This is a genomic window from Pseudomonas sp. S2_B10 (genome assembly GCF_054668425.1).
Genome location: NZ_CP162768.1, coordinates 4,853,331 through 5,084,016, shown reverse-complemented (window position 1 = coordinate 5,084,016; position 230,686 = coordinate 4,853,331). Strand labels below are relative to the sequence as shown.

Annotated in this window: 172 protein-coding genes, 6 tRNA genes, 1 other RNA gene and 1 pseudogene (2 of these 180 only partly in view); 84 read left to right on the top strand and 96 right to left on the bottom strand. The window is 60.4% G+C overall.

What is annotated here, in order from left to right:
- From AB4O45_RS22630 to uvrB, 6 genes are all read right to left on the bottom strand, one after another.
- A tRNA-Glu gene (locus AB4O45_RS22630) sits at nt 1-9 on the bottom strand; it reaches 67 nt to the left of the window's first position.
- Between the two features lie 80 nt (nt 10-89).
- Nucleotides 90-165, bottom strand: a tRNA-Ala gene (locus AB4O45_RS22625).
- Between the two features lie 53 nt (nt 166-218).
- A tRNA-Glu gene (locus tag AB4O45_RS22620) sits at nt 219-294 on the bottom strand.
- Nucleotides 295-373: 79 nt separating this feature from the next.
- Nucleotides 374-449, bottom strand: a tRNA-Ala gene (locus AB4O45_RS22615).
- Between the two features lie 188 nt (nt 450-637).
- Nucleotides 638-2,119 carry a glutamate--tRNA ligase gene (gene gltX / locus AB4O45_RS22610; protein ID WP_016773920.1) on the bottom strand — a complete coding sequence of 494 codons (1,482 nt, stop codon included), beginning with the start codon at nt 2,117-2,119 and terminating at the stop codon, nt 638-640.
- Between the two features lie 277 nt (nt 2,120-2,396).
- Nucleotides 2,397-4,412: an excinuclease ABC subunit UvrB gene (gene uvrB / locus AB4O45_RS22605; RefSeq protein WP_024012378.1), complete on the bottom strand. Its 2,016-nt coding sequence runs from the start codon at nt 4,410-4,412 to the stop codon at nt 2,397-2,399.
- A 337-nt stretch (nt 4,413-4,749) separates the two neighbouring features.
- Between uvrB and AB4O45_RS22600 the strand changes: the two genes are divergently transcribed.
- Together AB4O45_RS22600 and AB4O45_RS22595 are read left to right on the top strand one after the other, a co-directional pair.
- Entirely contained in the window at nt 4,750-5,946 is a 1,197-nt protein-coding gene (locus AB4O45_RS22600; protein WP_016773918.1) for an amino acid aminotransferase, read from the top strand.
- A 227-nt stretch (nt 5,947-6,173) separates the two neighbouring features.
- A complete protein-coding gene (locus AB4O45_RS22595; RefSeq protein WP_041478524.1) occupies nt 6,174-6,374 on the top strand; it encodes a hypothetical protein in 201 nt (66 codons plus the stop codon).
- On the opposite strand, the gene AB4O45_RS22590 is transcribed toward AB4O45_RS22595, so the two are convergent.
- Both AB4O45_RS22590 and AB4O45_RS22585 read right to left on the bottom strand, forming a co-directional pair.
- On the bottom strand, nt 6,371-6,601 hold the full coding sequence (locus tag AB4O45_RS22590) for a hypothetical protein (protein WP_122700510.1): 231 nt from the start codon (nt 6,599-6,601) through the stop codon (nt 6,371-6,373). The genes AB4O45_RS22595 and AB4O45_RS22590 overlap by 4 nt on opposite strands.
- Entirely contained in the window at nt 6,598-6,810 is a 213-nt protein-coding gene (locus AB4O45_RS22585) for a hypothetical protein (protein ID WP_460160574.1), read from the bottom strand. The genes AB4O45_RS22590 and AB4O45_RS22585 overlap by 4 nt, the downstream gene beginning before the upstream one ends.
- A 10-nt stretch (nt 6,811-6,820) precedes the next feature.
- Between AB4O45_RS22585 and AB4O45_RS22580 the strand changes: the two genes are divergently transcribed.
- Nucleotides 6,821-6,896 (top strand) — tRNA-Asn (locus AB4O45_RS22580).
- A gap of 199 nt (nt 6,897-7,095) precedes the next feature.
- On the opposite strand, the gene AB4O45_RS22575 is transcribed toward AB4O45_RS22580, so the two are convergent.
- Entirely contained in the window at nt 7,096-8,619 is a 1,524-nt protein-coding gene (locus AB4O45_RS22575) for a nucleobase:cation symporter-2 family protein (protein WP_122506463.1), read from the bottom strand.
- Nucleotides 8,620-8,920: 301 nt separating this feature from the next.
- On the opposite strand from AB4O45_RS22575, the gene AB4O45_RS22570 reads away from it, so the two are divergent.
- Nucleotides 8,921-9,256, top strand: a complete 336-nt coding sequence (locus tag AB4O45_RS22570) for a BrnA antitoxin family protein (protein ID WP_460160573.1) — start codon at nt 8,921-8,923, stop codon at nt 9,254-9,256.
- Here AB4O45_RS22570 and AB4O45_RS22565 read toward each other — a convergent pair.
- From AB4O45_RS22565 to AB4O45_RS22520, 10 genes are all read right to left on the bottom strand, one after another.
- Entirely contained in the window at nt 9,253-10,086 is an 834-nt protein-coding gene (locus AB4O45_RS22565) for an arylamine N-acetyltransferase family protein (RefSeq protein WP_460093776.1), read from the bottom strand. The two genes, AB4O45_RS22570 and AB4O45_RS22565, sit on opposite strands and share 4 nt — an antisense overlap.
- Nucleotides 10,087-10,187: 101 nt before the next feature.
- Nucleotides 10,188-10,982, bottom strand: coding sequence for an exodeoxyribonuclease III (xth, locus tag AB4O45_RS22560; protein ID WP_460160572.1), 795 nt, complete (start codon nt 10,980-10,982; stop codon nt 10,188-10,190).
- A gap of 83 nt (nt 10,983-11,065) precedes the next feature.
- Nucleotides 11,066-12,508 (bottom strand): mechanosensitive ion channel family protein, encoded by a 1,443-nt coding sequence (locus AB4O45_RS22555; protein WP_110646436.1) that lies wholly within the window; start codon nt 12,506-12,508, stop codon nt 11,066-11,068.
- Between the two features lie 330 nt (nt 12,509-12,838).
- Nucleotides 12,839-13,705, bottom strand: coding sequence for a pirin family protein (locus AB4O45_RS22550; protein ID WP_150741426.1), 867 nt, complete (start codon nt 13,703-13,705; stop codon nt 12,839-12,841).
- A gap of 158 nt (nt 13,706-13,863) precedes the next feature.
- Complete coding sequence (locus AB4O45_RS22545; RefSeq protein ID WP_460160571.1) at nt 13,864-17,070, bottom strand: transporter substrate-binding domain-containing protein; 3,207 nt, start codon at nt 17,068-17,070, stop codon at nt 13,864-13,866.
- 10 nt (nt 17,071-17,080) lie between these two features.
- On the bottom strand, nt 17,081-17,713 hold the full coding sequence (locus tag AB4O45_RS22540; protein WP_056784337.1) for a response regulator transcription factor: 633 nt from the start codon (nt 17,711-17,713) through the stop codon (nt 17,081-17,083).
- A gap of 125 nt (nt 17,714-17,838) precedes the next feature.
- The gene (locus AB4O45_RS22535) at nt 17,839-18,273 is read right to left on the bottom strand and encodes an ANTAR domain-containing protein (RefSeq protein WP_041478514.1); all 435 of its coding nucleotides are present in this window, start codon (nt 18,271-18,273) and stop codon (nt 17,839-17,841) included.
- A 230-nt stretch (nt 18,274-18,503) separates the two neighbouring features.
- A complete protein-coding gene (gene mgtA, locus AB4O45_RS22530) occupies nt 18,504-21,203 on the bottom strand; it encodes a magnesium-translocating P-type ATPase (RefSeq protein WP_460160570.1) in 2,700 nt (899 codons plus the stop codon).
- Nucleotides 21,204-21,763: 560 nt separating this feature from the next.
- Nucleotides 21,764-23,101 (bottom strand): lysine N(6)-hydroxylase/L-ornithine N(5)-oxygenase family protein, encoded by a 1,338-nt coding sequence (locus AB4O45_RS22525; RefSeq protein ID WP_236169444.1) that lies wholly within the window; start codon nt 23,099-23,101, stop codon nt 21,764-21,766.
- A gap of 133 nt (nt 23,102-23,234) precedes the next feature.
- Nucleotides 23,235-23,717, bottom strand: a complete 483-nt coding sequence (locus tag AB4O45_RS22520; protein ID WP_016773904.1) for a sigma-70 family RNA polymerase sigma factor — start codon at nt 23,715-23,717, stop codon at nt 23,235-23,237.
- Between the two features lie 280 nt (nt 23,718-23,997).
- On the opposite strand from AB4O45_RS22520, the gene AB4O45_RS22515 reads away from it, so the two are divergent.
- The 3 genes from AB4O45_RS22515 to AB4O45_RS22505 are packed head-to-tail and all read left to right on the top strand — an operon-like array spanning nt 23,998 to nt 28,534.
- Complete coding sequence (locus AB4O45_RS22515; RefSeq protein ID WP_460160569.1) at nt 23,998-25,161, top strand: efflux RND transporter periplasmic adaptor subunit; 1,164 nt, start codon at nt 23,998-24,000, stop codon at nt 25,159-25,161.
- Nucleotides 25,162-27,132 (top strand): MacB family efflux pump subunit, encoded by a 1,971-nt coding sequence (locus AB4O45_RS22510; protein ID WP_460160568.1) that lies wholly within the window; start codon nt 25,162-25,164, stop codon nt 27,130-27,132.
- Between the two features lie 7 nt (nt 27,133-27,139).
- Nucleotides 27,140-28,534 carry an efflux transporter outer membrane subunit gene (locus AB4O45_RS22505; protein WP_460160567.1) on the top strand — a complete coding sequence of 465 codons (1,395 nt, stop codon included), beginning with the start codon at nt 27,140-27,142 and terminating at the stop codon, nt 28,532-28,534.
- A gap of 624 nt (nt 28,535-29,158) precedes the next feature.
- Here AB4O45_RS22505 and pvdP read toward each other — a convergent pair.
- Complete coding sequence (gene pvdP / locus AB4O45_RS22500) at nt 29,159-30,784, bottom strand: pyoverdine maturation tyrosinase PvdP (protein WP_252887636.1); 1,626 nt, start codon at nt 30,782-30,784, stop codon at nt 29,159-29,161.
- Nucleotides 30,785-30,991: 207 nt separating this feature from the next.
- Here pvdP and pvdM point away from each other — a divergent pair, with 207 nt between their 5' ends.
- The 5 genes from pvdM to AB4O45_RS22475 all read left to right on the top strand — a co-directional run bounded on the left by pvdM (nt 30,992) and on the right by AB4O45_RS22475 (nt 38,921).
- Nucleotides 30,992-32,356 (top strand): pyoverdine-tailoring dipeptidase-like protein PvdM, encoded by a 1,365-nt coding sequence (gene pvdM / locus AB4O45_RS22495; RefSeq protein ID WP_460142963.1) that lies wholly within the window; start codon nt 30,992-30,994, stop codon nt 32,354-32,356.
- On the top strand, nt 32,353-33,639 hold the full coding sequence (gene pvdN, locus AB4O45_RS22490) for a pyoverdine-tailoring periplasmic protein PvdN (RefSeq protein WP_460160566.1): 1,287 nt from the start codon (nt 32,353-32,355) through the stop codon (nt 33,637-33,639). The genes pvdM and pvdN overlap by 4 nt, the downstream gene beginning before the upstream one ends.
- A gap of 36 nt (nt 33,640-33,675) precedes the next feature.
- Nucleotides 33,676-34,563 carry a dihydropyoverdine dehydrogenase gene (gene pvdO / locus AB4O45_RS22485; RefSeq protein ID WP_258707871.1) on the top strand — a complete coding sequence of 296 codons (888 nt, stop codon included), beginning with the start codon at nt 33,676-33,678 and terminating at the stop codon, nt 34,561-34,563.
- 109 nt (nt 34,564-34,672) lie between these two features.
- Nucleotides 34,673-36,322, top strand: a complete 1,650-nt coding sequence (locus AB4O45_RS22480) for a cyclic peptide export ABC transporter (protein ID WP_460160565.1) — start codon at nt 34,673-34,675, stop codon at nt 36,320-36,322.
- Nucleotides 36,323-36,437: 115 nt separating this feature from the next.
- Nucleotides 36,438-38,921, top strand: a complete 2,484-nt coding sequence (locus AB4O45_RS22475; RefSeq protein ID WP_177342708.1) for a TonB-dependent siderophore receptor — start codon at nt 36,438-36,440, stop codon at nt 38,919-38,921.
- An 888-nt stretch (nt 38,922-39,809) separates the two neighbouring features.
- On the opposite strand, the gene AB4O45_RS22470 is transcribed toward AB4O45_RS22475, so the two are convergent.
- From AB4O45_RS22470 to AB4O45_RS22445, 6 genes are all read right to left on the bottom strand, one after another.
- The gene (locus tag AB4O45_RS22470; protein ID WP_460160564.1) at nt 39,810-40,772 is read right to left on the bottom strand and encodes an alpha/beta hydrolase; all 963 of its coding nucleotides are present in this window, start codon (nt 40,770-40,772) and stop codon (nt 39,810-39,812) included.
- Between the two features lie 69 nt (nt 40,773-40,841).
- Entirely contained in the window at nt 40,842-53,156 is a 12,315-nt protein-coding gene (locus AB4O45_RS22465; protein ID WP_460160563.1) for a non-ribosomal peptide synthase/polyketide synthase, read from the bottom strand.
- A gap of 13 nt (nt 53,157-53,169) precedes the next feature.
- On the bottom strand, nt 53,170-60,993 hold the full coding sequence (locus AB4O45_RS22460) for an amino acid adenylation domain-containing protein (RefSeq protein WP_460160562.1): 7,824 nt from the start codon (nt 60,991-60,993) through the stop codon (nt 53,170-53,172).
- Nucleotides 60,990-64,391, bottom strand: a complete 3,402-nt coding sequence (locus AB4O45_RS22455) for an amino acid adenylation domain-containing protein (RefSeq protein WP_460160561.1) — start codon at nt 64,389-64,391, stop codon at nt 60,990-60,992. The genes AB4O45_RS22460 and AB4O45_RS22455 overlap by 4 nt, the downstream gene beginning before the upstream one ends.
- Nucleotides 64,392-64,578: 187 nt before the next feature.
- On the bottom strand, nt 64,579-65,562 hold the full coding sequence (locus AB4O45_RS22450; RefSeq protein WP_460160560.1) for a TauD/TfdA family dioxygenase: 984 nt from the start codon (nt 65,560-65,562) through the stop codon (nt 64,579-64,581).
- Between the two features lie 35 nt (nt 65,563-65,597).
- Nucleotides 65,598-66,338, bottom strand: coding sequence for a thioesterase II family protein (locus AB4O45_RS22445; RefSeq protein ID WP_256809496.1), 741 nt, complete (start codon nt 66,336-66,338; stop codon nt 65,598-65,600).
- Between the two features lie 134 nt (nt 66,339-66,472).
- Between AB4O45_RS22445 and AB4O45_RS22440 the strand changes: the two genes are divergently transcribed.
- Nucleotides 66,473-67,606 (top strand): cupin-like domain-containing protein, encoded by a 1,134-nt coding sequence (locus AB4O45_RS22440; protein WP_460160559.1) that lies wholly within the window; start codon nt 66,473-66,475, stop codon nt 67,604-67,606.
- A gap of 111 nt (nt 67,607-67,717) precedes the next feature.
- Here the strand turns inward: AB4O45_RS22440 and AB4O45_RS22435 are convergent, their stop codons facing one another.
- On the bottom strand, nt 67,718-68,890 hold the full coding sequence (locus tag AB4O45_RS22435; protein WP_150741407.1) for an MFS transporter: 1,173 nt from the start codon (nt 68,888-68,890) through the stop codon (nt 67,718-67,720).
- 234 nt (nt 68,891-69,124) lie between these two features.
- On the opposite strand from AB4O45_RS22435, the gene AB4O45_RS22430 reads away from it, so the two are divergent.
- The 3 genes from AB4O45_RS22430 (at nt 69,125) to AB4O45_RS22420 (ending at nt 72,818) form a co-directional block, all read left to right on the top strand.
- Nucleotides 69,125-69,925 carry an SDR family oxidoreductase gene (locus tag AB4O45_RS22430; RefSeq protein ID WP_460160558.1) on the top strand — a complete coding sequence of 267 codons (801 nt, stop codon included), beginning with the start codon at nt 69,125-69,127 and terminating at the stop codon, nt 69,923-69,925.
- Nucleotides 69,918-71,744 (top strand): glycoside hydrolase family 15 protein, encoded by a 1,827-nt coding sequence (locus AB4O45_RS22425; RefSeq protein ID WP_460160557.1) that lies wholly within the window; start codon nt 69,918-69,920, stop codon nt 71,742-71,744. The genes AB4O45_RS22430 and AB4O45_RS22425 overlap by 8 nt, the downstream gene beginning before the upstream one ends.
- 186 nt (nt 71,745-71,930) lie before the next feature.
- A complete protein-coding gene (locus AB4O45_RS22420) occupies nt 71,931-72,818 on the top strand; it encodes an alpha/beta fold hydrolase (protein WP_460160556.1) in 888 nt (295 codons plus the stop codon).
- Here the strand turns inward: AB4O45_RS22420 and AB4O45_RS22415 are convergent.
- Nucleotides 72,787-73,770, bottom strand: coding sequence for a GlxA family transcriptional regulator (locus AB4O45_RS22415; RefSeq protein WP_460160555.1), 984 nt, complete (start codon nt 73,768-73,770; stop codon nt 72,787-72,789). The two genes, AB4O45_RS22420 and AB4O45_RS22415, sit on opposite strands and share 32 nt — an antisense overlap.
- Before the next feature lie 89 nt (nt 73,771-73,859).
- On the opposite strand from AB4O45_RS22415, the gene inhA reads away from it, so the two are divergent.
- The 4 genes from inhA to AB4O45_RS22395 all read left to right on the top strand — a co-directional run bounded on the left by inhA (nt 73,860) and on the right by AB4O45_RS22395 (nt 78,014).
- Nucleotides 73,860-74,546 carry an isonitrile hydratase gene (gene inhA, locus AB4O45_RS22410; RefSeq protein WP_460160554.1) on the top strand — a complete coding sequence of 229 codons (687 nt, stop codon included), beginning with the start codon at nt 73,860-73,862 and terminating at the stop codon, nt 74,544-74,546.
- Between the two features lie 209 nt (nt 74,547-74,755).
- Nucleotides 74,756-75,547, top strand: a complete 792-nt coding sequence (locus AB4O45_RS22405; RefSeq protein ID WP_252879767.1) for a CPBP family intramembrane glutamic endopeptidase — start codon at nt 74,756-74,758, stop codon at nt 75,545-75,547.
- A gap of 102 nt (nt 75,548-75,649) precedes the next feature.
- On the top strand, nt 75,650-77,215 hold the full coding sequence (locus tag AB4O45_RS22400) for a methyl-accepting chemotaxis protein (RefSeq protein ID WP_460160553.1): 1,566 nt from the start codon (nt 75,650-75,652) through the stop codon (nt 77,213-77,215).
- Between the two features lie 328 nt (nt 77,216-77,543).
- Nucleotides 77,544-78,014 carry a hypothetical protein gene (locus AB4O45_RS22395; protein ID WP_305382568.1) on the top strand — a complete coding sequence of 157 codons (471 nt, stop codon included), beginning with the start codon at nt 77,544-77,546 and terminating at the stop codon, nt 78,012-78,014.
- 172 nt (nt 78,015-78,186) lie between these two features.
- On the opposite strand, the gene AB4O45_RS22390 is transcribed toward AB4O45_RS22395, so the two are convergent.
- A complete protein-coding gene (locus AB4O45_RS22390; RefSeq protein WP_460160552.1) occupies nt 78,187-78,540 on the bottom strand; it encodes a DUF6124 family protein in 354 nt (117 codons plus the stop codon).
- A gap of 1,260 nt (nt 78,541-79,800) precedes the next feature.
- Nucleotides 79,801-80,481: an alpha/beta family hydrolase gene (locus AB4O45_RS22385; protein WP_460160551.1), complete on the bottom strand. Its 681-nt coding sequence runs from the start codon at nt 80,479-80,481 to the stop codon at nt 79,801-79,803.
- 92 nt (nt 80,482-80,573) lie between these two features.
- On the opposite strand from AB4O45_RS22385, the gene ccoN (AB4O45_RS22380) reads away from it, so the two are divergent.
- From ccoN (AB4O45_RS22380) to AB4O45_RS22335, 10 genes are all read left to right on the top strand, one after another.
- Nucleotides 80,574-81,998, top strand: coding sequence for a cytochrome-c oxidase, cbb3-type subunit I (gene ccoN / locus AB4O45_RS22380; protein WP_024012337.1), 1,425 nt, complete (start codon nt 80,574-80,576; stop codon nt 81,996-81,998).
- A gap of 10 nt (nt 81,999-82,008) precedes the next feature.
- On the top strand, nt 82,009-82,617 hold the full coding sequence (ccoO, locus tag AB4O45_RS22375; protein WP_003223389.1) for a cytochrome-c oxidase, cbb3-type subunit II: 609 nt from the start codon (nt 82,009-82,011) through the stop codon (nt 82,615-82,617).
- 3 nt (nt 82,618-82,620) lie between these two features.
- On the top strand, nt 82,621-82,818 hold the full coding sequence (locus AB4O45_RS22370; RefSeq protein WP_016773878.1) for a cbb3-type cytochrome oxidase subunit 3: 198 nt from the start codon (nt 82,621-82,623) through the stop codon (nt 82,816-82,818).
- On the top strand, nt 82,815-83,768 hold the full coding sequence (ccoP, locus tag AB4O45_RS22365; protein WP_460160550.1) for a cytochrome-c oxidase, cbb3-type subunit III: 954 nt from the start codon (nt 82,815-82,817) through the stop codon (nt 83,766-83,768). The genes AB4O45_RS22370 and ccoP (AB4O45_RS22365) overlap by 4 nt, the downstream gene beginning before the upstream one ends.
- Before the next feature lie 481 nt (nt 83,769-84,249).
- A complete protein-coding gene (gene ccoN / locus AB4O45_RS22360; RefSeq protein ID WP_024012334.1) occupies nt 84,250-85,692 on the top strand; it encodes a cytochrome-c oxidase, cbb3-type subunit I in 1,443 nt (480 codons plus the stop codon).
- On the top strand, nt 85,692-86,300 hold the full coding sequence (gene ccoO, locus AB4O45_RS22355) for a cytochrome-c oxidase, cbb3-type subunit II (RefSeq protein WP_007917161.1): 609 nt from the start codon (nt 85,692-85,694) through the stop codon (nt 86,298-86,300). The genes ccoN (AB4O45_RS22360) and ccoO (AB4O45_RS22355) overlap by 1 nt, the downstream gene beginning before the upstream one ends.
- Before the next feature lie 5 nt (nt 86,301-86,305).
- Nucleotides 86,306-86,491 carry a CcoQ/FixQ family Cbb3-type cytochrome c oxidase assembly chaperone gene (locus AB4O45_RS22350; RefSeq protein WP_016775513.1) on the top strand — a complete coding sequence of 62 codons (186 nt, stop codon included), beginning with the start codon at nt 86,306-86,308 and terminating at the stop codon, nt 86,489-86,491.
- Nucleotides 86,488-87,471, top strand: coding sequence for a cytochrome-c oxidase, cbb3-type subunit III (gene ccoP, locus AB4O45_RS22345; RefSeq protein WP_150741399.1), 984 nt, complete (start codon nt 86,488-86,490; stop codon nt 87,469-87,471). Before AB4O45_RS22350 ends, ccoP (AB4O45_RS22345) begins: the two co-directional genes overlap by 4 nt.
- Before the next feature lie 527 nt (nt 87,472-87,998).
- Nucleotides 87,999-88,253 (top strand): type II toxin-antitoxin system Phd/YefM family antitoxin, encoded by a 255-nt coding sequence (locus tag AB4O45_RS22340; protein WP_056786773.1) that lies wholly within the window; start codon nt 87,999-88,001, stop codon nt 88,251-88,253.
- Nucleotides 88,253-88,672, top strand: coding sequence for a type II toxin-antitoxin system VapC family toxin (locus tag AB4O45_RS22335; protein WP_252869093.1), 420 nt, complete (start codon nt 88,253-88,255; stop codon nt 88,670-88,672). Before AB4O45_RS22340 ends, AB4O45_RS22335 begins: the two co-directional genes overlap by 1 nt.
- 38 nt (nt 88,673-88,710) lie before the next feature.
- Here AB4O45_RS22335 and AB4O45_RS22330 read toward each other — a convergent pair whose 3' ends face one another.
- On the bottom strand, nt 88,711-89,715 hold the full coding sequence (locus tag AB4O45_RS22330) for a metallophosphoesterase family protein (protein ID WP_457263795.1): 1,005 nt from the start codon (nt 89,713-89,715) through the stop codon (nt 88,711-88,713).
- A gap of 483 nt (nt 89,716-90,198) precedes the next feature.
- Between AB4O45_RS22330 and ccoG the strand changes: the two genes are divergently transcribed.
- The 6 genes from ccoG to hemN all read left to right on the top strand — a co-directional run bounded on the left by ccoG (nt 90,199) and on the right by hemN (nt 97,323).
- Nucleotides 90,199-91,614 carry a cytochrome c oxidase accessory protein CcoG gene (ccoG, locus tag AB4O45_RS22325; protein WP_073474016.1) on the top strand — a complete coding sequence of 472 codons (1,416 nt, stop codon included), beginning with the start codon at nt 90,199-90,201 and terminating at the stop codon, nt 91,612-91,614.
- Nucleotides 91,615-91,627: 13 nt separating this feature from the next.
- A complete protein-coding gene (locus AB4O45_RS22320; protein WP_460160549.1) occupies nt 91,628-92,167 on the top strand; it encodes a FixH family protein in 540 nt (179 codons plus the stop codon).
- A 213-nt stretch (nt 92,168-92,380) separates the two neighbouring features.
- A complete protein-coding gene (locus AB4O45_RS22315) occupies nt 92,381-94,831 on the top strand; it encodes a heavy metal translocating P-type ATPase (RefSeq protein ID WP_460160548.1) in 2,451 nt (816 codons plus the stop codon).
- A 23-nt stretch (nt 94,832-94,854) separates the two neighbouring features.
- Nucleotides 94,855-95,067: a cbb3-type cytochrome oxidase assembly protein CcoS gene (gene ccoS, locus AB4O45_RS22310; RefSeq protein ID WP_039763029.1), complete on the top strand. Its 213-nt coding sequence runs from the start codon at nt 94,855-94,857 to the stop codon at nt 95,065-95,067.
- Entirely contained in the window at nt 95,060-95,743 is a 684-nt protein-coding gene (locus tag AB4O45_RS22305; protein ID WP_016773868.1) for a sulfite exporter TauE/SafE family protein, read from the top strand. Before ccoS ends, AB4O45_RS22305 begins: the two co-directional genes overlap by 8 nt.
- A gap of 197 nt (nt 95,744-95,940) precedes the next feature.
- Nucleotides 95,941-97,323, top strand: a complete 1,383-nt coding sequence (gene hemN, locus AB4O45_RS22300) for an oxygen-independent coproporphyrinogen III oxidase (protein ID WP_236169137.1) — start codon at nt 95,941-95,943, stop codon at nt 97,321-97,323.
- Here hemN and AB4O45_RS22295 read toward each other — a convergent pair.
- Nucleotides 97,320-97,802 carry a hypothetical protein gene (locus AB4O45_RS22295; RefSeq protein WP_150741395.1) on the bottom strand — a complete coding sequence of 161 codons (483 nt, stop codon included), beginning with the start codon at nt 97,800-97,802 and terminating at the stop codon, nt 97,320-97,322. The genes hemN and AB4O45_RS22295 overlap by 4 nt on opposite strands.
- 154 nt (nt 97,803-97,956) lie before the next feature.
- Between AB4O45_RS22295 and fnr the strand changes: the two genes are divergently transcribed.
- Together fnr and AB4O45_RS22285 are read left to right on the top strand one after the other, a co-directional pair.
- Complete coding sequence (gene fnr / locus AB4O45_RS22290; RefSeq protein ID WP_016773865.1) at nt 97,957-98,691, top strand: fumarate/nitrate reduction transcriptional regulator Fnr; 735 nt, start codon at nt 97,957-97,959, stop codon at nt 98,689-98,691.
- Between the two features lie 75 nt (nt 98,692-98,766).
- Nucleotides 98,767-99,315 (top strand): adenine phosphoribosyltransferase, encoded by a 549-nt coding sequence (locus AB4O45_RS22285; protein ID WP_024012326.1) that lies wholly within the window; start codon nt 98,767-98,769, stop codon nt 99,313-99,315.
- Between the two features lie 110 nt (nt 99,316-99,425).
- Here the strand turns inward: AB4O45_RS22285 and AB4O45_RS22280 are convergent, their stop codons facing one another.
- The 5 genes from AB4O45_RS22280 to dnaX all read right to left on the bottom strand — a co-directional run bounded on the left by AB4O45_RS22280 (nt 99,426) and on the right by dnaX (nt 105,225).
- Nucleotides 99,426-100,574: an acyl-CoA dehydrogenase family protein gene (locus AB4O45_RS22280; RefSeq protein ID WP_150635828.1), complete on the bottom strand. Its 1,149-nt coding sequence runs from the start codon at nt 100,572-100,574 to the stop codon at nt 99,426-99,428.
- Nucleotides 100,575-100,781: 207 nt separating this feature from the next.
- Nucleotides 100,782-101,384: a recombination mediator RecR gene (gene recR / locus AB4O45_RS22275; protein ID WP_016773861.1), complete on the bottom strand. Its 603-nt coding sequence runs from the start codon at nt 101,382-101,384 to the stop codon at nt 100,782-100,784.
- Nucleotides 101,385-101,450: 66 nt separating this feature from the next.
- The gene (locus AB4O45_RS22270; RefSeq protein ID WP_460160547.1) at nt 101,451-102,485 is read right to left on the bottom strand and encodes an NADP-dependent oxidoreductase; all 1,035 of its coding nucleotides are present in this window, start codon (nt 102,483-102,485) and stop codon (nt 101,451-101,453) included.
- Between the two features lie 262 nt (nt 102,486-102,747).
- Nucleotides 102,748-103,086 (bottom strand): YbaB/EbfC family nucleoid-associated protein, encoded by a 339-nt coding sequence (locus AB4O45_RS22265; protein ID WP_003223337.1) that lies wholly within the window; start codon nt 103,084-103,086, stop codon nt 102,748-102,750.
- Nucleotides 103,087-103,152: 66 nt separating this feature from the next.
- Nucleotides 103,153-105,225, bottom strand: a complete 2,073-nt coding sequence (dnaX, locus tag AB4O45_RS22260; protein ID WP_460160546.1) for a DNA polymerase III subunit gamma/tau — start codon at nt 105,223-105,225, stop codon at nt 103,153-103,155.
- A gap of 145 nt (nt 105,226-105,370) precedes the next feature.
- On the opposite strand from dnaX, the gene AB4O45_RS22255 reads away from it, so the two are divergent.
- Entirely contained in the window at nt 105,371-106,120 is a 750-nt protein-coding gene (locus AB4O45_RS22255; RefSeq protein ID WP_206420728.1) for a substrate-binding periplasmic protein, read from the top strand.
- 20 nt (nt 106,121-106,140) lie between these two features.
- On the opposite strand, the gene AB4O45_RS22250 is transcribed toward AB4O45_RS22255, so the two are convergent.
- The 8 genes from AB4O45_RS22250 to AB4O45_RS22215 form a co-directional block, all read right to left on the bottom strand.
- Nucleotides 106,141-108,108, bottom strand: coding sequence for a hypothetical protein (locus tag AB4O45_RS22250; RefSeq protein ID WP_460160545.1), 1,968 nt, complete (start codon nt 108,106-108,108; stop codon nt 106,141-106,143).
- A gap of 35 nt (nt 108,109-108,143) precedes the next feature.
- Nucleotides 108,144-108,644: a hypothetical protein gene (locus AB4O45_RS22245; protein ID WP_460160544.1), complete on the bottom strand. Its 501-nt coding sequence runs from the start codon at nt 108,642-108,644 to the stop codon at nt 108,144-108,146.
- Nucleotides 108,645-108,845: 201 nt separating this feature from the next.
- Nucleotides 108,846-108,942, bottom strand: an RNA gene (gene ffs / locus AB4O45_RS22240) — signal recognition particle sRNA small type.
- Between the two features lie 146 nt (nt 108,943-109,088).
- Nucleotides 109,089-110,252, bottom strand: coding sequence for a zinc-binding metallopeptidase family protein (locus tag AB4O45_RS22235; RefSeq protein ID WP_460160543.1), 1,164 nt, complete (start codon nt 110,250-110,252; stop codon nt 109,089-109,091).
- A 275-nt stretch (nt 110,253-110,527) separates the two neighbouring features.
- Nucleotides 110,528-112,885, bottom strand: coding sequence for an NAD-dependent DNA ligase LigA (gene ligA, locus AB4O45_RS22230; protein ID WP_460160542.1), 2,358 nt, complete (start codon nt 112,883-112,885; stop codon nt 110,528-110,530).
- Nucleotides 112,886-113,047: 162 nt separating this feature from the next.
- Nucleotides 113,048-113,911, bottom strand: a complete 864-nt coding sequence (gene zipA, locus AB4O45_RS22225; RefSeq protein WP_016773851.1) for a cell division protein ZipA — start codon at nt 113,909-113,911, stop codon at nt 113,048-113,050.
- Nucleotides 113,912-114,170: 259 nt separating this feature from the next.
- Entirely contained in the window at nt 114,171-117,659 is a 3,489-nt protein-coding gene (gene smc / locus AB4O45_RS22220) for a chromosome segregation protein SMC (RefSeq protein ID WP_460160541.1), read from the bottom strand.
- Nucleotides 117,660-117,661: 2 nt separating this feature from the next.
- Nucleotides 117,662-118,321: a GntR family transcriptional regulator gene (locus AB4O45_RS22215; protein WP_039763015.1), complete on the bottom strand. Its 660-nt coding sequence runs from the start codon at nt 118,319-118,321 to the stop codon at nt 117,662-117,664.
- Nucleotides 118,322-118,589: 268 nt separating this feature from the next.
- Here AB4O45_RS22215 and xdhA point away from each other — a divergent pair, with 268 nt between their 5' ends.
- The 4 genes from xdhA (at nt 118,590) to guaD (ending at nt 124,730) form a co-directional block, all read left to right on the top strand.
- Nucleotides 118,590-120,044, top strand: coding sequence for a xanthine dehydrogenase small subunit (gene xdhA, locus AB4O45_RS22210; protein ID WP_150635842.1), 1,455 nt, complete (start codon nt 118,590-118,592; stop codon nt 120,042-120,044).
- Nucleotides 120,037-122,436, top strand: a complete 2,400-nt coding sequence (gene xdhB / locus AB4O45_RS22205; protein ID WP_460160540.1) for a xanthine dehydrogenase molybdopterin binding subunit — start codon at nt 120,037-120,039, stop codon at nt 122,434-122,436. The genes xdhA and xdhB overlap by 8 nt, the downstream gene beginning before the upstream one ends.
- Before the next feature lie 118 nt (nt 122,437-122,554).
- Nucleotides 122,555-123,412 (top strand): xanthine dehydrogenase accessory protein XdhC, encoded by an 858-nt coding sequence (xdhC, locus tag AB4O45_RS22200; RefSeq protein ID WP_024012316.1) that lies wholly within the window; start codon nt 122,555-122,557, stop codon nt 123,410-123,412.
- A 13-nt stretch (nt 123,413-123,425) separates the two neighbouring features.
- Nucleotides 123,426-124,730, top strand: coding sequence for a guanine deaminase (guaD, locus tag AB4O45_RS22195; protein ID WP_460160539.1), 1,305 nt, complete (start codon nt 123,426-123,428; stop codon nt 124,728-124,730).
- A gap of 249 nt (nt 124,731-124,979) precedes the next feature.
- Here guaD and AB4O45_RS22190 read toward each other — a convergent pair whose 3' ends face one another.
- Entirely contained in the window at nt 124,980-125,744 is a 765-nt protein-coding gene (locus AB4O45_RS22190; protein ID WP_007918375.1) for a GntR family transcriptional regulator, read from the bottom strand.
- Between the two features lie 358 nt (nt 125,745-126,102).
- Here AB4O45_RS22190 and AB4O45_RS22185 point away from each other — a divergent pair, with 358 nt between their 5' ends.
- Nucleotides 126,103-127,293: a benzoate/H(+) symporter BenE family transporter gene (locus AB4O45_RS22185; RefSeq protein WP_150741384.1), complete on the top strand. Its 1,191-nt coding sequence runs from the start codon at nt 126,103-126,105 to the stop codon at nt 127,291-127,293.
- Between the two features lie 140 nt (nt 127,294-127,433).
- Here the strand turns inward: AB4O45_RS22185 and AB4O45_RS22180 are convergent, their stop codons facing one another.
- Nucleotides 127,434-127,778 (bottom strand): YggL family protein, encoded by a 345-nt coding sequence (locus AB4O45_RS22180; protein ID WP_016773843.1) that lies wholly within the window; start codon nt 127,776-127,778, stop codon nt 127,434-127,436.
- Between the two features lie 234 nt (nt 127,779-128,012).
- Between AB4O45_RS22180 and dacB the strand changes: the two genes are divergently transcribed.
- The gene (dacB, locus tag AB4O45_RS22175) at nt 128,013-129,473 is read left to right on the top strand and encodes a D-alanyl-D-alanine carboxypeptidase/D-alanyl-D-alanine endopeptidase (protein ID WP_041479117.1); all 1,461 of its coding nucleotides are present in this window, start codon (nt 128,013-128,015) and stop codon (nt 129,471-129,473) included.
- A gap of 159 nt (nt 129,474-129,632) precedes the next feature.
- Here dacB and AB4O45_RS22170 read toward each other — a convergent pair whose 3' ends face one another.
- Together AB4O45_RS22170 and rlmKL are read right to left on the bottom strand one after the other, a co-directional pair.
- Nucleotides 129,633-132,017 carry a sensor domain-containing diguanylate cyclase gene (locus tag AB4O45_RS22170; RefSeq protein ID WP_460160538.1) on the bottom strand — a complete coding sequence of 795 codons (2,385 nt, stop codon included), beginning with the start codon at nt 132,015-132,017 and terminating at the stop codon, nt 129,633-129,635.
- Between the two features lie 144 nt (nt 132,018-132,161).
- The gene (gene rlmKL, locus AB4O45_RS22165; RefSeq protein ID WP_236169151.1) at nt 132,162-134,432 is read right to left on the bottom strand and encodes a bifunctional 23S rRNA (guanine(2069)-N(7))-methyltransferase RlmK/23S rRNA (guanine(2445)-N(2))-methyltransferase RlmL; all 2,271 of its coding nucleotides are present in this window, start codon (nt 134,430-134,432) and stop codon (nt 132,162-132,164) included.
- Between the two features lie 530 nt (nt 134,433-134,962).
- Here rlmKL and rmf point away from each other — a divergent pair.
- Nucleotides 134,963-135,178, top strand: a complete 216-nt coding sequence (gene rmf / locus AB4O45_RS22160) for a ribosome modulation factor (protein ID WP_003223300.1) — start codon at nt 134,963-134,965, stop codon at nt 135,176-135,178.
- A gap of 298 nt (nt 135,179-135,476) precedes the next feature.
- Here the strand turns inward: rmf and AB4O45_RS22155 are convergent, their stop codons facing one another.
- Nucleotides 135,477-136,496 (bottom strand): quinone-dependent dihydroorotate dehydrogenase, encoded by a 1,020-nt coding sequence (locus AB4O45_RS22155; RefSeq protein ID WP_252877767.1) that lies wholly within the window; start codon nt 136,494-136,496, stop codon nt 135,477-135,479.
- A gap of 218 nt (nt 136,497-136,714) precedes the next feature.
- Here AB4O45_RS22155 and AB4O45_RS22150 point away from each other — a divergent pair, with 218 nt between their 5' ends.
- From AB4O45_RS22150 to cobA, 8 genes are all read left to right on the top strand, one after another.
- Nucleotides 136,715-137,926: a CmpA/NrtA family ABC transporter substrate-binding protein gene (locus AB4O45_RS22150; protein ID WP_460160537.1), complete on the top strand. Its 1,212-nt coding sequence runs from the start codon at nt 136,715-136,717 to the stop codon at nt 137,924-137,926.
- A 15-nt stretch (nt 137,927-137,941) separates the two neighbouring features.
- Nucleotides 137,942-138,517: an ANTAR domain-containing response regulator gene (locus AB4O45_RS22145; protein ID WP_007916390.1), complete on the top strand. Its 576-nt coding sequence runs from the start codon at nt 137,942-137,944 to the stop codon at nt 138,515-138,517.
- Nucleotides 138,518-138,949: 432 nt separating this feature from the next.
- Entirely contained in the window at nt 138,950-140,161 is a 1,212-nt protein-coding gene (locus AB4O45_RS22140; RefSeq protein WP_016773839.1) for a nitrate/nitrite transporter, read from the top strand.
- A 7-nt stretch (nt 140,162-140,168) separates the two neighbouring features.
- On the top strand, nt 140,169-141,842 hold the full coding sequence (locus tag AB4O45_RS22135) for a protein kinase domain-containing protein (protein WP_460160536.1): 1,674 nt from the start codon (nt 140,169-140,171) through the stop codon (nt 141,840-141,842).
- A gap of 375 nt (nt 141,843-142,217) precedes the next feature.
- Nucleotides 142,218-144,671, top strand: a complete 2,454-nt coding sequence (nirB, locus tag AB4O45_RS22130; protein ID WP_016773837.1) for a nitrite reductase large subunit NirB — start codon at nt 142,218-142,220, stop codon at nt 144,669-144,671.
- Nucleotides 144,668-144,985, top strand: coding sequence for a nitrite reductase small subunit NirD (gene nirD, locus AB4O45_RS22125; protein ID WP_016773836.1), 318 nt, complete (start codon nt 144,668-144,670; stop codon nt 144,983-144,985). The genes nirB and nirD overlap by 4 nt, the downstream gene beginning before the upstream one ends.
- Nucleotides 144,985-147,696 carry a nitrate reductase gene (locus tag AB4O45_RS22120; protein ID WP_460160535.1) on the top strand — a complete coding sequence of 904 codons (2,712 nt, stop codon included), beginning with the start codon at nt 144,985-144,987 and terminating at the stop codon, nt 147,694-147,696. The genes nirD and AB4O45_RS22120 overlap by 1 nt, the downstream gene beginning before the upstream one ends.
- 13 nt (nt 147,697-147,709) lie before the next feature.
- On the top strand, nt 147,710-148,462 hold the full coding sequence (cobA, locus tag AB4O45_RS22115; protein ID WP_460160534.1) for a uroporphyrinogen-III C-methyltransferase: 753 nt from the start codon (nt 147,710-147,712) through the stop codon (nt 148,460-148,462).
- 88 nt (nt 148,463-148,550) lie between these two features.
- On the opposite strand, the gene AB4O45_RS22110 is transcribed toward cobA, so the two are convergent.
- The 8 genes from AB4O45_RS22110 to ppsA all read right to left on the bottom strand — a co-directional run bounded on the left by AB4O45_RS22110 (nt 148,551) and on the right by ppsA (nt 156,782).
- Nucleotides 148,551-149,585 (bottom strand): OmpA family protein, encoded by a 1,035-nt coding sequence (locus AB4O45_RS22110; RefSeq protein WP_039762998.1) that lies wholly within the window; start codon nt 149,583-149,585, stop codon nt 148,551-148,553.
- A 107-nt stretch (nt 149,586-149,692) separates the two neighbouring features.
- On the bottom strand, nt 149,693-150,283 hold the full coding sequence (sigX, locus tag AB4O45_RS22105; protein WP_016773832.1) for an RNA polymerase sigma factor SigX: 591 nt from the start codon (nt 150,281-150,283) through the stop codon (nt 149,693-149,695).
- Nucleotides 150,284-150,373: 90 nt separating this feature from the next.
- A complete protein-coding gene (locus AB4O45_RS22100) occupies nt 150,374-151,198 on the bottom strand; it encodes a mechanosensitive ion channel family protein (RefSeq protein WP_016773831.1) in 825 nt (274 codons plus the stop codon).
- A gap of 2 nt (nt 151,199-151,200) precedes the next feature.
- On the bottom strand, nt 151,201-151,449 hold the full coding sequence (locus AB4O45_RS22095) for a hypothetical protein (protein WP_003223293.1): 249 nt from the start codon (nt 151,447-151,449) through the stop codon (nt 151,201-151,203).
- A gap of 63 nt (nt 151,450-151,512) precedes the next feature.
- Nucleotides 151,513-152,508, bottom strand: a complete 996-nt coding sequence (locus AB4O45_RS22090; RefSeq protein ID WP_016773830.1) for a zinc transporter ZntB — start codon at nt 152,506-152,508, stop codon at nt 151,513-151,515.
- Nucleotides 152,509-152,529: 21 nt separating this feature from the next.
- Nucleotides 152,530-153,021 (bottom strand): ribonuclease E activity regulator RraA, encoded by a 492-nt coding sequence (rraA, locus tag AB4O45_RS22085; RefSeq protein WP_016773829.1) that lies wholly within the window; start codon nt 153,019-153,021, stop codon nt 152,530-152,532.
- Between the two features lie 210 nt (nt 153,022-153,231).
- On the bottom strand, nt 153,232-154,221 hold the full coding sequence (locus AB4O45_RS22080) for an alpha/beta fold hydrolase (RefSeq protein ID WP_460160533.1): 990 nt from the start codon (nt 154,219-154,221) through the stop codon (nt 153,232-153,234).
- Nucleotides 154,222-154,406: 185 nt separating this feature from the next.
- The gene (ppsA, locus tag AB4O45_RS22075) at nt 154,407-156,782 is read right to left on the bottom strand and encodes a phosphoenolpyruvate synthase (RefSeq protein WP_056784146.1); all 2,376 of its coding nucleotides are present in this window, start codon (nt 156,780-156,782) and stop codon (nt 154,407-154,409) included.
- A 174-nt stretch (nt 156,783-156,956) separates the two neighbouring features.
- On the opposite strand from ppsA, the gene ppsR reads away from it, so the two are divergent.
- Nucleotides 156,957-157,775, top strand: a complete 819-nt coding sequence (ppsR, locus tag AB4O45_RS22070) for a posphoenolpyruvate synthetase regulatory kinase/phosphorylase PpsR (protein ID WP_016773826.1) — start codon at nt 156,957-156,959, stop codon at nt 157,773-157,775.
- A gap of 133 nt (nt 157,776-157,908) precedes the next feature.
- Here ppsR and prpD read toward each other — a convergent pair whose 3' ends face one another.
- The 6 genes from prpD to AB4O45_RS22040 all read right to left on the bottom strand — a co-directional run bounded on the left by prpD (nt 157,909) and on the right by AB4O45_RS22040 (nt 166,493).
- Nucleotides 157,909-159,393 (bottom strand): 2-methylcitrate dehydratase, encoded by a 1,485-nt coding sequence (prpD, locus tag AB4O45_RS22065; RefSeq protein ID WP_460160532.1) that lies wholly within the window; start codon nt 159,391-159,393, stop codon nt 157,909-157,911.
- Between the two features lie 186 nt (nt 159,394-159,579).
- The gene (gene prpF / locus AB4O45_RS22060; protein WP_406228639.1) at nt 159,580-160,770 is read right to left on the bottom strand and encodes a 2-methylaconitate cis-trans isomerase PrpF; all 1,191 of its coding nucleotides are present in this window, start codon (nt 160,768-160,770) and stop codon (nt 159,580-159,582) included.
- Nucleotides 160,771-160,823: 53 nt separating this feature from the next.
- Nucleotides 160,824-163,418, bottom strand: coding sequence for a Fe/S-dependent 2-methylisocitrate dehydratase AcnD (gene acnD, locus AB4O45_RS22055; RefSeq protein WP_016773823.1), 2,595 nt, complete (start codon nt 163,416-163,418; stop codon nt 160,824-160,826).
- 198 nt (nt 163,419-163,616) lie between these two features.
- A complete protein-coding gene (prpC, locus tag AB4O45_RS22050; protein WP_041479144.1) occupies nt 163,617-164,744 on the bottom strand; it encodes a bifunctional 2-methylcitrate synthase/citrate synthase in 1,128 nt (375 codons plus the stop codon).
- A 136-nt stretch (nt 164,745-164,880) separates the two neighbouring features.
- Nucleotides 164,881-165,774 (bottom strand): methylisocitrate lyase, encoded by an 894-nt coding sequence (gene prpB / locus AB4O45_RS22045; protein WP_150635869.1) that lies wholly within the window; start codon nt 165,772-165,774, stop codon nt 164,881-164,883.
- On the bottom strand, nt 165,771-166,493 hold the full coding sequence (locus AB4O45_RS22040; RefSeq protein ID WP_177180867.1) for a GntR family transcriptional regulator: 723 nt from the start codon (nt 166,491-166,493) through the stop codon (nt 165,771-165,773). The genes prpB and AB4O45_RS22040 overlap by 4 nt, the downstream gene beginning before the upstream one ends.
- 404 nt (nt 166,494-166,897) lie before the next feature.
- Between AB4O45_RS22040 and rloA the strand changes: the two are divergent.
- The 4 genes and pseudogenes from rloA to pabB all read left to right on the top strand — a co-directional run bounded on the left by rloA (nt 166,898) and on the right by pabB (nt 171,609).
- Nucleotides 166,898-167,435 (top strand): annotated as a pseudogene (rloA, locus tag AB4O45_RS22035) (retropepsin-like aspartic peptidase RloA).
- Between the two features lie 5 nt (nt 167,436-167,440).
- Nucleotides 167,441-168,976, top strand: coding sequence for an osmotic stress tolerance membrane protein RloB (rloB, locus tag AB4O45_RS22030; protein WP_024012295.1), 1,536 nt, complete (start codon nt 167,441-167,443; stop codon nt 168,974-168,976).
- The gene (locus AB4O45_RS22025; protein ID WP_056784132.1) at nt 168,976-169,962 is read left to right on the top strand and encodes an alpha-L-glutamate ligase-like protein; all 987 of its coding nucleotides are present in this window, start codon (nt 168,976-168,978) and stop codon (nt 169,960-169,962) included. Before rloB ends, AB4O45_RS22025 begins: the two co-directional genes overlap by 1 nt.
- A gap of 303 nt (nt 169,963-170,265) precedes the next feature.
- Nucleotides 170,266-171,609, top strand: a complete 1,344-nt coding sequence (gene pabB, locus AB4O45_RS22020) for an aminodeoxychorismate synthase component I (RefSeq protein ID WP_460160531.1) — start codon at nt 170,266-170,268, stop codon at nt 171,607-171,609.
- A gap of 94 nt (nt 171,610-171,703) precedes the next feature.
- On the opposite strand, the gene thrH is transcribed toward pabB, so the two are convergent.
- Nucleotides 171,704-172,321: a bifunctional phosphoserine phosphatase/homoserine phosphotransferase ThrH gene (gene thrH, locus AB4O45_RS22015; protein WP_016773816.1), complete on the bottom strand. Its 618-nt coding sequence runs from the start codon at nt 172,319-172,321 to the stop codon at nt 171,704-171,706.
- A gap of 164 nt (nt 172,322-172,485) precedes the next feature.
- Between thrH and AB4O45_RS22010 the strand changes: the two genes are divergently transcribed.
- The 3 genes from AB4O45_RS22010 to AB4O45_RS22000 all read left to right on the top strand — a co-directional run bounded on the left by AB4O45_RS22010 (nt 172,486) and on the right by AB4O45_RS22000 (nt 176,123).
- Nucleotides 172,486-173,226, top strand: coding sequence for a phosphoadenylyl-sulfate reductase (locus AB4O45_RS22010; RefSeq protein ID WP_236169905.1), 741 nt, complete (start codon nt 172,486-172,488; stop codon nt 173,224-173,226).
- A 576-nt stretch (nt 173,227-173,802) separates the two neighbouring features.
- Nucleotides 173,803-175,341, top strand: a complete 1,539-nt coding sequence (locus AB4O45_RS22005; RefSeq protein WP_236169904.1) for an NCS1 family nucleobase:cation symporter-1 — start codon at nt 173,803-173,805, stop codon at nt 175,339-175,341.
- A gap of 53 nt (nt 175,342-175,394) precedes the next feature.
- Nucleotides 175,395-176,123 carry an aspartate/glutamate racemase family protein gene (locus AB4O45_RS22000; RefSeq protein ID WP_041479158.1) on the top strand — a complete coding sequence of 243 codons (729 nt, stop codon included), beginning with the start codon at nt 175,395-175,397 and terminating at the stop codon, nt 176,121-176,123.
- Nucleotides 176,124-176,254: 131 nt separating this feature from the next.
- Here the strand turns inward: AB4O45_RS22000 and AB4O45_RS21995 are convergent, their stop codons facing one another.
- Nucleotides 176,255-177,178 (bottom strand): LysR family transcriptional regulator, encoded by a 924-nt coding sequence (locus tag AB4O45_RS21995; protein WP_460160530.1) that lies wholly within the window; start codon nt 177,176-177,178, stop codon nt 176,255-176,257.
- Nucleotides 177,179-177,303: 125 nt separating this feature from the next.
- Between AB4O45_RS21995 and AB4O45_RS21990 the strand changes: the two genes are divergently transcribed.
- Nucleotides 177,304-178,050 (top strand): 3-oxoacyl-ACP reductase family protein, encoded by a 747-nt coding sequence (locus AB4O45_RS21990; protein WP_056784118.1) that lies wholly within the window; start codon nt 177,304-177,306, stop codon nt 178,048-178,050.
- A 62-nt stretch (nt 178,051-178,112) separates the two neighbouring features.
- Here the strand turns inward: AB4O45_RS21990 and AB4O45_RS21985 are convergent, their stop codons facing one another.
- Nucleotides 178,113-178,808, bottom strand: a complete 696-nt coding sequence (locus AB4O45_RS21985; protein ID WP_252887598.1) for an HAD-IA family hydrolase — start codon at nt 178,806-178,808, stop codon at nt 178,113-178,115.
- Nucleotides 178,809-179,047: 239 nt separating this feature from the next.
- Here AB4O45_RS21985 and AB4O45_RS21980 point away from each other — a divergent pair, with 239 nt between their 5' ends.
- Together AB4O45_RS21980 and AB4O45_RS21975 are read left to right on the top strand one after the other, a co-directional pair.
- A complete protein-coding gene (locus tag AB4O45_RS21980; protein ID WP_460160529.1) occupies nt 179,048-183,826 on the top strand; it encodes an RHS repeat-associated core domain-containing protein in 4,779 nt (1,592 codons plus the stop codon).
- On the top strand, nt 183,823-184,251 hold the full coding sequence (locus tag AB4O45_RS21975) for a DUF6896 domain-containing protein (protein ID WP_056784098.1): 429 nt from the start codon (nt 183,823-183,825) through the stop codon (nt 184,249-184,251). Before AB4O45_RS21980 ends, AB4O45_RS21975 begins: the two co-directional genes overlap by 4 nt.
- A 76-nt stretch (nt 184,252-184,327) precedes the next feature.
- Here AB4O45_RS21975 and AB4O45_RS21970 read toward each other — a convergent pair whose 3' ends face one another.
- The 4 genes from AB4O45_RS21970 to AB4O45_RS21955 form a co-directional block, all read right to left on the bottom strand.
- A complete protein-coding gene (locus tag AB4O45_RS21970; protein ID WP_016773805.1) occupies nt 184,328-184,495 on the bottom strand; it encodes a hypothetical protein in 168 nt (55 codons plus the stop codon).
- A gap of 118 nt (nt 184,496-184,613) precedes the next feature.
- Nucleotides 184,614-185,033: a YMGG-like glycine zipper-containing protein gene (locus AB4O45_RS21965; RefSeq protein WP_024012287.1), complete on the bottom strand. Its 420-nt coding sequence runs from the start codon at nt 185,031-185,033 to the stop codon at nt 184,614-184,616.
- A 135-nt stretch (nt 185,034-185,168) separates the two neighbouring features.
- Nucleotides 185,169-185,540, bottom strand: coding sequence for a bacteriocin (locus AB4O45_RS21960; RefSeq protein ID WP_252869068.1), 372 nt, complete (start codon nt 185,538-185,540; stop codon nt 185,169-185,171).
- A 312-nt stretch (nt 185,541-185,852) separates the two neighbouring features.
- The gene (locus AB4O45_RS21955) at nt 185,853-186,041 is read right to left on the bottom strand and encodes a hypothetical protein (protein ID WP_024012286.1); all 189 of its coding nucleotides are present in this window, start codon (nt 186,039-186,041) and stop codon (nt 185,853-185,855) included.
- 221 nt (nt 186,042-186,262) lie between these two features.
- On the opposite strand from AB4O45_RS21955, the gene AB4O45_RS21950 reads away from it, so the two are divergent.
- On the top strand, nt 186,263-186,541 hold the full coding sequence (locus AB4O45_RS21950; RefSeq protein WP_460160528.1) for a hypothetical protein: 279 nt from the start codon (nt 186,263-186,265) through the stop codon (nt 186,539-186,541).
- Nucleotides 186,542-186,596: 55 nt separating this feature from the next.
- Here AB4O45_RS21950 and AB4O45_RS21945 read toward each other — a convergent pair whose 3' ends face one another.
- The 4 genes from AB4O45_RS21945 to AB4O45_RS21930 all read right to left on the bottom strand — a co-directional run bounded on the left by AB4O45_RS21945 (nt 186,597) and on the right by AB4O45_RS21930 (nt 189,023).
- Complete coding sequence (locus tag AB4O45_RS21945; protein ID WP_460161515.1) at nt 186,597-186,878, bottom strand: YbjQ family protein; 282 nt, start codon at nt 186,876-186,878, stop codon at nt 186,597-186,599.
- Between the two features lie 106 nt (nt 186,879-186,984).
- Nucleotides 186,985-188,265, bottom strand: a complete 1,281-nt coding sequence (locus AB4O45_RS21940; protein WP_460160527.1) for a Y-family DNA polymerase — start codon at nt 188,263-188,265, stop codon at nt 186,985-186,987.
- Nucleotides 188,252-188,683 carry a LexA family protein gene (locus AB4O45_RS21935; RefSeq protein ID WP_041479371.1) on the bottom strand — a complete coding sequence of 144 codons (432 nt, stop codon included), beginning with the start codon at nt 188,681-188,683 and terminating at the stop codon, nt 188,252-188,254. The genes AB4O45_RS21940 and AB4O45_RS21935 overlap by 14 nt, the downstream gene beginning before the upstream one ends.
- Before the next feature lie 250 nt (nt 188,684-188,933).
- Nucleotides 188,934-189,023, bottom strand: a tRNA-Ser gene (locus tag AB4O45_RS21930).
- Between the two features lie 297 nt (nt 189,024-189,320).
- On the opposite strand from AB4O45_RS21930, the gene AB4O45_RS21925 reads away from it, so the two are divergent.
- From AB4O45_RS21925 to AB4O45_RS21915, 3 genes are all read left to right on the top strand, one after another.
- The gene (locus AB4O45_RS21925) at nt 189,321-190,010 is read left to right on the top strand and encodes a crotonase/enoyl-CoA hydratase family protein (RefSeq protein WP_252877751.1); all 690 of its coding nucleotides are present in this window, start codon (nt 189,321-189,323) and stop codon (nt 190,008-190,010) included.
- A 219-nt stretch (nt 190,011-190,229) separates the two neighbouring features.
- Nucleotides 190,230-190,952, top strand: a complete 723-nt coding sequence (locus AB4O45_RS21920; RefSeq protein ID WP_252869066.1) for a 1-acylglycerol-3-phosphate O-acyltransferase — start codon at nt 190,230-190,232, stop codon at nt 190,950-190,952.
- Nucleotides 190,953-191,084: 132 nt separating this feature from the next.
- Nucleotides 191,085-192,056: a magnesium and cobalt transport protein CorA gene (locus tag AB4O45_RS21915; protein ID WP_056784082.1), complete on the top strand. Its 972-nt coding sequence runs from the start codon at nt 191,085-191,087 to the stop codon at nt 192,054-192,056.
- Nucleotides 192,057-192,125: 69 nt separating this feature from the next.
- Here the strand turns inward: AB4O45_RS21915 and AB4O45_RS21910 are convergent, their stop codons facing one another.
- The 3 genes from AB4O45_RS21910 to AB4O45_RS21900 form a co-directional block, all read right to left on the bottom strand.
- Complete coding sequence (locus tag AB4O45_RS21910) at nt 192,126-192,854, bottom strand: amidotransferase (protein ID WP_252877749.1); 729 nt, start codon at nt 192,852-192,854, stop codon at nt 192,126-192,128.
- Nucleotides 192,855-192,945: 91 nt separating this feature from the next.
- Complete coding sequence (locus tag AB4O45_RS21905) at nt 192,946-195,090, bottom strand: 3-hydroxyacyl-CoA dehydrogenase NAD-binding domain-containing protein (RefSeq protein WP_460160526.1); 2,145 nt, start codon at nt 195,088-195,090, stop codon at nt 192,946-192,948.
- Between the two features lie 24 nt (nt 195,091-195,114).
- The gene (locus AB4O45_RS21900; RefSeq protein WP_056784072.1) at nt 195,115-196,320 is read right to left on the bottom strand and encodes an acetyl-CoA C-acetyltransferase; all 1,206 of its coding nucleotides are present in this window, start codon (nt 196,318-196,320) and stop codon (nt 195,115-195,117) included.
- A gap of 577 nt (nt 196,321-196,897) precedes the next feature.
- Between AB4O45_RS21900 and AB4O45_RS21895 the strand changes: the two genes are divergently transcribed.
- The gene (locus tag AB4O45_RS21895) at nt 196,898-197,719 is read left to right on the top strand and encodes a c-type cytochrome (RefSeq protein WP_252887954.1); all 822 of its coding nucleotides are present in this window, start codon (nt 196,898-196,900) and stop codon (nt 197,717-197,719) included.
- A gap of 121 nt (nt 197,720-197,840) precedes the next feature.
- On the opposite strand, the gene AB4O45_RS21890 is transcribed toward AB4O45_RS21895, so the two are convergent.
- From AB4O45_RS21890 to AB4O45_RS21845, 10 genes are all read right to left on the bottom strand, one after another.
- Nucleotides 197,841-198,644, bottom strand: a complete 804-nt coding sequence (locus AB4O45_RS21890; protein WP_056784068.1) for a transglutaminase family protein — start codon at nt 198,642-198,644, stop codon at nt 197,841-197,843.
- Nucleotides 198,641-199,591: an alpha-E domain-containing protein gene (locus tag AB4O45_RS21885; protein WP_016773788.1), complete on the bottom strand. Its 951-nt coding sequence runs from the start codon at nt 199,589-199,591 to the stop codon at nt 198,641-198,643. Before AB4O45_RS21885 ends, AB4O45_RS21890 begins: the two co-directional genes overlap by 4 nt.
- 12 nt (nt 199,592-199,603) lie before the next feature.
- Entirely contained in the window at nt 199,604-201,013 is a 1,410-nt protein-coding gene (locus AB4O45_RS21880; RefSeq protein WP_056784066.1) for a circularly permuted type 2 ATP-grasp protein, read from the bottom strand.
- A 477-nt stretch (nt 201,014-201,490) separates the two neighbouring features.
- Nucleotides 201,491-201,838 carry a ribonuclease E inhibitor RraB gene (locus AB4O45_RS21875; RefSeq protein ID WP_003223226.1) on the bottom strand — a complete coding sequence of 116 codons (348 nt, stop codon included), beginning with the start codon at nt 201,836-201,838 and terminating at the stop codon, nt 201,491-201,493.
- A 209-nt stretch (nt 201,839-202,047) separates the two neighbouring features.
- Entirely contained in the window at nt 202,048-202,281 is a 234-nt protein-coding gene (locus tag AB4O45_RS21870) for a hypothetical protein (protein ID WP_236169486.1), read from the bottom strand.
- A gap of 288 nt (nt 202,282-202,569) precedes the next feature.
- The gene (speE, locus tag AB4O45_RS21865; protein ID WP_016773785.1) at nt 202,570-203,445 is read right to left on the bottom strand and encodes a polyamine aminopropyltransferase; all 876 of its coding nucleotides are present in this window, start codon (nt 203,443-203,445) and stop codon (nt 202,570-202,572) included.
- A gap of 241 nt (nt 203,446-203,686) precedes the next feature.
- Nucleotides 203,687-203,878: a PLDc N-terminal domain-containing protein gene (locus AB4O45_RS21860; protein WP_016773784.1), complete on the bottom strand. Its 192-nt coding sequence runs from the start codon at nt 203,876-203,878 to the stop codon at nt 203,687-203,689.
- Between the two features lie 71 nt (nt 203,879-203,949).
- Nucleotides 203,950-204,480, bottom strand: a complete 531-nt coding sequence (locus AB4O45_RS21855; protein WP_056784060.1) for a hypothetical protein — start codon at nt 204,478-204,480, stop codon at nt 203,950-203,952.
- 158 nt (nt 204,481-204,638) lie between these two features.
- Nucleotides 204,639-205,157 (bottom strand): ankyrin repeat domain-containing protein, encoded by a 519-nt coding sequence (locus AB4O45_RS21850; protein WP_150741359.1) that lies wholly within the window; start codon nt 205,155-205,157, stop codon nt 204,639-204,641.
- 94 nt (nt 205,158-205,251) lie between these two features.
- Nucleotides 205,252-207,090, bottom strand: coding sequence for a long-chain-acyl-CoA synthetase (locus AB4O45_RS21845; protein WP_252879710.1), 1,839 nt, complete (start codon nt 207,088-207,090; stop codon nt 205,252-205,254).
- A 385-nt stretch (nt 207,091-207,475) separates the two neighbouring features.
- Between AB4O45_RS21845 and AB4O45_RS21840 the strand changes: the two genes are divergently transcribed.
- Entirely contained in the window at nt 207,476-207,754 is a 279-nt protein-coding gene (locus AB4O45_RS21840; protein WP_016773780.1) for a DUF3509 domain-containing protein, read from the top strand.
- Between the two features lie 175 nt (nt 207,755-207,929).
- On the opposite strand, the gene mtnC is transcribed toward AB4O45_RS21840, so the two are convergent.
- The 5 genes from mtnC to aroC form a co-directional block, all read right to left on the bottom strand.
- Complete coding sequence (gene mtnC, locus AB4O45_RS21835) at nt 207,930-208,613, bottom strand: acireductone synthase (RefSeq protein ID WP_150638719.1); 684 nt, start codon at nt 208,611-208,613, stop codon at nt 207,930-207,932.
- Between the two features lie 4 nt (nt 208,614-208,617).
- Entirely contained in the window at nt 208,618-209,163 is a 546-nt protein-coding gene (locus AB4O45_RS21830) for a 1,2-dihydroxy-3-keto-5-methylthiopentene dioxygenase (RefSeq protein WP_038861971.1), read from the bottom strand.
- A gap of 92 nt (nt 209,164-209,255) precedes the next feature.
- Nucleotides 209,256-209,882: a methylthioribulose 1-phosphate dehydratase gene (locus AB4O45_RS21825; protein WP_024012225.1), complete on the bottom strand. Its 627-nt coding sequence runs from the start codon at nt 209,880-209,882 to the stop codon at nt 209,256-209,258.
- Nucleotides 209,879-211,024: an MFS transporter gene (locus AB4O45_RS21820; protein ID WP_375123327.1), complete on the bottom strand. Its 1,146-nt coding sequence runs from the start codon at nt 211,022-211,024 to the stop codon at nt 209,879-209,881. Before AB4O45_RS21820 ends, AB4O45_RS21825 begins: the two co-directional genes overlap by 4 nt.
- A gap of 34 nt (nt 211,025-211,058) precedes the next feature.
- On the bottom strand, nt 211,059-212,150 hold the full coding sequence (aroC, locus tag AB4O45_RS21815) for a chorismate synthase (protein WP_095180813.1): 1,092 nt from the start codon (nt 212,148-212,150) through the stop codon (nt 211,059-211,061).
- Nucleotides 212,151-212,280: 130 nt separating this feature from the next.
- On the opposite strand from aroC, the gene AB4O45_RS21810 reads away from it, so the two are divergent.
- Complete coding sequence (locus AB4O45_RS21810) at nt 212,281-213,234, top strand: alpha/beta hydrolase (protein ID WP_056786766.1); 954 nt, start codon at nt 212,281-212,283, stop codon at nt 213,232-213,234.
- Between the two features lie 99 nt (nt 213,235-213,333).
- A complete protein-coding gene (locus AB4O45_RS21805; RefSeq protein WP_056784049.1) occupies nt 213,334-214,125 on the top strand; it encodes a hypothetical protein in 792 nt (263 codons plus the stop codon).
- A 58-nt stretch (nt 214,126-214,183) separates the two neighbouring features.
- Here the strand turns inward: AB4O45_RS21805 and prmB are convergent, their stop codons facing one another.
- Complete coding sequence (gene prmB, locus AB4O45_RS21800) at nt 214,184-215,092, bottom strand: 50S ribosomal protein L3 N(5)-glutamine methyltransferase (protein ID WP_016773773.1); 909 nt, start codon at nt 215,090-215,092, stop codon at nt 214,184-214,186.
- Between the two features lie 239 nt (nt 215,093-215,331).
- Here prmB and AB4O45_RS21795 point away from each other — a divergent pair, with 239 nt between their 5' ends.
- The 3 genes from AB4O45_RS21795 (at nt 215,332) to AB4O45_RS21785 (ending at nt 217,006) form a co-directional block, all read left to right on the top strand.
- Complete coding sequence (locus tag AB4O45_RS21795; RefSeq protein WP_016773772.1) at nt 215,332-215,922, top strand: cysteine hydrolase family protein; 591 nt, start codon at nt 215,332-215,334, stop codon at nt 215,920-215,922.
- Nucleotides 215,923-216,053: 131 nt separating this feature from the next.
- Entirely contained in the window at nt 216,054-216,374 is a 321-nt protein-coding gene (locus AB4O45_RS21790; RefSeq protein WP_041479344.1) for a hypothetical protein, read from the top strand.
- Between the two features lie 74 nt (nt 216,375-216,448).
- Nucleotides 216,449-217,006 (top strand): Smr/MutS family protein, encoded by a 558-nt coding sequence (locus tag AB4O45_RS21785; RefSeq protein WP_016773770.1) that lies wholly within the window; start codon nt 216,449-216,451, stop codon nt 217,004-217,006.
- Between the two features lie 143 nt (nt 217,007-217,149).
- Here AB4O45_RS21785 and AB4O45_RS21780 read toward each other — a convergent pair whose 3' ends face one another.
- Entirely contained in the window at nt 217,150-219,195 is a 2,046-nt protein-coding gene (locus AB4O45_RS21780) for an acyltransferase family protein (protein WP_460160525.1), read from the bottom strand.
- 659 nt (nt 219,196-219,854) lie between these two features.
- Here AB4O45_RS21780 and AB4O45_RS21775 point away from each other — a divergent pair.
- From AB4O45_RS21775 to AB4O45_RS21765, 3 genes are all read left to right on the top strand, one after another.
- Complete coding sequence (locus tag AB4O45_RS21775; protein ID WP_252887590.1) at nt 219,855-221,309, top strand: hypothetical protein; 1,455 nt, start codon at nt 219,855-219,857, stop codon at nt 221,307-221,309.
- A 900-nt stretch (nt 221,310-222,209) separates the two neighbouring features.
- A complete protein-coding gene (gene folE, locus AB4O45_RS21770) occupies nt 222,210-222,755 on the top strand; it encodes a GTP cyclohydrolase I FolE (protein ID WP_205970537.1) in 546 nt (181 codons plus the stop codon).
- A 102-nt stretch (nt 222,756-222,857) separates the two neighbouring features.
- The gene (locus tag AB4O45_RS21765) at nt 222,858-223,229 is read left to right on the top strand and encodes a glutathione S-transferase N-terminal domain-containing protein (RefSeq protein WP_095180792.1); all 372 of its coding nucleotides are present in this window, start codon (nt 222,858-222,860) and stop codon (nt 223,227-223,229) included.
- 137 nt (nt 223,230-223,366) lie between these two features.
- Here the strand turns inward: AB4O45_RS21765 and AB4O45_RS21760 are convergent, their stop codons facing one another.
- Nucleotides 223,367-224,533 carry an aminotransferase-like domain-containing protein gene (locus AB4O45_RS21760; protein ID WP_460160524.1) on the bottom strand — a complete coding sequence of 389 codons (1,167 nt, stop codon included), beginning with the start codon at nt 224,531-224,533 and terminating at the stop codon, nt 223,367-223,369.
- Between the two features lie 81 nt (nt 224,534-224,614).
- On the opposite strand from AB4O45_RS21760, the gene AB4O45_RS21755 reads away from it, so the two are divergent.
- The 5 genes from AB4O45_RS21755 to AB4O45_RS21735 form a co-directional block, all read left to right on the top strand.
- Complete coding sequence (locus AB4O45_RS21755) at nt 224,615-225,061, top strand: MarR family winged helix-turn-helix transcriptional regulator (protein ID WP_041479388.1); 447 nt, start codon at nt 224,615-224,617, stop codon at nt 225,059-225,061.
- Nucleotides 225,062-225,350: 289 nt separating this feature from the next.
- On the top strand, nt 225,351-226,700 hold the full coding sequence (locus AB4O45_RS21750; RefSeq protein WP_024012217.1) for an NCS2 family permease: 1,350 nt from the start codon (nt 225,351-225,353) through the stop codon (nt 226,698-226,700).
- An 85-nt stretch (nt 226,701-226,785) separates the two neighbouring features.
- Complete coding sequence (locus AB4O45_RS21745) at nt 226,786-227,415, top strand: LysE family translocator (protein WP_041479336.1); 630 nt, start codon at nt 226,786-226,788, stop codon at nt 227,413-227,415.
- A gap of 193 nt (nt 227,416-227,608) precedes the next feature.
- Nucleotides 227,609-229,282: a hypothetical protein gene (locus tag AB4O45_RS21740; RefSeq protein WP_460160523.1), complete on the top strand. Its 1,674-nt coding sequence runs from the start codon at nt 227,609-227,611 to the stop codon at nt 229,280-229,282.
- Nucleotides 229,283-229,380: 98 nt separating this feature from the next.
- Nucleotides 229,381-230,686 carry the 5' portion of a hypothetical protein gene (locus AB4O45_RS21735; RefSeq protein WP_460160522.1) on the top strand. The gene runs 443 nt beyond the window's last position, so 1,306 of the gene's 1,749 nt are visible here — the first part of the coding sequence; it begins with the start codon at nt 229,381-229,383; its stop codon lies off the right edge, out of view.

The following is a 230,686-nucleotide window of genomic DNA, read 5'->3' as shown; positions in this document are numbered from 1 at the left end:
GAAGGGGACACAAACCCTTCTATACAACTGATCAGTGCTGAGAGCTGATCGATTCAAGGCCGGTGTGGCCAGACCTTGAACTGTAAAATTGGTGGAGCTAAGCGGGATCGAACCGCTGACCTCCTGCATGCCATGCAGGCGCTCTCCCAGCTGAGCTATAGCCCCGGATTTTTCGCCTCGCGGCGGAGTGATCTCTTGCAACATCACTTCTGTAAAACTGGCGTCCCCTAGGGGACTCGAACCCCTGTTACCGCCGTGAAAGGGCGGTGTCCTAGGCCACTAGACGAAGGGGACGCAAACCCTTCTATACAACTGATCAACGCTGAGTGTTGATCGCTTCAAGGCCGGTGTGGCCAGACCTCGAAGTGTAAATTGGTGGAGCTAGACGGGATCGAACCGTCGACCTCTTGCATGCCATGCAAGCGCTCTCCCAGCTGAGCTATAGCCCCTCATCGCTGAGGACGGGGCGAATCTTAAGGGCGTATCGAAAGCCTGTCAAACTTATTTTTGAAAAATTTCAAAATTTTTTGCCGGGATAACAATCACTTACCGCCCTCCCCCGTAAATTCGGGAGAAACGCCGAAGGCAGGATCAAAAGATCACAGCCTTCGGCAGTCCTGCAGAGAAGCAAAAGCAATCAGGCGATGGCGCCCAAGAGCTTTTCCCATTCCTTGTTTTCTTTCTTCGACACGCCGCCCAGCAGGTCAATCGCCTGGCGCAGACGGAAACGGGTCAGGTCCGGGCCGAGGATTTCCATCGCATCGAGCACCGACACCGAACTGGCCTGCCCGGTGATCGCAGCAAACATCAACGGCATCGCATCGCGCAGTTTCAGCTCGAGGGACTCGACCACCGCCTGGATCGTCGCGGTGATGCTGTCCTTCTCCCACTGCCGCAGGCTTTCCAGTTTCCACAGGATCAATTGCATCAACTGGCGAACCTGATCGCCGGAGAGCTTTTTCGACTCAAACAGCTTGGCATCCGGATTCACGCCGCCAGCAAAGAAGAATCCCGCCAGCGGTGCGACCTGGCTGAACGTTTCAACACGGCCCTGTACGTGCGGCGCGATCTTCATCATGTATTCGGAATTGAACGCCCACTTCTGCACGCGGGCGGCAAATTCTTCCACCGGCAGATCGCGCAGCCACTGGCCGTTGAGCCACGACAGCTTCTCAATATCGAAGATCGGCCCGCCGAGGGATACGCGCTTGAGGTCGAAGTTGTCGACCATTTCCTGCAGCGAGAACTTCTCGCGCTCGTCCGGCATCGACCAGCCCATGCGGCCGAGGTAGTTGAGCATCGCTTCCGGCATGAAGCCCATGCGCTCGTAGAACGTCACCGAGGTCGGGTTCTTGCGCTTGGACAGCTTGCTCTTGTCCGGGTTACGCAGCAGCGGCATGTAGCACAGCTCCGGTTGTTCCCAGCCGAAGTATTCGTACAGCAAAATCAGTTTCGGTGCCGATGGCAGCCATTCTTCGCCACGCAGCACGTGGGTGATGCCCATCAGGTGATCGTCGACGACGTTGGCGAGGAAGTACGTCGGCAGGCCGTCGGTCTTCATCAGCACTTGCATGTCCATGCGATCCCACGGGATCTCGACGTCGCCACGCAGCATGTCCGGCACCACGCAGACGCCTTCGCTCGGCACCTTCATGCGAATCACGTGCGGTTCGCCAGCGGCCAGGCGCGCCGCGACTTCTTCCTTCGACAGCAGCAGCGCGCGGCCGTCGTAGCGCGGAGTTTCGCCACGAGCCATTTGCTCGGCGCGCATCTGATCGAGTTCTTCAGCGGTGCAGAAGCACGGGAACGCATGCCCCATGTCGACCAGTTGCTGGCAGTACTTCTGGTAGATGTCGCCGCGCTCGCTCTGCCGATACGGGCCGTGCGGGCCGCCGACGTCCGGGCCTTCGCTCCAGTCGATGCCGAGCCAGCGCAGGGCGTCGAAGATCTGCTGTTCGGACTCGCGGGTCGAACGCAACTGATCGGTGTCTTCGATGCGCAGGATGAACTCACCGCCATGCTGCTTGGCAAAGCAGTAGTTGAACAATGCGATGTAAGCGGTACCTACGTGGGGGTCCCCGGTAGGCGATGGCGCGATGCGAGTGCGGACGGTGGTCATGGCTTGTCTCGAAAAAATGAAGAGCAGAACAATCAAGCGGCGAATGGTAACAGGCGACACCCGCCCCGCTCCAGCGGGCAGGGTATTTAAGCCGGATGCGCTAGGCCGTCCGATTTGTGGGAAGGCCATTCGCGAGCAGGCTCGCTCCCACAGAGATACACAATGATCGTTCCCACGCTCTGCGTAGGAAAGCATCCTGTGACGCTCTGCGTCACGCGAGCGATGGGACGCAGAGCGTCCCGGGCGGCATTCCCACGCAGAGCGTGGGAACGATCCCTCAAACCGTAAGCAATCGTTCGCGCAGTTTGGCAATCTCGTCACGCATCTGCGCCGCCGCTTCAAACTCCAGATCCCGCGCCAATTGGTACATCTTCTCTTCCAGCGCGCGGATGCGTTTGGTGATTTCGCTTGGCGAGCGCAGTTCGGCTTCGTACTTGGCGTTCTCTTCGGCGGCCTTGGCCATGCCTTTGCGCTTCTTGCTGCGCGAGCCCGGTACGGTGGCGCCTTCCATGATGTCGGCGACGTCCTTGATCACACCTTTCGGGGTGATGCCGTTCTCAAGGTTGAAAGCGATCTGCTTCTCGCGACGGCGCTCGGTCTCACCAATCGCCCGCTCCATCGAACCGGTCATGCGATCGGCGTAGAGAATCGCCCGGCCATTGAGGTTACGCGCCGCGCGACCGATGGTCTGGATCAGCGAGCGCTCGGAACGCAGGAAGCCTTCCTTGTCAGCATCGAGAATCGCCACCAGCGACACTTCCGGCATGTCGAGGCCTTCACGCAGCAGGTTGATCCCGACCAGCACATCGAACACGCCGAGGCGCAAATCGCGGATGATCTCGACGCGCTCGACGGTATCGATGTCCGAGTGCAGATAACGCACGCGCACGCCGTGGTCGGCGAGGTAATCGGTAAGATCTTCGGCCATGCGCTTGGTCAGTGTGGTGACCAGCACCCGCTCTTCGATCGCCACGCGTTTGGTGATTTCCGAGAGCAAATCATCGACCTGGGTCAGCGCCGGCCGCACTTCAACCTGCGGGTCGACCAGACCGGTCGGCCGTACCACTTGCTCAACCACCCGCCCGGCGTGCTCGGCTTCGTAGTTGCCGGGCGTTGCCGAGACGAAAATGGTCTGCGGGCTGACCCCTTCCCACTCGTCGAAACGCATGGGCCGGTTGTCCAGCGCCGAAGGCAGACGGAAGCCGTACTCAACGAGGGTTTCCTTGCGCGAACGGTCGCCCTTATACATCGCGCCGACCTGCGGCACGCTGACGTGGGATTCGTCGATCACCAGCAAGGCGTCGGCAGGCAGATAGTCGTAAAGCGTGGGCGGCGCCGCGCCGGCCGGACGCCCGGACAGGTAGCGCGAGTAGTTTTCGATGCCGTTGCAATAGCCCAGTTCGAGGATCATTTCCAGGTCGAAACGGGTGCGCTGTTCCAGACGCTGGGCCTCCACCAGTTTGTTGTTACTGCGCAGGTATTCGAGGCGCTCCTGCAATTCGACCTTGATGCCTTCGATGGCGTCGAGCAGGGTTTCCCGAGGCGTCACGTAGTGGCTCTTCGGATAGAAAGTGAAGCGCGGCATCTTGCGGATGACTTCGCCGGTCAGCGGATCAAACGCGGAAATGCTCTCGACCTCGTCATCGAACAGCTCGATGCGGATCGCTTCCAGATCGGATTCCGCCGGGAAGATATCGATCACATCACCGCGCACGCGGAACGTCGCCCGGGCAAAATCCATGTCGTTGCGGGTGTATTGCAGGTCAGCCAGGCGCCGCAACAGCGCACGCTGATCAAGCTTGTCGCCGCGATCAACGTGCAAGACCATTTTCAGATAGGTTTCCGGACTGCCCAGACCATAGATGCACGACACCGTGGTGACGATGATCGCGTCCTTGCGCTCCAGCAAGGCCTTGGTTGCGGACAGGCGCATCTGTTCGATGTGGTCGTTGATCGAGGCGTCCTTCTCGATGAAGGTGTCGGACGACGGCACATACGCTTCGGGCTGGTAGTAGTCGTAGTAGGAAACGAAATATTCCACGGCGTTGTTCGGGAAGAACGCCTTGAACTCCCCGTACAACTGCGCGGCCAGGGTCTTGTTCGGCGCCAGAACCAGCGTCGGACGCTGTACCTGGGAGATGACGTTGGCGATGCTGAAGGTCTTGCCCGAGCCGGTCACACCGAGCAATGTCTGGTGCGCCAGTCCGGCGTCAATGCCCTCAACCAACTGGCGAATGGCTTCCGGCTGATCGCCGGCAGGCTCGAAGCGGGTGACTAGCTGGAATTCCGACATACACACCTCTGGATTCGCGGCGCTCCGCGTCAGACGGAGCACCACGAGGACGACCGCAAACGACCGATGTCGCGCAAGAAAAAACCTGGATTGTGCTGAATGTGGTGGCGATTGCCTGACCTTTCAAGGCAAACGTCCTACATCCGGTAAAGAGTCTGACAAAGTCAATCGACTAACGGTCCAGAAATAATCGGAAAAACTTACCCCAAAAGCCGATTCGCCTGTCGCCATTGCGCGGTGATGGCCTCTATACTAGCTCCCCGTTTGTGCACCGCTCTAGTGCATTCGGCTGGAGCGCTACACGTCCCTCCACTCTCCATTCAGAGCCGCCGTAATAATGAGCCTGTTCTCCGCTGTCGAAATGGCACCCCGCGATCCAATCCTGGGCCTCAACGAAGCATTCAACGCAGATACCCGGACCACCAAGGTCAACCTGGGCGTAGGCGTGTACTGCAACGAAGAGGGGCGAATTCCACTGCTGCGCGCGGTGATCGAAGCCGAGACGATTCGCGTCGCGCAACACGCTTCGCGCGGTTACCTGCCGATCGATGGCATCGCTGCCTACGACCAGGCCGTGCAGAAACTGCTGTTCGGCAACGACTCGCCGCTGATCAGCGCCGGTCGCGTCATCACCACTCAGGCCGTCGGCGGGACCGGCGCGCTGAAGATCGGTGCCGACTTCCTCAAGCAACTGCTGCCGAACGCCGTCGTGGCGATCAGCGACCCGAGCTGGGAAAACCACCGCGCGCTGTTCGAGACCGCTGGTTTCCCGGTGCAGAACTATCGTTACTACGACGCTGCCACCCACGACGTGAACCGTGCCGGCATGCTCGACGACCTCAACGCCCTGCCGAACGGCTCGATCGTTGTCCTGCATGCTTGCTGCCACAACCCGACCGGCGTCGACCTGACCCCGGCGGACTGGAACAAGGTACTGGAAGTGGTCAAGGCCAAAGGTCACGTGCCGTTCCTCGACATGGCTTACCAGGGTTTCGGCGACGGCATCGATGAAGACGCCGCCGCTGTGCGCCTGTTCGCCGAATCCGGCCTGACCTTCTTCGTCTCGAGCTCGTTCTCCAAATCGTTCTCGCTGTACGGCGAGCGCGTTGGCGCACTGTCGATCATCAGCGAATCGAAAGAAGAAAGCGCGCGCGTGCTGTCGCAGGTCAAGCGCGTGATCCGCACCAACTACTCCAACCCGCCGACCCATGGCGCCAGCATTGTTGCTGCGGTGCTGAACAGCCCGGAACTGCGCGCACAGTGGGAAGCCGAGCTGGCCGAGATGCGCCTGCGCATTCGCGGCATGCGCGAGCAGATGGTTGCCCTGCTGGCGGAAAAAGCGCCGGGCCGCGATTTCAGCTTCGTCGGTCGTCAGCGCGGCATGTTCTCCTACTCCGGCCTGACCACTGAACAAGTGCATCGCCTGCGCAACGAGTTCGGCATCTACGCCCTGGACACCGGCCGCATCTGCGTGGCTGCGCTGAACCAGAGCAACATCAAGGCTGTGACGGACGCGATCGTTCAGGTCATCTGATTTCGCCGCGCGATGAAAAACGGGAAGCCTTTGGGCTTCCCGTTTTTATTTGTCCCTGGAACCGCCGTGCAACCTCTAGACTGCACACAATTCAAAGTGCAGGAGCTGACGAGTGCAACGAGGCTGCGATCTTTTGATCTTGTTTCCAAGATCAAGATCAAAAGATCGCAGCGTTCCGCAGCTCCTACCGGTTTTGTGTACACCCGAGATTTTTGAAGAGAACCCACATGAAAAACGACAACCTGCGCGCCGACCGTGACGACCTGGATGATTTCATCCCGCGCGCTCCGGCCAAGCGTGAAAAGAGCCTGGTGCTGCAAGTAGCCACCGGGGTATTCCTCGGTGGCCTGGCCCTGTGGCTGGTGCAACTGGCGGCGACAGCGGTCTATGCCAAGCTGATGCTCGGCACGATTACTTTCGGCAGTTAAGCCAGTTCAGCCGAGCGCTGGGTGGCGGCATCGTCGTAAATCACATACAGCGATTCGGCGACCTGGCTTTTGATGGCCTTGCTGCTTTCGAGACCGAGGACGAAACCTTCAGCCTTGCCGCCAGCGCGGTTCAATTCTTCGGCGGTGCTTGCCCCGGCGATTGCATCGAAAAGTTTTTCGGCGTGCGGGCCGATCCCTTTGGGCAGGCTGATCTGTGCAGTGCTCATGCGAGCACCTCGGTGTTACGGATGATTTGATTCATGGCGCGTACCTTTGCGGCGAATGGCCGGCAGCGCGTGTGACCACTTCCGGGCTGCCATGGTAGACCTCTGAAGTCTTTCTGGTAACCGCCAATCGCTGACAAAATGCCGTCCGTCCCCATGAATCGCAAAAATTGCCAGGTGATGCTTGACTTCTCTTTTTGAATCAGTAACATACGCACCAATTCCGCAATAGCTCAGTTGGTAGAGCAAGTGACTGTTAATCACTGGGTCCCTGGTTCGAGTCCAGGTTGTGGAGCCAAATAGCAAAGCCCCTGAATCGCAAGGTTCAGGGGCTTTTTTGTGGGCGCCTGAAAAGATCAAAAGATCGCAGCCTTCGGCGGCTCCTACAGGGAAACGCTGATCCCGATGTAGGAGCTGCCGAAGGCTGCGATCTTTTAATCTGCAAACGAAAAGGCCGATCTGTACAACCAGATCGGCCCTTCTGTATTCAGCAGCAGTCAGACATGTTCGCTGCTTTTCACCTGCACCTTTGGCGCGCCGTGGCCATGATCATGGTCATCCGGCTCGATCACCGGCACTTCCTTGCCATCGCAATCATGCAGCTTGCCGTCGCTGAAGTAATCGCCTTCACGCAGCGCGGCGAGATCGCGATAACGCAGCGTGCGCTCTTCGGCGGCGGCGAACACCGATTGTTGATCCGAATTGCCGGCCGTGAAGTGGTTGAACGCCAGGTTGAGCAGGATCGCCATGATTGCCGACGAACTGATGCCCGAATGGAAAATAGTCGCGAACCAGCTCGGGAAATGATCGTAGAAGTTCGGCGCGGCGATCGGGATCATGCCGAAACCGATCGAGGTGGCAACGATGATCAGGTTGACGTTGTTGCGGTAGTCCACCTTTGACAACGTGCGGATGCCACTCGCGGCCACCGTGCCGAACAGCACGATACCGGCGCCGCCGAGTACCGAAGTCGGCACTGCAGCAATCACCCGACCCATGAACGGCAGCAGGCCAAGCACGACAAGGAACAGACCACCGGTGGCCACCACAAAACGGCTCTTGATCCCGGTCACCGCCACCAGACCGACGTTCTGCGCGAAAGCACTTTGCGTAAACGAACCGAAGATCGGCGCAAACATGCTCGACAGCATGTCGGCGCGCAGGCCGTTGCCCAAGCGTTTGGAATCTACCTTGGTGTCAATGATTTCGCCCACGGCAAGGATGTCTGCCGAGGTTTCCACCAGCGTCACCATGACCACAATGCACATCGACAGGATCGCGGCGAAATGGAAGGTCGGCATGCCGAAGTGGAACGGTGTCGGGAAGCCGAACATGGGACCGGTGGTGACACTGGAGAAATCCGCCATGCCGAGGAACACCGCCAGCACCGTGCCGATGACCATGGCCAGCAGAATCGACAGCCGAGAAATGGTCGCGCTGCCAACCTTGCTCAACAGCAACACCAGCACCAGCGTCACCGCTGCCAGACCGATGTTCTGCATGCTGCCGAAGTCCGGCGCGTGGCTGTTGCCACCCATTGCCCAGCGTGCGGCCACTGGCATCAGCGTCAGGCCGATAGTGGTGATCACAATGCCGGTGACCAACGGCGGAAAGAACTTGGTGATGCGCGAAAACACTGGCGTGATCAGCAAGCCGATCAACGAGGCGGCAATCACCGCGCCCAGCACCGATTGGAAACCGCCCTCCCCGCCACTGCTGACGATCGCGACCATGGTCGCCACACCAGAGAACGATACGCCCTGGACCAGCGGCAGCTGACAGCCAAAAAACGGCAGACCCAGGGTTTGCAGCAACGTCGCCAGCCCCCCCGCAAACAATGAAGCAGCAATCAACAGACCAATGTCCGCCGGCGACAGACCGGCCGCCTGGCCAATGATCAGTGGCACCGCAACGATACCGCCGTACATGGTCAGAACATGTTGCAGGCCGTAAGCCATATTCGCGCCGACCCCGAGGTTTTCGTCCTCGGGCCGTTGGTGTGAAACATGGGGCGTTTTCATGGTGGGGGGTTCCCTGGTTTTTGTTATGCGCACACTGTATTCAATACTCAGGACAAATGTCCATAGAGTTGTATACAACTTGTCAGTCACATAATGGTTAGGTAGCCATCCAACCTTCTAGTCTGCGCTTCTTGCCCCAAAAAATTCGGCAACACATCCCCGTTGCGCTCGCGCCAGTGCCCACTAGGCTGAAGTGTCTACGGCGACCGACGGTGTAGTTGCGCTCTTTTTTATGCATATAAAGTATGCATAATGAAATTGAGGAGATTCAGTTACGACCGGAGTTAAGGAGGCTTGACCGATGAAAGACGAATATGACTTTTCCGCAGGTAAACGCGGCGCAGTAGTGCCGAACAAGGGCAAGACCCGCATCACCATCATGCTTGATGACGCGGTGATCGAAGCGGCGCGTAGCGCCGCAGAAACCGAGGGCTTTGGCTACCAGACCGTGATCAACAACACCCTGCGCCATGCTCTGCTTGATGGCCCACGCCAGCAGGGAAGCGCTGACGACTCAGGTCTGACGGGGCAATTCAAGAAAGGCATCACCGCCACCGATCTCAAGAGTCTCGAGAGAAAGCTGTCGGCGGCAATCGGCGAAATCCGCCGCGTATTGGAGCCTGATGTAAAGCCTTAGATGGAGGCTGGCGCGATGACCCGAGCCAGCGCTTGCCGCACACGCGGTGAATCAGGCACTTGAAGATCAAACTCACGCCGCAGCAATTTCATCAGCTCGTCGACATCCGCCACCTCGCGCCGCTCACTGTCCGCGCCCATGTGATGAATGGCAAAACTGCCGTTGTTCAGGGTTTTGCGCCAACCAGCGCCGGTGCGCGCCAGCATCAGGCGCTGGGCAAAAGGTGACTCGGGATGCGTCGAGACGTACCAGTTGCCGACGGTGTAATCGATGTCTTCCTGGCGCTGCAGATCAAACAGGTACATCGGCCGCCATTCACCTGCGACCTTGGCGCGCAGCAGGTAGCCATCGGTTTGCTTGTCGATGCAATAGGGTTCGTGTGGGGTGGGTTGTTCATGTTCGCTGTCGAGCAAAAGCGGCGCGGTGGGCACCATGCCGCCAAAGCCGACGTCGGCGATATAGCGAGTGCCGTCGATGGTGACCAGGCTCAAACGATGGGTGCGCGCCGTCCAGCTGCCTTCCGGTTGATTCATCACCACGCGCCCGCTGATGCCGCGCGCCTCAAATCCCAGTTCAAGCAAAAGCGCATAAAACAAATGATTGAGCTCGTAGCAGTAGCCGCCCCGCCCTTGCTGCAGCACCTTGCTTTCGATGGAGTCCAGGTCGATCAACACCGGTTCACCCATGATCGTAGCCAGATTCTCGAAAACAAATTCGGCGGTATGGCGCAGTTGCAACTGACGCAACGTATCCAGTGTCGGTGGCGGCGGCGCATCGAAACCCAGACGTTGCAGATACAGATTGGTATTGCTCAGCCGTGGCGCACTCATTGCTCGATCCTTATGCGTGGGGCCGCAGAACACTGCGTGGATATTGCCCTGTATACGGGATCAAGCACGGCTTCCGACAATTGATTTCGCCAATCGCCCGCTCAGCGCTTTTTCCGCGAAGCGATGCGAATCCATGTCGGTGCATGGTCGCTGGCGTGCGGTTCGTTGCGCACCCAGGCGTCGACGCCGGCATCGTGCAGATACGGGCTCAATGCCGGGTTGAGCAGCAGGTGGTCGATGCGCAGGCCGGAGTTGGTTTGCCAATGGTTACGGAAATAATCCCAGAAGGTATAGATGCGTTCTTCGGGATACACGTGGCGCAGGGAATCGGTCCAGCCCTGATCCAGCAACCGCTGGTAGCACTCGCGGCTTTCAGGTTGCAACAAGGCGTCCTTGAGCCAGGATCGCGTGTTGTAGATGTCCATGTCGGTGGGCACGACATTGAAGTCACCGGCGAGCACCACCGGGTGATCGCTGCCTTGCAGGTCTTTGGCGTAATTGATCAGACGCTCGAACCAGGCCAGTTTGTAATCGAATTTCGGCCCCGGCTGCGGGTTGCCGTTGGGCAGATACAGGCAACCGACCAGCACACCGTGCACCGCCGCTTCGATATAGCGGCTGTGCGTGTCATCGGGATCGCCGGGCAAACCGCGTCGACTCTCCAGCGGCTGCGCATCACGCGCCAGAATCGCCACGCCATTCCATGACGCCTGGCCCTGCCAGATCGCGCCGTAACCGGCGGCCTCCAGTTCGGCGGCGGGAAACGCGCTGTCGACTGACTTGAGCTCTTGCAGGCAGGCGATGTCCGGCTGCTCGCGCTTGAGCCACTCCAGCAGATTCGGCAGCCGCGCGCGCATGCCGTTGACGTTGAAGGTGGCGATCCGCAGGTTTTTCATCGTCTGCAACTCCTGCCCGGTGGGATTGCAAATTGTGACCCTGAGAACGCCGCGCAGGTTGCATCGAATGACAATGCGACAGCTCAGACGCGATTACGCAGCCATTGCAGGAAGCCTCTTTTCGGCGCGACCACGGGCGCGTCCTCGGTCAGCGACTGCGCCTTGTGCAGACGAAAATCGAGCAACGCCTGCATCGCATCATGGATGTCATGGCGCGCGTCCAGGCACGGTTTCAGGTAGGACTTCTCGATGCGATACAGGGCGCAGAAAGTCTTCGCGGAAAAATCCGCCGGCAACGCGGTGTCGGAGAGAATCCCGGCCTCGCCGATCACCTCGCCCGGCCCCATGCGCCCGGATTCCAGGGGTGCACCATGGCGCTTGAGCGTCACCGAAACCACGCCGGATTCAATGATGAACAAATGATCGCTGACCTCCCCGCCCGCCAGAATCGTTTCGCCGGCGCGGAAGGTTTGCAGGGTCATGTTCTGGCTGAAGGTGTCTTTTTCTTCCTCGCGCAGAGTCGAGAAGATCGGTGAGCTTTCTAACAACGCCCTTGGCCGCGACAACTGCGGTGCGGCGCTGGTCTCGTTGCTCGACAGCAGGTTGACCCCGGAGGCCTGCAAATGCCGGTAAGCGAGGTCGAACAACTGATTGCGCACCACGCGCTTCTCACCCATCGAAGCGACAAATCCGCTGATCTCGTATTCCGCGCCGCCGCTGGCAGAACTCTTCAACGACACGCTCGGCGCCGGTGTGTCGAGCAATTGCCGACAACCCTGCATTGCCCGCTCCAGCGCCTCGATTACCGAACTGGGCCGGGCATGGGGGCTGACAGGCACGCTGACGGAAACGCCGAACATATTGCTCGGTCGGCTGAAGTTGATGATTTTGGCTTTCGCCGCCAGCGAGTTGGGAATCACGGCCATGCTGCCCTGGCTGGTTTGCAGACGCGTGGCGCGCCAGTCGATGTCGGTGACGCGGCCCTCGGTGCCGTCGATGGAGATCCAGTCATCGAGTTGATAGGGCTTGGTGGTGTTGAGGACGATGCCGGAGAACACGTCGCTCAACGTGCTCTGCAAGGCCAGACCGACGATGATCGCCAACGCGCCGGACGTCGCCAGCACGCCTTTGACCGGCAGATCGAGCACGTACGCCAGCGCCGCAATGATCGCGATGAGGAAAATCACCGCGCCGAGCAAGTCCTGCAACAGCCGGCCGGTGTGGCCGACCCGCTGCATCATCACCGCGCCGATCAGCACCGTCAGGGTCCGCGCACCAAACAGCCACCAGCCGATCTGCAACCCGGTCGCCGCCAGATGCAGCGGCACGTTGTCGGCCCACGGCGCCGGCTCCATCGGGTTGAGGCCTTCGTTGAACAGCACAATGCTGAACAGGGCGAAAATCAGTACCCGCACCAACAGCTTCCATTCGCTGCCGCGAGAGCTGATCAGCCGCCACAGGCCAAGATCGAGCAGGATCAGGATCAACGCGCTAAACAACGGGTGTTCGGTCAGCAGAGACAGCATCAAACAACTCCGACAAAGGCCAATCGCGAGAAGATCGCACAGATTGGTACAGTGTAGGAGCAATTGATTTCGGCGGATGAACCGCCGCTTGAAAACACTGCGAAACCCTGTAGGAGCTCCCGAAGGCTGCGATCTTGAGGCTGTGGGACGCGGAGCGTCCCCGGCTGCATTCCCACTCAGAGCGTGGGAACGATCAGACGCTGAAAAACCTGTGGGAGCGAGCCTGCTCGCGAAGGCGTCCTGTCAGTCACTACCTCTTCGACTGAATCAGAGCATTCGCGAGCAGGCTCGCTCCCACAGGGGAGTTTCAGTTGCCAGTAAAGCTCGGGGTCAGGCGTGCATCCGGCCAAAACGCCCGGACTGGAAGTCGGCGAAGGCCTGATGAATTTCCTGCTCGGTGTTCATCACAAACGGGCCGTGACCAACGATCGGTTCGTCGATCGGCTCGCCGCTGAGCAGCAATACCACCGCGTCTTCGCTGGCCTGGAGAGTGAGTCGATCACCGTCGCGTTCGAACAGCGCCAACTGCCCGACCCCTACCGATTCCGCACCGTTGACCTGCACCGAACCTTTCAGCACCACCAGTGCGGTATTGCGTCCTTCGTGCAGATCAAGCGTCAGCAACTTGCCGGCATTGAGGCGCAGATCCCAGACATCGATCGGCGTGAAGGTGCGCGAAGGTCCGGTGTGCCCGTCGAATTCACCGGCGATCAGACGCAGGCTGCCGGCGTTGTCCTTGAGCGCGATGCTGGGAATGTCGCGGTCGAGAATGGTCTGGTAACCCGGCGCGGCCATTTTGTCCTTGGCCGGCAGGTTGACCCACAGCTGAACCATTTCCAGCTTGCCGCCGGTTCTGGCGAAATTCTCCGAATGAAACTCTTCATGGAGGATGCCGGACGCTGCGGTCATCCACTGCACGTCGCCCGGGCCGATAGTGCCGCCGCTGCCGGTGGAGTCACGGTGCTGCACTTCGCCGTCGTAAACGATGGTCACGGTTTCGAAACCACGGTGCGGGTGCTGGCCGACGCCACGCTGTTCAGTGGTCGGGGTGAATTCGGCGGGACCGGCGTGATCGAGCAGCAAAAACGGGCTGATGTGCTTGCCCAGGTTGTCGTAAGAGAAAAGTGTGCGCACCGGGAAACCATCGCCGACCCAATGGCCGCGCGGGCTGGTGTAAATGCCGATGATGTTTTTCATGGGGTCTCCAATGTGTAAATGCATTGGATTAAGCCTAAAGGCATATCGAATATTCGACTAGACGGTGAAAACCGGCTTGAGTGTTCCATGTGCAGAACAATTGGGTCAGCAGCGCGCATTTCGCGAGCAGGCTCGCTCCCACAGCAGACTGCATTGGTTCAGAGGCACCGTGCGAGGCCGTGCATGGCTTCGCGCAACCTGTCGATGGCACGGTTGATAACTGCGTTTTCACTGCCTCGGCAAGCCGTTTCCAGCTCAACACACGCAACAACAACCCGCGCAGCGCCGACCATTTGCGCGCCGCCCCTGATGCGATGGGCCAGCTCACGCAGGCCGTTGCGGTCGCCGACGTGGATCTGATCCAGAGCCTGGAGATCATCACGCAGGCTGTTGCCGACTTCGTTGCGCAAATGCTCGATCAACGAGTGATCGGTCCCGGCCATCTGCTCCAGGGCACTCAGGTCAATCTCGACCGACTCGGCGCCAGGCGGTTCATCTTCGTGAAGCTCGCAACGGCGGGCGCCGTTCATGGCTTCAGCCAGATCGTGCAAGCGAATCGGTTTGAACAGGCAGCCGTCCATACCGGCATCCAGACAACGCAGGCGCTCTTCGATTTGCGCGTTGGCCGTAAAACCGAGGATCAGACAGGGCCTGCGGCCGCTGGCGGCTTCTTCGTTGCGAATCGCCTGTGCCAGCTCATAGCCATTGCGTCGCGGCATGTTGCAGTCGGTGATCACCACATCGAAGGCCTGGGTTCGCCAGCGGTCCAGCCCCTGTTCACCATCGCCAACGTCTACCGTGCGATGCCCCAATTCACTCAGTTGCCAGCACATCAGCAAGCGATTGACCGGGTGATCGTCCACCACCAACACGCTTAATACACAGGTCGCGGCTGCCGCCTCGGGCGTTGCCAGTGTGGTCGCCACCGACGTCAGCAGCGGCAACTGGATATTGATTTTTACTCGCGTGCCCTGCCCGAGATCACTATCGAGACCCAGCGTGCCGCCCATCATTTCACAGAGGTTACGGCTGATCACCAGCCCCAGGCCGGAACCGCTGCGCGCCGCTTGAGGGCTATTGCTCGCTTGAGCGAACGGGCTGAACAGGCGCTTTTGATCTTCAGCACTTATACCGATGCCGCTGTCTTCGATCAGCACTTGCACACTCACTTGCTCGTGCGATATCGCAACGATCTGCAGTCGCAGGCTGACCTCGCCTGCCTCGGTGAATTTGATCGCATTGCTCAACAGGTTGGACAGCACCTGTTTGAAGCGCGTCGGATCGATCAGCACATCCACGTCGGCGCGCGGATCAAGCTCGATGCGCCACAACAAGCGTTTCTGCCGCGCCAGCCCTTCGAACACTCGGCATACCGATAACACCGTCTCCCGCAGGTTGGCCCGCTCGGGCGCGAGGGACAAATGCCCCGATTCGATACGAGCGATATCGAGAATGTCGCCAATCAACGCCAATAATTGCTGGCCGGCATTCGACGCCACCTGAATCGCCAAGCGGTCGGTGACGCCCTCCTCTGCGCGCTTGAGGGCCAGTTCGAGCATGCCGATCAGGGCGTTCATCGGCGTGCGGATCTCGTGGCTCATGGTCGCCAGAAAAGTACTCTTGGCCCGACTGGCTTCGTCCGCCGCGTCCTTGGCCTGTTGCAGTTGCAGCAACCATTGCTGACGCTGGTGGATCTGCCGGCGCTGCCAGCCAATCCACAGCAGTGCCAACAGAAGCAAGGCAGCTGCGCTGGCGAAACCCAGCAGAATCTCCTGACGGTGGCGCAGCCAGTAGCTGTTCTCGACCACTACATCGTGGCTCCAGCGCTCCACCAGTTCATCCATTTGCTGCGGCGCAATGCTCAGTAACGCCTTGTTCAGGATCGAGTGCAGCAATGCCGATTGCGGCGCCGTGGCCAATGCGATGCGCGCTGGCTGATCGCCAACGGTGCCGGTAATTCGCAGGCGATCGCGGTACTGCCGGGCAATCAGAAAACGCGCCACCAGCAACGAGCTCACCGTTACGTCGACCTGTCCTCGGGCAATCAGCGCCATGCCTTCGGCGGGGCTTTTGACTTCGACCAGACGTAGTCCGGGCACGCGTTGCAACAGGTATTCGCGCAACGGGTGGCCGCGATAGATGGCCAGGCGTTTGCCCGCCAGGTCGTCGAGCGGCAATGGATGTGGCCCGTTCGCCGCACTGACCAGCACGAACGGATTGTTCAGATAGGCGCGGGTGAATTGCAGCTGCGCTTCCCGCTCGGTGCTCGGCGTCACCACCGGCAGGACATCAAGTTCACCCGCCTGGAGCTGCTCGAACTGATCGTTCAACGAGGTGCCACGCACGATCTCGAAATTCAGCCCGCTGCGCTGAGCGATGAGGCTCAACAACTGCGCTGCCAGGCCGTTGAAGCGTCCCTCGGCATCGAAAAACGCCAACGGCGCGAAGTCTTCGACCGCGCCCACCCGCACCACCGGGTGCTGATCAAGCCACTGCTGTTCAGCGGCGCTGAGCTGTACCCGCGACTGTTCGGCCATCTCGGCGAGGCCGACGCTCCAGCGCTGTTCGATCAGATGCCGACGCTCCATGGGCACGGCCAGCAAGGCCTTGTCGACGATGCGTTTGAGCACCACATCGCTGCGCAACAACGCAAAGGCGAACGGATTGGCGTCAAGCCCCGACGGCCCGGCCAATTGCAGGTCGTTGCGATAGTTGGTGTTGATCAGATAATTGGCGCTGATGAAGTCGCCCAGGTACACGTCGTCGGCACCGAAGGCGACCGCGCCGAGTGCATCCATGGCCGAAGCATAAAGCTGCACGTGGGCGCCGGGGTAGAATGCCTGAACATGGGCCAGTGGCAGGTAATCCTCGACCATGGCGATGCGTTTGGCCGTCAGGTCGGCGGTCAGCTTCTCGTCGTGACGCGTGACCAGCATAGGCTGATCTTCAGCATACGGCCGCGACAGAACAAAGGCCGGATCCGCCGCTTCGAAACTGTTCGAGGTGCCCAAAAGATCAACGTCAGCGCGCTTGAGTGCGGCCATCAGTGCCGGCCGATCGGCGAAACGCCGCACTTCGATCCTGATGCCGAGCAGTTGCGCCAGCAGATCGGCGTAATCGGCGGTCAGCCCTTCCAGCTCATGCTGTTGGCGGGTGATTTCGAAGGGCGGGTAATCCGGGCCGGAGATGCCCATGCGCAAAACTGGATGCTCACGCAGCCACTGGCGCTCCCGATCATCGAGGCGGACCTGGATACCCCCAGGTTCGAGGCGCGCCAGCACCTCCAGTGTCTGCGGCTGATCATTCGCCCAGACCGAGGCGGCAAGCCCCAGCCAAATCCCTAAAACCCGCAGTCCCTGCGTCATGTCGAGGTACTCAGATCAAGTGATTGCGCTTGGCGAACTCACGCAGAAGCACCAGCGAACCCAGGCCAAGTTTCGCCATCATGCGGGTCTTGTAGGTGCTGACAGTCTTGTGACTCAGGTGCATCTCCTGGGCGATGGCTTTGTTTGGTTTGCCCAACGCCAGGTTCACGAAAATGCATAACTCTCGATCGGACAGCTGAGCGATCAGCTCCTGTTCAGTGCGTTGAACCGCGTTGTACAGACCGCTGGTATTGGGCAACGCGGAGAAATAGGTGTGGCCGGACATCAGCGCCTTGATAGCATCGTGCAGCAGCGTCAGATGATTGCTCTTGGTCACGTAACCCCGCGCGCCCGCGCGCAAACAGCGCTCCTGGTAATGCGTGGGCTCATGCATGCTGAACACCAGGATCCGACAGCGTGCCGTCGGCGCTTTGATCTGGATTCGCGTCAGCACTTCCAGCCCGTCCATGGACCCCAACCCGAGATCGAGCACGACCAGGTGCGGATCATGCGCGCAAATCAACGGCACGACTTCATTGCCATTGGACGCTTCATGAATCTGCGTGAAGCCTTGAGCCTGCAGGACGATTCGAATGGCCGCGCGCACGACTGGGTGATCATCGACGATCAGCGCTGACTTCATTGGTACTCCTGCAAAATCGAAGACACCGCAACAGTCTGTCCCGGAGTCGGTGGCCGCGCCGGCACTGTTACATGGATGAGCAAGAGAATCACCTGTCAGGTCTGACAGTTGTGCAGAGTGGTTTTTTATGCATTGGCATGGCGCAACGACGCGTGAGAGTCGGGCGGTGCCTGGCGTTCGTCGCAAGCTTCGACTCTCGCCATCACCTGCCCGATGAGCTGTGAATTGGGCAATGGCGTCGGGCTGATCTGCGCGTTTTCCTGAGCAAACCCCGCAACCGCCAGCAAGGGCGCCGACGGTTCGTTGTAGATCAGAGCGTGGCGAACCTGTGGGTGATCGAGCAGAAAGCCCGACAGATCGAGGGAGCCTGCCGCCAGCTCGGCATTGATCACCAATACATCGAACGGCTCGCAGCCGTAGTCGACCAGGGTCAACAATTCGCCGAGATTCTGCACCGGGGCGACGCGGTAGTAGCCGAGCGAGTTGAACAGGCGCTCGATTTTCATGCGATGAAAATGCTGCGGGTCGGCGATCAGGATGCGCAACGCTTTGTTGCTCATGGTCATTCTCCCGGTGAGGTTTGGGGAGGGCAAGACTACGCAAGCGCCGGGGATAGCTCTGTAGGACTTTTCCTAAAAATCCGCTCATTCATCCGGCGGCCCCGACGCACCAATATCCCCTGTGGGAGCGAGCCTGCTCGCGAAGGGGCTATACCAGTCAGAGACGTATTGACTGACACGGCGCCTTCGCGAGCAGGCTCGCTCCCACAGGGGAGAGCATTCCATGGCTGCTATTGCCAGCCGAATCTACGGATGTAGAAGCCTTTCACCGCTTGGGTCAAAGCCATGTACGCGAGCAGAATCATTGGCAGAAACACGAAGTACAGCGACGGCAATGCCTGCAACTTGAAGTAATGCGCCAGCGGGCCCATGGGCAGGAAGATGCCGACTGCCATGATGCCCCCTGTCATGACCAGCAGCGGCATGGCTGCACGGCTTTGCAGAAACGGAATCTTCGGCGTACGGATCATGTGCACGATCAGCGTCTGGGTCAGCAACCCGACCACGAACCAGCCGGACTGGAACAGCGTCTGGTGATCCGGGGTATTGGCGTCGAACACGTACCACATCAAGGCGAAGGTGGTGATGTCGAAGATCGAGCTGATCGGGCCAAAGAACAGCATGAAACGCCCGACGTCAGCCGGCTGCCAGCGCTGCGGCTGTTTCAGCATCTCTTCGTCGACGTTATCGAACGGAATGGCAATCTGCGAAATGTCGTACAGCAGGTTTTGCACCAGCAGGTGCATCGGCAGCATCGGCAGGAACGGGATGAATGCACTGGCCACCAGCACCGAGAACACGTTGCCGAAGTTGGAACTGGCAGTCATCTTGATGTACTTGAGCATGTTGGCGAAGGTGCGCCGCCCTTCGAGCACGCCCTCCTCCAGCACCATCAGGCTTTTTTCCAACAGGATGATGTCCGCGGCCTCCTTGGCGATGTCCACCGCGCTGTCCACGGAAATGCCGATGTCGGCGCTGCGCAGCGCCGGCGCGTCGTTGATGCCATCGCCCATGAACCCGACCACATGGCCGTTGCCCTTGAGCACACGGACGATGCGCTCTTTGTGCGACGGCGTGAGTCTGGCGAAGACGTTGGTCGTCTCGACCGCCACCGCAAGCTCAGCATCGCTCATGCGCTCAATGTCATTGCCCAGCAGCAAACCCTGTTGGCCGAGGCCGACCTCGCGGCAGATCTTTGCTGTGACCAGCTCGTTGTCACCGGTCAACACCTTCACCGCCACGCCGCGCTCGGCCAAGGCCTTGAGCGCTGGCGCGGTGCTTTCCTTCGGTGGATCGAGGAATGCCACGTAACCGATCAGCGTCAGTTCCTGCTCATCGGCCAGGCTGTAAATCTCGCGGCCTGCTGGCATTGAGCGAGCCGCGACCGCCACCACACGCAGACCTTCGGCGTTGAAAGCGCCGGTGACCTGGCGAATCCGCACCAGTAACTCGTCGCTCAAGACTTCATCGACCTCGCCGTGACGCACGCGGCTGCACACCGCCAGCACTTCTTCCACCGCGCCTTTGCAGATCAATTGATGGGGCTGACCGCGGCCCTCCACGACCACCGACATGCGCCGGCGATTGAAATCGAACGGGATTTCATCGACCTTGCGAAAGGCACTGCCGACTTTCAATTCGCGATGGACTTCCACGTGTTCCAGCACCGCCACATCCAGCAGGTTTTTCAGGCCGGTCTGGTAGTAGCTGTTGAGGTAGGCCAGTTCCAGCACAGCGTCAGAATCCTCACCCCAGACGTCGACATTACGCGCCAGAAAGATCTTGTCCTGAGTCAGGGTGCCGGTCTTGTCGGTGCACAGCACGTCCATGGCGCCGAAGTTCTGAATCGCGTCGAGGCGTTTGACGATGACCTTTTTGCGCGACAGGGACACGGCGCCTTTGGCCAGGGTCGAGGTGACGATCATCGGCAGCATTTCCGGAGTCAGGCCGACGGCAATCGACAGCGCGAAGAGCAGCGCTTCGGTCCAGTCGCCCTTGGTGAAACCGTTGATGAACAGTACCAGTGGCGCCATGACGAACATGAAGCGGATCAGCAGCCAGCTGACCTTGTTGACGCCCTGCTGGAACGAGGTCACCGCCCGGTCCGTCGCGCCGACCCGTTGCGCCAGCGCACCGAAATAGGTGCTGTTGCCGGTGGTGAGAATCAGCGCAATCGCGCTGCCGGAGAGAACGTTGGTGCCCATGAACAGAATATTGTCCAGCTCCAGCGGGTTACGCGTGTCGCGATCGGTGTGCCGGGTGAATTTCTCCACCGGCATCGATTCACCGGTCATCGCTGCCTGGCTGACGAACAGGTCCTTGGCGCTGAGCACGCGGCAATCGGCGGGAATCATGTCGCCGGCCGAGAGTACGATCAGATCGCCGGGCACCAGTTGCCTGATCGGCAGCTCCCGGCGTGGGCCATCGCGGCGCAGCACCGTGGCGGTGTTGCTGACCATTGCTTTGAGCGCATCGGCGGCCTGATTGGATTTGCTCTCCTGCCAGAAGCGCAGCAGCGTCGACAGCACCACCATGGAGAAAATCACCACGGCGGCCTTGAGGTCTTCGGTCAGCCAAGAGATCACCGCGAGCAGAGTCAGCAGCAGGTTGAACGGGTTTTTGTAGCAGTGCCCCAGATGGGTCCACCACGGCAGCGGCTGCTCGTGTTCGACTTCGTTGAGGCCGTGTTGCGCACGCAGTGCATCGGCTTCGACCTCGGTGAGCCCCTCGCCGTGCGTGCCCAACGACGACAGCAACGCGGCGCTGTCTTCATGGGCGGCAGCCACCAGCGTACTGGCCAGCGTCGGCGGCACTTCACGGCTGACCCTGGTGTCGTTGATCGAATCCAGCAACGCGAGGCTACGGAAGTGCCGGGCGATGTGACGGCTGCGCAGAAAGCCTGCGAAAAATTCCTTGAGCGTGAGTTTCATGGCTGTGTCCCCTGTGGTCAGCCGGGAAACCGTCGAGCAGGTACCGCCGCGCCCTGGCACCGGGACAACCGGCGCGGCAAGGCTTGGCGCGCCCGTCGGGAATGACAGGCGTGTCGATAGGCGGCGCTGACGACTGAGGTCGCCATCACGCTTGGTTCAGCGTCGTTGAGAAGGACGTCGAGACACGATCCGGAACGGGTCGTGCACGGGATGCCGCTGCTCGCTGTTACGGCGAGACAACGGCAGGGAAAGGCTGCGCGTTATCTTGCCGAGAATCTGCCGGTGATCGAGACCGGCCGACAACTGTCACTCGAACAAGTACCCACTGTGGGTCTCCGCAATTGATGAAAACGCGCGCAGCTTACGCCCGCAGCTAAACCGCTGGAAGAGGTGTTTGCCGGGAATGTGGGGGGTGTTCAGGAAGGGTTCAGATTCAGGATCTGTGGGGCTTTCCATGGCCCCTTCGCGAGCAGGCTCGCTCCCACATTCTGGCCTGCATTCACAGAACCATTGTGGGAGCGAGCCTGCTCGCGAAAGCGGTGTGACAGGCGCCGCATACTTCAGCTGGCAGTCGCCAACAACAGCTCCGCCACCGAGCGACTGTGCCCGCGCTGCTTGCCATGCTCGTACAACGAGCCAGCGATTTCATCGGCGCGAATCGGCAGCACCGACAGCAGCGTATCGCTCAGGCCATGGCTGGCCTGGCAGAAGCCCTGCATATATATGCCGGCCTTGCAGCGCTCGTCGGTGATCAGTTTGTAGTTGCGATCGACTTCGAATTCGCCGAGGTATTCCTCCAGCGGCGCGAGCAATTTGCGGTGCATCTGGCGCTCGTAACCGGTGGCCAGCACCACGGCGTCATAGATTCGCACCGTGACTTCCCCGGTGGCGTTGTTGCGCACGGCCAGTTCGATGCCGTTTGCCGTCGCAGTGGCGCTCTCGACGGTGGTCAGGGTGCGGAACGCATGGCGGGCAATCCCGGAAACCTTCTGCCGGTAGAAGATGCCGTAGATGCGTTCGATCAGGTCGATGTCGACCACCGAATAGTTGGTGTTGTGGTACTCGTTGACCAGACGCTCGCGCTCGACGCTGTTCTGCTGGAACACCAGATCAGTGAATTCCGGCGAGAACACTTCGTTGACGAACGGGCTGTCGTCCGCAGGCTTCAAGGCCGAGCCGCGCAGGATCATGTCGACCTGCACCGACGGGAATGAATCGCTCAGATCGATAAAGGCTTCCGCCGCGCTCTGTCCGCCTCCGATGATGGCGATGCTCATCGGTTGATTGTTCACGCAAGGCTGTCTGGCCATTTGCGACAGATACTGCGAATGGTGGAACACGCGATGATCGCCCTTCAGCGCCTTGAACGCCTCCGGAATGCGCGGTGTGCCGCCAGCGCTGACCACCACCGAACGTGTGGTACGCACGAATTGCTGGCCGTCGCTGCCCCGAGAAATTACCCGCAGCGCTTCAACCTGCTGGTTGTGCAACACCGGTTCGATAAACTGCACTTCTTCACCATAACGGCTCTGCTCGGTGAACTGCCCGGCCACCCAGCGCAGGTAGTCGTTGTACTCCATGCGGCATGGATAAAAAGTGCCGAGGTTGATGAAGTCGACCAGACGCCCGTGGTGCTTGAGGTAATTGACGAAAGAATACGGGCTGGTCGGATTGCGCAGGGTCACCAGGTCCTTGAGGAAGGAAATCTGCAACTCGCTCTGCGTCGACAATGTATTGCCGTGCCAGCTGTAGGTGGCCTGCTTGTCGAGGAACAGCACATCCAGTTCGCCCTGGATCCGGCCGCGCTCTTGCAGGGCGATGGCCAGTGCCAGGTTCGAAGGGCCGAAACCGACGCCGATCAGGTCGTGAACGATGGGCGATGCAATTGCCTGTGTCATTTCCAGTGTCCTCTGGATGAACCCCTCAACGCGGGGAAATAAAGCCTGGGTGGCCTGACCGGCCTGAATCAGGTCAGCAGGTCGTCTGTTGAGTAGGAACGAGGACGATGAAAGGAAATTTAACCGGCGCGGATCACTGGCCATCCCATTGCTGGATGCGCAAGCGGCAATGTTTCATGGCGTTGACGATGTGTTTTTCCACCAGCGCCCGGGAGATGCCGAGGGTCTGGGCGATTTCCGGATGGGACATTCCTTCGATCTTGCGCAGCAGAAAACTGTCGCGGCACAGCGGCGGCAGCTCGGCCAGTGCGCGCTGGAGCATTTCCAGACGCTGGCCGTGATCGAGGGTGCCGTGGGGGGACGGGGTGAAATAGCGCTCTTCGTTGTCGAGCACGTCCAGCGATTCGACCTGACGCAGCGCGTTACGGCGGTGATCGTCGATGACCAGGTTCAACGCGGTGCGATAAAGGAAGGCCCGGGGTTGTTCGATCGGCACCTCGCTGGAGCGCTCCAGCACGCGTACATAGGCGTCATGCACCACATCCTCGGCGACCTGACGGTTGCCCAGTCTGGCGTTGAGGAAACACACCAGCTCACGATAGTAGTTTTCCAACATGACTCCCGACCGCATCGATGCCGTTTCTGTCCTTGAGCGCACTGATCAGACCTGCGGATCACGCAGTAGCAAGATAGTGGCAACTTGAGGTGCGTAATTTATAGTAATTCTCATATAGATTTAAAGAGTTGATTCCATATCCCGGACAAATAGTCGTCGCCCGGCGTGCGGTAACTCGATGTGTCTGCGGCTAAATTCCGTCGCCCATGCCTCGTTTACAGGACAGCCCCTGTGTCTGTCGTGCCTTGCGACGGGCCGCAACCACTGGCCGGAACCCTGCATGAATCGTCCCCGCCCCGCCCGTCGCGCGCTGTTTGCCGCCCTCTGTCTGATTCCCGTGATCGCCGTTGCTGCCTGGCAAGTCTTGCCACCCGGTCGCGACGCCGTTGCCACTGTGCAGGTCAGCCGGGGCGATATCGAAAACAGCGTGACGGCGCTCGGTACCTTGCAGCCGCGCCGCTATGTGGATGTCGGGGCGCAGGCTTCGGGGCAGATTCAGAAGATTCACGTCGAGGCTGGAGATACGGTCAAGGAAGGCCAGTTGCTGGTGGAAATCGACCCGTCGACACAGAAAGCCAAGCTCGATGCCGGGCGCTTTTCCATCGAAAACCTCAAGGCGCAGTTGCAGGAGCAACGCGCCCAGCACGATCTGGCGCAGCAGAAATACCAGCGCCAGCAGAAACTCGCCGCCGGTGGCGCCACCCGCGAAGAAGACGTGCAGACCGCCCGCGCCGAGGTCCGCGCAACCCAGGCGCGCATCGACATGTTCCAGGCGCAGATCCGCCAGGCCCAGGCCAGCCTGCGCAGCGACGAAGCGGAGCTCGGTTACACGCGCATCTATGCGCCGATGAGCGGCACCGTGGTCGCCGTCGGTGCGCGCGAAGGCCAGACCCTCAACGCGCAGCAACAGACCCCGCTGATCCTGCGCATCGCCCGACTGTCGCCGATGACGGTATGGGCCGAAGTTTCGGAGGCCGACATTGGCCATGTCAAACCCGGCATGACCGCTTACTTTACTACCCTCAGCGGTGGCACTCGGCGCTGGAGCAGCACGGTGCGGCAGATCCTGCCGGTGCCGCCGCGTCCGCTCGAACAGAATCAGGGCGGCAGTCCCACCAGTGGTCGCAGCGGCAGCGAACGCGTGGTGCTGTACACCGTGCTGCTCGACGTCGACAACGCCGACAACAGCCTGATGACCGACATGACCGCCCAGGTGTTCTTCGTCGCCGAACAGGCGCAGGACACCCTGACCGTGCCGACTGCCGCTTTGCAACCGGGTTCGCGTCCGCAGTGGCAGCGGGCGCAGATCGTCGCTGCCAACGGTGATGTTCAGGCGCGCGAAGTACGCACCGGCATCAGCGATCGCCTGCGCACCCAGGTGCTCGAAGGTCTGGATGAGGGCGAGCATGTTCTCAGCGCGCCGGCCGCCGGTCATGGAGGCTGAATGCACACGCCTCTGATCGACCTGCGGCAAATCCGCAAAGCCTACGGCGGTGATGACAGCCCGCGGGTGGAAGTGCTGCGCGGGATCGATCTGTCGATCCATGCCGGCGAATTCGTTGCGATTGTCGGCGCCTCCGGTTCAGGCAAATCGACGCTGATGAACATCCTCGGTTGCCTCGACCGTCCCACCAGCGGCGAGTATCTGTTCGCCGGGGAAAATGTCGCGCAGCTGGACAGTGATGAACTGGCCTGGCTGCGCCGCGAAGCCTTCGGTTTTGTCTTTCAGGGCTATCACCTGATCCCGTCCGGCTCGGCGCAGGAAAACGTCGAGATGCCAGCGATCTATGCCGGCACCCCGGCCGCCGAGCGCCATGCCCGAGCTCACGCGCTGCTGGAACGTCTCGGTCTCGGCACTCGCACCGGCAATCGTCCGCATCAGCTTTCCGGCGGCCAGCAACAGCGGGTGTCGATTGCCCGTGCGCTGATGAACGGCGGCCACATCATCCTCGCCGACGAGCCGACCGGCGCCCTCGACAGCCACAGCGGCGCCGAGGTCATGACCCTGCTCGACGAACTCGCCGATCAAGGCCATGTGGTGATCCTCATCACCCACGACCGCGAAGTGGCGCAACGGGCCAAACGCATCATCGAAATCCGCGACGGCCTGATCATCAGCGACATCGCCGAGCACGCGTGCGCGCCGCCTGCGGCCAATCCCGGGGCGTTGCAAGCGGTCGACCTGCGCCAGCGCCTGAGCAGCGGCAGCAACCAGACCGGCGCCTGGAAAGGTGAACTGGTGGACGCTGTACAAGCGGCGTGGCGAGTGATGTGGATCAACCGCTTTCGCACCGCGCTGACCCTGCTGGGCATCGTCATTGGTGTGGCCTCGGTAGTGGTCATGCTCGCCGTCGGCGAAGGCAGCAAGCGTCAGGTCATGGCGCAGATGGGTGCGTTCGGCTCCAACATCATTTACCTCAGCGGCTCGGCGCCGAACCCGCGTACGCCGGAGGGCATCATCACCCTCGACGACGTCGCCGAACTGTCCGCCCTGCCCCAGGTGGAACGGATCATGCCGGTCAACGGCTCGACCGCCGGGGTGCGCTTTGGCAACGCCGACCACAGCAGTTACGTCGGCGGCAATGACACCAACTTTCCGCAGATTTTCAACTGGCCGGTGATTCAGGGCAGCTACTTCACCCAGGCCGACGAGGACAACGCCGCCGCTGTCGCGGTGATCGGCACCAAGGTCCGCGACAAGTTGCTCAAGGATGTCGCCGACCCCATCGGCCAATACATCCTCATCGAAAATGTGCCATTCCAGATCCTCGGCGTGCTTGCGGAAAAAGGCGCCAGCTCCGGCGATTCGGATAGCGACAACCGCATCGCCGTGCCCTATTCGGCGGCGAGCACGCGCCTGTTCGGCAGCCGCAATCCGCAATACGTGGTGATCGCGGCCAAGGATGCGCGCAAGGTCAAGGACGCCGAACAGGCCATCGAACAGGCGATGTTGCGTCGGCACCACGGCAAGAAGGATTTCGAGCTGACCAACAATGCCGCGATGATCCAGGCCGAAGCGCGCACGCAAGGCACGCTGTCGCTGATGCTGGGGGCGATTGCAGCAATTTCTCTGCTGGTCGGCGGTATCGGCGTGATGAACATCATGCTCATGACCGTACGCGAACGTACCCGCGAGATCGGTATTCGCATGGCCACCGGCGCCCGTCAGCGCGACATCCTCCGTCAGTTTCTCACTGAAGCCTTGATGCTCTCGGTGGTCGGCGGTATCGCCGGAATTGGCCTGGCGCTGCTGGTCGGCGGCGTGTTGTTGCTCAGCGGCGTGGCGATTGCCTTTCAAGCGCTGGCAGTGATCGGTGCGTTTGCCTGTGCGCTGGTCACCGGTGTCATCTTCGGCTTCATGCCGGCCCGCAAAGCTGCCCGGCTTGACCCGGTCACGGCCCTTACCAGTGAATGATCGACCTATGAAAGTGCGACTGACGTTCCTCGCCGCCAGCCTGTTGCTGGCGGCCTGCAGCAGCCCGGTGCCGCGCCTGGACAGCGGCGTGCAGCCACCGAGCGCGTGGCAGTCCGTCGACAGCCATGGCGCGCTGCAGAGCAATCGACAATGGTGGACGCAGTTCGGCAGCCCCGAGCTGGAGCGGCTGGTGGAACAGGCGCGGCTGGGCAGCTACGACCTCGCCGCCGCCGTGGCACGGGTCAGACAGGCCGAGGCCAGCGCAACCATTGCCGGCGCCCCGCTGCTGCCCGAACTCAAGGCCGGGCTGAACGCCAACCGGCAGAAACTGATCCACGGCAAGGGCTACAGCCAGTTGGATGTCAGTCCCGAGAATCGCTCGCTGGATTATTACGATGCCGAGCTCAGCGCCAGTTACGAAATCGATTTCTGGGGCGGCAAGCGTGCCGCGCGCGACAGTGCCGTGTTCGGTGTGCAGGCCAGCGAGTTCGACCGCGCCACCGTCGAGCTGACCTTGCTCAGCGGCGTCGCCAACAGTTACACCCAAACCCTGGCCTTGCGTGAGCAGGCGCGCATTGCCGAACTCAATCTGAAAAATGCGCAGAATGTGCTGCATCTGGTGCAGACCCGTTTCGACGCCGGCAGCGCCACCGCGCTGGAACTGGCCCAGCAGAAAAGCCTGGTGGCCGAACAACAGCGTCGCCTGCCGCTGGTGCAACAACAGGCCCGCGAAGCACTGATCAGCCTCGCCGCCCTGCTCGGCCAACCGGTGCAAGCGTTGCCGTTGCCCGAGCAAGCCTTCGCCCAATTGCACTGGCCGGACATCGCCAGTGGCGTGCCGAGCGACTTGCTCAGTCGCCGCCCGGACATTGCCAGCGCCGAGGCCAGACTGGCGGCGGCGCAGGCTGATGTCACCGTCGCCCGCGCCGCGATGCTGCCGAAAATCACCCTGACCGCCAGCCTCGGCAGCGGCGCCGACCTTGCCGCCGACCTGCTGCGCACGACGTTCTACAACCTGTCCTCGGGGCTGACCGCGCCGATCTTCAACAACGGCCGCCTCAGCGCCGAACGCGACAAGGCCAAGGCCCGCCAGGATGAACTGCTGGAGACCTATCGCGGGGCAATCATCAACGGTTTCGCCGACGTCGAAAAAGCCCTCAGCAGCATTCGCGGCCTCGACGAACAGCGGCAATGGCAAAGCGAAGAACTGAACCAGGCACAGACCGCTTTCGACATCGCCCAGAGCCGCTACCAGGCCGGCGCCGAAGACCTGCTCACCGTCCTGCAAACTCAGCGCACGCTGTATGCGGCGCAAGACCTGAACGTCCAACTGCGCCTGTCGCGGTTGCAGGCGAGCATTGCCTTGTACAAAGCGCTGGGGGGTGGTTGGGAAGTGATCTGAGGGCGATGCGTCGACTGAACTGACGCCTTCGCTGGCAAGCCAGCTCCCACAGGGATCAGGGTAAATCTGCTGTTCATTCGTATCTTTGAGATAGCTATCGCGAGCAGGCTCGCTCCCACAGAAAAGCAAAGCAGCGCAGCTGCCCGCGGCGAAGCCGCCCCACTCAACAATGAGCGTTAGCTCGAGTGCTTTTGATCTTGATCTACCGGCGACGTCGGAAGGCTGAGCGGAGGGATTGATCCGGGCGTGGGAGCGCAGCGACCGTCTGGCGCAGCCAGACACAGCGGAAGGAGGTGCAGCGAAGCAAACCGTAGCCGCTGCGCCCGGATCGATCCCGCAGCGAAGGAACCCGACCCTGCGAGGGCCGAACGCAGGAGCAAGCGTTTTTTTGCTTACTTTTTTTAGGCGTTTGTAAAAAAAGTGAGTCGCCGTAAGGGCGAAACCTTAGGTAGTCGTTACCGCAGCGATGGATATGTACGCCACCATAAATACCCCCTGTAGGAGTGAGCCTGCTCGCGAAGGCGGTGGGTCATCCGGCATAGCAGCTGATTGACACAACGCCATCGCGAGCAGGCTCGCTCCTACAAAAGATTGCGACCAATTCAGAGTATGTGTTGAACCAATCTAAAGCTGTCGGCCCTTGACCTTCAGGTGCCGCGCATACCAAGGGCGCTGCGGGACTTTGCGGAACAGCTCGGTCATGTTGTCTTCGTCGCCAAAAGTGATACGCAGCGCCAGCTTCATGGTCTCCGGGTCCATCTCCACTGAGCGTCCGACTTGCAGGCCGGGCACGGTGCTGCAGCCGTGGGTGTCGGGGCCGAGCCAGGGGTCGGCGACTTCCACCCAGCGTCCCGGCGCAAACCACGGCACGCCGTTGACTTCCAGACGGCTCACTTCGCCCGGGTGAAAACGTTCATGGGCGCGGAACCAGTCTTCCAGGCGGTCATCAATCCAGCCGTGGAAACGCCAGAACACCGGATTCACATGGGAGGAAAACGGATCACCGAGAAAGTCGTTTTCCGGCGCATACCAGCGCGCAGCGAAGTCCGCCTGATCGCGCGCCATCGGCACTGGAATGTCGTTGGATGGGTCACGCGCCACCGAAGCCCAGCGCATGTGCAGCCAGTCGTGCAGGCCCAGTTCGACTTCCGAACCGAACTGGCCAAGCGTCAGTTTCGACAAATAACGCGGATCACGGTACTGCGATTCCCAAACCAGAAAATTGCTCTGAAAAGTCTCCGCCGCTTTGATGTCGCTGACCCACTTGGTGTACTCGTCATCGCCCTCGGCCAGCCAGGTCGGCGGCAGGGAATTGCCGTCGTGATTGTCGAAATAGCGGGCGAATCCCTGTCGGTCCCGCTCCAGCTCAGGCTGCGGCTGCGGGAACGCCGGCCAGGAAGGCAAATCCTGCATCGAGCGGGCGATGCCAAGCATGTGCCGGTGCATAAAGAAAAAATCCACGCCCGAGCCATTGCGATCCTTGCTTGGCCCACGGGCGTCGCGCTCCTTGTCACGCGGCCCGGGCTGCCAGCCGATGCCGCGTAGCGCTTCGCGTTTTTTCTCCGAGAGCTTGTGCCACTTGTCGCGGGTGGCGTGCCAGAGCTGGTGGAACAACCGATGCTCGGGAGCCACCAGCCAAGCCAACAGTTGCGGATTAAGCCCGGTGCGTTCACGGGCCTCGGGAAAACGCCGCTTGATAGCGATGAATTGATTGTCCAGCTCGGGCAACGCCAACGGCCGATTCAGACGCAGCACTTGCCCGGTGAACGTGGCGCTGCCGGCATTGCCGAACGCCGCCCAGACCTCATCCAGTCTGACTTTGAATTCATACACCGGCGGTGCAAGTGGCGCATCGGTGCGCAGCAGGCGCCAATACATCTCGGCGCCGTTGCCCGGTGCCAGATCGCCAATCACTTGATAACGCACAGGCCCTTCGGCACGCAGATTCGCTCCGGTGTCGAGATAACCGCGCAGGCCGCGACCACGGTGGGCGATGTCGAGAAACAGTTCCAGGCCTTGCGCCGGCAAACCATCAAGCCCGGCCGCCGCACCGGTAAAGCGAATGTCCCAGACCCCACGCAAATTGTCCGCCAGCTGTTGCCCGGCGGTGTCCGCCAGATCGACCGTGGCCTCGCCCGGGGTGATCGGAAACTCCTCGCGAGTCAGTTCACGATGTGCATAAAAAGCGGCAGGCAGCGCGGCGCCCGTGAGTGCCATGCCCGCCATGAACCAGCGTCGAGAGATCGTCATTGCCCTACCTGTGTCAGCCATGAAGCAGGCTTTATCCAAGCTAGAACGTTTGCTCGGCGGGGAAATTTACGCCGCCGGCAAAACATCCCTGCGCCGCCGCCGGGCATTTGTAACGCACACCTAAATTAGCCGTTCAGCCACTCGTTCTTCCCAGATAGCAAAGGCCCCTGCGCCTGTACCTCGACGGCGAACCTGAATGAGATGGCAATGACAAAACCGCGTTGGAAAAAGGCTCTATTCATCGGCCTGCCGCTGGCCCTGGCGATCAGTGCCGGCGCAGGATTTCTGGCCTGGGATTACCTGAACAACCCCGGCTATCCGGTGAAGGTGATGAAACAGGCGACGGAGTTGCAGGATCGCCTGCTGTCGTTCGACAGCCACATCACCGTACCGCTGAGTTTCGGCAGCCACGACCACGAAGCCGACAAGGATGGCTCGGGCCAGTTCGACCTCATCAAGGCCAATCGCGGACGCCTGTCCGGCGCCGCGCTGACGGTGTTCGGCTGGCCGGAAATGTGGAACGGCCCGAATGCCCCGCACCGTCCGACCGAGGGTTTTGTCGAAGAAGCGCGCAATCAGCAGGAGGTGCGCTACAAGATCATTTCCGGGATCGTCCGCGACTTTCCCAATCAGGCCGGCATCGCCTACACGCCGGATGATTTCCGCCGCCTGCATGGCGAAGGCAAGTTTGCGATTTTCATCAGCATGCTCAACGCCTACCCGCTGGGCAATGACCTGAGCAAGCTCGACCTGTGGGCCGGGCGCGGCATGCGCATGTTCGGCTTCAGTTACATCGGCAACAACAGCTGGGCCGACTCGTCGCGGCCGCTGCCGTTTTTCAATGATTCGCCCGACGCCCTCGATGGTCTGTCGGACATCGGCAAACAAGCGGTGCAGCGCTTGAACGATCTGGGCGTGATCATCGACGTTTCGCAGATGTCGACCAAGGCCCTCGAGCAAGTCGCCGAACTGAGCCGTACACCGCTGGTGGCCTCGCACTCGGCGCCCCGGGCGGCGGTGGATATCCCGCGCAACCTCAGCGACAAAGAACTGCAACTGATCAAAAACAGTGGCGGCGTGGTGCAAGTCGTCGCCTTCTCGCAGTACCTGAAACCGCTGACCCAGGGCACGCAGGACAAACTCAATGCGTTGCGTGCGCGCTTCGATCTGCCGCCACTGCCCAATCTGGCCATGGCACTGATGCCGGGCGATCCGATCATCACCGCCTGGTCGGAACAGAAGCTCGGCCAATACGCCAGCGGCCTCTACGCGATCCTCGAAGAAGAACCGAAAGCCACCCTCAAGGACTTCGGCGACGCCATCGATTACACAGTGCGCAAGATCGGTATCGACCACGTCGGCATCGCCTCGGACTTCAACGACGGCGGCGGCATCAAGGGCTGGGAAAACGTCGGCGAGATTCGCAACGTCACCGCCGAACTGCTGCAGCGCGGCTACTCCGAAGCGGACATCGCCAAGCTCTGGGGCGGCAACTTCATGCGCGTCTGGGATCAGGTACAAAAAGCCGCGAAACCGGCGCTGGCGTCGCGCCAGGAGGTGGCGCGACCATGACCGATCGTCGCACTTTCCTCAAGCAGGCCGGCCTGCTCGCCGCCGCCCTGCCCCTGGGCGCCAGCCTGACTACACCGGCGGCCGTCGCTGCCGTGCCGACTGCCTCGCGGGACAAATGGGCGCAGTTGCGTCAAATGTTCGATCAGGATCCTCAGGCGATTCACTTCGCCAATTTCCTCGTCACCTCGCACCCCAAACCGGTGCGCGAAGCGATCGAACGCCATCGCGCGGCGCTGGATCTGAATCCGGGTCTGGCGATGGATTGGGATCTGGGCGTCACCGAGAAGCGCGAAGAAAACGTGCGCCACTGGGCAGGCCAGTATCTGCAAGCCAAACCGGCGCAAATCGCCCTGACCGGCAGCACCACCGAAGGCCTGGCGATGATCTACGGCAGCGTACAGGTGCGCGCGGACCAGGAAATTCTTACCACGGTTCACGAGCATTATTCGACGCGCAACATTCTCGATTTCCGCAGCCGTCGTGACGGCACGCGCGTGCGCAAACTCAAGCTGTTCGAAACCCCGCAGAGCATTTCTCTGGATCAGGTGCTCGACACGATCAATCGCAACATCCGCCCCGAAACCCGTGTGCTGGGCATGACCTGGGTGCATTCGGGCAGCGGCGTGAAGCTGCCGATCAGCGACATCTCGCGGCTGGTCGACGAGCACAACCGCCAGCGCGACGACAAGGATCGGCTGATCTACGTGGTCGATGGTGTGCACGGTTTCGGTGTCGACGACTTGAGTTTCCCGCAGATGAACTGCGACTTTTTCATCGCCGGCACGCACAAATGGATGTTCGGCCCGCGCGGCACCGGCATCGTCTGCAGCCGCACCGAAGAACTGAAATACGTCAGCCCCAGCGTGCCGACCTTCTCCGAGGCCACGGCTTTCTCGACCATCATGACCCCGGGCGGCTACCACGCCTTCGAGCATCGCTGGGCGCTGGACGAAGCCTTCAAGTTGCACCTGCAGCTGGGCAAGGCCGAGGTGCAGACGCGCATTCATCAGCTCAACAGCTACCTCAAGCAACGCCTGCAGGAGCACCGCAACATCGAACTGGTCACCCCGCTCGCCTCGCAGTTCTCCGCCGGTTTCACCTTCTTCCGGATCAAGGGCCAGGACAGCGATGAAGTAGCTGCCTGGCTGATGCAGAACCGGGTGATCTGCGACGCGGTCAGCCGCGACGTCGGGCCGGTGATTCGGACCGCGCCGGGCTTGCTCAACAGCGAAGCCGAAGTGGATCGCTTCATGGACATCCTCGGCACCAAGCTGCGTGCCTGACCCTCGACTGCCGTTTTCCTTTCAAAGAGACGACCCATGAAAAAGCCTCACGCGTCACTCCTCTCCAAAGCCCTGCCCGCACTGGCGCTAAGCGCCCTCTGCGCTGCCCTGTTGCCCGGCACCGCGCACGCGGCGACAGCACCCGCTGCGGGCAAAGTGTTCAAGGATTGCAAGGACTGCCCGGAAATGGTCGTGCTGCCGACCGGCAGCTACACCATGGGCACGCCGGACGATGAAGTCGGCCGCCAACCCGACGAAGGCCCGCTGCACACGGTGACGTTCAGCAAACCATTCGCTATCAGCCGCTCGCAGGTGCTGGTGGGCGAATGGGACGCCTATGTCCGCGAGACCGGCAACAAACCTTACGACTTCGATGACCGCCCCGGCCGCCGCTGCACCGCCGGCAAGCCGGAATTCAAACAGACGCCACGCGACCCGGCCGTGTGCATGAACGTCGCCGAAGCCCAGGGCTACATCGACTGGCTGTCGAAAAAGACCGGCCACGCCTATCGCCTGCAAAGCGAATCGATCCGCGAATACGCCGCCCGGGGCGGCAGCACCGGGCCTTTCCCGTTCCCGTTCGATGAGGGCAAGGATTACCAGATTTCCAGGCACGCCAACACTTACGGCGCAGCCGACGGCTACAACTTCACCTCGCCGGCCGGCACCTTCCCGGCCAATGCGTTTGGCGTGTTCGACGCCCACGGCAACGTCTACGAATGGACCGCCGACTGCTACCACCCGGACTACTCCGGCGTGCCCGCCGACGGTCGCCCATGGACCCAGGAAAACTGCGAACGCCAGGTCATGCGCGGCAATGACTGGGGCGAGGCGCCGATCTTCTCGCGCTCGGGCAACCGCAACAGCAGCTGGCCGACCAGCAAGGGCGACTGGCTGGGCTTCCGCGTAGTACGCGACCTCTGATCCCGCCCTCGACGAGCGCAGCCACGCCTGCGCTCAGTTAAAGAAACTACCCGACCATTCGTTTTCCTTAAGTACCGGCACTCCCTCCGCATCGAAGCAGGAATCCTCCATGACCAAGCCTACGCGTGGGGCGATCAACGAATTGTTCGCCCTGCTCAAGCCCTTCCGCCTGATCGTCTCGGCGTCCATCGTGCTCGGCATGCTCGGCGGCCTGAGCGTCACCGTGCTGCTGGCGACCATCAACAACGCCCTGCATTCCGATGACGGCCTGACCCGCACGGTGGTGATGATCTTCGCCGGCCTATGTACTCTGGCCCTGCTGACCACGATCCTGTCGGACATCGGCACCAACTACGTAGGCCAGCACATCATCGCCAAACTGCGCAAAGAGCTGGGGGAGAAAGTCCTGTCGGCGCCGATCGACCAGATCGAACGCTATCGCAGCCATCGCCTGATTCCGGTGCTGACCCACGACGTCGACACCATCAGCGACTTCGCCTTCGCCTTCGCGCCCTTGGCGATCTCCATGACCGTGACCCTTGGTTGTCTCGGCTATCTGGCCATGCTGTCGTGGCCGATGTTCCTGATGATGCTGGTGGCCATCGCCATCGGCACCACCATCCAGGCCATCGCCCGGGCCAAAGGCATGCGCGGTTTCTACGCCGCCCGCGATTCCGAAGACGAACTGCAGAAGCACTACAACGCAATTGCCGAAGGCGCCAAGGAACTGCGCATTCACCGCCCGCGTCGTCAGCGCATGTTCGTCGCCGGCATTCAGAAAACCGCCGAGAAAATCTGCGACACCCAGATCAGATCGATCAACACCTTCGTCATCGCCAAGTCGTTTGGCTCGATGCTGTTCTTCGTGGTCATCGGCATGGCCCTGGCCCTGCAATCGCTGTGGCCGAGTGCCGACAAAGCGGTGATGAGCGGTTTCGTTCTGGTGCTGCTGTACATGAAGGGGCCGCTGGAGCACCTGATCAGCACCCTGCCGATCATCAGCCGCGCGCAGATTGCCTTCCGTCGCATCGCCGAACTCAGCGAACAGTTCTCCTCACCGGAACCGCACCTGTTGCTGCAGGATCAGGGCAGCAAGCCAGCCGCCGTCAACAGCCTGGAACTGCGCAACGTGCGCTACGCCTTCCCGCCCGTGGAAGGCAGCGAACCGTTCCGCCTCGGCCCGGTGAACCTGCGCATCGAACAGGGCGACATTGTGTTTATCGTCGGTGAGAACGGCTGCGGCAAGACCACGCTGATCAAATTGCTGCTGGGCCTGTACGCGCCGACCGAGGGCGAAATCCGCGTTAACGACAAGCCGATCACTGCGGTCAATCGCGATGACTACCGGCAGAACTTCACGACGATCTTCGCCGACTACTACCTGTTCGATGACTTGATCCAGGGCGATCGTGAAGTGCCGCAGGATGCCACCCGCTACCTCGAACGTCTGGAGATCGCGCACAAGGTCAGCGTGCGCGACGGCGCCTTCAGCACTACCGACCTGTCGACCGGCCAGCGCAAACGCCTGGCACTGGTCAACGCCTGGCTCGAAGAGCGCCCGGTGCTGGTGTTCGATGAATGGGCGGCGGATCAGGACCCGACCTTCCGGCGGATTTTCTATACCGAGCTGCTGCCCGACCTCAAGCGTCTGGGCAAAACCATCATCGTGATTTCCCACGACGACCGTTACTTCGACGTCGCCGATCAACTGGTGCGCATGGAGGCCGGCAAGGTCAGAAGCGAACTGCAAACCGCTTGATCGAGGCAGCCGCGACCGGGCCGGAGAAAAAACTTTTCCGGTTTGCCGCGGCTTCCTCGTCTTAATGAGATGAATAAGAACCATTAACAACTATACCTGCCAAGGTCTTAACCTCATGTCCGCATCCCGTTTCATGCTTCGCCCTCTGACTCGAGCCCTGCTGATGCACGGCGCGACCCGCACACGCCTGGCCGGTAGCGGCCTGGGTCTGGCACTGACCCTTGCAGCAGCGCCGTATGTCCAGGCCCAGGAATGGACCCTGAACATCCCGGCCCAACCGCTGGCCCAGGCCCTGCAAACCCTCGGTCAGCAGACCAGCCTGCAAATCATCTACAGCCCGGAAAGCCTGCAAGGCCTGCGCTCCAGCGCCCTCAACGGCCGCTACCAGGATGACGAGTCACTGAAGGCGATGCTCAGCGGCACCGGCATTCGCTATCAGCGTGACGGCAACACCGTCACCGTGCTCGGCCCGGCCACCAGCGGCAACGCGATGGAACTGGCGCCGACCAACGTCAACGCCAACCGCCTCGGCGCCACCACCGAAGGCAGCAACTCCTACACCACCGGCGGCGTGACCATCGGCAAAGGCGTGCACTCGCTGAAGGAAACGCCGCAGTCGGTCACGGTGATGACCCGCAAGATGCTCGATGACCAGAACCTCAACACCATTGAACAGGTGATGGAGAAGACCCCGGGCATCACCGTTTACGACTCGCCCATGGGCGGCAAATATTTCTACTCGCGCGGTTTCCGCATGACCGGCCAGTACCAGTACGACGGCGTGCCGCTGGACATCGGCAGCAGCTACGTGCAGGCGGACAGTTTCAACAGCGACATGGCCATCTATGACCGCGTGGAAATCCTCCGCGGCGCGGCCGGCATGATGAAAGGCGCGGGCGGCACCGCCGGCGGCGTCAACTTCGTGCGCAAGCGCGGCCAGGACACCCCGCACACGCAGCTGTCGCTGTCGGCCGGCACCTGGGACAACTACCGCGGCCAGGTCGACACCGGCGGACCGCTGAACGACGCCGGCACTGTCCGTGGCCGCGCAGTGGTGACCCAGCAGACCCGTAAGTATTTCTACGATGTGGCTGAACGCCGCGACCAGATCTACTACGGCGCCCTGGACTTCGACCTCAGCCCTGACACCACCCTCGGTCTGGGCATGGCCTATGAAGACGTCGACGCCACCCCGTGCTGGGGCGGCCTGCCGCGCTACGCCGACGGCTCCGACCTGCACCTGAAACGCTCCACCTGCCTGAACACCTCGTGGAACAACCAGCGCAGCAAACGCGCCACCTACTTCGCCGACGTCAAACACCAGTTCAACGACGACTGGTCGCTGAAAGTCGCCGGCGTGTACTCGCGCAACACTCAGGACATGGAATATTCCTTCCCGAGCGGCACAGTGCCCTTGGGCGCCACCGCCACCAACACGCTGATGCTCGGCAGTACCTATGATTACGATCAGCGCGACTACGGGTTCGATGCCTACGTCGATGGCAAATTCGACGCCTTCGGCCAGCAGCACGAACTGATCGTCGGCGCCAACGCCAGCCGTTCGCACAAGGACGACTTCTACGCGGTGGCGGCATTGCCACAGCGCCAGAACGTGTTCAACCCGAACCACAACATCCCGCAGCCGGATGAAAGCTACTACCTGGCCAACGCCTCCCGTGGCGGCCCGGTGGACATGCACATCAAGCAATACGGCGCCTACTCGATCGCCCGCCTGAAACTCGCCGACCCGATGACCCTGGTACTCGGCAGCCGGGTCAGCTGGTACAAATCCGACACTGACTCGGTGCAGTACTTCCGTGGCGAAGGCACCGAGGTCAACACCCAGTCCACCGAAACCGGCCAGGTCACGCCCTTCGCCGGCCTGCTCTACGACCTCAACGACAACCTGACCGCCTACGCCAGCTACACCGACATCTTCACCCCGCAAGGCTCGTACAAAACCATCGACGGCAGCACGCTCAAGCCGCTGATTGGCCAGAGCTACGAGCTGGGGATCAAGGGTGAGTGGTACGACGGTCGTCTGAACACCACGTTCAACCTGTTCCGCACCATCCAGAAAGACGCGGCCCAGGATGACCTGCGGTGCGAAGACAGTTCGTGCCAGATCAACTCGGGCAAGGTCCGCGCCCAGGGCTTTGAAGCTGAAGTCAGCGGTGAAGTGATCGACCGCCTGCAACTGTTGGCCGGTTATACCTACACCCAGACCAAGGTGCTGGAAGATGCCGATGCCACTCAGGATGGCGCGGTCTACAACTCCTACGTGCCGCGTCACCTGTTGCGCGTCTGGGGTGATTACGCCCTGAGCGGGCCGCTGGACCGTGTGACGATTGGTGCGGGTGTCAATGCGCAGACGGGCACCTACCGGGTTTCGCCTCTGGGCGGGGACAATGTCGACGGCGCGGGTTATGCGGTCTGGAACGGTCGCATTGGTTATCGGATTGATGACACCTGGTCGGTGGCGTTGAACGGCAATAACCTGTTCGACAAACGTTATTACGCGACTATTGGTACCGAGGGGTTCGGTAACTTCTACGGGGATCCACGCAATTTTGTGATGTCGGTGAAGGCTGATTTCTGATTGCTCTTAGTTGTGTGGAAGCCCCGCTTTGGCGGGGCTTTTTGGTTTTTGGGATTGGGGGGCATATCCGTTGCTGCGGTGAAGGCTACTTAGGGTTCCGCCCTTACGGCGGGTCACTTTTTCCAAACGCCGGAATGCCGGCCCAGCGAAAAGTAACCAAAAAGGCTTTGCCCCGGCGTACGGCCCGCTCGCTGGAGCTCGGGGTACCTTCGTTACGGGACCGATCCGGGCGCAGCGGCTCCGGTTGGCTTCGCTGCACCTACACTCGCTGTGTACGACTGCGTCGTACGGTCGCTACGCTCCCACCCCCGGATCGATCCCGTAACGAAGCCTGCCGAAGGGGCAAAAGATCAAAAGCAAAAGCCAAAGCCAGAGCAAAAGCCCCTCACCCTAGCCCTCTCCCGAAGGGAGAGGGGACTGACCGAGGTGTTCAGGCGAAATACGCCGACTTGCGATATCGAGTCGAATGCAGATTCTGAAAAGCCCGCAAATCGGCTCCCTCTCCCTCGGGAGAGGGCTGGGGTGAGGGGCGAATCCAACACAGATCCAAAGCAGACCACACGCTTTTCACCACTCAACAATGAGCGTTAGCTCGAGTGCTTTTGATCTTGCTTTTGATCCACCGGCGACGTCGGAAGGCTGAGTGGAGGGATTGATCCGGGGGTGGGAGCGCAGCGACCGTTTGGCGCAGCCAAACACAGCGAGTGTAGGTGCAGCGAAGCAAACCGGAGCCGCTGCGCCCGGATCGATCCCGCAGCGAAGGAACCCGAGCCTGCGAGGGCCGAACGCAGGAGCTAGCGTTTTTTGCTTACTTTTTTTGGCGCTTGTAAAAAAGTAAGTCGCCGTAAGGGCGAAACCGCCAGCAGCAACACCAAAAAAAACGGATATTCACCCCATCCAAAAAGCCCGCGCAAGCGCCCCACCCACCCTCGAATAAACCTGCAGAACCCCAGGCACCACCGCCCCCAACCGCAACAAATCATGAGTCAACCCGGCACAAATCTCGACCTCGACCTCAACCCCCTGCCCACGCAGCCTGTCGACATAAGCCTGCCCCTCATCCAGCAACGGATCAAACCCCGCCAATACGACAATGGCCGGCGCCACCCCACGCAAATCCTCCGCCAGCAACGGCGAAAAACGCCAATCCAGATAATCCTCCGGCCCCCGCGCGTAGTGCTGATAAAACCACTCCAGCGTGTCGTTCTCCAGCAGGTACCCCTCGCCAAACAACAGCCGCGAATCATGCACCCGCGAAGCATCGGTCACCGGATAACACAACAACTGCGCCTTCGGCGCGATAGCCACCGTGTGCGGCTGCCGCACCGCCTGAATCGCCAGCACCGTCGCCAACGTGGCACCCGCGCTGTCGCCACCAAACGCAACGCGCGAACCATCCAGGCCGAGGCTCGCAGCCTCTTCGGCCAGCCAGGCCAAAGCGTCCTCGCCATCCTCCAGCGCTGTCGGAAAGCGATGCTCCGGCGCCAGTCGATAACCGACCGAGAGCACCGCACACGGCGTGCGCTGGCAAAACTCGCGGCAGACGCCGTCGTGGGAATCCAGACTGCCGACCACAAACCCGCCACCGTGGAAATACACCAGCACCGGCAGCGGCGATTCAATACCGTTGGGCCGATACAAACGCAACGCCAGCGCCGCACCGTCACGGGCCTGTGTTTCGATCTCGGTGACTTCAACATCCTGCGGCGCCGGCCAGCGCAGTTGCGCGGTGGTCTGCTCGAAGGTGGCGCGGGCCTCGCTCGGGGTCAGTTGGTGCATGGCCGGCAGGCCGGCGTCCTGGCTGTCTTGAGCGAGGTCGAGGAAAGCTTCCAGATCAGGGTGTAACGACATCGTTAAAAATCCTTGTATCCGCAATAAGACGGGCGCGCCTGGGCAGCGCCCGCGCAAAAGACCGGGCGATCAACCCACCCGCGCCATGCAATGCTCGATCAACGCTTCAAGCTCGCGCTGGTAATCGCTCATCAGCGCATCCATGGTGCCGGCGCGGTAACGCTGGCTGCTGTAGATGCAGCGCAAGGCCAGTTGCCCGTCATAGACCTGGCCGACAATTTCCAGCCAGTTGCCCAGATTCGCCTTGAGACTGTAGTTGTCGCCGGTCTCTTCCAGTGCCGGCACCAGCAACGCCTGTTCATCGAAGCTCTGGTCGAACTGCCCGAGGTAGTTGAACGTCACCCGTGCCTGCGGCAATGCAGCCAGTTGCGCCGAGATTTCCGGCCCGGCCAGATGACGCAGCACGCCATAGCCGATGCCCTTCTGCGGTACGCCCGCCAGTTGCGCCTGCACATCGATGATCGATTGGCCGATGTCGTCGCTGTCCGGGCGCAAACGCACCGGGAACATGCTGGTGAACCAGCCGAGGCTGCGGCTCAGGTCGATCGATTCGAAGAGGTCTTCGCGCCCGTGCCCTTCGAGCAGAATCAACGCCGACGGTTGCTGGCTCCAGCGGCACAGGGCGCGACTGAGCGCTGACAACAGCAAGTCGTTGATCTGCGTGCCGTACACCGCCGGGGCCTGTTTGAGCAGTTGTTCGGTGTGCTCGCGGGACAGCTTGAGCCGCGCCTGCGCCTGTTGCCGCACGAGGTTCTTGCCGCGCGGGTTGTCGCACGGCAGATCAACGCCGGGCTGATCCAGTTGCTCCAGCCAATAGCTCAATTCCTGCTCGGCAATCACCGGCGCCTGCGCCTGCAATGCCTCGGCAAACGAACGATAACTGCTGGTGCGAATCGGCAGCTGCGGCGCCAGCCCCTGCACGCACGCCTCATAAGCGACTTTCAGATCGTCGAGCAGAATCCGCCACGACACGGTGTCGACCACCAGGTGATGAATCACCACCAGCAACCGCGCCTGACCATCCGGCAAGGCCACATGCATGACCCGCCAGACCGGCCCGTCATTGAGTTTGAGGCTGCGCTGCGCGAGGTTGGCCAAGGCTTCGACCTCTTCGCTGCTTTGCGCTTCACGGCGCCACAGCACAGCCTCGTCGGACGCGCTGCTGCTATAGCGCTGCAACCAGCGCCCGCCGTCGTTGGAAAAACGCAGACGCAACGAATCGTGATGCTGTTCGATCAAGCCCAGCGCCTGTTCCAGGGCATCGAGATCCAGCGGCTGACGTGCGCTGAGCAGCAACGACTGGTTGTAGTGATGCGCCTCGGCCATGCCTTCGGCGAAGAACCATTGCTGGATCGGCAGCAAATTGAACGCACCCTCTGCAGCGACCTGAGTCAGGTCCGGCAACGCTTGCCCGGCGCCCTCCTTCGCCACTTGCTGCTCTACGATGCCGGCGATGGTTTGATAGCGCATCAGATCACGCAGCTTCAGCTCCATCTGCAGGGTCGGGTGGTTTCTCACCCGCGAGATCACTTGCAGGCTGAGGATCGAATCGCCGCCCAGTTCAAAGAAGTTATCGCTGATACCGACCTGCTCGACCTGCAACACCTGCGCCCAGATTTCCGCCAGCAGGCGTTCCTGCTCGGTGCGCGGGGCAACATATTCGTCGCTTTTGAACTCCGGCTCCGGCAAGGCCTTGCGATCGAGCTTGCCGTTGGGCGTGACCGGGAACGCGCTGAGGCAGACGATCTGCGCCGGCACCATGTATTCCGGCAGCGAAGCGCGCAGCCCGGCCTTGAGTTCATCGCCGATGTCTTCACCGCTGGCGGTGACCACGTAGCCGATCAGTTGCTTGCCGGAGGCATTGTCGCGGGCAATCACCAGCGCATCGCTGACCGCCGGCAACTGACGCAGGCTGGCCTCGACTTCGCCTAGCTCGATGCGGAAGCCACGGACCTTGACCTGATGGTCGATGCGCCCGACGTAATCGACCACCCCGTCCGGGCGACGACGCACCAGATCGCCGCTGCGGTACAGGCGCTCGCCAGGGGCAAACGGGTTGGGCACGAAGCGCTCGCCGGTCAGATCGGGGCGGCCGTAGTAACCGCGAGCGACGCCGTAACCGCCGATGTACAACTCACCGGCGAAACCCGGCGGCAGCGGATTCAGATCGTCGTCGAGCACGTACAGCGAACGCGCACCGACCGCGCGGCCGATCGGCGCGTATGCCGCTTCGCACTGCTGGCTGATGGCGACTTTCCAGAGCATCGGCGTGACCACGGTTTCGGTCGGGCCGTAGCCGTTGGTGAAGTACTGCGGACGCAACGCCGCTTTCACCTGTTCGAAAGTCTGTTCCGGCACCGCGTCGCCACCGAAGCAGTAGATGCGTACCGGTGGCGGTGCAATGCCGCTGGCGGCGGCGTACTCGGCCAGTTGCTTGAGATAGGCCGGTGGGAAGCAGGCGATGGTCACGCCGTAATCGTGCAGGGCCTGATAGGTCTGCTCCGGGGTCCACAGGCATCCGTCACGGATCACCAGACGACCGCCGCTGTACAGCGTACTCAGCCAGCGTTCGTGAGCGCCGTCGAAAGCGAAGGACATGAAGTGCAGCTCGCAACTGCTCGCGTCCATATCGTACAACTCGGCGATCGCCTGGCAGTGCATGCTCAGCGGTCCCTGAGTCACGGCCACGCCTTTCGGCCGCCCGGTGGAACCGGAGGTGTAAACCAGATACGCCAGGCTCTGCTCGTGAACATCGCAGACCGGTGCGGCATCGCTGTAAAGACTGCGATCGAGCTGATCGATTTCCAGGCGCAACACGCCATGCGGCGCCGGTAACGTCGCGCGCAGGCTGGTTTGCGTCAGCAGCAGCGCCATGCGCGAATCTTCGATCATGTACGCCAAGCGCTCGGGCGGATAATCGATGTCCAGCGGCACGTACGCCGCACCGCTCTTGAGCACGGCGAGGAAGCTCACCAGCATTTCCAGCGAGCGCGGCAACGCCACGCCGATCACCACTTCCGGCCCGGCGCCGTGCGCGATCAGGCACTGCGCGAGTCGATTGGCCTGCCGCTCCAGCTCTGCGTAGCTCAGGCTTTCGCCGGCGCATTGCACCGCGATCGCGTCGGGCTGCTGTTGCGCATGACGACTGATCAACTCCGGCAACAGGCGAGGTTCATGGCGGTGCGCCGGCTCGGCGCTCCAGGTCTGCGCCGCTTGCCATTGTTCGGCGGACAGACGCTGCAAGTTGCCCAGCCGCTCATACGGCGCGGCCATCATCGCCGCGAGGGTGTTTTCCAGGGTCAGGCGAATGCCTTCTACCGCCTCGGCGCTGAAGTGGCTGCGCAGGTACAGGTACTCGATCGACAATTCGTCGCCGAGCATCACCGCAAGGTCCATCGGCACGTTGGTCACGCCGTGGCCGATGGATTTGCCGAAGGTCAGCTCGGTGTCGGTTTCTTCCTGCAAGCGCTCGTCGATCGGGAAGTTCTCGAACACCACGATGCTGTCGAACAGCGCCTGACCACCGAGGTTCGACCAGCGCTGCACATCGGCCAGCGGCGCCTGGGAGTAATCGCGAATGTCGAGGTTGTAGGCCTGCACTTCGCCCAGCCAGTCGGCCAGGCGCTGATCGGCCTGCGGCGTCTGAATGATCGGCAAAGTGTTGATGAACAGGCCGAGCATGTTGCCGACGTTCGGCAGACTTTCCGGACGCCCCGATACGGTGGCGCCGAAGGTCACCGTCTGCTGGCCGGTATAACGCTGCAACAGCAGCAGCCACGCACCTTGAATCAGTGTGTTGGGGGTGATGCGCAAGTCGCGGCAGAACTCCAGCAGACGCGCGGTCTGCGCTTTGTCCCAGTTCGAATAGAGCGCATCGTGACCAGTAACGTCGGCACTATGACGCGGGTGCATCGCCTGACTCAGCGCGGTCGGTTCGTTGACCACCGCCAGACGCGCCTTCCAGAACAGCTCTTGGGCATCCTGATCCTGCGCCTGCAACCAGGCGATGAATTCGCGATAGCGGCCGTTTTCGCCAGTCACCTGGCCCGTGGCGTAGTACTGCAAGACCTCGCCGAACAACCGCGAACTGCTCCAGCCGTCCATCAGAATGTGGTGGCTGGTCCAGATCATCTGGTACTGCTCGTCGCCCAGCTGCAGCAGGGTCACCCGTTGCAAACGCGCCTCGGACAAGTCGAAGCCCAGCGCGCGGTCGGCGCTGGCGAATTCGGCAATCGCCGCCTCGCTGCAATCCTGCCCACGCCAATCGAGCACATGCATCTGCAGCGGCGCCTGGCGATGGACGACCTGCAACGGCTTGGCCAGCCCATCCTGCCAATGGAAACTGGTGCGCAGGATCGCCTGCCGCACAATGATGAATTCCCATGCCTGGCGGAAACGCTCCACGTCGAGGCCCTTGATCGGCAGGCTGACCTGTTGCACATAGAGGCTGCTGCCGTTATCCGACAGGGTGTGGAAGAGCATGCCTTCCTGCATCGGCGAGAGCGGATAGACGTCTTCGATCAGTTCCGCCGGCACCGGCAAGGCATCGAGTTGCGCCTGATCCAATTGCGCCAACGGGTAGTCGCTGACGCTGGCGGATTGCGCGTCTTCAAGCGAAACCACTGCGGCCAGTTTCTGCACCGTCTGCTGCTGGAACAGGTCCTTGGGCGTGAAGCAAATGCCCTGCTGCCGAGCGCGGCTGACCAGTTGAATCGAGATGATCGAATCGCCGCCGAGGGCGAAGAAGTTGTCGGTCACGCCGACCTGCTCGATCTTCAGAATGTCCTGCCAGACCTCGGCCAGTTGCTGCTCCAGCGCCGTCGAAGGCGCGACGTAATCGCGTTGCGCCTGACTGGCGTCCGGTGCCGGGAGAGCCTTGCGATCAAGTTTGCCGTTGGGTGTCAGCGGCAACTGTTCGAGGAACAGCCACTGCGCTGGCACCATGTAGTCCGGCAGATGCGCCTTGAGCGCGGCTTGCAACTCAGCACTCAGCGCGTCCAGTTGCGCAAGACTCTGATCAGCCTCGGCCGGCACCACATAAGCGACCAGTTGCTGGCCGCCAACGCCGTCCACCGCCAGCACCACGCCTTCGCACACGCTGGCCTGGGCCAGCAGACGCGCTTCGATTTCCCCCAGTTCGATACGGAAGCCGCGCACCTTGACCTGATGGTCGATGCGGCCGACGTATTCGATACGGCCGTCGTCCATGAAACGCGTCAGGTCGCCGGTGCGGTACATGCGCTCGCCGTTGCTCGCTAACGGGTTTGGCACGAAACGTTCGGCGGTCAGGCCCGGGCGCAACAGATAGCCACGGGTGATGCCGTCACCGGCCAGATACAGCTCCGCAGCGATGCCGAGCGGTGCTGCCTGCAATTGCCCGTCGAGCAGGTACGCGGTGGTGTTGCGCAGTGGCCGGCCGATAGTGGCCTGGCCGCCGAGTTCGCGACGGGTCCAGGTCGAATACGTGGTGTCTTCGGAAGGCCCGTACAGATCGTAAACGTGGGCAACCGAAGTCTCGCGGTACAGCGTGTCGACCAGCGCCTGCTTGAGCGGCTCGCCGGCCAGATTGATGATGCGCACGCCCGGCGGGATCTGGCCGATGCGTTGCAACGCGGCAATCGCCGATGGCACGGTGTTGATCAGGCGCACCTGATCACGCTCGGGCAAGTCCGCCAGCTCCAGGGCATTGCGCGCCATGACCATGGACCCGCCGCGCGCCAAGGTGACGAAAATCTCCCACACCGACAGGTCGAAGCACACCGACGTCGAGGCCAGTACGCCTTGCAGATCGTCCTCGCTGTAGACCTCGGCGGACCAATCAATCAGCGCCTGTACGTTGCGATGGGCGATGGCCACGCCTTTCGGTTTGCCGGTGGAACCGGAGGTGTAGATCACGTAGGCGAGATTGGCCGAGTGGGCGTGCGCCGGCAGGTTGTCCGGCGCTTGCGCGGCGAACGCCTCACCGCCGGCCTCGACCAGTACCACGTGTGCTTCGCTGGACGGCAGTTGCGCCAGCAACGCTTGCTGGGTCAGCAGAACTTTCGCCTGGCTGTCGTCGAGCATGTAAGCCACGCGGTCGGCCGGGTAGTCCGGGTCCAACGGCACGTAGGTGCCGCCGGCCTTGAGCACCGCCATCAGGGCGATCACCAGTTCCGCCGAACGCGGCAGCGCCACGCCGACGCGCACTTCGGCGGTGACACCCAGCGTCACCAAATGCCGGGCCAACTGGTTTGCCCGCCGGTTCAGTTCGCCGTAGCTCAGGGCCACGCCGGCATGACTCAACGCCAGTGCCTGCGGATGTGCTGCGACCCTTGCTTCAAAGCTCTGCGAGATCAGCCGCTCGGCCGGATAAGCCGCGTGATTGTCGTTCCACTGCGCCAGCGTCTGCCGTTCGGCCAGCGGCAGCAGACCGATCTCGCCGAGTGCCCGCTGCGGCGCTGCGATAAATTGCTCGAGCACTTCACGCAAATGCGCCGCCAGACCAAGCACGCTGCGCTCGGCGAAGTGTTCGGTGAGGTAGTTGAAATCGAGGTTGAGCACTTGGCTGGCGCCGGCGATCAGGGTCAGACCGTAGTTGGTCTGCTCGCGATGCTCCAGACCGGAAAAGCGCAGCCCGCCCGGATTGGCCTCCAGCGCTTCTGACACCGGGTAGTTCTCGAACACCAGCAAAGTGTCGAACAGCGCTTCGCCACTCAATGCGGCCAGACGCTGAATGTCCTGCAACGGCGTCTGTTCGTAGTCGCGCAACAGCAGGTTCTTGTCCTGCACGCTGCGCACCCAGTCGCCCACACTGAGGGTGGCCTGCGGGCTGGCGATCACCGGCAGAGTGTTGATGAACAGCCCTAACTGTTCTTCGATGCCCGGCAAATCCACCGGACGCCCGGATACCGTGGCGCCAAACGCCACGGTGGCCTGGCCGGTGTAGCGCTGCAACACCAGCAGCCATGCCGCCTGCACCAGGCTGTTGAGGGTCACCTGTTGCTGACGGGAGAAGCTGTTCAGACGCTGGGTCAACGCTTCATCGAAATGCAGACGATGCATCTGTTTGCCCGGCCCCGGCACGGTGCGTCCGTGGCAGGCGGAGGCCAGTCGGGTCGGCTCGTCGAGTTCGGCCAGTTGCCCGCGCCAGAATTCCTGCGCGGCCGCCTTGTCCTGGCCCTGTAGCCACACCAGAAAATCCCGATAGCGACCCTGCGCGCTCGGCACCGGCTGGCCGGCGTAATCCTGCAGCACCTCGCCGAACATCCGCGAGTTGCTCCAGCCATCCATGAGGATGTGGTGGCAGGTGAAAATCAGTCGATGGCGATCGTCGGCAGTGCGCAGCAGGCACAGGCGCAACAGCGGCGGATTCTGCAGATCGAAGCCACGTTCGCGGTCGGCCTGCGCCCGTGCTTCAAGCACCGCCGGCAGATCGGCGGCATCGCGCACATCGATTTCCGGCATTTCCAGGGTCAGTTGGCGGTTGATCACCTGCAACGGCGCATCGAGGCCATCGCGGCCCCAGATGAAACCGGCGCGCAGCACTTCATGGCGATCGACCACCCGTTGCCAGGCTTGCTGGAACCGCGCGACGTCGAGGCCGTCGATGTCCAGCAGCATCTGATAGACGTAGGCGCTGGCATCCGCGTCGTACAGGCTGTGGAACAGAATGCCCTGCTGCATCGGCGCCAGCGGGTAGATGTCCTCGATGCGCTGGGCGGCGATCGGCAGGCTGTCCAGATGCGCCTGGGACAAACCGGCCAGCGGCACGTCGGACGGAGTCAGCCCCCCGGAATGACTGAGGCAGTGGTCGATCAATTCGCTCAGCGCCACTTCGTAGGCACGGGCCAAACCGACAATGGTCGCCTCTTCGAAAACGTCGCTGCTGTAGGTCCAGGTCAGGCTCAACTGGCCCTGATAAACCCGGCCATCGATGGTCAGCCAGTTGGCCATCGGCGCGTTCGCGTCCTGACCGGCGCCCTTGTCCTCGGTGGCCGGCCGCCACAAGGCGTCTTCATCGAAGTTGTTATCGAACTGGCCGAGGTAGTTGAACGTCACCTGCGGTTGCGCCAGTTCATGGAGTGCCGCTTGTGCTTCGGCGGTGCCGAGATAACGCAGCAAGCCATAGCCAATGCCCTTGTTGGGGATCGCGCGCAGTTGCTCCTTGATGCCTTTGATCGAGGTTTCCAGGCTGGCGTTTGGCGTCAGGCGCACCGGGAACATGCTGGTGAACCAACCCACGGTGCGGCTCAGGTCGATGTCATCGAAGAGGTCTTCGCGGCCATGGCCTTCGAGCTGCACCAGCGCACTGTCGCTGGCGGTCCACTCGCACAGCACCCGCGCCAGTGCGGTCAGCAGCAGGTCGTTGACCTGGGTGCGGTAGACCGCCGGAGCCTGTTGCAGCAATTGGCGGGTACGTTCGGCGTCCAGCCGCGTGTCGACGCTGCGTTCGAAGCGGTTGTTCAATTGGCCCTGCGGATTATCCAGCGGCAAACCGAGCGGAACGTCGCGCAACTGCTCGCGCCAGTACACCAGTTCGCTTGCCAGCGCCGTGCTGCGCGCATGTTCTTGCAGGCGCAAGCCCCAGTCCTTGAACGCGCTGGTCTTGGCCGGCAGATGCACGCTCTGTCCGCTGCTGATCTGCTGATAGGCGCTTTGCAGGTCTTCCAGCAGGATTCGCCACGACACGCCATCGACCACCAGGTGATGAATCACCAGCAACAGACGCTGACTGGCGTCCGGCATATCGACCAGCGCCGCGCGGATCAGCGGGCCGTTGTGCAGGTCGAGGCTGCGTTGCAGATCCAGGCACAGCGCTGGCAGTGCCGCGCTGTCGTCCAGCGTAAAGCTGCGCAACAAGTCTTGTGGCTGATCCGCCGCGCCGTGGCTTTGCTGCCAGCCCTGCTCGGTTTGGCGATAACGCAGACGCAAGGCGTCATGCTGTTTTTGCACCTGCGCCAGGGCCTGTTGCAGCGCAGTGGCTTGCAGGGTTTTCGCCGGGGTCAGCAGGATCGACTGGTTCCAGTGATGCCGCGCCGGGATGTCGCTGTGGAAAAAATACTGCTGGATCGGCGTCAGTGGTGCGTCGCCAAGCACCTCGCCCTGCTCCGTCTGCACCGCGTCGCTTTGTTGCGCGACGGTGGCCAGACGCTGCACGGTCTGGTGCTGAAAAATGTCCTTGGGCGTAAAGCGAATGCCGGCCTGCCGCGCGCGGCTGACCACTTGAATCGAAATGATCGAATCGCCGCCCAGCTCGAAGAAATTATCGTGAAGCCCGACCCGCTCGACCTTGAGCACGTCCTGCCAGATCTCCGCCAGACGCTGTTCCAGTTCACTGCGCGGCGCCGCGTAGGCTTCTTGCACCTGCGCAACGTCCGGCTGCGGCAGCTGCTTGCGATCGAGCTTGCCGTTGGCGGTCAGCGGCAGTCGGTCGAGGAACGCCCAACTGACCGGAACCATGTAATCGGGCAGGGTTTCGCGCAGGTGCGCCTTGATCGAATCGCGCAGGGCGCCCTGCTCGTCCGCGTTCACTACCTCGACGGGCACGACCCAGGTTGCCAGTTGCTGACCGCTGAGGCCGTCCACCGCCAGCACCACCGCTTCGCGCACCTGTGGATGCTTGAGCAGTTGCGCTTCGATTTCGCCGAGCTCGATGCGGAAGCCACGGATCTTCACTTGGTGGTCGATACGGCCGATGTACTCGATCACCCCGTCGCCGCGCAGCCGTGCAAGGTCGCCGGTACGGTATAGGCGCTCGCCTGCCTTGCGATTGAACGGGTCGGGCACGAAGCGGGTGGCGCTCATTCCGGCCTGATTCAGATAACCACGGGCGAGACCGGCGCCAGCGATGTACAACTCACCGATGCAGCCTTGCGGCACCAGGTTCAGCGAGCTGTCGAGCAAGTACCACGACAGGTCGACAATCGGCGCGCCAATCGGGCTGCTGTGATTGCTCTGCAGATCCGCCAGCGACAATGGCCGGTAGGTCACGTGCACGGTGGTTTCGGTGATGCCGTACATGTTGATCAGCGTCGGCGCGCGGTCGCCAAAACGTTCGAACCACGGGCGCAGATTCTGTACTTCCAGCGCCTCGCCGCCGAACACCACGTAACGCAGGGCATTGCTGCGACTCGACTCGCAGGCGACTTGCATCAACGGCTTGAATGCCGACGGCGTCTGGTTCAACACCGTGACGTTTTCATCGCACAGCAGCGTGTAGAAATCCTCTGGCGAACGGCTGACATCGTGGGGCACGACCACCAGTTTGCCGCCGTACAACAGCGCGCCGAAAATCTCCCACACCGAAAAGTCGAACGCGTAGGAATGGAACAGCGTCCAGCTGTCCTGCGCGCCGAAATCGAACCAGTGCGCGGTGGCGCTGAACAGGCGCATCACGTTGCCGTGCGGCAGCAACGCGCCCTTGGGTTTGCCGGTGGAACCGGAGGTGTAGATGACGTAGGCCAGATTGTCCGGCGTGGTCAGGCATGGCGGGTTGCTTGCGATGCCGTGCTCCGGCGCCTGATTCAGATCGAGGCAGATCAGCCCCGGCGGCAGCGGCAATTGCCCGAGCAAATGGCCCTGGGTCAACAGCAATTGAATACCGCTGTCGTCGATCATGTAGCTCAAGCGGTCATCCGGGTAGCTCGGGTCCAGCGGCACATAGGCGCCGCCCGCTTTCAGCACCGCGAGAATGGCGACGATCATGTCCAGCGAACGCTCCACCGCCACACCGACGCGCACGTCCGGGCCGACGCCCTGCTCGAGCAGCGTATGCGCCCACTGGTTGGCGCGGCGATTGAGTTCAGCGTAGGTCAGGCGTTGTCCTGCGAAGGTCACGGCCACCGCGTCGGCATGCCGCTCGGCCTGGGCCTCAATGGCTTGCTGGATGCACGGCGTCAGCGGTTGTTCAACCAGCGACGGATTCCATTGCGCCAACAGCTGTTGCTGCTGGCCGGCGTCGAGCATCGGCAATTGGCCGATGCACCGGGTCGGCTCGGCGACGATCGCCTGCAACAGCGCGGTCCAGTGTTGCGCCAGTCGCTCGATGGTCGCTGCGTCGAACAGGTCAGTGGCGTACTTGAGCACGGCTTCGATGCCGTGGGCCTGCTCGGTGGTGTTGAGGGTCAGGTCGAACTGCGCGGTCTGGCTCTGCCATTCCAGCGGTTCGATGTTCAGGCCGTTGAGGCGTGTGGCGACGCTTGCGCGGCGCTCGGCCTGGTGGTTGAACATCACCTGGAACAGCGGACTGTGGCTGAGGCTGCGGCCCGGCTCCAGCGCTTCGACCAGTTGCTCGAAAGGCAAGTCCTGATGCGCCTGCGCCTCCTGCGCGGTCTGTTTGACCTGACGCAGCAGTTCGACAAACGGCAGCTCTGCGTCGATGTCCGCCTTGAGCACCTGGGTGTTGACGAAGAAGCCGATCAGGCGCTCGATTTCCACTCGGCCACGGTTGGCCACCGGCACGCCGACACGGATGTCGCTTTGCCCGCTGTAGCGATGCAGCAAGGCCTGAAACGAAGCCAGCAGCAACACGAACAGGGTGACGTTTTCCTGCCGGGCAAAGGCCTTGAGGGCATGGCTCAGCGCCGGATCAAGAATCAGGTTATGGCTGGCGCCGGCGAAGCTTTGATCGACCGCGCGCGGGCGATCCAGCGGCAACTCCAGCACCGGTTGTTCGCCGCCGAGTTTTGCCTGCCAGTAGGCCAGCTGCCGCTCCTGCTCACCGGCCTCCATCCACTGGCGCTGCCACAAGGCGTAATCGGCGTATTGAATCGGCAGGGCCGGCAGACCGGCGTCGTGACCGAGGTTGAAACCGGCATAGAGCTGCACCAGTTCCTCGATCATCACTTGCAGCGACCAGCCATCGGAAACGATGTGGTGCAGGGTCAGCACCAGCACATGCTCAGCGGGGTTGACCTGTAGCAGCGCGGCACGCAGCAACGGGCCGTGTTGCAGGTCGAAAGTCTTCTGGCTCTGGGTCTGGACGAAAGCCTGGATCGAGTGCTCCGGGTCATTCGCCAGATCAGCGCTCAGGTGATGAATCTCCAACGCAAAAGGTCCTGCGGGCAGGACCACTTGCAAGGGTTGCGCGCTGTCTTGCGAGAACACCGTGCGCAAGGTTTCGTGGCGCTCGATCAGCGCCGCAATGCTGCGTTCCAGTGCCGGCACATCCAGCGGCCCTTGCAAGCGCAGGGCCGTCGGAATGTTGTAGGCCGCGCTGTGCGGTGCCCACTGCCAGAGGAACCACTGGCGCTGCTGAGCGTAGGACAGCAGCAACGGCTCTTCAGCCGTGCGCTTGAAAACCGGGGCAATGTCAAAGAGGTTGACGCCTTTCTGCTTGAGCAGAACCGCCAGAGCCTTTCTTTGCTTAGCCGAAAGTTGTCCTACCGACTCGATTAACTCTTGCACGCGTTTTTCCCTCTCAAGAAATCAGTTTTTCCAGATCATCGAGGGATAGACGTTTGAGGGCCTCCAGTGATTTAGCCAATTCATCCTGAACGGGCGACATTTCGACGCGCAGCGCTTCGATCCGCGCGCAGAAATCCTTGAGCGTGTCGGTTTCGAACAGCGCCTTGAGCGGCACCTTGTCGCCCAGACGTTCCTGCACCCGGGTCACCACCAGCGTCGCCAGTAACGAATGGCCGCCGAGCTGGAAGAAGTTGTCCGCCAGCCCGACCCGCTCGACTTCCAGCACCTCCTGCCAGATCGTCGCGACCTCCCATTGCAGATCGCTTTGCGGCGCCTGGTATTGCTCCTGCGTCGGGCTCTCGCCCAACGCCATCAGCGCCTTGCGATCCAGCTTGCCGTTGGGCGTCAGCGGGATCGCGTCGATCAGGTGCAGATGCCCCGGCACCATGTGCGCCGGCAAGCGACTGGCCAAGGCATTGCGTACCCGCTCGGCCAGCGTCGACCGCTCGCTGTCCGGCGCGGCGACGAGGTAGGCATGCAGGTGTTTGCCAGCGGCGCCGTCCTGCGCCAGTACCACCGCTTCGCCGATATCGTCGAGTTCCAGCAGACGCGCTTCGATCTCGCTGAGTTCGATGCGGAAACCGCGAATCTTCACCTGATGGTCGGCGCGACCGATGTACTCGATGTTGCCATCGTCGCCCTGGCGCACCAGATCGCCGGTGCGGTACAGGCGCTCGCCATTGCTCGCGTAAGGATTCGGCACAAAGCGTTCGGCGGTCAGCGCGGCGCGGCGCAGATAGCCGCGCGTCACCCCGGCACCAGCGAGGTACAGCTCGGCCGCCACGCCCTCGGGCAGCGCCTGCAACTGACTGTCGAGCAGGTAGGCCACGGTGTTGTCCAGCGGCCGGCCAATGTTCGCCTGCCCCTGCGGCGTGCGCAGGGTGAAGGTCGAATAAGTGGTGTCTTCCGACGGCCCGTAGAGGTCGTAGACCTGCTGCACCTGAATGCTGGCGTAGAGGCTGTCGACCAGACTCTGCTTGAGCGGCTCGCCGGCCAGATTGATGGTGCCGACCGAAGTCGGGATCTGCCCGGCCCGTTGCAACGCGGCAATCGCCGACGGCACAGTGTTGATCAGGGTGACCTGCTCGCGCGCCGGCAAATCCGCCAGCGCCAGAGCGTTGTCGGCCAATACCAGACAGCCTCCGCAGGCCAGCGTGACGAAGATTTCCCACACCGACAGATCGAAGCAGATCGAGGTCGAGGCCAGCACACCGCGCAATTGTTCTTCGCGATAGACACCCGCTGACCACTGAATCAGCGCCGACAGATTGCCGTGGCTGATCGCTACGCCTTTCGGCTTGCCGGTGGAACCGGAGGTGTAGATCACGTACGCCAGATTTTCAGCCGCGAGGTTAACCAGCGGCGCAGTGGCCGGGTATTTGCTGGCGACGTTCTCGTCCACCAACAGCACCTGCGCACTCAACGACTCGGGCAGCATCGCCAACGCCGCCGGCTCAGTGAGCAAAACAGCGGCGCGGCTGTCGTCGAGCATGTGCAGCAAGCGTTCCTGCGGGTAATCCGGGTCCAACGGCACATAGGCGCCACCGGCCTTGAGGATCGCCAGCAAGCCGACCAGCATCTGCGGCGTGCGGCGCATGCACACGCCGACGCGCACTTCCGGCCCGACGCCCATGCCTTGCAGCTTGTGCGCCAGACGATTGGCCCGGGCATCGAGGTTTTGGTAAGCGATGGATTGCTCAGCGAACAGCACCGCGTTCGCCTGTGGCTGTCGCTGCACCTGCGCGGCGATGTGCGCCAGCACCGTGCATTGATCCGGCGTGGTAACCGGCGCCTTGCCCCACTCGATCGCTTGTTGCCGTTGTGGCTCGGCGAGCAGTTGCAGCGCCCCCAGCGGCTGCGCGGCGTCGGCGAGGAACTGCTCGAGCAGGCCTTGCAACTGCGCACTCAACGCATTGATCGCTTGAGCGTCGAAACTGGCCTGATCGTAACTCACGCCCAGACTCAGCTCACGGCCGGTGATCGCCACCAGAGTCAGCGGATAATTGGTCTGCTCCTGACGGCGGATCGCCGAGAATTTCAGGCCGGTCTGCGGACCCTGAGCCAAGGCCTCGGCCATCGGGTAGTTTTCGAACACCAGAATGCTGTCGAACAACGCCCCGGCGCCCATACCGGCCCAGCGCTGAATGTCATACAGCGGCGTGTGTTCGTGCTCGCGCAAGGCCAGGTTGAGGTCTTGCACCTGTTGCAGCCATTGGCTGACGCCGATCTCCGGCGATGGCGCCGCCACCACCGGCAAGGTGTTGATGAACAGACCGATCTGCTGCTCGACACCCGGCAAATCCGTCGGCCGCCCGGCGACAGTCGCGCCGAACGCCACGTGATCCTGGCCGGTGTAGCGCTGCAACAGCAGCAGCCACGCCGCTTGTACCAGCGTGTTGAGGGTGACTTTCTGCTCGCGGGCGAAGCGGTTCAGTTCCGCGGTCAGCGGTTCGCTGAACACATGCTCGTGATCGGCATAGCCGCTGGCCGCGAGCCTGACCGGCATGGCACTGGCCAGTCGCGTCGGCTCTTCGAGATCCGCCAGCGCCGTGCTCCAGAACTGCCGACTGGCTTGCGGATCGCGCTGGCCGAGCCATTCGATGTAATCGCGATAACGCCCCTGCCCTGTGCTCGGCACGATGCCGGCGTAACGTTGCAGCACTTCGCCGAACAACTGCGAAGTGCTCCAGCCGTCCATGAGGATGTGATGGCAGGTGTAGATCAGGTGATGAGTGTGCTCATCGATGCGCACCAACGTCACGCGCAACAGCGGTGCGTCGAGCAGATCGAAACCGTTGTGCAGATCTTCAGCGGCGAGATGATCAAGCGCGGCATCCAGGCCAGCGCGACCGCGCCAGTCCTGCACCTGCCACGGCATCTGCACACGGCTGCGGACCACCTGCACCGGCGCGGCGGCATCCTGCGGCCAGACGAACGCCGTACGCAGAATATCGTGGGCTTCGAGGGTCTGCTGCCAGGCCTGGTGGAAGCGCTCGGCGTCGAGCTGCTCGACGTCGACGCGCAGCTGATTGGTGTAAGCCGGACTGTCCGGCTCGTTGCGGCTGTGGAACAGAATGCCTTGCTGCATCGGCGACAGCGGGTACAGATCGACGATGTCACGCGGCGCCATCGGCAGCGCCGACAGCTGCGCCTGGGTCAGGTTGGCGAGGTTGAAATCCGAGGGTGTCACGCCACCTGCGCCGCTCGCGCAGCAATGTTCGATCAGGCGTTGCAGTTCGCGGCGATAGGCCTCGGCCAGCGCCTCGATGGTCTCGGCGCGGTACATGCCGGTGCCGAAGGTCCAGGTCAGTTCCAGCTCACCGCCGAGAACCTGTCCGTCGACGCTCAGCCAATTGCCCAGCGGTGCCTGTCCATCCTGATTGGCGCCAGTGCCGTCGCTGCTTGGCAAGAACAACGCGCCTTGCTCGGCGCTGAACGCGCCGTCGAACTGACCGAGGTAATTGAAGGTCACCCGTGGTTGCGCCAGCGTCTGCAACTCGGCAGCACGCGTGAGGTAACGCAGCACGCCATAACCGATGCCTTTGCCCGGCACGGCGCGCAGTTGCTCCTTGATCGCACACAGCGATGCAGCGGGATTGGCCTGCGGGGTCAGGCGCACCGGGAACAGGCTGCTGAACCAGCCGACCGTGCGGCTCAGGTCGATGTCGTCGAACAGGTCTTCACGACCATGGCCTTCGAGCTGGATCAACACCGAAGGCTGCTCGCTCCAGTCACACAACACCCGCGCCAATGCGGTCAGTAACAGGTCGTTGATTTGCGTGCGGTAGGCCGCCGGGGCGACTTTCAGCAGTTTGTCGGTCAATGTCTGGCTCAGGCGCGTACTGGCGCGGGCAGCCTGGGCGCGGGTCTGGCTGTCCTTGGCGAAATCCCGTGGCAGTGCCGCGTCAGCCGCCGCCAGGGTCTGGCGCCAATAAGCGCTTTCGGCCGCCAACGTTTCGCTCTGTGCATAACGATGCAACTGCTCGGCCCAGTTGTGCAGCGAACTACTCTGGCCCGGCAACACCGGCGCCGTCCCCGCCGCCAATGCCTGGTAAGCCTGCTGCAAGTCCTCAAGCAGAATGCGCCACGACACGCCGTCGACCACCAGATGATGGATCACCAGCAACAAGCGCTGCTCGGCGTTCGGCAGGTTGACCAGCACCGCGCGCAGCAAGTGCCCGCGTTGCAAATCCAGGCTGCGCTGCGCCGCGTCGGCCACGGCCGGCAAGGCATCGAGGCTGTCCAGCTCGCGTACCCAGAGCAATTCGGCATCACCCTGCGGCTGCGGCAGTGCCTGCCAGGGATCGCCCGACTGCACAAAGCTCAAGGCCAGCGCTTCGTGATGTTCGACCAACGTCGCCAGCGCCTTGCGCAAATGCGCGGCATCCAGCGCCAGGGTCGGTTGCAGCATCACCGACTGGTTCCAATGCTGGCGCTGGGCAATCGGCGTCTCGAAGAAGCGCACCTGGATCGGCAGCAACGGCAGCGGCCCGCGTGCCACTGGTGCGGCGACGGCAGCCGGTTTGGCTTCGATCAGTCTGGCCACGGCAGCCAATTGGCCGATGGTCTGTTTTTCGAACAACTGCTTGGGGCTGAGCTTGATGCCCTGGCGCTTGGCCCGGGCGATGATCTGCAAGCTGAGGATCGAGTCGCCACCCAGCTCGAAGAAGTTATCGCTGCTGCCGACCCGCTCAAGCTTGAGTACCTCGGCCCAGATCGCGGCCAGTTTCTCTTCGATCTCACCGACCGGCGCGACGAACTGCTGGCTGACCACGCCGGGCACTGGCAAGGCACGCTTGTCGAGTTTGCCGTTGGCAGTCAGCGGCAGCTTTTCCAGCAACAGCAACTGTGCCGGCACCATGTAATCCGGCAGCCGCGCCTGCAATTGCTCGCGCAGCTCCTGCGCCTGCACCTTCGCGCCCGCTGCCGGCACGCACCATGCCAGCAGTTGCAGGCGCGCCGGATCGTCATCCAGTGGCAGCGCGAGCACGGCGGCTTCGCTGACGCCATCAAGGCGGAGCAACACCCGCGCGACTTCCGCAGGCTCGACACGGTAGCCGCGCACTTTGACCTGATCGTCGGCACGACCGATGAACTCAAGCGCCTGCTCGCGATTGCGCCGGACCCGGTCGCCGCTGCGGTAGACCCGCGCGCCCGCTGCGCCGAACGGGTCGGGCAGGAATCGTTCGGCGGTCAGCGCCGGCTGATTCAGGTAACCAAGGGCAACGCTGTCGCCGCCGATGTACAGCTCACCGGCGACCTGATCGGCTACCGGGTTGAGCACATCGTCGAGCACATAGACATGGGCACCGGCCAACGCCGTGCCGATAGGAACACTGCGCGCCTGCGCGGGGAGTTCTTCGACCTCATGGGTCAGCACACCCACGGTGGTTTCGCTAGGGCCATAGTGATTGATCAGGCGACAGCCCGGTTTAAGTTGCTGCACACGCTCGACCAGTGCCGGCGAACAGGCTTCGCCGCCGACGATCAGTGCGTGTTCCGGCAACACATCCGCAGGCTTGGCCGCCTGCAACAGCGCGGCGAGATGTCCGGGGACGATTTTCAACACGCCAACGCGATGGCGGGCCATGTATTCGGCAAAGCGATCCGGATCGAAGCCGAGTTCTTCCGGCAGCACATGCAGCAATCGGCCCGAGCACAACGCGCCGAACAGCACCGTGAAGCCAAGGTCGGCGGCGATGGTCGAGACCAGCGCCATGCTCGCCTCCGGCGCCGGCGCCAGACGCTCGAGTACACCGCGCACATAACTGCCCAGCGCGCCGTGGCTGACCAGCACGCCCTTGGGTTGCCCGGTGGAACCGGAGGTGTGAATCACGTAGGCCGGCGACTGCGCATACAGCGTCAGCTCAGGCGCGGATGCCAGCAGCGACTGCCATTGCCCCGGCGCAAACTCCAGACCCTGACAGCCCTCAGCCGCCAGTTCGCTGAGCCGTGCGTCGCCTTCAGCACCGATCAGCGCCCGCGCTTGCGCAGCGCCGAGCATCTGCTTCAGGCGCGCGCTTGGCGCCTTGACGTCGAGCGGCATGTACACAGCGCCAGCCTTGAAAATCGCCAGCAGGCAAGTCAGCCAGTCCAGCGAACGTTCCAGCAGCACCGCCACCGGTTCGCCGACATTGACGCCCTGCGCACGCAAATAATGGGCGAGACGGTTGGCTTGTTCATCCAGCGCCTGGAAAGTCACCGTTTGCTTGAGATCCCGAGCGGCCAGCGCCTGCGGCTGCCGGGCCACTTCACCCGCCCAGTGTTGCAACACCGTCAACGCCGGTTCGCGGTGAATGGCAAGCGCAGCAGGCTGCCGCGTGGCCACGGTGTGCAGTGGCGCCTGCGGCGAGTCGAGCAACTGTGCAAACAGATCCAGCAACATAGGCACAAAACCGGCGACCGTTTCCGCCCGGTAGAGATCGCTGGCGTAGGTCATCTGACCGTGGATCAGTGCGCCGTCGTCGGTGATGTCCAGGGCCAGATCGAAATGCGTGCCGTCCTTGGCCAGCGGGTATTCGCTGACGGTCAGGCCGGGCAAGGCCATCGAGCGTTGTTTCTGCATGCCGACGTTCTGGTTGAACTTGGCCTGGAACAGCGGGTTGTGGCCCAGGGTGCGTTCGGCGACCAATTCGTCGACGAGTTGCTCGAACGGCAACTCCTGATGTGCCTGTGCGCCGAATGCCGCTTCACGCACCTGCGCGAGCAAATCAGTGAAACTGCCGCGCTCATCGATCTGGCAACGCAGCACCTGGGTGTTGACGAAGAAACCGATCAGCCCTTCGACTTCGGCGCGGCCACGGTTGGCATTCGGCACGCCGACACGAATGTCGCGCTCGCCGGCCAGACGCGAAAGGAACAACGAGAACCCGGCCAGCACCAGCATGAACAGGCTGATGCCCTGGCTGCGCGCGAAGGCATTGAGCTGCTGCGAAAGGTCAGCACCGAAATCGAAACTCAGGGTCTGCCCGGCGAAGCTCTGGGTCGGTGGTCGGGCAAAGTCCGCTGCCACTTCCAGCAGCGGATGCTCGTCGCCCAATTGCTGACGCCAGTAGTCGAGCTGGCGCTCGCCCTCGCCGGCCTCCAGCCAGCGCCGCTGCCAGATCGCATAGTCGGCGTACTGCAACGGCAGCGCCGGCAATTGCGGCTCGCGCTGCAAGCTGAACGCCTGATAGCACTGCACGAATTCCTTGACCATGACGTCCATCGACCAGCCATCGGAGACGATGTGATGCATGCTCACCACCAGCACGAACTCATCGTCGGCCAAAGCAAACAGGCTGGCGCGCAGCAACGGGCCGTGGCGCAGATCGAACGGTTGCGCGGTGACGTCTTGCACGTGTTGCGCCAGCACTTTTTCGCGCTCTTGCACGGCGGTGCCGGTCAGATCAAGGCGGTCCAGGGCAATTTTCTGCTGCTCGAGAATCACCTGATGCGCTTGATCGCCATCGGTGTGAAACACCGTGCGCAACACTTCATGACGCGCCAGCAGATGATCGAACGAGCGGCTCAGGGCTGACTCATTCAGCGAACCTTTGAGACGCAAGCCAGCGGCCATGTTGTACGCGGCGCTCTGCGGTTCCAGTTGCCAGAGAAACAGCAGGCGCTGCTGGGCGAACGACAGGGGAATCTGCGCGCAGTCGTGGCGGCTGACCGGCAGCGGCAGCAGGCTGAAATCCTTGCCCTCCTCGCGCAATTTGGCGAGAAACAGCCGACGCTGTTCCAGCGGCAAGCCGACGAACCTTTTTGCAATACGTTCCGCCATCGTGCCGCTCATACTTCTTCTCCTTGCAAAGCATTCATGAACTGATCCAGGTCGGACCAGTCGTCGTCGCCGCTCGCCTCGGCCAGTTGCCCGAGCACCTCGGCCAGATCCGCCAGCAGCGGTTTTTCGAACAGGCTGCGCAGTGGCAGCACCACGCCCATCTGCTCCTTGACCCGGGCAATCACCTGCGCGGCCAACAACGAATGACCACCCAGTTCAAAAAAGTGATCATCCAGGCCCACACGCGGCACGTGCAGCACCTCGGCCCAGACCTGCGCCAGACATTGTTCGGCCGGTGATTGCGGGGCGCGGTAATCGCCCTGCAACTGCGCCGGATCCGGCGTCGGCAAAGCCTTGCGGTCGAGCTTGCCACTCGGTGTCAGCGGCAGGTTCGCCAGCAACAGCAGATGCCCCGGCACCATGTAATCCGGCAGGCTGGCTTGCAGCGCGGCGCGGGTCTGCTGACGGAATGCCGCTTGCGTCGCCGCGCTGGCGAGCACCGCAGGTTCTGTCACAACGTAGGCGACCAGTTGCGCACCGCCGGCGAACGGCACCGCCAACACCACTGCTTCGCGAACGCCCGAACATTGCTGCAGGCGCGATTCGATCTCGCCCAGTTCGATGCGAAAGCCACGAATCTTCACTTGATGATCGACCCGGCCGACATACTCCAGCGCGCCATCGCCGCGCAGCCGTGCACGGTCGCCAGTGCGATACAGGCGCTGGCCGTCGGCAAACGGGTCGGCAATGAAACGCTCAGCGCTGAGGCTCGGCTGACGGTGATAACCGCGCGCCAGCCCCGGCCCACCGATGTACAACTCGCCCACCGCGCCTTGCGGCAGCAGGTTCAGATCATCGTCGAGCACGTACAGACGCCGCGCCGCCAGGCCCTTGCCGATCGGCATGCCGCGCCACGACACGTCCTGCGCGGTCAGCGCAGTGCAGTCATGAATCGTCGAGACCACCGTGGCCTCGGTCGGGCCGTAGGTGTTGAGCAGGCGCATATGGCCGAGCCCGGCCTGTTGCCACAAGCGCAAACCGTCCACCGCCATGGCTTCACCGCCGACGTGAATCTGCCGCAGCGCGCCGAAACTTGCCGGCGGTTTCGCCGCGTATTCCTGCACCAGCCAATACCAATAAGCCGCTGGCAGATCGGCCAGGGTGATGCCCTGATCGATGATCACCTGATGCAGCGTCGCGCTGTCCCACAACGGCGCATCGCGCATGACCACGCTGGCGCCATGGCACAGCGGCGGGAAAAACTGCTCGACGAAACCGTCGAAACTGCTGGTGGCAAATTGCAGAACACGGTCGCCTTCGCGCAGATCGCTGTAATCGATGGCGCGGGCAATGAACTCGCTCAGCGCGCCATGACTGACCGCCACGCCTTTCGGCCGCCCGGTGGAACCCGAGGTGTAGATCACATAAGCGAGGTTGTCGGCTTCGACCGTGACCGGCAGATTGTCGCTCTGTTCGCTGGCGGGCAATTGCTCCAGACACAGGCATTCGATGCCGTCGAGCGGCGGCAGGCTGGCGAGGCTTTGCTGGTCGCCGAGCAACAGTTGCAAACCACTGTCAGCGAGCACATGGCGCAAGCGTTCGGCCGGCGTCTGCGGATCCAGCGGCACATAGGCACCACCGGCCTTGAGCACCGCCAGCAGCGCCACCGCCAATTCCAGCGAACGCCCCAGCGCGACGCCGACCAGCACGTCCGGGCCGACACCCTGTGCGCGCAACTGATGGGCCAAGCGATTGCTGCGGCTGTTGAGTTCGTCGTAGCTGAATGCCGGCGCAGACGCTGTGGCCAACCGCACCGCCGGCGCTTGCGCAGTGCGCGCGACCTGCGCTTCGAACAGGCTTTGCACGCTAATGAAACGAGGCGCTGGTGCGGTGGCCTGGATCAAGGCGTGGCGTTCGTCATCGGCAAGCATCGCCACATCGCCGATCAACTGCTGCGGGTCACGGCACACCGATTGGAGAATGTTGCGCCAATGCCCGGCCAGCGCGGCGATGGTCGCGGCGTCGAAAATATCCGTGGCGTAAGTGAAGGCGGCAAACAGTTGCTCGCCCTCCTCACGGGTGTCGAGCATCAGGTCACTGGTGGCCGCATGTTGCCGGCCGCTGCCGGCCAGTTGCTCCTCGCTCAAATAGCCCACGCGCAAACCCGAGGCCAGTTGCGCCTGGTGCAGATCGGTGACCAGCGGCTGGTGGTTGAACATCACTTGGAACAGCGGATTGTGGCTCTGGCTGCGCGCCGGTTGCAGGGCTTCGATCAGGGCGTCGAACGGCAGATCCTGATGGGCCTGGGCGCCGAGGGCGGCCTGGCGCAGGTTCTGCAGCAACTCGGTGAAGGGCGTTTGTGCGGTGACCACGCTGCGCAGAATCTGGGTGTTGACGAAGAAGCCGATCAACCCTTCGGTTTCACTGCGGGTGCGGTTGGCGATCAGCCCGCCGACACGAATATCGGTCTGGCCGCTGTAGCGATGCAACAGGGTCTTGAACGCTGCCAGCAACACCACGAACAAGGTCACGCCCTGACGCTGCGCAAGGTTTTTCAGCTCTTCGCGCAGGGCCGCGTCGATCACCGTTTCCAGGCGTGCGCCCTGATGGCTGGACTGCGCCGGATAGGCGCGATCGGTGGGCAATTCCAGCACCGGATGTTCGTGGCCCAGTTGCGTGCGCCAGTAGTCCAGTTGCCGCTCGCGCTCACCGGCCTCCAGCCAGCTGCGCTGCCACAGTGCGTAGTCGCGGTAATGCACGCTCAACGGCGCCAGCGTCGGATCACGCCCGGCCACCAGCGCGTCGTAGGTGCGCATGAATTCGTCGATCAGAATGTTCATCGACCAGCCGTCGGCGATGATGTGATGCAGGGTCAGCAGCAGCACGTGTTCCTGCGCGGCCAGGCGCAACAGCCGCAGACTCAGCAGCGGGCCGTTCTGCAGGTCGAAGGCCTGGGTCGCCTCGGCCATCATGTGCTGCTGCGCCAGCGGCCAGCGCTGGGCTTGGGGCAACTCGCTCAGGTCAGTCACGGGTAGTTTCAGAGGCTGAGGTTCGGCCACACGCTGGAAGGCCCGCTCGCCATCCTGGCCGAAGGTGGTGCGCAAACATTCGTGGCGCGCCGCCAGACGGCTGAAGGCCTGTTCCAGTGCCTCGACTTGCAACTCACCATCCAGACGCACCGCCATCGGCAGGTTGTAGGCGGCGCTGGTCGGCTCCAGCTGCCAGAGAAACCACATGCGCTGCTGCGCGTAAGACAGGCCGTCACGCTCGGTGATGCCGTCGCAGGCGGTCATGGGCAGCTGCGCAAAATCGATGCCTTCGCGGGCCATGCCGGCGAGGAACAGACGGCGTTTGTCCTGGGGCAATTCGATAAAGCGGCGGGCTAGTTTCTGTGCGTCTGCGGCATTCATGCGTGGAGTCCTTGCTGATCGGCGGCGTGACCTGGAGACCCGGTCGTATCAACAAGAACGAATGGCCCGCGCGATGATTTAGCGCGCCGGCGGCAATCACGGCCCGACGGTACAAAGGCCAGACAGACAAATGCCGAAGCCGGTACAGGCCCGGATTCGGCATTTGAGTTGAAGGGTTGCGAACAGGTCAGCGCGCGTCCTGCGAATGCCCCTCGGCCATGGCCACGATGACTTTGCGCGGCCCTTCGAACGGTGAGCGCGCGTGAGCCGAGAGCATGTTGTCGAGCATCAGCACATCGCCCTCCTGCCAGGGGAAACTGATCGCACAGTCGTCGAGCACGGCACGAATCTGCGCCAGCACTTCGTCTTCGATTGGCGAGCCGTCGCCGTAGTAGACATTACGTGGCAGGTCTTCTTCGTCGACGATGTCGAGCAGGCTTTCGCGCACGTCCGCTGGCAGGTTGGAGATGTGAAACAGGTGCGCCTGATTGAACCAGACGTGGTCGCCCGTGACCGGGTGCACCGCCACCGCCTGACAGGTCTGGCGCGTGCGCAGCTCGCCGTCATCCTTCCACTCGCAGACAATGCCGTGAGCCTTGCAGTAGGCCTCGACGACTTCGCGGTCTTCGGTGTTGAACACGTCTTCCCACGCCACATCGAGGCCATTGCCGAAGTTGCGCACGTACATCAGGCCTTTGCTGACGAAACGCTCGCGGATCGCCACCGGGATGCACCGGTACACTTCGCGGCTGTCGGCAATCGGCGTCTCGCCTCCGGACCTGGCAGCGATCATGCTGTAGAACCAGATCTTCATCGGCCAGTCGCGGGAATAGGCCTGCTCGTTGTGCAGCGGAATGCTTTGGTGCGCCGGGTATTCGGTGGAGGTGTACACGCCTTGGGTGACGTTGGTACGCGGCGTCGAGCCGAACTCGTAGTTGAGCAATGGATGGCCGAAACTCGCGGCAAACTGGCGAAACTGCTCGGCGCCGTCGAGGCGGAAACCGCGAAACAGCACCCCACCGTCACGCAGCAGATGCTCGTCGACCAGCTCCTTCAATTCATCGAATACCGCCAACAGATCGGTGTCGGCATCGCTTGCTTCGACCAACAGCGGCAAACGTCCGCGCTGCGGCAGCAACGGCCGCACGGAAAACCCCAGAGCAACAGCCATGACTGGCCTCCTGAAAATGATAGATGGGTCGCGTCTCAGAACGCCGGTTGCGCGGCCTGCGCATGGCGCCGGTGATGCACTTCCAAATGGGTCTTGATCGTGCGAATGACCCGCGCTTCATGCTCATGAATGAAGAAATGCCCGCCGGTCATCATGTCCACCGAGAAGCTGCCCAGGGTCTCCTTGCTCCAGCCGATCAGTTGCTCGGTGGTGGCGCGGTCTTCCTTGCCACCGAGCACGTGCACCGGGCAATTGAGTAGGGGCCGCTCGGCAGGCGTGAAGCGCCCGCACATCATGAAATCGGCGCGCAGCACCGGCAGGGTCAGGCTCATCAATTCCTGATTGGCGAGGATTTCTTCGCTGGTGCCCTGAAAGGTGCGCAACTGTTCGATGAGTTCTTCATCACTGCGCGGTTCGGCAAAGCCGCGGTCGTAATCGCTGCGCATGGACGGTGCGGCAGTGCCGGAGGCGAACAGCGCCAGCGGCTCCGGCACACCCAACTCGCGAAAGGCATGGGCCAGTTCGCAGGCGAGCAATGCACCGAGGCTATGCCCGAACAACGCATACGGGCCTTGCAGCCCCGGCTTGTGCTCGCGCGCCAGTTGCCGCGCCAGTGCGCGCATGTCGGTTTGCAGCGGTTCATCGAACCGCGCGCCACGTCCCGGCAGTTCCACCGGTTGCAATTGCAGCCACGTCGGCAGTTGACGCCGCCAGCGGCTGTAAACCATGGCGCTGGCGCCCGAATAGGGCAGGCACAGCAATGTCAGCTTGGTCACCGCGCTTTCCTTGAAAAATGTGTCTGCAAGAAAGACGGATCACTGGCCGGACAAATTAGTCGCCGGCCGCTAAATTCCCCCGCGAGCCGCTCGTTGCCTGTTCAGGAAAAAAACAACAATCGCGAGGAATCACCGTGGACCTGCAGAGCATTCTGGGCAAGTTGTTCGCCAACGCCGGCGCGGTCGGCATCGAGGGCGTTTTCCAGTTCATCTTCAGTGGGCAACAGGCGTACTGGTATGACATCAAGACCAGCCAGCGCACGGCAGCCGGTCGCCACCCCAGCCCGGACGTGACCATCGAAGTCGCGGAAAAGGATTTTTTGGGGATCATGGCCGGCGTGGTCAATGTCGAGGAACTGTTCGCCAGCGGTCGCCTGAAGATTGGCGGCAACATGGGCCTGGCGACGATGTTGCCGCAGATCATCGACCACGCTCGCCAGGGTGGCGGCACGGTGGAAAAGGTTGACATGAACAAGCGCTACCCGACGCCACCGCGCTTCAGCGAAAAGCTCACTGCCGCGCTGCCTCGGCAGACCAGCGTCGAACGTCGCACACGCGCCGAGTTGAGCCGGCACGAATTCGAAACCCGGTATCTGCCCAACGGCATTCCGTTGGTGATCAGCAATGCCCTGCACGACTGGCCACTGTTCAGCCTGAGCCGCGAGGAGTCGCTGGTGCATTTCGCCGAACTGCAGGGCATCACCCGTCATGGCGATTACGTGAAGAAGACCTTTTCCACCGAGCGTGATTTCCGCTCGACCTCGATGGCCGAGTTCATCGCCTCACTGGACAGCCCGGCAGTCAAAGGCGCGGACGGCGAGCCGCCGGCGTACATGGGCAACAACATCCTGCCCGCGCAGTTGTTGCAGCAGATCCAGTACCCGCCCTACTTCGACACGTCGCTGTTCATTCCGCCACGTATCTGGATCGGCCCCAAGGGCACGCTGACGCCATTGCACCGCGATGATACCGACAACCTCTTCGCCCAGGTTTGGGGGCAGAAAAAATTCACCCTTGCCGCGCCGCATCACCGCGAGGCACTGGGCACCTGGTCGACCGCGCCCAAGGGTGGCCTGGATGGCTGCGATTTCAACCCCGATGCGCCGGACTATGAACGCTTCCCGGCAGCGCGGGAGGTGACGTTTTTGCGGGTGACGCTGGAGGCTGGGGATCTGCTGTTCCTGCCCGAGGGCTGGTTCCATCAGGTGGAGTCGGTGTCGACGTCGCTCTCAGTCAACTTCTGGGTCGACTCAGGACGCGGCTGGTAACACCGCAAAATAACTGTGGGAGCGAGCCAGCTCGCGAAGGCGTTGTATCAGGTATGAAGATATTTACTGACACACCGCCTTCGCGAGCAGGCTCGCTCCCACAGTGGAATTTCATTTCAAGTGACGGAAACTTTGGAACGCTGAAATCAGCACCACCGCCCCCGCCGCTATCGCCAGCCAAAACCCGCTGCGCGCACCAAACGCGTCCACCAGCGCGCCGGAACCAGCTGCGCCGATCGCCACGCCGATGCTCAGCCCGGTCACCAGCCAGGTCAGGCCTTCGGTCAGTTTGGCTGGTGGCACGATGCGTTCGATCAACGCCATCGCAACAATCAACGTCGGCGAAAAGAACAGTCCGGCGATAAATACCGCGATCGACAAGCCGAGAATATTGCTCGCCAATAACAGCGGCAGCGTGGTCACTGCCGTCGCCACACCGCCGTAGAGAAACAGGCGCGGCAGCGGCAGTTTCGAACGCATCGCACCGAAGGCGATGCCGGCCAGGCATGAGCCGATCGCGTACACCGACAAAACAATACTCGCCGCTGCCGGCTGGCCCTGATGTTGAGCGAAAGCGACGCTGACCACATCGATGACTCCGACGATCACGCCCATCGCCAGCATCAACGCCAGCAGCCATTGCACGTCGGTCGAGCGAATGATCGAGCCCTGATGCTGCGACTCCTGCGCGTGCACCGGTGGTTCGGTGCTGCGCTGGGCGACAAACGCCGTCACGCCGATGGCCAGGGCCAACAGCGCCGCCAGCGGCCCGGCCTCGGGAAACACCGCGACCGACAAGCCCACCGACAGCGGCGGCCCGACGATAAAACACACTTCGTCGAGCACCGACTCCAGCGCATACGCCGTCTGCAATTGCGGCTGGCCACGGTAGATCTCGGTCCAGCGCGCCCGCACCATCGCCGACATGCTCGGCATGCACCCGGCCAGCGCGGCAAAAATGAACAGCGTCCAGGTCGGCGCCTGCAAACGTGTGCACAGCAGCAACATCAATAACCCGCCGCCACCGGTCAGCGCTGCGATCGGCAGCACCCGCCCCTGCCCATAACGGTCCACCAACCGCGATACCTGCGGCGCGCAAAACGCCGTGGCCAAGGCAAACGTCGCCGCCACCGCCCCCGCCAGCGCATAACCGCCGTTCAACTGCGCAAGCATGGTGATCAGGCCGATGCCGGTCATGGAAATCGGCATGCGCGCCAGCATCCCGGCCAGCACAAACGCACGGGCACCGGGGGCGGTGAACAATTCGCGGTAGGGATTTGCCATCGATTGCAGCCTCATCAGGGGCGGCCAAGTTGCCATAGCCTTGAATGCCGTGGAAGCGCGCAATTGTTAGCGGTCTGTGAAGGCCCCTTCGCTCGCACATTCGAAATGCCGTCCCCCGGTGGGAGCGAGCCTGCTCGCGAAGGGGCCGGCGCAATCACCGCATCCAGCAAATGAACTCTCAGCGTCTGCCATCAGTCAGCTACTTAAGTCTCTGGAACCAAGGCGCGAATCGTCATGCAGATTTCCCTCGCTCATCAGGTGGCGCTGGTCACGGGTGCCAGCTCCGGCATCGGCCATGCCGCCGCCAAAGCACTCGCTGCGGCCGGTGCTGCGGTCGTGATCAACTACAACAGCAGCGCTGAACCTGCGGAAGAACTGGCCGCGCAAATCAACGCCAAGGGCGGCAAGGCCCTCGCTATCGGCGCCGATGTTTCGAAAGAGGACGAGGTCGAGCGGCTGTTCGCCGAGACCGTCGAAGCCTTCGGCTCGCTGGACATTCTGGTGGCCAACTCCGGTCTGCAAAAAGACGCTGCCGCCGTGGACATGACCCTCGACGACTGGAACACGGTGATCGGCGTCAACCTCACCGGGCAGTTCCTCTGCGCGCGGGAGGCGTTGCGGATTTTTCAGCGTCAGGGCGTGCGCGAGGGCGTGTCGCGCGCGGCGGGCAAGATCATTCACATGAGCTCGGTGCACCAGCGCATTCCATGGGCCGGGCATGTCAATTACGCGGCGTCCAAGGGCGGCGTCGATCAGTTGATGCAGAGCCTCGCTCAGGAAGTCAGCCACCAGCGCATCCGTATCAACAGCATCGCGCCCGGTGCGATCAGCACGGCCATCAACACAGAAGCCACTGAAGGCGCGGCCGGCGACAAACTTCTTGAGCTGATTCCCTATGGACGCATTGGCGATGTCGAGGATGTTGCCAACGCAGTGGTTTTCCTCGCTTGCGACCTGTCCGATTACGTCGTCGGCACCACCCTGTTCATCGATGGCGGGATGAGCCTATATCCGGAGTTTCGCGGCAATGGCTGAGCCTGAAATGGAACAACAAAGTCCCATCGGTGCCCACGGCATCATCGGCGACATGCGCAGCGCCGCACTCGTCAACGACAAGGGCAGCGTGGATTTTTTCTGCTGGCCGGAGTTCGACAGCCCGACGATCTTCTGCTCGCTGCTCGACACCCCGCAAGCAGGGATTTTCCAGCTCGCGCCGGACTTGCCGGATGCGCGCCGGGAACAGATTTATCTGCCCGACACCAACGTCTTGCAGACCCGTTGGCTAAGCGAACACGCAGTGGTGGAAATCACCGATCTGTTGCCCATCGGGGACGATGTCGACGCCCTGCCGCTGCTGATGCGCCGGGTGCGCGTGGTCAGCGGCTCGGCGACGTTCAATCTGCGTTGCGCGGTGCGCCACGACTATGGCCGCGCCGACACCCGGGCAGAGATGAACGAAAAAGACGTAACGTTCCACGCCGCTGGCCAGCCGTCGATACGCCTGGCTTCAGATCAAGCACTGCAAATCGATGCGCAAGCGGCCGTCGCGCAGTTCACCCTCAAGCACAATGAGACCGCCGCGTTCATGCTCGGCGGCAGCGACGATCCGCGTTTTGCCGAAGGCGCCGGCGAGTTGTGCATGGAGCGCACCCTCAAATACTGGCGCGGCTGGATCGGCCAATCCAACTATCGCGGGCGCTGGCGGGAAATCGTCAATCGCTCCGCCCTCGCCCTGAAACTGCTGACCTCGCGTCGCCACGGTGCGATTCTCGCCGCCGCCACCTTCGGCCTGCCGGAAACTCCCGGCGGCGAGCGCAATTGGGATTACCGCTACACGTGGATCCGCGATGCCTCGTTCACCGTTTACGCGTTCATGCGCCTGGGCTTTGTCGATGAAGCCAACCACTACATGCAATGGCTGCGCGGACGGGTCAGCGATTGCTGTGGCAAACCGATGAAACTCAACATCCTCTATGCCATCGATGGCCAGCAGGAATTGCCGGAAACCAAGCTGACGCATCTGGCCGGCCACGGCGGCGCGCAACCGGTGCGCATCGGCAATGGTGCCTACGATCAGGTCCAGCTGGACATCTTCGGCGAGCTGATGGACGCGGTGTATCTGGTCAACAAGTACGGTGATGCGATCTCCCACGAAGGCTGGCGGCATGTCGGCGAAGTGGTCGATCAGGTCTGCGAAAACTGGCAGAGCGAAGATGTCGGCATCTGGGAAATGCGCGGTGAGACCCATCATTTCCTGCACTCGCGGCTGATGTGCTGGGTGGCGCTGGACCGGGCGATCCGTCTGGCTTCCAAGCGTTCGCTGCCGGCGCCGTTCGCCCGTTGGGATGACACCCGGCAAGCGATCTACACCGACATCTGGGACAACTTCTGGGACGAAGAGCGCGGGCATTTCGTTCAGTACAAGGGCGGCACCGCACTGGATGGCTCGATGCTGCTGATGCCGCTGGTACGCTTCGTCAGCGCCAAGGATCCGCGCTGGCTGTCGACTCTGGAAGCAATCGAAAAAACCCTGGTGCGTGACGGCATGGTCTATCGCTATCGCAACGAGGACGCCAACATCGATGGCCTCAGCGGCACCGAAGGCGCGTTCGCCGCGTGTTCGTTCTGGTACGTCGAATGCCTGGCCCGCGCCGGCCAGGTGGAAAAAGCCCACCTGGAGTTCGAGCAATTGCTGCGATATGCCAATCCGCTTGGGCTATACGCCGAAGAGTTCGACAGCCATGGGCGGCACCTGGGCAACACGCCGCAAGCGCTGACGCATCTGGCGTTGATCAGTGCGGCGAGTTTTCTTGATCGCAAGCTGAGTGGCGAGAAGAGTTCCTGGCAGCCGTAGCGTTGAGCGCTTTTTCGCCAGCGCTTGTCAGACCGATCTCTGATCGACAGGTATGTTTCCACAACGGGCCTGCATGCCAGACAACTGGCTCAGGCCCATATTCATGGTGAAACCTGCGCAGCGGTGACCCGCATTCCGTTCGCAGATCCAGAGTGTCTGAATACGATTCAAACGGAGTGGTTCGTCATGATCGAGAGCGTTCTTACCCCAACCCTGACCATTGCCTACGAACAGCACGGTCCGAACAACGGCGCCCCGGTAATTCTGCTCCACGGCTTCCCCTATTCCCCGCGCACCTTCGACGAAGTCGCCCCGGCGCTGGCCGCGCGAGGCTACCGCGTCATCGTGCCGTACTTGCGCGGTTACGGGCCGACCCGGTTCAACAGTGCGCAAACCCTGCGCTCCGGTCAGCAAGCTGCGATGGCGCAGGACTTGCTCGATCTGATGGATGCGCTGGGCATCGAACAGGCCACGCTTTGCGGTTATGACTGGGGCGGTCGGGCAGCGTGTATTGTCGCGGCGTTGTTTCCGGCGCGGGTGCGCGGACTGGTCAGCGGCGACGGCTACCTCGTGCAGGACATCGCCCATGCGAACCAGCCGTTGGACCCGGAAGACGAGCATCGGCTCTGGTATCAGTACTACTTCCACACGCCGCGTGGCGTCGAAGGACTTAAGCAGAATCGCCGGGCGTTGTGTCAGTTGCTTTGGCGGCTGTGGTCGCCGACATGGGCGCGAAAGGACGAACGCTACCCGCTGACCGCTGGCGCTTTTGATAATCCTGACTTTGTCGACGTGGTGATTCATTCCTATCGGCATCGCTTCGGCTACGCCCCGGGCGATCCAGCCCTGGAGTGGATGGAAGAAGCGCTGGCCACACAGCCGGTGATCAGCGTGCCGAGTATTTCGCTGTGCGGTGGCGATGATGGCGTCGGCCCGCCTTCGCTGATTGATGAAGATGCCGAGCATTTCAACGGCTTTTATGAGCGGCGCGTGCTCGCGGGTGTCGGCCACAACATTCCCGAAGAAGCGCCGCAGGAAACCCTCAAGGCAATACTGGATCTGCTGCAACGCTGACCGAAAACCGCTCCCGATAAGCCTGCGGCGTCACGCCAATCGCTCGCAGAAAACTGCGCCGCAGCGTCTCTTCACTGCCAAACCCGCAATTGGCGGCGATGCGTTTCACCGGCAAACCGGTATCGCTGAGCAGTCGGCGGGCGGTTTCGACGCGGATCAATTCGATCGCCCGCGCCGGGGTCTGGCCGGTGTCGGCGCGGTAGTGGCGGATGAAGCTGCGTTCGCTCATGCCAGCCTGTTCGGCGAGGGTCGGGATGCCGAGGTCGCAGGTCAGGTTCTCGGCGATCCAGGCGTGCAGTTCATCGAAGCGGTTGCCCTGTTGTTGCAGCGACAGCGTCACGCTGAACTGCGACTGTCCGCCCGGGCGTTTCAGGAAGACGACCAAGTGCCGGGCGACGTCGAGGGCGATATCGCGGCCGAGGTCTTCTTCGACCATGGCCAACGCCAGATCGATGCCTGCCGTGACACCGGCGGAAGTCCACACCGGGCCGTCGTTGATGAAAATCGGATTGGCTTCCACGTGCAGATTGGGATGTTGCGCGGCCAGTTGCTCGCAGCGCGTCCAGTGGGTAACCACGCGGCGGCCATCGAGCCAGCCGCTGGCCGCGAGTAGAAAGGCCCCGGTGCATACCGAAGCCACGCGCCGGCAGCCGCGCGCATGTTCGCGTACCCAGTCGACCAGTTGCAGATCTTCCGATGCCGCATAAATGCCCCAGCCACCCGAGATGATCAAGGTATCGCTGGGCGTTTGCGGCAACGGTTCTGCGAGCACCGCCAACCCCGCCGATGACAGCACCGCCCCGCCACCGCTGGCGATCACGCTCGGCGCATAGGGTGTGGGCAAACCGCGCTGGCGAGCCAGATCGTTGGCCGAGGCGAACACCTGCAGCGGCCCGGTGACATCGAGAATCTGCATATTGGCAAACGCGAGGACGTGAATGGATTTGGGCATTTGGCGTAATTCGTGGGGTGATTGGCGTATGCGCCAGAACCTACCCGCCTACAGTGAAGTCGTCCACTTCTTTCAACGGAGCAAGAACGATGACGCTGCAGATCGGTTTTCTGTTATTCCCGCAGGTCCAGCAACTCGACCTCACCGGCCCCTACGACGTCCTCGCCTCGTTGCCCGGCGTGCAGATCCACCTGATCTGGAAGGATCTGATGCCAGTGACATCCAGCACCGGGCTGCTGCTGAAACCGACTACAACTTTCGAGGATTGCCCGGATCTGGACGTAATCTGCGTGCCCGGCGGCAGTGGCGTCGGGCCGTTGATGGAAGATCAGCAGACGCTGGACTTCATTAAACATCAGGCCGCCCAGGCACGTTACGTGACCTCGGTGTGCACCGGCTCGCTGGTGCTTGGCGCGGCTGGCCTGCTACAGGGCAAGCGCGCGACTACGCACTGGGCCTATCACGAGTTGCTGCCGACGCTGGGCGCGGTTGCGGTGAAGGATCGGGTGGTACGCGACGGCAATCTGTTTACCGGTGGCGGAATTACCGCTGGCATCGATTTCGCCTTGGTGCTGGCGGCGGAACTGGTCGATGCCGATACGGCGCAACTGGTGCAGTTGCAACTGGAATATGCCCCGGCGCCGCCGTTCAATGCCGGCAGCCCGGACGTGGCGCCGATCGCGGTGGTCGATGAAGCGCGGTTGCGCGCGGTGCCGTCGTTGAAGCTGCGTACCGAGATTACCGAACGCGCAGCGGCCAAACTGGGCCTGCGCTGATATCCAGCCGAATGCAAAACCTGTGGGAGCGAGCCTGCTCGCGAAGGCGGAGTGTCAGGCGCCAGTGACGTCATCTGGAAGACCGCATTCGCGAGCAGGCTCGCTCCCACATTTGATTTGTGTCTGGCATGACTGCCACACCTTCACTTGTCCCACCTCCCTCGCCCGTGTAGAAAGCCCCTTCCAGAAATCTCGCACAAGGACTTTCGATGAAGGCGCTGCCCTGGCTCTACCTCGCGTTGCTCGGCCTCGGTTACGGATTGGCCCTGAGCTACGGCCAGCTCGGTTGGCTCGCATTGATCTCCGTGGGGCTTTTGCTGTTCGCCGCATTCGCCGTGCGCCAGCAACAAGTGCCAGTCGCGCGTTGGCTCGGCCATGGCCTGTTCATCGTTCTGGCCGTGGCACTGGCGCTGCACTGGCTGCCGGGCTTCGCCAACGGCCGCGTGATCAATCCGCAACGTTTCACTGACAACGCCGTGCCGTTCGCGATGTACTTCAATCTCGACAAACCGCTGGTGGGCTTCTGGTTGCTGCTGGTTTGTCCGTGGATCGTCGCGCGGCGATCGTTGCGCCTGACGGTCTATGCCACCGCCCTCGCCCTGACGCTGTGCGCGATTCTCGCCCTCGGCGGCGCGCTTTTACTTGGCGTGATCGCCTGGGCACCGAAATGGCCGGATCAGGCCTGGCTGTGGGTGCTGAACAATCTGCTACTGGTGACGCTGGTCGAGGAAGCGCTGTTTCGCGGCTATATACAGGGCGGGCTGAGCCGTCGCCTCAAGCACCTGCCCTACGGCGACAACCTCGCGCTGCTGTTGGCCTCGCTGTTGTTTGGTCTGGTGCATGCCGGCGCTGGCTGGACCTGGGTGTTGCTGGCGGGACTGGCCGGGGTCGGCTATGGTCTGGCCTACCGTTTCGGCGGACTGGGCGCGGCGATCGCCACCCATTTCGGCCTGAACCTGTTGCACTTCGGCCTGTTCACTTATCCGATGCTGGCCAGTTGACGCAAGCGCGGTTTTGCGACGCCGTACTTAAATCTGAAAAAAAACTTCAATAAAAACCTGTCGGCGCCGACAACCATTCAAAGCCTTGCGGATTGAAAAACCATGCGTAACAACCAGCCCATTACACAACGCGAGCGGACCTTTCCAGCTCAGCAACGGTTGATTTCCACCACCGATGCCAAGGGCATGATCACCTACTGTAACGACGATTTTGTCGAGATCAGCGGGTTTTCGCGGGAGGAACTGATCCGTGCGCCGCACAATCTGGTCCGCCACCCTGACGTGCCATCGGCGGTGTTCTCGCACATGTGGGGCACACTGAAACAAGGCTTGCCATGGATGGGCATCGTCAAGAATCGCTGCAAATCCGGTGACCACTATTGGGTTAACGCCTATGTCACACCGGTGTTCGATGGCAGCCAGGTGATCGGTTACGAGTCCGTGCGCGTCAAGCCCACCGCCGAACAGATCCGCCGCGCCGAAGCGCTCTACCAACGCATCAACCAGGGCAAGTCGGCGATTCCATCGACGGACAAATGGCTGCCGATCCTGCAGGACTGGCTGCCGTTCATTCTGGTCAGCCAACTGAGCTTCATGATTGGCGCGACGCTGAACTCGCAGTGGGGCTTCGCCCTCGCCGCCGGTCTTTCGGTGCCGTTGGGCCTGATGGGCCTGCAATGGCAGCAACGCGGGCTCAAGCGCCTGCTGCGCCTGGCCGAACAGACCACCTCCGACCCGCTGATCGCGCAGATGTACACCGACAGCCGTGGCGCCCAGGCGCGTCTGGAAATGTCGATCCTCAGCCAGGAAGCGCGCCTGAAAACCTGCCTGACCCGCCTGCAGGACACCGCCGAGCACTTGACCGAACAGGCCAAGCAGTCCGACGCCCTGGCACACAACAGCTCAACCGGCCTGGAACGCCAGCGCGTGGAAACCGAACAGGTCGCCACCGCCGTCAACCAGATGGCCGCCACCACCCAGGAAGTCGCCAGCCACGTACAGCGCACCGCTGACGCCACCCAGGAAGCCAACCGCCTGACCGGGCGTGGCCGCGACATTGCCGGGGAAACCCGCGAAGCGATTCAGCGCCTGTCGGTAGTCGTCGGCGAAACCGGCCTGACCGTGACGCAACTGGCCAAGGACAGCGACGAAATCGGCGGCGTGGTCGACGTGATCAAAGGCATCGCCGACCAGACCAACCTGCTCGCCCTCAACGCTGCGATTGAAGCGGCGCGTGCCGGTGAAATGGGCCGTGGTTTTGCGGTAGTGGCTGACGAAGTCCGCCAACTGGCGCAACGCACCAGCGAATCCACCGGGCAGATTCATGCCCTGATCGCCAAGTTGCAACAGACTGCCTCCAGCGCCGTGCAAACCATGGAAGCCGGGCATCGCCAGGCCGAAGAAGGCGTGGCCCGGGTTCTGGAAGCGGATCAGGCACTGGTCGGCATCAGCGAAGCAGTGGCCAATATCACCGACATGACCACCCAGATCGCCGCCGCGACCGAAGAGCAAAGTGCCGTGGCTGAAGAGATCAGCCGCAACATCAGCAATATTTCGGAACTGGCCGATCAAACCTCGGAACAAGCGCACAACTCGGCGTTGCTCAGTGAAGAACTGACGAAGACCGCCAACACGCAGTATTCGTTGGTGGCGCGGTTTAACCGCTGATTGGAAGGCTGGAATGAAAAAACCCGGATGGCGTGAGCTTTCCGGGTTTTTTGTTGTGTCAATGAACTACTCAATAGGATTTGAGTAGGTTGAGACTGCGCTTGAGTAGTTCAGTCATCCATTGCGCCGCCTGCCAAACCGAAACATCTAATATTGAACTTCATCAGAAAGTTTTGCGCTGCACATTCGGAAATCCTGGCGGAAATCCACAGAACACAGCGTATGTCTACTGTCAGGTCTTACAGTAGACATTCAAGTTTCAGGGGCATATCTATAAATCGTTGAACAGATGGTTTTCATTATCACGATATGACCAAGGAGCTAAAAAATGAGCAAACATAGCATCCTCATCCCAAAACCAGGTGCCATTCCAAAACAGTCTAATGTTTTCACTTGGCAATTCGGCACCAACCCTGAAACAACGGCCACTATAATTTCTTTTGAACTACGTCATTTTATTCCGACGGGCGAAAAGAGCTGGTCAATCTCAGGGTCCACAGGAACGCTGGAGGAGAAGAACATCTTTCTCTACTCTTTCTCGATCCCCTATACCAGTGACGCCCCGTTCCATAAAACCTATACGCTAGAAGACGGGCTGACATTCCAGCACGGCCACTCGTCACCTGGACCCTCTGGGTTTTATGGATTTACTTATGTTGATGCTGATGAAGCCACGGTCACTATCGACATCCATCCCACCAAGGGGATTGCTAAAGGTACATTTGAAGCAAAGTTCAAAAGCCATGGATACCGAACGCAGCCTATAGGTACTTTCAACTTGCTTAGGGATGATTTGTGATTTTTCGCGACAACGTTTCGATCAGATTGCATCCCCGCCCTTTCAGCCGTATGGCGCTTCGCGAGCAGGCTCACTCCTACATTGGATCTGCGGTGATCACAGATTAGGTGCCAGACACCAATCCTCTGTGGGAGCGAGCCTGCTCGCGAAGAGGCCATAACAGCCAATGAAATTATTGAGGCAACTTCAGCTTATCCAGCAGTCGATTGACCAACAGTTCGTTGAGCATGATCACCTGTTGCAGCGCCAGCAGTGGTTTGCGTTCCGGGCCGCCTATCGAGTTGGCGATGTTACCGGCCATGGCATGCGCGTATGAAAGCGACTCGCAGGCCTCGACCAACAGGGTTTCGTCATCCAGCGTGGGGTCCACGACATAGACCGGGCGATATTTTGGAGAGCTTGGTGGAGCGGCCAGATCTTCGGGTTTGAGGTAGTAATCGAGGGCGCGGTCGGTGGCTTCCTGGATTTTTTGTGGATCGAGTGCGCGGTCGTGGGGGAGTGGCGGGTTTGGGGTGACTTTGAACATGGGCGTACTCCGGTTTCGAATATTGGGAGCCAACACCCTCGCTACCAAACGAAAGGTGGTGGTCATACGCAGGTTGGTAGACCGGTCGAAACAGGAAACCCGGCGCTCACAAAGGAGCCCCACGCATGCCCACCATAAAAGTCGAGCCCCGAAACGGGACTGCATACGGTGACGCTATACAACGGTTTCGACGCGGGCTACCAAACCCCATCACTGTTTCTCAGTGACAGACAAACGATATAGCCCGCCGCCTAGACGCGTAAGCCGGCGGATTCTGGCGTAGGCGTAGGCAATGGCGCAAGGAGTTGTAGCCGGGATGGCGTAACGGGTCGTGTAGTTTAAACATTGGTATTTGATGATGTTTAAGTTCAGAGATTGCCTCTGACAGGCAGGTGGTTTGATGTCGTCTGGAAGGGAGCTTTCGCGAGCAGGCTCGCTCCCACATTTGGATCGGGTACATCAGTGGGGGATTGGTCGGCTTGGAGGCTGCCATCGCTGGCAAGCCAGCTCCCACAGGGATTTGGTCCAAACGGTAGAGATTGGTCGACTGGGAGACCGCCATCGCGAGCTGGCTCACTTCTCCAAGGAGCGCGGTGTACATCAGGAAGAATCAGGTCGGCTGTCAGGCCGCCTTCGCGAGCAGGCTCGCTCCCACATTTGGATCGGCTACGTCAGTGAGGATTGGTCGGCTTGGAGGCCGCCATCGCTGGCAAGCCAGCTCCCACAGGGATTTGGTCCAAACGGTAGAGATTGGTCGACTGGGAGACCGCCATCGCGAGCAGGCTCGCTCCCACAGAAAAGCAAGGCAGCGCAGCTGCCCGCGGCGAAGCCGCACCACTCAACAATGAGCGCAAGCTCGAGTGCTCTTGATCCTGATCCACCGGCGACGTCGGAAGGCTGAGTGGAGGGATTGATCCGGGGGTGGGAGCGCAGCGACCGTCTGGCGCAGCCAGACACAGCGGAAGGAGGTGCAGCGAAGCAAACCGGAGCCGCTGCGCCCGGATCAGTCCCGGAGCGAAGGGACCCGAGCCTGCGAGGGCCGAACGCAGGAGCTAGCGTTTTTTGCTTACTTTTTTTGGCGCTTGTAAAAAAGTAAGTCGCCGTCAGGCGAAACCGCCAGCCGCAGCTCCCGAATCAACGGATATGCCCCCAAGAGCAAGATCAAAAGCTAGCCCCCTCACCCCAACCCTCTCCCCCAAGGGGGCGAGGGGGAAAGGGAGCAGGTCTTCATGCAACGCAAAATCCCGGCCCGGCTCAAAATCAGTCACCGAGAAATTCAGCCACCTTCTGCGCAGCACCCGCCAAATGATCGGAATGCGCAAAGCCAGAAGCCTTGAGCGGCTTCAAATCATGATCCCCCGCCACCAACCAAAACACCTCAATCCCCGGCGCTAACGAATACCCCTCAACCGCCTCGCGATTCCCCAGAGCATCCCGCTCTCCCTGCACAATCAACGTCCGAGTCTTCAAACCAGCCAAATGCTCAACCCGCGGTTTCTCCGGCTTCCCCACCGCATAAAACGGATACCCCAGACACACCAACGCATCCACCCCCAACTCATCCGCCACCAGACTCGCCATCCGCCCACCCATGGACTTTCCGCCAATCGCCAACGGCCCAGCGACATGACGCCGCACAAGCGCAAACACCTCCCGCCAGCAATCCAACAGTTTCGGCGCAGGATTCGGCGGCCGCTTAACCCCATCCACCCGCCGCTGCGCCATATACGGAAACTCAAAGCGCAACACATTGACCCCAAGCCCGGCAAGGCGCCCAGCCATGTCGTTCATCCAGTCGCTATCCATCGGCGCCCCCGCCCCGTGCGCCAGAATCAAGGTTGCCGAAGCCTCACCAACAGCGGCATCCCAAAGCCACCCATGATCGAGCACACACTGCGCCCATTGATCCCCGTCAATACTGGCCTTGTGCTGTTTGTCCATGCTTGCCTCGCTTTTAGTCTGCCTATAACTCCAGGCGAAGGATTCGCGTCGTTTGCGCGCGCTCACTTCGGCTGAACCGTGGATGGGGAACCATGAACACTTCTATCAGTACCGCCTACAACTACAAGGTGGTCCGCCAATTCGCCATTATGACGGTGGTGTGGGGCATCGTCGGCATGGGCCTCGGGGTTTTTCTCGCGGCGCAATTGGTCTGGCCGGAACTCAACTTCAATTTGCCCTGGACCAGTTTCGGCCGTCTGCGCCCGCTGCACACCAACGCGGTGATCTTCGCCTTCGGTGGCTGCGCGCTGTTCGCCAGCTCTTTTTATTCGGTGCAACGCACCTGCCAGACGCAATTGTTCGCGCCGCAAATCGCCGCGTTCTGCTTCTGGGGCTGGCAACTGGTGATCCTGTTGGCGGCGATCAGCCTGCCGTTGGGTTACACCAGTTCCAAGGAATATGCCGAGCTGGAATGGCCGATCGACATCCTGATCACCATCGTCTGGGTCGCCTATGCGATCGTGTTCTTCGGCACGATCATGCAGCGCAAAACCAAACACATTTATGTGGGCAACTGGTTCTTCGGCGCGTTCATCATCACCGTGGCGATTCTGCACATCGTCAACAACCTTGAGTTGCCGGTGAGTTTCACCAAGTCCTACTCGGTGTACGCCGGTGCAACCGACGCGATGGTGCAGTGGTGGTACGGCCACAACGCTGTGGGCTTTTTCCTCACCGCCGGTTTCCTCGGGATGATGTATTACTTCGTGCCGAAACAGGCCGAACGTCCGGTGTATTCGTATCGCCTGTCAATCGTGCACTTCTGGGCCTTGATCACCCTGTACATCTGGGCCGGCCCGCACCACTTGCACTACACCGCGCTGCCGGACTGGGCACAGTCACTGGGCATGGTGATGTCGCTGATCCTGCTGGCACCGAGCTGGGGCGGCATGATCAACGGCATGATGACCCTCTCGGGCGCCTGGCATAAGTTGCGCAGCGACCCGATTCTGCGTTTCCTCGTGGTCTCGCTGGCGTTCTACGGCATGTCGACCTTCGAAGGTCCGATGATGGCCATCAAGACTGTCAACGCCCTCTCCCACTACACCGACTGGACCATCGGCCACGTACACGCCGGCGCACTCGGCTGGGTGGCGATGATCTCGATCGGCGCGCTGTACCACATGATCCCGAAAATCTTCGGCAAAGCGCAGATGCACAGCGTCGGCCTGATCAATGCGCATTTCTGGCTGGCCACCATCGGCACCGTGCTCTACATCGCCTCGATGTGGGTCAACGGCATCGCCCAGGGCCTGATGTGGCGCGCAGTCAACGAGGACGGCACGCTGACGTATTCCTTCGTCGAAACCCTGGTGGCCAGCCATCCGGGCTTTGTCGTGCGGCTGATCGGCGGGGCGATTTTCCTCAGCGGCATGTTGCTGATGGCTTACAACACCTGGCGCACCGTGCGGGCCTCGCAGCCTGCCGACGTCGTCGCTGCCGCGCAGATGGCCTGAGGAGTCCGCCATGAAACACGAAACGATTGAAAAGAACGTCGGCCTGCTGATGCTGCTGATGGTGTTCGCCGTGAGCATTGGCGGCCTGACCCAGATCGTCCCGCTGTTCTTCCAGGACGTCACCAACAAACCGGTGGAGGGCATGAAGCCCTATACCGCGCTGCAACTGGAAGGTCGCGACATCTACATCCGCGAAGGCTGCGTCGGTTGCCACTCGCAGATGATCCGTCCGTTCCGCGCCGAAACCGAACGCTACGGGCACTACTCGGTGGCCGGTGAAAGCGTCTGGGATCACCCGTTCCTGTGGGGTTCGAAACGTACCGGGCCGGACCTCGCCCGGGTCGGCGCGCGTTACTCGGATGACTGGCACCGCGCGCACTTGTACAACCCGCGCAACGTCGTGCCGGAGTCGAAGATGCCGGCCTACCCGTGGCTGGTCACCCAAGCGGTCGACAGCAGCCACACCGAAACCAAGCTCAAAACCATGCGTACCCTCGGCGTGCCGTATACCGATGACGACATCAGCGGCGCGGTCGCCAGCCTCAAGGGCAAGACTGAAATGGACGCCCTCGTTTCCTACCTGCAAGTGCTCGGCACTGCAATCAAGAGCAAGAGGTGAGTCATGGTCATTGAAATGAGTGCAGGCCTGATTCGCGGTCTCGGCACGGTCGTGGTGTTCGTCGCGTTCGTCGGCCTGACCTTGTGGGTGTTCAACCGCAAGCGCACCCCGGAATTCGCCGAAGCACGCCTGCTGCCGTTCGCCGACGAACCACTACCCGAAACAATTTCAGCCCCTGAAACAAGGAGTACCCGGCCATGACCACCTTCTGGAGTACGTGGATCTGCGTACTGACCATTGGCAGCCTGATCGGCCTGACCTGGTTGCTGATCGGCACGCGCCGGGGCGAGACCAAGGGCAGTGTCGACCAGACCATGGGCCACAGCTTCGACGGCATCGAGGAGTACGACAACCCGCTGCCGCAGTGGTGGTTCATGCTGTTCGCCGGCACGTTGGTGTTCTCGGTGGGTTATCTGATTCTCTATCCGGGCCTGGGCAACTGGAAAGGCATCCTGCCCGGCTATGAGGATGGCTGGACCGGCGCGCACGAATGGGAAAAGGAAATGAACAAGGCGGACGCCCGGTTCGGGCCGATCTTCGCCAAGTTTGCCGCCATGCCGGTGGAAGAAGTGGCCAAGGATCCGCAGGCGCTGAAAATGGGCGGTCGTCTGTTCGCCTCCAATTGCTCGGTGTGCCACGGCTCGGATGCCAAGGGCGCGTTCGGCTTCCCTAACCTTGCCGACAGCGACTGGCGCTGGGGCGGCGATGCCGAGACGATCAAGACCACCATCATGGGCGGCCGCATGGCGGCCATGCCGGCCTGGGGCGAAGTGCTCGGTGAGGCTGGGGTGAAAAACGTTGCCGCGTATGTGCGCCACGAACTGGCGGGCCTGCCGCTACCTGCCGACAGCAAGGCAGATCTGCAAGCCGGGCAGCAAGCGTTCAGTACCACTTGCGTTGCTTGTCATGGCGCCACCGGCCAGGGCACTGCGGCGATGGGCGCGCCAAACCTGACCCATCCGGCCGGCTTCATTTATGGCACCAGCCTGACCCAACTGGAACAGACCATCCGCCATGGTCGTCAGGGGCATATGCCAGCGCAGAACGAATTGCTGGGCAACGATAAAGTGCAATTGCTCGCCGCTTATGTGTACAGCCTGAGCCACGGATTGAACACAGAAAAACTGATAACTGAAGACAACAAGAAATAGCAATTGCGTACACCACTGCCGCAGCTTTCTCGCTGCGGCAGTTTCCCGCCCCTTTGCGACGCATTGTCGCACCCCTTGGATCCTCTCCTTTCGGAACCCCGGATTCGGGTCTACGCTTCATCGAAGCGGACCGGCTGAAGTCGGTTTCCAGATCAATCCCGAACGATGCGCACCGTGAACCGGTTGATGGATTCGCCGCAAACGCAGGTAGATAACGGCTGTTGCGCCGATCGCCCGCAATTTCCCGATCACGACCTGTGAACGGGCACCGTTGACGGCGATCCGGATTGCGAGCTTTTTACGCGCACTGCGACATTTTGTCAGAGGCCATTTTTGACCCTACGCGGCGCATGGAAAGGCCGCAGAATCAGCGTTGGAAAGCATTGACCCAGGTCATGGCGCGTTGCAATGACCCCCTGCTTTATACATACTTGCGGCCGATTTTATCCCTATAAAAATACCCAAACCGTGGAACCTTAGAATGAGCACAGCAATCAGTCCGACTGCTTATAACTATAAGGTAGTCCGCCAGTTCGCCATCATGACGGTGGTCTGGGGGATCCTTGGCATGGGGCTCGGTGTCTTCATTGCCTCGCAACTGGTCTGGCCGGAATTGAACTTCGGTCTGCCGTGGACGAGCTTTGGACGCTTGCGCCCGTTGCACACAAACCTGGTGATTTTCGCCTTCGGCGGTTGTGCACTGTTTGCCACTTCCTACTATGTCGTGCAGCGAACCTGCCAGACGCGACTGATTTCCGACAGCCTCGCGGCCTTCACCTTCTGGGGCTGGCAAGCGGTCATCGTCGGCGCAATCATTACCTTGCCGCTGGGTTACACCACCACCAAGGAATACGCCGAGCTGGAATGGCCGATCGCCATTTTGCTGGCGATTGTCTGGGTCACCTACGGTCTGGTGTTCTTCGGCACCATCACCAAGCGCAAAACCAAGCACATCTATGTGGGCAACTGGTTCTACGGCGCGTTCATCGTCGTCACCGCGATGCTGCACATCGTCAACCACATGTCGCTGCCGGTCAGCCTGTTCAAGTCGTACTCGGCCTACTCCGGCGCCACTGACGCGATGATCCAGTGGTGGTACGGCCACAACGCGGTGGGCTTCTTCCTCACCACCGGCTTCCTCGGGATGATGTACTACTTCGTGCCGAAACAGGCCGAACGCCCGATCTACTCCTATCGTCTGTCGATCGTGCACTTCTGGGCGCTGATCACCCTGTACATCTGGGCCGGCCCGCACCACCTGCACTACACCGCCCTGCCGGACTGGGCACAATCGCTGGGCATGGCGATGTCGATAATTCTGCTGGCGCCAAGCTGGGGCGGCATGATCAACGGCATGATGACCCTGTCGGGCGCCTGGCATAAGTTGCGCACCGACCCGATCCTGCGCTTCCTCGTGGTGTCGCTGGCGTTCTACGGCATGTCGACCTTCGAAGGGCCGATGATGGCGATCAAGACCGTCAACTCGCTCTCGCACTACACCGACTGGACCATTGGCCACGTACACGCCGGCGCCCTCGGTTGGGTAGCGATGATCTCGATCGGCGCGATCTACCACATGATCCCGAAACTGTTCGGCCGGGCGCAGATGCACAGCACCGGGCTGATCAATGCGCACTTCTGGCTTGCGACCATCGGTACCGTGCTCTACATCGCGTCGATGTGGGTCAACGGCATCACCCAGGGCCTGATGTGGCGTGCAATCAACGATGACGGCACCCTCACCTACTCGTTCGTCGAAGCGCTGCAGGCCAGCCACCCGGGCTTCATCGTCCGCGCGCTGGGCGGTGCTTTCTTTGCCAGCGGCATGCTGCTGATGGCTTACAACGTGTACCGCACTGTCCGTGCGTCGGATCCGGTTGAAGCCGAAGCCGCCGCCAAGATTGCCGTCGTTGGAGCTCACTGATGAAGCATGAAGCTGTCGAGAAGAATATTGGCCTGCTGGCCTTCTTCATGGTCATCGCCGTCAGCGTCGGTGGCCTGACCCAAATCGTTCCGCTGTTCTTCCAGGACGTCACCAACAAGCCGGTCGAGGGCATGAAGCCACGTTCGGCGCTGGAACTGGAAGGCCGCGACGTGTACATCGCCAACGGTTGTGTCGGCTGCCACTCGCAGATGATCCGCCCGTTCCGCGCTGAAACCGAACGCTATGGCCACTATTCGGTCGCCGGTGAAAGCGTCTGGGACCACCCGTTCCTGTGGGGCTCCAAACGTACCGGCCCGGATCTGGCCCGTGTGGGCGGTCGTTACTCCGATGACTGGCAACGTGCGCACTTGTACAACCCGCGCAACGTGGTCCCCGAGTCGAAAATGCCGGCTTACCCGTTCCTCGTGGAAAACAAGCTCGACGGCAAGGAAACCGCGAAAAAAATGGAAGTCTTGCGCACCCTCGGCGTGCCTTACACCGACGAAGACATCGCCGGTGCACAGGATGCCGTGAAGGGCAAAACCGAAATGGACGCGCTGGTGGCCTATCTGCAAGGCCTGGGCACCATCATCAAAAGCAAACGGTGAATCTGATGGATATCGGGATGATTCGAGGCCTGGGCACCGTGGTCGTGATGGTGGCCTTCATCGGTCTGGCCTTGTGGGTGTTCAGCCCCAAGCGCAAGTCGGAATTCGACGATGCGACCATGCTGCCTTTTGCCGATGATCCCGAAGCCATCAAGCACGTCGAGCAAGCTTCTAGGAGTAACAAAGAATGACTACATTCTGGAGTCTGTACGTCACAGTCCTCAGTCTCGGTACGATCTTCGCCCTGACCTGGCTGCTGCTGTCGACCCGCAAGGGCCAGCGCAGCGAACAGACGGACGAGACGGTCGGCCACTCCTTCGACGGGATCGAGGAGTACGACAACCCGCTGCCGAAATGGTGGTTCATGCTGTTCGTCGGCACCATCATTTTTGCCCTGGGTTATCTGGTGCTGTACCCGGGTCTGGGCAACTGGAAAGGTCTGCTGCCGGGCTACAACTATCTGGATACCGAGAAACAGACCGCGTTCGCCAACGGCCAGACTGGCTGGACCGGCGTCCACGAGTGGGAAAAGGAAATGGCCCGTTCGGACGCGCGCTTCGGTCCGATTTTCGCCAAGTTCGCGGCGATGCCGATCGAAGAAGTCGCCAAGGATCCGCAAGCACTGAAAATGGGCGGCCGTCTGTTCGCGTCCAACTGCTCGGTGTGCCACGGTTCCGACGCCAAGGGCGCCTATGGCTTCCCTAACCTTACCGACGCCGACTGGCGCTGGGGCGGTGAGCCGGAAACCATCAAGACCACCATCATGGGCGGCCGCCACGCGGTGATGCCGGCGTGGGCGGAAGTGATCGGTGAGCAAGGCGTGGCCGATGTGGCTGCTTACGTGGTGACCAATCTCGACGGCCGTAAATTGCCGGAAGGCACCAAGGCCGACCCGGCCAACGGCCAGAAACTCTTCGCCGCCAACTGCGTGGCTTGCCACGGCCCTGCCGGCAAAGGCACGCCGGCCATGGGTGCGCCTGACCTGACCCATCCGGGCGCATTCATCTACGGCTCGAGCTTCGCGCAACTGCAGCAGACCATCCGTTACGGTCGTCAGGGCCAGATGCCTGCGCAGGAACAACTGCAGGGCAATGACAAGGTGCACCTGCTGGCGGCGTATGTTTACAGTTTGTCCCATGGTGAAAAAACACCGGAGGCGAAGGCTGAGTAAGGCCAACGCTTGAAGCAAAAAAGGCCCCGCCAATGAGAATTGGCGGGGCCTTTTTTCATGCTGGCATTCACGATTCGAAACGGTTGCTCGATGGACCTGAGCTGAGATGCACGGTAGGTTTTTTTCGCCCCGATAAGCCATATCGGGTCCACTTCAAGGATGAAGCCCCAATGTCGAAAGATCACCAAAGCACACTGCAAAATCAGCCTCGACCCGGCTCTACCCATAGGGCAGGTTTCGAACGAACATCTGTGAAACCGTTACTCGAGGTATCGCAGCAAACCATGAACAGCCCCGGTAACGGTGGCGGACTCGACGGCCTCGGCGGCGGTAGATTGCTCTGACAAGGGCAGCAAAAACACCGAATTTACGCCCTGTATCCAGTGCCTCACGCCTTGGCGGGAGGCGCCTTCGCCGGTGCCCTTATGAAATTGACAAACCGATCGTCCCCGACCTGCCTTTCCGATTGCGGTGAAAACCTCAAAATAGTAACGTTCCTACATCAGAATTTCTGGAGGCCAAACATGATGGCCATCACCACCATTTCCAGCCGCGAGTTCAATCAGGACACCAGTGCAGCCAAAAAAGCCACGCGTCAAGGTCCAGTAATCATTACTGACCGAGGCAGGCCTGCCCACGTATTGCTCAGCATTGAGGAGTACCAGAAACTGACCGGTTGCGAGACCAGCATCGTTGAGCTACTGGCGATGCCGAATGCGCTTGAAATCGAATTCGAACCCGAGCGCGCTGTAATCACTCCTCGCAGCGTGGACCTTTCCTGATGTTCCTACTGGATACCAATGTAGTTTCCGAGCTGCGGAAAAAACAAGCCGACAGGCATGTGGTGAAATGGGCAAACAGCGTTTCCCCAGCCAGCCTGTATCTATCTGCAATCACTGTGCTGGAACTGGAAACGGGCGCCCTGCGTATCGAACGTCGTGACCCTTCACAAGGCCAGCTGCTGCGCAACTGGCTGGAACATCACGTCAAACCGGCGTTCTCTGGAAGAATCCTGCCTGTCGATACCAGCGTCGCCACCCGGTGCGCACGATTGCATGTTCCCGACCGCAGCAGTGAATGCGACGCCTTGATCGCCGCCACCGCGCTTGTGCACGGGCTTACGCTGGTAACTCGCAACATTGCGGACTTTCAACTCAGCGGCGTCAATCTGATCAACCCATGGATCGCTGCCAATAACTGACTGCTGAACACCCCGCCCTATCACCGGCGGGGCTTTTTTCATGGGCGTTGGGCAAAGATTGAATGCACAACCGTGGTATCGATCAGCGTCCGCTCACGCCACTGGTTGTTCTTCACCAGATAGATCTGCAAATGCTTGCGATCCTCGGTGAAATTCGCAGTCAGGTAGGTTTGCTGAGAGGTGCTTCCGCTGAGATACATGGGGACGCTGCCTTCCCAGTAGGAACTTCCTCCCTCGGTATGCAGGTGGCCGGCGAAAATGGCCGTCACCTGGTACTTGTTGACCATGTCATGGAAACGCTTCTTCTGCTCGGGGCTGCCCTGGTGCCGCAAGGGTTTATGCATATTGATAATGATGGCGTAGCCCGACGCTCGCGCCAGTCGCAGATCGGTCTCGAGCCAGTCCAGTGCGTCGTTGATTTCGAACGTTGTCGGGTTCAACGGATGAGCAATCCGGGTGGTGTAGGTCGGCTCGTTATTAAGCTGAACCATATGCACTTCGCCGATATTTTTCGAATAGGCGAGACTACCGGCATACGTCCTGCTCAGAAAACCGTCAGTGATTTTCAGATCAAAGTTATCGACTTTACCTTCATGATGTTCTTTGAACTCGACAATACTTCCTGCAGCACAGTTATTGGTAAAGCAATCATCAACATTGTTTTCATAGTCGTGATTGCCCAAGCCGTAAAGATATTCACCCTTGAAGTGCCTGTTCAGCGAATCCTTCATGAACGAGCGCTGCCAGCCATGACCAAAAGCGGTTATATCGCCATTGATCATCAAAGGAACCCGCGCTTGGGAGCCGTGTAGATTTCTGAATTCGGCAATGCTTGCAAGTTGGGTTTCAATCAGCCATTTCGAGCGCGCCGTGAATTCTGAATCCGATTCGGGCTCGCGGATATCAGTCTTGTCTGTCCACGGATATTGAGTATCCGAAGCAAAGACCATATGTTTCGGCATGCCAGTTGTAGCCTGAGCGGTAATAGCCGAAGCTACCAGACAAGCACCCATAAAGGTGCTCATGAATTTATTCAAAGCCATGCTTGAAATTCCATTTCAATTAATTTTCGGTACGCAAAAGAAGTTTCGCGCGAACAGAACTTATTCGAATACCGCGAAAACTTCAAAGCCTTCACCTACAACAATCGAGTGAATATATTTCAGACCCAACAACTTACAACATACGAATCAATAGAAACCCGTAGCGTCCGGCCTGAGTTGTCGCCTGGACGAAAACAATCACGGGTGTTATTCAACTTGCGAAATCAACGGCAGTGGCGTGAACAAACAATTGAAAGGATGAACTAGCCACTTCGGCAAAAGCGTCCATACTCAACAAGTCAATTGATCTGCGTCAGGCTTTTGCGCAATCGCTACACCATCCGCATTTTTTACCCAACGCGACCAAAGGTCGCACCCTTGAGCCAGAGCGGCAGGCGTATCATCGCGCTACTGCAACAGCCTTTTTGACCTCGGTTGGCACGTATCGACCGAGGCATTTTTCCACTGCCGTGGGATGCAATGATGAGCAATCAGATTCCGGTACACGACGTCACGCCACCGAGCAAGAACGCGAACAACAGCGTCGATCTTTATGCCTCACGAGAAAAAATCTACACCCGTGCCTTCACAGGCCTGTTCCGCAATCTGCGGATGCTTGGCGGTGCGGCGTTGTTTCTGCTGTATTTCGGCACAGTGTGGCTGAACTGGGGCGGTCATCAGGCGGTGTGGTGGAACCTGCCGGAGCGCAAGTTCTTCATCTTCGGCGCGACTTTCTGGCCACAGGATTTCATCCTGCTCTCGGGCCTGTTGATCATTGCCGCGTTCGGCCTGTTCTTCATCACTGTCTATGCCGGGCGCGTCTGGTGCGGGTATACCTGCCCGCAGAGCGTGTGGACGTGGATTTTCATGTGGTGCGAAAAGGTCACCGAAGGCGACCGCAACCAGCGCATCAAGCTCGACAAGGCGCCGATGAGCGCCAACAAATTCCTGCGCAAGCTGGCCAAACATTCGCTGTGGCTGTTGATCGGTTTTGTCACCGGCATGACCTTTGTCGGCTACTTCTCGCCGATCCGCGAACTGGTCATCGAATTTTTCACCGGTCAGGCCGATGGCTGGTCGTATTTCTGGGTCGGTTTTTTCACCCTCGCCACGTACGGCAATGCCGGTTGGTTGCGTGAGCAGGTGTGCATCTACATGTGCCCGTATGCGCGCTTCCAGAGCGTGATGTTCGACAAGGACACGCTGATCGTTTCCTACGACCCGCGCCGTGGCGAAAGCCGTGGGCCGCGCAAGAAAGGCATCGACTACAAAGCCCTGGGGCTGGGCGATTGCATCGACTGCACGATGTGCGTGCAGGTCTGCCCGACCGGCATCGACATCCGCGATGGCCTGCAGATCGAATGCATCGGCTGCGCGGCGTGCATCGACGCTTGCGACAGCATCATGGACAAGATGGATTACCCGCGCGGGCTGATCAGCTACACCACCGAACACAACCTCTCCGGGCAGAAAACCCATAAACTGCGACCGCGCCTGATCGGCTACGCCGTGGTGCTGCTGGCGATGATCAGCCTGTTGGTCGCCGCGTTCTTCATGCGTTCACTGGTCGGCTTCGACGTCAGCAAAGACCGCGTGCTGTACCGCGAAAACGCTGAAGGCCGGATCGAAAACGTCTACAGCCTGAAGATCATGAACAAGGATCAGCGCGACCACACTTACCTGCTGCAAGCCGAGGGCCTGCCGGACCTGCGCCTGCAAGGCAAGCGCGAGATCAAGGTTGCCGCCGGGGATATCGTCAGCATGCCGGTCGAGTTGTCCAGCGCACCGGAACAACTGCCATCGAGCACCAACGAGGTGAAATTCATCCTCAAGGATGCCGATGACGACAGCGTCCACGTTGAAGCCAAGAGCCGATTCATCGGCCCACAAATCCGTTGAGAGAATTTTGAACATGCCCGCTGCAAACGCCGCAAGTCCTTGGTACAAGCACCTCTGGCCGTGGATCATCATCGCGATTCTCGCCTGCTCGGTGGCCTTGACCCTGTCGATGGTGACCATCGCGGTGAACAACCCGGACAATCTGGTCAACGACAACTATTACGAAGCAGGCAAAGGCATCAACCGTTCACTGGATCGCGAGCTGCTGGCGCAAACCCTGAAGCTGCGTGCAGCGGTGCATCTGGATGATGCGACCGGGGAAGTCGACTTGCGCTTGAACGGTGACAGCCAGCCGCAAACGCTGGAGCTGAACCTGATCTCGCCGACCCAGCCGGAGAAGGATCGCAAGATCGTTCTGACCCGCAGTGGCAGCGAGAGCGGGCGCTACATCGGCCAGTTGAGCGACAAGGTCGAAGGGCGGCGCTTTGTCGAGTTGCTCGGCAGCCAGGACGAGCACGTGTGGCGCATGTTTGAAGAAGAATTGGTCAGTCATGACAAGGAACTGCTGCTGGGTGATGAGCCATTGCAGGGTGCGGAAGATCTGAAGAAGTGAATCAAAATCAAGAGCCCCTCACCCTAGCCCTCTCCCGGAGGGAGAGGGGACTGATCTCGGTTGCTTGGAAGCGGGGCGTATGACAGTGACAATGTCGGCGACTGAAGCCGCTCTTCAGGCTCACATCGATCGGCTCCCTCTCCCTCCGGGAGAGGGCTGGGGTGAGGGCAAGCGAACACCCCCAATGCAAGGGCTCACACCCTCATCAATGCCATGACCAGTCCAATCCCCTGCTACCACTGCGCCCTGCCCCTCCCGTCCGGCAGCCGCTTCACCGCCGTCGTCCTCGGGCAGGCCCGCGAGTTCTGCTGCCCGGGCTGTCAGGCGGTGGCCGAAGCCATCGTCGCCGGTGGTCTGGAAAGCTACTACCAGCATCGCAGCGAAGCGTCGGCCAATCCCGAAGCGCTGCCGGTGCAACTGAGCGATGAACTGGCGCTGTACGACCGCGCCGACGTGCAGCAGCCCTTCGTGCGCCACGAAGGCGATCTGGCTGAAACCACGCTGTTGATGGAAGGCATCAGTTGCGCCGCTTGCGGCTGGCTGATCGAGAAACACCTGCGCACCCTGCCCGCCGTCGCCGAAGCGCGGTTGAACCTGTCCAACCATCGCCTGCATGTGCGCTGGGCCGACGCACAATTGCCGCTGAGCCAGATCCTCGCCGAGCTGCGCCACATCGGTTACGCCGCCCACCCGTACCAGGCCGACCGCGCCAGCGAACAGCTGGCCAGCGAGAATCGCCTGGCCCTGCGCCAGCTCGGCGTCGCCGGGTTGCTGTGGTTTCAGGCGATGATGGCGACCATGGCCACCTGGCCGGAATTCAACATCGACCTCAGTCCCGAGCTGCACACGATCCTGCGCTGGGTCGCGCTGTTTCTGACCACACCCATCGTGTTCTACAGCTGCGCGCCGTTCTTCAAAGGCGCGATGCGCGATTTGCGTACGCGCCACCTGACCATGGACGTTTCTGTTTCACTGGCGATCGGCAGCGCTTACATCGCCGGGATCTGGACATCGATCACCGGGGTCGGCGAGCTGTACTTCGATGCAGTCGGCATGTTCGCGCTGTTTCTGCTCGCCGGACGCTATCTGGAACGCCGCGCCCGCGAACGCACCGCTGCTGCCACCGCGCAATTGGTCAACCTGTTACCGGCCTCGTGCCTGCGCCTGGATAGCGATGGCCAGAGCGAACGCATCCTGCTCAGCGAGTTGCGTGTGGGTGAGCGGATTCTGGTGCAGCCGGGCTCGATTCTGCCGGCTGACGGCAAGATCATCGACGGTCAGTCGAGCATCGACGAATCGCTGCTGACTGGCGAATACCTGCCGCAGCCACGCACGCTCGGCGATGCTGTTACTGCGGGCACGCTCAATGTCGAAGGCGCATTGACCGTGCAAGTGCAGGCGCTGGGACAGGACACGCGTCTCTCCGCGATCGTGCGCCTGCTTGATCGCGCTCAGGCGGAGAAACCGCGTCTGGCAGAAATCGCCGACCGCGCCGCGCAATGGTTTTTGCTGCTGTCGCTGATTGCGGCGGCAGTGATCGGCCTGCTGTGGTGGCAGCTGGATTCTTCACGGGCGTTCTGGATCGTCCTCGCCATGCTGGTGGCGACCTGCCCGTGCGCGCTGTCGCTGGCGACGCCGACCGCCCTCACCGCCGCCACCGGCACCCTGCACAAACTCGGCCTGCTGCTGACACGCGGCCATGTGCTGGAAGGCTTGAACCAGATCGACACGGTGATTTTCGACAAGACCGGTACGCTCACCGAAGGCCGCTTGGTGCTGCGCTCGATTCGCCCGCTCGGCGCGCTCGACAGCGAACAATGCCTGAGCCTTGCCGCTGCGCTGGAAAACCGTTCGGAACACCCGATCGCCCGCGCTTTCGGGCGTGCGCCACTGGCCGCTGAGGACGTGCACAGCACACCAGGCCTGGGCCTGGAAGGCGTGGTCGGTGAGCAACGCTTGCGCATCGGTCAGGCCGAATTTGCCTGCGCCCTGAGCGGCGCGGCGCTGCCGTCAATGCCTGATGAAGCCGGACAATGGTTACTGCTCGCCGACACTCAGGGGCCGTTGGCATGGTTCGTCCTCGACGATCGCCTGCGTGACGATGCCCCCGCCCTGCTCGCGGCCTGCAAAGCGCGGGGCTGGCGCACCTTGCTGTTGTCCGGCGACAGTTCGCCGATGGTCGCCAGTGTCGCCGCCGAACTGGGCATCGACGAGGCCCGTGGCGGCTTGCGCCCCGATGACAAACTGCAAGTGCTGCAGCAACTGCACAAGGAAGGGCGCAAGGTGCTGATGCTCGGCGACGGCGTCAATGACGTGCCGGTGCTGGCTGCGGCCGATATCAGCGTGGCCATGGGCTCGGCCACCGATCTGGCGAAAACCAGCGCCGATGCAGTGTTGCTGTCCAATCGCCTTGACGCTCTGGTGCAAGCCTTCACGCTGGCGCGACGCACGCGCCGGGTAATCATCGAAAACCTGCTGTGGGCGGCGCTGTACAATGGCCTCATGTTGCCGTTCGCCGCCCTCGGCTGGATCACTCCGGTGTGGGCGGCGGTCGGCATGTCGATCAGTTCGCTGACCGTGGTGCTCAACGCCCTGCGCCTGACTCGTCTGCCGAGCGCGCCGGCCGCCGGCAGCCCGACCCAAACCCGCCCGCTGCCGGCCTGAGCCGCGCGGGCCTGGAGTTACCGATGCCAGCTCTCTATGTGATGATTCCCGCTGCCTTGCTCATCGTCGCCATCGCCGTGTACATCTTCTTCTGGGCGGTGGACAGCGGTCAGTACGACGACCTCGACGGCCCGGCACACAGCATCCTTTTTGACGATCAGGACCCCAACCACACCGCTGCGGTGGACGAAGCCAACGCCGGCAAACCGGACGACAAGGCGCCGCCCCATGCTTGAACTGGCGCCCCTGCTGGTCTCGGCGCTGATCCTCGGCCTGCTTGGTGGCGGCCACTGTCTGGGCATGTGCGGCGGCCTGATGGGCGCGCTGACCCTGGCGATTCCCAAGGAGCAGCGCAGCCGGCGCTTTCGCCTGTTACTGGCGTACAACCTCGGGCGGATTCTCAGTTATGCCACGGCGGGGTTGCTCATCGGTCTGGCCGGCTGGGCAGTCGCCAACAGCCCGGCGGCGCTGTTCATGCGCGTGCTGGCCGGGTTGCTGCTGATCGCCATGGGTTTGTACCTGGCCGGCTGGTGGAGCGGGCTCACCCGTATCGAAGCGCTCGGGCGTGGCTTGTGGCGCTTCATTCAACCGCTGGCGAATCGCTTGCTGCCGGTTTCCAGCCTGCCGCGTGCCTTGCTGCTCGGTGCGCTGTGGGGGTGGCTGCCGTGCGGACTGGTTTACAGCACCTTGCTGTGGAGCGCGAGTCAGGGCAATGCGCTGGACAGTGCGTTGCTGATGCTCGCTTTCGGCCTCGGCACCTGGCCGGTGCTGCTCGCCACCGGACTGGCGGCTGAGCGGGTGACCGCGATCTTGCGCAAACGCAGCGTGCGCATGGCGGGTGGCTTGCTGGTGATCCTGTTTGGCCTGTGGACCCTTCCCGGCCCGCATCAGCATTGGCTTATGGGCCATTAAATGTGTGGCGCGGCCTTCGCGAGCAGGCTCGCTCCCACAGGTCTTGAGTACGCTGCAAATCCAATGTGGGAGCGAGCCTGCTCGCGAAGACGCCCGCACGAACAACACAAATCCTCGCCGTTGATGCAAATCAAGATGCCCTGTAACGCACTCCCCTAGACTCGCCACACTGCCAGCCTATCCGGGGGAATGCCCGCATGCTCGACGCCATTCGTTGGGACTCTGATCTGATCCGCCGCTACGATCTGGCGGGGCCACGCTACACCTCATATCCGACCGCCGTGCAATTTCACGGTCAGGTCGGCACTTTCGACCTGTTCCACGCCCTGCGCGACAGCCGCAAGGCCCAGCGGCCGTTGTCGCTGTACGTGCATGTGCCGTTCTGCGCGAACATTTGCTACTACTGCGCCTGCAACAAGGTCATCACCAAGGATCGCGGTCGCGCGCAGCCGTATCTGCAACGGCTCGAGCAGGAAATCCAGTTGATTGCCTGCCACCTCGACCCGGCGCAAACCGTCGAGCAGCTGCATTTCGGTGGCGGCACGCCGACTTTTCTCAGCCACGACGAATTGCGCCAGCTGATGGCGCACCTGCGCAAGCATTTCAATTTGCTCAACGATGACTCGGGCGATTACGGCATTGAAATCGACCCGCGCGAAGCCGACTGGTCGACCATGGGCCTGTTGCGTGAATTGGGTTTCAACCGGGTCAGCATTGGCCTGCAGGATCTTGACCCGGCGGTGCAGCGCGCGGTCAATCGCCTGCAAAGCCTGGAAGAAACCCGCGCGGTGATCGATGCGGCGCGAACCCTGCAATTTCGCTCGATCAACATCGATCTGATTTATGGCCTGCCCAAGCAGACGCCCGACAATTTCGCCCGCACCGTCGAGGAAGTAATCAGCCTGCAACCGGATCGCCTCTCGGTATTCAACTACGCGCACCTGCCGGAACGCTTCATGCCGCAACGGCGAATCAACAGCAGCGAACTGCCGAGCCCGGCGCACAAGCTGGAAATGCTCCAGCGCACCATCGAGCAACTGACCGCTGCCGGCTACCGCTACATCGGCATGGACCACTTCGCCCTGCCCGATGACGAACTGGCGATTGCCCAGGAAGAGCACACCCTGCAACGCAACTTCCAGGGTTACACCACCCACGGCCATTGCGACCTGATTGGCCTGGGCGTGTCGGCGATCAGCCAGATCGGCGATCTGTACTGCCAGAACAGCAGCGACCTCAACGCGTATCAGAACAGCCTGGCCAGCGCGCAGCTGGCGACCAGTCGCGGTCTGGTGTGCAACGCCGACGACCGCTTGCGCCGCGCAGTGATTCAGCAGCTGATCTGCAATTTCAAACTCGAGTTCGCCGAGATCGAGCAGCAGTTCAACATCGATTTTCAAGGCTACTTCGGCGCGCTCTGGCCGCAGTTGCAAGGTATGGCCGAGGATGGCCTGATCAGACTCGAGCGCGAGCGCATCGAGGTGTTGCCAGCGGGCCGATTGCTGGTGCGCTCGGTGTGCATGGTTTTCGATGCGTACCTGGAGCAGCAGAACCGCCAGCGTTTCTCGCGGGTGATTTAAGGCTTGGTCAGCAACGAGCCGACTTTGAGGTTCTGGTCAGGGTTGAGCGCCGACTGGTTCATGACTTTCGACAGGGCGAGGTTGGCGGTGATCAGGCCACTGTTGAGGGCGGCGATGGCGCCCCGCAGTGCGGCGAGCTTGTTGATCTTTTCCTCGGTGGAGAGGGTTCTGTCTGACATGACCGCCGCCATGCGCGCTTTTTTCTCGATGATTTCTTTTTGAATCTTGCGAATCATCTTCAGCAACTGTTGGATGTTCTCCGGTAAGCCACTGTTGTCGATGTCACTGTTTTCGCCACCGACAGCGGCGGATTTGGCGATGGCCGCGCCGGAGAGCGACACTTTGACGCCCTCGACCAAGGTCGGGGTTGCCGTGTGCGACAAGTCTTCATCGCGATCGATTGCAGCGTCGGTGCTGGTCATCTCCGGCGAAGCGGCAACGCCGCTGCTGCCGGGGCTTAGCGTACCAATGGCGGTCATCGGGGCCTTCCTTGGTTGAATGCTGATAGCGGGTTATCGGCCGCCGGTGCTGCGGCTTTATGTCTGTAGGACAACGCCGCCACGTGCTGGCCTGAATGTCCTCCCGTGGGTTACCCTTACGGCTTATGTGTGTTTTCCCACAAGGATTGAAGAAATGTCCGAGCCAGTCAAACTGCGCGCTCACAACCAGGCCCACTGCAAGGATTGCAGCCTGGCCCCGCTCTGCCTGCCACTTTCTCTGAATCTGGAAGACATGGATGCGCTCGACGAAATCGTTAAACGCGGCCGCCCGCTGAAGAAAGGCGAATTCCTGTTCCGCCAGGGCGACACCTTTGATTCCGTTTATGCAGTCCGCTCTGGTGCCCTGAAGACTTTCAGCCTGAGCGATGCCGGCGAAGAACAACTGACCGGTTTCCACCTGCCGAGCGAACTGGTCGGACTGTCGGGCATGGACACCGAAAAACACCCGGTCTCGGCCCAGGCGCTGGAAACCACTTCGGTTTGCGAAATCCCCTTCGAGCGCCTTGATGAACTCGCGCTGCAATTGCCGCAACTGCGCCGCCAGTTGATGCGGGTGATGAGCCGCGAGATTCGTGACGACCAGCAAATGATGCTGCTGCTGTCGAAGAAAACCGCTGACGAGCGCATCGCTACTTTCCTGGTCAACCTGTCGGCACGCTTCCGCGCTCGCGGCTTCTCGGCCAACCAGTTCCGCCTGAGCATGTCGCGCAATGAAATCGGTAACTATCTGGGCCTGGCGGTGGAAACCGTGTCGCGGGTGTTCACCCGTTTCCAGCAGAACGAGCTGATTGCCGCCGAGGGCAAGGAGATCCATATCCTCGACCCGATCCAGCTGTGCGCGTTGGCCGGCGGTTCGATCGAAGGCTGATCACGACCCGCGGTTGAGCGAATCGTTTCAGCCGCGGGTATACTGCGCCGTTTGCAGCCCTGCCAGGACACCCCGATGGTCTTCGACTCCTTCGACATCAAATCCCTGATCCGCCCCGTGATCGACTTCCCGAAACCGGGCGTGATCTTTCGCGACATCACCCCGCTGTTCCAGTCGCCGACGGCCCTGCGCCTGGTGATGGACAGCTTCGCCCATCGCTACGTCGAAGCCGACTTCACCCACATCGGCGCCATGGATGCCCGTGGTTTTCTGATCGGTTCGGTACTGGCCTATCAGTTGAACAAGCCGCTGGTGCTGTTCCGCAAGCAAGGCAAACTGCCGGCGGACGTACTGGCCGAAGGTTACGCCACCGAGTACGGCGAAGCGTTTCTGGAAGTGCACGCCGACAGCCTGTGTGAAGGCGATTCGGTGGTGATGTTCGATGACCTGATCGCTACCGGCGGCACGCTGATCGCAGCAGCCAACCTGATTCGCCGCATGGGCGCGCGGGTACATGAAGCGGCGGCGATCATTGATCTGCCGGAGCTGCAAGGTTCGCAGCGCTTGCAGGACATGGGTATTCCGACGTTTTGCCTGACGCAGTTTGCGTTGACCGATAAATAAGCAGCGTCTGACAGGCCGCTTTCGCGAGCAGGCTCGCTCCCACAGGGGAATGCATTTCAACTGTGGGAGCGAGCCTGCTCGCGAAGGGGCCGGCAGCTACACCGCAGGACTTAGAGCCCCATCTGCTTGCTGATGATTTCGTTCATCACTTCCCGCGTCCCGCCGCCAATCGACAGAATACGATTATCCCGATACAGCCGCTCCACCAGGCTTTCACGCATGTAACCGAGCCCGCCAAGAATCTGCACGGCTTCGGTGGTGATCCGGTCGGAGGTGTCGGTGGCGAAGTTCTTCGCCATGGAAATCTCCTTGATCACGCTCTGCCCCGCCGCCATTTTCGCTGCTTGCCGGTAAGTGAACTCCCGCGACACTTCCAGCGCCGTGGCCATTTCGGCGAGGCGATGCTTGATCACCTGAAACTTGCCGATGGGTTTGCCAAATGCCTCACGCTCGCGCGCCCACTTCAGGCTCTCCTCCAGCGCCAATTGCGCCGTCATGTTGGCCATCAGCGCCAGCGCCAGGCGTTCGCTCTGAAAATTGCCCATGATGCAGGCGAAGCCCATGTTCTCGGCGCCGATGAGGTTTCCTACAGGCACGCGGCAATCGTCGAAGAACAATTCAGCCGTGTCCGACGCCCACCAGCCCATTTTCTTCAACTGCCTACCGACACTGAACCCCGGCGTGCCCTTCTCGATCAGCAACAGGCTGATACCGCCGAACCCCGGCGCACCGGTACGCACCGCGACGGTGTAGAAATCGGCGCGAACGCCGCTGGTGATAAAGGTCTTGCTGCCGCTGACCCGGTAGAAGTCGCCGTCACGCACGGCGCGGGTTTGCAGGTTGGCGACGTCGGAACCGCCACCGGGTTCGGTCACCGCCAGGGCGCTGATTTTCTCACCGCTGAGCACTTGGGGGACGACCCGCTCTCGCACTTCAGGCCGCGCCCATTTGACGATCGGCGGCAGGCCGATATCCAGCGAACCCAGCCCCGCCACCAGCCCGCCTGAGCCACAGCGCATCAGCTCCTCACTGGCGGCGACCTTGGCGAACAGATCGCCTTCATGGCTGCCGCCAAGCGCCTCGGGATAGCCGATACCGAGAACGCCCGCCGCACCGGCCTTGAGGTACAGCTCACGGGGAAAGCTTTCGGCTTCTTCCCACTGATCGATGTCCGGCAGGATCTCGCGTTCGACAAAACGTCTGACGCTGTCACGGACCAGTTGATGGCTGGGGTCGAAGTATTCCTGAAAGGCAGGCATGGGCGAGCTCCACGGAAGGGTTCGCCGACGTTAACCGAGCGCTTGCTTGGTTATCAATGAAATTGTGTGAATCAGATCGACCGCAGCGCGGCCATCGCTGGCAAGCCAGCTCCCACAGGGTTCGGTGTGGACACATATGCTGTGGGTCACATCCAACACTGTGGGAGCTGGCTTGCCAGCGATGTGGCCCGAAAGGGCGATAGAGACTTACAGGGAGATAGGTTTACGCCCGGCAAACGAATGCGCCAGCGTGCCGCCGTCGACCAGCTCCAGCTCACCGCCCAGCGGCACGCCGTGGGCAATCCGCGAGGCGACCAGGCCTTTGTTGTTGAGCAACTGCGCGATGTAGTGCGCCGTCGCTTCGCCTTCCACCGTCGGGTTGGTGGCGAGGATGACTTCGGTAAAGGTCCCCGCCTCTTCAATCCGCGCCATCAATTGCGGAATGCCGATCGCTTCCGGCCCCAGGCCATCCAGCGGCGACAAGTGCCCCTTGAGCACGAAATAGCGGCCACGGAAGCCGGTCTGCTCCACCGCATAAACGTCCATCGGCCCTTCGACCACGCAGAGCAGCGTGTCATCGCGGCGCGGGTCGGCGCATTGCGGGCAGAGGTCGTCTTCGGTCAGCGTGCGGCACTGGCGGCAATGGCCAACGCCCTCCATGGCCTGGCTCAAGGCCTGGGCCAGACGCGTACCGCCGCTGCGATCACGTTCGAGCAACTGCAACGCCATGCGCTGAGCGGTTTTCTGACCCACGCCTGGCAAGGTGCGCAGAGCGTCGATCAGTTGGCGAATCAAAGGGCTGAAGCTCATGGGTAAACAGTCCGACTAAACAACGAGACGCGGTTTATACCCGCGCCTCTGGCCAGCGTCAAATCCTCAGTCCTGGGCGACCCGGACCACCAGTTTGCCGAAGTTGCGCCCTTCCAGCAGACCGATGAACGCCTCGGGCGCCTGCTCCAGGCCTTCGACCACGTCCTCGCGGAATTTCACCTTGCCGTCGCGTACCCACGGCACCATGTGGCTGATGAATTCCGGCTGACGATCACCGTAATCGTCGAAGACGATGAAGCCCTGAATCCGCACACGCTTGGTGAGCAAAGTGCGTTGCAGCATCGGCAAACGATCCGGGCCGGTCGGCGCCTCGGCGGCGTTGTAGCCGGCAATCAGGCCGCACAACGGGATGCGCGCCTTGGGATTGAGCAACGGCACGACGGCGTCGAAGACATGGCCGCCGACGTTCTCGTAATAGATGTCGATGCCGTTCGGACAGGCCTTGGCCAGTTGCTCGGCGAAGTCATCTGCCTTGTGGTCGATGCAGGCATCAAAACCCAGCTTCTCAACGACGTATTTGCACTTCTCGGCACCACCGGCCACGCCGACCGCGCGCAGGCCTTTGATCTTCGCCACTTGCCCGACCACCGAACCGACGGCACCGGACGCTGCAGCCACTACCAGGGTTTCGCCCTCTTTCGGCTGGCCGATGTCCATTAGGCCCATGTACGCGGTCATGCCCGGCATGCCCAGTACGCCGAGGGCCATCGACGGGCTCGGCAGGCCGGCCGGGATCGGCATGATGTTGCGGCCGTCGCTGATGCTGTGGCTCTGCCAACCGGTGGCGCCAACCACCAGATCACCTACGTGGAATTTCGGATGATTGGACTGCTCGACCCGGCTGACCGCACCACCGGTCATGACTTCGCCGATTTGCACTGGCGCAGCGTAGGACGGAGCGTCGCTCATGCGCCCGCGCATGTATGGGTCGAGCGACAGGTACAGGGTTTTCAGCAGGACTTGACCGTCCTGCAGATCCGGCAGCGCCTCGCGCTCCAGACGGAAGTTCTCCGGGGTCGGCGCGCCGGTCGGGCGCGAGGCGAGGACGAAGCGTTGATTGAGGGTGAGAGGGTCGGACATGTCAGCGTCTCCTGTGAATGGGGAATTCGGTGTATAGGGAGCAGACCTTGGTAGCGGTGGTGTGTTCGATGTTTCTTCAGTTTTGCCGAGGTGACTTCATTCGCGAGCAGGCTCGCTCCCACAGGGGAATGCATTCCAAATGTGGGAGCGAGCCCGCTCGCGAAGGCGTCAGTCCAGCCGGCATATGTCCATCAGGCAGAAACAAAAATGCCAGGCGCTATGCCTGGCATTTTGTGTAGCTCATCTGCCGCGCAATGGCGAATCAGAACGGCAGTTTCATACCCGCCGGCAGGTTCATGCCGGCGGTCATGCTGCCCATTTTTTCCTGGCTGTTGGCTTCGATCTTGCGCACGGCGTCGTTGACGGCGGCAGCGACCACGGCTTCCAGCATTTCCTTGTCGTCTTCGCTCAGGCCTTCGACCAGGCTTGGGTCGATGCTCACGCTTTTAACGTCGTGACGACCGGTCATCACCACGGTGACCATATCGCCGCCGGCCTTGCCGGTGACTTCGGCGTTGGCCAGTTCTTCCTGCATCTTGGCCATTTTTTCCTGCATCTGCTGCGCCTGCTTCATCAGGCCGGCCATGCCACCTTTCATCATGGGAATCACCTCAAACGTACTTGGATAAAACAGCGCCCGGCCATCTTGGTCGAGCACCTTCAGTTATTAGCCTTGGGTGACCAAGGCGTCGACAGGTTCAATAGTATCGCTTCGCACCACTGCGCCGAACTGCTGAACCATCTGCTGGATGAACGGATCACCGTGGATCGATTCCTCCGCCTCGCGCTGGCGATTGGCGCGGCGGCGCGAGGCGGCCTGGGCCGGGGTTTCCTGCTCGGGCTTGATCAGCTCGATGATCAGGGTCAGCGTGCGCCCGTGGAACTGGTTCAACGCGTCGTTGAGACGACGCTGTTGCGTGGCGTTGAACAGCGCGCTGTGGGCCGGATCGAGGTGCATCAGCCAGTGATCGCCGTCGACCGCAATCAACGTGCAGTTGGCGGCGATGCTGCCGGTCATGCCGGAAATCGGCAGCTTCGGGAACAGTTCCAGCCATTGCAGGGCCAGGCCGGTGGCCGGCGCGGCAGCAGGTTCCGGCTCGGGCTCAGGCTCCGGATCGGCGGCGTGTTCGCTGGCCAGTTCGTCGAGGTAGCTGTAGGCCGAATCCATGTCCGGCTCGATGTAGTCTTCATCCAGCGGCGGTTCGTCGTCCATGTCCATGCCCGGCGTAGCGGCATCGACGTCGGCGACGGACGGCTCGGGAATTGGCGCAGCGGCCCACTCCGGCGCATCCGGGACCACGCTGTCCGGGGTCGGCAGCGGCATCGGCGGCAGTTCAGGCTGCTCGCCGGCGGTTTCCAGCACCGGTTCGACGGCGGGTTGCTGAACTGGCGCCGGCTCGGCCTCGGCTTCCACCGGGTCGTTCCATGGCAGATCGACCACGGTTTCGACGGCGACTGGCTCAGGCTCCGGTTGCGCTTCGACAACCGGCACAACCGGTTCTGGCTCGGCAGCGGGCGCGGGTGCTGGCGCAGCAGCCGCAGCCGCAGCGACCACCGGCGCAGGCTTCGGCGCGGCAGCCACTGAGTTTGCGGAATCAACTGTGGCCTGGCTGATCCCCACTGGCTTTAGCGGTTGCCTCGGCGCGTCCGCCGTATCCGCCGGGCGGAACGCGAGCATCCGCAGCAAGACCATCTCGAAACCGCCACGCGGGTCCGGCGCGAGCGGCAAGTCGCGGCGACCGATCAGGCCCATCTGGTAATAGAACTGCACGTCTTCGGCCGGCAGCGCCTGAGCCAGGGCCAATACGCGATCACGGTCGCCGTGGCCATTGTCGACGCCTTCCGGCAACGCCTGAGCGATGGCCACGCGGTGCAGCACGTTGAGAATTTCCGAGAGCACGCCGTTCCAGTCCGGGCCTTGCTCGGCCAGATGCCGCACGGCTTCGAGCAGCGCCTTGGCATCGCCCTCGATCAGCGAATGCAGCACGTCATAGACCTGACCGTGATCCAGCGTGCCGAGCATGGCCCGCACGTCGGTAGCGAGCACTTTGCCTTCACCGAACGCGATGGCCTGATCGGTCAGGCTCATGGCGTCACGCATCGAGCCGTCAGCAGCGCGACCAAGCAGCCAGAGTGCGTCGTCTTCGAACGGTACGTTTTCTGCGGTCAGCACGTGGGTCAAATGCTCGACCACACGCTCGGGCGTCATGTTCTTCAGGGAGAACTGCAGGCAGCGCGAAAGAATCGTTGCCGGAAGTTTCTGCGGATCGGTGGTCGCCAGGATGAACTTGACGTAGGGCGGCGGCTCTTCGAGGGTTTTCAACAGCGCATTGAAGGAATGGCTGGAAAGCATGTGCACTTCGTCGATCAGGTAGACCTTGAAGCGCCCACGGCTTGGCGCGTACTGCACGTTATCGAGCAGTTCGCGGGTGTCTTCGACCTTGGTGCGGCTGGCGGCGTCGATCTCGATCAGGTCGACAAAACGACCTTCATCGATCTCGCGGCATACCGAACACTCGCCGCAGGGGCTGGAAGTGATACCTGTCTCGCAGTTCAGGCACTTGGCAATGATCCGCGCGATGGTGGTCTTGCCGACCCCGCGCGTCCCGGTGAACAGGTAGGCGTGGTGCAGCCGTTGGCTGTCCAAGGCATTGATCAGAGCCTTGAGCACATGGGTCTGGCCGACCATTTCGCGGAACGAGCGCGGACGCCATTTACGTGCAAGAACCTGATAACTCATCGAAAACCGTCGCAGCGAAGGAAGCAGAAGCGGCTAATGCTAGCGGAGCAAGGGCAAAATTGCATCCGGTGTCCTCGTCTAATATGGCTAAGCTGCATCAGCAGAGGCTTTTATCAGCTCGGGACGAGGAATTACCGGAGCGTCTATGCGGTGGGCCGTGGCGGCATTGCTGGGTATCAGCCTCAACGCGATGGCAGCGCAAGCGCCGTTGCGCTTCGCCGTGCCGGACAGTTGGGCGATGCCGATGGTGCAACTGCAAGGCGGCAGACCGACCCAGGGCATCCTGCATGACGTCCTGCTCAGCCTGGCGACCCAGGTCGGCGCGCCAGCGCAATTCGTCGTCCTGCCGCGCGCGCGGGTACAGAGCGCCATGGAGCACGGCGACATCGACGTGCGCTGCTATGCCGCACAGTCGTGGCTGCCGAATCAGTCCGGCGATTACATCTGGAGCGTGCCGTTGTGGTTCCAGCGCGACCTGCTGATCAGCCGCAAGGAACAACCGGCGCAGATCGATCCCGCCCGGCTGCCGCGCCAGGCCATCGGCACCGTCCTCGGTTACAGCTACCCTACCCTGCAACCGCTGTTTGACGCCGACCAGTTGCAACGCGAAGACGCGCGCAATCAGGAACAGGTACTGGAAAAGCTCCTAGCCGGGCGATATCGCTATGCGGTGAGCAATCAGTGGACCCTGGACTGGATCAATCAACGCCTGCTGCCGGAGCAGCAGTTGCAAGGGGTCGCGGTGCTGCAGGAACAGAATATCGGCTGCTATGTGAGGAACGACCCGAACGTGCCGGTGCAGCGGATTTTACGAACGTTGCTGCGCATGAAAATGTCCGGCGAGATCGACGACATAATCAGGTTGTACACCGGCGCCTCTTCAACCACACCCTAGCTCCCACAGGGTTGGCCGGGTCAATAACCGTGCGACTCGCGGAATTTTGGCTCGCGGCTGTGGTGATAATCGATCCACTCGACCACGTCGTAAGGCAGATAAAGCTGCTGCCGGGCACGGGACACGGCGATGTACACGGCACAGATGCGCTGATCGAACTCGTAGGCATCCTTGAATTTCTCGTTACTGAGCAACGTCCGGGTCAACAGCACGCGCTTGAACTCCATGCCGCCAGCTCGCTCGGCCATCATCAACAGACAGGCTTTGCCTGGCTCGATGATCTTTTGGCTCAGGCGAGTCAGGTCGGCAATCATGAAGCCGTTTTGCAGTTGCGTTTCGATCCACAAAAACGCCTCGTCGAAACGGTTGGCCTCACGCACCTGCTGCCAATCAGCCATGTCGCTGAAATACGGGTGCGGTCCTTTCTCGCTGGACCCGGCGTTGTAGAAATCGCGGCGGAACAGCTCGATGGCGGTGGTCATGAAATGCTTGATGTCGTTCTGCGCTTCCCTGTCGGGAAAACTGAAGGCGCAACTGGAGTCGTGCAGATGGATGGCCCACATCATCGTGTCCCAGGGTGACGCGGTCAGCACCACGCAACCTTCGGGCGGCACGAAGGCTTGCGGGTAGTACTCGATATCGACGTCGGCGTGACGAGCGCCTTCGAACGGCACTTTGCTCTTGTGCGTGTGGCGCGAGATCAGCGGATTGACCAAGCGCTCGACATTGCGCCCCGAACGCACCGAATAGCAGATATCGCTCTGACGAACTTCACGCTTGCGCTTGGGCGCCTCGCCCGTGGCCTGCTGATACTCATCGCCGAGGGTGATCAGTACCTGCTGCCCGCGCTCGATGATTTGCAGCAGCGACGCCGGCACGTCCTGGCTTTCGTCGATGATCACATGGGTGTAGCGCGGCGGGACGCGGCAACCGGCCAGACTGGCGCGCTTGATCATGAGCAACGTCGGAAAACCGCTCTGGCTGGCCCACGCCGGATTGGCCTCGAGATATACCCACAGGCGACTGGAATATTCCAGCAGCGCCTGTGAGTCTGCGCCGCTCAAGGGCTGCTGAAAATGCGGCAGGTGCCTGGCGGATAGCGTGTGATCTCTTGAGGCGCAATACAGCTCCAGCACGCGCAGACAAACCTCCAGAGTGCCCTGCCCATCGTGGTGGCGAAAGCCGAACATATTCAGTTCCTGCGCCAGCGCCTGCCTGCTCGGGATCCGCGCTGGCGTCCTGGCCATGTGCGATCGGGGGCCGAGCAACTGGGCCTGGGCAAAATCGTAGAAGGTCTGGCCAATTTCCGTGTCGTGGACCTGCACGATGTGCTTGCGCAACGTCGCCAGTTTCGCCGGGGTGCGCGCCAGTACCAGGGTGCGTTTCGAGCGCAGGCATTCGATCAGCGCGCTGAGCATGTAACTCTTGCCGATGCCCGCATAACCCTGCACGTGCAGGTCTTCGTCGAGGTTGGCACGGAAGGTTCGCAGCAGCTTGTCCTGCGCCGCGCTCAACCAGTGCTCGCGCTCGCGTGGCGTGACCATTTGCTGGCTGAACGGATTGTTCTGTTGCTGATGGCGAATTTTGTAGTCCACATCCCACTGCCCGCCGGGCAACAGGTATTCCTGCGCTGTGACTTCATCGGCCATGAGAAAGCGCAGGTTCAGGCCTTTGAGCGCATTGAGGCCGAAGTACAATTTGCGCGAATCGAACAGACGCCGCGCCTCTGCAAGCAGTCCCGCCGATCCGGAGCGCCGGGAGGTGACAGACCAGTCAATGAGTCTGGCGAGAATTTTCTCCGCTGCGCTGGCACTCAGGTCCTTTTCCGTGGCCTGGGCAAGGTTCTGGATGACCAGCACCGCCGCCAGTTCCGGGTCGCTCAGGTTGGCGAGTGCCGCGTCACCGTTGGGCTGCAACAGCGCCGTACACGCATCATGGGTGATGGGCAGAAATACCGGGGTGGCCAAATCAAAATGTTCCGGGTGCATACAACCTCGCCGCCTGGGCTTTGACACTCACCAGATCAGTCCTGGTCATTCTCGTCGTGCATTTCATGGGACTGCGGCAAGTTTCCTTCACTGCCGGCCTCGGGGCTGATGCGCAGCTCGAAGGAGTAACCGCCGAGCGTGCCGGACATGCCGCGTCGTTCAGTGCCGCTGGCCACCGCCGCCGCATCGATCTGCGCCTGCACTTCGTAGAGCGCCATTTCGAGCAGTTTGCGCAGGTGTTCAGGGTTTTGCGCGGTGGCTTGCAGCTGCAGGTCGTACTTTGCGGTCAGCGAGTCTGATGCGTGCTCGACGATCGCCGATTGTGCCTCGACCGGGACCGACTGTTCAGGCTCTTCTGCCGCGTTGAAAACAGCAGATGCCGCCAGAATCGCAGCGTGTTCTTCATCCATCAGGTCGAGCACTCGCGACAGTTCCAGCGTGCGCTCGGGCTGATCCTGCATCTGCGTTTTGACTTCCAGACGCCGCATCTGCCATTCGCGCAGTTTTTCACGAGTCAGATCGTCGATTTCACCCACTTGCCTTACCTCTCAATGCCAGGCGAGGGAGTATGCCACTGTTCGCTGTCGACAGCCGCACGGGCACTGGAAGCTGCCCGGCTGATCCGAGCATTTTTGCTGGCGGATCAACGCCACTAGCCAAATCGCAGGCATAAAAAAACCGCAGTGGGCAAACCCATGCAGTTCTCTGAATTCTCGGTAGGTTCGTTAAGGTGGTGCCCCCACCAGCCACACCCCGGCACACAATGTTCCCGCTGTGGCTGCTTCCTTCCGGATCTGACCAGGTTCACGGGTAATCGTTGCGGGGGGACCGATGGGGTCACCATAACGACGCTTGCCTGTCGGCGAGCCGCGCCATTGTACCTGTCTGAGATGAAGTTACAACCGTTGGTTGCAGATAAAAAATACCAACAGGTTCAAGGACATGCGGTGACGCCAAAAGATCGCAGCCTGCGCCAGCTTCTACAGGGCCAGGACTTCGTCTGCGCGACCGCCCGCATCCTGGATCACCAGATGAATGAAGTGCAGCTTGGCGATCGCCGCTGCCGGCAGTACGAACGGATAGAAATCCGGCTGGCCCATGCTGCGCGACAGTTCGTTGAGCATGCCCGCCAGCTCGATCCACGCATTGACGAATGACAGGAAAGCGCCACCGCCGGGGTGCTCCGGGTCGTACAGGGTGCTGGTCGGAAACGGCTGATAGTCAAAGTCCATTTCCCGCGCGCTCATGCCGAAGCCCAGCGCGGTATCCACGGCGTCCATCATGTGCAGGTAGTGCGCCCAGGTTTCCGCCCAGTCTTCCCACGGGTGCATGGTCGCGTAGGCACTGACGTAGTGCTGCGGCCAGTCCAGCGGTGCGCCTTGCTGGTAATGCCGGTCCAGCGCGTCGGCGTAACTGGCGCGCTCGTCGCCGAACAGGTTACGGAACGCCTCCAGCCAAGGGCCGTTGGCGATGAGGCGATCCCAGTAGTAGTGGCCGACCTCATGGCGAAAATGCCCGAGCAGCGTGCGGTAAGGTTCGTGCATCGCGGCCCTGACCTGTTCACGGTGAGCGTCGTCGGCCTCTTTGATATCGAGGGTGATCAGGCCATTGGCGTGGCCGGTCATCGGCGCGTTGCCTTCCAGGTCGACACCGATGAAGTCGAACGCCAGCCCGGTTTCTTCATCCGTGGTTTTCGGGATGACCGGCAAGCCGAGGGTGATCAGTTGCGCGACCATTCGACGCTTGGCGATTTCGACCTTGCGCCAGCGTTCGGGATTTTCCGCGACGGACAGGTCGGGAATGGTGCGGTTGAGGCTGCAAGCGATGCACAAGGTGTCGTGATCGTTGGCCGGCAGCAGCCAGTTGCACGCGGCGGGCATGTCGAGGTTGGCGCAGCGGCGGAACAGTCCGGCGTCGGGATCGGCGTCGAGCGTCCAGGTGCCCTCTTCCGGCCCCGACTGCAGCGAGGTCAGGCGACTTTGTTCAGGTTGATAGCCAAGCAAGGCGTTACAGGCCAGGCACTGACTGTTGCGAAAGAACAGCGACTGGCCGCAACGGCACGGCCAGACTTTGCTGTTGCGCGAGGATCCGGCCACGAACGGCGCGATGATGCGGGAACTGAGCTGCTCGAAAAAACGGTGCATGGCGATCTCTCCCTGGGACTGGCCAAGACTAGATCATTCTGAAGACAACATCGTTCCCACCCATAACCGCGCAGCCGGGTGATAGCACCATTGTGGTGAGGGGATTTATCCCCGCTCGACTGCGCAGCAGTCGCAAAAAACCGTACACGCGATACAGATGAAATGATCGGCTGCAGGGTTTTGGGGTCGCTGCGCAACCCAGCGGGGATAAATCCCCTCGCCACAGGTGTCCATCCGGACAGGGATAAATCCCCTCACCACAGGGGTTCATCCGGTCAGACGGCGACGCCGTGGGTTTTGAGGAAGGCGATAAACGCTTCTTCGTCCATGACTTTCACACCCAACTCGTTGGCCTTGGTCAGTTTCGAGCCGGCACCCGGGCCTGCGACCACGCAATGGGTTTTCGCCGACACCGAACCGGCGACCTTGGCACCCAGGCTTTCCAGATGATCCTTGGCCACATCCCGGCTCATCAGTTCGACCTTGCCGGTCAGCACCCAGGTTTCCCCGGACAGCGGCAGACCTTCGACGACTTTCTTCTCGCTCTGCCAATGCATGCCGAAATCGCGCAATTGCTGCTCGGCCTGCTCGGCCAGTTGCCGATGCTCAGGCGAGGCGAAGAACTCGCGTACCGAGTTGGCCTGCTTCTCCGGCAATGCCTGGCGCATGTCCAGCCAGTCAGCGTTCATCACCGCTTCCAGCGAACCGAAGCGATCGGCGAGTTTCTGCGCACCACCGGGGCCGACGAAAGGAATGTGCAGTTTGTCGAGCAAGCCGCCCAACGTGGTACTGGCGGCGAATTCGGCGCCCAACTCGCCCTGATCCTGAATCTGCAAACCATGGCCGAGCAATTCGCTGATGACCTGCTGGTTGTGCGCATCCTCAAAGAAACTGTGAATCTCGTGCGCCACTTCCAGGCCGACGTCCGGCAGATAGGTCAGCACATGCGGCAAAGCCTGTTGCACGCGCTCCAGTGAACCCAGCGAACGCGCCAGCACCTTCGCCGTCTCTTCGCCGACATCGGGAATGCCGAGGGCGTAGATGAAACGTGCCAGGCTCGGTTGCTTGCTGTCTTCAATGGCTTTGAGAAGCTTGTTGCTCGATACCTCGGCGAAGCCTTCCAGATCGACGATGTCGTCGAACTTCAGCGCATACAGATCGGCCGGCGAGCTGACCAGGCCTTCGTCGACCAGTTGTTCGACGCTCTTGTCGCCCAAGCCTTCGATGTCCATGGCCCGGCGCGAGACGAAGTGAATGATCGCCTGTTTCAGTTGCGCACCGCAGGCCAGTCGGCCGACGCAGCGATACACCGCGCCTTCGCTGAAGGTTTCCTTGCCCTTGCTGCGCTTGACCAGTTGCGTGCGTTCAACGTGGGAGCCGCACACCGGGCAACTTTCAGGAATGGCCACCGGGCGCGCGTCATCGGGGCGACGCTCGGTAACTACCTGCACCACTTGCGGAATCACATCGCCGGCGCGGCGAATGATCACCGTGTCGCCGATCATCAGGCCCAGACGCGCGACTTCGTCCATGTTGTGCAACGTGGCGTTGGCCACGGTGACGCCGGCGACTTTCACCGGTTTCAGGCGCGCCACGGGAGTTACCGCACCGGTGCGGCCGACCTGGAATTCCACGTCGAGCAGCTCGGTGAGTTCTTCCATCGCCGGGAATTTGTGCGCGATCGCCCAGCGCGGCTCGCGCGCACGAAAGCCCAGTTCACGCTGGTCGGCAATGCTGTTGACCTTGAACACCACGCCATCGATTTCATAGGCCAGCGAGTTACGGCGCGCGCCGATGTCGCGGTAATACTCCAGGCACTCGTCGATGCCCTTGGCCAGCTTCAGTTCGTGACTGATCGGCATGCCCCACTTCTGCAACTGCTTGAGGTTACCGATGTGGGTGTCGGCGATATCGTGAGACACCTGGCCAATGCCGTAGCAACAGAATTCCAGCGGACGATTGGCGGTGATCTTCGAATCGAGCTGGCGCAGGCTGCCCGCTGCCGCGTTGCGCGGGTTGGCAAAGGTCTTGCCGCCGATTTCCAGCTGCGAAGCATTGAGGCGCTCGAAACCGGCCTTGGACATGAACACTTCACCACGCACTTCCAGCGTCGCCGGCCAGCCTTCGCCGTGCAGCTTCAGCGGAATATTGCGCACGGTGCGCACGTTGACGCTGATGTCCTCGCCGGTGGTGCCATCGCCACGGGTGGCGCCGCGCACCAGCAGACCATCCTGATACAGCAGGCTGACCGCCAGGCCATCAAGCTTCGGCTCGCAGCTGTATTCCACCGCCGCGCCGCCACCAAACAGATCGCCGGCCGGCACGTCGAGGCCTTCGTTGACGCGGCGATCGAACTCGCGCATGTCGGATTCTTCGAAGGCGTTGCCGAGGCTGAGCATCGGGATTTCGTGACGCACCTGAGTGAACGCAGTCAACGCCATGCTACCGACGCGCTGGGTCGGCGAATCGCTGGTGATGAGTTCCGGGTTGGCCGCTTCCAGTGCCTTGAGCTCCTGAAACAAGCGGTCGTATTCGGCATCGGGAATGCTCGGCTCGTCGAGAACGTGATAGCGATAGTTGTGCTGATCCAGCTCAGCGCGCAGCTCTAGAATGCGGGTTTTGGCGGCGGTCATGGGTGTTCTCTCATAAAGCAAAAGAGCAGCCGAGGCTGCTCCAGTTTTATTCAATTATCGGCGGCGGGGCCAGAAGATCGCAGCCTCGTTGCACTCGTCAGCTCCTACAGTATCGCGATCCTCTGTAGGAGCTGCCGAAGGCTGCGATCTTTTGATCTGGCCTTAGCGCTTCTGGGTCAATGCGCGGCGTTCGAATTCGACGATGCGCTGACGGTAATGCTCAATCGTCTGGGCGGTCAGTACGCTGCGCTGATCGTCTTTCAATTCGCCGTTCAATTCCTGGGACAGCTTGCGGGCTGCCGCGACCATCACGTCGAAGGCCTGCTTCGGATGACGCGGGCCTGGCAGACCGAGGAAGAAGCTCACCGCCGGGGTGCTGAAGTGGTCAATGTCGTCCAGATCGAAGATACCCGGCTTGACCGCGTTGGCCATGGAGAACAGCACTTCGCCGTTGCCGGCCATGCTTTCGTGGCGGTGGAAAATGTCCATCTCGCCGAAACGCAGGCCGCTTTCGAGAATATTCTGCAGCAGCGCCGGGCCTTTGAAGCCGGCCGGGTCGCGGCAGATCACGCTGATCACCAGGACTTCTTCGGCTTGCGGCTGATCTTTTTCCGCCACGGCCGCTGCAGGCTTGCTGTCTTCGGCGAAATCGTCGTCACGGCTGCTGAAGCTCGGGCCGCCGTCCAGATCGAGGTCGAGGTTCAAGTCGCCCTGCGCCGGGCCGTTGCTGCCGCGCTTGCCACGTTTCGAACCGGATTCACGCGGCTCGCGGGCTTCGCGGTTGGGCATGCTCACCGACGGCAGATCGTGCTCGTCCAGTTGCGGCTCTTTGTGCGTATCCAGGACGCGGGCCGGGCCCAACAGCTCGGCGCTGGTGTCCTCGTCCGGCAGATTGGACAGGCTCCGGTCGAGACGGAATTTCAGCTTTCCCTTGCCGCCGCGCATACGGCGCCAGCCATCGAAAAGAATACCGGCTATCACAATGATGCCGATGACGATCAGCCACTCGCGCAGACCGATTTCCATGTAATCCCGTGCCTCTATAAAAAATGCTGAAAAATAAGGGGTTTACACTGCGTAAACCGCTTTAAAACGTGGCGCCAACTCTATGTTCTGACAGGCGTTTTGCCCACGTATACGAAAAATTGACATTAAACTAGCACGACCAAAGACAACTTTACACCGTCTGTCTCATTTGGCTTGCGCGAATATGTCGATTGGCCATCCCGCCGATGTCAGTAAAAAGTCCTACAGACCTCCAAAACTATTCCGACACCACACCGACTCAGGCATCCACCATCGCCATCGCCTCCTCGACATCCACCGCCACCAGTCGCGAGCAGCCCGGTTCATGCATCGTCACACCCATCAACTGCTCGGCCATTTCCATGGCTATCTTGTTGTGGGTGATGTAGATGAACTGCACGGTCTGCGACATCTCTTTGACCAGGCGTGCGTAGCGTCCAACGTTAGCGTCATCCAGTGGCGCGTCAACCTCATCGAGCATGCAGAACGGCGCCGGGTTCAACTTGAAGATGGCAAAAACCAGGGCCAGTGCAGTCAGGGCTTTTTCGCCGCCGGAAAGCAAATGGATGGTGCTGTTCTTCTTCCCGGGCGGCTGCGCCATGATCGTCACCCCTGTATCGAGTAGATCTTCGCCCGTCAGTTCCAAATACGCGCGCCCGCCACCGAAAACTTTCGGGAAAAGTGCCTGCAAACCGCCGTTGATCTGATCAAAGGTATCTTTGAAACGGTTGCGGGTTTCCTTGTCGATCTTGCGGATGACGTTTTCCAGGGTCTCCAGCGCCTCGACCAGATCGGCGTCCTGCGCATCCAGATAACGTTTACGCTCCGATTGTTGCGTGTATTCGTCGATGGCCGCGAGGTTGATCGCACCCAGGCGCTGAATCCGCGCGTTGATGCGTTCGAGTTCTTCTTCGGCTTCGCGTTCACTGGCTTGTGCGGTCAATGTGGCGAGCACGCCGTTGAGATCGTAGCCATCTTCGAGCAATTGATCCTGCAAAGCCTTGCGCCGTACGGTCAGCGCCTGCCATTCCATGCGCTGTTGTTCGAGCTGGCCGCGAATCAACTGCGATTGCTGCTCGGCCTGGGTGCGGCGTTTTTCCGCGTCGCGCAATTCACGGTCGGCGTCTTCCAGGGCGATCTGCGCAGTCTTGAGTTCTTCATCGACGGTCATGCGCTTGTCGAGCAGTTCTTCGAGTTTCAGACGCAGCTCTTCCAGCGGTGCCTCGCCCTCCTCCAGATTCAGACTCAACTGTTCGCGCTTTTCAGTCAGACGCTCGGCCTGCATTTCCAGACGTTCCAGCGCCTGGCGCGTGGAGTCGTGCTGAGCACGCAACGAGCCAAGACGCACGGCCAATTGGTGGGCGTGATCCTTGTGCTGCCGCGCTTCCTGACGCACGCGATCGAGGCGTTCGCGCAGGCTGTCGCGCTGGGCCAGCAGCAACTCGCGCTGCTCGGTGTCGAGCGCCATGGCGTCCAGCGCTTCCTGCAATTGCATGCGCGCTTCGCCGACCTGTTCGTGCTCAAGCTCGCGCTGTTCGGCGAGTTCGACCAGTTCTTCATCGAGACGGGTGCGGCGCAATGTCAGTTGCTCGGCCTTGGCTTTGCCGGCGGACAACTGCGCTTTCAGTTCGCCTTGCTGGCGCGCTTCGTCCTGCAGCAAGCGGCGCAGATGTTCGCGGCCGTTTTCCTGCTGGCGCTGTTGCGCGCGCAAGGTTTGCAGGCGGGTTTCCATGGCCTCGACGGTGGCTTCGCGCTCTTCGCGTTCAAGCTGCAAGTCGTCGATTTCCTGGCCACGGGCGAGCATGCCGCTTTCCGCTTCGCTGGCGCGACGTACGCGTAAAAAGTGTCGTCCGACCCAATAGCCGTCGCGGCTGATCAGGCTTTGCCCGGCGCTCAACTGACCGCGCAACGCCAGCGCCTGTTCAAGGCTGTCGACCGGTTTGACCTGGCCGAGCCACGGCGATAGATCGATCTGCGCCTCGACTTTGTCCAGCAGGCTGCCCGCCACCCGCACGCCATCGCTGGCCGGGCTGAGCAGGCGCAAATCGCCTTGGGTGAAACCGGACAGATCGAAGCCGCTGAAATCGTCGACCAGCACCGCTTGCAGATCGGCGCCGAGCACGGTTTCCACCGCCAGCTCCCAACCGGCCTCGACCTTCAGGCCTTCGGCCAGACGCGGACGCTCGGCGAGATTGTGTTCCTTCAACCATTCGGCGGTGCCGGTGCCCGGATCGAGCGCGGCCTGCTGCAAGGCTTCCAGCGACGCCAGACGCCCGTTGAGCCGCTGCAGATCGCCCTGCGCCTGCTGCTGCGCGGTCAACGCCTGCTGCAACTCCTGACGCAGTTGTTCGAGCTTTTCGACCTGCGCTTCTTCGCTGGTCTGCAAATCTTCGAGAGTCGCTTCGGACTCGGCGAGCTGCTCATTGAGCGCCATGATCGCCGCGTCTTCCGGGTCGGCGGACAGCAACGCACGTTCTTCGGCGAGGCGCTTCTGCCGGTCGGCCAGGCGCTCCATGCTGCTTTCCAGCTGCTGGATCCGCGATTGCTGGACTTCAGCCTGACGGCGCGGTTCGGCAGCGGTCAGGTTGAACGCGTCCCACTGCTCCTGCCAGCCGTGCATGGTGGTTTCGGCTTCTTCAAGCGCAGCGGCGGCTTCCTCGGCGGCGGCGCTGGTGACTTCCTGCTCGGGGGTGAGCATGTCCAGTTCTTCGCCGAGGGTCAGCAGCAACGTGCGGTCGTGGCCCAGGTGCGATTCGGTTTCCAGACGCGCGCGCTCGGCTTCTTTCAGATCGTCCTGCAACTGACGCAAACGCTGCTGGCCGTGCTGGATGCTCTGCTCGACCCGGGCGATGTCGCCGCCGACCGAATAGAAGCGGCCCTGCACCAGATTGAAGCGTTCGGACAGGTCGTGGTGACCGTCACGCAGGCGTTCGATGGCGGCGTCAGCGTTACGCTGTTCAGCGACCAGCGCTTCGAAGCTGACTTCCTGGTTGCCGATGATCGACTCGCGCTGGCCGACCTGCTCGTTGAGGTCCTGCCAGCGCAGCGCCGACAGTTGCGCCTTGAGCTGACGCTCTTCGGCCTTGAGTTCCTGATACTTTTTCGCCGCCTCGGCCTGACGGTGCAGACGTTCGAGCTGGCGCTCCAGTTCTTCGCGCAGGTCGGTGAGGCGGGCGAGGTTTTCGTGGGTGCGGCGGATGCGGTTCTCGGTCTCGCGGCGGCGCTCTTTATATTTCGAGATGCCGGCGGCTTCTTCGATGAAGTTACGCAGGTCTTCGGGCTTGGATTCGATCAGCTTGGAGATCATCCCCTGTTCGATGATCGAGTAGCTGCGCGGACCGAGGCCGGTGCCGAGGAAAATATCGGTGATGTCGCGCCGACGGCATTTGGTGCCGTTGAGGTAATAGGTGGTCTGGCTGTCGCGGGTGACTTTGCGGCGGATGGAAATTTCCGCGTAGGCGGCGTATTCGCCGAGCAGCGTGCTGTCGGAGTTGTCGAACACCAGCTCGATGCTGGCCTGGCTCACCGGTTTGCGGCTGGTCGAGCCGTTGAAGATGACATCGGTCATCGACTCGCCACGGAGGTTCTTCGCCGAACTTTCGCCCATCACCCAGCGCACGGCGTCGATGATGTTCGACTTGCCGCAACCGTTCGGCCCGACGACCGCCGCCATGTTACTGGGGAAGTTCACCGTGGTCGGGTCGACGAAGGATTTGAACCCCGCCAGTTTGATGCACTTCAGCCGCACGCTCAGGCAACCGTCAGCGCAGACACCACTAGATCGCAGCTGCGCTGGGCATACGCCGTGAGCACGATGCGGATCTGCGGCAAATCACGGGCGAGTACGGCAGCGAGCAAGCGTTCGAACAGTTCGAGGAATTCGCTCATTTCCGCCTTGCGCTGTTCGAGGGCGAGGAAATACGCACGGCTCATCGCCGGCTGGAGGTTCTCGACGGTTTCTTGCAGGTACGGATTGTTGGCAAACGGATAGGCGGCGCGCATCACCGCGAAGCTGTCATCGACGAAGCTGCGGATATCGCCGCGTTCGTAATTGGCGGTCAGGCGCTGCTGGATCTGCACGAACGGCGCCATGTCCGACTGCACTTGCCAGCCGTTGGCCACGGAATTGCCGAGCAGGATGTACAGCTCGCTCATCAGCGTGCACAGGCTCTGCACCTTGTGCGGCGTCAGCTCGGTAACGTGGGCGCCACGACGCGGCAGGATCGCGATCAGGTGACGGCGCTCGAGGATCAGCAAGGCTTCGCGGACCGAACCGCGGCTGACGTTGAGCGCCAGCGTGACCTTCTGTTCCTGGATGCGCTCTCCCGGCTTCATTTCGCCACGAATGATGCGTTCGGCGAGGTGGTGAGCGATTTGCTCGGCGAGGCTGTCCGGCGCCTTGAACGTCATGGTTGTCCTTCAAACTCTATCGATCTGCACAAGCGGCGCAGTGTAGCGCAAATGCACGGTCATGGCGGAGTGCCCACTCAGCGGTTTTTGGCACGAATCCCGCAAAAAAGCGCGGTGACCGATGAAGGTCAATACTGAATAGACACGCTGTTGATCGACGAAACGTATTTTCCTGACCCTTAAGTCAGAAAACCATTGACCGAAAAGTCAGACCTGCTAAATTCGGTTCACGTCGGTTAACAACAATAATGAGTCTGCGAGGCCTTCCGTGATCCAGTTTTTACTTAACCAGGAACTCCGTAGCGAGCACGCCCTGGACCCGAATCTGACTGTGCTCAATTACCTGCGCGAACACGTGGGCAAGCCCGGCACCAAAGAAGGTTGCGCCAGTGGCGACTGCGGCGCCTGCACCGTGGTGGTTGGCGAGTTGCAGACCGATGACAGCGGGCGTGAACACATTCGCTATCGCAGCCTCAACTCGTGCCTGACCTTCGTTTCGTCGTTGCACGGCAAACAACTGATCAGCGTCGAAGACCTCAAGCACAAGGGCGAACTGCACAGCGTGCAGAAAGCCATGGTCGAGTGCCACGGTTCGCAGTGCGGCTTCTGCACCCCCGGTTTTGTGATGTCGTTGTTCGCCCTGCAAAAGAACAGCGATGCGCCGGATCAGGCCAAGGCCCACGAAGCACTGGCCGGCAACCTCTGCCGCTGCACCGGCTACCGGCCTATTCTCGCCGCAGCCGAACAATCCTGCCTCGGCAAGCCAGCGGATCAGTTCGACGCCCGCGAAGCCGAAACCATCGCCCGCCTCAAGGCTATCGCGCCGACCGATATCGGTGAACTCAACAGCGGCGACAAACGCTGCCTGGTGCCGCTGACCGTGGCCGATCTGGCCGACCTCTACGACGCTTATCCACAAGCGCGGCTGCTCGCCGGCGGCACCGATCTGGCGCTGGAAGTCACCCAGTTCCACCGCACCCTGCCGGTGATGATCTATGTCGGCAACGTCGCCGAAATGAAGCGCATCGAAACCTTCGATGACCGCATCGAAATCGGCGCCGCCACTGCCCTCTCCGACTGCTACGAGGCGTTGAATGCCGAGTACCCGGACTTCGGCGAACTGCTGCACCGCTTCGCCTCGTTGCAGATCCGCAACCAAGGCACCCTCGGCGGCAACATCGGCAACGCCTCGCCGATCGGTGACTCGCCACCGCTGCTGATCGCCCTCGGCGCGCAGATCGTGCTGTGCAAAGGCGAAACCCGCCGCACCTTGAACCTGGAAGATTACTTCATCGACTATCGCGTCACGGCGCGGCAGGAAAGCGAGTTCATCGAAAAAATCATCGTCCCGCGCGCCAGCGCCGAGCAGCTGTTCCGCGCCTATAAAGTGTCGAAGCGTCTGGACGACGACATCTCCGCCGTCTGTGCTGCGTTCAATCTGCGTGTGGAAAACGGCGTGATCAGCGACGCCCGGGTGGCCTTCGGCGGCATGGCGGCGATTCCGAAACGCGCCGCGCATTGCGAAGCCGTGCTGCTCGGTCAGCCGTTCAACAACGCCGTGATCGAACGCGCCTGCGCCGCGCTGGCCGAAGACTTCACGCCACTCTCGGACTTCCGCGCCAGCAAGGAATATCGCCTGCTCAGCGCGCAGAATCTGCTGCGCAAATACTTCATCGAACTGCAAACACCGCACATCGAGACTCGGGTGACCGCTTATGTCTAACCATCACGCCGTAGAGAAGACTCAAGCTGAATTGGCCGAACTGTTCGCCCAGGACCTGACCACCGGTGTCGGTCGCAGCGTCAAGCACGACAGCGCCGCCAAGCATGTATCCGGTGAAGCGCAGTACATCGATGATCGCCTGGAATTCCCCAACCAATTGCACCTGTATGCGCGCCTGTCGGACCGCGCCCACGCGAAAATCCTCAGCATCGACACGTCGCCGTGCTACGCCTTCGAAGGCGTGCGCATTGTCATCACCCACGAAGACGTGCCGGGCCTGAAGGACATCGGCCCGCTGATGCCGGGTGACCCGCTGCTGGCCATCGATGACGTGCAGTTCGTCGGCCAGCCAGTGCTGGCAGTCGCAGCGAAAGATCTGGAGACCGCGCGCAAAGCAGCGATGGCCGCAATCATCGAATACGAAGACCTCGAACCGGTGCTCGACGTGGTCGACGCCCTGCGCAAACGCCACTTCGTGCTCGACAGCCACACCCATCAGCGCGGCGACTCGGCCTCTGCACTAGCCACGGCTGAACACCGCATTCAGGGCACGCTGCACATCGGCGGCCAGGAGCACTTCTATCTGGAGACACAGATCTCCTCGGTGATGCCTACTGAAGACGGCGGCATGATCGTCTACTGCTCGACGCAGAACCCGACCGAAGTGCAAAAACTGGTCGCCGAAGTGCTCGACGTGTCGATGAACAAGATCGTCGTCGACATGCGCCGCATGGGCGGTGGTTTCGGCGGCAAGGAAACCCAGGCCGCGAGCCCGGCGTGCCTGTGCGCGGTGGTCGCGCACCTCACCGGCCAACCGACCAAGATGCGCCTGCCGCGTGTCGAAGACATGCTGATGACCGGCAAGCGCCACCCGTTCTACGTTGAATACGACGTCGGCTTCGACAGCAGCGGCCGTCTGCACGGGATCAACATGGAGCTGGCCGGCAACTGCGGCTGCTCGCCGGACTTGTCCGCCTCGATCGTTGACCGCGCGATGTTCCACTCGGACAACTCTTACTATCTCGGCGATGCAACCATCAACGGTCACCGTTGCAAAACCAACACAGCGTCGAACACCGCTTATCGCGGCTTCGGCGGCCCGCAAGGCATGGTCGCCATCGAAGAAGTGATGGACGCGATTGCCCGGCACCTGAAGCTCGACCCGCTGGCGGTGCGCAAGGCCAACTACTACGGCAAAACCGAGCGCAACGTCACCCACTACTACCAGACCGTCGAGCACAACATGCTCGAAGAGATGACCGCCGAACTGGAAGAAAGCAGCCAGTACGCCGAGCGCCGCGAAGCGATCCGTCGCTACAACGCCAACAGCCCGATCCTGAAAAAAGGCCTGGCGCTGACGCCGGTGAAATTCGGCATTTCCTTCACCGCCAGTTTCCTCAATCAGGCCGGTGCGCTGATCCACATCTACACCGACGGCAGCATCCACCTGAACCACGGCGGTACGGAAATGGGCCAGGGCCTGAACACCAAAGTCGCTCAGGTCGTGGCGGAAGTGTTCCAGGTCGACATCGATCGTGTGCAGATCACTGCAACCAACACCGACAAAGTGCCCAACACCTCTCCGACCGCTGCTTCCAGCGGTGCGGACCTGAACGGCAAAGCCGCGCAGAACGCAGCACAGACCATCAAGCAACGCCTGATCGAATTCGCCGCGCGGCACTACAAGGTCAGCGAAGAAGACGTCGAATTCCGCAACGGCCACGTGCGGGTGCGCGAGCAGATCCTGACGTTCGAAGCGCTGATCCAGCAGGCGTATTTCAATCAGGTCTCGCTGTCGAGCACTGGCTTCTACAAGACCCCGAAAATCTACTACGACCGCAGTCAGGCGCGGGGCCGTCCGTTCTATTACTTCGCTTTCGGCGCAGCCTGCTGCGAAGTGATCGTCGACACCCTGACCGGCGAGTACAAGATGCTGCGCACCGACATCCTGCACGACGTCGGCGCCTCGCTGAACCCGTCGATCGACATCGGTCAGGTCGAGGGCGGTTTCGTCCAGGGCATGGGCTGGCTGACCATGGAAGAGCTGGTCTGGAACAACAAGGGCAAGCTGATGACCAACGGCCCGGCCAGCTACAAGATCCCGGCGGTGGCCGACATGCCGCTGGATCTGCGGGTGAAACTGGTGGAAAACCGCAAGAACCCGGAAGACACGGTGTTCCATTCCAAAGCTGTCGGTGAACCGCCGTTCATGCTCGGGATTGCCGCGTGGTGCGCGATCAAGGACGCGGTGGCGAGTCTCGGTGATTATCAGCATCAGCCGAAAATCGACGCGCCAGCCACGCCGGAGCGGGTGTTGTGGGGTTGCGAGCAGATGCGTCAGCTCAAAGCGGTGAAAGCCGTCGAAGCTGAAACCGAGCTGGCTCCGCTCTAGGACCGAGGCGCGGCCATTCGCGAGCAGGCTCGCTCCCACATTTGGAATGCATTGCCAATGTGGGAGCGAGCCTGCTCGCGAAGAGGCCGGCACAGACAACGAAGATGTCGAGGTGAACATGTACAACTGGATCGACGCCCTCGCCGACCTGCAGAATCAGGGCGAGCCCTGTGTGCTGGTGACGATCATCGAAGAACTCGGTTCGACGCCACGCAACGCGGGCTCGAAAATGGTCGTCAGTGCCGACCGCCTGTTCGACACCATTGGTGGCGGGCATCTGGAATTCAAAGCCATGCAGATCGCCCGCGAAATGCTCGCCAGCGGCAAGCAGGACACCCATCTGGAGCGCTTCAGCCTCGGTGCCAGTCTCGGCCAGTGCTGCGGTGGCGCTACGGTGTTGCTGTTCGAACCGATGGGCCAGGTGCAGGCGCAGATTGCCGTGTTCGGTGCCGGCCATGTCGGTCGCGCCCTCGTGCCGCTGCTGGCCAGCCTGCCCTGCCGGGTGCGCTGGATCGATTCGCGCGAGGCGGAGTTCCCCGAACACATTCCCCACGGCGTGCGTAAAATCGTCAGCGAAGAGCCGGTGGACGAAGTCGATGATCTGCCTGCCGGCAGCTACTGCATCGTCATGACCCACAACCATCAGCTCGATCTGGAACTGACTGCGGCGATTCTCAAGCGCAACGATTTCACCTGGTTCGGCCTGATCGGCTCGAAAACCAAACGCGCCAAATTCGAACACCGTCTGCGTGATCGTGGTTTCGACCCGAGCGTGGTGCAGCGCATGCGCTGCCCGATGGGCATCGGCGAAGTCAAAGGCAAACTGCCTGTGGAAATCGCCATCTCCATCGCCGGCGAAATCATCGCCACTTACAACGCCAATTTCGGCCAGCACAGCGCCCGCGCCGAACCGATTGCCCGACTGCTGCCCGCCTCGCGCCGCAGTCAGGCCGCCAAACTCAAAGCCTCAAACTGATTAGAGAACCCTCATGCCTCTGACTCGCAAAGCCTACCGCGCCGCCATCCTGCACAGCATCGCCGACCCTGCCGAAGTCGGCATCGAAGCCTCCTATGAATATTTCGAGGATGGCCTGCTGGTGATCGACGACGGCAAGATCAGCGCCCTCGGCCACGCCAGCGAACTGCTGCCGACCCTGCCGGCGGATATCGAGATCAACCATTATCAGGATGCGCTGATCACCCCGGGCTTTATCGACACGCACATTCACCTGCCGCAAACCGGCATGGTCGGCTCCTATGGCGAGCAACTGCTCGACTGGCTGAACACCTACACCTTCCCCTGCGAAAGCCAGTTTGGCGACAAGGCCCACGCCGACGAAGTGGCGGACATTTTCATCAAGGAACTGCTGCGCAACGGCACCACCACGGCGCTGGTGTTCGGCAGCGTGCACCCGCAGTCAGTCAATTCGTTTTTTGAAGCGGCGGAAAAGCTTGATCTGCGCATGATCGCCGGCAAGGTGATGATGGACCGCAATGCCCCGGACTATCTGGTCGATACCGCCGAATCCGGTTACGTCGACAGCAAGGCGCTGATCGAGCGCTGGCACGGCAAGGGCCGCTTGCACTATGCGGTGACGCCGCGCTTCGCCCCCACCAGCACCCCGGAACAACTGACCCTCGCCGGGCAACTGCTGACTGAATACCCGGATCTGTACATGCAGACCCACATCAGCGAAAACCTCAAGGAAATCGAGTGGGTCAAGGAGCTGTTTCCGGAGCGCAAGGGCTACCTCGACGTCTACGATCATTACCAGTTGCTCGGCGAACGCTCGGTATTCGCCCACGGCGTGCACCTGTGTGACGAAGAATGCGCGCGGCTGGCGGAAACCGGCTCGGCGATCTCGTTCTGCCCGACCTCGAACCTGTTCCTCGGCAGCGGCCTGTTCAACCTGCCGATGGCCGAGAAGCACAAGCTCAATGTCGGCCTCGGCACCGACGTCGGCGGCGGTACCAGTTTCTCCCTGCTGCAAACCCTCAACGAAGCCTACAAGGTCATGCAACTGCAGGGCGCGCGGTTGAGCCCGTTCAAGTCGCTGTATCTGGCGACCCTGGGTGGTGCGCGGGCGCTGCGTCTGGAAGACAGGATCGGCAATCTGCAACCGGGCTCCGATGCCGACTTCCTGGTACTGGATTACAACGCCACGCCGCTGCTGAGTTATCGCTTGAAGCAGTCGAATAACATTGCCGAGACGTTGTTTGTACTGATGACGCTGGGGGATGACCGCACGGTGGCGCAGACGTATGCGGCGGGGGCGCTGGTGCATCAGCGCTAACCTCTTCGCACTGATCGTTCCCACGCTCTGCGTGGGAATGCAGCCCGTGACGCTCCGCGTCACTGGACGCGGAGCGTCCCTAGAGGCGTTCCCACGCAGAGCGTGGGAACGATCATCCCCGGTGGTGTTTACCACGGAGGATTTTTGTTGCCGGTCAGGTTGTCTTCGCGAGCAGGCTCGCTCCCACCTTTGAAATGCATTCCCCTGTGGGAGCGAGCCTGCTCGCGAAAGCCGCGACTCGGTTTCAGCTTAGAGCTTGGCCGCTGGACGCCCCGGCTTCTTGGTCTGCAACAAGTGCGAGAACACCGCATGCAGATCATCCGACGCGCCTTCCTCGTCGAGGTTGAGCTTGCTGTCGATGTGATCCATGTGATGCATCATCAGATTCACCGCCAGTTCGCCGTCGCGCTTTTCAATGGCGTCGATCAACTGCGTGTGTTCGTCGTACGAGCAGTGCGAGCGGTTGCCGCTTTCATACTGGGCGATGATCAGCGAGGTCTGCGAAACCAGGCTGCGCTGGAAGCTGATCAACGGTGCGTTCATCGCCGCTTCCGCCAGTTTCAGGTGGAATTCGCCCGACAGACGAATACCGGCACCGCGATCGCCGCGCGAGAAACTGTCGCGCTCATCGTTGACCATCTGCCGCAATTCGGCGATCTGCTCGGCCGTGGCGTGCTGCACGGCCAATTCAGTGATCGCACGCTCGACCAGACGGCGGGCGAGGAACACTTGACGCGCTTCTTCAACACTCGGGCTGGCGACCACGGCGCCACGATTCGGCCGCAACAGCACCACGCCTTCATGGGCCAGACGCGACAGCGCGCGGCGAATGATGGTGCGGCTGACCCCGAAGATTTCCCCCAGCGCCTCTTCGCTCAACTTGGTACCGGGCGCCAGACGCTGTTCGAGGATGGCCTCGAAGATATGCGCGTAGACAATATCGTCCTGGGTTCCGCTGCGGCCGGCTTTGCCTGCTCGCGGTTGTTTCTTGAGGGGTTGCAACTGTTCGTTCATGGGCACTCGAGTCGGGAAAACTGCGGCGAATAGACCGTGACTGTAATACGGCACAGTAGGTCGCTGGCAAGTATCGCGTAAAAAACAGCGCGATTGTACACAATGAATGGTGGCAACACGACTGTACGGCTGTTTGCGCCTGCGGCTGTATTGCAACGGTTTGTCAGGTTTGAGTTTAGGCTTGATCGCAGAATCCGCTGCATGACCGCAATCCCCCGTGGGAGCGAGCCTGCTCGCGAAAGCCATTTCACATTCACTATGAATGTTGACTGACATAGCGCTTTCGCGAGCAGGCTCGCTCCCACAGAGGTTCTGTGTTGTGGCGGACATCTCCATTGGTATAAGGAACACCGCCGTCATGACCGACGCCACCCACGCCCGCCTGCGCCCTCTGGCCGACACTTCGCCTTCCGCCATCGTTGCCGGTTTCATCGCGATGATGACCGGTTACACCAGTTCGCTGGTGCTGATGTTTCAGGCCGGGCAAGCCGCCGGCCTGAGCAGCGGGCAGATTTCTTCGTGGATCTGGGCGATTTCGATCGGCATGGCGGTGTGTTCGATCGGCCTGTCGCTGCGCTATCGCACGCCGATCACCATCGCCTGGTCGACCCCCGGCGCAGCGTTGCTGATCACCAGCCTGGGCGGCGTCAGTTACGGCGAGGCGATCGGCGCCTATATCACGTGCGCGGTACTGGTGACGATCTGCGGCCTGACCGGCAGCTTCGAACGGCTGGTGAAAAAGATCCCGGCCTCTTTGGCGGCAGCTCTGCTGGCAGGGATTCTGTTCAAGATCGGCAGCGAAATCTTCGTCGCCGCGCAACACCGTACCGGGCTGGTGCTGGGAATGTTCTTCACTTATCTACTGGTCAAGCGCCTGTCGCCACGCTATGCGGTGCTCGCAGCGCTGCTGATTGGCACTGCGCTGTCGGGCTTCATGGGGCTGCTGGATTTCAGCGGCTTTCACCTGGAAGTGGCCACCCCGGTGTGGACCACGCCGCACTTCTCCCTGGCCGCTACCATCAGCATCGGCATTCCGCTGTTCGTGGTGGCGATGACCTCGCAGAACATGCCCGGCATCGCCGTGCTGCGCGCCGATGGCTATAACGTCCCGGCCTCGCCACTGATCACCACCACCGGCATTGCCTCCCTGTTGCTGGCGCCGTTCGGCTCACACGGTATTAACCTCGCGGCGATCAGCGCGGCGATCTGCACCGGTCCGCATGCTCATGAAGATCGCAACAAGCGTTACACCGCAGCGGTGTGGTGCGGGGTGTTCTACGGGATTGCCGGGGTGTTCGGCGCCACGTTGGCAGCGTTGTTTGCCGCGTTGCCGAAAGAACTGGTGCTGTCGATTGCGGCGCTGGCGCTGTTCGGCTCGATCATCAATGGCTTGAGCATTGCCATGAGCGAGGTGAAAGAACGGGAAGCGGCGTTGATCACCTTCATGGTCACGGCGTCCGGGCTGACGCTGTTTTCCATTGGTTCGGCGTTTTGGGGGATCGTGGCGGGGGTTTTGACGCTGGTGATTTTGAATTGGCGTAAAGCCTAGAAGCAAAGATCGCAGCCTCGTTGCACTCGACAGCTCCTACAGGGGATCGCGAACAGGTAGGAGCTGACGAGTGAAACGAGGCTGCGATCTTTTGATCCACGAAAAAAAACGGCGACCCTCAGGTCGCCTTTTTTTCAGTATCACTTAGCCGCGTTGATCGGCTTTTCCGGATACCACACATCCAGCAGCGGGCTGACTTCGTACTTGGTCAGCTCGGAGCGGTTTTTCAGCCAGGCTTCAACGGCAGCGCGCTGCTCTTCGTTGACCGAGCCACGCTTCTGCAGGCACACCAGACCGAAGTCGTCGCCGCCAACATAACCCAGACCGTTGGCTTCCATGGCTTCTTTGATGAATGCTTCGAGGAAAGCGTCAATGGCTTCTTCGGACAAGTCTTCTTTGAAGTCCAGGTTCAGTTCGAAACCCAGCTCTTGAAATTCATCTACGCACAGTTTTTTGCGCAGACGCTGGGAACGGTTAGTCGCCATTGGAACAATCCTCTTAAGTAATAACGGCCGGCACTTTACCAGTTTAAGCCAGCGATTGCCCGACTCTCTGGTCGCTGCGGCCGACCGCCTGTAAAAAAATAAGCGATTGGCCGGTCGCGACACGGCACAAGCTGTTACAGCTTGGGGCATAATGCCGACACTTTCATGACCACTGAGGGCCTTTTCATCCATGTCCTCGTCTTTTTTCCCCTCTTTTGCAGGGTTTTATTGCATATGATCAAATCGTTGCGTCCACTGTTTCTCGCCGGCCTTCTTCTGCCTCTGGCCCTGCCTGTCTCCGCTGCCACCATCAACACTTCCCTCACCCCGAACGTCGAAAAAGCCCTCAAGGCCAGCAAGCTGCAGCCCACTGCGCTGTCGCTGGTGATGGTGCCGCTCGACGGTCCGGGCACGCCGACGGTGTTCAACGCCGACGTCTCGGTCAATCCGGCCTCGACGATGAAACTGGTCACCACTTATGCGGCGCTGGAAATGCTCGGCCCCAACCATCAGTGGAAAACCGAGTTCTACACCGATGGCACCCTGAGCGGCGGCATTCTCAACGGCAACCTCTACCTCAAGGGTGGCGGTGACCCGAAGCTGAACATGGAAAAACTCTGGCTGCTGATGCGTGACCTGCGCGCCAATGGCGTGACCCAGATTACCGGCGACCTGATCCTCGACCGCAACTTCTTCGTGCAGCCGCAATTGCCGGAATTCAACGATGACGGCAACGACGACAACAAGCCGTTCCTGGTCAAGCCCGACTCGCTGCTGGTCAACCTCAAGGCCCTGCGCTTCGTCGCACGTAATGACGGTGGCCGCGTGTTGATTTCCGTGGAGCCGCCGATCGCGAACATCCGCATCGAAAACACCGTCAAAGCCCTGCCGTCCAAGCAATGCACCGGCGGCGTGCGCTACAACCCGGTGCCGCAGGCCGATGGCAGCGTGACCGTGACCGTTGGCGGCCAGTTGGGCGAAGGCTGCAGCTCGCAGACTTATCTGTCGCTGCTCGACCACGCGACCTACACCGCCGGCGCCGTGCGGGCGATCTGGAAGGAACTGGGTGGCAGCATTCAGGGCAAGGATCGTCTGGCGCCGACGCCGAGCAGCGCCAAACTGCTTGCCCGTGCGTACTCGCCGGATCTGGCCGAGATCATCCGCGACATCAACAAATACAGTAACAACACCATGGCCCAGCAGCTGTTCCTCAGCCTTGGCCAGCGTTTCCGCAACGATGCCGACGGTGACGACGCCCGGGCAGCGCAGCGCGTGGTACGTCAGTGGCTGGCGAAGAAAGGCATCACCGCGCCGCATCTGGTGATGGAGAATGGTTCTGGTCTGTCGCGGGCCGAGCGGGTCAGTGCGCGGGAAATGGCCAACATGCTGCAGGCCGCCTGGCACAGCCCGTACGCCGCCGAATACATCAGCTCGCTGCCGATTGCCGGCACCGACGGCACCATGCGCAAACGCCTGAAAACCACGGCGATGCGCGGCGAAGCCCACGTCAAGACCGGCACCCTGAACACCGTGCGCGCGATCGCTGGCTTCAGCCGTGACGTGAACGGCAATACCTGGGCGGTGGTAGCGATCCTCAACGACAAGGCCCCGTTCGGCGCCTCGTCGGTGCTCGATCAGGTGCTGCTGGATCTGTACAAACAGCCGAAACTGCCGCAGACCGCTTCGGTGCTGTAAGCGCAGCAGGTGCAATTGTGGGAGCGAGCCTGCTCGCGAAGGCGTCGGTTCAGTAAGCATGTTCAGTGACTGTCACACCGCTTTCGCGAGCAGGCTCGCTCCCACAGAAAATCAGCGCCAGGTCCCCTCTGCCCCACAGGGTCAGGTGTCAGGTTCGAATCAGCACATCTCCCGCTCAACCCGATCCCGGCCATTCTGCTTCGCCGCGTAGACCCCTGAGTCAGCGCGCAGCAACAAGGCATCTGCGCCCTCCCCCGGGCGCCAGCTGGCGATGCCGAAACTCGCGGTGACCAAGCCGACCACGTCCACCGGCGCGCTACGCAAACCTTCCCACAATTCCCTCGCCAGCATGTAGGCGTGTTCACCGTCGATGTCCGGGCACAGCACCATGAATTCTTCGCCGCCCAGACGGCAGAATACGTCGGTGCGGCGCAAGCGATGGCCGATCCGTTCGCAAACTGCTTGCAGAACGCGGTCGCCGACAGCGTGGCCGAACTGATCGTTGATGCGTTTGAAGTGGTCGATGTCGAGCATGATCACCGACAACTCACCGCCGCCACGCTCGACCCGGGCCATTTCGGTGGTCAGGCGTTCCTGGAAATAGCGGCGGTTGTGTATGCCGGTCAGCGAATCGGTGATCGACAACGCGCGCAATTCTTCTTCCACGCGCTTGAGATCGGAGATATCCGAGATGTAACCGTGCCACAGCACCCCGCCGCCCGGCAGTTCTTCAGGCGTCGCCTCGCCGCGCACCCAGCGCAGACCGCGCTCGGGCAGTTGCACGCGGTATTCCTCGCGCCATGGGCTGAGATTTTCCGCCGATTCGCGGATCGAGCTGCGCACGCGAATCGCATCCTGCGGGTGAATGCGGCTGAAAATCGCCTCGGCGTCGAACAGCAGCGCATCCGGTTCCAGCTCGTAGATCTCGCGAATGCCGTCGCTGGCGTAGATCACGCTGAAGCGTCCGTCGAATTCCATTTTGAATTGGTAAATGCCGCCCGGAACATGGGCGCTGAGCTTCTTTAGCAGAATGTCCCGCGCCGCCAGCACTTCGTGCACACGCTTGCGTTCGGTGATGTCGATGCAGATCGCCAGATGACCGACCCACAGGCCTTGCTCGTCAAGCACCGGGGTGGCGAGCATGTTCACCGGCAGATGACTGCCATCGCTGCGTACCAGGGTCCATTCGCGTGCTTCATGACCGCCGACTTCGCCGCCCTCGACCAGCATCGCGTGGCAGGTCGGAATGCTTTTGCCGTAGCGCGCGCTCAGCTCCGCCGAACGCGCCGCCAGCTCCCGGGGTAAATGCAGGTTCTCCAGGGTCATGCGCCCGACCACTTCGGCGCTGCTGTAGCCGAGCATCTGTTCAGCGCCGGGGTTGAAGGTGTTGATCACGCCGCGCAGGTCGGTGGCGATGATCGCGACCTGGGTGGCGGCATTCAGCACGCCGCGCAACTGACCGTGGGTGCCGCGCAGTTCCTGCTCGCGCTCGTGCAATTCCTGGGTGCGCACCTCGACCAGACGCACCGCGCGCTGACGCTGGCTGACCAGCACGTACAACAAGGCGCTGAGCAATGCGCTGAGCAAGCCGCCCAGAATGATCACGCTGCCCACCGACGAATGGTTGGCCTGCATGAACGCTTCGCTCGGCAGGATATCGACCTGATAGTCGTGATCGGCCATGCGTAGCAAGCGTGTCGCCGCCAGATCGCCGGGCACCGCCTCGTTGCTCGATTCGAACAGCGCCTCGTGCTGATCCTGGGTCGACAGGTCGAGAATGCGCACCGACAGGTAATCGTGCAGGGCATCGGGCAAACCGTCGGCGAGCAACTGGCGCATGCTGATCACCGCCATCACATAGCCGAACGGCTGCGACTCTCCAGCGCGACTGACCGGCGCCAGTAGCAACACCCCACGCGCGTAGGACGGCTCAATCCCGACCAGGTGCATCGGTTGCGACACCGCCATGCTGCCGAGCTGGTCGGCGCGTTGCAGGGTTTCGCGGCGCAAGGGTTGGGCGAGCAAGTCATAACCCAGTGGTGGCGCCAATCGGCTTTGGGTCTGGGTGTACAGCACCGGCACATATGCGTCGCGCGCTGCCGCCAGTTGCAGCTCGCCATTGGCGTCGAGCTCGCGAATGGTGAAGTTGCTCAGGCCTTCGTCACGCACCTGCTGTTCGAACGCGGCGCGTTCGGCACCACTGACTCTCGGGGCATAGGTATAGGCTTGGGTGCGCAGCAATAAAGGGCGGGAGTAGCCGTCGAATTCGGCGCGGGACACCGATTCGGAGTTGGCGAAGAACCGGCGCAGACTATCGAGACGTTGCTCCTGGTCCTGAAAACGTTCGGCGATACGGCTGTAGCGTTCGTTGGCCAGCAGTTGAAAGCGCTGACGCGATTGTTGCTGAAACTGGTTGAAGGTGCCCCACGCGAGCAGCCCGGTGAGAATCCCGCCGGCAAGCAACACCAGCAAAGCGACCAGCCAGGCTGAGACGTCTTCACTGATGAAACCGAGGATTTTCGGGCGCACGGGGTGCAACGGCATAAGCACGACTCACTCCGCCAGATTCACGGGAAAACCCCATTGGCGGTGTGTGAGTTATAGCTATTAGCCACTAATTTAGCCAGCACCGCTGGATCCACCGAGCCGTTAAAAATCAAGGCTCTGTGGATCCAACCAGTGAAAGCGTCAACGAGCCGTGATTTTCCAGGCGCGGTGGATCTTGGTATTGCGGGCGAAATCCGGATCAATGGTCTGCGCGCTGATTTCCTCGACCGCATAACGCTCGGCGAGGTTTTCCTCCAACTGGAACTTGCGGAAGTTGTTGGAGAAATACAGCACGCCACCCGGTGCCAGCCGCGCCATCGCCAAGTCGATCAACTGCACCTGATCGCGCTGTACGTCGAAGATGCCTTCCATGCGCTTGGAGTTGGAGAACGTCGGCGGGTCGATGAAGATCAGGTCGTATTCGTCGCGGCTGCTTTCCAGCCACGCCATCACATCACCCTGCTCCAGACGGTTCTTGTCCGAGAAGCCGTTCAGCGACAGGTTGCGTCGCGCCCAGTCCAGATAGGTTTTCGACAGGTCGACGCTGGTGGTGCTGCGCGCGCCGCCCTTGGCCGCGTGCACGCTGGCGGTCGCGGTGTAGCAAAACAGATTGAGGAAGCGTTTGCCGGCCGCCTCTTTCTGAATGCGCATGCGCATCGGCCGGTGATCGAGGAACAGGCCGGTGTCGAGGTAATCGGTGAGGTTGACCAGCAACTTCACGCCACCTTCATTGACCTCGACGAACTTGCCCTGGGCCGCCTGACGCTCGTACTGCTTGGTGCCGCTCTGCCGCTCGCGGCGCTTGACCACCACGCGGTTCTTGTCGACGTTCAACGCCTGCGGTATGGCCGCCAGCGCATCGAACATGCGCGCCGAGGCTTTTTCCGGGTCGATGGATTTCGGCGCGGCGTATTCCTGAACGTGCACCCAGTCGTGGTACAGGTCGATGGCCATTGCGTATTCGGGCATGTCGGCATCATAGACGCGGTAGCAATCGATGCCTTCGCGCTTGACCCACTTGCCCATTGCCTTGAGATTTTTCTGCAAGCGATTGGCAAACATCTGCCCGCCTTCGCTCAGGCGCGGCTGTTCGATCACTGGCGCCGGGGCTGGCGTCGGCTTGATCGGGTTGCCGTTCTTGTTGAACTTGCGCTCTTGCGGCTCGTCCGGGGTCTGGTCGTAAGCCGCTTGCTCGCGCTCGGCCTGGCGCTGTTCCGGGGTGCGACGTTCGCCAGTGACGAACTGATCCGGCAGAACCTTGATCAGCAGCAGTTTGCACGGCAGCGCGCCGTTCCAGAACGAATACTGCTTATGGCTGCGGATACCCATGCGCTTGCCTAGATCCGGGGCGCCGGTGAACACCGCCGCTTCCCAGTTCAGGCAGGCCTGACGCAGACGCTCGCCCAGATTCTGGTAGAGATACAGCAGGCTGGCTTCGTCACCGAGACGCTCGCCGTACGGCGGGTTGCAGATGACCAGACCTTTCTGGTTCTGATCCGGGCGCGGCTCGAAGGTCGCCACTTCGCCCTGGTAAATCTTGATCCACTCGCTGAGGCCGGCGCGCTCAACGTTATTGCGGCCTGGCTGAATCAGTCGTGGATCGGCTTCGTAACCGCGAATCCACAGCGGCGGTTTGGCCAGACCGGCGGCGGCACGCTCGACGGCTTCTTCGTGGAGTTTTTTCCACAGTGCCGGCACGTGACCGAGCCACGCGGTAAAGCCCCACTGCTCGCGACGCAGGTTCGGCGCCATGTCGGCGGCGATCATCCCCGCTTCGATGAGAAACGTACCGACACCGCACATCGGGTCAGCCAGCGCGCCGCCCTCGGCAGCAATACGCGGCCAACCGGAACGAATGAGGATTGCCGCCGCGAGGTTTTCCTTCAGCGGCGCGGCGCCCTGCTGCAAGCGATAGCCGCGCTGGTGCAGGCTGTGGCCGGAGAGGTCGAGGGAGAGAATCGCTTCGCCGCGATCCAGACGCAGGTGAATGCGCAGGTCCGGGTTGAGCTTGTCGATGGATGGACGATCACCCTGTGGCGTGCGCAGTTTGTCGACGATGGCATCTTTGACTTTCAGCGCGCCGAAGTGGGTGTTGTCGATGCCCGAGCCGTGGCCGCTGAATTCGACGGCCAGGGTGCCGTCGCTGAGCATGTGATCCTGCCAGTCGATGTCGAGCACGCCGTGGTAGAGGTCTTCGGCGTCCTTCATCGGGAAACGCTTGAGCACCAGCAACACACGGTTGGCCAGACGCGACCAGAGGCACAGGCGATAAGCGGTTTCCATGGTCGCCATGCCACGCACGGCGGAGGTGTGCTCGCGCGCTTCTTCAAGGCCAAGCCCGACGGCTTCCTCGATGAGCAGGCCTTCAAGGCCTTTGGGGCAAGTGAGGAAGAGTTCGAAACGATCGGACATGGTAATTCCAGAGCCTTTGGCTAGTGGGCCGGCAACGCATTGCCGACCCGGTTTTCAATCAGGCGCTTTTCTGAAAGAGCGCCCGCGTGGCACGAAGGTGTGCCGTTCCATCCCCGCTGCTCGGGTTAAAAGAGCTTAGATGCCGGGACAGATAAAAAAGTTGGTGCAACAAAAAGACTGAAAGCGACCCTTCGTCGAATATTACCCAAGCGCAAACGTGGGTCATTCTCACTAAAGGATTAACCCCCTGAGTCAGCGGGGCGCCGATCATACCGGGGTTTGCGCAATGAACGTTGAATAAATACGCGGTTACTTATCGCCATAGCATCCTTTACGTTACGTGCTTATGACAAAACGATCATTCCCTCGGTGTGACTCATTGGTTAGAACTGAGCACAGGTTGACGTCGCAACGGCGTCAACACCTTGGCTCGCCACGCCGGCAGCGAGCCGCACGATGGCAGGTTTTTTCTGCCAGACCTCAATTGAGGTCAACGCGACACTACAGTCAACAAGTGAGGGAAACACCCTATGAGAAGACTTAAGCGTGATCCGTTGGAAAGAGCATTTTTGCGCGGATATCAATATGGCGTTGGTGGCAAATCCCGTGAGCTTTGCCCATTTACTCTACCGTCGGTACGTCAAGCCTGGATCAACGGCTGGCGAGAAGGACGCGGCGACAACTGGGACGGTATGACCGGCACTGCGGGAATCCACAGACTCAACGAACTTCACGCCGTCGGCTGACACAGGGCATTTATTCCGACACGACAATCTGAATTTGCATTGAATTAACCACGCACGTCCTTCCCGGACGGCGGGCTACGGCCCAGGGGCTCCTTCGAGGAGCCCTTTTTTATGCCTGCAAAAAGGGTTAACCGGGATCCACGTGGCGAGGGGATTTATCCCCGCTCGGCTGCGCAGCAGTCGCGAAGTCCGAACTTCAATCTACCTGGCATATCACTGTGGAAGGTTTGGGGCTGCTGAGCAGCCCAGCGGGGATAAATCCCCTCGCCACAAAGGCTCCCCAAGGCCTCGGCAATCCTCAGCGCAACGCGGCGATGGCGTCTACCGATTCACGAATCAGCGCCGGGCCTTTGTAAATGAAGCCCGAATAGATCTGCACCAGGCTTGCACCGGCCGTGATCTTCTCCGCCGCGTGCTTGCCTTCGGTAATCCCGCCCGCAGCAATGATCGGCAAACGACCGGCCAATTCGCCCGCCAGCACCTTCACGGTATGGGTGCTCTTTTCACGCACCGGCGCACCCGACAGACCGCCCGCCTCGTCACCATGCTCCATGCCTTCGACGCCGACACGGCTCAGAGTCGTATTGGTGGCGATCACCGCATCCATGCCGGTTTCGATCAACGCCTGGGCGACCTGCGCAGTTTCTTCGTCGGTCATGTCCGGCGCGATCTTGATCGCCAGCGGCACATGCTTGCCGTGACGCAGAGCCAGTTCGGCGCGGCGCGTGGCCAGGTCCGCGAGCAATTGTTTGAGCGAGTCGCCGAACTGCAGGCTGCGCAGGCCCGGGGTATTCGGCGAGCTGACGTTGACCGTGATGTAACTGGCGTGGGCGTAGACCTTGTCCAGGCAGATCAGGTAATCATCCACCGCGCGCTCGACCGGGGTATCGAAGTTCTTGCCGATATTGATGCCCAGCACGCCTGTGTATTTCGCCGCAGCGACCCGCGCCAGCAGGTTATCCACGCCAAGGTTGTTGAAGCCCATGCGGTTGATGATCGCCTCGGCTTCCGGCAGGCGGAAGATCCGAGGTTTCGGGTTACCCGGCTGCGGACGCGGGGTCACGGTGCCGATTTCGACAAAGCCGAAACCCAGTTGCGCAAAGCCGTCGATGGCCGCGCCGTTTTTGTCCAGACCTGCCGCCAGCCCCACCGGGTTCGGGAATTCAAGCCCCATGACGGTCACCGGCATTTTCGCCGGTGCCTTGCACAGCAAGCCGTTGAGGCCCAAACGTCCACCCGCGCCGATCAGATCCAGCGACAGATCGTGGGAGGTTTCCGGGGAAAGTTTGAACAACAGCTGACGGGCCAGGGTGTACATGGGCGGCAATGACTCGGGCGGCGAAAAGAGGCGGCGATTATAGCCGGGCATCGTCTCCCTGCGCGAGGCGCCTGCGCGAATCAGGCGACTGGCATATGCCTTGCACCACCCCGCTCATCAGTCTGCCGACCAATGACGGCGCGCAGGCCAGGACAATGGCGTCGTCCCCGGGTTTTGCCTGCGCAGAATCCGGGACGACGTTTTTTTTGAGGTAGCGTATGAACGAAACGTCCTTGGGGCCTCTGGCCTGGGTCAATGGCAGCGATGCGCCGGAAAAGAGCGCGATCAATCTCGGCTTCATGGCGCTGAGCGACTGCGCCTCGGTGGTGGTCGCCGCCACCCAGGGCTTCGCCCAGCCCTACGGCCTGACCCTGAACCTCAAACGTCAGGCCTCATGGGCCAACCTGCGCGACAAACTGGTCAGCGGCGAACTGGATGCCGCGCACAGCCTGTACGGCCTGATTTACGCGGTGCACCTGGGCATCGGCGGCGTCGCCCCGACCGACATGGCAGTGCTGATGGGCCTGAACCAGAATGGCCAGAGCCTGAACCTGTCCCATGGTTTGCAACAGGCTGGCGTGAACAGTCCTGAAGCGCTCGATCAGCATGTGCACCAAAGCCGCGCAAAACTGACCTTCGCCCAGACTTTTCCCACCGGCACTCACGCGATGTGGCTTTATTACTGGCTGGCGAGCCAGGGCATTCATCCGTTGCAGGACGTCGACAGCGTGGTGGTGCCGCCACCGCAAATGGTTGCGCACCTGCAAGCCGGGCGCATCGACGGTTTTTGCGTCGGCGAACCGTGGGCGGCGAGCGCCGTGCAGCAGAATCTCGGTTTCACCCTGGCGACCAGCCAAAGCATCTGGCCCGACCACCCGGAAAAAGTCCTCGGCTGCACCCGGGAATTTGTCGAGCAATACCCCAACACCGCGCGGGCGCTGGTCATGGCCATTCTTGAGGCCAGCCGCTTCATCGAAGAAAGCCCGGAAAACCGCCGCAGTACCGCGCAATTGCTCAGCGCCACCGAATACCTCGACACCCCCGCCGCCTGCATCGAGCCGCGTTTCATGGGGGATTACGCCGACGGCCTCGGCAATCGCTGGCAGGATCCGCATGCGCTGCGTTTTCATGGCGAGGGCGAGGTCAATCTGCCGTACCTCTCCGACGGCATGTGGTTCATGACCCAGTTTCGTCGCTGGGGTCTGTTGCGCGAGGATCCGGATTATCTGGCCGTCGCCCGGCAGGTTCAGCGTCTGGATCTGTATCGCGAGGCAGCGAACGCTGTCGGTATTGCGGCTTCGCACGCCGACCTGCGCAGCAGCCAGTTGCTCGACGGCAAGGTCTGGGACGGCAGCGATCCGGCGGGCTATGCGCGCAGTTTCAAGCTGCATGCCCTGAGCGACACCGCCCCGCTTCTCGCCCAGCGCTGACAGGAGACCGCGAACATGTTGCGCATTCTGCTGATCAACGACACCGCGAAAAAAGTCGGACGCCTCAAAGCGGCGCTGACCGAGGCCGGCTTCGAGGTAATCGACGAGTCCGGCCTGACCATCGACCTGCCGGCGCGCGTCGAAACGGTGCGCCCCGACGTGATCCTGATCGATACCGAGTCACCGAGCCGCGATGTCATGGAGCAAGTGGTACTGGTCAGCCGCGACCAGCCCCGGCCGATCGTGATGTTTACCGACGAACATGACCCGGGGGTGATGCGTCAGGCGATCAAGTCCGGGGTCAGTGCCTACATCGTCGAAGGCATTCACGCACAACGGTTGCAGCCGATTCTCGACGTGGCGATGGCGCGCTTCGAGAGTGACCAGGCCTTGCGCGCGCAATTGCAGGCGCGCGATCAGCAACTGGCCGAGCGCAAGCGCATCGAACTGGCCAAGGGTTTGCTGATGAAGATGAAGGATTGCAACGAGGAAGAGGCCTACACGCTGATGCGCCGCCAGGCGATGAGCCGCCAGCAGAAGCTGATTCAGGTGGCGGAGCAGATCATTGCCATGAGCGAGTTGCTGGGCTGAAGTTTTCGCTGCAAATCAAGAAGCCCCTCACCCTAGCCCTCTCCCGGAGGGAGAGGGGACCGACCGCGTTGTCTGGCGCTGTCCGCCGACCTGAACGACCGAGTCGATTATGGATTCACTCGAAATCGTTCAGATCGGCAAATGATTCGGACATCCCCCGCTCGGTTCCCTCTCCCTCTGGGAGAGGGCTAGGGTGAGGGGCTTTTGCTTTTCAGCTGTTGGCACAAATCTCGCTAAGTAAACCGCACAGGTAACCAACGGCGGTTGCCCCACCTACGACAAAGACGTCGCTCACCCCGTTCGCCCCCCGGCGAATCAGGTAGCGGCGTTTTTGCGTTTTGGCCCCACAGAACGGGGCCGGTGGTGCGGCCGTGAGGCGCTCCACCTGCTGTGCATGACTCCTTTCGAGACTCTTTTCAGCCGAGGTGCGCGATGAATTCAAGCTTCTGGAAATCCGGCCATACCCCGACCCTGTTCGCGGCCTTTCTGTATTTCGACCTGAGCTTCATGGTCTGGTACCTGCTCGGCCCGCTGGCGGTGCAGATTGCCGCCGACCTGCACCTGACCACCCAGCAACGCGGCCTCGTCGTCGCCACGCCGATTCTGGCCGGCGCGGTGTTGCGCTTCGCCATGGGCATGCTCGCTGATCGCTTGTCGCCCAAGACCGCCGGGCTGATCGGCCAGGTCATCGTCATCTGCGCGCTGTTCGGTGCCTGGAAACTCGGCATCCACAGTTATGAACAGGCGCTGATCCTCGGCCTGTTCCTCGGTATGGCCGGCGCGTCGTTCGCCGTGGCCCTGCCGCTGGCCTCGCAGTGGTACCCGCCAGAGCACCAAGGCAAAGCCATGGGCATCGCCGGTGCGGGCAACTCCGGCACCGTGTTCGCCGCGCTGCTGGCGCCAGTGATTGCCGCCGCGTTCGGCTGGAGCAATGTCTTCGGGTTTGCCCTGATCCCGCTGGTCCTGACTTTGGTGCTGTTCGCCCTGTTGGCAAAAAACGCCCCGCAGCGGCCAAAACCGAAAGCCATGGCCGACTACTTCAAGGCCCTCGGTGATCGCGACAGCTGGTGGTTCATGTTTTTCTACAGCGTCACCTTCGGCGGTTTCATCGGCCTGGCGAGTGCCCTGCCCGGTTACTTCAACGATCAATACGGTCTGAGCCCGGTGACCGCCGGCTACTACACCGCTGCCTGCGTGTTCGGCGGCAGCCTGATGCGGCCATTGGGTGGCGCGCTGGCCGACCGCTTCGGCGGCATTCGTACCTTGCTGGCGATGTACACCGTCGCTGCCATCTGCATCGCAGCGGTGGGCTTCAATCTGCCAAGTTCCTACGCGGCGCTGGCGCTTTTCGTCTGCACCATGCTCGGCTTGGGCGCCGGCAACGGTGCGGTTTTCCAACTGGTGCCGCAGCGTTTTCGTCTGGAGATCGGCGTGATGACCGGACTGATCGGCATGGCCGGCGGCATCGGCGGCTTCGCCCTCGCCGCCGGTATGGGCGCGATCAAGCAAAGCACCGGCAGTTATCAATTGGCGCTGTGGTTGTTCGCCAGCCTCGGCGTGCTGGCATGGTTTGGCCTGCACGGCGTCAAGCGTCGCTGGAGAACCACCTGGGGTTCGGCGGCGGTGACAGCGGCGCGGGTCTGAGGCTCGAATGGCCCTGCAACTGAGTTTCGCCGAAGCCAGCGCCACCGGCCCGCGCGCGGAGAATCAGGACGCCCTGCGTTCGGTGACACCGGCGCCGGCACTGGCGGTGAGCAAGGGTTATCTGTTCGCCATCGCCGACGGCGTCAGCCAGTGCGCCGATGGCGGCCTCGCCGCGCGTTCGACCTTGCAGGCGCTGGCGCTGGACTACTACGCGACGCCGGAAACCTGGAGCGTGGCCCAGGCGCTGGATCGCCTGCTGCTCGCGCAAAATCGCTGGCTGCAGGCCAACGGCGGCGGGCAACCGCTGCTGACCACGGTCAGCGCGCTGGTGATGCGCGGTCGACGTTTCACCCTCGCCCACGTCGGCGATTGCCGGGTCTATCGCTGGCACGCCGAGCGCTTGCAGCGCATCAGCGAGGATCACGTCTGGGAGCAACCGGGCATGCAACACGTGCTCAAGCGTGCGCTCGGGCTCGATCAGCATCTGGTCCTGGATTTCCTCGACGGCGAACTGCGTGAGGGCGAAAGCTTCGTGCTGCTCAGCGACGGCGTCTGGTCGACCCTGGGCGATACCGCGATCGCGGCGATTCTGCGCGATCAAGCGGATCTGCCCAGCGCGGCGCAAACCTTGGTCAACGCCGCGCATATGGCCGGCAGTCAGGACAACGCCAGTGCCCTGCTGGTGCGCGTCGATGCGCTGGGCGAAGCGAGCATCGGCGATGCGCTGGTGCAATTGCAGCAATGGCCACTGCCGCCAACGCTGAAACCCGGGCAAGCGTTTGAAGGCTGGCAGGTGCAAGGCGGCATCGGCCAGAGCCAGCAATCATTGCTGTATCGCGTGCTCGATAGTCAGGGCCAGCCTTGGCTGTTGAAGACCTTGCCGACGCGCCTGGCCGACGATCCGCAAGCCGGGCAGGCGCTGCTGTCGGAAGAATGGTTCCTAAAGCGCGTGGCCGGCCGGCATTTTCCGCAAATCCATGCCTGCACTCAGCGTCAGCATTTGTACTACGTGATGCGCGAATACGCCGGGACGACGCTGGCCGACGTGTTTCAACACAGCGGCCCGTTGCCACTGGCGCAGTGGCAGGACATCGCCGAGCGGCTATTGCGCGCGGTCGGGCTGCTGCATCGGCGGCAGATTCTGCACCGCGACATCAAACCGGAAAACCTGCTGTCAGGTGACGACGGCGAGCTGCGCCTGCTGGATTTCGGTCTGGCTTACTGCCCCGGGCTGTCGGAAGACGCGCCGTCGACCCTGCCGGGAACGCCAAGCTTTATCGCCCCCGAAGCGTTTCGTGGCGAACCACCGAATGCGCAGCAGGAGTTGTATTCAGTCGGCGTCACTCTCTATTACCTGCTCACCGGGCATTTCCCTTATGGCGAGATCGAAGCGTTTCAGCGGCCCCGATTCGGCGTGCCGGTGAATGCCAGTCGCTATCGCCCGGACTTGCCGGAATGGCTGGCGCAAAGTCTGGAACGCGGCGTCGCCGCCGATCCGCAGCAACGCTTCGAAACCGCTGAAGAGTGGCTGCTGGTGCTGGAACAGGGTGAGCGGCAAAGTTTGAGTGTGCGGCCCCGGCCTTTGTTGGAGCGGGAGCCGTTGAAGGTCTGGCGGACGATGGCTTTGGTGTCGTTGCTGGGGAATGTGGTGCTGCTGGTTTTGTTGTTTCATCAGCCCTGAAAAGATCGCAGCCTTCGGCAGCTCCTACAGTTGGTTGCGTACACCTGTAGGAGCTGCAGAAGGCCGCGATCTTTTGATCCTGCGCTCCAAAAAAGCGCAACACGCCTCGAGAAAGTGCATCGAGCCAGCTCCAATCGGGCAAAAAAACCAGCAATTGCGGCGCCATAACAAGTTGGCACAACCACTGCATTACCCTTTTCACCATACATAAAGCCCAACCTTCAACGACGAAGGCTGCGCTTCCCGAGAGAACGGGACCAGGACAAAGGCGTCCTCGCTAGGCAACTAGCGGGACGCCTTTTTTTGTTTGCGCAAAATTTGTCGAGCAAGGCCCGACGGCCCACCAGAGGCCAGCCGCAGCTCCCGGAGAACCTGATGAAAAAACTCAAACTGGTGATGATCGGCAATGGCATGGCCGGGGTCCGTACCCTGGAAGAACTGCTCAAGCTGAGCGACGAGCTCTACGACATCACCGTCTTCGGCGCCGAACCGCACACCAACTACAACCGCATCCTGTTGTCGCCGGTGCTGGCCGGTGAGCAGACCTTCGAAGAGATCGTCCTCAACGACCTCGACTGGTACCTGGAAAACAACATCAAGTTGCTGCTCAACCGCAAAGTGGTGGAGATCGACCGGGTCAAACGCCGAGTGATCGCCGAGGACGGCACCGAAGCCGAGTACGACCGTCTGCTGATCGCCACCGGCTCGACTCCGTTCATCCTGCCAATCCCCGGCAACACTTTGCAGGGCGTGATCGGTTATCGCGACATCGCCGACACCCAGGCCATGATCGACACCGCCAGGACCCACAAGCACGCCGTGGTCATCGGCGGCGGTCTGCTCGGCCTCGAAGCGGCCAACGGCCTGATGCTGCGCGGCATGCACGTGACCGTGGTGCACCTCGGCGAATGGCTGCTGGAGCGGCAACTGGACAAGACCAGCGGCCAGCTTCTGCAATCGGCGCTGGAATCCCGTGGCCTGCATTTTCGCCTGTGCGAACAGACCCAAGCCCTGCACGACGCCGGCAATGGCCGGGTCGGCTCGGTGCAGTTCAAGAACGGCGACATCATCCCTGCCGATCTGGTGGTGATGGCCGCCGGCATCCGTCCCAACACTGAACTGGCAGAAAAGGCCGGCATTCCGTGCAATCGCGGGATTCTGGTCAACGACACCCTGCAAACCTACGACCCGCGCATCTACGCAATCGGCGAATGCGCCAGCCATCGCGGCATCGCCTACGGTCTGGTTGCACCGCTGTTCGAACAGGCCAAGGTCTGCGCCAATCACCTCGCGCAACTGGGTTTCGCTCGCTATCAGGGTTCAGTGACCTCGACCAAATTGAAAGTCACCGGCATCGACCTGTTCTCCGCCGGCGACTTCATGGGCGGCGAAGGCACCGAGACCATCACCCTCTCCGACCCGATCGGCGGTGTGTACAAAAAACTGGTGATCAAGGATGACGTGCTGGTCGGCGCCTGTCTGTACGGCGATACGGCAGATGGCGGTTGGTATTTCCGGCAGATTCGTGAGAATCACGCCATCGGCGAGATCCGCGATCACCTCATGTTCGGCGAAAACGCCTTAGGCGACGTAGGACATCAGGGCCAGGACAAAGCCATGGTCATGGCCGACAGCGCCGAAGTCTGCGGCTGCAACGGTGTGTGCAAGGGCACCATCGTCAAGGCGATTCAGGAACACGGCCTGTTCAGCGTCGATGAAGTGAAGAAACACACCAAGGCTGCCAGCTCCTGCGGCTCCTGCGCCGGGCTGGTCGAGCAGATCCTGATTAACACCGTCGGTGGCGCGGCGGACGTCAAACCGAAAAGCGAAAAAGCCATCTGCGGTTGCAGCGACCTCAACCACGGGCAGATTCGTCAGGCGATCCGCCAGGAACACCTGCTGACCATCGCCGAGACCATGAGTTACCTGAACTGGCGCACACCCAATGGCTGCGCGACCTGTCGCCCGGCGCTCAACTACTACCTGATTTCCACCTGGCCGGGCGAAGCCAAGGACGATCCGCAATCGCGCCTGATCAACGAACGCGCCCACGCCAACATCCAGAAGGACGGCACCTATTCGGTGGTGCCGCGCATGTGGGGCGGCGTGACCAATCCATCGGAACTGCGGCGGATCGCCGATGTGGCCGACAAGTACAACGTGCCGATGGTCAAGGTCACCGGCGGTCAGCGCATCGACTTGCTGGGGATCAAGAAACAGGATCTGCCCGGCGTCTGGAAAGACCTCGACATGCCGTCCGGCCACGCCTACGGCAAATCCATCCGCACGGTGAAAACCTGCGTTGGCAGCGAGTTCTGCCGCTTCGGCACGCAGAACTCGACGCAACTGGGCATCGAACTCGAGCACGACCTGTTCAACATGTGGTCGCCGCACAAGGTGAAGCTGGCGGTGTCCGGTTGCCCGCGCAACTGCTCGGAAGCGGGCATCAAGGACGTAGGAATTATCGGCGTCGACTCCGGCTGGGAGATGTACATCGGTGGCAACGGCGGGATCAAGACCGAAGTCGCCGAGTTCTTCGTCAAGCTCAAGACCGCCGAAGAAGTCCGCGAATACAACGGCGCGTTCCTGCAGCTCTACCGCGAAGAAGCCTTCTACCTCGAACGCACCGTGCATTACCTGCAACGGGTCGGCATGGAGCACATCAAGAAGAACGTGCTCGAAGACGCCGAGCGGCGCAAGGCCCTGAACGAGCGGCTGCAATTCTCCCTGTCGTTCGAACAGGACCCGTGGAAGGAGCGCCTGGCGCAGCCGCAACTGAAGAAAGAATTCGACGTGATCCCCGTGAAAAACCTGGAGGTGCCGGCATGAACTGGCTCGATATCTGTGCGCTGGAAGAGATCAACGCCCTCGGTTCGCGGATCATTGCCGGGCCGAAAGGTGACATCGCGATTTTTCGTACAAGCGACGACGAGGTTTTCGCACTCGATGACCGCTGCCCGCACAAGGGCGGGCCGCTGTCGCAGGGCCTGATCTATGGCAAGCGCGTGGCCTGCCCGCTGCATAACTGGCAGATCGACCTCGAAACCGGCGAAGCCCAGGCGCCGGACATCGGCTGCGCCCACCATCATCCGGCGCGGGTCGAGAATGGCCGGGTGCAACTGGCCCTGCGGGACGCCATCTGATGAACCGCCAGACGACCGCCTCGACCTGCTGTTACTGCGGGGTCGGCTGCGGCGTACTGATCGAGCATGACGGCGAGCGCATCCTCGGCGTCAGCGGCGATCCGGCGCACCCGGCCAACTTCGGCAAACTGTGCAGCAAAGGCTCGACGCTGCACCTGACCGGCGACCTCGCCGCCCGCGCCTTGTACCCGGAACTGCGCCTGGGCAAAGGCCTGGCGCGCAGCCGTACTGACTGGGATACCGCCCTCGACCACGCGACCAATGTGTTTGCCGAAACCATCGCCGAACACGGCCCGGACAGCGTGGCGTTCTACATCTCCGGGCAGTTGCTCACCGAGGACTACTACGCCTTCAACAAACTGGCGCGGGCGCTGGTCGGCACCAACAACATCGACAGCAATTCGCGGCTGTGCATGTCCTCGGCGGTGGTCGGTTACAAACGCAGCCTCGGCGCCGACGCACCGCCGTGCAGTTACGAAGACCTGGAGCTGAGCGACTGCGTGATGATCGTCGGCAGTAACATGGCCTACGCCCATCCGGTACTTTTCCGTCGGCTGGAGGAAGCCAAATCCCGTCGCCCGCAGATGAAAGTCATCGTGATCGACCCGCGTCGTACCGATACCTGCGATTTGGCTGACCTGCATCTGGCGATTCTTCCGGGCACCGATGTCGCTTTGTTCCATGGGATTTTGCATCTGCTGTTGTGGGAAGACTGGATTGATCGCGATTTCATCAAGGCGCACACCGAAGGCCTCGCCGATCTTAAAACCCTGGTCCGCGATTACACGCCGCAAATTGTTTCGCAACTGTGCGGCATCAGCATCGAGCAACTGCAGCAATGCGCAGAATGGGTCGGCACTGCGCCGAGCTTCCTGTCGCTGTGGTGCATGGGCCTGAATCAGTCCAGCGCCGGCAGCGCAAAAAACAGCGCGCTGATCAATCTGCACCTGGCCACCGGGCAAATCGGCCGACCCGGTGCAGGACCTTTCTCCCTGACGGGTCAGCCAAATGCCATGGGTGGGCGGGAAACCGGCAGTCTGTCCAATCTGTTGCCGGGCCATCGCGATGCCGCCAACCCGGAACATCGCGCCGAAGTGGCGGCGTACTGGGGCGTGGAGAGCTTGCCCGAGGCGTCGGGCCTGAGCGCCATCGAACTGTTCGAAAACCTGCGCAGCGGCAAAATCAAAGCACTGTGGATCGCCTGTACCAACCCGGCGCAATCGATGCCAGACCAGAGCGCAGTCCGCGCAGCGCTTGAGGCCTGCCCTTTTGTGGTGTTGCAGGAAGCCTTTCGCACCACCGAAACCGCTGCGTTTGCCGACCTGCTGTTACCCGCCGCCAGTTGGGGCGAGAAAGAAGGTTCGGTGACCAACTCCGAGCGGCGTATTTCCCACGTGCGCAAAGCGGTTGTCGCACCGGGCGAAGCGCGGCCGGACTGGGCCATCACGGTGGATTTCGCACAGCGTCTGGAGAAACGTCTGCGTCCTCGGCAGCCAAGTCTGTTCGCTTTCGATCAGCCTTCGCAGTTGTTTGATGAATTCAAACTGCTGACCCAAGGGCGAGACCTGGATCTGTGCGGAATCAGTCATGCCTTGATCGACGAGATCGGCCCGCAGCAATGGCCCTTCCCTGCCGGCGCCCGCCAAGGCACGCCACGACTCTACGAAGACGGCGTCTTTCCTACGGCCAGCGGCCGCGCGCAGTTCATTGCCGATCCGTACCGCGCCGCCAAGGAACAACGCGACGCGCGCTTCCCGCTGACTTTGATCACCGGTCGCCTGCGTGACCAGTGGCACGGCATGAGCCGCACCGGCACCGCCGCGCAATTGTTCGGCCACGTCAGCGAAGCCGTGCTGAGCCTGCACCCGGACGAAATGCGTCGGCACCGCTTGCATCCCGGCGATCTGGTCAATCTGAAAAGCCGCCGTGGCGCCCTGATTGTTGCGGTCGGCAGCGACGACAGCGTGCGTCCGGGCCAGGCGTTCCTGCCGATGCACTGGGGCGATCGCTATCTCAAGGGCGGCGTCAACACGCTGACCTTGTCGGCGTTTGATCCGCTGTCCAGGCAACCGGAGCTCAAGCACAGCGGCGTGCGTCTGGAGGCAGTCAACCTGCCGTGGCAACTGTTCGCTTTGATCGAGGGTGATGTTCAGCGGCATTTCGAGACGCTACGACCGCTGTGCGAGGCGTTTTCCTACGTCAGCCTCAGCCTTGTCGGTCGTGAGCGGCCAGCGTTGCTGATACGCGCTGCACACGCTGAGGCGCCCGATCCACAGTTGCTGGGCGAGATCGACCAATGCCTGTCCTTGCTGGATGGCCCGGTTCTGGCCTATGACGATCCGCGTCGCGCCATTGGCAAGCGGGTGCGTATCGAAAACGGCCGTATCACTGCGATTCGCCTCGCCGGCGAAACCCTTGCGCAACACTGGCTGCAAAGCCTGTGGCTGGAGGGCCGTGCCGACCAACAACTGCGGCGCTGGCTGCTCGCGCCGATGAGCGCGCCGCCGGGCGCTGTCGGCGCCATTGCGAGCGACAAGACCTTGTGCAATTGCGAAAACGTCAGTCTCAACGCAGTCTGCGCCGGCATTCGCCAGGGACTGGATCTGCAAGGCCTGAAAAACAATCTCCGATGCGGTACGCAATGCGGTTCCTGCGTGCCGGAAATCAAGCGTCTGCTGGCTGCCGAAGCGCGGCCGGTCGCGGTCATTTAACGAGGACAACACCATGAATGCGAAAGTCTGGCTGGTGGGCGCAGGCCCTGGCGATCCGGAGTTGCTGACGCTCAAAGCGGTGCGTGCATTGCGCGAGGCCGATGTGGTGATGATCGATGATCTGGTCAACGACGCCGTGCTGGAACACTGCCCGACTGCGCGGGTTATTCCCGTTGGCAAGCGCGGCGGCTGCCGTTCGACGCCACAGGCATTCATTCATCGGCTGATGCTGCGTTATTCACGCCAGGGCAAATGCGTAGTGCGCCTGAAGGGCGGCGATCCGTGCATTTTCGGTCGCGGTGGCGAAGAAGCGCAGTGGTTGCGCGAGCGTGGGGTTGAAGTGGAACTGGTCAATGGCATTACCGCCGGGCTGGCCGGGGCGACGCAGTGCGATATTCCGCTGACGTTGCGTGGCGTCGCGCGCGGGGTAACGTTGGTGACTGCGCACACGCAGGATGACAGCCAGTTGAACTGGCAGGCGTTGGCGCAAGGCGGGACGACGCTGGTGGTTTACATGGGCGTGGCCAAGCTGGGCGAGATTCGTGATCAGCTGCTGGCGGGAGGGATGGCGGCGGATACGCCGGTGGCGATGATCGAAAACGCTTCTTTGGCGCATCAGCGTGAATGTCGCAGTGATCTGACTGCGATGGCTGAGGATGCCTCGGCGTTTGAGTTGAAAAGTCCGGCGATTCTGGTGATTGGTGCGGTGGCTGGTGTCGTGGAAGAGCAAAAGATCGCAGCCTTCGGCAGCTCCTGCACGGCGTAACGCGCGCACGCGCTTTTAAGCGGCGAAGCCAAATCGCAGACAAAGAAAAGCCCGGCCTGAGCCGGGCTTTTCCATCAGCGGCAGCTAATTACTTAGCTTGAGCTTCAACCTGCGCTTCTACGCGACGGTTTACAGCGCGGCCAGCTTCAGTTTTGTTGTCAGCAACTGGGCGGGATTCGCCGTAGCCAACAGACTGAACGCGGGACGATTCAACACCGTACTGGTTGGTCAGAACTTGCTTAACGGCGTTTGCACGACGCTCGGACAGTTTCTGGTTGTAAGCGTCAGGACCGACGGAGTCAGTGTGACCTTCAACAGTAGTGGTGGTGGATGGGTACTGCTTCATGAAGTCAGCCAGGTTTTTGATGTCGCCGTAGCTGTTAGGCTTGACTACCGACTTGTCGAAGTCGAATTTCACGTCCAGCTCAACACGAACAACTTCAGCAACTGCTGGGCAGCCATCAGCGTCAACGGTTACGTTGGCTGGGGTGTCCGGGCACTTGTCAACGTTGTCGCAAACGCCATCGTTGTCGCTGTCGGAGCAGACTTCAGCAGGTGCTGGAACTGGAGCAGCAGCTGGCTTGGAGCCGCCACCGAAGTTCACACCGATACCGACGCTAGGAGCCCACTCGGTGTCGCCCTGGTCGATGTTGTACTGAGCTTCAACGCCGGCACGGGCGTAGAAGTTCTCGGTGAAGTACAGCTTGGCACCGCCGCCAACATTGGCGAAGGTGGAACGGTTACGACCGTTCGAACCGTTCTGGTCGATGCTCTGGTCAGAGAAACCGGCCGAAACGTATGGACGAATCATGTCGCCTGGGTTGTTGAAGTGGTACAGAGCGTCCAGAGCGGTGTTAGCGCCTTTGACGTTCTTGCCATCGTCGGCACGTACGTTGTGCACTTCGTCGTAGCCCAGACGCAGTTCAACGTCGTCGGTCAGGAAGTAACCGATCGAACCGCCGAACAGGTTGCCGTTGTTCTTGAAGTTACGAGCGCTGTCGAATTGTTCTTTCTTAGCGAAGCCTTCGATTTCAACTGCGCCTTGGCCTTGTGCCAGAGCGCCGAACGAAGTGGCGGCAATCAGAGAACCAATGGCCAAGCCCAAGGTGTTTTTCAGTTTCATCCGTTAAATCCCCATCTGGTGATTGTGAAGCAGTCCCGCAAACCGGGGGACAACTCGGCGGCAAGTCTATCAGAACTTGCCTACACGTAAGAGATATTTGCGCTGAACTAAGTTTCAGCAATGCCTGCAAATTTCTCACGCAATTTATCTAGAGCGCGTTTGTAACGCATTTTTGTCGCACTCAAACCCATGTGCATGATGTCTGCGATCTCCTGAAACTCCAGCTCTGCGACAAATCGTAGCACCAGAATTTCGCGGTCAATCGGATTCACATACACCAGCCAGCGATCAAGCCCACCCTTCTCCTCCGGCTTCGGCGCCTTTTCTTCAGACGCTTCTTCAAGAGGGTCCAGACTGAGAGCGTCCATCAAGCGACGCTTACGCCGTTCCTTCCGATACTGCGTGATGCATTCGTTGTAAGTGATGCTGTAAAGCCAGGTTTTGAACTTCGATTTCCCCTCGAAGTTCTTCAGGCCGTACAGCACCTTCAGCATCACTTCCTGACAGACATCGTCTGCGTCGCGATCGTTCCCAAGATATCTCGCGCAGACGTTAAATAATGTTCGCTGGTAACGCCGCATCAACTCTTCGTAGGCGCGCGTTACGTGAAACAGCTCGGTATGCGAGCGCGCGACCAACTCCTCATCAGAGAGCTCGCGGGGGTCGTAGCGCGTGGATAGCGGTTGGGCTTTATTCAAAACAAGTCGTGCCGACAGTCAGGTCAATGTCCGCCACAACCAGCCTCGGCTGGCATTTTGCGGCGGCATACATTAGCAGGGTTTGCCGGTTTAGCGGCTACTCACATGCTGTTCCAGCAGGATCCGATTGGAGAGAGAGACTAGCTCACCCTCATCGGTCAGCAATGTGGTTTTAACCGTGCCGATCTCTTCGATCTGGCCTTCGACCTCGCCAACACGCACTTGTTGCCCAACCTCATACAGCTCACGCACATAGATTCCCGCAAGAATCTGACCGGCGATTTCCCGGCTTCCCAAACCCATGGCCAGCGCAACTGCCAGACCAACGGTAATCAAAACGATGACAATTACATGGTTCAGCAGGTCGGTCTTGACCTCGAGCTGGCTGATCGCAACCGAGATGCTGATGATGATCACCAGCCCCTGCGCGATCCGTCCCAACCCGGAAGCGTAGTCCAGCCCTACGCCTTCTGCTGCGCCGCGCACCAGCCCGTTGGCCAGTTGCGCCAGCAGGACACCGACCAGCAGCACCAGCGCGGCGCCGAATACTTTCGGCAGATACAACGCCAGCATGTCCAGCGTAGCTGAAACTCGCTCGAGGCCAAGGGATTCTGCCGCAGAAACCAGAAAAATCAGCAGAACGAACCAGTAGACAATTTTACCGATCAGCGTCGAGATCGGCACTTGCAGCCCGGCGCGCGACATCAGCTTGGTCAGCCCGGTACCGCCCATCAGGCGATCAAGGCCCAGTTTTGCGAGCAATTTGGAGAGCAAGGTGTCGAGCAGCTTGGCCACGACGAAACCCAACAGCAGCACAACCAGTGCGCCGAACAGGTTCGGAATGAAGTTAGCGACTTTGGTCCACAACGCAGTCATTGCAGTGACGAGGCTCTGAGTCCAGAGATCAAGTTCCATATTCAATCAGCCTTATCAGCAGTGCGAGCAGTGGTTTTACGAAGACGGGAAACCGGCGAGACATGCGCCGAGCCATTGTTCAGGGCGATCATCAGCGCGGGCAGCCAGCGGCCCAGCAGGCTGAACAGATCACCGGCGCCGACCTGGCGGTTGGCGGTTTTGAGTACGCGGCCCAGGCAGGCATCGTCGTCGCGGCTGGACGGCGAAGCGTTGAGCATGTCGCGCAAAGACTGTTCAAACGGATCGTGCATACGCACCTCTCGTGATGTCTGTGAAAGACGCGGGCAGTTTTACTCGGGTCACATGCGCCATGTTCACACCCAGCGCAATCGACGGAACAACCACCACTGACCGAACGCCAGGGCGAGTACCGTCAGACAGGCAATCAGGAAACCATACGGGCTTTCGGCAAACGGAATGCCGCCGACATTGATGCCCAGCAGACCGGTGATGAAACTCATCGGCAAGAAGATGCAGGTAATGATGCCGAAGCGGTACATGGTCCGATTCATGTGCACGCTCAAACGCCGGTCTTCGGCTTCCAGCACAAGCCCCACGCGCTCTCGGGTCAATTCGAGCTCTTCCAGATAACGGGTCAGGCTGTTGTTCAATTCGTTCCAGTAGTCGGCGTCGTCTTCGACGAACCACGGCAGTTTGATCCGCGTCAGCTGTCCGAAAATGTCCCGCTGTGGCGCGAGAAAACGCTTCAGCCCAGCGGCTCTGCGGCGGATGTGCAAAATGGCCCCGTGCTCGGGCGTATACCGTTCGTCGGCGTCGAGTTTTTCTTCCTCTTCATCGACCACTTCCGACAGGCACGTGACCAGATCCTGCACTTTATTGGTGAGGAACTGCGCCAGATACAGCATCAATTCAGAAGACGTTTTCGGACCTTTGCCCTCCCCCAGCAGCGCCAGCAACTCATCTGTAGCGCGCAACGGACGCAAGCGCAGGGAAATCACGCGCTGAGCGGAGGCAAAAATCCGCACCGAGACCATGTCTTCTGGCTCGGCGCCCGGGTTGAGATTGACCCCGCGCAGAAACAGCAGCAGCTCGGAATCGGGCAATGGCAACAGACGCGGGCGGGTGTTCTCTTCCAGCAGCAGATCGCAGGTGAATTCGTTGAGCCCGCTGGATTTGCGCAGCCAGGTTTGGGTCTGCGGATGGCTGCGATCCCAGTGCAGCCACAGGCTTTCATGGGCCTGCAGCTGCAAATCGTCGAGCTCAGTCCGGGCTATCGAACGCGCACCGCCCTTGCCGTCCAGCACCAGGGCATGCACCAGCCCCCATTGCGCGTTTTCTTCCTCGAACATCCGCATCCCTTGTCGAAAATCTTATTCAGGCATTTTCAGCGGGCTCGGCGATACGATCACGCCGTTGTTGTCCGCATAAATGTATTGACCTGGGTGGAACGTCACGCCGGCGAAAGTCACCGGAACGTTGAGGTCGCCGATGCCGCGCTTGTCGGTTTTCATCGGGTGACTGGCCAGCGCCTGCACGCCGAGATCGGTCTGGGCGATGACGTCGACGTCACGGATGCAACCGTAGATCACCAACCCTTCCCAACCGTTCTGCGCGGCCTTGGCGGCGATCATGTCGCCCAGCAGGGCGCGGCGCAGCGAACCGCCGCCATCAACCACCAGTACTTTGCCTTTGCCGTTGAGTTCGGCCTGCTCCTTGACCAGCGAATTGTCTTCGAAGCATTTGATGGTCACGATTTCGCCGCCGAAAGAATCCCGGCCACCGAAATTGCTGAACATCGGTTCCAGCACCTGCACCAGCTCCGGGTAGGCGTCGCACAGATCAGGCGTAAGGTAATGTTCCATCGAAAAACTCCTGTAACAAGGAAGACGATCAAGGATGCCGCATTCTGATGAGACGAGTTCCGGCGGTCGCTGTTTACCTTAGTCCATGCCATGGTCGCTGACGCAACCTGAACAAACCCTGAAACGTAATAGCTAAACAGTCACGAAATATGACCAGAACCGCACAATGCGTCATATCTTAGCCGCAAGCCAGGCTGAACGGAACGCCCTTCACACTGCGGCGGCCAGATTCGCTGGCTGCTCAAGCAACGGCGTCTGCTGATCCTTCAACCAGCGCGCCACCAGCGGCCACACCTCAGCCTGCGCCGCTTTGCTCACCAGCATTTCGACATGACCGAAATTATCCGAGAAGCCCTGCTCGCGCCCCAGATTGATGAACTGCTTGTGCTCGGCGCCGATCTGCTCGAACAGCTTGCGGCAGGCCCACGCCGGATCCTGATGATCGCCCGCTGCCGTCACCGCCAGCACCGGTACCTGAACATCGGCAAGTCCGGCCCACCAGTCCTTGTCCTTGTCGCCGAAGCGACCGAACAAGCCGTACCAGCGCATGCTTTCGATGGCCAGGCCGATCGGTTCGTCTTCCGGGCCGCGTTTGAGGCGTGAGCCGGACAACTGCGCGAAACGCTTGAGAATAAAGCGCCCGCCCCACTCCACCGGTGGGATTTTCAAAGGCCAATAGGTACGGCTGACCTGGGTGCCGAAAAACGCCGCCGAGGCCACGGCCGGTTCGCCGAGATACTCGCCGCCGAGCGCTGCTGCCAGGGTGATGCCGCCCAGCGAATGGCCGATCCAGTGCGGGATCTGTCCGCTCTGCTCACGCACGAACGCGGCAATCGCCGGCAGATCGTAGCGAGCGTAATCGGCCACGCGGTTGCGCCGGTAGTCTTCGTTGCGCTGGGACAGGCCGTGACCGCGCATTTCCGGAATCCACACGTCGAAGCCCAGCCGCGTCAGATACGCGCCGAGCCCGAGGCCTTTGGGGGAAAACCAGAAGCGCCGATTGGAGAAGCTGCCGTGTAACAGAATCACCGGCACGCCGCGTGGCGCCGTGTCATCGGCCATGCCCAGGCGGGTGACGGCGATCTCCACGGACCAGTCCGGGCTGTTGCCGGGTTTCAATCGATAGACGTCTTCGCTCAGATCGCCGCGCCGCTCGGCGCTGATCAGCGCGACAGGAAACAGGTTGCTGCTGCTTTGCATAATGCTCTTGCACAAAAAAGGGCGGCATCCGATGGAGCCCGCCCTACTTCAATCTCAAGGCCCGGCCCATGTGGGAGCGAGCCTGCTCGCGAAAGCGGTGTATCAATCAACATCCATGGTGAATGTTGCTCCGTCTTCGCGAGCAGGCTCGCTCCTACAGGGGGCGCGGCCCGTTCACATGTTGATCAAGCCTGCGCCTGACCTTCGGCGAGGAAGAACCAGGTTTCCAGCACGGTGTCCGGGTTCAGCGACACGCTCTCGATGCCCTGTTCCATCAGCCACTTGGCCAGATCCGGGTGGTCCGAAGGACCCTGACCGCAGATGCCGATGTACTTGCCAGCCTTGTTGCAGGCCTGAATGGCGTTGGCCAACAGCTTCTTGACCGCTGGATTACGTTCGTCGAACAGGTGCGCGATGATCCCCGAGTCACGGTCCAGACCCAGCGTCAGTTGGGTCAGGTCGTTGGAGCCGATCGAGAAACCGTCGAAGAATTCGAGGAATTCCTCAGCCAGAATCGCGTTGGATGGCAGCTCGCACATCATGATCACGCGTAGACCGTTCTCGCCACGCTTCAAGCCGTTCTCGGCGAGCAGATCGACCACCTGGCTGGCTTCGCCGAGAGTACGGACGAACGGCACCATGATTTCCACGTTGGTCAGGCCCATCTCGTTGCGCACGCGTTTCAGCGCGCGGCATTCGAGCTCGAAGCAATCGCGGAAAGATTCGCTGATGTAACGCGAAGCGCCACGGAAGCCCAGCATCGGGTTTTCTTCTTCCGGCTCGTAGAGCTTGCCGCCGATCAGGTTGGCGTATTCGTTGGACTTGAAGTCCGACAGACGCACGATGACTTTTTTCGGCGTGAACGCTGCAGCCAGGGTGCTGATGCCTTCCACCAGTTTGTCGACGTAGAAGTCGACGGGGTCGCTGTAGCCGGCAATACGCTTGTCGACGCTGTCCTTGATTTCCTGCGGCAGGCCGTCGTAGTTCAACAGCGCTTTCGGGTGCACGCCGATCATGCGGTTGATGATGAATTCCAGACGCGCCAGACCAACGCCGGCGTTCGGCAATTGGGCGAAGTCGAAGGCGCGATCCGGATTGCCGACGTTCATCATGATCTTGAACGGCAGCTCCGGCATGGCATCGACGGAGTTCTTCTTGATGTCGAAGCCCAGTTCGCCTTCGAAAATGTAGCCGGTGTCGCCTTCGGCGCAAGACACGGTCACGCCCTGGCCGTCCTTCAGCAGCTGGGTGGCGTTGCCGCAACCGACCACCGCCGGAATGCCCAGCTCACGGGCGATGATCGCCGCGTGGCAGGTACGCCCGCCACGGTTGGTGACGATGGCGCTGGCGCGCTTCATCACTGGTTCCCAGTCCGGGTCGGTCATGTCGGAAACCAGCACGTCGCCCGGCTGGACCTTGTCCATTTCCGAGACGTCTTTGATGATCCGTACTTTGCCGGCGCCGATGCGCTGGCCGATCGCCCGGCCTTCCACCAGCACGGTGCCGGTTTCTTTCAGCAGGTAACGTTCCATGACGTTGGCCTGGGTGCGGCTTTTCACGGTTTCCGGACGCGCTTGCACGATGTACAGCTTGCCGTCGTCACCGTCCTTGGCCCACTCGATGTCCATCGGGCAGCCGTAGTGCTTCTCGATGATCATCGCCTGCTTGGCCAGCTCGCTGACTTCGGCGTCGGTCAGGCAGAAACGCGCGCGTTCGGCCTTGTCGACATCGACGGTTTTGACCGAACGACCGGCCTTGGCCTCGTCGCCGTAGATCATCTTGATGGCTTTGCTGCCCAGATTGCGACGCAGGATCGCCGGACGACCGGCCTCCAGTGTGCCTTTGTGTACGTAGAACTCATCCGGGTTGACCGCGCCTTGTACGACGGTTTCGCCCAGGCCGTAAGCGCCGGTGATGAACACCACGTCACGGAAACCCGATTCGGTATCGAGGGTGAACATCACGCCGGCGGTGCCGGTTTCCGAACGCACCATGCGCTGCACGCCAGCCGACAGGGCGACCAGTTTGTGGTCGAAGCCCTGGTGCACGCGGTAGGAAATCGCACGGTCGTTGAACAGCGAAGCGAACACCTCTTTGGCGGCGCGGATTACGTTTTCCACACCACGGATGTTCAGGAAGGTTTCCTGCTGACCGGCGAACGAGGCGTCCGGCAGGTCTTCGGCGGTAGCAGAAGAACGCACGGCCACGGCTACGTCAGGGTTGCCCGCCGACAGCGCGGCGAACGCGGTGCGGATCTCGGTGTTGAGTTTTTCCGGGAATTCGGCGTCCATGATCCATTGGCGGATCTGCGCGCCGGTCTTGGCCAGGGCATTGACGTCGTCGACGTCAAGCGCGTCGAGGGCCTTGTGGATCTGCTCGTTCAGGCCGCTCAGTTCGAGGAAGTCACGATAGGCCTGAGCCGTCGTGGCGAAGCCGCCGGGGACCGAAACACCGGCGCCTGCCAGGTTACTGATCATCTCGCCCAGGGATGCGTTCTTGCCCCCCACATGCTCAACATCGTGTTTGCCGAGCTTATCGAGGGAAACTACGTACTCTACCAAGTTGATCTCTCCACTAACTGTGTTGGAAAAGCTCAGAAACCGGCGGCCCGGGGGAGCCTTGGCCGGTTGTATGGCCTGGACCTGGAAAATAAGTGAGAATGCGGGCCAATGGCGGCCGGCAAATCGCGCCTATCATATCCAGAAATGCTCATCAGCTTAAGGCCCAAGGTGCAAATGAAACGATCTGCTTTCTTCATCTCCGATGGCACCGGCATTACCGCCGAAACCCTGGGTCAAAGCCTGTTGGCGCAGTTCGAAAACATTACCTTCAGCAAATTCACGCGGCCCTACATCGACAGCGTGGAAAAAGCGCGGGCCATGGTACAACAAATCAACAAAGCCGCTGAAACCGACGGCTTTCGGCCGATCATCTTCGACACCATCGTCAATCAGGACATCCGTGAGATTCTCGCAACGTCCAATGGTTTCATGATCGACATTTTCTCGACTTTCCTCGCGCCGCTCGAACAGGAGCTTACCGAGCACTCTTCCTACACCGTCGGCAAGTCCCATTCCATCGGGCACAACTCCAATTACATGGAGCGCATCGAGGCGGTGAACTTCGCCCTCGACAACGATGACGGCGCGCGCACCCACTATTACGACAAAGCCGATCTGATACTAGTGGGCGTGTCGCGATGCGGCAAAACGCCGACGTGTCTGTACATGGCCATGCAGTTCGGCATCCGCGCGGCCAACTATCCGCTGACCGAAGACGACATGGAGCGCCTGACCCTGCCGACGGCCCTGCGCGCCCATCAGCACAAGCTGTTCGGCCTGACCATCGACCCCGACCGCCTGACTGCGATCCGCAACGAGCGCAAGCCCAACAGCCGTTATTCGAGCTACGCCCAGTGCGAATTCGAAGTGCGCGAAGTGGAGAACCTGTTCCGCCGCGAGAACATTCCGCACATCAATTCCACGCATTTTTCCGTCGAGGAGATTTCGGCGAAGATTCTGGTGGAGAAAGGGGTTGAGCGGCGGTTCAAGTAGGTTTGCGGTGCCTGATCTGACGCTATCGCGGGCAAGCCCGCTCCCACAGGTTCTGAAGGCGTTCACAATTTCTGTGTTCATCACAATTCCCTGTGGGAGCGGGCTTGCCCGCGAAGAACGATAACGCGGTCTGTCAGAGCACAAACAGATCGATGAATCGATTCACCGCTGTGGCTTCAAGCCGCGCCTGATCCTCACAGAGCGCAAAAATCTCCGCGCAACGCTGCTCGGCAAACCGCGTGGCCAGATTGGCCTTGAACTTGTCCTCCAGCAACGGAATACCTTCGGCGCGGCGGCGGCGATGGCCGATCGGGTACTCCACCAGCACGTTATCGGTGCTGCTGCCGTCCTTGAAAAACACCTGCACGGCATTGGCAATCGAGCGCTTGTCGGGCTCAAGGTATTCGCGAGTGAAACGCGGTTCTTCGACGATGACCATTTTTTCGCGCAGCACATCGATGATCGGATGCGCCTTGTGGAAGTCGTCTTCGTAGTGCTCCGCCACCAGATTGCCGAATGCCAGCGGCACGGCGGTCATGTATTGCAGGCAGTGGTCGCGGTCGGCGGCATTGGCCAGCGGGCCGACCTTGGAAATGATGCGGATCGCCGATTCATGGGTGGTGATGACGATGCGGTCGATCTCATGCAGGCGATTGCGCACCTGCGGATGCAGGGTCACCGCCGCCTCGCATGCGGTTTGCGCATGGAATTCGGCGGGGAAGCTGATCTTGAACAGCACGTTTTCCATCACGTAACTGCCGAACGGCCGGGAAAAGCTGAAAGCGCGTTTGTCCGAGGGTTTCAGCGCCAGATCGTTGTTGGTGTGGCTGAACGAAACGTCATAGAAGCCCCACTGCTTCGCGCTCAAAACTCCGGGAATGCCCATCTCGCCGCGCATGGCGATGTCGGCCAGCCTTACGCCGCGACTCGCCGCATCCCCCGCCGCCCAGGATTTGCGCGAGCCAGCGTTCGGCGCGTGACGATAGGTGCGCAGCGCCTGACCGTCGGCGAAGGCATGGGACAGCGCCGACAGCATCTGCTCGCGATTGGCACCCATCAGTCTGGCGCTGACGGCGGTCGAGGCGACTTTCACCAGAATGACGTGGTCGAGTCCAACCCGGTTGAAGGAGTTTTCCAGAGCGATCACGCCTTGAATCTCGTGGGCCATGATCATCGCTTCCAGCACATCACGAACCGTCAGCGGCGCCTCACCGTGGGCGACGCGTTTCTGCGACAGGTGATCGGCTACGGCGAGGATGGCACCGAGGTTGTCCGATGGATGCCCCCATTCGGCGGCAAGCCAGGTGTCGTTGTAATCGAGCCAACGGACGATGCAGCCGATGTCCCACGCGGCCTTAACCGGATCGAGGCGATAACTGGTGCCCGGCACTCGTGCGCCGAACGGCACCACCGTGCCCTCGACTATCGGGCCGAGGTGTTTCGTGCATTCGGGAAAACGCAGAGCCAGCAGACCGCAGCCCAGCGTGTCGATCAGGCAGTTGCGCGCGGTGTTCAGCGCTTCGGCGGATTCGGGCTTGAAGGTGAGGACGTAGTCGGCGATGTTCTGCAGAACTGCGTCGTAATCGGGGCGGTTGTTCAGGTCGACGTTGGCGCTCATGTTCGATTCACTCGTGAAGTGGTTCGTTGATGGGACCTCGGTTCAGGGCTAACGATTTCTTATGATTGAAATGCAATCCACTGTGGGAGCGAGCCTGCTCGCGAAGGCTGAGCGTCAGTCAACATTTGCATGTCTGATGCATCGCTTTCGCGAGCAGGCTCGCTCCCACAAGGATATTGCTGTTGCTTAAAAGCAATCGCCGGGCACGCGGACATAGCCTTCCATGAGCACCCGCGCACTGCGACTCATGATGGCTTTCTTCACCACCCATTCGCCATTCTCCAGCGTCGCCTCGGCGCCCACGCGCAACGTCCCGGACGGATGTCCAAAGCGCACGGCATTGCGCTCGACGCCGCCGGCAGCAAGATTGACCAACGTGCCGGAAATCGCTGCCGCCGTGCCGATCGCCACTGCCGCCGTGCCCATCATGGCGTGGTGCAGCTTGCCCATCGACAACGCGCGCACCAGCAGATCGACATCACCAGCGGCAATCGCTTTTCCACTCGACGCTACGTAATCCGCAGGCTTGGCGACGAATGCGACTTTCGGCGTGTGCTGCCGCTTGGCGGCTTCTTCCAGATTGGCGATCAGCCCCATCCGCAACGCACCGTAGGCACGAATGGTCTCGAACATCAGCAGCGCTTTTGGATCGCCGTTGATCGCGCCCTGGAGTTCGGTGCCGGTGTAACCGATGTCTTCGGCGTTGACGAATATCGTCGGGATCCCGGCGTTGATCATGGTCGCCTTGAACGTGCCGACACCCGGGACCTCAAGCTCATCGACCAGATTGCCGGTGGGGAACATCGAGCCACCGCCGCCCTCTTCTTCCGCCGCCGGATCCATGAATTCAACCTGCACTTCGGCCGCCGGAAAGGTCACGCCGTCGAGTTCGAAATCACCGGTTTCCTGCACTTCGCCGTCGGTGATCGGCACGTGGGCGATGATGGTCTTGCCGATGTTGGCCTGCCACACGCGCACCACCGCCACACCGTTGTGCGGAATGCGGCTGGCGTCGACCAGACCGTTGCTGATGGCGAACGAACCGACCGCCGCCGAGAGGTTGCCGCAGTTGCCGCTCCAGTCGACGAACGGCTTGTCGATCGACACTTGGCCGAACAGGTAATCGACGTCGTGATCGGCGCGGGTGCTTTTCGACAGGATCACGGTTTTGCTGGTGCTCGACGTCGCGCCGCCCATGCCGTCGATTTGCTTGTCGTAGGGATCGGGGCTGCCGATCACTCGCAGCAACAAAGCGTCGCGCGCCGGTCCTGGGACCTGCGCTGCTTCGGGCAGATCCTTGAGGCTGAAGAACACGCCTTTGCTGGTGCCGCCGCGCATGTAAGTCGCAGGGATTTTTATTTGTGGTGCGTGAGCCATGGTGCTCCTTACCGAAGGCATGGGACTTGAAAATCCCATGCCCACAAGTTGATTTAAACGGCGACCGCCGAGCCTTCGAGGAAGTCCTGCGCGAAGCGCTGCAACACGCCGCCGGCCTCGTAGATCGACACTTCTTCAGCGGTATCGAGACGGCAGGTCACCGGCACTTCGACACGCTCGCCATTCTTGCGATTGATCACCAGCGTAAGATCCGCACGCGGCTTGCGCTCGCCGATCACGTCGTAGGTTTCGCTGCCATCGATGGCCAGAGTGTGGCGGTTGGTGCCAGGTTTGAATTCCAGCGGCAACACGCCCATGCCCACCAGGTTGGTGCGGTGAATGCGCTCGAAACCTTCAGCGGCAATCGCCTCGACACCGGCCAGGCGCACGCCTTTAGCCGCCCAGTCGCGGGACGAACCCTGACCGTAGTCGGCACCGGCAATGATGATCAGCGGCTGCTTGCGCTGCATGTAGGTTTCGATGGCTTCCCACATGCGCATGACCTGGCCTTCCGGCTCGACACGCGCCAGCGAACCCTGCTTGACCTTGCCGTTTTCCACGACCATTTCGTTGAACAGCTTCGGATTGGCGAAGGTCGCGCGCTGTGCGGTCAGGTGGTCGCCACGGTGGGTGGCGTAGGAGTTGAAGTCCTCTTCCGGCAGGCCCATTTTCGCCAGGTATTCGCCGGCGGCGCTGTCGAGCATGATCGCGTTCGATGGCGACAGGTGATCAGTGGTGATGTTGTCCGGCAGCACCGCCAGCGGGCGCATGCCCTTCAACGGACGGGCGCCGGCCAGTGCGCCTTCCCAGTACGGCGGACGGCGAATGTAGGTGCTCATTTCGCGCCAGTCGTACAACGGCGCGACTTTCGGCCCGGTGTCTTCATGCACGGCGAACATAGGAATGTAGACCTGCCGGAACTGCTCGGGCTTGACCGACGACTTCACCACCGCATCGATTTCTTCGTCGCTCGGCCAGATGTCCTTGAGGCGGATTTCCCGGCCATCGACCACGCCCAGCACATCCTTCTCGATATCGAAACGGATGGTCCCGGCGATCGCGTAGGCAACCACCAGCGGCGGCGAGGCGAGGAATGCCTGTTTGGCGTACGGGTGAATGCGGCCGTCGAAGTTGCGGTTGCCGGAAAGCACCGCGGTCGCGTACAGATCGCGGTCGATGATCTCTTGCTGGATCAGCGGATCGAGGGCGCCGGACATGCCATTACACGTGGTGCAGGCAAATGCCACAACGCCGAAACCGAGCTGTTCCAGCTCAGTGGTCAGCCCCGCTTCATCGAGGTACAGCGCCACGGTTTTCGAACCGGGCGCCAGCGAGGATTTGACCCACGGCTTGCGGGTCAGGCCGAGCTTGTTGGCATTGCGCGCCAACAGGCCGGCGGCGATGACGTTGCGTGGGTTGCTGGTGTTGGTGCAACTGGTGATGGCGGCGATGATCACGGCGCCGTCGGGCATTTGCCCCGGCACGTCATCCCACTGGCCGGAGATGCCTTTGGCCGCCAGATCCGATACCGCAACGCGGGCGTGCGGGTTGCTCGGGCCGGCCATGTTGCGCACCACCGAGGACAGATCAAAAGTCAGGCCGCGCTCGTATTGCGCGCCTTTCAGGCTGTCAGCCCACAGACCGGTCAACTTGGCGTATTGCTCGACCAGTTGCACTTGCTGGTCTTCACGACCCGTCAGTTTCAGGTAATCGATGGTCTGCTGATCGATGTAGAACATCGCTGCCGTGGCGCCGTATTCCGGGGCCATGTTGGAAATGGTGGCGCGGTCGCCGAGGGTCAGCGCCGCCGCGCCTTCGCCGAAGAACTCCAGCCAGGCACCGACGACTTTCTGCTTGCGCAGGTATTCGGTCAGGGCCAGGACCATGTCGGTGGCGGTGATGCCCGGTTGCAACTTGCCGGTCAGTTCGACGCCAACGCTTTCCGGCAGACGCATCCACGACGCACGGCCGAGCATCACGCTCTCGGCTTCGAGGCCGCCGACACCAATGGCGATCACACCGAGCGCATCGACGTGCGGCGTGTGGCTGTCGGTGCCGACGCAGGTGTCGGGGAACGCCACGCCTTCGCGCACCTGAATCACCGGGGACATTTTCTCCAGGTTGATCTGGTGCATGATGCCGTTGCCCGGCGGGATCACGTCGACGTTCTTGAAGGCCTTTTTGGTCCAGTTGATGAAGTGGAAACGGTCTTCGTTGCGGCGGTCTTCGATGGCGCGGTTCTTCTCGAAGGCCTGGGCATCGAAACCGCCGGCCTCGACGGCCAGCGAGTGGTCGACGATCAATTGCGTCGGCACCACCGGGTTGACCTGCGCCGGGTCACCACCCTGCAAAGCGATGGCGTCACGCAGACCGGCGAGGTCGACCAGCGCGGTCTGGCCGAGGATGTCATGGCAGACCACCCGCGCCGGGAACCACGGAAAATCGAGGTCGCGCTTGCGTTCGATCAGTTGCTTGAGCGAGTCGGTGAGCGTGGCCGGGTCGCAGCGACGCACAAGGTTTTCCGCCAGCACGCGGGAGGTGTACGGCAGGGTGTCGTAGCTGCCAGGCGCAATCGCCTCGACCGCCGCGCGGGTGTCGAAGTAATCCAGCGGCGTGCCGGGCAGGTTCTTGCGGAATTCTGTGTTCATCGGGTCAGGACTCGGGTCACGGTGGTTGCAAAGGGTGGGCCAGAAACCTGAGTTACACACCGTCCACTATGGGAGCGAGCCTGCTCGCGAAAGCGGTATATCAGTCGACATCAATGTTGAATGTCAGTCCGTCTTCGCGAGCAGGCTCGCTCCCACAGGGTCTAGCGGTGTTCTCTGGTTCCGGGTCAGCCCACCATTTCAGCGACGTTCGATTGGCACGAACTTGCGCTGTTCGACGCCGGTGTACTCGGCGCTTGGGCGGATGATGCGGTTGTTGGCGCGTTGTTCGAACACGTGCGCGGCCCAGCCGGTCAGGCGCGAGCAGACGAAGATCGGCGTGAACAGCTTGGTCGGGATGCCCATGAAGTGGTACGCCGAGGCATGGTAGAAGTCGGCATTCGGGAACAATTTCTTCTGCTCCCACATGGTCTTGTCGATGGCTTCGGAGACGGGGAACAACACCTTGTCGCCGACCTCGTCCGCGAGTTTTTTCGCCCAGCCCTTGATCACCTCGTTGCGCGGGTCGCTGTCCTTATAGATCGCGTGGCCGAAGCCCATGATCTTGTCCTTGCGCTCGAGCATGCCGAGGGTGCCTTTGATCGCCTCTTCCGGCGACGAGAAGCGCTCGATCATTTCCATCGCCGCTTCGTTGGCGCCGCCGTGCAATGGACCGCGCAGCGAACCGATTGCCGCTGTTACGCAGGAATACAGATCGGAAAGGGTCGAGGCGCAAACCCGTGCGGTGAAGGTCGAGGCATTGAATTCGTGCTCGGCGTAGAGGATCAGCGACACGTTCATGACTTTGACGTGCAGTTCGCTCGGTTTCTTGCCGTGCAGCAAATGCAGGAAGTGGCCGCCAATGGTCGGCTCGTCGCTGACGCAGTCGATGCGCTTGCCGTCGTGGCTGAAGCGATACCAGTAGCACATGATCGCCGGGAAAGCGGCGAGCAGGCGGTCGGTCTTGTCGCGCTGTTCGGCGAAGTCTTTCTCCGGTTCGATGTTGCCGAGGAATGAGCAACCGGTGCGCATGACGTCCATCGGATGCGCGTCAGCCGGGATGCGTTCAAGCACTTCCTTGAGCGCCTGCGGCAGGTCGCGCAGTTTGCTCAGTTTGCTTTGATAGTCGGCCAGTTGCGCTGTTGTCGGCAGTTCGCCGTACAGCAGCAGATACGCGACTTCTTCAAATTGCGCGTCGGCGGCCAGTTCACGCACGTCGTAGCCGCGATAGGTCAGCCCGGCACCGGCCTGGCCCACGGTGGACAGTGCGGTTTGCCCGGCTACCTGGCCACGGAGCCCGGCGCCACTGAGTACTTTTGCTTCGGCCATTGTGTTCTCCAATCTTCTTGAATTTGTATGGGGAAACTTGTGGGAGCGAGCCTGCTCGCGAAAGCGTCGTGTCAGTCACTTTGACATTGCCTGATCCACCGCTTTCGCGAGCAGGCTCGCTCCCACAGGGTTTTGTTCAGCCTTTCTTCTGTGCAAACAACGCATCGAGCTTCTGCTCGAACGTGTGGTAATCGATACGATCGTAGAGCTCCATGCGAGTCTGCATGGTGTCGATGACATTCTGTTGCGTGCCATCGCGGCGGATCGCCGTGTAGACATTTTCCGCCGCCTTGTTCATCGCGCGGAATGCCGACAGCGGATACAGCACCAGAGAAACGTCGGCGCCGGCCAGTTGTTCGGTGGTGTACAGCGGCGTTGCGCCGAACTCGGTGATATTGGCCAGGATCGGCGCTTTCACGCGGTTGGCGAACAGCTTGTACATCTCCAGTTCAGTAATCGCTTCCGGGAAGATCATGTCAGCGCCGGCCTCAATGCACGCCGCCGCACGATCGAGTGCCGATTCCAGACCTTCCACCGCCAATGCATCGGTGCGCGCCATGATCACGAAGCTGTCGTCGGTGCGCGCATCGACGGCGGCTTTGATGCGATCGACCATTTCCTGCTGGCTGACAATTTCTTTATTCGGGCGATGGCCGCAGCGCTTGGCGCCAACCTGGTCCTCGATGTGAATCGCCGCCGCGCCGAACTTGATCATCGACTTGACCGTGCGCGCGACGTTGAACGCCGACGAGCCAAAACCGGTGTCGACATCCACCAGCAGCGGCAGGTCGCAGACATCGGTGATGCGGCGCACGTCGGTCAGCACGTCGTCCAATCCAGTGATGCCCAGGTCCGGCACGCCCAGAGAACCTGCGGCTACACCGCCACCGGACAGGTAGATCGCCTTGAAACCGGCGCGTTTGGCCAGCAGCGCGTGGTTGGCGTTGATCGCGCCGACCACTTGCAAAGGATGCTCGCTGGCGACCGCATCGCGGAAGCGCTGGCCCGGCGTGTTCAGGTTGGAAGTCATGCATCACCTCGTTCAGTGGCTGTCTTGTTGTGGGCGCCGTCCTCGTAGTGACGGGCGATGTTGCGTTTCGAGGCGCCGATGTGGCGGCGCATCAACAATTCCGCGAGTTCGCCGTCACGGTCGGCGATGGCATCGAGAATGCGGTGGTGTTCGGCGAAGGCCTGGTGCGGGCGATTCGGCGTGGTGGAAAACTGGATGCGGTACATGCGCACCAATTGATACAGCTCGCCGCAGAGCATCTGCGTCAGCGTGCGATTGCCGCTGCCCTGGATGATCCGGTAATGAAAGTCGAAATCGCCTTCCTGCTGGTAGTAACCGACGCCGGCCTGAAACGCCGCATCGCGCTCGTGGGTTTCCAGGACCCGGCGCAGTTCGTCGATTTCCTCGACGCTCATGCGCTCGGCGGCGAGGCGGCAGGCCATACCTTCGAGGGATTCACGGATTTCGTAGAGTTCGATCAATTCGGCATGGCTGAGCGAGACCACCCGCGCACCGACGTGCGGCACGCGCACCAGCAGGCGCTGGCCTTCCAGACGATGGATCGCCTCACGCAGCGGGCCTCGGCTGATGCCATAGGTGCGCGCCAGCTCCGGCTCGGAGATCTTGCTGCCCGGGGCGATTTCGCCTTTGACGATTGCGGCCTGGATACGCCGGAAGACGTTTTCCGACAGCGTCTCGGAATCGTCGCCACTGATGACCGGGGGATCGAGTTGATCCAGCATGATTGTCGACACCTTTAAATCCAATGCGGCAAAAACTAGCCAATCTGGCCCGATGAGTCAAAGGATAAATAGGTATTGTCGACAATCGTCTAATAACCGCTGCCAATCGATCATCTATTACTGTGGGAGCGAGCCTGCTCGCGAAGGCGGCAGGTCAGTCGGCTTCTGCATCGAATGACACAGCGCATTCGCGAGCAGGCTCGCTCCCACAAGGGTGGCACCCCTTGCAGGTTTTGGGTCGGCGCAAGCGCTGGCGCCATAAAACCACCGTGCTAGAATGCCGCCCGCATTTGCGGGTCTTTTGTACGGCTTGCCATAAAAAGCTGCCAGGCACACGCGGGGGCTTGCGCACGGTTGTGCGGGCACCTGAACCGATAACGGAACGCTGCGCACCAGGATTTATGAGACTCAAGCCTTTCCCCACCTTTTTTGCTCTGTTTTGCCTGCCCGGCCTCGCCGCCGCGGGGGAAAAAACCGTGTACGGCCTCAACGAATACGCTTCGCTTGACGGCATCAATCTCGAAGTTGCGGCCAAACTCGACACCGGGGCGAAAACCGCCTCGCTGAGTGCCCGCGACATCAAACGCTTCAAACGCAACGGTGAATCCTGGGTACGTTTCTACCTGGCGATCGACACCGCGCATTCGCACCCCATCGAACGGCCGCTGGCGCGGGTCAGCAAGATCAAGCGCCGCGCCGGCGACTACGATCCGGAAGAAGGCAAGCAGTACACCGCCCGTCCGGTGATCGAGCTGGATATCTGCATGGGTTCGGCAATGCGCAGCATCGAAGTGAACCTCACCGACCGAAGTGCGTTCCAATACCCGCTTTTTGATCGGCTCCGAGGCGCTGAAACGCTTCGACGCGCTGGTCGACCCCAGTCTTAAATACGCTGCCGGCAAACCTGCCTGCACCATCGCCGCTCACACCGCCGAGTAATTTCCATGCGTTCTCTAACCTTCCACCTGAAAATCCTGATCGCCGTGCTGGTGCTGCTGGGCGTTTCGGTTACGGCCTATCAGATTTTCGTGCTCGGCATCCCGGTGACCGAAGACGCCACCGACGACCTGTGGAACATCGACGCCAAGGTCGAGTTCGTCGCCAGCACCAAGGATCCGGTGAAGATCCAGATGTTCGTGCCGCCGTTGAGCCGCGATTACGTGAGCCTCAACGAAAGCTTCATCTCCAATAACTACGGCGTCGCGGTCAACCGCATCGACGGCAACCGCAAGGTGACCTGGTCGGCCCGTCGCGCCAAGGGCAACCAGACGCTGTATTACCGTTTGGTGCTGACAAAGCGCTACACCGCGGAAAAATCCAAGGTCAAAGGCCCGACCTTCCGTGACAGCATGGTCATCGAAGGCCCGGAAAAAATCGCCGCCGAAGCCCTGCTCGCGCCGATCCGCCAACATTCGGCCGACGTCGAAACCTTTATTGGCGAGGCGATCAAGCGCGTCAACAACGTCAACGACGACAACGTCAAATTGCTGCTGGCCGGCGATCCGTCGACTTCGCACAAAGCCAAGATCGTCGAACTGCTGCTGTCGATTGCCCACGTTCCGGTAGAAAAAGTCCACACCATCCGCCTCGTCGCCGATCAGCCTCAGACTCCCGAACTGTGGCTGCGCAGCTTCAACGGCAACGACTGGCTGTACTTCAACCCGGAAACCGGTGAGCAAGGCCTGCCGACCGATCGCCTGCTGTGGTGGACCGGCGACGAAAACCTGATCACCGTCGACGGTGGCAAGAAAGCCAACGTGACCTTCAGCTTGAACAACAGCGAGATGAACGCGATTCGTCTGGCCAAGCTGACCGACGAAAACACTGACGCCAACTTCCTCGATTACTCGCTGTACGGCTTGCCGCTGCAGACCCAGCAGACCTTCATGATCATGGTGATGATCCCGATCGGTGTGCTGGTGATCCTGATCCTGCGCAACCTGGTCGGCCTGCAGACCCTCGGCACATTCACCCCGGTGCTGATCGCCCTCGCCTTCCGCGAAACGCAGCTGGGCTTCGGCATCCTGCTGTTCACAGTGATCACGGCGCTGGGCCTGTCATTGCGCTCGTATCTCGAACATCTGAAGCTGCAAATGCTGCCGCGCCTGTCGGTGGTGCTGACGTTCGTGGTGGTGTTGATTGCGGCGATCAGTCTGTTCAGCCACAAGCTGGGGCTTGAGCGTGGCTTGTCGGTGGCGCTGTTCCCGATGGTGATTCTGACCATGACCATCGAACGTCTGTCGATCACCTGGGAAGAACGCGGCGCCAACCATGCGCTGAAAGTCGCCATCGGCACGCTGTTCGCCGCCTCCCTGGCGCACCTGATCATGACCGTGCCGGAGCTGGTGTACTTCGTATTTACCTTCCCGGCGATCCTGCTGATTCTGGTCGGTTTCATGCTGGCGATGGGTCGCTATCGCGGCTACCGCCTGACCGAACTGGTACGTTTCAAGGCCTTCCTGAAGAAGGCTGACGCCTGATGTTCGGTTTCTGGAAGACCTGGAAGGCCCTCGAGGCGCGCGGCATCATGGGCATCAACCGCCGAAACGCGGACTACGTGCTCAAGTACAACAAGCGCAGCCTGTACCCGATCGTCGATGACAAGATCCTGACCAAGGAACGCGCCATCGCCGCCGGTATCCACGTGCCGGAGCTGTACGGGGTGATCTCCACCGAGAAGGAAATCGACAAGCTCGACGAGATCATCGGCGGGCGCAGCGACTTCGTGATCAAACCGGCGCAGGGCGCGGGTGGCGACGGCATCATCGTCATCGCCGACCGCTTCGAAGGCCGTTATCGCACGGTGTCTGGCAAGATCCTCGCCCACGAGGAGCTGGAACATCACATCTCCAGCATCCTCACCGGCCTGTACTCGCTGGGCGGCCACCGCGACCGCGCGCTGATCGAATACCGTGTGACCCCGGACCAGATCTTCAAAAGCATCAGCTACGAAGGCGTGCCGGACATCCGCATCATCGTGCTGATGGGTTACCCGGTGATGGCGATGTTGCGTCTGCCGACCCGCCAGTCCGGCGGCAAGGCCAACCTGCACCAGGGCGCCATTGGCGTCGGCGTCGATCTGGCCACCGGCCTTACGCTGCGCGGCACCTGGCTGAACAACATCATCACCAAACACCCCGACACCACCAACGCGGTGGATGGCGTGCAACTGCCCTACTGGGACGGTTTCATGAAACTCGCCGCCGGCTGCTATGAGCTGTGTGGGCTGGGTTATATCGGCGTGGACATGGTGCTTGATCAGGAAAAAGGCCCGCTGATCCTCGAGCTGAATGCGCGGCCGGGGCTGAACATTCAGATCGCCAACGATTGCGGCCTGACCTTGCGTACCCACGCGGTTGAAGCGCGGCTGGAAGAGCTGAAGGCGCGGGGCGTGACGGAGTCGGTTGAAGAGCGGGTGGCGTTTACCCAGGAGATGTTTGGGCATATTCCAGCTGTCGAAGGCTAAAAGCTCAAGAGCCCCTCACCCTAACCCTCTCCCAAAGGGAGAGGGGACTGACCGAGGTGGATGTTGGAGGTACGCCGACCTGAACGTCTTGAGTCGAACTCAAGCTTTGAAAAGCATGAAGATCGGCTCCCTCCCCCAAGATATCGAGCCGAACCCAAGTTTTGAAAAGCCCCCGATCTGCTCCCTTTCCCCCTCGCCCCCTTGGGGGAGAGGGTTGGGGTGAGGGGGAGGCTTTTGACTTTGATCTGGCAGCGCAGAGGACTACAATCCCCACCCCGCCTCAACGGCCGATCTGCCCCGCCCATGCTGACCTGCTCCGTACACCCACTGCCCTACCGCGCCAATCCCGCCGACTACTTTGCGGCCATTCGCAATGCCCCCGGCGCCGTGCTGCTCGACAGCGGCCGGCCGAGCGCTGAACGCGGCCGTTATGACTTGCTCAGCGCCTGGCCGCTGGAACAACTGGCGGTGTTGCCGGACGAAAGCGGTGCGCATTTCCTCCAGCGCCTGCGTGACCACCTCAGCCGCTTGGGCGAAGCGCAGTTGCCTGCCGGGTATGAATTACCATTCGCCGGCGGACTGATCGGTTATTTGAGCTACGACTTCGGCCGGCATCTGGAAAACCTGCCGAGTCAGGCACTGGATGACCTGCAACTGCCCGATGCGCGTTTTGGCCTGTACGACTGGGCGCTGATCAGCGATCACCACGCGCAAACCAGCCAACTGGTCTTTCATCCGTCGCTTGTCGACAGTAAACGGCAGCGATTGGTCGCGCTGTTCACTCAGCCTCAAGTTGACGCGCTGGCGCCATTCAAACTGAACGCCCCCATGGCCGCTGATCTCTCGGCCGACGACTACCGTCAGGCCTTCGAGCGTATTCAGGATTACATCCAGGCCGGCGACTGCTATCAGGTCAACTTCGCGCAACGCTTCCGCGCGCAATGCCAGGGCGATCCGTGGCTGGCTTACTGCGCTTTGCGTCAGGCCTGCCCGACGCCGTTCTCCGGTTTCCAGAGCCTGCCCGACGGCGGCGCGGTGCTGAGTCTGTCACCGGAACGTTTCGTCAGAGTCAGCCAGCGTCAGGTCGAAACCCGACCGATCAAGGGGACTCGCCCTCGCGGCGTGACTCCAGCCGAAGACGCCGCCAACGCCGCCGAACTGCTGGCCAGCCCCAAGGATCGCGCGGAAAACCTGATGATCGTCGACCTGCTGCGCAACGACCTCGGGCGCACCTGCCGCATCGGCTCGGTGCGCGTGCCGGAGCTATTCAGTCTGGAGAGCTATCCGAATGTGCATCATCTGGTCAGCAGCGTGACCGGTGAACTGGCGGCGGATCGTGATGCGCTGGACCTGATCGCCGGCAGCTTCCCCGGCGGCTCAATCACCGGCGCACCGAAGATTCGGGCGATGCAGATCATCGACGAGCTGGAGCCGACCCGGCGCGGTCTGTATTGCGGCTCGTTGCTGTATCTGGACGTGCGCGGCGAGATGGACAGCTCCATCGCTATTCGCAGTCTGTTGGTCAAAGATGGCCAGGTGTGCTGCTGGGGCGGCGGCGGGATCGTCGCCGATTCGGACTGGCAGGCGGAGTATCAGGAGTCGATGACCAAAGTGCGGATCCTGCTCGATACCCTGCAAAACCTCTAAAAACTTAAAAGCTTCGCGAGCAGGCTCGCTCCCACAGGGAAATGTATTCCAAATGTGGGAGCGAGCCTGCTCGCGAAGACGTCCTTCCAGACGACTACAAACTCAACTCTCTATTAGAGGCCTTGAGAAATTCCTGCTTCAGCTCTTCAAACGTATGTACCGCCGGAAACTGCGGAAACTCGCGAATCACGTTGTCCGGCGCATGGAACAGAATCCCCGCATCCGCCTCGCCGAGCATGGTCGTGTCGTTGTATGAGTCCCCCGCCGCGATCACCCGGTAGTACAGGCTCTTGAACGCCAGCACCGACTGGCGCTTGGGATCTTTCTGACGCAGTTGATAGCCCGTCACCCGACCGCTTTCGTCAGTGATCAAGCGGTGGCAAAGCAGAGTCGGGAAGCCCAGCTGGCGCATCAACGGCTGCGAGAATTCATAAAAAGTGTCCGAGAGAATCACCACCTGAAAGCGCTCGCGCAGCCAGTTGACGAACTCCACCGCGCCGTCCAGCGGTTTGAGCGTGGCGATCACTTCCTGAATATCCGAGAGCTTGAGGCCGTGCTCGTCGAGGATGCGCAAACGCTGCTTCATCAATACGTCGTAATCGGGAATGTCCCGGGTGGTGGCCTTGAGGGAGTCGATTCCGGTTTTTTCGGCGAAGGCGATCCAGATTTCCGGTACCAGTACCCCTTCAAGATCCAGGCAAGCAATTTCCACAAGACACTCCCGTTTATAGTGATTATTGAGTCAAGCGAGGCCGAACTCTAGCGTCTGCACCCGAGGCGCGCAACGCAGAGGACGCCCCGGCCGCGGCAGCTTTTTGTTACCATCGGCCCCCTATAGAGCGCCCGAGCGCCATTGACCTGTAGGAAGCCGCCCTGATGAGCCCAACGTTCGACGTCGTGGAACTCGCCACGACCTATGCCAACAAATCCGCCCAGGACATCCTCAAGCTCGCCTTCGCCGAGTTCGGCGATGACTTGTGGATATCTTTCAGCGGCGCCGAGGACGTGGTGCTGGTGGACATGGCGTGGAAGCTGAACAAGAACGTCAAAGTGTTCAGCCTCGACACCGGCCGCCTGCATCCGGAGACTTACCGCTTCATCGAGCAGGTGCGCGAGCATTACCAGATCGATATTGAAATCGTCTCGCCGGACTACACGAAACTCGAACCGTTCGTGAAGGAAAAAGGCCTGTTCAGCTTCTATAAAGATGGCCACGGCGAATGCTGCGGCATCCGCAAGATCGAGCCGCTGCGCCGTAAGCTGTCCGACGTCAAAGCCTGGGCCACCGGCCAGCGCCGCGACCAGAGCCCGGGCACCCGCAGCGCCGTGGCGGTGCTGGAAATCGACACAGCCTTCTCGACACCGGAACGCACCCTGTACAAGTTCAACCCGCTGGCGCAGATGACCAGCGAGGAGATCTGGGGTTACATCCGCATGCTCGAACTGCCCTACAACAGCCTGCACGAGCGCGGTTTCATCAGCATCGGCTGCGAACCCTGCACCCGCCCGGTGCTGCCGAACCAGCACGAGCGCGAAGGCCGCTGGTGGTGGGAAGAAGCCACGCAGAAAGAATGCGGACTGCACGCGGGGAATATCATCAGCAAGAGCAAGGCTTGATCATTTGCTGAAATGAGTTCCCCTGTGGGAGCGAGCCTGCTCGCGAAAGCGCCGTTCCAGTCAACGTTTCAGTTGCCTGATACACCGCATTCGCGAGCAGGCTCGCTCCCACATTGATATGTGCCAGGCACGCAAAAGGTGTACACAAGGTTGTCACCATCGGTGCCATTTATGTGTGCACTTTCAGTTCTGACGCCCTGAAAAGTTACATCCCCCAGCACAATCCCCATCTGCTTGCCCCTCTGCAAACTCCCTCCCCTGAAAAAAATTCCTGTCCAATCGATCAATTTATATCGCCGGTTTTTCAGTCACTTACCCCGCATTGATAACTATTCGAAATGAGCCCTAGCGCTTATAGATTGGCAACTGGCACAAATCTGGCTTTATCGCATACATGTTTTGTATACAAAACTGCAAAACATGCACACTTTCGATCCGCAAGCCTGAAGCGCCCTATCCCGTACAGGCTGCAGATGCCCCGTAACCAGTGATGTTTTCACCGCCGCGACGAAGATTTGTCGAGCCTGAGCGCTCATGCACAGTCATCGCGGGAGTGAACGTCAGGAGCCTGCCGGAATGCGTACAAGTCTTTCGAATAACATCGCGCTGAATCTGCCCTCCTCCACGCTTGATCAACCGTTGCTTGATGACGGACTGAGCGAGCCGCTGCAACTGAGCCCGCGTCTGCACAACAGCGATCTGGCGCCGACCAAAGCCGAAGGGCGGCGCTGGGGCCAGTACAGCATCTTTGCCCTGTGGACGAATGACGTGCACAACATCGCCAACTATTCGTTCGCCATCGGCTTGTATGCACTGGGTCTGGGCGGCTGGCAAATCCTCTTGTCACTGGGGATCGGCGCGGCGCTGGTGTACTTCTTCATGAACCTGTCCGGGTACATGGGGCAGAAAACCGGGGTGCCGTTCCCGGTGATCAGCCGGATCAGTTTCGGCATCCACGGTGCGCAAATTCCTGCATTGATCAGGGCGGTTATCGCCATCGCCTGGTTCGGTATTCAGACGTACCTCGCCTCGGTGGTATTCCGCGTCCTGCTGACCGCCGTGCATCCCGGCTTTGCCGAATACGATCACGACTCAATTCTGGGCCTGTCGAGTCTGGGCTGGGTGTGCTTTGTAGCAATCTGGCTGGTGCAACTGGCGATCCTCGCCTACGGCATGGAGATGGTGCGCCGTTACGAGGCATTTGCCGGGCCGGTGATTCTGCTGACCGTAGCCGCACTCGCCGGGTGGATGTACTTCCAGGCCAACGCGACCATTGCCTGGTCGATCCGCGAGCCGCTGACCGGGGGCGAGATGTGGCGCAACATTTTTGCTGGTGGCGCGTTGTGGCTGGCGATCTACGGCACGCTGATCCTCAATTTCTGCGACTTCGCCCGTTCTTCGCCGTGCCGCAAAACCATCAAAGTAGGAAATTTCTGGGGCTTGCCGGTGAACATTCTGGTATTCGCCGCGATTACCGTACTGCTGTGTGGCGCGCAGTTCCAGATCAACGGGCGGATCATCGAAAGTCCGACCGAGATCATCGCTTCGATCCCCAACACGTTCTTTCTGGTGCTCGGCTGCCTGGCTTTTCTGATCGTCACCGTTGCGGTGAACATCATGGCCAACTTCGTCGCCCCGGCGTTCGTCCTCAGCAACCTGGCGCCGAAGTACCTGACCTTCCGCCGCGCCGGGTTGATCAGCGCGACCATCGCCGTGCTGATCCTGCCGTGGAACCTCTACAACAGCCCGCTGGTGATCGTGTATTTCCTGTCGGGCCTCGGCGCCCTGCTCGGCCCGTTGTACGGCGTGATCATGGTCGACTACTGGCTGATCCGCAAAGGCCGGATCAACGTGCCGCAGCTCTACAGCGAAGACCCCAACGGCGCTTATTACTACAGCCGTGGCATCAATTTCCGCGCGGTGGCGGCGTTTATTCCTGCAGCGCTGATCGCCATCGTTCTGGCCCTGGTACCCGGTTTCCACAGCGTCTCACCGTTCTCCTGGCTGATCGGTGCCGGCATCGCCGGCATGCTTTACCTGATCATCGCCAAGCGCCAGACCCATTACGCCGAAGTCAGCGGTGAATGCATCGCTGTGGATAACGTCAGCCACTGATCCCTTCGCGGCCCGGTTTCGGGCCGCACCACTGCCCGCAATAAGGATTTTCCATGCGTATTCTCGTGGTCAACGTCAACACCACCGAATCCATCACCGACGCCATCGCCCGCTCGGCGCAGGCCGTCGCTTCGCCCGGCACCGAAATCGTCGGCCTGACGCCGTACTTCGGCGCCGAATCGATTGAAGGCAATTTCGAAAGCTACCTGGCCGCCATCGCCGTGATGGATCGAGTGATGTCTTACGATCAACCCTTCGATGCGGTGATCCAGGCCGGCTACGGCGAACATGGCCGCGAAGGTTTGCAGGAACTGCTCAACGTGCCAGTGGTAGATATCACTGACGCGGCGGCCAGCACCGCGATGTTTCTCGGCCATGCCTACTCGGTGGTGACCACGCTGGATCGCACCGTGCCGCTGATCGAGGATCGGCTGAAATTGTCCGGCCTGTGGGATCGCTGTGCCTCGGTGCGCGCCAGTGGTCTGGCAGTTCTGGAGCTGGAACATGAACCGCAGCGCGCACTGGAAGCGATCGTGCAGCAGGCCGAACTGGCGGTGACCCAGGACAAGGCAGAGGTGATTTGCCTGGGCTGCGGCGGCATGGCCGGGCTGGACGAGCAGATCCGCCGGCGCACCGGCGTGCCGGTGGTGGATGGCGTGACAGCGGCGGTGACGATTGCCGAGTCGCTGGTGCGTTTGAAGTTGTCGACGTCGAAGGTTCGCACTTATGCCACGCCACGACCGAAGAATATTGTTGGCTGGGCGGAGCGCTTTGCTCGATAAACCGAGTTATCGTTCATCGCGGGCAAGCCCGCTCCCACAGGGTTTTGTGTTGTTTGCAAGATGTGTGAACAACTCAAAACTTGTGGGAGCGGGCTTGCCCGCGATAGCCGCAACTCGGTTTGATGCCTGGCTCAGATAGCACTAAACCGCCGCCCCAGTCCCTGCTCAACAAACTGTTCAATCACGAAATCCACAAACGCCCGGGTCTTGCCCGGCAACAATTTGTGCTCGGCGTAATAGATCGAAATGTTGCCGTCATCGACAAACCAGTCCGGCAGCACTCGCTGTAACGTCCCTGCCTGAAGATACGGCACCGCAAACGGCATGCTCACCAGCGCAATGCCCAAACCTTGCATCGCCGTCGCGCACGCCGCCTCGGAATCACTCATGGTCATCCGCGCCCGCAATGTCAGCGGACTGTGTTGCTGATCGCGGTGAGTCAGTTGCCAGGAACGCACGCGCCCGGTCTGCGGTGAGCGAATCAGAATGCCGTCGTGTTGCCTGAGGTCATCGGGATGGCTGATCGGCGCATGTTTTTGCAGATAGTCCTCCGATGCCACCAACACCCGATGCGCCGGTGTCAGCCTGCGCGCAACCACGCCTTGTGGCAGTTCAAAGCCGCCGCCAATCGCCGCGTCGAAGCCCTGCCCGATCAGGTCGACCTGGCGGTTATCGAAATGCCAGTCCGGGTTGATCGCCGGATAGCGCCGCAAGAACTCACCGAGCAGCGGCACGATATACAGACGACCGAACACCGTGCCCATGCTGACTTTCAGCGTGCCGGCCGGTTGCCCGCCGGCACTGGCCAGATTGGCTACGGCATTCTGGATGGTGGTCAGGCTGGCGCTGACTTCACTCAAAAACAGCTGCCCCGCTTCGGTCAGGGTCAGGCTGCGGGTACTACGCTGGAACAGCCGCACGCCAAGCCGCGCCTCCAGTTTCGCCACGCTTTTGCCGACCGCCGCCGGGGTCAGGCTCAAGCGTCGCGCGGCTTCGGCAAAGCTGCCGACTTCGGCGCTGCGCACAAAGCATTCGATACTGCTGAACGTTTCCATGATCGCCACTATAAACTTCTGGTTTACACAGACTATAGCAATCATGGTCTACCCGGTTGTCGATGCCAGGCCGATACTCGGCACCAACACCAAGGCATTCCGCCTTGAACACTTGGAGATCGAACATGACCACTCAACACCTCAGCGGCAAGGTCGCTCTGATTCAAGGCGGTTCGCGCGGCATCGGCGCAGCCATCGTCAAACGTCTGGCCGCTGAAGGCGCCGCTGTCGCTTTCACCTACGTCAGCTCCGCCGCCAAAGCTGAAGAACTGCAGAACAGCATCACCGGCAACGGCGGTAAAGCCTTGGCGATCAAGGCTGACAGCGCCGACGCCAGCGCGATTCGCCACGCCGTCAGCGCCACCGTCGAAGCGTTTGGACGCCTGGACATTCTGGTCAACAACGCCGGCGTACTGGCCATCGCGCCGCTGGAAGACTTCAAACTCGAAGACTTCGATCAGACCCTGGCCATCAACGTGCGCAGCGTGTTCATCGCTTCGCAGGAAGCGGCGAAACACATGGGCGAAGGCTCGCGGATCATCAACATCGGCAGCACCAACGCCGACCGCATGCCCTTCGGCGGTGGCGGTGTCTACGCGATGAGCAAATCGGCACTGGTCGGCCTGACCAAAGGCCTAGCCCGCGACCTCGGCCCTCGCGGCATCACCATCAACAACGTGCAACCTGGCCCGGTCGACACCGACATGAACCCGGCCCATGGCGAATTCGCCGACAGCCTGATCCCGCTGATGGCCGTCGGTCGTTACGGCACCGCCGATGAAATCGCCAGCTTCGTCGCCTACCTGGCCGGGCCGGAAGCCGGTTACATCACCGGTGCCAGCCTGACCATCGACGGTGGTTTCGGCGCCTGACAGACCGGCAAGAAAAAACGCCGCCCTTTTTTACAGGAAGGACGGCGTTTTTGTGCGGACGGTCAAGCCAGCTCCAGCATCGGTAAGCCAAAGGCGCTGGGCCTGAAGTCTTTCAGCGAACGAATAATGCCGTCAGCGTGAGCATATTTCTCATCAGCCATCGCTGCGTCGGGGATGGCGATTGCGGTCATGCCTGCCGCTTTCGCGGCGGTGACGCCGAACGGCGAATCCTCGAACACCAGACAATCCCCGGGCGCGACGCCCAGACGCCTGGCAGCGGTGAGGAAAATATCCGGCGCCGGTTTGGCCGCGCCGACTTCCGGATCGTCCGCCGTGACGATGAAATCGAACAGCGCAAACCACTCACGGTGCAAGGTGGTTTTCTGTCCGAACGACTGGCGCGACGAACTGGTGCCGACTGCGATCGGGATGTTGTGCGCCTTGAGGTGACGCACCAGCGCTTCGGCCCCCGGCATCGCCTGCGCCTTGGGAAAACGCTCGCGCATCAGCGGCTCGCGAATCTGCAGGAATTCTTCCGGGCTGATCGGTAGTTCCAGCGCCTGCACCACGTAATTGGCCAGATCATTGGCACCGCGACCAATGATGTTTTGTTTGACGCTCCAGTCGAAGGTTTTCCCGTAGCGCCCGGCAATCAGCGAGGTGACCTCGGTGTAAATGCCCTCGGTGTCGAGCAGCAAACCGTCCATATCGAAAATCACGGCCTTGATCGGGCCGAACGTCTTCAGCGGTGCATTCATCATCGGATCCGTTAACAAAGACATCCCGGGCGACAGGCAGCGTGCCGCAACGCGGATCTGATTAATGGGTTCAGCAGCATAGCGAGGCCGATGGACATTGAGCAACGGGCAATGCCATCGACGCCCTTTCGCATTTAGCGAAAACTCCTACAGACACTGCCTACTTCCCCGACTTCTTTCCTTTTTGATCCCCCGCAAAGTCCGCGCTCCCGTTTCTTCATATGCGCGAGCGACTGCGAATGTTTCAACCCGATCAGCTCCTGGCCCTGAACAACAGCATCGGACTGCTGGTGGTGGCCGCCCTGAATCCGAAGCAGCCAGATTTTGAAGCGCTGATCGACGAGTTCCGCCTGTGCCTGAACAACTACGACGCCTGGGCCGAGCAGTTCTGGACCGGGACGGCGCTGGACATCGAGCAGGTGTTCAAGGTTGGCAATGACGTACAACTGAGCGCGCCGATCACTTCGCGCGCACCTGTCAGTTCATCGGTGGTCATGTGTTCGGCCAGCGGACCGCTGACCCTGGTGCATCTGTTTGAAGCAGCGCGCTTCGTGCCGATCGGCGACACCCCGGTGACCCTCGAACCGCTGCTCAGCGACGTCGACGGCGTGCTGACCTTCGGCGAACCAAAGCGCTACACCATTGGCCCGAGCGGGATCCTCGAGGTGACCGATTGCATGCGCGGCCAGCGCTATCGCGTCACCTTCTTTCCCAACGTTTCCTCCGCCCATGTCCGCGCCCTGTATGCCTCATATGAAGGGGTCATTGCCGGCCTTGAAGGCTGGCTGCGCAGCGAATGGACAGGCTTCCAGCCGCAGTGGACGGAGTTTTCCAGCGCCGGTTTTCTTGATCGTTACGGGCAGTTGCAGCGGGCCGATTGGCGCGGCCTGGAAAAAGCCCTGAATGGCGTCTGGGATGACATTCAACAGCTGTTCGCCCTACTTGCCGATCTGCAGGAGCACAGCGCAAAGCTCCTCGAATACCTGAGCGAAGTCGAACTCGAGGCGCTGCTTGCCGCTTCAAACGAAGCGATCGCCAACGCCTTGTTGATGCTCAGCGACGAGCCGTTGTTGTTCATTCATCTGGCCGCGTTCACCAGTTGGCTAAAAATGCTGCCGCCGCAATACCTCGCCGAGGTGGTGGCCGAAGTTCGCACCGAGTTGCTGATCAGCTTCCTGTTGATGCGCGTGGCGGGCGGTGCCGGCGTATCGCTGCGTTTGAGCGGCAAGGTCTTGGCGAAGATCAAGTCGCCAAGGGCGCGGGAGTGGCTGGCCGCCTCAGCCTTGCGTCTGGCTGAGCTGACTTCGACACCGGAACTCAAACAGCACGCGAGCACGCTGAAGCCGCTGATGTTCCATGCGCGCGAAGTGGAGCTGAAGCCGACGCCATCGATTCCGCTGAACATTCGTCAGGCCGACGCGGTGGTGCTCCGCGTGCCGAATCCGGCGCCGCTCGCGCGGGAAAAATCCCAGGGCATGGCGCGCCTTGAGCGCCACGAGCCCCACGACGACGTCCCCGATCAAGCGAAAAACCCCAACGGCGATGCCGCCGACTGCGTCCCCAATACCTGCAAAAACGGCTGTCCGGTGTCGATGGTCACCGGCGAGGAACTGCTGACCCTGACCGACGCGGTGCTCGATGGCGTGCTGCCCTTCGAGTTCACCCGCTTGTACCGCAGCAGCGCGGTCGAGATCGACATCGGCCTGGGTTTTGGCTGGAGCCACACGCTGGCCCATCGCCTGTCCTTCGACGGCGATGGCGTGATCTGGATCGACCACGAAAACCGCCGCACTCGTTTTCCCCTGCCCAACGTCGCGCGCCCAGCGATTCACAACAGCCTGTCGCGGGCGGCGATCTTTCTCGGCGATGAGCCGGAAGAACTGATTCTGGTTTTGGCCGGCGACAGCGCGCGCTTTTATCACTTTCGCGCCGGCCGGCTGACGGCGATCAGCGACGTCTACGGCAATCGTCTGACCCTGCAACGCGATCGCTCCGACCGCATTCAGCGTCTGGACAACGGCGCCGGCCGCGCCCTGCTGTTGCGTTATGACCGCGCGCAACTGGTGGCGATCGATTATCAGGTGTTCGTCCAAGGCGAGTGGACCACCGAGCAAACCCTCGCCACCTACAGCTTCGATGCCCGGCAACGCCTGCTGACCGCGACCAACGCGGTCGGCGACAGCGAACGCTACGACTACGACGACCACCACGTCATCCTCCAGCGCCAGTTGACCGGCGGTGCGAGCTTCTTCTGGGAGTGGCAGCGCGAGGGCAAAGCCGCCCGCTGCGTGAGGCACTGGGCGTCGTTCTCGCAGATGAACACCCGTTACGTCTGGAACGATGATGACGCCAGCGTGACCGTGCATTACGTCGACGGTACCGAAGAAGTCTACGTCCACGACGAGCGCGCACGGCTGGTGCGGCAGGTCGCGGCCGATGGCGGCGAGCAGCTCAAGGCCTATGACGAGCAGGGGCGCTTGATCGCCGAGCAGGATGCGTTGGGCGCGGTTACCGAATACCGCTATGACGAACTCGGACGGCTGATCGCGCTGATTCCGCCGGACGATGCACCAACGTCCTACGAGTACCGCAACGGCTTTCTCTACAAGCGTTGCCGTGGTGATGCGGTGTGGATCTACCGGCGCAATGCCGAAGGCGCCGTCACTGAAGCGGTCGATCCCGACGGCCAGGTCACCCATTACTACTACAACCTGCGCGGCCAATTGCTGTCGCTGCGCTATCCGGACAGCAGCCGCCACCGCTGGGTGTGGAACGAGCTCGGCCAGCTCATCGAAGAAACCCTGCCCGATGGCGGCGTGCGGCGCTTTTCCTACGATGCGCTGGGACGGCGGATTACCACCCAGGACGAATTTGGTGTCGTCAGTCGTCAGCAGTGGGACGCGGCCGGCCGACTGATCCTGACGACTTCTCCTACGGGAAGCACGCGCGCCTACAGCTACGGCGCCTACGGCCAGATCACCGCTGAGCGCGACGAGCTCGGGCGCATCACCCGCTACGAATATGACGACGACCTGCATCTGGTCTCGCGGCGGATCAACCCTGACGGCACCCGCGTGCAGTACCGCTACGACCATGCGCGGTTGCTGCTGACCGAAATTGAAAACGAGTCAGGGGAAAAATACCGACTGGATTACACGCCGACCGGATTGATCCGACAGGAAACCGGGTTTGATGGGCGGCGCACGGCTTATGCCTACGACCTTAATGGTCATTTGCTGGAGAAGACCGAGTTTGGTGATTTCGGCCCCAGTCTGGTCACCCACTATGAGCGCGACAAGGCCGGGCGTTTGCTGGTCAAAACCCTGCCCGATGGGCTCAAAGTCCGCTACGACTACGATCGCCTCGGTCGGTTGATCGGTGTCGAGGACGGGCAAAACCATCCGCTGGCCTTCGAGTACGACCGTCAGGACCGGCTGATCACCGAGCATCAGGGCTGGGGCACCTTGCGCTACGCCTATGACGCCTGCGGTCAGCTCAAGCGCCTGCGCCTGCCGGACAACAGCAAGCTCGATTACCACTACGCCAAGGGCGGTGCGCTGTCGGCCATCGACCTTAATGGCACGCCGCTCACGCGCCACGTCTACCAGTCCGGTCGCGAACAGCAACGCCAGCAAGGTTTGCTGCTCAGCGAATATTCTTACGACGATCAGGGCCGCTTGCTTGCCCACGCTGTAGGTCATCGCCACGCTTCGCTGTACCGCCGCGATTATGCCTACAGCGCCAACGGCAATCTCGAGCACATTGCCGACAGCCGCCACGGCCAGCGCACTTATGGCTACGACGCCCTCGACCGGTTGATCCGCGTACGTCACTCACGCGACGAACTGCCCGAATCCTTCGCCCACGACCCGGCCGGCAACCTGCTGATGCAGGATCGTCCCGGCCCTGCGCAGATCAAGGGCAATCGCCTGCTGATGCAGGGCGACCGTCATTACGACTACGACGCCTTCGGCAACCTGATCCGCGAACGCCGTGGCCACGGCCAGACCCTGGTCACCGAATACCGCTACGACTGCCAGCACCGCCTGATCGGCCTGACCCGCCCCGACGGCCAGACCGCCACTTATCACTACGACGCCTTCGGCCGGCGCATCCGCAAAACAATCGACGGCGCCGTCACCGAATTCTTCTGGCAAGGCGAACACCTCGTCGCCGAAAGCAGCGCCACGCAATACCGCAGCTTCCTCTACGAACCCGGCACCTTCCGCCCACTGGCGATGCTCGACGGCAAAGGCCCGAAAAAAGCCTGCCCGTTCTACTACCAACTCGACCACCTCGGTACTCCGCAGGAACTCACCGACTACAGCGGCGAAATCGTCTGGTCCGCGCAATACGACGCCTACGGCAAAGTCGCCGCCGTCACCCTCGCCGGCGAAGACTACCTCGACCAACCGCTGCGCTTTCAGGGGCAGTATTTCGATGTTGAAAGCGGATTGCATTACAACCGGCATCGGTATTACGACCCAAGGCTTGGACGGTATTTGACGCCGGACCCGGTGAAGCTGGCGGGTGGGTTGAATCAGTACCAGTACGTGCCGAATCCGACGGGGTGGGTGGATCCGTTGGGGTTGACGTCCAATTGCCCACCGCCGAAGAAGCCTGGGTGTGAGGTGCCGGGGGCGAGTGATAGGGTTAAGGTTGATGAGGGGGAGCCGGACCTACCGGCCATTGCTCACAATATAGATCCAAACACTCTGAAACGAGTACATGCAATCGCGGGTAAGACCTCAACTAGGACAGTAGATGGGTATAAGGACAAAATGCGTGACGGATTCAATTCAGTACGCCCCATTGACGTTCTAGAACATAACGGCAGTTTATATATTCTGGATGGACACCACCGCGCAGCAGCTGCACGACAAACTTCGACCAATGTGACGATTAAACTCATAACAAATCTGAAAGCGTACGAAGGATCTCTAAGAAGCATTGAAGATATATTAGAGTCAGCAAATAATGTAGGCTTCGACAGATTGGAGCACCGGAGAAGAAGATGAGTGATCAAAGTGAAAATCTGGAGACCCTGATAAATGATTTTATCTCCATGGTAGATTCCAGCACGTTGATACTTGAAAGAAAATTTGGCACTCGAGATATTCGAAAGCTCTGGTATACCAAGGCGATCAAGCGATGCGGGAGAGTCACTCGAGGCGTTAAATATGAATTGCACGGCATTGGCTGCCGCATCAATCTATCGACAGGAACCGTAGATTTTGACTATGGACCTAATGGTGAAATCAATGGATTCGACACTTGGCGCTTATACAACTTTGCTTGTGAACGACCATCTAAGCATAGAAAGTATTGCAACGAAGAAACTATCGAAAAAGAATTCGCCGAATACATCAATCTAAAAAAAATCAAAAAAATTTCAGCCATAAGTAATCTATATATCTGGGCCGACTCGAAAGAAACGACCTAAACACGACCACAAAGAGGGCCTGTGGACTCAGGCCCTTTAAACCAATATTCAAAATCTCCATTCACCAAGAACACTCTCACTGCTCATCCCCATCCTCCTCATACTCCATATCCGCCTCATCCGCATCATTCAACGGCACCGTCGCATCATCCATCAGCGAGCCGGGATCTTCATTCCCCGGATCATTGATAAACGGCAATCCACTCGGGCCCTTCTCTTCTTTGCCTTCGGTTTCGGGAGTCATGGCGCACCTCTTGAGCGTGTGGGATGTATCACTTTCGAAAAGCCCTATCGCCAATCGTTCCTCTGCCTGACGGCCAGACACGAAAAACCCGGCGCCAGGCCGGGTTTTCGTTGATCAATCAGCGATGTTTATTTTTGTGTTTGTTCTTGTGCTTGTGGCCGCCGGAATGAGATCCGCCGTCGTCGTCGCCAAGATTGTTACCTACCGCGCCGCCTGCTGCGCCGCCCAGGCCTGCGCCAATGGCGGAGCCGGTGGAGCCGCCGAGGCTGTTGCCGACGACCGAGCCGCCTGCTGCGCCAAGACCGCCGCCAATCGCGGCTTCGGTGCGGTTGCGTTTGTTCGCGCCGACGGCACTGCCGGCCGCGCCGCCAACACCTGCGCCGACCGCTGCGCCCGTACTGCCGCCAAGTTGTCCGCCAACCACATTACCCAGCGCACCGCCGAGACCACCGCCTACGGCAGCGGTGCCGTCTCCGGCCGCCATCGCGCCCTGCGCCACGACCAAGCCAAAAAACAGTGCAGATAATGACAATCGCATATGAACCTCGCAGTTCCCGAATCGGGACAGTCCGCCCAAGCGGGGCGTATGCAGATTGGAGATGATTTCGGACGAAACGTTCAGCCATGAAAAAGCCCGACATCGAGTCGGGCTTTTTCTGACAGGCCATCAGTCTCAGTGGCGCCTGTGACCTTTGCCCAGGTTGCTGCCGACTGCGCCGCCGGCCGCGCCGCCCAGACCTGCACCGATGGTGGCGCCGTTGCGGCCGCCCAGGCTGTTGCCGATCACCGAACCGCCGGCTGCACCGACACCGCCGCCGATCGCCGCTTTGGTGCGGCTGCCCTTGCGTGCGGCGACGGCACTGCCTGCTGCGCCCGCGACGCCAGCGCCAATGGCGGCACCGGTGCTGCCGCCCATTTTCTGACCGACCACGTTACCCAGCGCGCCACCCAGGCCACCGCCCAGCGCCGCGGTGCCATCACCGGCAGCCATCGCACCTTGAGCAACCAGAAGGCCAAGAACCAGAGCAGGCAGTGTTAAACGCATGACGAAAACCTCAAATAAACGGGATGACGAGAAGGAGCGGGATTTAATGCGCTCGGCGCAGGAAAGTCCAGACGCGGGCGGCAGCGTCGATTGGACCGCAATCGTGGAAAAGGTTTTATGCCGGGCAAAAAAAAGCCCGCTGGGGAGACGGGCTGGAGACTTGCTTTCTAACGGATGGCTTCACACTACGTTGGCCAACGTGAAAAGTTTGTGAAAAAAAACCGACATTAATGTCAATGCCCGTCAGGGATTTCAAACCCCTATTCCTGCGCACATAAAAAACCCCGTTCAATGACGGGGTGCAGGATGAAATCACTTTCTGGTCCTTGCCGTGACCTTGGGCAGGAATTTCGCTTTCGGCCCTTTTGGGGCCGTGGATTTGATTTTGCCGATGCTGACCGGATCCTCGCCAAACCCCGACTGATACTCCGACTGACCGCAGCGCACACAGTTGTTGAATGAAAACTCAGCGCCATCATCTTCGATAAATGGACCTGACATAGACTCTCCCCTACGCAACCGGGTCGACACCGACAAAACAGTTTTGCCTGGAAAATATCGCCCCTCAGCGCTTTTGAGACTAGCTGGTCACTACTGGACTTGCCGTTCAGAAAGACTGATCACCGACGAATGGAAAAAAGCGTCGTGAACGATCATTCGCTAAAGATTTCCATCGAACGGCCGCTGCCCTTACTCCTACCAATGAATCTCAAGGAGAGATCATGCAGATCAATGGATTCCCGAACATGCCAGTCGTAAAACTCACGGACGAGCAGATCGCTGCCGGCAAGGCCGGTGCGGAAAAACTCAAGGAAAAGATCGCCTCGGGTGAAATCACCATCAAATACCCAGACAAACCGCTTCTGCAACTGGGCGTCGTCTACCATCCCAGCGAGCCCGCACCATCGGCGCAGCCTGACGGGACACCGCCCCTCGTTGCCATCGATACACCGCTGACCTATGACTCAAGAGGCGCTGTGTTGCTCAAGCCACAAGGCTGATTGACGCGAAAAAGCCCACTCGTTGTGCGAGTGGGCTTTGCCTTGAACACAATAATCAGCGCAGCTTCACCGCAGTTCCGGTGACGAACACCACGACCATGCCGCCCTTGCCTGCCGGCATGCTGATCTCAAAATCCACGCCAACCACAGCATCAGCCTGCAATGCCCGCGCTCGATCTTTCAGTTCGTCGGTGGCCTGAATGCGTGCTTTTTTAAGAGCCCGCTCCAACGTCTGCGACCGCCCGCCAAAGAAGTCGCGCATGCCGGCGAACATATCGCGGATCACGTTGACGCCCTGCACAGACTCGGCGCTGACGATGTCCAGATAGGCAGTGATCTGCCGCCCCTCGACGGAATGAGTGGTGGAATGATCATGAAAGTCGTCCTTTTACTGCAAAAGTGAAGGCGGCGATTGTAGCGCGGCACCAGATCTGGCCCGTGCCTCAATTGGATTTAACGACCCACAATTGATCCAGCTTCGTCGTAAAACTCGAACTCATCATCTCCCGCCGCATGCCCCAGGCCGGATCCGCCGGCACACTCCCCGCTCGCAACGTTCCATGCCCCCAGCGCTGATTGATCTGGTCCAGCACCCCCATCACCTTCTCCGCCGTCTGCGGTTGCGACTGGGCAAACAAGTCTTCGGTAAACTCTCCGGGCTGCCGAAGATCCATCAATAACACTTCAGCCTTGCTGTACTTGAAGCCCGGCCGGAACAATCGATCAACCGCCTCGCTCGCCACCTTGCTCAGCAATCGCACATCATTGGTCGGATAAGGCAACTCGATCAGCGCGCCATTGGCGTACTTCGCCTCTTCCGGATTGAACATGCCGGTGCGGATACTCACGCGGATCTTTTTGCACAGCGAACTCTGCGCACGCAGCTTTTCCGCCGCTCGATGCACATAAGTAGCAACGGCTTCCTTGATCGGCTCGATGGTAGTCAAACGGTTGCCGAACATGCGGCTGCTGCAGATTTCCTGCTTCGGCGGTTCTGTTTCCGACAGTTCCAGACAGGATGTGCCACCCAGTTCGCGCGCGGTCTTCTCGATCACCACGCTGAACTTGCGCCGCAGTGTCCACGGATCGGCCTTCGCCAGGTCCATCGCACTTCTGATTTGCATGCTTTCCAGATGAGCTTTCATCCGCCGTCCGACGCCCCACACTTCACCGACATCGGTATTGCGCAGCACCCAGTCGCGTTTGGACGGATCGCAGATGTCGACCACGCCGCCGGTGTGCGCCTGTAGGCGCTTCGCAGTGTGGTTGGCGAGCTTGGCCAGCGTTTTCGTGGGGGCGATGCCGACGCCGACCGGGATGCCGGTGCGCTTATAAACAGCAGAGCGAATGGTTCGGCCAAAACCTGTCAGGTCCCCAGGAATGCCGCTGAGATCGGCGAACGCCTCATCAATGCTGTAAACCTCGACCGCCGGCACCATGGACTCGATGATCGTCATCACCCGTTCGCTCATGTCGCCGTACAACGCGTAATTACTGCTGAACACCTCGATGCCATGACGGCGAAGATCATCGCGAATCTGAAAATACGGCGCGCCCATTTTCACAAAAGGTTTGGCATCGTAGCTGCGCGCGATCACGCAGCCATCGTTGTTGCTCAGCACGACAATCGGCGTCTTCGCCAGATCGGGCCGGAACACTCGCTCACAGCTGGCATAGAAGCTGTTGCAATCGATCAGCGCGAAGACCTGCTCACGATTTGCCATGGTCGCGCACGCTGTAAGTCACCACGCCCCAGATAACCAGCTCATCCCCTTCCATCACATAGCGAGGCGGGTATTTGCTGTTGGCCGAAAGAAGAATGATGGTGTTGTCGCGCATGTGCAGGCGCTTGCAGACAGGTTCGGAGTTGAGACCGGCGATGACGATATCGCCGTGCTCGGCATTCAGGCTGCGATCAACAATCACCAGATCACCGCAAAATATCCCGGCGTCCTGCATGCTCTCGCCTTCGATCTTCGCCAGATAAACGTGCGGCGCACGAATATCAAAAACTTCGTCCAGAGAGATGTGCTTTTCAATGTGATCAGCCGCGGGCGAAGGAAAACCGGCGGGAATCCGAAACGAATACAGCGCAAGCTGTTCGCCCGCGCCTGACAAAGGGCCGAGGATGGTGACGCTCATGATACGAACCTGATAGTGAGTTTACTGTATGCGCATACAGTAAACTCGGGACGGTTCGGGGGGTCAACGAGGCGTGTAGGAGATTTCGACGGGTGACAGGGTTTTGTATAGCTTTGGAGAGAGAATGATCACCAAAACACATTTCATGGATGCCGAGCACCAACGGTCCCATATGACCATTTTCCAGACACCAAAAACCACAAACCCCCGACTTTCTCTAGGAAAATCAGGGGTTTGTGTTTACTGAATGTGGCGGTGAAGGAGAGATTCGAACTCTCGATACAGTTTCCTGTATACACACTTTCCAGGCGTGCTCCTTAAGCCACTCGGACACTTCACCGTATCTCTGCAGACATGTTCTGTCTGTCGAGGCGCGCTAATGTAGTCGAAAGCTTTTCCGATGGCAAACTTTTTTTCAGAATTTTCATGCGCTTAAGAGAGGCCGCTGCGTTCAGCCAGAGCGGACGATGGCAAACCCGCCAATCTTGGGTAAACCGTGCGCTTCCTTTTATAGCAGGCAACACGCGCGCAGCGCTGGCCGAAGCGCAAAACGGTGACTGGCAGGTCAGTCACGGCGCTTTACCTGGCCTGCGGCGGTGGGTAACGTCTGCCCATCTTTCTAATAAGGAATAGCGTCATGAGCGAGTTGATTGCCTACCACCTCGAAGACGGTATCGCGACCCTGACCCTGAACAATGGCAAGGTCAACGCGATTTCTCCGGACGTGATTGCGGCGTTTAATGCGGCGCTGGATCAGGCGGTGGCGGATCGCGCCGTGGTGATCATTACCGGGCAGCCGGGGATTCTCTCCGGTGGTTATGACCTCAAGGTGATGACCGCCGGCCCGAAAGAAGCCGTTGCGCTGGTGACGGCCGGTTCGACCCTGGCCCGCCGCCTGCTCTCTCACCCGTTCCCGGTGATCGTTGCTTGCCCGGGGCACGCCGTGGCCAAGGGCGCTTTCCTGCTGTTGTCCGCCGATTACCGCATCGGTGTCGATGGCCCGTACAGCATCGGCCTGAACGAAGTGCAGATTGGCATGACCATGCACCACGCCGGTATTGAGCTGGCACGCGACCGCTTGCGGCGTTCGGCTTTCCATCGCTCGGTAATCAATGGCGAGATGTTCGATCCGCAAAGTGCCGTTGATGCAGGCTTCCTCGACAAAGTCGTCACTGCCGAAGAATTGCAGGGCGCCGCGCTGGCTGCCGCGCGTCAGTTGAAGAAGATCAACATGCTGGCGCACAAGAACACCAAGCTCAAAGTGCGCAAGCAACTGCTGGAAACCCTCGACGACGCGATCCTGCAGGATCAGCAACATCTGGGCTGACTCGTCCAAAATCTGCCGGTAAGAGAATAGCCCGACCTTGGTCGGGCTTTTTCTTACGTTCAGCGTTGAAGATTCGCTGAAAGCTCTAGGACGCGCCTGACAGGCAACGCTGAAACATGCGCTTAAACATCGGCCATCTCCGGACTCTATAGCGGCAATTGCCGAAAACAGTGCACATCCGTACACTGCGCCACCTTTTGTCCCGGTGGGCCTGCAAAAATGCTGTTTGTGTTTCGTATGTTGTTGATGGGCCTGCACTTTATTCTGGCCGGCGTGCTCGGCGTGATCCTTGGATTGTGCCGCCCGTTCAACCCGGACAACAGTCGACTGTGCGCCCGCCTCTACGCTTTGCCGGCGATGTGTATCTTGCGTTTGCGGGTCAGGTCCGAGGTCAACGGTTTGATGAACAAGCCTGACAGTTGCGTGATCATCGCCAACCATCAGTCAAACTACGATCTGTTCGTGTTCGGCAATGTCGTCCCTCGTCGCACCGTTTGTATCGGCAAGAAGAGCCTGAAGTGGGTGCCGTTGTTCGGCCAGTTGTTCTGGCTGGCCGGCAATGTGTTGATCGACCGTGGCAATGCGCACAAGGCGCGGCAGTCGATGCTGACGACGACCCACACCTTGCAGAACGAAGACACCTCGATCTGGGTGTTTCCGGAAGGCACCCGCAACCTCGGTGAAGATCTGTTGCCGTTCAAGAAAGGCGCGTTCCAGATGGCAATTGCCGCCGGCGTGCCGATCGTTCCGGTGTGCGTGAGCAGCTATATCAAACACATGCGCCTGAATCGCTGGCGCAGCGGCAACGTTCTCATACGTTCCTTGCCGGCAATTCCTACAGTCGGAATGACCATGGACGACATGCCCATGCTCATCGAGCGATGCCGCGAGCAGATGCGCGAGTGCATCGAGTCGATGGATCGGCAACTGCAAGCCGCGTGAAACCAAACCCGCCCCGTGCGGGTTTTCTTTTGCCGGGTGAACTGTAGAAGTTTCACTGACTCTCAAGCAGCGACACGGCTAAGCTGAAGCCTAGTTTCCCTGCCATCTGCCAAGAAGAAGTGAATCACCACCATGGGTCGAGTTGTTGCTGCTGCGGTGTACAGCGAGGGTAAGAAAGTCACCAATATTGCGCTGGACGAAGGTGCTGCCTGGGCGGCCAAACCCGGCCACTTCGTCTGGATCGGCCTGGAAGAACCGGACGCACAGGAATTATCCAACCTGCAACGTCAGTTCAACTTGCATGAACTGGCCATCGAAGACGCGCTGGAAAAACACAGCCGACCAAAACTGGAAACCTTTGGTGACGCACTGTTTATCGTCACCTACTCACCGGTTCGCGAAAACGGCGTTTTGCAATTCATCGAAACGCATATCTTCGCCGGCAGGGGTTACATCATTACCGCACGCAACGGCCATTCCGCGTCGTACGCCTATGTGCGTCAACGCTGTGAAGCGCGTCCGCTGTTGCTCGAGCACGGAGAGGATTTCGTCCTCTATGCGCTGCTCGATTTCGTCATCGAGAACTATCAGCCGGTGGGCGAAGCGATCCACGCCGAGATCGATGAGCTGGAGCGCAACGTCTTGTGTAGCGCCCTCAACGAGCGCGACATTCAAAAGCTGCACGGTCTGCGCCGCGATGTGGTGCGCTTGCGTCGGTACGCGGCACCGATGGTGGAGATCGGCGAGGAGCTGCAAAAGCTCAGTTTCCCGTTCATCGACAAGAACATGCGCCCGTACTTTCGCGATGTGCAGATTCATGTAACGCGGCAGATGGAAGACCTGACCACGCTGGCGGACATTGCCAGCCAGACCATCGAGATTGGCGTGTTGCTTGAGGCATCACGGCAGAGCGTGGTGCAACGCAAGTTTGCAGCGTGGGCGGCGATTCTGGCGTTCCCGACAGCGGTGGCGGGGATCTACGGAATGAATTTCCAGAACATGCCGGAATTGACCTGGCACTACGGTTATTTTGCAGTGCTGGGGTTTATTGCGGTGGGGTGTGTGAGTTTGTGGGCGAGCTTCAAGCGGTCCGGGTGGCTGTAGCCGGGACCGCGTTGCCCCGGAGATTCGCGAGCAGGCTCGCTCCCACAGGGATTGTGGGAGCAGGCCCTTTTAGCGTTGAGCCGTTTCTGGTTTGTGCGCCACGAACCGCATCATCCACTCCGCAACCGTAGCGCCATGATGTTCCTGCTCTAGGCTCGCAACCCCCTTGCTGTAGATCTGCGAGCCCAGCGCTTCCTGGCGCAGGTCGAGCAGCGCGCGCGAGTAATCGTGAATGAATTCCGGGTGACCCTGGAAGCACAGCACTTGATCGTTGATGTGATACGCCGCGAACGGGCAGAAATCGCTGGACGCGATGACCGTGGCGTTTTCCGGTAGCTCGGTTACCTGATCCTGGTGACTGATCAGCAGTGTCAGCTCTTCGCGTACCGGGCTCATCCACGGCGCCTTGGCTGCCAGCTTGTAATTGTGAGTACCGACGCCCCAACCCTGAGAGGCCCGCTCGCTCTTGCCGCCAAGCAGCAGCGCCAGCAATTGATGACCGAAACACACGCCGAGCAATTTGTCGCCGCGTTCGTAGCGATTCAGAAGATAGGTCTTGAGGGTCTGAATCCACGGATCCGTGCCGAACGAATCTGCCTTGCTGCCAGTGACCAGATACGCATCGAAAGCCTCGTCGTCGCTTGGGTAATTCCCCTTCACCACGTTATAGACAGTGAAATCAGCGGCGATCGGTTGTTGCGAGAACAGCCGCTGAAACATGTGCCCATAGCCCTGATATTGGTCAATCAATTCGGGCCGCAGGATGTCGGTTTCGAGAATGCAGATGCGCAGCGACATAAAAAATACCTGACACGTGATGGGAATAATGAACACCCAGAGCCTGCCCTGAAACACCCGGCCAAGGCAAGCCCCGAAATGCTCGCTCGCCCTAGAACATTTCACCTTTCGCGGCTTTGTCCAGTAGCAGCGCTGGCGGCGTAAAACGCTCGCCATATTGCTCGGTCAGATACTGCGCACGCGCGACAAAATCCTTCAGGCCATACTGGTTGATGAACTGCAGCGCACCGCCGGTCCACGCAGCGAAACCGATACCGAAGATCGACCCGACGTTGGCATCCGCCGTCGAGGTCAGCACCCCCTCCTCCACACAGCGCACGGTTTCGATGGCCTGCACAAACAACAGACGATCGCGCACATCCTTTGCCGGAATCTGTCCGTCGACTTTCTCGAAACGCGTTTTCAGCTCCGGCCAAAGATGCTTCTGGGCAGCCGCTGGATATTCATAAAACCCGCCTCCGGCGGCTTTGCCTGGTCGCTTGAATTCATTGAGCATCAAGTCAATCACGGCGAAGGCCGGGTGCTCAATCAGCGGTTTCCCTTCAGCCTGTAAGTCCTTGGCCGTCTGCTGCCGGATATGGCTCATCAGGCTGAGGGAAACTTCGTCGGAGATCGCCAGAGGCCCGACCGGCATCCCGGCCTTGCGCGCTTCAGTCTCGATCATCGGCGCACTGACGCCTTCGCCGAGCATGGCAATGCCTTCGTTGGTGAACGTGCCGAACACCCGCGAAGTAAAGAAGCCACGGCTGTCGTTGACCACGATCGGAGTTTTCTTGATTTGCAGGACGAAATCGAAACCGCGGGCGAGGGTTTCGTCGCTGGTCTGCGCGCCCTTGATGATTTCCACCAGCGGCATTTTTTCCACCGGACTGAAGAAATGCAGGCCGATGAATTTGCTTTGATCGGGCACGGCCGTCGCCAGGCCGGTGATCGGCAGGGTCGATGTGTTGGAGGCGATGACAGCGTCGCCACCCACCACCTGTTGCGCGGCGGCAGATACCTTGGCTTTGAGCTGGCGATCCTCGAACACCGCTTCGATGATCAGATCGCAACCGGCCAGATCGCCATCGCTTTCGCTCGCAACGATGCGCGCCAGCACCGCCTCGCGCTGTTCGACAGTCAGCTGGCCACGGGCAACTTTTTTATCCAGCAGCGCCGCGGAATGCGCCTTACCTTTCTCGGCAGCAGCGAGATTGATGTCCTTGAGGACGACTTCGATACCGGCCGAAGCGCTGACAAACGCGATGCCCGCGCCCATCATTCCGGCGCCGAGCACACCGACTTTCCGGGTTTTATAGGGCGCAAAACCTTGCGGCCTGGAACCGCCGGCGTTGATTTCGTTCAACTGGAACCAGAACGTGCCGATCAGGTTTTTCGAAATCTGCCCGGTCGTCAGCTCGGTGAAGTAGCGGGTTTCGATCAGGTGCGCGGTGTCGAAACCGACCTGAGCGCCCTCCACCGCCGCGCATAGAATCTTCTCCGGCGCCGGCAGGGTGCCCTGGGTTTTCGCGCGCAGGATCGACGGCGCAATCGCCAGCATCTGCGCCACTTTCGGGTTCGATGGCGTGCCGCCAGGGATCTGATAGCCCTTCACATCCCAGCGCTGCACTGCCGTCGGATTGGCGAGAATCCAGGCGCGCGCCTTGGCCAGCAGCTCATCGCGATTCGCTGCCAGTTCATCAATCAGCCCGGCCTGCAACGCCTGTTGCGGGCGCACCTTCTTGCCTTCAAGCAAGTACGGCAGGGCTTTTTCGATGCCGAGCATGCGCACCATGCGCACCACCCCGCCGCCGCCCGGCAACAGGCCCAGGGTCACTTCCGGCAGACCGAGTTGCACCGAAGCGTCATCAACAGCAATGCGGTGGTGACAGGCCAGACAGATCTCCCAGCCGCCGCCCAGCGCAGCGCCGTTGATCGCCGCGACCACCGGTTTGCCGAGGGTTTCCAGGCTGCGCAATTGCGCCTTGAGGGTCAGCACCATGTCGTAGAAGGCTTTGGCTTCGGGCTTGCCGACCTTGATCAGTTCATTGAGGTCGCCGCCGGCAAAAAAGGTTTTCTTCGCCGAGGTGATGATCACTCCGGCAATGCTGTCCTTCTCCGCTGACAAACGAGCAACGCAGGCGGCCATGGCCTCGCGATACACGGCGTTCATGGTGTTGGCGCTCTGGCCCGGCATGTCCATGGTCAGCACGACGATAGCGTCCTGGCCTTTTTCGTAACGAATGGCTTCGCTCATAACAGGGTTCCTTGAAGTCGGGGCTCAGAGGCGTTCGATGATGGTGGCAATGCCCATGCCTCCGCCGACACACAGCGTCGCCAGGCCGTAGCGCAAGTTGCGCGCTTCCAGTTCATCAAGCAGGGTGCCGAGGATCGCGCAACCGGTGGCGCCCAGCGGGTGGCCCATGGCGATCGAGCCGCCGTTGACGTTGACCTTGCCCGGGTCGACGGCCATGTCCTTGATGAATTTCAACACCACCGAAGCAAACGCTTCGTTGACCTCGAACAGATCGATGTCCTCCACGCGCAGTCCGGCCTTGGCCAAGGCTTTGCGGGTCGCCGGCGCTGGGCCGGTGAGCATGATGGTCGGATCTGTGCTGGTGACGGCCGTGGCGACGATACGCGCGCGTGGCTGCAGCCCCAGCGCGCGGCCCTTGGCTTCGGAGCCGATGAGCATCAGCGCCGCACCGTCGACAATTCCGGAACTGTTGCCCGGCGTGTGCACGTGGTTGATCCGCTCGACATGGCTGTAGACCCGCAACGCCGTGGCGTCGAAGCCCATTTGCCCGATCATTTCGAAACTCGGCTTGAGCTTGCCCAGGCCCTCGAGGGTAGACTCGGCGCGGATGAACTCATCGTGGTCAAGCAGGATGATGCCGTTCTGATCCTGCACCGGCACCAGCGACTTGTTGAACGAGCCGTCGGCCAGCGCTCGTGCGGCTTTTTGCTGGGAGTGCAGTGCGTAGGCATCGACATCCTGCCGGCTGAAGCCTTCGAGGGTGGCGATCAGATCGGCGCCGACGCCTTGCGGGGTGAAATGGCTGTGCAGGTTGGTCTGCGGGTCCAGTGCCCAGGCGCCGCCATCGCTGCCCATCGGCACCCGCGACATCGACTCGACGCCGCCGACCACCACCAGATCCTCGAATCCTGAGCGCACTTTCATCGCGCCAAGATTCACCGCTTCCAGACCCGAAGCGCAGAAACGGTTGATCTGCACACCGGCGACGCTGACGTCCCAGTCGGCCACTTGTACCGCCGTCTTGGCGATGTCCGAACCTTGATCGCCGATCGGCGTGACGCAGCCAAGGACGACGTCATCGACCTGACTGGTATCCAGCGCGGTGCGCGCCTGCAAAGCGCTCAGCAAACCGGCCACCAGGTTGACCGGCTTCACGCTGTGCAGCGCGCCATCGGCCTTGCCTCTGCCACGCGGAGTGCGTAACGCATCGAAAATCAAAGCTTCAGTCATGACGTCCTCGAACCTGATTTATTGTCACTTCACTTTCGCCCTGCGCCGACTGGCAAGCAATGACCACATTGCTCAAAGCGCTTGACGCACACGCTCAGACGGACGGTCATCGGACCTCAGGTGAACCGGTTCAGGTCGTCGAGTTGTCTAGCCAGCGGGCGGCAAAGAAGCTGGCAATACGCCTCATGCCGTTTTAAAAGCTTTTTTCAAGATCCCCATATGAAATGGATCTAAGCGATGGGTGACGCGGGCTCTAAGGTGAACATGTACGCCATCGTCGTCGGGTTTTGCCGAGACGGGCGTGCTTCAACAGGAAGTGCAACGCGTGCCGTCAGGGAAATGCAGTCAGGCACGCATCAGGAAATAACAATAAAGGCGGTCAAGCCATGTTCAAACAACCGAAAGTACGTCAAGCAGGACTCATTCTTTTCGCCACGACGCTGTTGTTGATCTTGCCGAATCTGACCAAGGTCATCGGCTGATTCAAACGTCGCGTGCTGTATGTCGCCATTGAAAATGTGACTGGCCCGCTACCCGGGCCAGCGCGGTTGTGCCAACCTTTGCGCACTACCACGACATGGACGGCGATCATTTGAAAACCCTCATTGCGCTCGGTGCCTTGCTACTGAGCTTGCCCTTGGCTGCCGCACAACTGGATCTGCAGTTGGGCGCAAACAGCCGCACCTGGCAGACCGAAGAGCTGCTCAAACATCCTCAGCTGCAAACTCTCACGATCAACAATGATGTTTCCTACAAGAAGGACATGACTTATCAGGCTGTGCCTCTGGCCGCATTGCTGAAGGGGGTCAAGCCGGAGGATCACTTGCAAGCGGTGGCGCTGGACGGCTTTGCCGCAGAGCTGGCCGCTGCGCCCTTGCTGAACAAGGACGGCGCGCGGGCATGGCTGGCGATCGAGGATCCGGCGCAGCCGTGGCCACCGCTGTCAGCCGGCAAGCACAGCGCCGGGCCGTTCTATCTGGTCTGGACCGATCCGCAGGCGGGCAATATAAGCCCCGAGCAGTGGCCGTTCGAAGTCGCCAGTATCAAGCTGATGGCGCCGGTGGCCCAACGCTTTCCTGCCCTGCTGCCCGATCCTGCCTTGAAGGCCGATGATCCGGTGAACCAGGGTTTTGCCCTGTTTCAAAAAAACTGCCTGGCCTGTCACCGGTTGAATGGTGCCGGAGACGCGCAGTTCGGTCCGGATCTGAATATTCCGTATAGCCCGACCGAGTATTTCGGGGCGGATTTCTTGAAGCGCTACATCCGCGATCCGCAGAGTTTGCGTCAGTGGCCGCAGGCGAAGATGCCGGGGTTTTCTGCTGAGGTATTGCCGGATACAGATCTTGAAATGCTGGTGGGCTATCTCAAGCACATGGCCGGGCGCAAAGTTAAGCCGTAAGCCTTAGGGTGTTATTACTGGCCTCTTCGCTGGCAAGCCAGCTCCCACAGGGTATGCGCAGAGTTCGAATCAGCGGTCATCCTGTGGGAGCTGGCTTGCCAGCGATAGCGGTATCCCGAATCTATTGTTGCTGCACGGAAATAACCGGTGTCGGCGAGACGAACACCTTCGCATGCATCTGCTCGCAGCCACCGCCCCGGCGCATGCCACGGACCGGGCAGGCATCGAGATAATCCAGGCCCACCGCCAGCTTCAGGTGTCGCTCCGGGCGCGCCAGCTGGTTGGTCACGTCGAAGCTGTACCAAGCGTCATCCAGCCACGCTTCCGCCCAGGCATGACTGGCGAGATGCTCGCAATCTTCGCTGTACAGATAACCCGACACGTAACGCGACGGCACGCCGAGACTGCGCGCGCAGGCTAGAAAGGCGTGGGCATGATCCTGACAGACCCCGGCCCGACCGGCGAAAGCTTCGGCGGCGCTGGTGTCGACTTCGGTGGAGCCCGGCGTGTAGCTCATGTGCTGATTCAGACCGTGCATCAAGTCGATCAGCGCGGTGCGATCACGCCGTTGCTTGCAGTTCTTCGCGGCAAACTCGCGCAAGGCTTCGTCGGCTTCGGTCAGGCGCGTGAAGCGCAGGAACGGCAGCGCCGACTGGCTCTCATGTTCGGCCTCGCGCAATTCGTCGATATCGACCTGACCCCGGGCGCCAATGATGATCGCTTCGTGGGGCTCGTCCATGGTCAGCACATGCAGGATGTTGCCAAACGGATCGAGCTGCGCACGCACCGGACGCGGCAGGTCGAGTTGCCAACTGAGGACATGCTGACGCTCGCTGTCGTGGGGTGTCAGGCGCAGGTACTGGATGCTCGCGCGCACCTGATCTTCGTAGTGATAGGTGGTCTCGTGGCTTATGGAAAGTCTCATGCAGCCTCCAGATAGGAACTGTGAATGGCGTTGCCCAACTGGCGCACCAGCGGGATGAATTCGGTCAGCCAGGCGTGCAGGCCTTCTTCGAGAATTTCGTTGATGCCGGTGTAACGCAGGCGCGCGTCCATTTCCGCCGCCAGGCGTTGTGCCGGGCGGCCGTTGGCGCCGGGCAGTTGCGCGAGGATCTGGTCAATCTCTTCTGTACAGGCACGCAGCGAACGCGGCACATCGGCGCGCAACAGCAGCAATTCGGCGACATGCCGGGCGCCGGGCGCGTCGCGGTAGATTTCGGTGTAGGCCTCGAATGAGGACAAGGCGCGCAGCAGCGCACTCCATTGGTAATAGGCGTGCGCCGTGCCGTCGCTGACTGCTTCGGCCTGATCGCCGGCCATTTCGTAACGGGCATCAAGCAGGCGCAGCGTGTTGTCCGCGCGCTCGATAAACGTGCCCAGACGAATAAAGCGAAACGCGTCGTTGCGCATGATCGTGCCGTATGAGGCGCCACGAAACAGGTGCGAACGTTCCTTGATCCATTCGCAAAACCGGCTCATGCCATAACGACTCAGGCCCTGCTCGGCGATGCCACGAATTTCCAGCCAGGTCGCATTGATGTTTTCCCACATGTCGGCAGTGATTCGCCCGCGCACGGCATGGGCACTGGCCCGCGCAGCGCCGAGGCAGCTGTAGATGCTCGCCGGGTTGGCCGCGTCCAGTGCGAAGAAATGCAGCAGGCGCTCTGCGTGCAGGTCGCCGTGGCGTTCAAGGTAATCGTCCAGGGTGCCGGTGATCAGCAACGGCATGGCGAGTTCATGCAGACCATCGCCGCGCCCGTCCTGCGGCATCAGCGACAGCGAATAACTGATGTCGAGCATGCGCGCGAGATTCTCCGCACGCTCCAGGTAACGCGACATCCAGTACAGATCCGAGGCAGTTCTACTTAACATGGCAAGCTTCCTTCAATCCTCGACTACCCAGGTGTCCTTGGTCCCGCCGCCCTGGGAGGAGTTCACCACCAGGGAGCCTTCACGCAACGCGACACGGGTCAAACCGCCAGGCACCACACGGGTTTCGCGGCCGGACAGCACGAACGGACGCAAGTCGATATGGCGCGGCGCGATGCCGTTTTCGACAAAGGTCGGACAGGTCGACAGCGATAGTGTCGGTTGCGCAATGTAGGCATGGGGTTTGGCTTTGATGCGCTCGCGAAAGGCATCGATTTCCGCCGTCGTCGCGGCCGGTCCGACCAGCATCCCGTAACCGCCGGAGCCCTGGGTTTCCTTGACGACCAAATCCGCAAGATTGGCCAGTACGTGGGACAGCTCGGACGGGTTGCGGCATTGCCAAGTCGGCACGTTTTTCAGGATCGGCTCTTCGTCGAGGTAAAAACGGATCATGTCGGTGACAAACGGGTAAACCGATTTATCGTCCGCGACCCCGGTGCCGATGGCATTGGCCAGCACCACGTTGCCGGAGCGATAGGACGACAGCAGCCCCGGCACACCGAGCATCGAGTCCGGGTTGAACGCCAGCGGATCAAGGAATGCGTCGTCGAGGCGGCGATAGATCACGTCGACCGCTTTCGGGCCATCGGTGGTGCGCATGAACACCTTGTCGTCACGCACGAACAGATCTGCGCCTTCCACCAGTTCAACGCCCATTTCCCGCGCCAGAAACGCATGTTCGAAGAACGCGCTATTGAAGCGTCCCGGCGTCAACACCACCACGCTCGGGTTGTCGATCGGACTTGAGCTTTTCAGGGTATCAAGCAGCAGATTGGGATAGTGATCGATCGGGGCAATGCGCTGGGCGGAGAACAGTTCAGGGAACAGACGCATCATCATCTTGCGGTCTTCGAGCATGTAGCTGACGCCACTGGGTGTGCGCAGGTTGTCTTCGAGAACGTAATAAGTGCCATCGCCATCGCGCACCAGATCGACGCCGGAGATGTGCGAATAGATATCGCGGTGCAGATCCAGACCTTGCATCGCCAATTGGTATTGCTCGTTGGCCAGCACCTGTTCGGCGGGAATAATCCCGGCCTTGATGATGCGCTGCTCGTGGTAGAGGTCGGCGAGAAACATGTTCAACGCCTTGACCCGCTGGATGCAGCCGCGCTCGACAATCCGCCATTCACTGGCGGGGATGCTACGGGGAATGGTATCGAACGGAATCAGGCGCTCGGTGCCCTGCTCGTCGCCATAGAGCGTGAAGGTGATCCCGGCACGGTGAAACAACAGATCGGCCTCGCGGCGACGCTGCGCGAGCAGCTCGTCGGGCGTCTCGGCCAGCCAGCGGGCAAATTCCCGGTAATGCGGGCGGACCAGGCCGCCGGCATCGTACATCTCGTCAAAATAGGTGCGGATCATGCCGTACTCCTTGTCACTCCGGACATACAGGCCTTCGCAAGGCCCGTGCCATCGGCATAAACGCTTTGATTTCAATCGGTTGTAGATCCACGCCGAACGCTGCGCACCATTCCTGTGCGGCAAATGCCCCGGCCCGATTGCCCCCGCTTCATTGCGACGCACTGCATCGCCTATCACCAGCATAGTCAGAGTTGATTTCACTGCCCGGCCACGACTGCGGATAATCCGCGCATTCGCTGCAAAACTTCCCCGGCACGCCGCCGCGAAGGAGACAGCTCAACTGATCTGAACTGCCTTGGCAGCCCCGTCCCGACAGGACTTTATTGCATACCCGTCTTCCCTTTTAGCCACCCTCTCCGGTGGCTTTTTTTTGCCCGGGATTCTTGTTTCAGGGTTTTGCCACTGCGATATGCAGAAGCCAGAAACGACAACGGCCGACCCGAAGGTCAGCCGTTGCCCGACAAACAATGCGCAATATCAATTCAACCGGTAACGATTGCGCACCTCCTGCTTCACGCCCCAACCCTCGATAATGCCGCCCAGCGGTTCGACCACGGCAGAAAAGCCTTGCTCGAAATCGCCGATGTCGTCATAGGTTGCGTACATCACTTTGCTCAATTCCAGCGACCAGGCGCCGTCGTCGCGCGCACTGACCTGGGCATTGATGGATTCACCGCGAAATTTGCCTGCTGCCCTGCGCGCCCGCTCCTCGTCCGGGAAAATCGCGTAGAACTCGATGGGATGGAACCGGGAAAAATCGAAGCCGCCTTCTTTCATGCGGCGCAGAACGTTGCTGCTGATGTCTTCTTGATAGGCTGTGCTCATGAATCGTCCCCCTCGATTGATGGATAGACTTTCCGTATTCCCGCCCCGGGCCTTTTGGCCTAAGTACTACGGCAACGTGGTTGCGCGCGGGAAACAAGCATGTAGCTGACAAGACCAGACCTTAGCGATCCATTCGCTGATCTCGCTTGCAGAGTAGCCCCAAGAGAGCGCCGCTGCCAAGGCCTGGTTTACGAGATGACAGGAAGTGTTCAGACAGGGGTGATGCTGAGGATTTCGATGCCGTTCTGGGTCTTGAGGTTTTTCACCCCGGCATCGGCGGTGCGCCCTTCCAGATCGTTGAGATCCAGCTGGGCGGCGACCGGAAGAAGCCGCTCCTTGATCAGCCGCGCGGCTTCATCATCGGACGGGCATTCCTCACGTTCGAAGACTTCATCAACAATTTCGCCGTGATCATCCACGAAAGTGACTTTCCACTTTTGCATCAGTGCCTCCTCGATCAACCCGTAAATGGGCTTACCTCTATCTCGACTTTTTTCCGCGATAGTTGGTTCAAAAGGATTACAGCCGCCAACGGTGAAAATAACCATCCGATCGATAGGGCGGACTCTGTGGCGAGGGGATTTATCCCCGTTCGGCTGCGCAGCAGTCGTAATGCCGTCCATTGCGGTTTAACGGAGACACCGCGCAGGCCGGTTCACGGATGCTGCGCATCCCAACGGGGATAGATCCCCTCGCCACAAAAGCTCCCTTGCAGAGCGACTTCAGAGTGATCAGTCGTTGCTTGGCTTGTTGACCGCTTGCAGCACGTATTGCGGCAAGGCGAACGCGCCGATGTGGATTTCCGGATTGTAGTAACGGGTGACGATGCCGCTGCCGATGAAGCGCTGTTGCAGGGTTTCACGGCTGAGCTTGCGGTAGGCCGGGTTGGTCGAGCCCCAGGCGAAGGTCATCGAGCCGCCGATGTAGGTCGGCACGGCGGCCTGGTAGAAGTGCCAGTCCGGGAACAGGCTGCGCAGGCGACCGGCGGTGGTTTTGACTTCGTCGATTTGCATGAACGGCGTGCCGTTCTGAGTCACGAGGATGCCGCCTTCGTTCAGGCAGCGGTGGCACGCCTGGTAGAAGTTCTCCGAGAACAGCACTTCGCCCGGGCCGATCGGGTCGGTGGAGTCGGAGATGATCACGTCGAATTTTTCAGTGGTGGTGGCGACGAAACGCATGCCGTCATCGATCACCAGGTTCAGGCGCGGATCGTCGTAGGCTCCGGCGGAATGGTTCGGCAGGAATTCCTTGCACATGTCGACCACAGTGCCGTCGATTTCGACCATGGTGATGTGCTCGACGCCGGCGTGTTTGGTCACTTCGCGCAACATGCCGCCGTCACCGCCGCCAATGATCAGCACGCGCTTGGCGGTGCCGTGGGCAAGGATCGGCACGTGGGTGAGCATTTCGTGGTAGATGAATTCGTCGGCTTCGGTGGTCTGGATCACGCCGTCCAGCGCCATCACCCGGCCCATGCGCGGGTTCTGGAAGATCACCAGATGCTGGTGTTCGGTGCGCACTTCGTGCAGCAGTTTTTCCATGCGAAAACGCTGGCCGTAGCCTTCGTAGAGGGTTTCCAGGTACTCGCTGGTCTTGGTGACGGTCATGGTCAAGTGCTCCGATAAATGCGCGGGCGCCATCGTGGGGACGATTGCCCGGGAAAGGCGCGCATTCTACGTTGCCGAAGATGACAGGTCGAACCTCCAGTTGTTTTTTACCAGCGCAAACCACTGTGGGAGCGAGCCTGCTCGCGAAAGCGGAGTATCAGTTGCCGGTGATGGCGACTGACACAACGTCTTCGCGAGCAGGCTCGCTCCCACAGGGATGACCGTGTGATCGAAAATCAGCTCAGATCCGGACGTTACCCCGTGGCCCGGCAATAGCCCAGATGATCAGGCCCAGCACCGGCAGGAGGATGATCAGCAACACCCAGACGATTTTCATTCCGGTGGAGGCGCCGCTTTTCAGCACGTTGATGATGGCCCAGATATCGAGGGCAAGGATGATCAGGCCAATCAGACCGTTGAACGTGGAACCCATGGTGTCGCTCCAGAATAGTGGCATGCACTTTTAGGATAGACGGTCGCGCGCAGGGTTCCCTTTTATTGCGTTCAGACGTGAACAGCGACCTTCAAGGCTTCCAGTGCCGGCGCAGCGGCGATGCCGACCTCGGCGCACAACTCCAGCACGCGGGGCACGTCGTTGCCGTAGACCAGGACCATTTGCAATTCATCGTCGAGCAACTGGCTGAAGTTCATCAACGTGTAACCGCCGTTTTCCTTGTTCAGGCTGCTCATCTGCACCTGGATGCGGTTGAGTGCGGTCAGTGCTTCGGTCTTGGCCAGTTGTTTGGGCTTGAGGTTGAAATCCACGCCGGGGCCAAACGAAGCAACGATTTGTGCGAACAGATCGACATAGGTATCGGCCTGGAACAGCACAGTTTCCGGCAGGCTGCCGACCACTACCCACTCACCCAGCGGGATCGGGAATGTGTCGTCGTAGTTGATGTCCGGATTGGCGGCCAGAAAAGCATTGGCATCGGCGTAGGCCTGAGCGGCTTCGTCGGCCACTTTCAGGATCTCGTCCTCGCCCATGCAGCCGGAGCTGATTTTGCTGATGAGTTCGACGAGTGCGGCTTTCATGAGGGCGGATCCTGTAGTGACAGTAGAATTTCGGGCGCGAAGAATAGCGCAGAAAAGCAAAAGATCGCAGCCTTCGGCAGCTCCTACAGGTCCTGCGTTCACTTGGCGAACGCATCAAGTGTAGGAGCTGCCGCAGGCTGCGATCTTTTGATCGTTTATCAGGCCAACAACTTTTCCAGCTGCGCAGTGGTATCGACTGCACCCATGGTCCGCGCCGCATCCAGCGCGGTCACGCCATTGGCGTCCTTGGCTCTCGGGTCAGCACCCTGGCCGATCAGGTAATCGACGATTTCAACGCGGTTGAACATCGCCGCCATCATCAGCGCCGTGCGGCCGTCGAAGGAAGAACCTTCAATTTCGGCGCCCGCCTCGACCAGCGCCTTGACCACCGCCAGATCGCCTTTGAACGCAGCGCCGGCAATCGGGCTCTGGCCGTTGCCATTGCGCATTTCCGGATCGGCTTTGTGTTTAAGCAGAACCTTCACCGCATCAACATGGCCGTAGTAGCTGGCGAGCATCAACAGGGTGTCGCCCTTGCTGTTTTTCAGGTTCACCGGCAGTCCGGCGGAGACAAGGCGATCAAGCATCTCGGCATCACCGTCGCGCGCCTTGTTGAAAACCTGCTCGGTGAATTCGGCAGCTTCCTCAGGGGTCATCTGGCGGCTTTGGTCAGACATGTGGCACTCCATTTCGGTCTATCGGAAGCCGACAGTTTCCCGAGCGCGACGGTGCCTGTCACTCGGTTTTTTCCGAGCGTCCCGATAGCCACGCTCAATACCGATGTTTGCCTTGTTGAATTTCAGCGAGGATTTGCTCACTGACATGCACATAAGTTTCGCTGCCCGGCAGCCAGGCAAAGATCGGGTCATCGCCCGTGAGGCCGGGATCGAAGCCTTCTGTTTTCAGGCGAGTCTTCTGGTACTTGAACGTGCCGGTGGTTTCCATTTTCACTTTCACCCGCAGGAACAACGGCACGGCATAAGCCGGCATACGTTGCCGGACGAAACTCAGCAATTCAGCGAAATCCAGCGTGGCCAAGGATTCCGCAGGAGTGATGGCGGCCATTCCGGCGCGCCCGTTGGTGTTGGGGATTTCGACACCGTAGGCCACAGCTTCAGCAATCAATGGATGTTGCAGCAAGAGGTTTTCGACTTCGGTGGTCGACACGTTTTCACCCTTCCAGCGATACGTATCGCCGAGGCGATCAACAAATTGCGCGTGGCCGAAACCGATGTTGCGCAGCAGGTCGCCGGTGTTGAAAAAGCGATCGCCCTTGTTGAACACATCGTGCAATACGACGCGGGCGGTTTTCTGCGGATCGGTGTAACCGTCCAGCGGCGCTTTTTCGTCGATACGCGCCAGCAGCAGGCCTTGCTCGCCCTTGCCGACCTTGCGCATGAAACCATCTTCGCCGCGCAACGGCTCGCCACTGTCATGGTCGTAAGCGACCAGTTCCCAGGCCATCAGGGAAAACCCGACGGTGTTGTCGAAATTGAGGATGTTGGTGAAACCGATGTTGCCGTCGCTGGCCGCGTACAGCTCACAGATATGCTCCACCGCAAAACGTGATTTGAACTCGGCCCAAGCACCAGGACGCAGGCCATTGCCGATCATCTTGCGCACATCGTGACGGCTGTCATCGACGCTGACCGGTTGCTCGACCAGGTAGCGGCACAATTCGCCAACATAGCCGATGGTGGTCGCGCGATAGCGGCGCACATCATTCCAGAACTGGCTGGCGCTGAATTTGCGGCGGATGGCGAAACCCGAGGCGCCGTTGATCGCCGATCCCCAACACACGCACAGACCTGTGGCGTGATACAGCGGCAAGGTGCAGTAAACGACATCATCCGGGCGCATATCGAGGGCGATCATGCCGAAGCTCGCCGAACTGCGCATCCACCGTCCGTGCTTGAAAACCCCGGCCTTGGGCAGACCGGTGGTGCCGGAGGTGTAGATGTAGAAACACGGATCGTCGAAGAATACTTGCGCGCTGCTCGGCGGGTTATCGCTGCTGGCGTCAGCACTGGCGCTGATCAGATTGACGTAATCCTCGGGCGCGATGCCCGGGTGGCTGTATGTGTCCTGATCAGCGACAAACCAGGTGCGGGGCGCTGCGATCGCTACCTGATCACGCACGCCGGCATAGGCAGCGGTCAGTTCTTCCCCGACCACGATGGCCACAGGCGCAACCAGATTGATGCTGTGAACAAGCGTGTCGCGCATCAATGAGGTGTTGAGCAGCGCACTGACCGCGCCGAGCTTGGCCAGCGCCAGGATTGTCACCAGTAATTCCGCACGGTTCTCGATGAACACCGCGACCACATCGCCTTTGCCGATACCTTGCTCGCTCAGATAATGCGCAATGCGATTGGCCCACTGGTTGACCTGTGTGTAGGTCAACGCCACGTCGCCCTGCAATAACGCCACACCATCGGGATTGCGCAGCGTCGCCTGCTCGAACGTCCAGCCCAGGCCACACGTTTGGGTCGGATCCGTGACGTTGGCCACCTTCATGCCTTTGACCACCCGGGGGATGGCCTTGGCGATCATCGGCAGTTTGCGGAGCATCATGCCCCAGGTAATCGTGTCGCTTGGTGCGTGACGCATGAAAGCTCCCCGTTCGATCTTGACGTGCAGACCGCTGTTCTTGTTATCGGGTAATGACTGCGACCGACGCGTTTACGCCGTGGGTCGAGAAGGAAAGTACGTCAGTGCTCGCGGGGCTGTACACGCGGTTTTTGCAATGATTTGTATCCCGTCGCGCCTCCGGGGAAGAGCGGATTCTGGTACGGACGTTTGGTTCCGTTGTACGGAGAAAAATCACGCAAAATGCAGGATGCACGATGGCAATTCATGCAGATTGCACGACGCCTGCAAAATGCACTACTTTCAACTTGTTGATTTTAAAGGGAATTTATTCGCATCAATACTGGCACAAACGCTGCAACTACCTCCGCATGCTTGCCATTCAAGTACATACGGAGCTGATGACATGAGCCTGATTCAAGAAAAATTTACATCGCTGTTCTCCAACTACGAAGTCAGCACTGCCCCGCGTCCTGACGGTGGCATCCTGCTCACACTGCGTAGCAGCGACGGCAAAGTCTTCAAACGCGCCCTCTCGTATCAGCAACTGCATGCCGGTGACCAACTGTCGTGGGCGATCAGCGCGATCCGCCGCGACCTGGCCGAACAAGCCAGCGAGCTGCCGCAAATTGCGATGCTGCAGAGCCAGCAGCGTTTTGCTCTGCCGACCTATCACTCGCTGTAATTGGCTTTAAACAAAAACAGGCCGTGGAGCATGCGCTTCACGGCCTGTTTTTATGTGCGCATGATTTTTGTAGGAGCTGCGGCACGCTGCGATCTTTTGATCTTGATTTCATGCGTAAATCGAAAGATTGCAGCCTCGTTTCACTCGACAGCTCCTACAGGGATGTGTGCAATGGTCAGAACGCTTCCGGTTCGATCCCGGTAAAGCTGTCCACCGTCACGTGTCCTGCCAACTCACCGCCTTCACGCGCCAGGCCACAGGTTTTCATGCCGGCTGACTGGGCAGCGTCGAGCTCTTCGACGATATCCGAGAGGAACAGGATTTCATCGGCTTCAACACCCACCGCCTGTTGAATGTTGCGGTAGGACTGCGCCTCACGCTTCGGCCCTGATGTGGTGTCGAAATAGCCGCTGAACAGCGGTGTCAGATCCCCCGCTTCCGAGCAACCGAAAATCAGTTTCTGTGCCTGGATCGAGCCGGACGAGTAAACAAACAGTTGATAACCGGCCGCATGCCAACGTTGCAGCGCTTCAACGGCATCCGGATAAACATGCCCTTTCAACTGCCCGGCCTGATAGCCCTGCGCCCAGACCATGCCCTGCAACGCCTTGAGCGGCGTGGCTTTGCGGTCTTCAGCGATCCAGCTCAAGAGGATTTCAACAACCCGCTCGACATCGGCCTGCGCCTCGTTGCTGTCGCGGCGCACGGCGTCGAGCTGTTCGGCGACATCAGCACGCGATGCGGTCTGGCGCACAAAGTCGGGCAAATGTTCGGCGGCGTAGGGAAACAGCACGTCGAAGACGAAACTCACCGCGCTGGTGGTGCCTTCGATGTCGGTGAGGATGGCTTTGATCGACACGGTTTCAGTCCTCCAGACGCGGGAAACGACCGGCGATGTCTTCGCCGGTGAAATTGGCAACCCAGCCTTCCGGGTTGTTGAACAGACGAATCGCCACGAAATGCGGATGTTCGCCCATGTCGAACCAGTGCTTGGTGCCGGCCGGAACCGAGATCAGGTCGTTCTTTTCACAGAGCACGGCGTAGACGTAATCGTCGATATGCAGGGTAAACAAGCCACGACCGGCGACGAAAAATCGCACTTCGTCTTCGCCATGGCGGTGCTCTTCGAGGAACTTGGCGCGCAGCTCGGCTTTTTGCGGATGATCACTGTTGAGGCTGATCACATCGACCGTAATGTAACCGCGCTCGGTCATCAGTTTGTCGATCTGCTCTTTGTAGGCGCTGATGACCTCTTCCTGACTGGCGCCGGGCTGAATCTTCGCGGCGGCCTGCCAGCGGTCGAAACGCACGCCCTGCTCGGCCAGCGTCGAGGCGATATCTTCGAAATGGGTCAGCACCTTATTGGGAATCTCAGGGCTGGAAACGTGATAAACGGACAGGCTGCTCATGGGCAATTCCTCGGTAGCGGCGGCGCCGTCCGGCTCTTGAAGACCGGTCGGGCGCCGCATGGCATCAGGCAAACGGGCTGTTTCAGATGAACTCAGCCTTGGCGGTTCATGACGCTGCGGGTTTTCAACTCGCATTCAAACAGGAATTCAAAAGCCTCGATCTGCCGCAGCGCGTCGCTCATCTGCGCGCCCCAGGTATAGAGACCATGGCCGCGGATCAGATAACCGACGCAATCGGGATGGGCGTCGAGCCAAGGCTGCACCTTGGCGGCGAGGCGCGCAATGTCCTGATCGTTGTCGAAAATCGGCACACGCACCCGTGATTCGTGGGTGGAAATGCCGCTGAAGGCTTTCTGCAATTCGTAGTCTTCAAATTCGATGAAATCTTCCGGGGTCAGGCGCGACAGCACCGTGGCATTCACCGAATGGGTGTGCAGCACCGCGCCGATTTCCGCGCGCCAACTGTAGAGCTGGGTGTGCAGCAAGGTTTCGGCGGAGGGTTTCTTGCCCGGCTCCAGGCTATTGCCGGACAGATCGGTAGCGAGCACGTCATCCACACCCAACTGGCCCTTGTGCTTGCCCGATACGGTCAACAGCGCTTCGCTCGGCGACAGGCGTGTCGAATAGTTGCTGCTGGTGGCTGGCGACCAGCCACGGCCATATAGAAAACGCCCGGCGTCAACGATCTGCTGGGCGAGCTGTTCACGACTAAGGCTCATGGCCTGTCCTCTTGCATACATGTGGCAATGATAACGGCAGCGGCAAGCGCTGCGAGACTGGCAATACTAAAGGTCAATGTTGCGCCGAGGGCATTCCAGCTGTAGCCGGAATACAGCGCGCCGAGCGCCCCGCCGGTGCCGGCCAGTGCCGCATACAGCGCCTGGCCCTGGCCTTGCTGGCGGGCGCCGAAACTACGTTGCACGAAAGCGATGGCAGCCGCATGAAAGCTGCCGAATGTCGCTGCATGCAACACCTGGGCAAACAACAACACCCAGAGAAACTCCGCAAACGAACCGAGCAGCACCCAACGCAACGCCGCCAGCAGGAAGCTCGCCAGCAGCACCCGGCGCAGGGAAAAGCGCGCCAGAATGCGGCTCATGGCCATGAACATCAGCACTTCCGCCACCACGCCCACGGCCCAGAGCATGCCGATGACGCCACGGCTGTAACCGAGGCGTTCAAGGTGCAGAGTCAGAAAGGTGTAATACGGCCCGTGGCTGACCTGCATCAGCGCGACGCAAGCATAAAACGCCAGCACGCCGGGATGACGCAATTGCTTGAGGAAGCCCTCACCCGTCGGCCGATTGCCTTGCGCGGGCTGCGCATTCGGCACCCACAGGCTGCTGAGAACGATACCGGCCATGATCAGCATCAGTGCCGCCGGGTAGATGTCCAGACTCAGCCATTCGAACAGCCGCCCCAGCACTACCACAGTGATGATGAAACCGATCGAGCCCCACAGGCGAATCTGGCTGTAACGCGAGGTCTGCCCCTGCAAATGCGCGAGGGTGATGACTTCGAACTGCGGCAGCACCGCGTGCCAGAAGAACGCATGCAGGGCCATGACCATCGCCAGCCAGGCGTAGGTCTGGCTGACGAGAATCAGCGAAAAGGTCAGCAACGTGCACACCGCACCGAAGCGCACGATGGCCAGACGCCTGCCGGTGTAATCGCCGAGCCAGCCCCAGATGTTCGGCGCCACGCAGCGCATCAGCATCGGAATCGCCACCAGCTCGCCGATGCGTGCGGCGCTGAAGCCGAGGTGATCGAAGTACAGCGCCAGAAATGGCGCTGTCGATCCGAGCAAGGCGAAATAGAACAGATAGAAACTGGACAGCCGCCAGTAAGGAAGCGCCGCCACGCCGGTTATGCCGCGACGGCTTTGAGCGCGGCCATCAGAGCTGGCCCAGCACCGGCGTGCTCACGCGCACATCGGCGTTCTGCCCACGGTGGCGCAGCAGGTGATCCATCAGCACGATGGCCATCATCGCTTCGGCGATCGGCGTCGCGCGGATGCCGACACAAGGATCGTGACGCCCCTTGGTGATCACATCGACCGGGTTGCCATTCACGTCGATCGAATGCCCCGGGGTGGTGATGCTCGAGGTCGGTTTCAATGCCAGATGCGCAACGATTGGCTGGCCGGACGAGATGCCACCGAGGATGCCGCCGGCGTTGTTGCTGAGGAAACCCTCCGGCGTCAGTTCATCGCGGTGTTCGGTACCACGCTGGGCGACACAGGTGAACCCGGCGCCGATCTCCACGCCTTTGACCGCGTTGATGCTCATCAGCGCGTGGGCCAGTTCGGCGTCGAGGCGGTCGAAAATCGGTTCGCCAAGACCCGGCATCACGCCTTCGGCGACCACGGTGATCTTCGCCCCGACCGAGTCCTGATCGCGGCGCAACTGATCCATGTAGGCTTCCAGCTCCGGCACCTTGTCCGGGTCAGGACTGAAGAAAGCGTTTTCTTCGACACAATCCCAGGTCTTGAACGGAATTTCGATCGGGCCGAGCTGGCTCATGTAACCGCGAATGACGATGCCCTGACTGGCCAGATACTTCTTGGCGATCGCACCGGCCGCCACGCGCATGGCGGTTTCCCGTGCCGAACTGCGGCCACCGCCGCGATAATCGCGTTCGCCGTATTTATGGTGATAGGTGTAGTCGGCGTGAGCCGGGCGGAACAGGTCCTTGATCGCCGAGTAGTCCTTGGACTTCTGGTCGGTGTTGCGAATCAGCAGGCCGATCGAGCAACCGGTGGTGCGACCCTCGAACACGCCGGAGAGGATTTCGACTTCATCGGCTTCCTGGCGCTGAGTGGTGTGGCGGCTGGTGCCGGGCTTGCGGCGATCGAGGTCGCGCTGCAGATCTTCCAGGGAAATCTCCAGGCCCGGCGGGCAGCCGTCGACAATGGCGACCAACGCCGGACCATGGCTTTCGCCAGCGGTGGTGACAGTGAACAACTTGCCGTAGGTATTGCCGGACATGCAGGACGCTCCGTGAAATCAAACCCGAATTCTTGATGCGCGCCAGTATACGCAGGCTAACCGAGTAGTTCATCCTCGAACCTTAGTGGTGCTGGCGAGTCCAACCGGCACCTTGACCAATGATGGCGTGATGATGCTGCGAGTTCTGATCTTGAGTCTTACCCTCTTTACCGGCTTTGCCCAAGCGACAGTCCTACAGCGCCCGGTCACTCTGGACACCGGCAGCGGCGAACTTTTCGGTTCGCTGTTACTGCCCAAGTCCGACAGCCCGGTGCCGATTGTTCTGATGATTTCTGGCTCGGGTCCTACAGATCGCGACGGAAATAACCCCGACGGCGGACGCAATGACAGCCTCAAGCGCTTGGCCTGGGTGCTGGCCAAACACAACATCGCCAGCGTGCGCTATGACAAGCGCGGCGTCGCCGCGAGCCTGGCGGCCGCTCCCGATGAACGTGATTTGTCTGTAGAAGGCTATGCGGCGGACGCAGTGGCATGGGGGCAGAAGCTCAAGGCCGATCCGCGTTTCGGCAAACTGATTCTGCTCGGCCACAGCGAAGGCGCGCTGATTGCCAGCCTCGCCGCGCCGAAGCTGGACGCAGCGGCGGTGATCTCGCTGTCCGGCAGCGCGCGCCCGGTCGATCAGGTAATCCGCGAACAGTTGGCGCGCAGCCTGCCGCCGCCACTGATGCTGCGCAGCAACGAACTGCTCGACAGCCTCAAGGCCGGCCATACCGATGACAACGTGCCGCAGCCGTTGCAGGTGATCTTTCGCCCGAGCGTGCAGCCGTACCTGATTTCGCTGTTCCGTCAGGACCCGGCGCAGGCCTTTGCCCAGTTGAAAATGCCGGCGCTGATTGTCCAGGGCAGCAACGACATTCAGGTCGGCACCGAGGACGCGAAGCTGCTCAAGGCGGCGAAACCGGAAGCGCAACTGACGGTGATCGACGGTATGAATCACGTGCTGCGCATCGTCCACAACGACATGAAGCGGCAATTGGCCTCCTACAAGGACCCGAATTTGCCCCTGGCCGCCGAACTGGGCGCCGCCGTCATCGAATTTATTGACGGAATTCGTGCAAGTTAACTGCGTTTTACCCTCCAGCCTCACAGAAAACGGCCGATAAGCCTTTGTCGCCAGCGCAACGTCTGGCGGCAAGCAGGGCTTGGACAGGATCTCGCCGTTATGACTGAAACCCAGACTTCACCCGACACCAGCGCTGAAAAAGACGCATCGCCAGCGGTCGAACTGCCGTGGGCGGACGTTCAGGCCGAGCACCACAAGATGCTCCGCCTAGCGCCGCTGCAGACCGACCGCAATACCGGCGGCCGGCCGTTGCGCTTTGTCGAATTCGGTTACGCCGAGCGCAACAGCAAAGAGCGCAGCCTGATGCGCATGGCGATCAAGCTGCCCAACCAGCGCGTGCGCAAAGAGCAGAATCATCTTGATGTGTGGGTAGACCACGCGAGCAAACGGGTGAGCTTCGGTCCCGATAGCGGCTTGCAGATTGAACCGCTGAATCGCGGTATCGGCCGCTTCATGGCTGCGCAAGGCATCAATTGGGCGAAAAAGCGCTGGCCCGGCTACACCGTCGACGGCATGGACCTGAACAACAAGGACGCGCTCAACGAAGACACTCGCTTGCGTCGCGACCATTTCCTGCGCGTGCACGGTTTCGATGTGGCTTACGCCGATGCCCAGCATTTGAAAGGCAGCATCAAGGCCGTGCAGGTCGGTGATCTGCTGGGTGACTGGAACAGCGAAAAGCTGCAGATCGTCGAAATTCTTGAAGCCGCGCAGATGCTCCAGCAGGCCGAACAGAACCTGGCCGAGCAGGAAGTGAAACTGAAGAAGCAGGAAGAAAAAGTCAGCAAGTTCAAGCGTGAAGACGCCGGGCTGCGTTTCACCATTACGTGTCTGGTGGCATTTGCGGTGTTTCAGGCGGGGTTGTTGATCTGGATTGCTACGCACCGCTGAGGGCTTGAGCGCGTACTGATCGTTCCCATGCTCTGCGTGGGAACGATCTGTCACAACCTTAGACGCGGGACGCGAACAGGGCCTGATGCGCGCGGCACTGCTCGGCTGTCAGCATGAACACGCCATGCCCACCACGCTGGAACTCCAGCCAGGCGAAATCGACTTCCGGGTACAACGCCTCGACGTGCACCTGGCTGTTGCCCACCTCGACAATCAACAAACCTTTCTCGGTCAGGTGATCCGCCGCTTCGGCGAGCATGCGCCGGACCAGATTCAGACCATCATCACCGCAGGCCAGACCGAGTTCAGGCTCGTGCTGATACTCGTCCGGCATGTCGGCGAAATCTTCCGCATCGACGTAGGGCGGGTTCGACACGATCAGGTCGAAACGCTGACCCGGCAAGCCATCGAAGCCATCACCCTGCACCGTGTAGACGCGCTCATCGACGCCATGGCGCTCGATGTTCTGATTGGCCACTTCCAGCGCCTCGAACGACAGGTCCGCGAGCACTACCTCGGCATTCTGGAATTCGTAAGCGCAAGCAATGCCGATGCAGCCGGAGCCAGTGCACAGGTCGAGAATCCGCGCCGGTTCGTTGCCGATCCATGGCGCAAAGCGGTTTTCTATCAGTTCACCAATCGGCGAACGCGGGATCAGCACGCGCGGGTCGACGATGAACGACATGCCGCAGAACCAAGCTTCACCGAGCAGATAGGCGGTCGGAACGCGATCCTCGATGCGGCGCTTGAGCAAGCGCTGCAGATTGACCAGTTCGTCATCTTCCAGCGCGCAATCAAGATAGCTGTCGGCGATTTCCCAAGGCAGGTGCAAAGCGCCCAGTACCAACTGGCGCGCCTCGTCCCAGGCGTTGTCGGTGCCATGACCGAAAAACAGATCCTCCCCATGGAAGCGGCTGACGGCCCAACGGATGTGGTCGCGCAGGGTACGAAGTCGGGAAGTGATCACGGCGTAGAACTCCAGAAAAAACGACTGGCGATTCTAGCAGCCAAAACGCGCGACGACGACGCAGGAAAAACCGCGTGGTAACGGTAGGAGATTTCTTTTTTTTGCATCAGGCATTGAACGGAACGTGTAACTTGACAAGGCTGCAGGCCAAGAACGACGGCGCCTACGATGGTAGCGATTCACAGAACCGCTCAGCCAGAGGACAATGTCGCAAAAGCCCCACCCCGAGGAGCCCCAGAATGTCCGTTCCAAAAACGATGTTTCAACTCAGCGGCCGCGGTTACGCAGCGGCCACACTGAGCCATGCCACCGTGGTCATCATCGATGCCCAGAAGGAATACCTCAGTGGCCCGCTGGCCCTGAGCGGCATGGACGCGGCCGTCGCGAACATCAAACAAGTGGTTGCCGCAGCCCGTGCCGCCGGTCGGCCGATCGTGCACGTGCGTCATCTCGGCACCGTGGGTGGCCTGTTCGACCCGCAGGGCGAACGTGGCGAGTTCATCCCTGGTCTGGAACCACAGGGTGATGAAACCATTATCGGCAAACTGCTGCCGAGCGCGTTCCATGGCACCGAACTGCTCGAGCGCCTGCAGAACCTCGGCTCGCTGGACCTGATCGTTTGCGGTTTCATGAGTCACTCCAGCGTCAGCACCACCGTGCGCGCGGCGAAAAACCTCGGTTTCCGCTGCACCCTGGTCGAAGACGCCTGCGCGACCCGCGATCTGCCGTTCAAGGGCGGCGTGCTCAGCGCCGAGCGCGTGCAGGAAGCGGAAATGGCGATCATGGCCGACAACTTCGCCACGCTGGCCAAGACTCAGGACCTGATCTGATCCTGCCCTTGCGAGCGGTGCGTTGGCGCCGCTCATCCGCTATATCCGCTGATTTGCCGCAAATGCCATAGCCTCAGGAACAACCCGGTCAACTCCCGGTCGAAGGGCCGATACCATTGAGGAAGGTCGGAATGAAGTTATCCGATGGATTTGACGCACGCCGTTTGCGGCCCAAAGGCCAAAGCAACTGGCGTTTTCGATTTGGCGCGGCGATCTCGGCCATTCTGGCGACGTTCGGCGTGCTGCTGGCGATGGCCGGGGCAGCCAGCCTGCTCGGCCGCCCGCCGGCGCTGGGTGACCTGAACGCATCACCGCTGGGCTCGGCAATCATGCTCGCCGTCGGCTTGCTGTTTCTGTATTTCGGCGTTGCCCTGTGGCGCCGCTGCCGCCGTCGCGCACGGCAATCGCGGGAACTGAACATGGCCCCGCATCTGATGAAAAAACACGACTGACCCAACGGCCTGGCTTTTTGCCGGGCCGTTTTCTGTCGACTTGGGTAAACTGGCCGCCCTTCGCGGAGGCTGACATGCAAGACGACGATTTTTCTCTGTTCAAAAGTGCGATCCAGGGCGTCAAGCCGATCAAGCACGACCGCGCCGACACCGGCAAACCCAAGGCTGACCGCGCGCAGATCGCCAAGCTGCGTCAGTCCGCCACCGTGCGCAGCGACACCACTATCATTGATGGCTTGTCCGACCAGTTCGTGATCGACGTCGGCCCGGAAGACGAACTGATGTGGTCCCGCGACGGCGTGCAGGAAAGCCAGATGCGCAAGCTCAAGGTCGGGCAGATCCCGTTCGAAGGCAGCCTCGACCTGCACGGCATGAGTGTCGAGAAGGCCCGCGAAACCCTTTGGGCGTTTCTCGCTGAGGCGACCAAATTCGAAATCCGCTGCGTGCGCGTGACTCACGGCAAGGCCGTGCGCCTCGATGGCAAGCGGCCAATGATCAAAAGCCATGTCAACACCTGGCTGCGCCAGCACGCCCAAGTCCTCGGCTTTTGCTCCTGCCAGGCCCGTCACGGCGGCGCCGGCGCGGTTTATGTGATGCTGAAACGGACGATGATGGAAGGTCGCGACGAATAATTGCGTTACACCAAATTTGCGGGCTGCGAAAACTTCCACAGATAGTTCGATAGATCTAGAACAGAATCATACCCCGGTTCTAGAAAGCCAAGGCAATAGTAAAAAAGCCCGCATATCTGCGGGCCCGGCTAAAAAAGTACTAACTATTTATCTTCTGCGATATCTTTCATTATCAACGGAACCAACGTCGTCTGCGCAGCATAAACAGAAGCAACTGGAGATAGATGGCTATTATCAAATGTAGTCATTCCAGTTTTTCGATCAGAACCTAAATAAGTTCTGCATCCTTTATCAGTACACAACAGGTCAATCATCGAAACATACTGAAATCCACCCTGCCCATCGCCATACTTGCTTTTGAGCACAGCTTCGGAATCAAGAACATGCTGGACGACGCCATCTTTTAAGTAAGTCGGCGTGGACTCCCAATGTCTCTGTAATATGATCTGATTAAGCCTCCCGTCCCACAACGGGACTGGGCCCATAACAATTACATGCTTGACGCCGTAGGAGGTCAATGCAGTCGCGAGTTGAGGGAGACTGGCGGAGACATCGTGCCAGAGTACCTGACCTATAATTACCACATTAGGCCTTTGATCCTTTATCGTCTGAATCGCAAACTTATTGGATTTTTTGCAATATTCAGTAGTTGAAGCGTCGATTTCCGGAAGGTTAGGCAAACAACCGGAAGTAGCCACACTGAGAACCCCAATCTCTTTAGGTAACTCGTGTGTCACTCCGTAAATATATTGTTGCGCGTGTGAATCCCCCCAAAAAACAAGCTTCTTGGATTTGTCTGACTTGAAACATTTTTCTGCAATATTGGAAACTGGAATATTTGTGGCTGAACCTTTGAGAAAAGCATCCATATTGTACCAGTCACAATCGTACCTGAACTTACCAGGAATGTCCTGTTTCATAAAATATTGCCAATCAGGTTTTACATTTGCAAAGTACTCCGCGAACTGCTCTCTTTCGTCTTGACGAGATGGAAACCCATTTTTAGAAATGGTCGCCGCACCAATACTTATAAACACCAGAGCCCCGCAGATCAGAAGTCTGAACGCTGTGCGACCGGATATTTTTTGGCGCATAGGTATTTCGATACACCTATAGGTCAACCATGCGAGAACTACAGATAAAACTACCATAGCACTGCGCAGTGGGAAGTCGGGTGTGCCTGAGAAAAAAATGTAAGTAAAAGAGAATATCGGCCAATGCCACAAGTAGAGCGGATAGCTGATCAAGCCAATAAAGACCAAGAAGCGTGACGACAATACTTTTTTATTAATCCAAGCGTCAGGCCCTGAAAATATTAATAGTGCTGAGCCTATGACGGGAAGCAGCGCCCAATAACCAGGAAATTGTTTATTTTTATCAATAATAGATACTGCTGTAACGACGAATGTTATACCCACAAACGAGGCCGCATTACGAAGAACCTGAGATCGAATTTTACACGAATGGGGCGATCCGAACACCGTATTGTAAGCTAACAAGCTACCAAACAGTAACTCCCAAACCCGGTATTGAGGTAGAAAAAAAACGCCCGCTGGTGTGTCGGAGATATAAAGCAAGCCGAATCCAAATGAACATAGGCCAACGAATGTTACCGCTATTGCATACGCCAACCTAGATGCGACTTTGGAAAGAACGATTATAGAAATTGGGAAAAAGAGATAGAATTGCTCTTCGACGCCCAATGACCACAAATGCATGAGAGGTTTAGTCTCAACGATTGCGTCAAAATAACCCGACTCGGAATACATCATTAAATTCTGAACAAAACTTAAACCAGCGATCATATGCTTGCAGAGAACTTTAAACTCTGCCCCCATCATGATCACCCAGGCTGCGATAAACGACGAAAGCAGAACTATCAGGAGCGCTGGGAATATACGCCTCACACGCCGCACGTAGAAATCATAGACACTGAAACTATTTGTCGATACACCCTTGAATATAATATTGGATATCAGATACCCGGAAATCACAAAAAATATATCTACACCTACAAACCCACCCGCAAGCACGGTCGGGAACGCGTGATATATAACTACAGCAAGAATTGCGAGCGCTCGCAGCCCATCGATATCGGGACGATAACTTAAAGGTCGAACATAAAGATTATTCTCCCTCTCCGACAAAGCCTCCTTTGAACTCAAATTTTGCGCAGCACTAGAACCCATTAAATTATTTCCTTGTCAAATAATTAGCAGCACATCGCGCTGTAAAACGAAGGCTAAAAAATTGGCGAATTGTACTTTCCGAACGAAATAAATTCCAATAAAATTCAAGATAAACCAATTCCGAACGGCGCCCAACCGCCCTGCACATGATTGCAGACGCTTGAAGCACTAACTTCCAACACCCGCGTGAGCTTCACTTTGCTTTTGATAGTCGGCCGATTATTAGACACCTGTCCATCGATCACCTCGCATCTGCGGCGAAATATGATCACAGGAGCGGCTTGCACGAGCAAAATTCATAGTGCTGTTCCTCCACCCACTGAGCGCGCTCGGTTTCGAGCACAGACCTGCGGACATTCAGCTCCCCGAGCGGCTTTCTCTGGATGCGCTGATCTATTTTGACAAAAATGAGGACAAACCACCAACTCTTCTCTCAGGCCAGTTTTTGGCCACCTGCATCGGATCCTGCGTACGGAGAGAAACATTTCATGCACTGCTAAGCGACGATTCGTCCTCCCTCAGAAAGAAAAGCTCCAGGCAAAACTTATGGTAGGTCGATAAATCCGAAATTTATGCTGTAGAATTTACCAGCACATGCCCAACACCTAAAAGCTCGAGCACGTTACAGAGTTTAAAATTAAAACATCCGGAAATTAAGAATGGACACTGGCAGTTACAAGAAACCACATACTTCTAAAATCAAAACCATGCTTAAAGCCTTTAAGCACCATGAAGAGCTTTCTGCATTTTTTTTAACTTTACTTATTATTTTCACCACCCAATTCTGCATAGGCGCTATTAAATTCGTTGGCGATGCTAACGCCTACTGGCATTACAGCTCTTTCATTCTAGACTTGGATTTTCCAAAAACCATGCGAGGATATTTTTATCCTCTGGTGCTCGCCATTCCAAGATTTATAGCGAATTCGTGGCCCTCGTCCGGCTACATTGGATTTTATGTCATACAAGCGCTACTGTTCTCCTACATTTTTTCCACATTGTTACCCTATGTATTCACACGACTTATCGGAGGGAAACTCTCGATCTCCCGCCGAATACTTCCACCACTTCTCGTTGCGATATTTTTTCCAGGTCTAATGGCCTATCCGCTAAGTGATCTCCCGGCGCTATGCATGATCGTGACGAGCCTTTACCTAGCCTTAAGAGCGTCTAAACAGAAAAACCTGGCCTCATCGTTTCTATTTTTGTTTTTAGCAGGCATCACCGCTTATGGCGCCTACAACATTAGAACAATATATTTGTTCCCATTACTAATTTTAATCCCAATCATCCCGGCATTATTACTGAAGAAAAACAGTCACATCGAAAAACTTCTGCTAACAGCTTCTTTTATTGCCGGAGCGACTTTTGCTTCGTTGCCACAGATAATAATCAACTTTAAACACCTGAACTCGCCGTCACCATTTGTCATAACGGATAACAAAAATACTTCGCTGTACGCCAATCAGTTAAAGTGGGGAGTTACCATACAAAGGTATGAGACTGGATACAACTCAGAAACCGGGGGTATATATCCGATTTATTACATAGACCCTTTGGGCGAGCGTTTATTTGAAAATGCAAATCTTGGCGAAGGCGTTATTACTGTTCCAAAAATCCTTACTGCCATTGTCAATCACCCGCTTTCGTTTTTGCAAATTTATACCAAGCATTTCATCAATGGTATGGATGTCAGAGATCCGGACCCGTACACATCAACATCATCAAAGGATAGAAATTTCCGTTCTTTTACGAGCTTGTCATTGTCTGTACTAGGTGCATTTTTCTTAGTACTCGTGGTTGCCAGATCTGAAACGGGCCGAAATCCTTGGCCTCAAATACTGTCAAAAGTCACTTGGCTCGTTTTATTGTTGCTACCTGTTTTGGCGATCACACCAGGCGCGATAGAAACCAGATTTTTCCTACCATTTCACTTGATAGGCTATTGCGCCATTTCTTACGGTTTCTCAAAAAATCTGAAGAATAAATTTAGCACTAAGGAAGCATTGCTCGCTGTAGTAATATATTTGACATTAGTCTTGTCTTTTTATAACAGCGCTAGAGAGTCAGTGCAACATCCGAATTCAGCTATCAAAAAGGAATATTTTGAATAACGTATTTCTTTAGCCTCTATGTTCAATTGAAGCGCCGATCACATCAGTTGACTGATTCCGTTAAAGGAAAATCGTGGGAACTGAACAACGAGCCGGGCGCACGCTCGCGAGCGCGGTCCTTTTACCGAGAGCCGCAATCCCGTCGTAAGACTTCCCAGACCTCAAGAGGGCTGCCTCAATGATTGTCAGCGGAACGTGGCACAGTTCTAGACAAGGCCAACCTTTATTCAGGGGCTTAGCTTCGTCAGAATTCATCGCTTCGAATACTCCGCCGTCGGTATCCTGGTGCGTCTCCCTGCCCTGAAAGGTGACACTCACGAATCGGCTAAAGCTCCGCAGGGATTGCAATTTCGACCGAGGGCGCAACGCAATGCGCCCCTGGCAGACCTAGTGCCCCCCATGTGCAACAGCCACCTCTTCCACAAGGGGTCGCGGGAACCTCACACGGATGTCCGCCCCCGGCTTGCGCCGCTCCAGTCAGGTGCATGACGACACGCTTCTCCGACAAGCCGATCGTGGTCATTGAGGCGCAAATATCCAATGTCCCACCTATAAGCGCTGAGTGATTACCGTGTTTGGGCTGCCAATCAAGATTTTTGAGTTTGTCTAACACGCAAGAATGACTGGCAACAGCAGCCAAGCGGCCCCTGCTGCACTCAATATCAGGGCCAACTGGCAATACAACTACGTGCATACTTACGCTACCATAAGCCCCATGACATGCATGAACCTCGATTTCATCCCGAATCAGTTTGGCCGTAGCGTGCAAATGCCGCTTCGACTTATGCCCGTTGGATCAATCACATTCATGACTGAAGCGAAGCCGGGGCGCTTGACCAAATCCTGATTGGTACTGACAGGAACCGTCCCTCCTCTAGAACCCATACGGAATAAAGCTCTGTGACACTGGAACAGAATTACACCGCGATTCTCGGCCAATTGGGCGAGGACGTCTCCCGCGAGGGCCTGCTCGACACGCCAAAGCGTGCCGCCAAAGCCATGCAGTACCTCTGCCGCGGTTATGCACAGACGCTCGAAGAGGTCACCAACGGTGCCCTGTTCAGCTCCGACAACAGCGAAATGGTGCTGGTCAAGGACATCGAGCTGTATTCGTTGTGCGAACACCACTTGCTGCCGTTCATCGGCAAGGCGCATGTCGCCTATATCCCGAGCGGCAAAGTGCTGGGCCTGTCCAAGGTTGCGCGGATCGTCGATATGTACGCGCGCCGCCTGCAGATTCAGGAAAACCTCAGCCGCCAGATCGCCGATGCGGTGCAGCAAGTCACCGGCGCGCTGGGCGTGGCCGTGGTGATCGAAGCCAAGCACATGTGCATGATGATGCGCGGCGTCGAAAAGCAGAATTCGTCGATGATCACTTCGGTGATGCTCGGTGAATTCCGTGAAAACGCGGCAACCCGTAGCGAATTCCTCAGCCTCATCAAGTAATTCGCAACAGAAAAGAGCCGGCGTTGATCGCCGGTTTTTTTTCGCCCGTGAAAAATCGGGTAAGCTGCGCGCCTTCTTCATTTGCACCGTGAGGCTTTCAACGTGTTCGTCAAAGCGCTTCGTGTCGGCCTCGGCCAACTGGTTATCTTCATCGACTTTATTACCCGCCCGGGGAAGAAAAAACGCCCCACCGCTGCTCAGGCGCAAGTCGACGCTGCCGCGAAGGACCTGACGCTGTATCAATTTCACGCCTGCCCGTTCTGCGTGAAAACCCGCCGCGCCCTGCATCGCCTGAATGTGCCGGTGGCGCTGAAAGACGCGAAGAACAACGAGCAGGATCGCCAGACCCTGCTGGAACAGGGTGGCCGAATCAAAGTGCCTTGCCTGCGAATTGAAGAGAACGGGCAGACAACCTGGATGTATGAATCCAAGGTGATTATTGATTATCTGGATAAGCGGTTTGCGGCGGTCTGATGTTAACGGGTTGGAGCGATAGCCGCCTTCGCGAGCGCGCTCGCTCCCACCCTTGAAACGCATTCCATTTTGTGGGAGCGAGCCTGCTCGCGAAGAGGCCCGCACTGACAACGCCGGCCCTTAAGCCGGCGTTTTTGCTAGGCCGCCCTTTCCATCTGCGCCCGCCGCACCACCGCCGCCAAACGCTTCAACCCCTCATCCAGCCGCGACGGATCAATGTGGCTGAAGTTCAAGCGCAAATGCCCATGATGCTTGTCCGGCTCGGGAAAGAACGGCTCACCGGGCATGAATGCCACATCATTGGCCAATGCCTCATTGAGCAAAGTGCGCGTATCCAGCGGTTGCTTCAGCGTCAGCCAGAAGAACAGTCCGCCTTGCGGCATGTCCCAGTCAGCCAGATCGGCAAAATGGCTTTCCAGCCCCATTTGAAACGCATCTCGCCGCAGCCGATAGAAATCCCGCAACTCACTTAAATGCTGTTGATACTTTTCCGAGCCGATCCATTGCAGCGCCTGCCACTGACCGATGCGATTGGTGTGCAGATCCGCCGATTGCTTGAGCTTGAGCAGGTGCGGGAACAGATCCGCACTAGCGATCAAATAACCGACACGCAAACCCGGGAGCAAGGTTTTCGACACGGTGCCGGTGTAGATCCAGCTGGCTTTTTTCAGACGCGCCGCAATCGGCTTCGCGCTGCCACCATCGAAAGTCAGTTCGCGGTATGGCTCGTCTTCAATCAGCGTGACGCCAAATTCATCGAGCAATGCCGCAACCGCTGCGCGCTTGGCCTCGCTGTAGCGCACGGCGGAAGGATTCTGAAACGTCGGGATCAGGTAGATAAACGCCGGGCGGTGTTGTTCCAGACGTTTGCGAAGTTGCGCCAAGTTAGGTCCGTCCGCTTCCTGCGGCACGGTCAGGCAATCGGCGCCGAAAAGCTGGAAGATTTGCAGCGCGGCCAGATAAGTCGGCGCCTCCAGCAAAATTTCCGTGCCCTTGTCGATATACAGTTTTGCCGCCAGATCCAGAGTTTGCTGGGAACCACTGACCACCAGCACCTGACTCGCATCGCACTCGAGGCCCAGCGCCCTCGCCTCTGCCGCCAAAGCTTCGCGCAAGGCCGGCTCGCCTTCGCTCATGCCGTACTGACCCAGCGATAACGGCATTTCGTCCCACTCGACCTTCGGCAACATCGCCTCAGCCGGCAAGCCGCCGGCGAACGACATGACCTCCGGACGCTGGGCCGCCGCGAGGATTTCTCGGATCAAAGAACTTTTAAGGCGCGAGACACGTTCGGACAAAGCCATGGAGGTCACCGTAGCAAGGCATGCAGGAAATGAGTCAAACTTGTTGACTGAAATTACGACAGCTTGAGCGAGTACGTCAACATGCTTGACCTTAAGAACCCCTCTACTCAGCAACAGGCCATGGAAGCGTTTTTCTTCGGCTATCAGGCGTTCACTGCCAAGGCTGATGAAATGCTCGAGCGTCGCGGCCTCTCGCGGGTGCATCAGCGCATCGTGTTTTTCATCGCGCGCTATCCGAACCTGAGTGTGAAAGAGTTGCTGGCCCTGCTGGGCGTGAGCAAACAAGCGTTGAACATGCCCCTGCGCCAGTTGCAGGAAATGCATCTGGTCGACAGCGTCGCTTCGCAGACGGACAAGCGTAAGCGCCTGCTTGAGTTGACGGCGGAAGGCGCGAAGTTCGAGCAGGCGTTGCGCCGTGAGCAGGTGAAATTGCTCGAGCGGGTATTTGCCGAGGCTGGGGAAGCGGCGGTGAATGGGTGGTTGGCGGTGAATCTGGCGCTTGGGGGGAATCAGCCGCATCTGGATTGACAGGACCGCCCTCTTCGCGAGCAGGCTCGCTCCCACATTGGAACGCATTCTCCTGTGTGAGCGAGCCTGCTCGCGAAGCCATCCTGATAGCCATATATCCCTATCGGCAAAAAAATCGGCGACAAAAACCAAAACAATATTTGCTTTATTTGTACACAAAAGCATAATCCACTGCGTGCGAGTTCCTGACTATACGGTCAACAAATTCGCGTATGCCTCAAAGGGCCGCTGCCACCCCTCATGGGTCCGGCCCTGGAAATAACAATAAAACTCTTGAGGAGTACTCGCTGTGGAAAGCCGCAAATCCGAAGCACCGCCGCTCGAGCTCACGCCGCCATTACGCAATGGCCTGCTGGAGCGTCTGTTCAAACTCAGCTTGCACGGCACCACGGTGAAGACCGAGCTGATTGCCGGTCTGACAACCTTCATCACCATGGCTTACATCATTTTCGTCAACCCGAACATCATGGCCGACGCAGGCATCGATCACGGTGCGGCCTTCGTCGCCACCTGCATCGCCGCTGCGCTCGGTTGCCTGTTGATGGGGCTCTATGCCAATTGGCCGGTAGGGCTTGCACCGGGCATGGGCCTCAACGCCTTCTTCACCTACACCGTGGTCGGCACCATGGGCTACAACTGGGAAACCGCCCTCGGCGCGGTGTTCGTCTCTGGCGTGCTGTTCATGTTCCTGACCTTTTCGCGGATCCGCGAGTGGCTGCTCAACAGTATCCCGGTCAGCCTGCGGTTCGCGATGGGCGCCGGTGTCGGTCTGTTTCTGGGCCTGATCGGTCTGAAGACGGCCGGTATCGTCGTCGACAGCCCGGCGACACTGATCAAGCTGGGTTCGCTGCGTGAACCTGGCCCGCTGCTCGCCGCAATCTGCTTCCTGATGATCGCGATCCTCAGTTACCACCGCGTGTTCGGTGCGATCCTGATCAGCATCATCACCGTCACCCTCGCCGGCTGGGGCCTGGGTTTGGTGCACTACGAGGGCATCATGTCCGCGCCGCCGAGCCTGGCGCCGACCTGGATGGCAATGAACGTCGCCGGCGTGTTCAACGTCAGCATGATCAGCGTGGTGCTCGCCTTCCTCTTCGTGCACATGTTCGACACCGCCGGTACGCTGATGGGCGTGGCCCAGCGCGCCAACCTTGTCGCCGCTGACGGTCGCATCGAGAATCTTTCCCGAGCCATGAAGGCTGACAGCGCATCCAGCGTATTCGGCGCCGTGGTGGGGGTTCCACCTGTGACAAGTTACGTGGAAAGTGCCGCTGGCGTGGCCGCTGGTGGTCGGACTGGTCTTACCGCCGTCACCGTGGGTGTGCTATTTATAGCGGCCATGTTTTTCGCACCGCTGGCTGGCATGATTCCCGCTTATGCCACGGCAGGTGCACTGATCTACGTGGCGATGCTGATGATGGGCGGTATGGCCCACATCGAATGGGACGAAGCGACCGACGCCATTCCGGCGATCGTCACGGCGATCATGATGCCGCTGACCTTTTCGGTCGCCGACGGCATCGCCCTGGGCTTCATCACTTACGTCGCGTTGAAGGCCGGCACCGGCAAGTACAAGGAAATTTCCGTCAGCCTGTGGGTGCTCTGCGCGATCTTCATCGCCAAGTTCATCTTCCTGTAAACGCTGCGCGGTTCAGGCTTCAAACCAGCCTCACCCTCACCGGTGGGGCTTTTGCACATCTCGATAACAACAAAGGAGCAATACGATGAGTCTGGAAACCTGGCTGCTGTTCAGTGGCGCTGCGCTGGTGGTGATCCTGATCCCGGGACCGCTGTCATTGCTGATGATCAGCAACAGTCTGAATTACGGTTTGCGCCGGTCGTACCCCGCGTTCCTGGGTGGCGTGATCGCCTCGATCTGCCTGCTCAGCGCGTCGGCACTTGGCCTCGGCGCATTGCTAATGGCTTCGGAGCAGTTGTTCAGCGCACTGAAAATAGTCGGTGCGCTGTACCTGTTCTACCTCGCCTGGCAGAGCTGGCAGCAGTCGCGGCAGCCATCGACGGGCGCCGAAGTACCTGAGGCTGCACCGGTGCCGCGCTTTCGCACATTGTTCGGACGCGCCTTTGTACTGGGTGCGAGCAATCCGAAGGACATCCTGTTTTTCGCCGCGTTTCTGCCGCAGTTCCTCCGCGCTGAGCAACCTTTTCTGCCGCAATTGCTGATCATGATCGCGACCTGGGTAGTGCTCGATCTGTGCTGCAAGCTGGCCTATGGCCTGGGCGCCCATGGCGCCGCACGTTATCTGCGCAGCGGCAAAGGCCAGAGTTGGTTCAATCGGGTCAGTGCCGGACTATTTGGTGGTGCTGGCGCCGCGTCGTTGCTTGGCAGCCACTGAAAAGCGCCACTATTGATCATCCTGCCGGAACGGACCTCGGGCGGGATGATGTGTTGTTTTGAATCAATTCAACTCGAACAACATTCAATCTTTAATATGCAATAGATAGCAACAACCCCCCGATATACAGCTCTGGAAAAGCCAACGTAATATTCTTCGCCTTAACGACAATTGCCGGAACAAGGAAGTTCTAATGGCCACACTGATAAGCGAAGCAACAGCACAAACCGACCCTTCAATACACGCGGACCTGCAACCTGTTTCCGATACCGTAATAATCATGGATCTGGGCTATGAAGCCAACGAATACAAGCCCTCAACCATCGATCAGAGCCGAACTAACGAAAAATCGAGTCAGTTGCAAATGGTGGACGAAGTGTTCGGCCCTTTTGAAATTGGCGATATTTCAATTACCCGTACCGCACTCGACGGATTAGGCGCGACCATTGACGGTCAGCCGTTGAATGGCGAGAACAGTTTCTTTCGCCGCCCCAAGCGCTCTTTTATCAATAGCCTGCAGTTCGACGCCAATAAAGTTGAACACTACCTGAAAACTTCAACGGGCAGCGATAGCTACTTGTTGCCCACGCTCCTGTTTGAAATGGCCAGCCAGCGCCCGCTCACCGCTCCCCGGCTCTTGAGGGAGAGTGCTGCAGATACTGTATCCGGCAATTACCGCGACAAACTTGTCAAACTTCTGAGTGCCGCACAGTCGCTTGATCTGCAACACGTGCACGTCCCCAAACATCATCCCCGCTGGGCCGCATTGACCAAAAGTTACGCGACGCTGGGCTCCAGCGTGGGCATCCAGGGCTTCGGCATCTTCATGGGAATTCGCGGCGTTGTCGATGCGATCAAAGCCGAAAACACTGCTGAAATAGCGATAAACAGCGCAGGCATTGTATCGGAGCTGGGCTCCATCGCGGCCGATGTCGCGGTGAGCAAGATAGCCACGCAGATGCTCACAGCCGGGCAAAGTGCTTATCGGGACTTCGCCAAAACCCGCTTTGCACTCAGATTGGGTCGATCGGGAGGGTTGGTCGGCGGCATGCTGACGCTGCCCTTCGACATCTTTACCGCCGTGAGGTCGATGAACGCCGCTCAGAATGCCACCGGCAAAGAAGCGATGGATCATTACGTCAGCGCTGGCCTGAGCATTACCAGTGCAGCCATGACTGTCATCCTCGGGTCCGCCGCTATGGCCGGGTTCTCGTTTGCCGGCCCTGTCGGACTTGCAGCCGGCGCGATCCTCGCCATCGGCTCACAGGTCTACGGTGCGGTGCGTATCGTTGACGATATAGATGACTACATTGAATTGACTGTCGATGAACGGTGGCGTAGCGGTTGGTTTTCGTTCTGCATGATGGAGGTCGATCAAAGCGTTCAAAACCGCTATATCAAGGCAAAGACGCTGTTGCAGCACTCTCTGCAACTGAAAAAGTCCGCCAGAACGCTGCTCGATGGCCCCTTGAAAGAGACCACCGAAGCCATCGTCAACGGCAAGTTCGATGTGCGTCTGAAACCAACGCGGGTCTGGAAACGAAACTGGTGGACCAAACAGGATGCGTGGGAATCGGTCAATGTCCCTGAAGTGGTAGGCACCGATGACATCATTGATGCACGCGCAGGGGTTACAAAAGATACACCCGGCGCGGAGTTGGGGGTCGCCGCAGAGGGCAAGAACGTTCTCTGGTTTATCAGCGAGGGCAACGACTCGATCAGAGGGGTAGAAAAAAACCCAACACCTTCCATTACAAGTCAGGAAAAAAACAACTTTCGGGCGGCGAAGAAAATGACCAGTTCCTGTTTGAGAACGCAGCGGACTTCCTTGAAAGGGGTCGCCATGTCGCAGATCATTCGACGCTGAGCGGCGGCGCAGGAAATGACACACTGGTACTCGGCGGCAGCTACTCCTCCCGAAATACCAACAGAACTGGCTATGACGTAGATCTGCTGGCTGGAACATTGCAGATCATCACGAGCGATGTCGATGCCGACAATAACCGGATATCTATCCTGCACAGTTTGCTGGACAGCATCGAAAACGTTGAGACAGTCCATCGCGCGGCAAGCGTGGTAACGGGCTCCGCGCAAAACAACATCATCAAATCCCGGGGCAGCGACAGCATTGAAGCTGGCGCTGGGGACGACCAGATATTTCTCTCTCACGAAAGAGCAAAAGCGTCGGGAGGCGCCGGCACCGATCAATATTACATTGCGCATGTGGCTGGCCGTTTTTCCATTGTCGATGATGGTGAACAGACCAGCTACATCGTCATGAACTGGCGCAAGGAGTTGATTGAATCCTGGGATATCGAGGGTAACGACCTGGTCATCCGCTCAGGTTTCGAAACGTCTGACCACCTCAAAAACGTGTTGACCATTCATGACGTTTATACGAACACCGAACACACTAGAAAGCTGAGCAACAAAAACCTGGTTTTCGTAACCAGCGATGATTTCCATTTCAGACTTGATCTGCCAGACACAATCCCGGACGGCCACACCGTAGAAATAACCGAAATCTTCCTCAAACGAGGAAAACCGGTAAACCCGATCATTATTTATGCAGCGGAATGCTGGATCCGCCACCGCAAACCCGCTGCCTATTACGTCCCGAGAACCGGCAAGACAACCACTTTTTACGCAGTTTTACGTTCTGATGTCATTACCCGGATATATCTGGATTTCCGCAGCGATGAGCTGACAAAAGCGGAGGCGCATTTTTTCTCGGACAAACCCAAGTCATATCACCTGACTGTTGGTTGCCATCTCGTCTATCACTTCGGCGCGAAAAGCATCAAGCTCAATTATTACTCCGCTGCGCGTAACGAAGACGATCACGACAATATTACGAAGATCCTGCGCACCATGGCTGTTCGTCCGTTCAGCCGTTACGTATTGATTTTCAAGGACGGTGTCGTTGCAGATGCCGAGCTTACAGCGCAAACCGAAATCGCACCTGCATTTACGGATTTCACGGTATCGCGGGATTGGGTGACCCAGATGAAACTGCCGCTCGAGGTTCGCTCTCAGCGTTACTTTCACAATCTGGCTGAAAAAGCAGCTGAACCGATGGGCCGTACAAGAGTTTGCGCAACGCCGATTCGACTGGCCGTGCAAACCGACATGGACAACTACGAAGGAGAAGGTTCGAGTTATCTCATCCACGTACTCCCGGACATGACCATCAAACTCTCGACTCCCGGCGCACTTGCCGATGCCAAAGTTCGCCTGCCCTATTCATCCACTTGGGAACTTGATGCAACGC

Bases quoted from the DNA above. Each gene is read 5' to 3' on its own strand.
- AB4O45_RS22540 (WP_056784337.1), bottom strand. From the start codon at position 17,713: ATGAAGTCAGCGCTGATCGTCGATGATCACCCAGTCGTGCGCGCGGCC.
- AB4O45_RS22170 (WP_460160538.1), bottom strand. From the start codon at position 132,017: ATGCCGTTGCACCCCGTGCGCCCGAAAATCCTCGGTTTCATCAGTGAA.
- AB4O45_RS22570 (WP_460160573.1), top strand. From the start codon at position 8,921: ATGAAAGACGAATATGACTTTTCCGCAGGTAAACGCGGCGCAGTAGTG.
- AB4O45_RS22255 (WP_206420728.1), top strand. From the start codon at position 105,371: ATGCGGTGGGCCGTGGCGGCATTGCTGGGTATCAGCCTCAACGCGATG.
- AB4O45_RS22185 (WP_150741384.1), top strand. From the start codon at position 126,103: ATGACCGACGCCACCCACGCCCGCCTGCGCCCTCTGGCCGACACTTCG.
- AB4O45_RS22515 (WP_460160569.1), top strand. From the start codon at position 23,998: ATGAATCGTCCCCGCCCCGCCCGTCGCGCGCTGTTTGCCGCCCTCTGT.
- AB4O45_RS22470 (WP_460160564.1), bottom strand. From the start codon at position 40,772: ATGTCGTTACACCCTGATCTGGAAGCTTTCCTCGACCTCGCTCAAGAC.
- AB4O45_RS22180 (WP_016773843.1), bottom strand. From the start codon at position 127,778: ATGGCGACTAACCGTTCCCAGCGTCTGCGCAAAAAACTGTGCGTAGAT.
- AB4O45_RS21955 (WP_024012286.1), bottom strand. From the start codon at position 186,041: ATGTCAGGTCCATTTATCGAAGATGATGGCGCTGAGTTTTCATTCAAC.
- AB4O45_RS21895 (WP_252887954.1), top strand. From the start codon at position 196,898: ATGGACGGCGATCATTTGAAAACCCTCATTGCGCTCGGTGCCTTGCTA.
- AB4O45_RS21740 (WP_460160523.1), top strand. From the start codon at position 227,609: ATGGCCACACTGATAAGCGAAGCAACAGCACAAACCGACCCTTCAATA.
- AB4O45_RS21915 (WP_056784082.1), top strand. From the start codon at position 191,085: ATGGGTCGAGTTGTTGCTGCTGCGGTGTACAGCGAGGGTAAGAAAGTC.
- nirB (WP_016773837.1), top strand. From the start codon at position 142,218: ATGAAAAAACTCAAACTGGTGATGATCGGCAATGGCATGGCCGGGGTC.
- AB4O45_RS21810 (WP_056786766.1), top strand. From the start codon at position 212,281: ATGATGCTGCGAGTTCTGATCTTGAGTCTTACCCTCTTTACCGGCTTT.
- mgtA (WP_460160570.1), bottom strand. From the start codon at position 21,203: ATGAAACTCACGCTCAAGGAATTTTTCGCAGGCTTTCTGCGCAGCCGT.
- AB4O45_RS22475 (WP_177342708.1), top strand. From the start codon at position 36,438: ATGTCCGCATCCCGTTTCATGCTTCGCCCTCTGACTCGAGCCCTGCTG.
- ccoO (WP_003223389.1), top strand. From the start codon at position 82,009: ATGAAACACGAAACGATTGAAAAGAACGTCGGCCTGCTGATGCTGCTG.
- cobA (WP_460160534.1), top strand. From the start codon at position 147,710: ATGAATGCGAAAGTCTGGCTGGTGGGCGCAGGCCCTGGCGATCCGGAG.
- AB4O45_RS22585 (WP_460160574.1), bottom strand. From the start codon at position 6,810: ATGTTACTGATTCAAAAAGAGAAGTCAAGCATCACCTGGCAATTTTTG.
- prpC (WP_041479144.1), bottom strand. From the start codon at position 164,744: ATGGCCGAAGCAAAAGTACTCAGTGGCGCCGGGCTCCGTGGCCAGGTA.
- ccoP (WP_150741399.1), top strand. From the start codon at position 86,488: ATGACTACATTCTGGAGTCTGTACGTCACAGTCCTCAGTCTCGGTACG.
- prpD (WP_460160532.1), bottom strand. From the start codon at position 159,393: ATGAGCGCCAACGTCGACCTGAACAACCGCCCCGATTACGACGCAGTT.
- AB4O45_RS22280 (WP_150635828.1), bottom strand. From the start codon at position 100,574: ATGCCTGCCTTTCAGGAATACTTCGACCCCAGCCATCAACTGGTCCGT.
- AB4O45_RS21980 (WP_460160529.1), top strand. From the start codon at position 179,048: ATGTTTCAACCCGATCAGCTCCTGGCCCTGAACAACAGCATCGGACTG.
- AB4O45_RS21875 (WP_003223226.1), bottom strand. From the start codon at position 201,838: ATGAGCACAGCCTATCAAGAAGACATCAGCAGCAACGTTCTGCGCCGC.
- AB4O45_RS22150 (WP_460160537.1), top strand. From the start codon at position 136,715: ATGAACGAAACGTCCTTGGGGCCTCTGGCCTGGGTCAATGGCAGCGAT.
- prpB (WP_150635869.1), bottom strand. From the start codon at position 165,774: ATGACTTCCAACCTGAACACGCCGGGCCAGCGCTTCCGCGATGCGGTC.
- AB4O45_RS22350 (WP_016775513.1), top strand. From the start codon at position 86,306: ATGGATATCGGGATGATTCGAGGCCTGGGCACCGTGGTCGTGATGGTG.
- xth (WP_460160572.1), bottom strand. From the start codon at position 10,982: ATGAAAAACCTGCGGATCGCCACCTTCAACGTCAACGGCATGCGCGCG.
- AB4O45_RS22425 (WP_460160557.1), top strand. From the start codon at position 69,918: ATGGCTGAGCCTGAAATGGAACAACAAAGTCCCATCGGTGCCCACGGC.
- AB4O45_RS21960 (WP_252869068.1), bottom strand. From the start codon at position 185,540: ATGCGTTTAACACTGCCTGCTCTGGTTCTTGGCCTTCTGGTTGCTCAA.
- AB4O45_RS22095 (WP_003223293.1), bottom strand. From the start codon at position 151,449: ATGCACGATCCGTTTGAACAGTCTTTGCGCGACATGCTCAACGCTTCG.
- AB4O45_RS22590 (WP_122700510.1), bottom strand. From the start codon at position 6,601: ATGAGCACTGCACAGATCAGCCTGCCCAAAGGGATCGGCCCGCACGCC.
- guaD (WP_460160539.1), top strand. From the start codon at position 123,426: ATGCCTCTGACTCGCAAAGCCTACCGCGCCGCCATCCTGCACAGCATC.
- AB4O45_RS22080 (WP_460160533.1), bottom strand. From the start codon at position 154,221: ATGCAAAGCAGCAGCAACCTGTTTCCTGTCGCGCTGATCAGCGCCGAG.
- AB4O45_RS22305 (WP_016773868.1), top strand. From the start codon at position 95,060: ATGCTTGAACTGGCGCCCCTGCTGGTCTCGGCGCTGATCCTCGGCCTG.
- rmf (WP_003223300.1), top strand. From the start codon at position 134,963: ATGAGAAGACTTAAGCGTGATCCGTTGGAAAGAGCATTTTTGCGCGGA.
- AB4O45_RS22265 (WP_003223337.1), bottom strand. From the start codon at position 103,086: ATGATGAAAGGTGGCATGGCCGGCCTGATGAAGCAGGCGCAGCAGATG.
- rlmKL (WP_236169151.1), bottom strand. From the start codon at position 134,432: ATGTCCGATCGTTTCGAACTCTTCCTCACTTGCCCCAAAGGCCTTGAA.
- AB4O45_RS22120 (WP_460160535.1), top strand. From the start codon at position 144,985: ATGAACCGCCAGACGACCGCCTCGACCTGCTGTTACTGCGGGGTCGGC.
- AB4O45_RS21910 (WP_252877749.1), bottom strand. From the start codon at position 192,854: ATGTCGCTGCGCATCTGCATTCTCGAAACCGACATCCTGCGGCCCGAA.
- AB4O45_RS22395 (WP_305382568.1), top strand. From the start codon at position 77,544: ATGAGCAAACATAGCATCCTCATCCCAAAACCAGGTGCCATTCCAAAA.
- ccoN (WP_024012337.1), top strand. From the start codon at position 80,574: ATGAACACTTCTATCAGTACCGCCTACAACTACAAGGTGGTCCGCCAA.
- speE (WP_016773785.1), bottom strand. From the start codon at position 203,445: ATGACCGTCACCAAGACCAGCGAGTACCTGGAAACCCTCTACGAAGGC.
- AB4O45_RS22295 (WP_150741395.1), bottom strand. From the start codon at position 97,802: ATGACCGCCATTGGTACGCTAAGCCCCGGCAGCAGCGGCGTTGCCGCT.
- prpF (WP_406228639.1), bottom strand. From the start codon at position 160,770: ATGGCTCACGCACCACAAATAAAAATCCCTGCGACTTACATGCGCGGC.
- AB4O45_RS22145 (WP_007916390.1), top strand. From the start codon at position 137,942: ATGTTGCGCATTCTGCTGATCAACGACACCGCGAAAAAAGTCGGACGC.
- AB4O45_RS22565 (WP_460093776.1), bottom strand. From the start codon at position 10,086: ATGAGTGCGCCACGGCTGAGCAATACCAATCTGTATCTGCAACGTCTG.
- ccoP (WP_460160550.1), top strand. From the start codon at position 82,815: ATGACCACCTTCTGGAGTACGTGGATCTGCGTACTGACCATTGGCAGC.
- AB4O45_RS22460 (WP_460160562.1), bottom strand. From the start codon at position 60,993: ATGAGCGGCACGATGGCGGAACGTATTGCAAAAAGGTTCGTCGGCTTG.
- AB4O45_RS22550 (WP_150741426.1), bottom strand. From the start codon at position 13,705: ATGAAAAACATCATCGGCATTTACACCAGCCCGCGCGGCCATTGGGTC.
- AB4O45_RS22595 (WP_041478524.1), top strand. From the start codon at position 6,174: ATGAAAAACGACAACCTGCGCGCCGACCGTGACGACCTGGATGATTTC.
- AB4O45_RS21965 (WP_024012287.1), bottom strand. From the start codon at position 185,033: ATGCGATTGTCATTATCTGCACTGTTTTTTGGCTTGGTCGTGGCGCAG.
- dnaX (WP_460160546.1), bottom strand. From the start codon at position 105,225: ATGAGTTATCAGGTTCTTGCACGTAAATGGCGTCCGCGCTCGTTCCGC.
- AB4O45_RS22315 (WP_460160548.1), top strand. From the start codon at position 92,381: ATGACCAGTCCAATCCCCTGCTACCACTGCGCCCTGCCCCTCCCGTCC.
- pvdM (WP_460142963.1), top strand. From the start codon at position 30,992: ATGACAAAACCGCGTTGGAAAAAGGCTCTATTCATCGGCCTGCCGCTG.
- AB4O45_RS22025 (WP_056784132.1), top strand. From the start codon at position 168,976: ATGTTCGGTTTCTGGAAGACCTGGAAGGCCCTCGAGGCGCGCGGCATC.
- AB4O45_RS22190 (WP_007918375.1), bottom strand. From the start codon at position 125,744: ATGAACGAACAGTTGCAACCCCTCAAGAAACAACCGCGAGCAGGCAAA.
- AB4O45_RS22510 (WP_460160568.1), top strand. From the start codon at position 25,162: ATGCACACGCCTCTGATCGACCTGCGGCAAATCCGCAAAGCCTACGGC.
- ccoS (WP_039763029.1), top strand. From the start codon at position 94,855: ATGCCAGCTCTCTATGTGATGATTCCCGCTGCCTTGCTCATCGTCGCC.
- rloB (WP_024012295.1), top strand. From the start codon at position 167,441: ATGCGTTCTCTAACCTTCCACCTGAAAATCCTGATCGCCGTGCTGGTG.
- AB4O45_RS22370 (WP_016773878.1), top strand. From the start codon at position 82,621: ATGGTCATTGAAATGAGTGCAGGCCTGATTCGCGGTCTCGGCACGGTC.
- AB4O45_RS21755 (WP_041479388.1), top strand. From the start codon at position 224,615: ATGCTTGACCTTAAGAACCCCTCTACTCAGCAACAGGCCATGGAAGCG.
- AB4O45_RS21790 (WP_041479344.1), top strand. From the start codon at position 216,054: ATGAAGTTATCCGATGGATTTGACGCACGCCGTTTGCGGCCCAAAGGC.
- AB4O45_RS21830 (WP_038861971.1), bottom strand. From the start codon at position 209,163: ATGAGCAGCCTGTCCGTTTATCACGTTTCCAGCCCTGAGATTCCCAAT.
- AB4O45_RS21905 (WP_460160526.1), bottom strand. From the start codon at position 195,090: ATGAGCGAAGCCATTCGTTACGAAAAAGGCCAGGACGCTATCGTCGTG.
- AB4O45_RS22330 (WP_457263795.1), bottom strand. From the start codon at position 89,715: ATGGCTTTGAATAAATTCATGAGCACCTTTATGGGTGCTTGTCTGGTA.
- AB4O45_RS22110 (WP_039762998.1), bottom strand. From the start codon at position 149,585: ATGAAACTGAAAAACACCTTGGGCTTGGCCATTGGTTCTCTGATTGCC.
- acnD (WP_016773823.1), bottom strand. From the start codon at position 163,418: ATGAACACAGAATTCCGCAAGAACCTGCCCGGCACGCCGCTGGATTAC.
- pvdP (WP_252887636.1), bottom strand. From the start codon at position 30,784: ATGACGATCTCTCGACGCTGGTTCATGGCGGGCATGGCACTCACGGGC.
- AB4O45_RS22090 (WP_016773830.1), bottom strand. From the start codon at position 152,508: ATGTTCGAGGAAGAAAACGCGCAATGGGGGCTGGTGCATGCCCTGGTG.
- AB4O45_RS21970 (WP_016773805.1), bottom strand. From the start codon at position 184,495: ATGACTCCCGAAACCGAAGGCAAAGAAGAGAAGGGCCCGAGTGGATTG.
- AB4O45_RS22415 (WP_460160555.1), bottom strand. From the start codon at position 73,770: ATGCCCAAATCCATTCACGTCCTCGCGTTTGCCAATATGCAGATTCTC.
- AB4O45_RS21795 (WP_016773772.1), top strand. From the start codon at position 215,332: ATGTCCGTTCCAAAAACGATGTTTCAACTCAGCGGCCGCGGTTACGCA.
- AB4O45_RS22250 (WP_460160545.1), bottom strand. From the start codon at position 108,108: ATGCACCCGGAACATTTTGATTTGGCCACCCCGGTATTTCTGCCCATC.
- AB4O45_RS22420 (WP_460160556.1), top strand. From the start codon at position 71,931: ATGATCGAGAGCGTTCTTACCCCAACCCTGACCATTGCCTACGAACAG.
- fnr (WP_016773865.1), top strand. From the start codon at position 97,957: ATGTCCGAGCCAGTCAAACTGCGCGCTCACAACCAGGCCCACTGCAAG.
- AB4O45_RS21785 (WP_016773770.1), top strand. From the start codon at position 216,449: ATGCAAGACGACGATTTTTCTCTGTTCAAAAGTGCGATCCAGGGCGTC.
- gltX (WP_016773920.1), bottom strand. From the start codon at position 2,119: ATGACCACCGTCCGCACTCGCATCGCGCCATCGCCTACCGGGGACCCC.
- ligA (WP_460160542.1), bottom strand. From the start codon at position 112,885: ATGACCGCCGCCAAAACCCGCATTCTAGAGCTGCGCGCTGAGCTGGAT.
- AB4O45_RS22340 (WP_056786773.1), top strand. From the start codon at position 87,999: ATGGCCATCACCACCATTTCCAGCCGCGAGTTCAATCAGGACACCAGT.
- AB4O45_RS21775 (WP_252887590.1), top strand. From the start codon at position 219,855: ATGGACACTGGCAGTTACAAGAAACCACATACTTCTAAAATCAAAACC.
- nirD (WP_016773836.1), top strand. From the start codon at position 144,668: ATGAACTGGCTCGATATCTGTGCGCTGGAAGAGATCAACGCCCTCGGT.
- AB4O45_RS21940 (WP_460160527.1), bottom strand. From the start codon at position 188,265: ATGGCAAATCGTGAGCAGGTCTTCGCGCTGATCGATTGCAACAGCTTC.
- AB4O45_RS22010 (WP_236169905.1), top strand. From the start codon at position 172,486: ATGAGCCCAACGTTCGACGTCGTGGAACTCGCCACGACCTATGCCAAC.
- AB4O45_RS22435 (WP_150741407.1), bottom strand. From the start codon at position 68,890: ATGGCAAATCCCTACCGCGAATTGTTCACCGCCCCCGGTGCCCGTGCG.
- aroC (WP_095180813.1), bottom strand. From the start codon at position 212,150: ATGTCCGGCAATACCTACGGCAAGTTGTTCACTGTCACCACCGCTGGC.
- pvdO (WP_258707871.1), top strand. From the start codon at position 33,676: ATGAAAAAGCCTCACGCGTCACTCCTCTCCAAAGCCCTGCCCGCACTG.
- AB4O45_RS21845 (WP_252879710.1), bottom strand. From the start codon at position 207,090: ATGCGTCACGCACCAAGCGACACGATTACCTGGGGCATGATGCTCCGC.
- AB4O45_RS21935 (WP_041479371.1), bottom strand. From the start codon at position 188,683: ATGAGCGTCACCATCCTCGGCCCTTTGTCAGGCGCGGGCGAACAGCTT.
- AB4O45_RS22235 (WP_460160543.1), bottom strand. From the start codon at position 110,252: ATGCACCGTTTTTTCGAGCAGCTCAGTTCCCGCATCATCGCGCCGTTC.
- AB4O45_RS22005 (WP_236169904.1), top strand. From the start codon at position 173,803: ATGCGTACAAGTCTTTCGAATAACATCGCGCTGAATCTGCCCTCCTCC.
- AB4O45_RS22100 (WP_016773831.1), bottom strand. From the start codon at position 151,198: ATGGAACTTGATCTCTGGACTCAGAGCCTCGTCACTGCAATGACTGCG.
- AB4O45_RS22000 (WP_041479158.1), top strand. From the start codon at position 175,395: ATGCGTATTCTCGTGGTCAACGTCAACACCACCGAATCCATCACCGAC.
- AB4O45_RS22320 (WP_460160549.1), top strand. From the start codon at position 91,628: ATGCCCGCTGCAAACGCCGCAAGTCCTTGGTACAAGCACCTCTGGCCG.
- AB4O45_RS22400 (WP_460160553.1), top strand. From the start codon at position 75,650: ATGCGTAACAACCAGCCCATTACACAACGCGAGCGGACCTTTCCAGCT.
- xdhC (WP_024012316.1), top strand. From the start codon at position 122,555: ATGTACAACTGGATCGACGCCCTCGCCGACCTGCAGAATCAGGGCGAG.
- AB4O45_RS22135 (WP_460160536.1), top strand. From the start codon at position 140,169: ATGGCCCTGCAACTGAGTTTCGCCGAAGCCAGCGCCACCGGCCCGCGC.
- inhA (WP_460160554.1), top strand. From the start codon at position 73,860: ATGACGCTGCAGATCGGTTTTCTGTTATTCCCGCAGGTCCAGCAACTC.
- AB4O45_RS21855 (WP_056784060.1), bottom strand. From the start codon at position 204,480: ATGAAAGCCGCACTCGTCGAACTCATCAGCAAAATCAGCTCCGGCTGC.
- recR (WP_016773861.1), bottom strand. From the start codon at position 101,384: ATGAGCTTCAGCCCTTTGATTCGCCAACTGATCGACGCTCTGCGCACC.
- AB4O45_RS22140 (WP_016773839.1), top strand. From the start codon at position 138,950: ATGAATTCAAGCTTCTGGAAATCCGGCCATACCCCGACCCTGTTCGCG.
- AB4O45_RS22390 (WP_460160552.1), bottom strand. From the start codon at position 78,540: ATGTTCAAAGTCACCCCAAACCCGCCACTCCCCCACGACCGCGCACTC.
- AB4O45_RS22535 (WP_041478514.1), bottom strand. From the start codon at position 18,273: ATGAGCAACAAAGCGTTGCGCATCCTGATCGCCGACCCGCAGCATTTT.
- AB4O45_RS22270 (WP_460160547.1), bottom strand. From the start codon at position 102,485: ATGTCCGACCCTCTCACCCTCAATCAACGCTTCGTCCTCGCCTCGCGC.
- AB4O45_RS22155 (WP_252877767.1), bottom strand. From the start codon at position 136,496: ATGTACACCCTGGCCCGTCAGCTGTTGTTCAAACTTTCCCCGGAAACC.
- AB4O45_RS21880 (WP_056784066.1), bottom strand. From the start codon at position 201,013: ATGATCCGCACCTATTTTGACGAGATGTACGATGCCGGCGGCCTGGTC.
- pvdN (WP_460160566.1), top strand. From the start codon at position 32,353: ATGACCGATCGTCGCACTTTCCTCAAGCAGGCCGGCCTGCTCGCCGCC.
- AB4O45_RS21825 (WP_024012225.1), bottom strand. From the start codon at position 209,882: ATGAGCCTTAGTCGTGAACAGCTCGCCCAGCAGATCGTTGACGCCGGG.
- AB4O45_RS21840 (WP_016773780.1), top strand. From the start codon at position 207,476: ATGAGCCTGATTCAAGAAAAATTTACATCGCTGTTCTCCAACTACGAA.
- AB4O45_RS21760 (WP_460160524.1), bottom strand. From the start codon at position 224,533: ATGGCTTTGTCCGAACGTGTCTCGCGCCTTAAAAGTTCTTTGATCCGA.
- uvrB (WP_024012378.1), bottom strand. From the start codon at position 4,412: ATGTCGGAATTCCAGCTAGTCACCCGCTTCGAGCCTGCCGGCGATCAG.
- AB4O45_RS21805 (WP_056784049.1), top strand. From the start codon at position 213,334: ATGACTGAAACCCAGACTTCACCCGACACCAGCGCTGAAAAAGACGCA.
- AB4O45_RS22600 (WP_016773918.1), top strand. From the start codon at position 4,750: ATGAGCCTGTTCTCCGCTGTCGAAATGGCACCCCGCGATCCAATCCTG.
- rraA (WP_016773829.1), bottom strand. From the start codon at position 153,021: ATGGAACATTACCTTACGCCTGATCTGTGCGACGCCTACCCGGAGCTG.
- AB4O45_RS22335 (WP_252869093.1), top strand. From the start codon at position 88,253: ATGTTCCTACTGGATACCAATGTAGTTTCCGAGCTGCGGAAAAAACAA.
- AB4O45_RS21890 (WP_056784068.1), bottom strand. From the start codon at position 198,644: ATGAGACTTTCCATAAGCCACGAGACCACCTATCACTACGAAGATCAG.
- AB4O45_RS21850 (WP_150741359.1), bottom strand. From the start codon at position 205,157: ATGTCTGACCAAAGCCGCCAGATGACCCCTGAGGAAGCTGCCGAATTC.
- AB4O45_RS22385 (WP_460160551.1), bottom strand. From the start codon at position 80,481: ATGGACAAACAGCACAAGGCCAGTATTGACGGGGATCAATGGGCGCAG.
- AB4O45_RS21925 (WP_252877751.1), top strand. From the start codon at position 189,321: ATGAGCGAGTTGATTGCCTACCACCTCGAAGACGGTATCGCGACCCTG.
- hemN (WP_236169137.1), top strand. From the start codon at position 95,941: ATGCTCGACGCCATTCGTTGGGACTCTGATCTGATCCGCCGCTACGAT.
- AB4O45_RS21950 (WP_460160528.1), top strand. From the start codon at position 186,263: ATGCAGATCAATGGATTCCCGAACATGCCAGTCGTAAAACTCACGGAC.
- AB4O45_RS22525 (WP_236169444.1), bottom strand. From the start codon at position 23,101: ATGACACAGGCAATTGCATCGCCCATCGTTCACGACCTGATCGGCGTC.
- AB4O45_RS21870 (WP_236169486.1), bottom strand. From the start codon at position 202,281: ATGCAAAAGTGGAAAGTCACTTTCGTGGATGATCACGGCGAAATTGTT.
- AB4O45_RS21985 (WP_252887598.1), bottom strand. From the start codon at position 178,808: ATGAATGCACCGCTGAAGACGTTCGGCCCGATCAAGGCCGTGATTTTC.
- AB4O45_RS22430 (WP_460160558.1), top strand. From the start codon at position 69,125: ATGCAGATTTCCCTCGCTCATCAGGTGGCGCTGGTCACGGGTGCCAGC.
- AB4O45_RS22215 (WP_039763015.1), bottom strand. From the start codon at position 118,321: ATGACGTTCAAGGCGCCGGACAGCCTCGCCGAGCAAATCGCTCACCAC.
- AB4O45_RS21745 (WP_041479336.1), top strand. From the start codon at position 226,786: ATGAGTCTGGAAACCTGGCTGCTGTTCAGTGGCGCTGCGCTGGTGGTG.
- AB4O45_RS21920 (WP_252869066.1), top strand. From the start codon at position 190,230: ATGCTGTTTGTGTTTCGTATGTTGTTGATGGGCCTGCACTTTATTCTG.
- zipA (WP_016773851.1), bottom strand. From the start codon at position 113,911: ATGGAAATCGGTCTGCGCGAGTGGCTGATCGTCATCGGCATCATTGTG.
- xdhB (WP_460160540.1), top strand. From the start codon at position 120,037: ATGTCTAACCATCACGCCGTAGAGAAGACTCAAGCTGAATTGGCCGAA.
- AB4O45_RS22575 (WP_122506463.1), bottom strand. From the start codon at position 8,619: ATGAAAACGCCCCATGTTTCACACCAACGGCCCGAGGACGAAAACCTC.
- AB4O45_RS22545 (WP_460160571.1), bottom strand. From the start codon at position 17,070: ATGACGCAGGGACTGCGGGTTTTAGGGATTTGGCTGGGGCTTGCCGCC.
- AB4O45_RS22455 (WP_460160561.1), bottom strand. From the start codon at position 64,391: ATGAATGCCGCAGACGCACAGAAACTAGCCCGCCGCTTTATCGAATTG.
- AB4O45_RS22480 (WP_460160565.1), top strand. From the start codon at position 34,673: ATGACCAAGCCTACGCGTGGGGCGATCAACGAATTGTTCGCCCTGCTC.
- AB4O45_RS21990 (WP_056784118.1), top strand. From the start codon at position 177,304: ATGACCACTCAACACCTCAGCGGCAAGGTCGCTCTGATTCAAGGCGGT.
- pabB (WP_460160531.1), top strand. From the start codon at position 170,266: ATGCTGACCTGCTCCGTACACCCACTGCCCTACCGCGCCAATCCCGCC.
- AB4O45_RS21885 (WP_016773788.1), bottom strand. From the start codon at position 199,591: ATGTTAAGTAGAACTGCCTCGGATCTGTACTGGATGTCGCGTTACCTG.
- AB4O45_RS22285 (WP_024012326.1), top strand. From the start codon at position 98,767: ATGGTCTTCGACTCCTTCGACATCAAATCCCTGATCCGCCCCGTGATC.
- AB4O45_RS22555 (WP_110646436.1), bottom strand. From the start codon at position 12,508: ATGCTGTCTCTGCTGACCGAACACCCGTTGTTTAGCGCGTTGATCCTG.
- AB4O45_RS21780 (WP_460160525.1), bottom strand. From the start codon at position 219,195: ATGGGTTCTAGTGCTGCGCAAAATTTGAGTTCAAAGGAGGCTTTGTCG.
- ccoG (WP_073474016.1), top strand. From the start codon at position 90,199: ATGAGCAATCAGATTCCGGTACACGACGTCACGCCACCGAGCAAGAAC.
- AB4O45_RS21860 (WP_016773784.1), bottom strand. From the start codon at position 203,878: ATGGGTTCCACGTTCAACGGTCTGATTGGCCTGATCATCCTTGCCCTC.
- AB4O45_RS21975 (WP_056784098.1), top strand. From the start codon at position 183,823: ATGAGTGATCAAAGTGAAAATCTGGAGACCCTGATAAATGATTTTATC.
- ccoO (WP_007917161.1), top strand. From the start codon at position 85,692: ATGAAGCATGAAGCTGTCGAGAAGAATATTGGCCTGCTGGCCTTCTTC.
- AB4O45_RS22505 (WP_460160567.1), top strand. From the start codon at position 27,140: ATGAAAGTGCGACTGACGTTCCTCGCCGCCAGCCTGTTGCTGGCGGCC.
- dacB (WP_041479117.1), top strand. From the start codon at position 128,013: ATGATCAAATCGTTGCGTCCACTGTTTCTCGCCGGCCTTCTTCTGCCT.
- AB4O45_RS22450 (WP_460160560.1), bottom strand. From the start codon at position 65,562: ATGGCTGTTGCTCTGGGGTTTTCCGTGCGGCCGTTGCTGCCGCAGCGC.
- AB4O45_RS21900 (WP_056784072.1), bottom strand. From the start codon at position 196,320: ATGACTGAAGCTTTGATTTTCGATGCGTTACGCACTCCGCGTGGCAGA.
- ccoN (WP_024012334.1), top strand. From the start codon at position 84,250: ATGAGCACAGCAATCAGTCCGACTGCTTATAACTATAAGGTAGTCCGC.
- AB4O45_RS22520 (WP_016773904.1), bottom strand. From the start codon at position 23,717: ATGTTGGAAAACTACTATCGTGAGCTGGTGTGTTTCCTCAACGCCAGA.
- AB4O45_RS22405 (WP_252879767.1), top strand. From the start codon at position 74,756: ATGAAGGCGCTGCCCTGGCTCTACCTCGCGTTGCTCGGCCTCGGTTAC.
- ppsR (WP_016773826.1), top strand. From the start codon at position 156,957: ATGAAACGATCTGCTTTCTTCATCTCCGATGGCACCGGCATTACCGCC.
- AB4O45_RS21995 (WP_460160530.1), bottom strand. From the start codon at position 177,178: ATGGAAACGTTCAGCAGTATCGAATGCTTTGTGCGCAGCGCCGAAGTC.